Source organism: Paracoccus alcaliphilus, assembly GCF_028553725.1.
GTDB lineage: Bacteria > Pseudomonadota > Alphaproteobacteria > Rhodobacterales > Rhodobacteraceae > Paracoccus > Paracoccus alcaliphilus.
On record NZ_CP067124.1, the window covers coordinates 2,309,046 to 2,532,372 of the forward strand.

The 223,327-nt window shown below is 62.4% G+C and carries 216 protein-coding genes, 3 tRNA genes and 26 pseudogenes (2 of these 245 only partly in view); 117 read left to right on the top strand and 128 right to left on the bottom strand.

All coding sequences use genetic code 11. The features are described from left to right. The 11 genes from JHW40_RS11910 to JHW40_RS11960 all read left to right on the top strand — a co-directional run. Window positions 1-1,050 carry the 3' portion of a terminase large subunit gene (locus JHW40_RS11910; RefSeq protein ID WP_090613708.1) on the top strand. Its footprint begins 672 nt before the window's first position, so 1,050 of the gene's 1,722 nt are visible here — the last part of the coding sequence; its start codon lies beyond the left edge, outside the window; the stop codon is at window positions 1,048-1,050. 1 nt (window position 1,051) lies between these two features. Beyond that, window positions 1,052-2,293, top strand: coding sequence for a phage portal protein (locus tag JHW40_RS11915; protein WP_090613710.1), 1,242 nt, complete (start codon window positions 1,052-1,054; stop codon window positions 2,291-2,293). 1 nt (window position 2,294) lies between these two features. Beyond that, a complete protein-coding gene (locus JHW40_RS11920) occupies window positions 2,295-3,173 on the top strand; it encodes a head maturation protease, ClpP-related (protein WP_090613712.1) in 879 nt (292 codons plus the stop codon). Beyond that, window positions 3,163-4,407 (top strand): phage major capsid protein, encoded by a 1,245-nt coding sequence (locus JHW40_RS11925; RefSeq protein ID WP_170851860.1) that lies wholly within the window; start codon window positions 3,163-3,165, stop codon window positions 4,405-4,407. Before JHW40_RS11920 ends, JHW40_RS11925 begins: the two co-directional genes overlap by 11 nt. A gap of 62 nt (window positions 4,408-4,469) precedes the next feature. After that, on the top strand, window positions 4,470-5,084 hold the full coding sequence (locus JHW40_RS11930; RefSeq protein WP_090613718.1) for a hypothetical protein: 615 nt from the start codon (window positions 4,470-4,472) through the stop codon (window positions 5,082-5,084). Continuing rightward, the gene (locus JHW40_RS11935; RefSeq protein ID WP_090613721.1) at window positions 5,081-5,440 is read left to right on the top strand and encodes a head-tail connector protein; all 360 of its coding nucleotides are present in this window, start codon (window positions 5,081-5,083) and stop codon (window positions 5,438-5,440) included. Before JHW40_RS11930 ends, JHW40_RS11935 begins: the two co-directional genes overlap by 4 nt. Continuing rightward, entirely contained in the window at window positions 5,427-5,756 is a 330-nt protein-coding gene (locus JHW40_RS11940; protein WP_090613724.1) for a phage head closure protein, read from the top strand. The genes JHW40_RS11935 and JHW40_RS11940 overlap by 14 nt, the downstream gene beginning before the upstream one ends. Beyond that, a complete protein-coding gene (locus JHW40_RS11945; RefSeq protein ID WP_090613727.1) occupies window positions 5,753-6,310 on the top strand; it encodes an HK97-gp10 family putative phage morphogenesis protein in 558 nt (185 codons plus the stop codon). Before JHW40_RS11940 ends, JHW40_RS11945 begins: the two co-directional genes overlap by 4 nt. Window positions 6,311-6,313: 3 nt before the next feature. After that, entirely contained in the window at window positions 6,314-6,700 is a 387-nt protein-coding gene (gene gp17 / locus JHW40_RS11950; RefSeq protein WP_090613730.1) for a tail completion protein gp17, read from the top strand. Beyond that, window positions 6,693-7,157, top strand: coding sequence for a phage tail tube protein (locus tag JHW40_RS11955; RefSeq protein ID WP_090613732.1), 465 nt, complete (start codon window positions 6,693-6,695; stop codon window positions 7,155-7,157). Before gp17 ends, JHW40_RS11955 begins: the two co-directional genes overlap by 8 nt. Further along, a complete protein-coding gene (locus tag JHW40_RS11960) occupies window positions 7,157-7,489 on the top strand; it encodes a GTA-gp10 family protein (RefSeq protein WP_090613735.1) in 333 nt (110 codons plus the stop codon). The genes JHW40_RS11955 and JHW40_RS11960 overlap by 1 nt, the downstream gene beginning before the upstream one ends. Before the next feature lie 268 nt (window positions 7,490-7,757). Here the strand turns inward: JHW40_RS11960 and JHW40_RS11965 are convergent, their stop codons facing one another. After that, on the bottom strand, window positions 7,758-8,135 hold the full coding sequence (locus JHW40_RS11965; protein WP_090613740.1) for a hypothetical protein: 378 nt from the start codon (window positions 8,133-8,135) through the stop codon (window positions 7,758-7,760). 30 nt (window positions 8,136-8,165) lie between these two features. Between JHW40_RS11965 and JHW40_RS11970 the strand changes: the two genes are divergently transcribed. From JHW40_RS11970 to JHW40_RS12015, 10 genes are all read left to right on the top strand, one after another. Further along, a complete protein-coding gene (locus JHW40_RS11970; RefSeq protein ID WP_090613743.1) occupies window positions 8,166-10,520 on the top strand; it encodes a phage tail tape measure protein in 2,355 nt (784 codons plus the stop codon). Continuing rightward, the gene (locus JHW40_RS11975; RefSeq protein ID WP_090613746.1) at window positions 10,520-11,182 is read left to right on the top strand and encodes a hypothetical protein; all 663 of its coding nucleotides are present in this window, start codon (window positions 10,520-10,522) and stop codon (window positions 11,180-11,182) included. The genes JHW40_RS11970 and JHW40_RS11975 overlap by 1 nt, the downstream gene beginning before the upstream one ends. Continuing rightward, window positions 11,182-11,766: a hypothetical protein gene (locus JHW40_RS11980; RefSeq protein ID WP_090613749.1), complete on the top strand. Its 585-nt coding sequence runs from the start codon at window positions 11,182-11,184 to the stop codon at window positions 11,764-11,766. The genes JHW40_RS11975 and JHW40_RS11980 overlap by 1 nt, the downstream gene beginning before the upstream one ends. Continuing rightward, the gene (locus JHW40_RS11985) at window positions 11,763-12,158 is read left to right on the top strand and encodes a hypothetical protein (protein ID WP_139208190.1); all 396 of its coding nucleotides are present in this window, start codon (window positions 11,763-11,765) and stop codon (window positions 12,156-12,158) included. Before JHW40_RS11980 ends, JHW40_RS11985 begins: the two co-directional genes overlap by 4 nt. Beyond that, window positions 12,159-14,234 carry a phage tail protein gene (locus tag JHW40_RS11990; RefSeq protein WP_090613756.1) on the top strand — a complete coding sequence of 692 codons (2,076 nt, stop codon included), beginning with the start codon at window positions 12,159-12,161 and terminating at the stop codon, window positions 14,232-14,234. 64 nt (window positions 14,235-14,298) lie between these two features. After that, window positions 14,299-17,226: a hypothetical protein gene (locus tag JHW40_RS11995; protein ID WP_090613759.1), complete on the top strand. Its 2,928-nt coding sequence runs from the start codon at window positions 14,299-14,301 to the stop codon at window positions 17,224-17,226. Between the two features lie 9 nt (window positions 17,227-17,235). After that, window positions 17,236-17,946 carry a hypothetical protein gene (locus JHW40_RS12000; protein WP_139208191.1) on the top strand — a complete coding sequence of 237 codons (711 nt, stop codon included), beginning with the start codon at window positions 17,236-17,238 and terminating at the stop codon, window positions 17,944-17,946. Between the two features lie 425 nt (window positions 17,947-18,371). Continuing rightward, window positions 18,372-18,614, top strand: coding sequence for a hypothetical protein (locus tag JHW40_RS12005; protein WP_090613763.1), 243 nt, complete (start codon window positions 18,372-18,374; stop codon window positions 18,612-18,614). Further along, window positions 18,611-18,787, top strand: a complete 177-nt coding sequence (locus JHW40_RS12010) for a hypothetical protein (protein WP_170851861.1) — start codon at window positions 18,611-18,613, stop codon at window positions 18,785-18,787. The genes JHW40_RS12005 and JHW40_RS12010 overlap by 4 nt, the downstream gene beginning before the upstream one ends. After that, window positions 18,778-19,164: a hypothetical protein gene (locus JHW40_RS12015; protein WP_090613766.1), complete on the top strand. Its 387-nt coding sequence runs from the start codon at window positions 18,778-18,780 to the stop codon at window positions 19,162-19,164. Before JHW40_RS12010 ends, JHW40_RS12015 begins: the two co-directional genes overlap by 10 nt. A gap of 529 nt (window positions 19,165-19,693) precedes the next feature. Here the strand turns inward: JHW40_RS12015 and JHW40_RS12020 are convergent. Continuing rightward, window positions 19,694-19,930, bottom strand: coding sequence for a hypothetical protein (locus JHW40_RS12020; protein WP_090613769.1), 237 nt, complete (start codon window positions 19,928-19,930; stop codon window positions 19,694-19,696). 97 nt (window positions 19,931-20,027) lie between these two features. Here JHW40_RS12020 and JHW40_RS12025 point away from each other — a divergent pair, with 97 nt between their 5' ends. The 5 genes from JHW40_RS12025 to JHW40_RS12045 all read left to right on the top strand — a co-directional run bounded on the left by JHW40_RS12025 (window position 20,028) and on the right by JHW40_RS12045 (window position 23,544). Beyond that, entirely contained in the window at window positions 20,028-20,264 is a 237-nt protein-coding gene (locus tag JHW40_RS12025) for a hypothetical protein (RefSeq protein ID WP_090613771.1), read from the top strand. Window positions 20,265-20,266: 2 nt separating this feature from the next. Beyond that, on the top strand, window positions 20,267-22,279 hold the full coding sequence (locus JHW40_RS12030) for a hypothetical protein (RefSeq protein WP_090613774.1): 2,013 nt from the start codon (window positions 20,267-20,269) through the stop codon (window positions 22,277-22,279). Between the two features lie 71 nt (window positions 22,280-22,350). Beyond that, a complete protein-coding gene (locus tag JHW40_RS12035) occupies window positions 22,351-23,010 on the top strand; it encodes a peptidoglycan recognition protein family protein (protein WP_090613777.1) in 660 nt (219 codons plus the stop codon). Between the two features lie 29 nt (window positions 23,011-23,039). Beyond that, window positions 23,040-23,399 (top strand): hypothetical protein, encoded by a 360-nt coding sequence (locus JHW40_RS12040; RefSeq protein ID WP_090613780.1) that lies wholly within the window; start codon window positions 23,040-23,042, stop codon window positions 23,397-23,399. Next, window positions 23,383-23,544, top strand: a complete 162-nt coding sequence (locus JHW40_RS12045; protein ID WP_272848976.1) for a hypothetical protein — start codon at window positions 23,383-23,385, stop codon at window positions 23,542-23,544. Before JHW40_RS12040 ends, JHW40_RS12045 begins: the two co-directional genes overlap by 17 nt. A gap of 45 nt (window positions 23,545-23,589) precedes the next feature. Here the strand turns inward: JHW40_RS12045 and JHW40_RS12050 are convergent, their stop codons facing one another. Then, the gene (locus JHW40_RS12050) at window positions 23,590-25,146 is read right to left on the bottom strand and encodes an anti-phage dCTP deaminase (RefSeq protein ID WP_170851862.1); all 1,557 of its coding nucleotides are present in this window, start codon (window positions 25,144-25,146) and stop codon (window positions 23,590-23,592) included. A gap of 420 nt (window positions 25,147-25,566) precedes the next feature. On the opposite strand from JHW40_RS12050, the gene JHW40_RS12055 reads away from it, so the two are divergent. The 3 genes from JHW40_RS12055 (at window position 25,567) to JHW40_RS12065 (ending at window position 26,774) form a co-directional block, all read left to right on the top strand. Beyond that, window positions 25,567-26,178, top strand: a complete 612-nt coding sequence (locus JHW40_RS12055; protein ID WP_090613785.1) for an SOS response-associated peptidase — start codon at window positions 25,567-25,569, stop codon at window positions 26,176-26,178. A 33-nt stretch (window positions 26,179-26,211) separates the two neighbouring features. Beyond that, window positions 26,212-26,496, top strand: coding sequence for a hypothetical protein (locus JHW40_RS12060; RefSeq protein WP_090613787.1), 285 nt, complete (start codon window positions 26,212-26,214; stop codon window positions 26,494-26,496). 143 nt (window positions 26,497-26,639) lie between these two features. Then, a complete protein-coding gene (locus JHW40_RS12065; RefSeq protein ID WP_272848977.1) occupies window positions 26,640-26,774 on the top strand; it encodes a hypothetical protein in 135 nt (44 codons plus the stop codon). A gap of 105 nt (window positions 26,775-26,879) precedes the next feature. On the opposite strand, the pseudogene JHW40_RS12070 reads toward JHW40_RS12065, so the two are convergent. Beyond that, window positions 26,880-27,410 (bottom strand): annotated as a pseudogene (locus JHW40_RS12070) (response regulator); the annotation flags it as partial. 109 nt (window positions 27,411-27,519) lie between these two features. Continuing rightward, window positions 27,520-27,795 carry a CtrA inhibitor SciP gene (gene sciP / locus JHW40_RS12075; RefSeq protein WP_090613793.1) on the bottom strand — a complete coding sequence of 92 codons (276 nt, stop codon included), beginning with the start codon at window positions 27,793-27,795 and terminating at the stop codon, window positions 27,520-27,522. A 202-nt stretch (window positions 27,796-27,997) separates the two neighbouring features. Here sciP and mnmA point away from each other — a divergent pair, with 202 nt between their 5' ends. Further along, window positions 27,998-29,131 carry a tRNA 2-thiouridine(34) synthase MnmA gene (mnmA, locus tag JHW40_RS12080; protein ID WP_170851864.1) on the top strand — a complete coding sequence of 378 codons (1,134 nt, stop codon included), beginning with the start codon at window positions 27,998-28,000 and terminating at the stop codon, window positions 29,129-29,131. Here mnmA and JHW40_RS12085 read toward each other — a convergent pair. Beyond that, window positions 29,103-29,513, bottom strand: coding sequence for a SufE family protein (locus tag JHW40_RS12085; RefSeq protein ID WP_090613799.1), 411 nt, complete (start codon window positions 29,511-29,513; stop codon window positions 29,103-29,105). The two genes, mnmA and JHW40_RS12085, sit on opposite strands and share 29 nt — an antisense overlap. 109 nt (window positions 29,514-29,622) lie before the next feature. On the opposite strand from JHW40_RS12085, the gene JHW40_RS12090 reads away from it, so the two are divergent. The 3 genes and pseudogenes from JHW40_RS12090 to JHW40_RS12100 form a co-directional block, all read left to right on the top strand. Next, entirely contained in the window at window positions 29,623-30,129 is a 507-nt protein-coding gene (locus tag JHW40_RS12090) for a hypothetical protein (RefSeq protein WP_090613801.1), read from the top strand. 44 nt (window positions 30,130-30,173) lie between these two features. Further along, a tRNA-Ser gene (locus JHW40_RS12095) sits at window positions 30,174-30,263 on the top strand. Window positions 30,264-30,613: 350 nt separating this feature from the next. Then, window positions 30,614-30,766 (top strand): annotated as a pseudogene (locus JHW40_RS12100) (transposase DNA-binding-containing protein); the annotation flags it as partial. 731 nt (window positions 30,767-31,497) lie between these two features. Here the strand turns inward: JHW40_RS12100 and JHW40_RS12105 are convergent. Both JHW40_RS12105 and JHW40_RS12110 read right to left on the bottom strand, forming a co-directional pair. Further along, window positions 31,498-31,855 (bottom strand): annotated as a pseudogene (locus JHW40_RS12105) (recombinase family protein); the annotation flags it as partial. Beyond that, window positions 31,852-32,052, bottom strand: a pseudogene (locus tag JHW40_RS12110) (DUF2924 domain-containing protein); the annotation flags it as partial. The pseudogenes JHW40_RS12105 and JHW40_RS12110, both read right to left, overlap by 4 nt. An 8-nt stretch (window positions 32,053-32,060) precedes the next feature. Between JHW40_RS12110 and JHW40_RS12115 the strand changes: the two are divergent. The 4 genes from JHW40_RS12115 (at window position 32,061) to JHW40_RS12130 (ending at window position 34,100) form a co-directional block, all read left to right on the top strand. Then, on the top strand, window positions 32,061-32,795 hold the full coding sequence (locus JHW40_RS12115) for a hypothetical protein (RefSeq protein ID WP_272848978.1): 735 nt from the start codon (window positions 32,061-32,063) through the stop codon (window positions 32,793-32,795). 20 nt (window positions 32,796-32,815) lie between these two features. Next, window positions 32,816-33,103, top strand: a complete 288-nt coding sequence (locus tag JHW40_RS12120; protein WP_090618147.1) for a DUF6127 family protein — start codon at window positions 32,816-32,818, stop codon at window positions 33,101-33,103. Between the two features lie 68 nt (window positions 33,104-33,171). After that, a complete protein-coding gene (locus JHW40_RS12125) occupies window positions 33,172-33,846 on the top strand; it encodes a YcbK family protein (protein ID WP_090618149.1) in 675 nt (224 codons plus the stop codon). Beyond that, on the top strand, window positions 33,843-34,100 hold the full coding sequence (locus tag JHW40_RS12130; protein ID WP_090618151.1) for a hypothetical protein: 258 nt from the start codon (window positions 33,843-33,845) through the stop codon (window positions 34,098-34,100). The genes JHW40_RS12125 and JHW40_RS12130 overlap by 4 nt, the downstream gene beginning before the upstream one ends. Window positions 34,101-34,297: 197 nt before the next feature. Here the strand turns inward: JHW40_RS12130 and JHW40_RS12135 are convergent, their stop codons facing one another. Next, complete coding sequence (locus JHW40_RS12135; protein ID WP_272848979.1) at window positions 34,298-34,459, bottom strand: hypothetical protein; 162 nt, start codon at window positions 34,457-34,459, stop codon at window positions 34,298-34,300. A gap of 51 nt (window positions 34,460-34,510) precedes the next feature. Here JHW40_RS12135 and tnpA point away from each other — a divergent pair, with 51 nt between their 5' ends. The 4 genes from tnpA (at window position 34,511) to JHW40_RS12155 (ending at window position 37,178) form a co-directional block, all read left to right on the top strand. Continuing rightward, window positions 34,511-34,927 carry an IS66-like element accessory protein TnpA gene (tnpA, locus tag JHW40_RS12140; protein ID WP_272848980.1) on the top strand — a complete coding sequence of 139 codons (417 nt, stop codon included), beginning with the start codon at window positions 34,511-34,513 and terminating at the stop codon, window positions 34,925-34,927. Next, the gene (gene tnpB, locus JHW40_RS12145; RefSeq protein ID WP_119752217.1) at window positions 34,927-35,280 is read left to right on the top strand and encodes an IS66 family insertion sequence element accessory protein TnpB; all 354 of its coding nucleotides are present in this window, start codon (window positions 34,927-34,929) and stop codon (window positions 35,278-35,280) included. Before tnpA ends, tnpB begins: the two co-directional genes overlap by 1 nt. A gap of 68 nt (window positions 35,281-35,348) precedes the next feature. Then, window positions 35,349-36,914 (top strand): IS66 family transposase, encoded by a 1,566-nt coding sequence (gene tnpC, locus JHW40_RS12150; RefSeq protein ID WP_272848971.1) that lies wholly within the window; start codon window positions 35,349-35,351, stop codon window positions 36,912-36,914. 96 nt (window positions 36,915-37,010) lie between these two features. Continuing rightward, on the top strand, window positions 37,011-37,178 hold the full coding sequence (locus JHW40_RS12155; RefSeq protein WP_244519210.1) for a hypothetical protein: 168 nt from the start codon (window positions 37,011-37,013) through the stop codon (window positions 37,176-37,178). A gap of 37 nt (window positions 37,179-37,215) precedes the next feature. On the opposite strand, the gene JHW40_RS12160 is transcribed toward JHW40_RS12155, so the two are convergent. The 7 genes and pseudogenes from JHW40_RS12160 to JHW40_RS12190 form a co-directional block, all read right to left on the bottom strand. Then, window positions 37,216-44,823, bottom strand: coding sequence for a UvrD-helicase domain-containing protein (locus JHW40_RS12160; protein ID WP_139208165.1), 7,608 nt, complete (start codon window positions 44,821-44,823; stop codon window positions 37,216-37,218). A gap of 283 nt (window positions 44,824-45,106) precedes the next feature. Continuing rightward, the gene (locus tag JHW40_RS12165) at window positions 45,107-46,174 is read right to left on the bottom strand and encodes an integrase core domain-containing protein (RefSeq protein WP_090612831.1); all 1,068 of its coding nucleotides are present in this window, start codon (window positions 46,172-46,174) and stop codon (window positions 45,107-45,109) included. Window positions 46,175-46,743: 569 nt separating this feature from the next. Next, window positions 46,744-47,262, bottom strand: a pseudogene (locus tag JHW40_RS12170) (phage tail tube protein); the annotation flags it as partial. 23 nt (window positions 47,263-47,285) lie between these two features. Next, window positions 47,286-47,705 (bottom strand): acyl-CoA transferase, encoded by a 420-nt coding sequence (locus tag JHW40_RS12175; protein ID WP_090612740.1) that lies wholly within the window; start codon window positions 47,703-47,705, stop codon window positions 47,286-47,288. A gap of 32 nt (window positions 47,706-47,737) precedes the next feature. Continuing rightward, window positions 47,738-48,082, bottom strand: coding sequence for a type II toxin-antitoxin system RelE/ParE family toxin (locus JHW40_RS12180; RefSeq protein ID WP_090612742.1), 345 nt, complete (start codon window positions 48,080-48,082; stop codon window positions 47,738-47,740). After that, a complete protein-coding gene (locus JHW40_RS12185; RefSeq protein ID WP_090612834.1) occupies window positions 48,082-48,339 on the bottom strand; it encodes a type II toxin-antitoxin system ParD family antitoxin in 258 nt (85 codons plus the stop codon). The genes JHW40_RS12180 and JHW40_RS12185 overlap by 1 nt, the downstream gene beginning before the upstream one ends. A gap of 63 nt (window positions 48,340-48,402) precedes the next feature. Further along, a pseudogene (locus JHW40_RS12190) lies at window positions 48,403-48,900 on the bottom strand (DUF6441 family protein); the annotation flags it as partial. Window positions 48,901-48,906: 6 nt separating this feature from the next. Between JHW40_RS12190 and JHW40_RS12195 the strand changes: the two are divergent. The 5 genes and pseudogenes from JHW40_RS12195 to JHW40_RS12215 all read left to right on the top strand — a co-directional run bounded on the left by JHW40_RS12195 (window position 48,907) and on the right by JHW40_RS12215 (window position 54,690). Further along, window positions 48,907-49,341 carry an NlpC/P60 family protein gene (locus JHW40_RS12195; RefSeq protein ID WP_090612836.1) on the top strand — a complete coding sequence of 145 codons (435 nt, stop codon included), beginning with the start codon at window positions 48,907-48,909 and terminating at the stop codon, window positions 49,339-49,341. Window positions 49,342-49,350: 9 nt separating this feature from the next. After that, a pseudogene (locus tag JHW40_RS12200) lies at window positions 49,351-50,229 on the top strand (baseplate multidomain protein megatron); the annotation flags it as partial. Between the two features lie 86 nt (window positions 50,230-50,315). Next, window positions 50,316-51,413: a hypothetical protein gene (locus tag JHW40_RS24185; protein ID WP_419182441.1), complete on the top strand. Its 1,098-nt coding sequence runs from the start codon at window positions 50,316-50,318 to the stop codon at window positions 51,411-51,413. Then, entirely contained in the window at window positions 51,323-52,255 is a 933-nt protein-coding gene (locus JHW40_RS24190; RefSeq protein ID WP_139208166.1) for a PriCT-2 domain-containing protein, read from the top strand. The genes JHW40_RS24185 and JHW40_RS24190 overlap by 91 nt, the downstream gene beginning before the upstream one ends. 1,037 nt (window positions 52,256-53,292) lie before the next feature. Beyond that, a complete protein-coding gene (locus tag JHW40_RS12215; RefSeq protein ID WP_090612744.1) occupies window positions 53,293-54,690 on the top strand; it encodes an FAD-binding oxidoreductase in 1,398 nt (465 codons plus the stop codon). 6 nt (window positions 54,691-54,696) lie between these two features. Here JHW40_RS12215 and JHW40_RS12220 read toward each other — a convergent pair whose 3' ends face one another. Both JHW40_RS12220 and JHW40_RS12225 read right to left on the bottom strand, forming a co-directional pair. After that, window positions 54,697-55,230: an adenine phosphoribosyltransferase gene (locus JHW40_RS12220; protein WP_090612746.1), complete on the bottom strand. Its 534-nt coding sequence runs from the start codon at window positions 55,228-55,230 to the stop codon at window positions 54,697-54,699. Next, entirely contained in the window at window positions 55,227-55,829 is a 603-nt protein-coding gene (locus tag JHW40_RS12225) for a flavin reductase family protein (RefSeq protein ID WP_090612748.1), read from the bottom strand. Before JHW40_RS12225 ends, JHW40_RS12220 begins: the two co-directional genes overlap by 4 nt. Window positions 55,830-55,945: 116 nt before the next feature. Between JHW40_RS12225 and JHW40_RS12230 the strand changes: the two are divergent. Continuing rightward, window positions 55,946-56,422, top strand: a pseudogene (locus JHW40_RS12230) (GNAT family N-acetyltransferase); the annotation flags it as partial. 97 nt (window positions 56,423-56,519) lie between these two features. After that, a complete protein-coding gene (locus tag JHW40_RS12235) occupies window positions 56,520-57,293 on the top strand; it encodes an EcsC family protein (protein ID WP_244519211.1) in 774 nt (257 codons plus the stop codon). Between the two features lie 111 nt (window positions 57,294-57,404). Here the strand turns inward: JHW40_RS12235 and JHW40_RS12240 are convergent, their stop codons facing one another. Then, the gene (locus JHW40_RS12240) at window positions 57,405-58,940 is read right to left on the bottom strand and encodes an ATP-dependent DNA helicase (RefSeq protein WP_090612838.1); all 1,536 of its coding nucleotides are present in this window, start codon (window positions 58,938-58,940) and stop codon (window positions 57,405-57,407) included. A 110-nt stretch (window positions 58,941-59,050) separates the two neighbouring features. Between JHW40_RS12240 and JHW40_RS12245 the strand changes: the two genes are divergently transcribed. Further along, on the top strand, window positions 59,051-60,322 hold the full coding sequence (locus JHW40_RS12245) for an aromatic amino acid transport family protein (protein WP_090612757.1): 1,272 nt from the start codon (window positions 59,051-59,053) through the stop codon (window positions 60,320-60,322). A 59-nt stretch (window positions 60,323-60,381) separates the two neighbouring features. Here the strand turns inward: JHW40_RS12245 and gdhA are convergent, their stop codons facing one another. From gdhA to ccrA, 6 genes are all read right to left on the bottom strand, one after another. Continuing rightward, window positions 60,382-61,743, bottom strand: coding sequence for an NADP-specific glutamate dehydrogenase (gdhA, locus tag JHW40_RS12250; RefSeq protein WP_090612758.1), 1,362 nt, complete (start codon window positions 61,741-61,743; stop codon window positions 60,382-60,384). 11 nt (window positions 61,744-61,754) lie between these two features. Further along, on the bottom strand, window positions 61,755-61,973 hold the full coding sequence (locus tag JHW40_RS12255; RefSeq protein WP_139208167.1) for a hypothetical protein: 219 nt from the start codon (window positions 61,971-61,973) through the stop codon (window positions 61,755-61,757). An 18-nt stretch (window positions 61,974-61,991) separates the two neighbouring features. Then, entirely contained in the window at window positions 61,992-62,594 is a 603-nt protein-coding gene (locus tag JHW40_RS12260; RefSeq protein ID WP_090612762.1) for a hypothetical protein, read from the bottom strand. Then, a protein-coding gene (locus tag JHW40_RS12265; protein WP_272848981.1) for an IS3 family transposase occupies window positions 62,579-63,807 on the bottom strand; the annotation gives its coding sequence in 2 pieces (ribosomal slippage) (window positions 62,579-63,543 and window positions 63,543-63,807; 1,230 coding nt in all). Before JHW40_RS12265 ends, JHW40_RS12260 begins: the two co-directional genes overlap by 16 nt. Before the next feature lie 53 nt (window positions 63,808-63,860). Further along, window positions 63,861-64,298, bottom strand: coding sequence for a hypothetical protein (locus JHW40_RS12270; protein ID WP_090612764.1), 438 nt, complete (start codon window positions 64,296-64,298; stop codon window positions 63,861-63,863). A gap of 233 nt (window positions 64,299-64,531) precedes the next feature. Continuing rightward, the gene (gene ccrA / locus JHW40_RS12275; RefSeq protein ID WP_090612841.1) at window positions 64,532-65,821 is read right to left on the bottom strand and encodes a crotonyl-CoA carboxylase/reductase; all 1,290 of its coding nucleotides are present in this window, start codon (window positions 65,819-65,821) and stop codon (window positions 64,532-64,534) included. A gap of 286 nt (window positions 65,822-66,107) precedes the next feature. Here ccrA and JHW40_RS12280 point away from each other — a divergent pair, with 286 nt between their 5' ends. Together JHW40_RS12280 and JHW40_RS12285 are read left to right on the top strand one after the other, a co-directional pair. Then, on the top strand, window positions 66,108-66,257 hold the full coding sequence (locus JHW40_RS12280; RefSeq protein ID WP_170851827.1) for a hypothetical protein: 150 nt from the start codon (window positions 66,108-66,110) through the stop codon (window positions 66,255-66,257). A gap of 36 nt (window positions 66,258-66,293) precedes the next feature. After that, window positions 66,294-66,575 carry a hypothetical protein gene (locus tag JHW40_RS12285; protein ID WP_139208168.1) on the top strand — a complete coding sequence of 94 codons (282 nt, stop codon included), beginning with the start codon at window positions 66,294-66,296 and terminating at the stop codon, window positions 66,573-66,575. A 13-nt stretch (window positions 66,576-66,588) separates the two neighbouring features. Here the strand turns inward: JHW40_RS12285 and JHW40_RS12290 are convergent, their stop codons facing one another. Both JHW40_RS12290 and JHW40_RS12295 read right to left on the bottom strand, forming a co-directional pair. Further along, window positions 66,589-67,335 (bottom strand): Bax inhibitor-1/YccA family protein, encoded by a 747-nt coding sequence (locus tag JHW40_RS12290; protein WP_090612770.1) that lies wholly within the window; start codon window positions 67,333-67,335, stop codon window positions 66,589-66,591. Window positions 67,336-67,452: 117 nt separating this feature from the next. Next, window positions 67,453-68,421, bottom strand: coding sequence for an NADPH:quinone oxidoreductase family protein (locus JHW40_RS12295; protein ID WP_090612772.1), 969 nt, complete (start codon window positions 68,419-68,421; stop codon window positions 67,453-67,455). A gap of 203 nt (window positions 68,422-68,624) precedes the next feature. Here JHW40_RS12295 and JHW40_RS12300 point away from each other — a divergent pair, with 203 nt between their 5' ends. From JHW40_RS12300 to JHW40_RS12320, 5 genes are all read left to right on the top strand, one after another. Next, window positions 68,625-68,984, top strand: coding sequence for a helix-turn-helix domain-containing protein (locus tag JHW40_RS12300; RefSeq protein WP_090612774.1), 360 nt, complete (start codon window positions 68,625-68,627; stop codon window positions 68,982-68,984). 248 nt (window positions 68,985-69,232) lie between these two features. After that, entirely contained in the window at window positions 69,233-70,018 is a 786-nt protein-coding gene (locus tag JHW40_RS12305; RefSeq protein WP_090612776.1) for an inositol monophosphatase family protein, read from the top strand. Between the two features lie 71 nt (window positions 70,019-70,089). Beyond that, a complete protein-coding gene (gene mgtE, locus JHW40_RS12310; protein WP_090612779.1) occupies window positions 70,090-71,526 on the top strand; it encodes a magnesium transporter in 1,437 nt (478 codons plus the stop codon). Continuing rightward, entirely contained in the window at window positions 71,523-72,080 is a 558-nt protein-coding gene (locus JHW40_RS12315) for a 5-formyltetrahydrofolate cyclo-ligase (protein ID WP_090612782.1), read from the top strand. The genes mgtE and JHW40_RS12315 overlap by 4 nt, the downstream gene beginning before the upstream one ends. Window positions 72,081-72,254: 174 nt before the next feature. Further along, window positions 72,255-73,469, top strand: a complete 1,215-nt coding sequence (locus tag JHW40_RS12320; protein WP_090612843.1) for an AI-2E family transporter — start codon at window positions 72,255-72,257, stop codon at window positions 73,467-73,469. Here JHW40_RS12320 and JHW40_RS12325 read toward each other — a convergent pair. From JHW40_RS12325 to JHW40_RS12340, 4 genes are read right to left on the bottom strand one after another with little or no spacing between them, the layout of a single operon-like run. Beyond that, the gene (locus tag JHW40_RS12325; protein ID WP_244519212.1) at window positions 73,433-75,643 is read right to left on the bottom strand and encodes a hybrid sensor histidine kinase/response regulator; all 2,211 of its coding nucleotides are present in this window, start codon (window positions 75,641-75,643) and stop codon (window positions 73,433-73,435) included. The two genes, JHW40_RS12320 and JHW40_RS12325, sit on opposite strands and share 37 nt — an antisense overlap. Further along, window positions 75,643-76,806 (bottom strand): FIST N-terminal domain-containing protein, encoded by a 1,164-nt coding sequence (locus tag JHW40_RS12330; protein ID WP_090612785.1) that lies wholly within the window; start codon window positions 76,804-76,806, stop codon window positions 75,643-75,645. The genes JHW40_RS12325 and JHW40_RS12330 overlap by 1 nt, the downstream gene beginning before the upstream one ends. Window positions 76,807-76,850: 44 nt before the next feature. Beyond that, window positions 76,851-77,531 (bottom strand): LuxR C-terminal-related transcriptional regulator, encoded by a 681-nt coding sequence (locus tag JHW40_RS12335; protein WP_090612846.1) that lies wholly within the window; start codon window positions 77,529-77,531, stop codon window positions 76,851-76,853. A gap of 55 nt (window positions 77,532-77,586) precedes the next feature. Next, on the bottom strand, window positions 77,587-78,153 hold the full coding sequence (locus tag JHW40_RS12340; protein WP_170851828.1) for a rhodanese-like domain-containing protein: 567 nt from the start codon (window positions 78,151-78,153) through the stop codon (window positions 77,587-77,589). Between the two features lie 140 nt (window positions 78,154-78,293). Here JHW40_RS12340 and pedF point away from each other — a divergent pair, with 140 nt between their 5' ends. The 11 genes from pedF to JHW40_RS12395 all read left to right on the top strand — a co-directional run bounded on the left by pedF (window position 78,294) and on the right by JHW40_RS12395 (window position 89,763). Further along, window positions 78,294-78,968: a cytochrome c-550 PedF gene (pedF, locus tag JHW40_RS12345; RefSeq protein WP_090612790.1), complete on the top strand. Its 675-nt coding sequence runs from the start codon at window positions 78,294-78,296 to the stop codon at window positions 78,966-78,968. A 16-nt stretch (window positions 78,969-78,984) separates the two neighbouring features. Continuing rightward, window positions 78,985-79,764: a quinoprotein dehydrogenase-associated SoxYZ-like carrier gene (locus JHW40_RS12350; protein ID WP_090612793.1), complete on the top strand. Its 780-nt coding sequence runs from the start codon at window positions 78,985-78,987 to the stop codon at window positions 79,762-79,764. Further along, window positions 79,761-80,708 carry a quinoprotein relay system zinc metallohydrolase 1 gene (locus JHW40_RS12355; protein WP_090612794.1) on the top strand — a complete coding sequence of 316 codons (948 nt, stop codon included), beginning with the start codon at window positions 79,761-79,763 and terminating at the stop codon, window positions 80,706-80,708. The genes JHW40_RS12350 and JHW40_RS12355 overlap by 4 nt, the downstream gene beginning before the upstream one ends. Window positions 80,709-80,743: 35 nt before the next feature. Continuing rightward, entirely contained in the window at window positions 80,744-82,615 is a 1,872-nt protein-coding gene (locus JHW40_RS12360) for a PQQ-dependent methanol/ethanol family dehydrogenase (RefSeq protein WP_090612797.1), read from the top strand. Between the two features lie 51 nt (window positions 82,616-82,666). After that, the gene (locus JHW40_RS12365; RefSeq protein WP_244519213.1) at window positions 82,667-83,302 is read left to right on the top strand and encodes a pentapeptide repeat-containing protein; all 636 of its coding nucleotides are present in this window, start codon (window positions 82,667-82,669) and stop codon (window positions 83,300-83,302) included. Then, window positions 83,299-83,703, top strand: coding sequence for a hypothetical protein (locus JHW40_RS12370; protein WP_139208169.1), 405 nt, complete (start codon window positions 83,299-83,301; stop codon window positions 83,701-83,703). Before JHW40_RS12365 ends, JHW40_RS12370 begins: the two co-directional genes overlap by 4 nt. Before the next feature lie 88 nt (window positions 83,704-83,791). Next, window positions 83,792-85,153 carry a sensor histidine kinase gene (locus JHW40_RS12375; protein WP_170851829.1) on the top strand — a complete coding sequence of 454 codons (1,362 nt, stop codon included), beginning with the start codon at window positions 83,792-83,794 and terminating at the stop codon, window positions 85,151-85,153. Beyond that, on the top strand, window positions 85,150-85,815 hold the full coding sequence (locus JHW40_RS12380) for a response regulator (RefSeq protein WP_090612803.1): 666 nt from the start codon (window positions 85,150-85,152) through the stop codon (window positions 85,813-85,815). Before JHW40_RS12375 ends, JHW40_RS12380 begins: the two co-directional genes overlap by 4 nt. Window positions 85,816-86,139: 324 nt before the next feature. After that, a complete protein-coding gene (locus tag JHW40_RS12385) occupies window positions 86,140-87,135 on the top strand; it encodes an iron ABC transporter substrate-binding protein (protein WP_090612806.1) in 996 nt (331 codons plus the stop codon). Window positions 87,136-87,185: 50 nt separating this feature from the next. Further along, the gene (locus JHW40_RS12390) at window positions 87,186-88,739 is read left to right on the top strand and encodes an ABC transporter permease (protein WP_244519215.1); all 1,554 of its coding nucleotides are present in this window, start codon (window positions 87,186-87,188) and stop codon (window positions 88,737-88,739) included. A gap of 1 nt (window position 88,740) precedes the next feature. Then, window positions 88,741-89,763 carry an ABC transporter ATP-binding protein gene (locus JHW40_RS12395; RefSeq protein WP_090612808.1) on the top strand — a complete coding sequence of 341 codons (1,023 nt, stop codon included), beginning with the start codon at window positions 88,741-88,743 and terminating at the stop codon, window positions 89,761-89,763. Window positions 89,764-90,029: 266 nt separating this feature from the next. Here JHW40_RS12395 and ampC read toward each other — a convergent pair whose 3' ends face one another. From ampC to JHW40_RS12410, 3 genes and pseudogenes are all read right to left on the bottom strand, one after another. Further along, window positions 90,030-91,172, bottom strand: coding sequence for a class C beta-lactamase (gene ampC / locus JHW40_RS12400; RefSeq protein ID WP_090612852.1), 1,143 nt, complete (start codon window positions 91,170-91,172; stop codon window positions 90,030-90,032). Window positions 91,173-91,431: 259 nt separating this feature from the next. After that, window positions 91,432-91,581, bottom strand: a pseudogene (locus JHW40_RS12405) (IS3-like element IS1133 family transposase); the annotation flags it as partial. Window positions 91,582-91,670: 89 nt separating this feature from the next. Continuing rightward, the gene (locus JHW40_RS12410; RefSeq protein ID WP_272848982.1) at window positions 91,671-91,796 is read right to left on the bottom strand and encodes a hypothetical protein; all 126 of its coding nucleotides are present in this window, start codon (window positions 91,794-91,796) and stop codon (window positions 91,671-91,673) included. Window positions 91,797-91,964: 168 nt separating this feature from the next. Here JHW40_RS12410 and ileS point away from each other — a divergent pair, with 168 nt between their 5' ends. Then, window positions 91,965-94,871 carry an isoleucine--tRNA ligase gene (ileS, locus tag JHW40_RS12415; protein WP_090612814.1) on the top strand — a complete coding sequence of 969 codons (2,907 nt, stop codon included), beginning with the start codon at window positions 91,965-91,967 and terminating at the stop codon, window positions 94,869-94,871. A gap of 72 nt (window positions 94,872-94,943) precedes the next feature. Here ileS and JHW40_RS12420 read toward each other — a convergent pair whose 3' ends face one another. Then, entirely contained in the window at window positions 94,944-96,056 is a 1,113-nt protein-coding gene (locus JHW40_RS12420; RefSeq protein ID WP_244519216.1) for a hypothetical protein, read from the bottom strand. Between the two features lie 523 nt (window positions 96,057-96,579). Here JHW40_RS12420 and JHW40_RS12425 point away from each other — a divergent pair. Beyond that, a tRNA-Arg gene (locus JHW40_RS12425) sits at window positions 96,580-96,656 on the top strand. Here JHW40_RS12425 and JHW40_RS12430 read toward each other — a convergent pair. From JHW40_RS12430 to trbG, 7 genes are all read right to left on the bottom strand, one after another. Further along, window positions 96,627-98,285: a recombinase family protein gene (locus JHW40_RS12430; protein WP_090612816.1), complete on the bottom strand. Its 1,659-nt coding sequence runs from the start codon at window positions 98,283-98,285 to the stop codon at window positions 96,627-96,629. The two genes, JHW40_RS12425 and JHW40_RS12430, sit on opposite strands and share 30 nt — an antisense overlap. After that, window positions 98,282-98,680: an HVO_A0114 family putative DNA-binding protein gene (locus JHW40_RS12435; protein WP_029074249.1), complete on the bottom strand. Its 399-nt coding sequence runs from the start codon at window positions 98,678-98,680 to the stop codon at window positions 98,282-98,284. The genes JHW40_RS12430 and JHW40_RS12435 overlap by 4 nt, the downstream gene beginning before the upstream one ends. Continuing rightward, window positions 98,677-99,030, bottom strand: a complete 354-nt coding sequence (locus tag JHW40_RS12440) for a toxin-antitoxin system TumE family protein (protein ID WP_029074250.1) — start codon at window positions 99,028-99,030, stop codon at window positions 98,677-98,679. The genes JHW40_RS12435 and JHW40_RS12440 overlap by 4 nt, the downstream gene beginning before the upstream one ends. Then, a complete protein-coding gene (locus JHW40_RS12445; protein ID WP_029074251.1) occupies window positions 99,027-99,344 on the bottom strand; it encodes a hypothetical protein in 318 nt (105 codons plus the stop codon). Before JHW40_RS12445 ends, JHW40_RS12440 begins: the two co-directional genes overlap by 4 nt. 135 nt (window positions 99,345-99,479) lie before the next feature. Beyond that, the gene (locus tag JHW40_RS12450) at window positions 99,480-99,701 is read right to left on the bottom strand and encodes a DUF2274 domain-containing protein (RefSeq protein ID WP_029074252.1); all 222 of its coding nucleotides are present in this window, start codon (window positions 99,699-99,701) and stop codon (window positions 99,480-99,482) included. 2 nt (window positions 99,702-99,703) lie between these two features. After that, window positions 99,704-100,840 (bottom strand): TraB/TrbI/VirB10 family type IV secretion system protein, encoded by a 1,137-nt coding sequence (locus JHW40_RS12455; protein ID WP_031623920.1) that lies wholly within the window; start codon window positions 100,838-100,840, stop codon window positions 99,704-99,706. Beyond that, the gene (trbG, locus tag JHW40_RS12460; RefSeq protein ID WP_200523655.1) at window positions 100,837-101,754 is read right to left on the bottom strand and encodes a P-type conjugative transfer protein TrbG; all 918 of its coding nucleotides are present in this window, start codon (window positions 101,752-101,754) and stop codon (window positions 100,837-100,839) included. Before trbG ends, JHW40_RS12455 begins: the two co-directional genes overlap by 4 nt. 96 nt (window positions 101,755-101,850) lie before the next feature. Between trbG and JHW40_RS12465 the strand changes: the two genes are divergently transcribed. Next, window positions 101,851-102,228 (top strand): nuclear transport factor 2 family protein, encoded by a 378-nt coding sequence (locus tag JHW40_RS12465; protein WP_029074878.1) that lies wholly within the window; start codon window positions 101,851-101,853, stop codon window positions 102,226-102,228. 5 nt (window positions 102,229-102,233) lie between these two features. Here the strand turns inward: JHW40_RS12465 and trbF (JHW40_RS12470) are convergent, their stop codons facing one another. From trbF (JHW40_RS12470) to JHW40_RS12510, 9 genes are all read right to left on the bottom strand, one after another. After that, a complete protein-coding gene (gene trbF / locus JHW40_RS12470) occupies window positions 102,234-102,923 on the bottom strand; it encodes a conjugal transfer protein TrbF (RefSeq protein WP_031623919.1) in 690 nt (229 codons plus the stop codon). After that, entirely contained in the window at window positions 102,920-104,275 is a 1,356-nt protein-coding gene (gene trbL, locus JHW40_RS12475) for a P-type conjugative transfer protein TrbL (protein WP_029074256.1), read from the bottom strand. The genes trbF (JHW40_RS12470) and trbL (JHW40_RS12475) overlap by 4 nt, the downstream gene beginning before the upstream one ends. Before the next feature lie 2 nt (window positions 104,276-104,277). Further along, a complete protein-coding gene (gene trbK-alt, locus JHW40_RS12480) occupies window positions 104,278-104,544 on the bottom strand; it encodes a putative entry exclusion protein TrbK-alt (RefSeq protein WP_031623918.1) in 267 nt (88 codons plus the stop codon). Between the two features lie 14 nt (window positions 104,545-104,558). Beyond that, window positions 104,559-105,335, bottom strand: coding sequence for a P-type conjugative transfer protein TrbJ (gene trbJ, locus JHW40_RS12485; RefSeq protein WP_029074258.1), 777 nt, complete (start codon window positions 105,333-105,335; stop codon window positions 104,559-104,561). Next, window positions 105,332-107,824 carry a conjugal transfer protein TrbE gene (gene trbE, locus JHW40_RS12490; protein WP_029074259.1) on the bottom strand — a complete coding sequence of 831 codons (2,493 nt, stop codon included), beginning with the start codon at window positions 107,822-107,824 and terminating at the stop codon, window positions 105,332-105,334. Before trbE ends, trbJ begins: the two co-directional genes overlap by 4 nt. A gap of 10 nt (window positions 107,825-107,834) precedes the next feature. Continuing rightward, entirely contained in the window at window positions 107,835-108,116 is a 282-nt protein-coding gene (locus JHW40_RS12495) for a VirB3 family type IV secretion system protein (RefSeq protein WP_029074260.1), read from the bottom strand. Next, window positions 108,116-108,448: a TrbC/VirB2 family type IV secretion system protein gene (locus JHW40_RS12500; protein WP_029074261.1), complete on the bottom strand. Its 333-nt coding sequence runs from the start codon at window positions 108,446-108,448 to the stop codon at window positions 108,116-108,118. The genes JHW40_RS12495 and JHW40_RS12500 overlap by 1 nt, the downstream gene beginning before the upstream one ends. After that, window positions 108,445-109,392, bottom strand: coding sequence for a P-type conjugative transfer ATPase TrbB (gene trbB, locus JHW40_RS12505; RefSeq protein WP_200973972.1), 948 nt, complete (start codon window positions 109,390-109,392; stop codon window positions 108,445-108,447). The genes JHW40_RS12500 and trbB overlap by 4 nt, the downstream gene beginning before the upstream one ends. A gap of 194 nt (window positions 109,393-109,586) precedes the next feature. Then, complete coding sequence (locus JHW40_RS12510; RefSeq protein ID WP_255302509.1) at window positions 109,587-109,721, bottom strand: hypothetical protein; 135 nt, start codon at window positions 109,719-109,721, stop codon at window positions 109,587-109,589. Window positions 109,722-109,770: 49 nt separating this feature from the next. Here JHW40_RS12510 and JHW40_RS12515 point away from each other — a divergent pair, with 49 nt between their 5' ends. After that, window positions 109,771-110,541, top strand: a complete 771-nt coding sequence (locus JHW40_RS12515) for an alpha/beta fold hydrolase (protein WP_031623917.1) — start codon at window positions 109,771-109,773, stop codon at window positions 110,539-110,541. A gap of 76 nt (window positions 110,542-110,617) precedes the next feature. Here the strand turns inward: JHW40_RS12515 and JHW40_RS12520 are convergent, their stop codons facing one another. Then, entirely contained in the window at window positions 110,618-111,091 is a 474-nt protein-coding gene (locus JHW40_RS12520; RefSeq protein ID WP_029074263.1) for a hypothetical protein, read from the bottom strand. A 10-nt stretch (window positions 111,092-111,101) separates the two neighbouring features. After that, on the bottom strand, window positions 111,102-113,090 hold the full coding sequence (locus tag JHW40_RS12525; RefSeq protein WP_029074264.1) for a conjugal transfer protein TraG: 1,989 nt from the start codon (window positions 113,088-113,090) through the stop codon (window positions 111,102-111,104). A 269-nt stretch (window positions 113,091-113,359) separates the two neighbouring features. Between JHW40_RS12525 and JHW40_RS12530 the strand changes: the two genes are divergently transcribed. Both JHW40_RS12530 and fabF read left to right on the top strand, forming a co-directional pair. Next, on the top strand, window positions 113,360-113,866 hold the full coding sequence (locus JHW40_RS12530) for a winged helix-turn-helix transcriptional regulator (RefSeq protein WP_031623797.1): 507 nt from the start codon (window positions 113,360-113,362) through the stop codon (window positions 113,864-113,866). Window positions 113,867-113,894: 28 nt separating this feature from the next. Then, a complete protein-coding gene (gene fabF, locus JHW40_RS12535; protein ID WP_336390112.1) occupies window positions 113,895-115,133 on the top strand; it encodes a beta-ketoacyl-ACP synthase II in 1,239 nt (412 codons plus the stop codon). A gap of 123 nt (window positions 115,134-115,256) precedes the next feature. Here the strand turns inward: fabF and JHW40_RS12540 are convergent. The 3 genes and pseudogenes from JHW40_RS12540 to tet(G) form a co-directional block, all read right to left on the bottom strand. After that, window positions 115,257-115,442 (bottom strand): annotated as a pseudogene (locus JHW40_RS12540) (DUF3363 domain-containing protein); the annotation flags it as partial. Continuing rightward, complete coding sequence (locus JHW40_RS12545; RefSeq protein ID WP_022675688.1) at window positions 115,379-116,335, bottom strand: LysR family transcriptional regulator; 957 nt, start codon at window positions 116,333-116,335, stop codon at window positions 115,379-115,381. The gene JHW40_RS12545 and the pseudogene JHW40_RS12540, both read right to left, overlap by 64 nt. Before the next feature lie 56 nt (window positions 116,336-116,391). Then, a complete protein-coding gene (gene tet(G) / locus JHW40_RS12550; RefSeq protein ID WP_001257840.1) occupies window positions 116,392-117,567 on the bottom strand; it encodes a tetracycline efflux MFS transporter Tet(G) in 1,176 nt (391 codons plus the stop codon). A 103-nt stretch (window positions 117,568-117,670) separates the two neighbouring features. Between tet(G) and tetR(G) the strand changes: the two genes are divergently transcribed. After that, window positions 117,671-118,297, top strand: coding sequence for a tetracycline resistance transcriptional repressor TetR(G) (gene tetR(G), locus JHW40_RS12555; protein ID WP_000163574.1), 627 nt, complete (start codon window positions 117,671-117,673; stop codon window positions 118,295-118,297). Here tetR(G) and JHW40_RS12560 read toward each other — a convergent pair. The 10 genes and pseudogenes from JHW40_RS12560 to JHW40_RS12600 form a co-directional block, all read right to left on the bottom strand. Continuing rightward, window positions 118,294-118,410: pseudogene (locus JHW40_RS12560) on the bottom strand (DUF3363 domain-containing protein); the annotation flags it as partial. The gene tetR(G) and the pseudogene JHW40_RS12560 overlap by 4 nt on opposite strands. Window positions 118,411-118,503: 93 nt before the next feature. Further along, window positions 118,504-119,718, bottom strand: coding sequence for a chloramphenicol/florfenicol efflux MFS transporter FloR2 (locus JHW40_RS12565; protein WP_000214125.1), 1,215 nt, complete (start codon window positions 119,716-119,718; stop codon window positions 118,504-118,506). A 216-nt stretch (window positions 119,719-119,934) separates the two neighbouring features. Then, window positions 119,935-121,332: a DUF3363 domain-containing protein gene (locus tag JHW40_RS24020; RefSeq protein WP_407931788.1), complete on the bottom strand. Its 1,398-nt coding sequence runs from the start codon at window positions 121,330-121,332 to the stop codon at window positions 119,935-119,937. Between the two features lie 57 nt (window positions 121,333-121,389). Then, a pseudogene (locus JHW40_RS24195) lies at window positions 121,390-121,842 on the bottom strand (hypothetical protein); the annotation flags it as partial. A 460-nt stretch (window positions 121,843-122,302) separates the two neighbouring features. Then, the gene (locus JHW40_RS12575; RefSeq protein WP_272848983.1) at window positions 122,303-123,235 is read right to left on the bottom strand and encodes a lytic transglycosylase domain-containing protein; all 933 of its coding nucleotides are present in this window, start codon (window positions 123,233-123,235) and stop codon (window positions 122,303-122,305) included. Further along, entirely contained in the window at window positions 123,232-123,567 is a 336-nt protein-coding gene (locus JHW40_RS12580) for a DUF736 domain-containing protein (protein ID WP_271115543.1), read from the bottom strand. Before JHW40_RS12580 ends, JHW40_RS12575 begins: the two co-directional genes overlap by 4 nt. Before the next feature lie 34 nt (window positions 123,568-123,601). Further along, window positions 123,602-124,147, bottom strand: a complete 546-nt coding sequence (locus JHW40_RS12585; RefSeq protein WP_271115542.1) for a S26 family signal peptidase — start codon at window positions 124,145-124,147, stop codon at window positions 123,602-123,604. After that, window positions 124,144-124,662 carry a DUF2840 domain-containing protein gene (locus JHW40_RS12590; RefSeq protein ID WP_090612829.1) on the bottom strand — a complete coding sequence of 173 codons (519 nt, stop codon included), beginning with the start codon at window positions 124,660-124,662 and terminating at the stop codon, window positions 124,144-124,146. The genes JHW40_RS12585 and JHW40_RS12590 overlap by 4 nt, the downstream gene beginning before the upstream one ends. Beyond that, a complete protein-coding gene (locus tag JHW40_RS12595; RefSeq protein ID WP_271115541.1) occupies window positions 124,659-125,801 on the bottom strand; it encodes a replication initiator protein A in 1,143 nt (380 codons plus the stop codon). The genes JHW40_RS12590 and JHW40_RS12595 overlap by 4 nt, the downstream gene beginning before the upstream one ends. Continuing rightward, window positions 125,802-126,071, bottom strand: a complete 270-nt coding sequence (locus tag JHW40_RS12600; RefSeq protein ID WP_024353481.1) for a helix-turn-helix transcriptional regulator — start codon at window positions 126,069-126,071, stop codon at window positions 125,802-125,804. Between the two features lie 463 nt (window positions 126,072-126,534). On the opposite strand from JHW40_RS12600, the gene JHW40_RS12605 reads away from it, so the two are divergent. The 4 genes from JHW40_RS12605 (at window position 126,535) to JHW40_RS12620 (ending at window position 128,348) form a co-directional block, all read left to right on the top strand. Continuing rightward, window positions 126,535-126,828 (top strand): DNA -binding domain-containing protein, encoded by a 294-nt coding sequence (locus JHW40_RS12605; RefSeq protein WP_090616929.1) that lies wholly within the window; start codon window positions 126,535-126,537, stop codon window positions 126,826-126,828. Between the two features lie 101 nt (window positions 126,829-126,929). After that, window positions 126,930-127,643, top strand: coding sequence for an HNH endonuclease (locus JHW40_RS12610; RefSeq protein ID WP_024353479.1), 714 nt, complete (start codon window positions 126,930-126,932; stop codon window positions 127,641-127,643). After that, complete coding sequence (locus JHW40_RS12615; RefSeq protein ID WP_024353478.1) at window positions 127,630-128,040, top strand: hypothetical protein; 411 nt, start codon at window positions 127,630-127,632, stop codon at window positions 128,038-128,040. Before JHW40_RS12610 ends, JHW40_RS12615 begins: the two co-directional genes overlap by 14 nt. Continuing rightward, the gene (locus tag JHW40_RS12620; protein ID WP_139208252.1) at window positions 128,037-128,348 is read left to right on the top strand and encodes a hypothetical protein; all 312 of its coding nucleotides are present in this window, start codon (window positions 128,037-128,039) and stop codon (window positions 128,346-128,348) included. The genes JHW40_RS12615 and JHW40_RS12620 overlap by 4 nt, the downstream gene beginning before the upstream one ends. An 8-nt stretch (window positions 128,349-128,356) precedes the next feature. Here the strand turns inward: JHW40_RS12620 and JHW40_RS12625 are convergent, their stop codons facing one another. From JHW40_RS12625 to JHW40_RS12660, 9 genes are all read right to left on the bottom strand, one after another. Next, the gene (locus JHW40_RS12625; protein ID WP_090616927.1) at window positions 128,357-129,238 is read right to left on the bottom strand and encodes a hypothetical protein; all 882 of its coding nucleotides are present in this window, start codon (window positions 129,236-129,238) and stop codon (window positions 128,357-128,359) included. Window positions 129,239-129,290: 52 nt separating this feature from the next. Continuing rightward, window positions 129,291-129,809 (bottom strand): DUF2285 domain-containing protein, encoded by a 519-nt coding sequence (locus tag JHW40_RS12630; RefSeq protein WP_090616925.1) that lies wholly within the window; start codon window positions 129,807-129,809, stop codon window positions 129,291-129,293. 46 nt (window positions 129,810-129,855) lie between these two features. Continuing rightward, window positions 129,856-130,071, bottom strand: coding sequence for a transcriptional regulator domain-containing protein (locus JHW40_RS24200; protein WP_081650884.1), 216 nt, complete (start codon window positions 130,069-130,071; stop codon window positions 129,856-129,858). A 194-nt stretch (window positions 130,072-130,265) separates the two neighbouring features. Beyond that, window positions 130,266-130,793 (bottom strand): antirestriction protein ArdA, encoded by a 528-nt coding sequence (locus JHW40_RS12635; RefSeq protein WP_090616923.1) that lies wholly within the window; start codon window positions 130,791-130,793, stop codon window positions 130,266-130,268. Window positions 130,794-131,040: 247 nt separating this feature from the next. Beyond that, window positions 131,041-132,897 carry a UvrD-helicase domain-containing protein gene (locus JHW40_RS12640; protein ID WP_090616938.1) on the bottom strand — a complete coding sequence of 619 codons (1,857 nt, stop codon included), beginning with the start codon at window positions 132,895-132,897 and terminating at the stop codon, window positions 131,041-131,043. A 79-nt stretch (window positions 132,898-132,976) separates the two neighbouring features. Next, window positions 132,977-135,223 (bottom strand): AAA family ATPase, encoded by a 2,247-nt coding sequence (locus tag JHW40_RS12645; protein WP_244519349.1) that lies wholly within the window; start codon window positions 135,221-135,223, stop codon window positions 132,977-132,979. Window positions 135,224-135,429: 206 nt separating this feature from the next. After that, on the bottom strand, window positions 135,430-138,021 hold the full coding sequence (locus JHW40_RS12650) for a DEAD/DEAH box helicase (RefSeq protein ID WP_090616919.1): 2,592 nt from the start codon (window positions 138,019-138,021) through the stop codon (window positions 135,430-135,432). A gap of 4 nt (window positions 138,022-138,025) precedes the next feature. Next, window positions 138,026-139,756, bottom strand: coding sequence for a site-specific DNA-methyltransferase (locus tag JHW40_RS12655; RefSeq protein WP_170851944.1), 1,731 nt, complete (start codon window positions 139,754-139,756; stop codon window positions 138,026-138,028). Next, a complete protein-coding gene (locus JHW40_RS12660) occupies window positions 139,753-140,076 on the bottom strand; it encodes a HigA family addiction module antitoxin (RefSeq protein WP_012171781.1) in 324 nt (107 codons plus the stop codon). The genes JHW40_RS12655 and JHW40_RS12660 overlap by 4 nt, the downstream gene beginning before the upstream one ends. Before the next feature lie 281 nt (window positions 140,077-140,357). On the opposite strand from JHW40_RS12660, the gene JHW40_RS12665 reads away from it, so the two are divergent. Beyond that, complete coding sequence (locus JHW40_RS12665; RefSeq protein WP_090616917.1) at window positions 140,358-141,983, top strand: hypothetical protein; 1,626 nt, start codon at window positions 140,358-140,360, stop codon at window positions 141,981-141,983. Window positions 141,984-143,038: 1,055 nt separating this feature from the next. Here the strand turns inward: JHW40_RS12665 and JHW40_RS12670 are convergent. From JHW40_RS12670 to JHW40_RS12715, 11 genes and pseudogenes are all read right to left on the bottom strand, one after another. Next, window positions 143,039-143,656 (bottom strand): annotated as a pseudogene (locus tag JHW40_RS12670) (TrbG/VirB9 family P-type conjugative transfer protein); the annotation flags it as partial. Beyond that, complete coding sequence (gene trbF / locus JHW40_RS12675) at window positions 143,653-144,342, bottom strand: conjugal transfer protein TrbF (protein WP_090616915.1); 690 nt, start codon at window positions 144,340-144,342, stop codon at window positions 143,653-143,655. The pseudogene JHW40_RS12670 and the gene trbF (JHW40_RS12675), both read right to left, overlap by 4 nt. Further along, a complete protein-coding gene (trbL, locus tag JHW40_RS12680) occupies window positions 144,339-145,700 on the bottom strand; it encodes a P-type conjugative transfer protein TrbL (protein ID WP_090616913.1) in 1,362 nt (453 codons plus the stop codon). The genes trbF (JHW40_RS12675) and trbL (JHW40_RS12680) overlap by 4 nt, the downstream gene beginning before the upstream one ends. Window positions 145,701-145,703: 3 nt before the next feature. Beyond that, a complete protein-coding gene (trbK-alt, locus tag JHW40_RS12685; protein ID WP_090616912.1) occupies window positions 145,704-145,991 on the bottom strand; it encodes a putative entry exclusion protein TrbK-alt in 288 nt (95 codons plus the stop codon). A gap of 20 nt (window positions 145,992-146,011) precedes the next feature. Next, window positions 146,012-146,386, bottom strand: a pseudogene (locus JHW40_RS12690) (TrbJ/VirB5 family protein); the annotation flags it as partial. Window positions 146,387-146,391: 5 nt separating this feature from the next. Beyond that, window positions 146,392-146,643 (bottom strand): annotated as a pseudogene (locus JHW40_RS12695) (DUF3363 domain-containing protein); the annotation flags it as partial. Window positions 146,644-146,698: 55 nt separating this feature from the next. Next, a pseudogene (locus JHW40_RS12700) lies at window positions 146,699-146,812 on the bottom strand (DNA-binding protein); the annotation flags it as partial. A 136-nt stretch (window positions 146,813-146,948) separates the two neighbouring features. Further along, complete coding sequence (locus tag JHW40_RS12705) at window positions 146,949-147,572, bottom strand: DUF2285 domain-containing protein (protein WP_244519348.1); 624 nt, start codon at window positions 147,570-147,572, stop codon at window positions 146,949-146,951. Window position 147,573: 1 nt separating this feature from the next. Continuing rightward, window positions 147,574-147,810, bottom strand: a pseudogene (locus JHW40_RS24205) (transcriptional regulator domain-containing protein); the annotation flags it as partial. Window positions 147,811-147,839: 29 nt separating this feature from the next. Next, a complete protein-coding gene (locus JHW40_RS12710; RefSeq protein WP_473094003.1) occupies window positions 147,840-148,175 on the bottom strand; it encodes a DUF2285 domain-containing protein in 336 nt (111 codons plus the stop codon). Then, a complete protein-coding gene (locus JHW40_RS12715) occupies window positions 148,176-148,442 on the bottom strand; it encodes a helix-turn-helix domain-containing protein (protein WP_069708718.1) in 267 nt (88 codons plus the stop codon). A 320-nt stretch (window positions 148,443-148,762) separates the two neighbouring features. Here JHW40_RS12715 and JHW40_RS12720 point away from each other — a divergent pair, with 320 nt between their 5' ends. Both JHW40_RS12720 and JHW40_RS12725 read left to right on the top strand, forming a co-directional pair. Next, window positions 148,763-149,083 (top strand): helix-turn-helix domain-containing protein, encoded by a 321-nt coding sequence (locus tag JHW40_RS12720; protein WP_090616908.1) that lies wholly within the window; start codon window positions 148,763-148,765, stop codon window positions 149,081-149,083. Then, window positions 149,061-150,302 carry a type II toxin-antitoxin system HipA family toxin gene (locus tag JHW40_RS12725; protein ID WP_090616906.1) on the top strand — a complete coding sequence of 414 codons (1,242 nt, stop codon included), beginning with the start codon at window positions 149,061-149,063 and terminating at the stop codon, window positions 150,300-150,302. Before JHW40_RS12720 ends, JHW40_RS12725 begins: the two co-directional genes overlap by 23 nt. A gap of 94 nt (window positions 150,303-150,396) precedes the next feature. On the opposite strand, the gene JHW40_RS12730 is transcribed toward JHW40_RS12725, so the two are convergent. From JHW40_RS12730 to JHW40_RS12750, 5 genes are all read right to left on the bottom strand, one after another. Next, window positions 150,397-150,723, bottom strand: a complete 327-nt coding sequence (locus tag JHW40_RS12730) for a DUF736 domain-containing protein (protein WP_090616904.1) — start codon at window positions 150,721-150,723, stop codon at window positions 150,397-150,399. 874 nt (window positions 150,724-151,597) lie between these two features. Further along, the gene (locus tag JHW40_RS12735; RefSeq protein WP_272848984.1) at window positions 151,598-152,530 is read right to left on the bottom strand and encodes an IS5-like element ISPlc1 family transposase; all 933 of its coding nucleotides are present in this window, start codon (window positions 152,528-152,530) and stop codon (window positions 151,598-151,600) included. Between the two features lie 23 nt (window positions 152,531-152,553). Next, window positions 152,554-153,195, bottom strand: a complete 642-nt coding sequence (locus JHW40_RS12740) for an ABC transporter permease (protein WP_244519307.1) — start codon at window positions 153,193-153,195, stop codon at window positions 152,554-152,556. Further along, window positions 153,192-154,340: an efflux RND transporter periplasmic adaptor subunit gene (locus tag JHW40_RS12745; protein WP_035032902.1), complete on the bottom strand. Its 1,149-nt coding sequence runs from the start codon at window positions 154,338-154,340 to the stop codon at window positions 153,192-153,194. Before JHW40_RS12745 ends, JHW40_RS12740 begins: the two co-directional genes overlap by 4 nt. Before the next feature lie 3 nt (window positions 154,341-154,343). Then, a complete protein-coding gene (locus JHW40_RS12750) occupies window positions 154,344-154,940 on the bottom strand; it encodes a TetR/AcrR family transcriptional regulator (protein ID WP_211657369.1) in 597 nt (198 codons plus the stop codon). 150 nt (window positions 154,941-155,090) lie between these two features. Between JHW40_RS12750 and JHW40_RS12755 the strand changes: the two are divergent. The 5 genes and pseudogenes from JHW40_RS12755 to JHW40_RS12775 all read left to right on the top strand — a co-directional run. Continuing rightward, a pseudogene (locus tag JHW40_RS12755) lies at window positions 155,091-155,231 on the top strand (LysR family transcriptional regulator); the annotation flags it as partial. 63 nt (window positions 155,232-155,294) lie between these two features. Further along, the gene (locus JHW40_RS12760; protein WP_272849108.1) at window positions 155,295-156,014 is read left to right on the top strand and encodes a LysR substrate-binding domain-containing protein; all 720 of its coding nucleotides are present in this window, start codon (window positions 155,295-155,297) and stop codon (window positions 156,012-156,014) included. A gap of 185 nt (window positions 156,015-156,199) precedes the next feature. Further along, window positions 156,200-157,435, top strand: a complete 1,236-nt coding sequence (gene chrA, locus JHW40_RS12765) for a chromate efflux transporter (RefSeq protein WP_009450587.1) — start codon at window positions 156,200-156,202, stop codon at window positions 157,433-157,435. Window positions 157,436-157,581: 146 nt separating this feature from the next. Beyond that, complete coding sequence (locus tag JHW40_RS12770; protein ID WP_211657379.1) at window positions 157,582-159,513, top strand: heavy metal translocating P-type ATPase; 1,932 nt, start codon at window positions 157,582-157,584, stop codon at window positions 159,511-159,513. 35 nt (window positions 159,514-159,548) lie between these two features. Further along, window positions 159,549-159,782, top strand: coding sequence for a hypothetical protein (locus JHW40_RS12775; protein WP_137390480.1), 234 nt, complete (start codon window positions 159,549-159,551; stop codon window positions 159,780-159,782). On the opposite strand, the gene JHW40_RS12780 is transcribed toward JHW40_RS12775, so the two are convergent. After that, the gene (locus tag JHW40_RS12780; protein ID WP_090615637.1) at window positions 159,773-160,552 is read right to left on the bottom strand and encodes an acetoin reductase; all 780 of its coding nucleotides are present in this window, start codon (window positions 160,550-160,552) and stop codon (window positions 159,773-159,775) included. The two genes, JHW40_RS12775 and JHW40_RS12780, sit on opposite strands and share 10 nt — an antisense overlap. 292 nt (window positions 160,553-160,844) lie before the next feature. Here JHW40_RS12780 and JHW40_RS12785 point away from each other — a divergent pair, with 292 nt between their 5' ends. Both JHW40_RS12785 and JHW40_RS12790 read left to right on the top strand, forming a co-directional pair. Continuing rightward, window positions 160,845-162,233: a mercuric reductase gene (locus JHW40_RS12785; RefSeq protein WP_009450584.1), complete on the top strand. Its 1,389-nt coding sequence runs from the start codon at window positions 160,845-160,847 to the stop codon at window positions 162,231-162,233. Between the two features lie 35 nt (window positions 162,234-162,268). After that, a complete protein-coding gene (locus JHW40_RS12790) occupies window positions 162,269-164,620 on the top strand; it encodes a heavy metal translocating P-type ATPase (RefSeq protein WP_090615642.1) in 2,352 nt (783 codons plus the stop codon). Between the two features lie 50 nt (window positions 164,621-164,670). Here JHW40_RS12790 and JHW40_RS12795 read toward each other — a convergent pair whose 3' ends face one another. From JHW40_RS12795 to JHW40_RS12810, 4 genes are all read right to left on the bottom strand, one after another. After that, window positions 164,671-164,901, bottom strand: a complete 231-nt coding sequence (locus JHW40_RS12795) for a hexameric tyrosine-coordinated heme protein (protein ID WP_090615647.1) — start codon at window positions 164,899-164,901, stop codon at window positions 164,671-164,673. 96 nt (window positions 164,902-164,997) lie between these two features. Next, window positions 164,998-165,642, bottom strand: a complete 645-nt coding sequence (locus JHW40_RS12800) for a DUF924 family protein (protein ID WP_009450581.1) — start codon at window positions 165,640-165,642, stop codon at window positions 164,998-165,000. Window positions 165,643-165,734: 92 nt separating this feature from the next. Continuing rightward, on the bottom strand, window positions 165,735-167,684 hold the full coding sequence (locus JHW40_RS12805) for a heavy metal translocating P-type ATPase (RefSeq protein ID WP_211657371.1): 1,950 nt from the start codon (window positions 167,682-167,684) through the stop codon (window positions 165,735-165,737). A gap of 86 nt (window positions 167,685-167,770) precedes the next feature. Beyond that, on the bottom strand, window positions 167,771-167,992 hold the full coding sequence (locus JHW40_RS12810) for a heavy-metal-associated domain-containing protein (protein WP_090615656.1): 222 nt from the start codon (window positions 167,990-167,992) through the stop codon (window positions 167,771-167,773). Window positions 167,993-168,094: 102 nt separating this feature from the next. Here JHW40_RS12810 and JHW40_RS12815 point away from each other — a divergent pair, with 102 nt between their 5' ends. Both JHW40_RS12815 and JHW40_RS12820 read left to right on the top strand, forming a co-directional pair. Continuing rightward, entirely contained in the window at window positions 168,095-168,370 is a 276-nt protein-coding gene (locus JHW40_RS12815) for a hypothetical protein (RefSeq protein WP_139208220.1), read from the top strand. Between the two features lie 21 nt (window positions 168,371-168,391). Beyond that, the gene (locus tag JHW40_RS12820) at window positions 168,392-168,787 is read left to right on the top strand and encodes a cupin domain-containing protein (protein ID WP_024845350.1); all 396 of its coding nucleotides are present in this window, start codon (window positions 168,392-168,394) and stop codon (window positions 168,785-168,787) included. A 241-nt stretch (window positions 168,788-169,028) separates the two neighbouring features. Here the strand turns inward: JHW40_RS12820 and JHW40_RS24210 are convergent. From JHW40_RS24210 to JHW40_RS12835, 3 genes and pseudogenes are all read right to left on the bottom strand, one after another. Beyond that, window positions 169,029-169,415: pseudogene (locus JHW40_RS24210) on the bottom strand (relaxase/mobilization nuclease domain-containing protein); the annotation flags it as partial. 7 nt (window positions 169,416-169,422) lie between these two features. Beyond that, the gene (locus JHW40_RS12830) at window positions 169,423-169,761 is read right to left on the bottom strand and encodes a hypothetical protein (protein WP_139208221.1); all 339 of its coding nucleotides are present in this window, start codon (window positions 169,759-169,761) and stop codon (window positions 169,423-169,425) included. A gap of 2 nt (window positions 169,762-169,763) precedes the next feature. Beyond that, the gene (locus JHW40_RS12835) at window positions 169,764-170,162 is read right to left on the bottom strand and encodes a hypothetical protein (protein ID WP_090615669.1); all 399 of its coding nucleotides are present in this window, start codon (window positions 170,160-170,162) and stop codon (window positions 169,764-169,766) included. A 484-nt stretch (window positions 170,163-170,646) separates the two neighbouring features. Here JHW40_RS12835 and JHW40_RS12840 point away from each other — a divergent pair. Next, window positions 170,647-171,403, top strand: a pseudogene (locus JHW40_RS12840) (IS5 family transposase). A 306-nt stretch (window positions 171,404-171,709) separates the two neighbouring features. On the opposite strand, the gene JHW40_RS12845 reads toward JHW40_RS12840, so the two are convergent. The 8 genes from JHW40_RS12845 to JHW40_RS12880 form a co-directional block, all read right to left on the bottom strand. Further along, window positions 171,710-172,183, bottom strand: coding sequence for an autotransporter outer membrane beta-barrel domain-containing protein (locus JHW40_RS12845; protein WP_090615677.1), 474 nt, complete (start codon window positions 172,181-172,183; stop codon window positions 171,710-171,712). Continuing rightward, a protein-coding gene (locus JHW40_RS12850) for an IS5 family transposase (protein ID WP_090615681.1) occupies window positions 172,180-172,937 on the bottom strand; the annotation gives its coding sequence in 2 pieces (ribosomal slippage) (window positions 172,180-172,613 and window positions 172,613-172,937; 759 coding nt in all). Before JHW40_RS12850 ends, JHW40_RS12845 begins: the two co-directional genes overlap by 4 nt. Before the next feature lie 87 nt (window positions 172,938-173,024). Further along, window positions 173,025-173,969 (bottom strand): serine hydrolase, encoded by a 945-nt coding sequence (locus JHW40_RS12855; RefSeq protein WP_244519308.1) that lies wholly within the window; start codon window positions 173,967-173,969, stop codon window positions 173,025-173,027. Window positions 173,970-173,981: 12 nt separating this feature from the next. Then, window positions 173,982-174,944: an ABC transporter ATP-binding protein gene (locus JHW40_RS12860; RefSeq protein WP_090615685.1), complete on the bottom strand. Its 963-nt coding sequence runs from the start codon at window positions 174,942-174,944 to the stop codon at window positions 173,982-173,984. Continuing rightward, window positions 174,931-175,926, bottom strand: a complete 996-nt coding sequence (locus JHW40_RS12865; RefSeq protein WP_090615689.1) for an ABC transporter ATP-binding protein — start codon at window positions 175,924-175,926, stop codon at window positions 174,931-174,933. Before JHW40_RS12865 ends, JHW40_RS12860 begins: the two co-directional genes overlap by 14 nt. 3 nt (window positions 175,927-175,929) lie before the next feature. Then, a complete protein-coding gene (locus JHW40_RS12870; protein ID WP_090615693.1) occupies window positions 175,930-176,751 on the bottom strand; it encodes an ABC transporter permease in 822 nt (273 codons plus the stop codon). Between the two features lie 3 nt (window positions 176,752-176,754). Continuing rightward, complete coding sequence (locus tag JHW40_RS12875) at window positions 176,755-177,690, bottom strand: ABC transporter permease (protein ID WP_090615697.1); 936 nt, start codon at window positions 177,688-177,690, stop codon at window positions 176,755-176,757. A gap of 84 nt (window positions 177,691-177,774) precedes the next feature. Then, window positions 177,775-179,283 (bottom strand): ABC transporter substrate-binding protein, encoded by a 1,509-nt coding sequence (locus JHW40_RS12880; RefSeq protein ID WP_090615701.1) that lies wholly within the window; start codon window positions 179,281-179,283, stop codon window positions 177,775-177,777. A gap of 148 nt (window positions 179,284-179,431) precedes the next feature. Between JHW40_RS12880 and JHW40_RS12885 the strand changes: the two genes are divergently transcribed. The 8 genes from JHW40_RS12885 (at window position 179,432) to JHW40_RS12920 (ending at window position 186,518) form a co-directional block, all read left to right on the top strand. Beyond that, complete coding sequence (locus JHW40_RS12885) at window positions 179,432-180,322, top strand: LysR family transcriptional regulator (RefSeq protein ID WP_090615705.1); 891 nt, start codon at window positions 179,432-179,434, stop codon at window positions 180,320-180,322. Between the two features lie 146 nt (window positions 180,323-180,468). Then, entirely contained in the window at window positions 180,469-181,065 is a 597-nt protein-coding gene (locus tag JHW40_RS12890) for a cupin domain-containing protein (protein WP_090615709.1), read from the top strand. A gap of 92 nt (window positions 181,066-181,157) precedes the next feature. Beyond that, window positions 181,158-182,327, top strand: a complete 1,170-nt coding sequence (locus JHW40_RS12895; RefSeq protein ID WP_211657373.1) for an ABC transporter substrate-binding protein — start codon at window positions 181,158-181,160, stop codon at window positions 182,325-182,327. Window positions 182,328-182,439: 112 nt separating this feature from the next. Further along, window positions 182,440-183,198: an ABC transporter ATP-binding protein gene (locus JHW40_RS12900; RefSeq protein ID WP_090615712.1), complete on the top strand. Its 759-nt coding sequence runs from the start codon at window positions 182,440-182,442 to the stop codon at window positions 183,196-183,198. Continuing rightward, the gene (locus JHW40_RS12905) at window positions 183,191-183,898 is read left to right on the top strand and encodes an ABC transporter ATP-binding protein (RefSeq protein ID WP_090615716.1); all 708 of its coding nucleotides are present in this window, start codon (window positions 183,191-183,193) and stop codon (window positions 183,896-183,898) included. Before JHW40_RS12900 ends, JHW40_RS12905 begins: the two co-directional genes overlap by 8 nt. Before the next feature lie 2 nt (window positions 183,899-183,900). Further along, on the top strand, window positions 183,901-184,791 hold the full coding sequence (locus JHW40_RS12910; RefSeq protein ID WP_090615719.1) for a branched-chain amino acid ABC transporter permease: 891 nt from the start codon (window positions 183,901-183,903) through the stop codon (window positions 184,789-184,791). A 10-nt stretch (window positions 184,792-184,801) separates the two neighbouring features. Next, on the top strand, window positions 184,802-185,833 hold the full coding sequence (locus tag JHW40_RS12915; RefSeq protein WP_090615723.1) for a branched-chain amino acid ABC transporter permease: 1,032 nt from the start codon (window positions 184,802-184,804) through the stop codon (window positions 185,831-185,833). Window positions 185,834-185,849: 16 nt separating this feature from the next. Continuing rightward, window positions 185,850-186,518: a cysteine hydrolase family protein gene (locus JHW40_RS12920; RefSeq protein ID WP_090615727.1), complete on the top strand. Its 669-nt coding sequence runs from the start codon at window positions 185,850-185,852 to the stop codon at window positions 186,516-186,518. A 65-nt stretch (window positions 186,519-186,583) separates the two neighbouring features. Here JHW40_RS12920 and JHW40_RS12925 read toward each other — a convergent pair whose 3' ends face one another. Then, on the bottom strand, window positions 186,584-187,327 hold the full coding sequence (locus tag JHW40_RS12925; protein WP_090615778.1) for a helix-turn-helix transcriptional regulator: 744 nt from the start codon (window positions 187,325-187,327) through the stop codon (window positions 186,584-186,586). 151 nt (window positions 187,328-187,478) lie between these two features. On the opposite strand from JHW40_RS12925, the gene JHW40_RS12930 reads away from it, so the two are divergent. From JHW40_RS12930 to JHW40_RS12950, 5 genes and pseudogenes are all read left to right on the top strand, one after another. Next, on the top strand, window positions 187,479-188,246 hold the full coding sequence (locus JHW40_RS12930) for an SDR family NAD(P)-dependent oxidoreductase (RefSeq protein ID WP_090615782.1): 768 nt from the start codon (window positions 187,479-187,481) through the stop codon (window positions 188,244-188,246). Between the two features lie 147 nt (window positions 188,247-188,393). Next, window positions 188,394-188,714, top strand: a pseudogene (locus JHW40_RS12935) (helix-turn-helix domain-containing protein); the annotation flags it as partial. 59 nt (window positions 188,715-188,773) lie between these two features. Beyond that, window positions 188,774-189,900 (top strand): IS3 family transposase gene (locus JHW40_RS12940; RefSeq protein WP_090615731.1). Its coding sequence is split into 2 segments (ribosomal slippage): window positions 188,774-189,038 and window positions 189,038-189,900, totalling 1,128 coding nucleotides; the frame shifts between segments, so codons are not numbered across the junction. Between the two features lie 85 nt (window positions 189,901-189,985). Next, window positions 189,986-190,789 carry an ectoine/hydroxyectoine ABC transporter substrate-binding protein EhuB gene (gene ehuB / locus JHW40_RS12945; protein ID WP_090615734.1) on the top strand — a complete coding sequence of 268 codons (804 nt, stop codon included), beginning with the start codon at window positions 189,986-189,988 and terminating at the stop codon, window positions 190,787-190,789. A gap of 6 nt (window positions 190,790-190,795) precedes the next feature. Continuing rightward, window positions 190,796-191,206, top strand: a complete 411-nt coding sequence (locus tag JHW40_RS12950) for a M28 family peptidase (RefSeq protein ID WP_090615737.1) — start codon at window positions 190,796-190,798, stop codon at window positions 191,204-191,206. A 173-nt stretch (window positions 191,207-191,379) separates the two neighbouring features. Here JHW40_RS12950 and JHW40_RS12955 read toward each other — a convergent pair whose 3' ends face one another. Further along, the gene (locus tag JHW40_RS12955) at window positions 191,380-191,658 is read right to left on the bottom strand and encodes an SH3 domain-containing protein (RefSeq protein ID WP_090615741.1); all 279 of its coding nucleotides are present in this window, start codon (window positions 191,656-191,658) and stop codon (window positions 191,380-191,382) included. 773 nt (window positions 191,659-192,431) lie between these two features. On the opposite strand from JHW40_RS12955, the gene JHW40_RS12960 reads away from it, so the two are divergent. Both JHW40_RS12960 and JHW40_RS12965 read left to right on the top strand, forming a co-directional pair. Next, window positions 192,432-192,923: an alcohol dehydrogenase catalytic domain-containing protein gene (locus JHW40_RS12960; RefSeq protein WP_272848985.1), complete on the top strand. Its 492-nt coding sequence runs from the start codon at window positions 192,432-192,434 to the stop codon at window positions 192,921-192,923. Between the two features lie 48 nt (window positions 192,924-192,971). After that, window positions 192,972-193,481 carry a zinc-binding dehydrogenase gene (locus JHW40_RS12965; RefSeq protein ID WP_272848986.1) on the top strand — a complete coding sequence of 170 codons (510 nt, stop codon included), beginning with the start codon at window positions 192,972-192,974 and terminating at the stop codon, window positions 193,479-193,481. Between the two features lie 222 nt (window positions 193,482-193,703). On the opposite strand, the gene JHW40_RS12970 is transcribed toward JHW40_RS12965, so the two are convergent. The 3 genes from JHW40_RS12970 to JHW40_RS12980 all read right to left on the bottom strand — a co-directional run bounded on the left by JHW40_RS12970 (window position 193,704) and on the right by JHW40_RS12980 (window position 196,503). Beyond that, window positions 193,704-194,795: a Gfo/Idh/MocA family protein gene (locus JHW40_RS12970; RefSeq protein ID WP_090615744.1), complete on the bottom strand. Its 1,092-nt coding sequence runs from the start codon at window positions 194,793-194,795 to the stop codon at window positions 193,704-193,706. Window positions 194,796-195,401: 606 nt separating this feature from the next. After that, window positions 195,402-195,761 (bottom strand): hypothetical protein, encoded by a 360-nt coding sequence (locus tag JHW40_RS12975; protein WP_090615752.1) that lies wholly within the window; start codon window positions 195,759-195,761, stop codon window positions 195,402-195,404. Between the two features lie 454 nt (window positions 195,762-196,215). Next, entirely contained in the window at window positions 196,216-196,503 is a 288-nt protein-coding gene (locus tag JHW40_RS12980) for a type I restriction-modification enzyme R subunit C-terminal domain-containing protein (RefSeq protein WP_090615756.1), read from the bottom strand. A gap of 289 nt (window positions 196,504-196,792) precedes the next feature. Between JHW40_RS12980 and JHW40_RS12985 the strand changes: the two genes are divergently transcribed. Continuing rightward, window positions 196,793-197,110, top strand: coding sequence for an H-NS histone family protein (locus JHW40_RS12985; RefSeq protein ID WP_090615759.1), 318 nt, complete (start codon window positions 196,793-196,795; stop codon window positions 197,108-197,110). Window positions 197,111-197,125: 15 nt separating this feature from the next. Beyond that, on the top strand, window positions 197,126-197,734 hold the full coding sequence (locus JHW40_RS12990) for a plasmid pRiA4b ORF-3 family protein (RefSeq protein ID WP_090615762.1): 609 nt from the start codon (window positions 197,126-197,128) through the stop codon (window positions 197,732-197,734). Between the two features lie 270 nt (window positions 197,735-198,004). On the opposite strand, the pseudogene JHW40_RS12995 reads toward JHW40_RS12990, so the two are convergent. Further along, window positions 198,005-198,394: pseudogene (locus tag JHW40_RS12995) on the bottom strand (P-loop NTPase family protein); the annotation flags it as partial. A gap of 365 nt (window positions 198,395-198,759) precedes the next feature. Between JHW40_RS12995 and JHW40_RS13000 the strand changes: the two are divergent. Next, window positions 198,760-199,566, top strand: a pseudogene (locus JHW40_RS13000) (IS256 family transposase); the annotation flags it as partial. 89 nt (window positions 199,567-199,655) lie between these two features. Here the strand turns inward: JHW40_RS13000 and tnpC (JHW40_RS13005) are convergent. Continuing rightward, entirely contained in the window at window positions 199,656-201,248 is a 1,593-nt protein-coding gene (gene tnpC, locus JHW40_RS13005) for an IS66 family transposase (RefSeq protein WP_272849109.1), read from the bottom strand. A 210-nt stretch (window positions 201,249-201,458) separates the two neighbouring features. Continuing rightward, window positions 201,459-201,623, bottom strand: a pseudogene (locus JHW40_RS24340) (transposase); the annotation flags it as partial. A 92-nt stretch (window positions 201,624-201,715) separates the two neighbouring features. Here JHW40_RS24340 and JHW40_RS13015 point away from each other — a divergent pair. Further along, window positions 201,716-202,144 (top strand): annotated as a pseudogene (locus JHW40_RS13015) (transposase); the annotation flags it as partial. 175 nt (window positions 202,145-202,319) lie between these two features. Here the strand turns inward: JHW40_RS13015 and JHW40_RS24025 are convergent. The 3 genes and pseudogenes from JHW40_RS24025 to JHW40_RS13030 form a co-directional block, all read right to left on the bottom strand. Beyond that, window positions 202,320-202,442, bottom strand: a pseudogene (locus tag JHW40_RS24025) (hypothetical protein); the annotation flags it as partial. A 560-nt stretch (window positions 202,443-203,002) separates the two neighbouring features. After that, window positions 203,003-204,274, bottom strand: coding sequence for a DUF6538 domain-containing protein (locus JHW40_RS13025; RefSeq protein WP_090616666.1), 1,272 nt, complete (start codon window positions 204,272-204,274; stop codon window positions 203,003-203,005). Between the two features lie 144 nt (window positions 204,275-204,418). After that, window positions 204,419-204,508: transfer RNA gene (locus JHW40_RS13030), tRNA-Ser, on the bottom strand. Window positions 204,509-204,606: 98 nt separating this feature from the next. Here JHW40_RS13030 and JHW40_RS13035 point away from each other — a divergent pair. The 4 genes from JHW40_RS13035 (at window position 204,607) to JHW40_RS13050 (ending at window position 210,073) form a co-directional block, all read left to right on the top strand. Continuing rightward, window positions 204,607-205,461 carry a DUF2059 domain-containing protein gene (locus JHW40_RS13035; RefSeq protein ID WP_090616667.1) on the top strand — a complete coding sequence of 285 codons (855 nt, stop codon included), beginning with the start codon at window positions 204,607-204,609 and terminating at the stop codon, window positions 205,459-205,461. After that, window positions 205,458-206,531: an NUDIX domain-containing protein gene (locus tag JHW40_RS13040; protein WP_244519332.1), complete on the top strand. Its 1,074-nt coding sequence runs from the start codon at window positions 205,458-205,460 to the stop codon at window positions 206,529-206,531. The genes JHW40_RS13035 and JHW40_RS13040 overlap by 4 nt, the downstream gene beginning before the upstream one ends. 81 nt (window positions 206,532-206,612) lie before the next feature. Next, entirely contained in the window at window positions 206,613-207,644 is a 1,032-nt protein-coding gene (locus JHW40_RS13045) for a cysteine synthase A (protein WP_090616669.1), read from the top strand. Window positions 207,645-207,649: 5 nt separating this feature from the next. After that, window positions 207,650-210,073, top strand: coding sequence for a DUF3772 domain-containing protein (locus JHW40_RS13050; RefSeq protein ID WP_090616671.1), 2,424 nt, complete (start codon window positions 207,650-207,652; stop codon window positions 210,071-210,073). 22 nt (window positions 210,074-210,095) lie between these two features. On the opposite strand, the gene JHW40_RS13055 is transcribed toward JHW40_RS13050, so the two are convergent. The 3 genes from JHW40_RS13055 to JHW40_RS13065 form a co-directional block, all read right to left on the bottom strand. Further along, on the bottom strand, window positions 210,096-211,187 hold the full coding sequence (locus JHW40_RS13055; protein ID WP_244519333.1) for an AI-2E family transporter: 1,092 nt from the start codon (window positions 211,185-211,187) through the stop codon (window positions 210,096-210,098). 68 nt (window positions 211,188-211,255) lie between these two features. Continuing rightward, the gene (gene gyrA / locus JHW40_RS13060) at window positions 211,256-214,000 is read right to left on the bottom strand and encodes a DNA gyrase subunit A (RefSeq protein WP_090616704.1); all 2,745 of its coding nucleotides are present in this window, start codon (window positions 213,998-214,000) and stop codon (window positions 211,256-211,258) included. 162 nt (window positions 214,001-214,162) lie between these two features. Next, entirely contained in the window at window positions 214,163-214,642 is a 480-nt protein-coding gene (locus JHW40_RS13065; protein WP_336390095.1) for a disulfide bond formation protein B, read from the bottom strand. Window positions 214,643-214,874: 232 nt separating this feature from the next. On the opposite strand from JHW40_RS13065, the gene ypfJ reads away from it, so the two are divergent. Next, window positions 214,875-215,720 (top strand): KPN_02809 family neutral zinc metallopeptidase, encoded by an 846-nt coding sequence (ypfJ, locus tag JHW40_RS13070; protein WP_090616673.1) that lies wholly within the window; start codon window positions 214,875-214,877, stop codon window positions 215,718-215,720. 158 nt (window positions 215,721-215,878) lie between these two features. Here the strand turns inward: ypfJ and JHW40_RS13075 are convergent, their stop codons facing one another. After that, on the bottom strand, window positions 215,879-216,064 hold the full coding sequence (locus JHW40_RS13075; protein ID WP_090616709.1) for a hypothetical protein: 186 nt from the start codon (window positions 216,062-216,064) through the stop codon (window positions 215,879-215,881). A gap of 68 nt (window positions 216,065-216,132) precedes the next feature. Here JHW40_RS13075 and JHW40_RS13080 point away from each other — a divergent pair, with 68 nt between their 5' ends. Further along, window positions 216,133-216,603 carry a type II toxin-antitoxin system RatA family toxin gene (locus JHW40_RS13080; protein WP_090616675.1) on the top strand — a complete coding sequence of 157 codons (471 nt, stop codon included), beginning with the start codon at window positions 216,133-216,135 and terminating at the stop codon, window positions 216,601-216,603. Window positions 216,604-216,702: 99 nt separating this feature from the next. Here the strand turns inward: JHW40_RS13080 and metK are convergent, their stop codons facing one another. From metK to JHW40_RS13095, 3 genes are all read right to left on the bottom strand, one after another. Then, on the bottom strand, window positions 216,703-217,881 hold the full coding sequence (metK, locus tag JHW40_RS13085) for a methionine adenosyltransferase (protein WP_090616676.1): 1,179 nt from the start codon (window positions 217,879-217,881) through the stop codon (window positions 216,703-216,705). Between the two features lie 4 nt (window positions 217,882-217,885). Continuing rightward, window positions 217,886-219,277, bottom strand: a complete 1,392-nt coding sequence (ahcY, locus tag JHW40_RS13090) for an adenosylhomocysteinase (protein ID WP_244519334.1) — start codon at window positions 219,275-219,277, stop codon at window positions 217,886-217,888. 448 nt (window positions 219,278-219,725) lie between these two features. Continuing rightward, window positions 219,726-220,364, bottom strand: a complete 639-nt coding sequence (locus JHW40_RS13095; RefSeq protein WP_090616680.1) for a TetR/AcrR family transcriptional regulator — start codon at window positions 220,362-220,364, stop codon at window positions 219,726-219,728. 44 nt (window positions 220,365-220,408) lie between these two features. On the opposite strand from JHW40_RS13095, the gene JHW40_RS13100 reads away from it, so the two are divergent. Next, window positions 220,409-220,735, top strand: a complete 327-nt coding sequence (locus tag JHW40_RS13100; RefSeq protein ID WP_139208246.1) for a hypothetical protein — start codon at window positions 220,409-220,411, stop codon at window positions 220,733-220,735. Between the two features lie 56 nt (window positions 220,736-220,791). Here the strand turns inward: JHW40_RS13100 and typA are convergent, their stop codons facing one another. The 3 genes from typA to JHW40_RS13115 form a co-directional block, all read right to left on the bottom strand. Beyond that, window positions 220,792-222,612, bottom strand: a complete 1,821-nt coding sequence (typA, locus tag JHW40_RS13105; RefSeq protein WP_090616682.1) for a translational GTPase TypA — start codon at window positions 222,610-222,612, stop codon at window positions 220,792-220,794. A 204-nt stretch (window positions 222,613-222,816) separates the two neighbouring features. After that, the gene (locus tag JHW40_RS13110) at window positions 222,817-222,987 is read right to left on the bottom strand and encodes a hypothetical protein (protein ID WP_272848987.1); all 171 of its coding nucleotides are present in this window, start codon (window positions 222,985-222,987) and stop codon (window positions 222,817-222,819) included. 35 nt (window positions 222,988-223,022) lie between these two features. Beyond that, window positions 223,023-223,327: the 3' end of a hydroxypyruvate isomerase family protein gene (locus JHW40_RS13115; protein ID WP_090616684.1), read on the bottom strand. The gene runs 451 nt beyond the window's last position; only the last 305 of its 756 coding nucleotides appear in the window; its start codon lies beyond the right edge, outside the window — the gene reads right to left on this strand; it ends in the stop codon at window positions 223,023-223,025.

Here is a 223,327-nt window from a genome sequence, read left to right on the forward strand (position 1 = left end):
GGTTTCCTGTTGCAGATCACGACGCAATCCAAGGCGCCGCCGACCGGCGTCTGGAAGTCGGAACTGACGATCGCCCGCAAGGTCCGCGATGGCGAGATGCGCCGGTCTCTGCTGCCCGTGTTGTACGAGTTGCCACCCGAGATGGCCGCCAATGATGGCTGGCGGGATCGCAGCACCTGGGGAATGGTCAACCCGAACCTGAACCGGTCGGTGAGCGAGGATTATATCGCGGGCGAGATAGAGAAGGCCGAGATCGACGGCCCGCACCAGATGGCGCTGATCGCCTCGCAGCACCTGAATGTCGAAGTTGGCCAGGGCCTGAATGCCGATCGATGGGCGGGCGCGCTGTATTGGGAAAAAAACGCCGATCCGTCGCTGACCTTCGAGCGAATGCTGGAGGACTGCGACGTGATGGTGGCGGCGGGCGATGTCGGCGGGGCAGATGACCTGTTCGGTTTTGCAGCCATCGGTCGCCACCGCCACAGCCGGAAATGGCTGGCGTGGCACTGGGCATGGTGTCTGCGACCGGTGCTGGAGCTGCGCAAGAGCATTGCGCCGAAGCTGGAGGAACTGGCCCAGATGGATCAGCTCGGGATTACCGACAGCGCAGCCGAACAGGTCGAGGCGGCGGTGCAGATCTGCTGCCGAATCCGAGATGCAGGGCTGTTTCCTGAAAAGGCCGGCATCGGCCTTGATCCTCACGGGGTTGCGGCGCTGGTCGATGCGCTGGAGGAAGAAGGGTTCGAGCTGGGCAAGGACATCGTCCCGGTCGGACAGGGCTACAAGCTGAGCGGTGCGATCAAGGGGGTCGAGCGCCGCCTGTTCGACGGGCGGCTGAAACATGGTGGGCAGGAGCTGATGACGTGGTGCGTCGGCAATGCCAAGGCGGAACAGCGAGGCAACAACGTGTATGTGACGAAAGAGGCGGCAGGCGTCGCCAAGATCGATCCGTTGATCGCGCTGTTCACCGGCGCCATCCTGATGGACGGCAACCCGGAGCCGGTCGGCAACCTCGACAGCTTCATCTCTCAGCCCCTCATGGTGATCTGAGATGTCGAAGCCCATGGCCATCCTCGATCATCATGGCCGCCCCATGGCGGCGCTGAGCGATCTGACCAAGGAACAGCGCCTGGTGCTGGCCGGTGGCGATCTGGGCTATTACATCGCGGCCAATGCCAGCGGCAAGACCGTGACCTTGTCGTCGGCTCTGACCGTCTCGGCGGTCTGGGCTTGTGTCGCGCGCAGTGCCCAGGCGATGGCCTCGCTGCCGATCGACGTGTTCCGGAAAACCGCCTCGGGTCGCCAGAAGGTGGACGGTGCGCTTGATGATCTGATCGCGCTGTCGCCGAACGCGGATCAGACGCCGGTCGAGTTCTGGGAGGGCATGCTGTCCTGGCTTCTGGCCGTCGGCAACGCCTATGCCGAAATCGATTGGGTCAATGGCCGCGCCGCCGCGTTGCTGCCGTTGCCATCGACGCTGGTCAAGCCGTTCCGCAACAAGGTCACCAACGAGTTGATGTATGAGGTTCGCGACCCCGGCATGTCGCGGCCTCGCGTCGTGAAGCAACGCGACATGCTGCATCTGCGCGGCTGGGGCTTTGGCGGCGATGAGGGGATGTCGCCGATCCGTTGGGGCACCCAGTCACTGGGCGCGGCTATGGCGGCCGACGAGGCGTCGGGCAAGATGTTCGGATCGGGGATGCAGGCCTCAGGCGTCCTGAAGTCGAACCAGAGGATCGACGACAAGCAACGGCCGCAGATCCAGAAGCTCATGGAGGAATACATGGGCTCAAGCCGGGCGGGCAAGATCATGGTCCTGGAGTCCGGTATGGACTTCCAGCAGCTGACGCTGAACCCAGATGATGCCCAGATGCTGGAAACCAGGCGCTTCTCGATCGAGGAAGTCTGCCGCTGGTTCGGCGTCCCGCCCATCGTCATCGGCCACTCAGCCGAGGGCCAGACGATGTGGGGCACCGGGGTCGAGCAGATTTTCCTGTCGTGGATGCAGCTGGGCATCAACCCGCTGCTGAAGAAGATCGAGCAGCGGATCCGCAAGCAGCTGATCCCGTTGCGTGACCAGCGCGACACCTATGCCGAGTTCAATCGCGAGGCGATGCTGCAGATGGACAGCAAGGCCAAGGCCGAATTCCTGCGCGCGATGACCACCAACGGCATCATGTCGCGCGATGAGGCCCGCGACAAACTGAACCTCGAGCGCCGCGGCGGCGTCGCGGACGATCTGATGGTGCAGACCGCGATGTCGCCCATCGACCTTCTGAACGAAAGGATCTGACATGGCCAAGAACCATATGCCGGTCGCGCATTTCGGTGTGCGGCCTGATGAGGTGCGCGCCGATTGCGCCCCGCCCAAGGCGCTGGAAAGATGGCAGCCCGAACTGCGGGCTCGTGCCGAGACCAGCGAAAGCGGCCCCTTCGTCATCGACGTCATGGACGTGATCGGCGAGAGCTGGGACGGATACGGCGTCACCGCGCGCCGAATCGGTGCTTTGTTGCGCTCGGCCGGCGACCGCGAGGTCATCGTCAACATCAACAGCCCCGGCGGTGACGTGTTCGAGGGTCTGGCGATCTACAACATGCTGCGCGGCCACAAGGGCGATGTCACCGTCCGCATCGTCGGTCTTGCCGCCTCGGCCGCATCTGTCATCGCCATGGCCGGGGATCGGGTCGAGATCGCCCGTGCCGGGTTTCTGATGATCCACAACACATGGGTCTTTGCCATCGGAGACCGCCACGCGCTGAATACGGTCGCGGGCCAGCTGGGGGCCTTCGATGAGGTCATGGCCGAGCTTTACGCCCTGCGCACAAATATCGAGGCCAGCGAGATCGGCCAGATGATGGACCGCGAAACGTGGATTTCGGGCCGTGCCGCGATCGATCAGGGCTTCGCCGATGACCTGCTGGCCGCCGACCAGATCGAGGCCGATCCGAAGGCCCGGGCCGAAGCCCCCCGGGTCAAGAGCCTTGCAAAGATGGATGCTGCCATGGCGCGCGGCGGGCTGGCCCGCTCCGAGCGGCGCGGCCTCATCAAGGAAATGACCGCCACGCCGGGCGCTGGCGAAGATGGCATGCCGAGCGCTGCCAAGAGCCTGATCAGCTTTAACGAGCTGGTCAAATCGACAATTGCCAACATGGAGAATGGCAATGCCTCTTGATAACGAAGCGGCGATTGGTGAGCTGCAGGAAAACTTCACCAAGGTCACGGCCAAGCTGCAAGAGGGCGTCCAGAACGTCCTGGCCGAGAACAAGCGTCTCGGCGGTCTGACCGGCGAGACCAAGGCCGAGGTCGACAAGCTGCTGCTCAAACAGGGCGAGCTGGTCGAGCAGATCGGCGAAATGCAGGCGTCCCAGCGTGATCTGGAACAGCGCTTTGCCAGTGGTCGCCGCGGCGGCGGTGCAGACGGCGCCAAGTCCCTCGGACAGATGGTTGTGGATGAGGCTGCCGACGCCATCAAGGCGCTGGCCAAGTCCGGTGTGAATGGCGATCACAGCCTCGGGGTGTTCAACGCGATCACCTCGCTGCCGGATTCGGGCGGCGTCCTGCTGCCCGAGCGTCGCGAAAGCGAGATCGTGGCCGAGCCGGACAAGAAACTGGTGGTGAAGGATTTGATCACCGTCGGTCAGACCGGACAGGCGCTGATCAAGTACTTCCGGGAGATCTCCCGCACGGGTGCCGCTGGTATCGTGCCGGATGACGGTGTGACCGTGAAGCCGCTGATCGACAAGGTCTGGGATGCGGTCGAGGCCTCGGTCAAGACCATCGCTGGTCGGATGGAAATCCACAAGCACATGCTGGATGACGTCCCGGCGCTGCGCACCGATATCGACACCACGCTGACCTATGAGGTCAACAAGGTCGAGAACGCGCAGATCCTCGCGGGCGACGGGACGGGCGAGAACTTCTCGGGCCTGATCACCAATGCTACGGCCTATGCGCAGGACGCCCGCGAACCGGCAGGAGCCACGATCCTCGACCGCATGCGCCTGGCCATGTTGCAGGTCAGCGCCGCCGGTTATGTCGTCGACGCACATGTCCTGAATATCTGGGACTGGGCTCAGGCAGAGATGCTGAAGGACACGACCGGTCGTTACATCTTCGGCAACCCGTTCATGGAAACGCCGACGCCGCGCCTCTGGGGGCGTCGCGTGGTCGATACCGAGGACATGCCTGAGGGTGATTTCCTGACCGGCGCGTTCAGGATGGCCGCGACCTATTACGAGCGTCAGGGCATCGAGATCCTTTTGTCGTCGGAAAACCGCGACAACTTCGATCGCAACATGCTGACGGTGCGCGGCGAGAAGCGCGGCGTGGTCGCGGTCAAGCGTCCGCTGGCGCTTTGCTACTACACCGCGCCCGGCGAGGGCGGCGGCGAAGGCGGCGACGGCTGATCTGAACGTCGGGCGCGGGACACTCCGCGCCCGGACCATCCCCATACAGAAGGAATTCGGACATGCCGAAGCTCAAGGCCCTTCGGGGCGCGATCGGTTCTTATGGTCGCGTCGCCGCGGGTGGCATCATCGAGGTCGATCAGGCCCATGCCGACAAGCTGATCAAGGCCGGAAATTTTGTTGCGGCGACCCAAAAGGACGTCGCTGCCGCGCAGAAGGCCCAGAAGGCCGCACTGGCCCTCGCGGTACCGGGCGCCGGGCCGGGCTTCATGCCCATGCCGAAACAGCCCGCTTCCGTTGATCGTCTGTCTCAGATGGTCGAGCGCGGCGATATCAGCCGCGACAAGGCCAAGGAACTGGTTTCGCTGGAACTGTCGCTTTCGACCAATGAGGTCCGCGCGTTCATCCAGAAAGAGGCCGATGAGATCACCGCACAGATCGACGCGGCCCGGCGCGATATCGATGCGCGGGCGCAGGAGCTCGACGCTCGTGAGGCAACCATGGCCGCACGGGCACAGGAACTGGACAAGCGCGAAGCCGATATTGCCGATCGCGAAAAGGCTGTCGAGGCAGCCGATGAAAAGGCCAAGGCGGATGCCGAGGTCAAGGCGAAAGCGGATGCCGACGCGAAAGCCAAGGCCGATGCCGAGGCAAAAGCGGCGAAGGCCTCGAAATGATCATCGACCTTGCCGAGATGAAACAGCACCTGCGTGTCGATGGTGACGACGAGGATCCGACCATCTCGGCCATCAACGAAGCGGCGCAATCGCAGGTCGCCAACTGGATCGGGCGCCCTATCTATGGCCACCCCGACGATATGCCGGCCGAGGATGATCCCGGCTACGACCGGTTCCAGATCGTTGCCGACAGCGCCGTCCGCGTGGCCATCAAGATGCTGGCCGAACGGATGTATACCAATCGCGGTGGCGAAGGCGGCAGCGCCGAAGATGCCGTTCCCCCGATGACCGTCAGGGCGCTGCTGTCGGGGTATCGTGTGTTCTGCAATGTGGATGAGGCATATGGAAACCGGTGATCTCGACCGTCGCGTTCAGTTCCTGCGCCCTGGCGTGATCGATGACGGCTACCAAACGCGCCCGGGATCTTACGAACCGCATGGCGGGCGGGTATGGGCCGGACGGAAGTTCGTGCGCGACGCCGAGCGATATGCCGCTGGCACAGTTGGCGTGGACGCTGTCGCGCGCTTCACGGTTCGGTATTCATCCTTCACCGCGCAGATCACGCATAAGGACCGGCTGATCTGCGAGGGCCGGACTTACGGCATCGTCGGCATCAAGGAACTGGGCCGTCGCGTCGGGTTCGAGATCACAGCCTCGGAGGTGCGGGAATGACGTTCCGACTGGAAGGCGTCGAGGATCTCGAAAAGGCGCTGGCCGAGGTGGCGAAGCAATCTACCCGCGTGGCGATCACCCGCCGGGCGCTGCAGAAGGCGGCTGCCCCGATGCTGGCGAAGGCCAAGCGTTACGCCCCCATCGACACCGGCAGGCTTGAGGAAAGCATCAAGATCAGCACGCGTGCCAAGGGCGAGGTCGGGCGCGCGGCATATGCGCAGACGATGAAGGCTACGGGCGGCGACAAGGGCGCGGCTGTGGCGGCAATGCGGGACGCGCGTCGTAATTTCAAAGCCGTCAATCCGCCCGCGATCCTTTATCTCGGCCCGACGCAGAACGCATGGCACGCGCATTTCGTAGAATTTGGGACGCGACCCCATACCAACGCGGGGATGTATGCCGGATCGCAGCACCCCGGCACCGCGCCCGATCCGTTCCTGCGGCCAGCATTCGACAGCGAGGCGCAGGGCACCATTGACCGTCTCAAGCCGCTGATCTGGGACGAGATCCAGAAACACGCGGCGCGGATGGCGAAGCGGGCAGCGAGGGGCTGACCAATGGAACAAGCTTTCCGCGCCCTGCTGATAGCGGGGCTTCCCGCCGTGCCATCCGACCGGATCAATTGGGGCGAGCATCCGCAGTTTGGCGGGCGTCCATACATCACGCTGCATCTGATCAGCGTCAATCAGGGCCATCACATGCAAGGCCCCGAGGTGCTGGAGCAAAGCCGGGTGCAGGTGGATTGCTACGCGCCGACCTTCGGGGAAGCGCGCGGCATGGCTGCCGCCGTGAAAACCGCCTTGGACTTCCATCGCGGCGGCGGCTTTCTGGGCATCCTGTTCGACGGGATGCGCCAAACCCGCGAAAGCGGTGATAACGCGGGCGAGGCGATCTATCGCGCCAGCCTTGATTTCTTGACACACTGGAGGACCAGCGATGGTTGAAGTAGCTTCCCAAGTCGGGATCGGCTGGCAGGATGAACTGTGGATCGGGCGCACAGTCTCGGAAACCACGACCTGGACGCAGATCCTCGGCATCGAAACGATCAATGCCCCGGAAAAGGTGCCGGAGGATATCGACGTTACGCACATGCAGTCCCCGGGCCGCACGCGCGAGACGATCCCCGGCTTGCTGGCGGCAGCCGACTGGTCGCAAGAGGTCCAGTACTGGCCCGAGCATGCGAGCCAAGTCCTGCTGGATACGCTGGCCGCGCTGAACGAAACCGGCGAGAAAGAGGATGTCATGGTGGAATTCGTGGTGGGCGGCATCCGTCGCACCTATCGCGGATATGTCAGCCATTTCACCCCGCAATCCTCGGTCGGTGAAAAGCGCATGGCCACGCTGGCGATGAAGATCTTCGAGCGGATCACGCCGAACCCGCGCACGCCGGAGGGCGACTGATGGCTGATGTGACCGGCGCGCTGCACCATGATTTCGGCGGCAAAACCTATACCCTGCGGCTGACCCTCGGCGGCATCTCCAAGCTGCAAGGGAAATATGGCAACGATCTCGGCGGGCTTCTGGATGGCGGGATCGAGGGCGTTCCACCCTTCGGCATGATGATCGACATCATTGCCGCAGCGCTGGAGAAGGGCGAGCGGATTTCGGCGGATGATGCCGCCGATCTGGCCGACGACATGCTGACGGCGGATCGGTCGATCATGGAGAAGGTCATGAAAGCTGCCTTCCCGGATCAGGTGGGAAACGCCCAAGCCCCGAAGGCCAAGACCTAGATCTCGGGGCACTTTGTGTGAATTACATCGCGGCGGGCTTGGACCCGGCGCGGTTCTGGGATCTGACCCCGCGAATGCTCGACATAGAGTTTCGCGGGGCCAATGCACGGATGCGGCGCGAACGTGAACTGGTCTGGTTCGGGGCCATGATGCCGCATTTCAAGAAACCCATCCCGCTCGACAGGTTTGTGGGTGGTCCTGTCGATGATCGGGATCGGGTGAAGCGGTTTCATTCGGTTTGGGACAAGATTGACAAGGCGCTGAGAGGTTAGGGTTCATTTGCTTTCCGCGCCACAGGAGGCTGATAGTCGGCGTTTGGAATGTTCCATTCCGACATGCACTCAACCCAAACATCATCACCAAAATCAGTGATCGCCGTTGCTTTTCCTTCTTCACCCATCATTCGGGTTCGTGCGTAAGCAGATAAAATAAAATCGGTGATAATCTTTCTCTGGTCCGGATTTGCAGCTTCCATATAATATTCCATTGCTTGAATGGCAGGGATTCCAGACTGACGGGCTTCCATGATACCGATGGCAGTTTTTGAGTAGTTTCCGCAATATTCTGCGCGGTCAATCTTGTCGTCTGATAGCGCTGGCATCGAAAAACTTGCAAGAATCGCAATCACGAAAGCGGTGGTTTTCATATCTTGGCCTTTTGGGTCGAAAGAGGTTCTATGTCCAATGTAATCGGAAACTTGCGCGTTGTCTTGGGCCTTGACTCAGCGGCATTTCAGCGCGGCCTAAACGAAGCGACGACCAACCTGCGCCGCATGGGGCAGGACATGCAGAGGATGGGGCGTAACTTGTCCCTGTATGTCACCGGGCCAACTGTTGCCTTTGGGGTGGCGGCCATCCGAACCGCCGCACAGTTTGAAGCTGCGATGAACCAAGTCGCAGCGGTTACGGGCGCGACAGGAGAACAACTTAAATCTCTGACTGAACAAGCAAAAGAACTTGGAGCAACAACACAATTCACGGCATCGCAGGCAGCGGAGGCAATGGGTTTTCTTGCGATGGCCGGCTATGAGACAGACCAGATCCTCGGCGCTATGCCTGACACGCTCAAGCTGGCCTCGTCTGCGCAGTTGGACATGGCTGACGCTGCTGATATTGTGACGAATATCTTGTCTGGATACGGCAAAGAAGTAGGTGAACTTGAGAACATAACTGATGTTCTGGTTAATGCATTTACTAGTGCCAATACGAACTTGGTTCAACTTGGCGAAGCCATGACTTATGCCGGACCCGTTGCTAATGCCGCAGGAGTCGAATTTGAGGAAGCCGCCGCCGCGCTCGGGATGATGGGGGGCGCGGGCATTCAGGCTAGTATGGCTGGCACATCTTTGCGAGGGGCGATTTCTCGCGCTCTGACTCCAACAAAGAAAATGGCCGGCATCATGGAAGAGGCGGGGCTTTCCTTCAAGGACGCCGAAGGTCGGCTTCTGCCTCTTGCCGATATCATTGAGCAGCTTGAACCGCACGCAAATGATGCTGGCATGATGATGGAGTTGTTCGGCCAGCGCGCGGGACCGGCTATGGCCAGTCTCGTTGGCAAAGGTTCTCAAGAGTTGCGTGACTTCACCGAAGATTTGCGCAACTCAGGTGGTGTGGCGGATAGGGTTTCTGCGGTCCAGATGCAGGGCTTCAAAGGATCGATGCGCGAACTCAGTGCAGCATTTGAGGCGTTGCAGCTAGCAATTGCGGATACTGGACTTATTGAGTTTGTGGCGAATTTGGTTCGCGGCTTGACCCGCATTGTTAGCGGCTTGAGCAAGGCAAACCCAGAATTTCTAAAATGGGGCGTGATTCTTGGTGCGGTTGCGGCTGCGCTCGGTCCTATCTTGATTGGTCTTGGTGCCATACTGATCGGTATCGGCCCTGTCATCGCCGGGATCGGTGGGCTGGTCGGCATATTTAAGGGCTTGGCTCTCGTGGTGGCAGGATTGAGCGCACCTTTCGCCGCGCTGGTCGCGGCAATCGCTGCCGGTGCCTATCTCGCATGGGAAAATTGGGAGACAGTCGGGCCGTGGTTCACCGACCTGTTCACGGCGATTGGCGACGTGTTCATCGGTCTGGCCAAGACGATCACCGGTATCATCACGGGGGATCTGTCGCTTGCGGTCGAGGGGCTTAAGCAGGCGTGGGGCGGGCTACAGCAATACTTCCAGACACTATGGGACGGCATCGTCGGAGTGTTCCTGTGGGCGAAAGAGCAAATCCAGCCGGTGATCGACTGGTTTGATGAGGCGGTCAATCGCATCGACCGTGGATACAACCGCATCTCGGGCGCGGCGAAAGGCCCAATCAGCAGCGGCGGCGACACCAGCCCACCAGGCGCGGATGTTATCGTCCCACCGCAACCGCTGGCCGATGGCCTCGCCGCTGGCACATCTGCGATTGGGCAGCAGGGCAAAGACGATGCCGCTGCCTATGAGGGCGGCTGGCGCGAAGGAATGGGCATCCGCTCGCCGTCGCGCGTGATGATGGAGATCGGCCAGTATATCTCGCAGGGTCTGGGAGACGGGATCGAGGGCCAGCGGGGCTATGTCATGTCGCAGACGGACAGCCTTGGCAGCGACATCCAATCGTCCATCACCAGCCAGCTTGACGGCATCGTGCGCGGCACCACCAGCGTCAAGGAGGCATTCGCCAATATGTTGCAGGACATGGCTTCGAGGCTCATGTCCAGCGGGCTGAGTAGCCTTCTGGGCGGGCTGTTCGGCGGCTTCGGTGGCGGGTTAAGCATCCCCGGTTTTGCCTCTGGGGGATCTCACCAAGGGGGCTGGCGCATCGTCGGCGAGCATGGCCCTGAGTTGGAGGCGACCGGCGCGGCCCGCTACTACAGCGCAGGGCAGACGCGGAATATGCTGGGTGGAGGCACCGATAAGCAACAGGTCGAAATCATCCTGACCGCGCCAGAGGGTTTCACGGCGGCGCAGGTCCAGCAGGTTCAGGGCATATCCCTGAAGGTCGTGCAAGGAACCGGTCGCCGATCTTCCGACGATCAGTATCTGGGCAGGGGGCGCTGATGGATATCACCTTTCCCTACCCGGTGAATATCCGGTCTGCGGTCCCGACGATGGAGGGCATGCGGCTAAGCCCCTTCGTCAATATCGACGGCGAGACATTCGGCCAGCCGACGCTGAATGGATACTGGCGGCTGGATCTGAATGTCATCGCGCAGGATATGCAGGCGCAGCTGGCGCTGTCGTCTTTCGTCACGGCCATGAGCGCGGCCAATGCCGAGTGCGTCGTGCCGGTGCTGGCGCAATGGCGACCCAACGACAACCGGGGCCGGATGCTCTACGGGACATCTCTGGCACCGCTCTGGACTTTCGATCATGTCGGCTTTGCCAGCGATCCTTTCGAGGGCTTCACGCTGCAAGCGGCTGCATCGCACCGGGCCAGCTATATCGATGTGACCAAGCCCGCGTTGTCGCAGCTGTGGCCGGGCCATTACATCACGCTTGGCGACCGTCTTTATCAGGTGGTCAACGTCACCTCGATCAATGAACTGCCGAACCGGATCCGCGTATCGGTGATGCCGAATATTCGCGGCGACCATGCGACGGGATCGGTGGTGATCGTGGATCAGCTTCGGCTTCGGTGCAGGCTGGAAAAAGGCGATCAGATCGGCGGTTCTATCGACCCGGTGAAATTCGCCAACCTCAGTTTCATCGAGGCCTTCTGATGTCGATCCACGACACCCCCGACGAGGAGCTGCGGCGCGGCGACGTGGCCTGCACGATCCTGTGCCAGATGGATTTCGCGACCAACCCGCAGCGGTGGTGGCTGGGCTATGGCCCGCTGACCGCAGGCGGCGTCACCTATCAGGGCACTGGCGACGTGATCCAGATCAGCGCCATGTCACTGACCTATGGGACCTCGGCCGGCATGATCCGCTTCGAGATACCGGCAGCCTCGCCCGAGATGATCGCGCGCTGCGACAATCAGGATTCCGAGGTCAACAATCGCCCCTGCCGCCTGTTCTACCAGCTGTTCGGCATGGTTGAGCGGGACGGCGAGCATCGCGGGCGGCTGATCGGCGAACCTATCAGCGTGTTCACCGGACGGATGCGGGACATGCGCAGCACCGCCGGGGCGCAGGAGCGCACGATTGAGCTGGAGGCCTATGGGCGGATGAGCTGGAAGGGGAAAGCCCCTTTTGGCCGATGGAACGACGCCGATCAGCGCTCTCGGTCATCCGGCGACAGGGGCTTCAATCAGATGCCGTCGCTGAAGAACCGTGCGGTGGCATGGGTGCCAGCGGGATGATCCGCCCCGCTGCCGATGCCGACATCCCCGGCATCATCGATCTGATCGAGCGTCTGGTGCGATCCGTGAACGGCCCGCAGCGGGTCTGCCGCGTCCGCACGGGCGAGACGTTGGCCGGGCTGATCCACGATCCGCGCAGCGTGGTGCTGATGTCCGGTCGCGGGTTCATCGCGGGCACGATCACGCAGACGGTGATCAGTCCCGACCCGGTTGCGGTCGAGCTCGGCTGGTATGCGGAAGATCGCTCCGGCCTCTCGCTGCTGCGCGCGTTCGAGGCGTGGGCATCAGATCATGGCACAACGCTGGTGAAAATGTCCTGCAACGGCGGCGCGGCGAAGCGCATTCTTGAGCGGTCGGGATACCGGGTCGCAGAAATTGCAATGGTGAAGTGAATGGCGATCTTTTCCGGCATTGCCAAGGCCGTCGCGTTTGCGGTCAGTTACCTGTCGGCCTCGGCGGGCGTATCCGCGTTGACCGCAATCTCATGGGGCTATAAGGCGGGCGTGGCGGCGGCCAGCCTCGCAACTGCTGCGGCGTATTCGGCGGTCTCGCGCCTGCTGGCCCCAAGCGTCAGTATCCCGACGCAGGAAATTCAGGCGGTTCTGGAGCAGACCGATGCCCCACGCCGCGTCTATGTCGGGCGCTATCTGGCGGGCGGCATCAGGGCGCTGTTCGATGTCAACGGGGGCACGCTGCATCAGCTTGTTGTCGTCAATCATGGACGGATCGACGCATTCGAGCATTTCTGGATCGACGGCGAGCCGGTGACGATCAACGACACCGAGGTCGTTTCGGGCGAGAAGGCGGGATATGTTTTCGTCACCACCCGCGACGGATCAGGTCAGGGCGGAAATTATCCGGTTCTGGTTGAGCGGTTCCCCTACTGGACTGCCGATCACCGGCTGCAAAATCAGGCGACCTTCCTTGTCCGCTCGCGCGCGCCGGGCGAGGATTTCATGAAGGTCTTCCCCAAGGCCAGCGGCACGCTCTATCAGTGGGTGATCCGTGGTCAGCGCGTCTATGACCCGCGCACCGAAACATCGGTCTGGTCCGACAATGCGGCGCTGGTCATCGCCCATTACCTGACCCACCCGGACGGCTACCGGCTGGATCCGTCCGAGGTGGATTGGGACAGTGTCGAGGCGATGGCCGACTGGTGCGATCTGCCCATCCCGCAGCGCGCGGGCGGCACGGCGCCGAATATGCGGCTGTGGGGATACTGGACGCTGGACGAGGAACCGTCGCAGGTGCTGGACCGCATGCGGGCCTCCAGCGGCATCAGCGTCTACGAGACGCAGGACGGGCGCATCGGCCTGATCGGCGGACCATTCGGCACCCCGGCTTGCACGGTGACGGCCAAGGACATCGCGCAGATCCAGACCAGCGAGGCGATCAGCGAACGCGAGGGCTATAACACCCTGCGGGTCTATCACCTGTCCGACGCCGCCAAATTCGAGGTGGCCGAAGTCGATACATGGCGGGACTCGGCCCGGCTGGCGCAGGAGGGCGAGATCGCGCAGGAGATGCGGCTGGAGATGTGCCCCAACACCTCGCAGGGGCGGAGGCGGTCCAAGATGCAGATGCACGACGACAACCGCGCGCGGGTCGAGATCATCACCGATATTGTCGGCCTGAAAGCCCGCTATCCCGCAGCATATGGCCAGCGCCACACGATCCTGCTGGACTATCAGCCCGAGGACGGCGGAGGTCGCGTCATCCAGGGCGAATACGAAGTGCTGGATCACGAATTCGACCCGAAAGAGCTGCAGTGCCGCATCGCGCTGGCGAGGGTGGACCGTGCGTCCGAGAACTGGAATGCCGCGACCGAGGAAGGCGATCCGCCAGCCGAGGCCGAGACTCCCGCCAGTGACCCGCCCCCCGATATCGAGGCGGTGCTGACGCAGGTCATCACTCGGATCACCGACACGCTGTCGTCAGCAGCCCTACAAGTCACCGCTGTTCCCGTCCCGGATCGCGACGACCTGCGCATTCAGGCGCGCTATCGCAAGGTGGGCGATGCGGCATGGATCAACATGATCGTGACCGATTTCGTCGCCCGATCCTCTGCGGTGGATGACGGCGCGCAGTATCAGGCGCAGGTCCGCTTTCAGGGTGTCTTTGCCGGGGTCGATGAATGGGAGGACCTCGGGCCTATTCTAGTCACGGTCAACAGCACCCCGCCCGGCCAGCCGTCGCAGCTGATCCCGTCGAATGGCTCGGGCTATGTTCATCTGTCGTGGCGCAACCCGAACAGCGCCTTTGAGACGATCCGCATCTATCGCGGCACCACGACCAACCCGGCCAACGCATCGCTGATCGGCACGACCGGCGGCGTGTCTGGCCAGATATCCGAATATCAGGACGATACGGTCAGCCCGGCCACGCAATACCGCTATTGGGTCGCAGCCGCGAATGCCTCGGGCATCGAGGGCGCGTGGGCTGGCCCGGCGACGATCACCACGACCTGACACCACCTGAAATCCTGACGACCCGCCCGCCTTTGCGCGGGCCTTTTTGCATGGAGACCGCCGCATGGCTCTTTCTGACGAAATCAATCTGTGGCTGCGCGACTTCACCGGATATTCTGGCGACGGTCAGGGCGGGTCAGGCGCGTTGCCGGTCGGGGATCGTTCGACGGCTCGCTTCCCGATTGACAAGCGGATACTGCGCTACCTGTTCATGACGCTGGCCCAGACGATGGGCGATCCGGGGGCGTTACAAGAGATCCTCGATCAGCTTGATGAAAAAGCCGACCTCGCCAACACCGCCAAATCCTTCAACACCCGCGCCGCCGCCGTCAGCGCCGGGCAGTCCGCACTGTCTGCTTCCCTCGGCCTGATTCTGGTCGATGAAGGGGATTATTACACCGTTCGCGGGGCGAACCAGACCGAGGACGATCCGCTGTTTGCGACCGCGCCGCGCTGGGGCGTCCGGGATCGCATTCCGACGCAGGCGGTGATGGATGCGCTGCGCGACGAAGTTCGCGATGGCCGGGTCTATTACCTGCCTGCACAACAGAGCCCCAGCGGCGTCGATGTTCCGTCATGGGCGGACTTCGTCATCACCAGTTTCTTTGCAGGCAACACCACGAGAGAATGGCGACCTCTCGCGACCGGCCCGAGCGATGGGCTTGAGACCGAGGACTTCGCGCAGGACGCCAACGGTCGCTGGTGGCGTAGGGTGCGAGACGCTGCTGCCCAAGAGGAACGCGCTGAGCGCATCGCAGAGGACAATGCGCGAACGCAAGCGATAAGAGTTTCGGTGCCGATCCCCATCGTCGTGGATCCGGACACCAGCACTGGCGACAATATCGTGGCGGAAATCGAGTCTACGATGATTGCGGCAGGCATCACCAGCGTACCGACTATCGGCTCAATCGAGTATCGCCCCATGGCGAGTAATGAAGCCGCAAACCCGACTATCACGATTGGTGCCCTGACTGCCTCGGTACGAGGCGCAGATGGCCAAGCATGGCCTGCCGGTGGTTTCGTGGTAGGTAGGGTTTACAACTTGCGGCGGATTGCGGGCGTCTTTAGGGTGCAGGTTGGAGATGTCTCGCTTGCCGAGATCCAAGCTGAGGCGACCGTGCGAAACTCTGCCGATAGAATCATTGGTGTAATCCCATTGACGAACATCGGCGGCAGCGGCAATGCGATCACTGCCGAAATCGACCCCGCCACCGATCTATCCGGGTTCACGGCGGGAAGGCTTTTCCGACTGACTGCGGCGCACAACAACGAGACTGGCAATATCACTGTCCAAGTTTCTGGCACCACTCGAAACTTGCGCGACGTTGATTTTTCGATCCTACCCGCAGAGGCAATCCGCGAGGGTCGAACCTATATCATCGAGACAATCGGGGCACAATTTGCCCGAGTGGTCAGTGCGATTCGCACTCTGGCTGATGCGGAGGCAGATAAGCAGGAGGCGATTTCTCATGCTGATGCGCAGATAGAGCTCGTAAATGATGCTCCGCTACTGTCCGATGGGTCTCGATCCCTCATGCGTCTGGGCGGTCGCGACATTATGCGCATGACCGCGAGCGGCCCCCGATTGGCTGGTCCTGCTGGTGGCGCAGTCGCGGCCCCGGAAGGCGGCTGGGCAGCAGTCGAGAATTCCGAGGGGGAGGTTGAATTTACGGCGCAGGCCGGGACTTATGGAATTGACGCCGTGGATCGCTTTATGGAGCGCGGAGGAGTCCGCTATCCGGTCGCGGCTCCGGCAGGCACGACCCGCACGGCCTATATACTCTCGGTGATGGGACAGTCAAACGCCGACGCGACCGAAATGAATGATCCGCTGCCGTGGCGGTTCCCGCCCATGAAGCACCACATTTTCACCCTGGACGATATTCAGGGGATCCGGGGCGGTCTGCGTGGTTGGCTGGGTGTACCTACCCCCGCAGGGCCGAAGCGGCTGATCCCAGTGCAGCAGGACGCTTGGACGTGGGCAGACTCGACCATTCACTCCTATGGCGCAACTGCTGCCGCTCGCCTCGGCCAGCTTCTGGGTGATCCATATCCCGTATTCACGGTCAGATCGTCGGCGGTCGGGGGCACCAAGATCATTGGCGACAATCCGGGCCAGGGCATCTGGAAGGACAGCAATGACGATTACACGACGCCGTGGAACAACTGGACCCAGGATATTCGGGACACCTTCTACGGCTTGACCGATCTTGGCTATGAGGTCGCGGGCATCTTCATTTGCTTCACCCACCAGGAAGGTGACTGGCAGACTGCGCGCGAGGTCTATGCCACGCAACTGGCCGATATGATGGACGATCGTGAGGCGACATCGGCCGAGGATGCGCCAGGGGTTCCCTTCCATTGGTTCTGTGACCAAGCTTCGGGCTCGGGCCTTCGATCGCCCATGTATCGCGGCGGCGCGTGGCAATCGCGACTTGCCATTGTCGATGTGGTCGAGGCGCGGGCCAATGCTACCATGGTCATGCCGCGATACCATATGGATTTCGGGATCAACGGCGGTTCGTTGGAAAACATCCACCATTCCTTCACCAGTCGAACCTGTCCGCAAGGCGAGACATTTGCCCATGCTATGCGTGAGGTCATCAAAGGGCGGGAATGGCGCTGCCCGCGCATGGTGTCGGCTACGGTTGAGGGTAACAACATCGCCGTCGATTTTGACAGCCTAGCGCCGCTAATGATCGACTGGACGTTCTGCAAGGTCCGACCCGATGCCGGTTTCAAGATTGGCGATGGCTCGATCACCGTTCAATCGGTCACCCAGACCGGTCAGCGGCAGATCACCCTGCAATGCAGTGCGAGTCCCTCTGGCCAACTTCTGGCCTATGCGTGGCGCGAACAGGACGCGCAAGACGTGTCCGATATCTGGCCCATCAGCACCGGCGCTATTCGCGATGGTTTCGAAGCGCCATCGCTGTTTTTGAGCGGCAAGCGCGTACTGCGCCCGGCGCTCGGCTACACCCTTCAACTGTGAGGTAGGACGATGCCCATCAACTTCTCTGGCGATGCGTCCGCTTATCCCGATAGCGCGTTTTTCCCTGACCTTCCGTCGCTGGACGATACCATTGCCCAAATACCCGGACTACTGGGAGCATGGGATGCCAGAGATTATAGCGGGTCAGGTGCGTGGTCGGCGCGTGTAGGGTCTGGCACCATCCTGCCATCGGGGGCGGGGTCCATGCCCTCTCTGGCGTCCCGCGATGGACGGCCTGTGCTCCGCTTTGGTCAAACTTCAAAGGCGTTCGTCAATGACGCGGCAGGTGCGTCAGTGCCGTTTTCTGGTCTGGTGTTCGCATCCCGCGCTTTTTATGCCGATCAGGCAGTCAATTTCCAGAAGGTGTTCGTCGCGGGCAGTGGGGAGTTCTATTTCAGAACAACGATGTCTCCGCCGCGCTGGCAATGGGCTGGCCTTGGCAGCACCGGACAGATCACATCGACGCTCGACGACATGATGGGCTGGAATACCATTCTGTTTGACAAGCAGGGTAGCTCCCCAGCCTCTCTCGCCGTCAACGGCGGCAGCCCCTCAGCCATTGGATTTTCAGACGCAGAAATGTCTGGCCAATATTTGGTGGTTGGTGACCCAGCGAACAGCACGAGTTGCGTACAGGATATTTCGCGCATGATCATCAGCACCACAGGAGGGCTGTCAGCGGAAGATCGCAACGCCATCCTAGCGTGGGTAAATGGATAGATAGCCAAGGCACCAGCCGCAGCGGCCAAGGCCTCCCGCTGTCGTTTAGTGCAGGGCTAATCGCCCTGCTGGCCTATGTCGCCGCAACGCTTGCCTTCAGCCGCTGACTGCCCGGGTTGCGCAGGCATCATGCGCAATAGCCGCGTGGCGCGCCTCGACCGGGAACGGGGCGAGCACGCTGCCTACACAAGCTCGCCCCGCAGACCATTGCTGGTCAGTTATAGCCTGCGCAGCATTGGGGCGATCCGGCAAGAGGCCAGTTAAGGCGCCCGGCTCATAGAATTGATGGTACCTGAGCCGGGCTGCCAGCGACTGTGCGGGAAGGATGCAGAATCGCTGGTAAGGGAAACCTTACCTATGGTGGCGAATATTCCAAGCTGACCAAAGTCGGATTCTGTCGCACCATTTCACACAAAGGAGCCGCCATGGACCCGATGACAGTCGTCGAGCAGATCGGCGGCGGCCTGCAAGCAGTGGTGATCGTGGGGCAGGCCATCGCCAATATCGTGCAATACCGGCGCAACAACCAGCTGCAGGACAAGCTTCTCGATCTGACCCAAACGATGGGCAAAGAAAACCGGGACCTGCTGTCCCAGACCAATTTGGCCATCAGCGCCAATGCTGAAACGATGAGGGAGGCCGTCAGGGAACTGCGGGGGCGCAAATGATGCGGTTCATCAGGCAGCTTTGCGGCAAAGGCCGACGGGAGGCAGCGGCAGACGAAGCCCTGCGCCGCCATCAAGAGCAATATCAGCGCGAGGAACGCGCCGTCCGGGCCAAGGTCGTCGCGGTCGAAAGGCTCGTGCGCCAACTACAAAGGGACAACACGGCATGGCACTGATCATCGGGACAATCGCCATCATCAACGCGGCCGGTCTGCTGATGATCATCTGGGCGTTTCGGACCAGCCTGCGGGTTGTAGGCGAGGCCACGTGGTGGTTCGTCGTCGGCTTTGCGCTGCTTTCCTTCATCCTGATCACGCGGGGGCTTTACTGGGACGTGGCCATGCCCATAGCGCGCGCGTATGCGCCGGCCAGCGCCGAGGCATGGCGGGACATGGTCCATGGCCGGATGTTCAACGTCGTGTTCAGCGGCCTGAAGATGGTCTCGATTTACTGCGCACTGAAATGCAGGCAGGCGCTGATCCCCGAGGATGAGCGGCACCTATGGCCGTGGTGGATCGCATGGATGCATCCGACCAAGATCAGGTTCTGGTGAACTGGATGGAGATGGGACGGCCCCGCGCGGAGAGCAGTTATGGCCGTCCCAATGCCGCCGACGTCTAGCATGGAACGATCAGCGGTAGGGATCAATAACACACCTGACCTGCGCGCGAACCGCTACCTTGGAATGACCGATACCTTGGTGCCAGACCAGCGATCTGCGATCCATCCAGTCGGGCATCAACGATATCAAGGATCAGATGCGCAGGCTCACGCCGCAGCCGTGATCGGGATAGGGATTTTTCAGCCGAGCGACGCCACTCGTCACCACAACACGGTCACTCGAAAACACGCTCACCATGTCGCTCGGCTGTGACGCTGTTCTGGCCGAAGCTGACGTGGAAGTCACCTTGTCCTTATGGTCAGGTATTCCCTACCTGAAAGGCCGCTCCGGGCCCGAGGGTGGGCCAAGATCATTGATGCCGCAAAATGCAATCTGACCTTGGCCCTGCCTCGCAAAATTATGTGCGCGCGCGAGACGCTAAACCATAGCACGAATAATCAACCGTTCAATCGCGTCGTTGTCATTCCTTCAGGCGCAGCAACTCACGCTCGATGGCGTCCAGCGCATTCGGATCGCCAGCCCGCGCGGCCGCTATGGCTTCGTGGACGCGTTCCCATGATGGATGATCATCCGCGATCAGGCGGCCATCCATATGGGCGACAGACAGGGCGTGCATGTAGACCACGCGATATTGCGGACGCCGGATGGCTTCATCGCGCATGTCGCGCAGGCGCTTGTGCAGTCGGGTGAAGATCATCGCCCATAGATAGGGCCCAATCCGAAGCGGCCAAGGTCTCAACGCAACCTCGTTACCACCGCCCGCCTCGCGCGGGCTTTTTCACATGGAGGCTCACATGCCCGTCTATCCGATCACCGACAGCTGGTCCGACCCGATCTCGCTGCAAGCGGGTGACATCGTCCAGAACCACAGCCCGCACCCGATCGACATCTGCCCGGGCGAGCCGGACGAGGCGAACCGGCTGCGGCTGCCGGGCTACGCCGGCGCGTTCCAGGTGGATGATGCGGTGACGATTGTCGCGCGCAGCACCTTTCATGGCAGTTCCGCGCTGACCGTTGTGAGGGGGTTCTGACGATGAACAGCTTCTGGCCACCCTTCCGGATCCGCGTCGGCCTCAATGGCGATCCTGTGCCCGCGCAGCCGCCGGTCAATACCGCGCCCCCTGTCGCGACCGGCACCCCGCAGGTGGGCGAGACGCTGACCGCCACGGCTGGCCTGTGGTCCGGCACGGCGCCCATCGAGGTGACGCAGCGGTGGCTGTGGTCGGATGACGGCGAGACCTGGACGGGATATCCACCCGTGCGCGGCACCGCCAGCATCACGCTGGATGAGGATGATATCGGGCGGCTGATCGCACCGAACGTCCGCGCCCAGAACGCGGCCGGGCAGAGCGGCTGGGTGCGGGGCGTGGCGCTCGGGCCGGTCGTCGCGGCGGATGAGCCTGTCGAACCCGGCGACTTCGCCCGCACCGCGTCCACCAACGCCACCATGTCGATCCACAGCGGGCACAGCCTGACCGACTCCTATGTGCATAGCGGGCCTTTTCCATCGAATCTCCGCGCCCTGCTTGGCAGCGTCGGCATTACCGACGCTTATGGTAAGGTCATCAAGTCAACTATCCCAGGCGCGAACCTGTCGTGGCGATGGGACAACCCCGTCGAGGATAACCCCGCCTCAGGAGAGGCAGACGCACGTCTGAACATCGAGGGTTTCGATACCCTGATGATTACCGAGGGTGGCCCGCCTCCGCGCACGACCAGCGAAGGTATGGTTAACACGCTGGACTACTTCTGCCGGTTTACTGCTAACACCATCGAGAATGGGGCAGGGAACGAGGTTATCCTGTGGTCGATCTGGCCCGACCTGAATGGCCCCGGTGGAACAGAACCGCCCGCTGAATGGACGGGATATACGTTCCGCACCGGCCTGCCTGAATATGAAAACAGTTTCAAATACATGGCAGACTATGCGACTTGGAAAATGCACCAGCTTTATCCGTCGCTGCCCGAGGATTGGCGCGTCTGGCTGATCCCCGGCCACAAATGGATGGAACGGGTTTACGACGATATTCAAAACGATCTGGTGCCGGGAATCACAGATATTGAGGAACTGTTCTGGGATGATATTCATCCCGGCACTACTGGCAGTTATGGCCTGTCCTGTCTCGTGGCGACCTGCATGTATCAGGTCAATCTGACCGAGGCGGAAAACGTCTGGATCATGCCGGAGTTTGAAAACCACGAGGGAATACACTCTGCCGTGCCGCAGGCTCTAGCCGAGTATTTCTGGCAGATCGCATGGGAAATCGCGACCGCATATGAACCTGTCGGGATGGGCGGAACCGAAGGCGCGGCGTTGCGGTGGCAACCGTCCGATGGTGATCCGATGCCGAACTGGACGCTGGCTGACCCCAATACTGGTGGCGGGGGCGATCCTGACCCAGACCCGGAACCCGGACCGGGTGAAATGCCGGATACGGTGTTCATTCTGAACAATGACGGCTCGCCATATTCCGGCCCCACTCCATCGACGGCGCTTCCTGCAATGGTCGATGGGGCCTATACGTTCGCGACCGAAACGACCATTGCCGCCCCCACTCAGAGCCGCACGAGTTATGTATGCGTGGCAATATGGAATAACGCCATCGCCGCAGGAGGGGACGGCATGGGTGCTCTGCAAATCCGCATGGATGGGGCGAACAGGTGGGCCCAGCCTCACCTGCATATTAGTTATAACAATTTCATACATGGCTGGATCGCCGGTGCGAATTTTGTTGGCACATGGCCAATGGAGGAATTGGTGGTGTCAGTAGGTGAGGACACCGATGGATGGCATGTGGTCGAACTCATGGTCGAGGGAGACATTATAACGATGCGCGGGGACGGGAACGATATCATCCGTGATATTAACGACGACCCCGAAGCGGACAGCGCTGGGTTTGACAATCTCTCAACCGTCGCGTTCCTCGGAGACAGTGCGGACACTCGTTTCGCGTTCGTGGCCTATGCGCAGGAAATCCCTGATGCCACAGGCCGGGCTGCTATGCGGGCAGAGGCGCAGGCCGCAATTGCGAGGGCCGAGGCCTGACCAGACAGCCGCCGCCACGCTGACCCAACCCAACCCGCCCTCACCGGCGGGTTTTTTCATGGAGCAATGACATGACCAACGCACCGGTGCGCTTCATCGTGCTGCACTATAGCGCGACCTATGCCGATCAGGATCTGGGCGTCGAGGACATCCGCAAGATGCATCTCGACCGCAGCTGGAATGACGTCGGCTACCACTACATCATCAAGCGCGACGGCACCGTCCAGAAAGGCCGGGCCGATAGCGTCGTCGGTGCTCATGTCGCGGGCCACAATACCGGCAGCCTCGGCATCTGCTGCATCGGCGGGCTGGAGCGCGCCACCGGCCCGAATGTCGGCGTCGACAATCGCACGGATGCGCAGAAGGCGGCGACGATTCGGCTGGTGCGCGATCTGCTGGCCAAGCACCCCGGCGCCCAGGTGGTCGGTCACCGCGATCTCGCCCCGACGCTATGCCCCGGATTCGATGTGCGCAGCTGGTGGGCCTCGGTCGATACCGGCAGCGCCAGCACCGTCACCACCCCCGAGATCCCGCCGACGATCCGGCGCAACTCGCGCGGCCAGCACGTCATGACCGCGCAGCGTCGCATGCAGGCCCGGGGCTATGACGTGGCCCCCGATGGCATCTTCGGTCCGCAGACCGAAAGCGCCACCCGCCAATTCCAGCGCGCCAACGGTCTCGCGGCCGACGGCATCATCGGCCCGAAAAGCTGGGCCGTGCTGCTGGGCTGAATAACCACCTGAATAAAAGGAGCCTGAAAATGGAAAACATCATCGCTGCCTCGACCCCCTATCTCCTCGAAATCCTCGGCCTCGCGCTGACCGGCATCATCGGTTGGGCCGCCACCAAGGCGCGTGAGAAATGGGGCATCGACATCGCCGCGCGCCATCGTGACGCGCTGCATTCCGCTCTGATGACCGGCGCGCAGCTGGCCGTTTCCCGCGAGTTGACCGGCCGTGCGGCGCTGGATCTGATCCTCGGCTATGTGCGCAGCAGCGTGCCGGATGCGATCGGGGCGCTTAAGCCGAGCGCGGCGGTGCTTCAGAACCTCGCCGAGGCGAAGCTGAAGGATGCGCAGGACACGCTGCCGGGCGCCTTGCACAATGCCATCGCGCGGTGAAGCTCCGGTCACCCCTCCCGCGACATATTCGATCACGCGGGAGGGGCTGACAGTCTGGCACGGCGGCAAGGCCGTGCTGGTCATCCCGCGCGAGGCGTTGCCGGGGATTGCGCTGCGGTGTCTGGTGGCGTGGCATGAGGGGTGATCTAGTTATGCCCATTCGTAGAATGCCAGCGTTCGAAACCTCACATCAAGACGATACCTTCATCGCTTCGGAAACTGAATTCATTAGCTTATCAAATCCAACTAAAACTTGAGCTTCTATCAGCGTATGCGTCCCCGTTTTGTCGTCGACCATTGGGGTTGGATCGTCAAACTGCCAACGCTTAATCTTATTTTCGTCGTCGCGCCGCTTTCTTGTCTTCGAAAATATATCGGAATACCTTCTAGGAGATATGCCTACGAAATGCTCAATCACCACTTTACTGACATCACTTTTGCTCACAGTGAGTGCGTCCCCGCTTAATTCTAAAGCTTTACTTTTTGTATAAGGCTCAATATATACAATTCTCTTAATGCCTGCCGCAATTAGATGTTTGGCACAATTGTGGCAAGGAAATGTGGTTACATAAATTGTAGCTCCGGAGGTGGCCCTTCCGAGGCGGGCAGCATCAGCCAGAGCCGACATTTCTGCGTGCGTTATTCGCCCGAATTCCGTTATATCTGACACAAATGCGTCCTTAAGGACATGGGATAATTCTTCGTGCTTCAAGACCTCGTCCGGCCTCTGCTTAAGAACATTTAATTTTGAAAGCGCATGCACGAAATCATGAATTAAACGGGTCGTCTCAAGTTTATTTGGCTCGACGCCCCGCTCGATGTCTCGCTGTGGTTCGTTGTCGTCGCACCAGTAGTTGCCACCCAAAGGGCGGGGAACTTCGTTGCACCCCAGTGTGATTACATCTCCTTGTGAAGAAATGATTGCGGCGCCTACCTGTCGGCTTAGATCAAGCGTCCTAAGTGAAGCTGTCTTTGCCAATTGACTGCCAAATTCATCCTTTGTGGGGCTTATAAGATTTGATCCAAAAAAAGCTTCTATAAATCGAGAAATTTGAACGGAAATTTCGTTAGAATTTCCAGCTACAAATACATCTCCGGAATGATGTATATTAATTATGCCTTGCCCATAGTCCACTCCGGATTCATCCCGATCCCTATTTATTAATTTTCGCGCTTCATCTTCTCTTTGTTGCTGTGAAAGCTCAGGCCTTTCACGGCCAATAATACTCAAAACCGCCTGCCGTTGCTCGGCTTCCGATACCGCTATTGAAATCTGAATAAATTTCTTTCCGTAGACCTTTGCTAGTGTTGACACTTCCTGTCGTCGCTTCAGTTGTCTAATCACGTATGCGGTCTTTGGTGATTGAAAATCCTGTGCCTGTCTATGTGTAAGTGACCGGGTTAAGTTTAACGCAACTCGTTTGCTTGCGATAATGGCAATTGCGACCCGTGCTAGGAAATCTTCCTTGCCTGAATTGCGCACTATTTCGTTCATAAAGTTTATTTTCTGTTCGTACGTCTTTATTCGCTTCTCCTTAATTGCCGGTATTATGGTTTTTATATCATTCGTGAGATGAATTAGAATCGGACTGTATCCAACTTTTTTCAACTCACTCATCAGCGCTTCTTGCGTGGCATCAATGTTGCTTCCGAGCGGCCCAACTAGGCCAAAGACCAGTTCTGGCTCCAGTACACTTGTTTGACGGACATCTTCTGCTACCTCTTCCTGCTTGTTGCGCTCAAACATTTCTAGCCTCATCAATGACATAACCGGTGCTCACCCCTGAAAGACGAAACGTGCTTGCTTCAGTCAAGAGAAAAGCGATACTGAACGAGGAAATTCATCAGCACTGTAGCGGAGTCCTTCATGTCCGATCCTCAAGGTCTTGCCACCACCCTCGCCCCCGCCGATGATCTAGAGAAGACCGTTCAAGAGATAGTGCAGCGCTCGAATCGGAAGGCTTCACTTCAGCCTGCAGAGGTGCAGCGCGCTATGTCGAGCTATCTTGAGCCCGAGGATAGCAGTGGAAAGCCATGGGAAACTTGGTTGTAAGTATTCCGAATGACCGTATAACCCCCGCATTGCGGGGGTTTTTTCTAGGTGATTTCCTGCCCTGAGAGTCGCTTCTCTCTTGGATTTGTTGCCACGGCACCCCATCCTCCCCTGATGTGCAATCTCTACAAACCGCGCACCACCGCCGCTGAGATCGCACGCCTGTTCTCGGCGAGGGACCGAACCGGCAACCAGCCGTGGCCCGAGGATGCCTATCCGGACCGGCTCGCCCCGATCATCCGCAACGGCGACGAGGGTCCCGAGATCGTGCAGGCACGCTGGGGCATGCCGACGCCGCCGCGATACCTGCCCGCATCGGGCCGCGACAGTGGCGTGACCAATATCCGCAATGTCGCCAGCCCGCACTGGCGCAGATGGCTGGGCCCCGCGCATCGATGCCTCGTGCCGATCGAGGCGTTCAGCGAACCGGGGCGCGATCGCAAGCCGGTCTGGTTCGAGGCGACCGATGACGCGCCGATGATGTTCGCCGGGATCGAGGTCCGCGACTGGACCAGCATCCGCAAGGTCAAGGATGGCGAGACCACCGACGACCTGTTCGGATTCCTGACCTGCCCGCCGAATGCCGAGGTCGGCGCGATCCACCCCAAGGCAATGCCGGTGATCCTGCGGACGCCCGACGAATGGTCCGCGTGGATGTCGGCGCCATGGGATATCGCCCAGGCATTGCAGCGGCCCCTGCCGGATGGATCACTAAAAATCGTCTAGCCGAATCGCCGGATGTTCCGCATATGTTCTCATATGTCTGGTATCACGATTCGGGATTTGATCGAGGAAGGAGCGACGCTGCAGGTGCGCTGCACAGGCTGCGGGAGGGCGTTCCTGTATCAGGGCGACTACATGCTGCGCCGGTGCGAGGTGCTGCATCGACGGATGCGCGAACTGCAAGGGCGCCTGCGCTGTCGGGTCTGTCGAGCGCGCGCTGAGTTGATCGTCAGTTTCCCGTGCAATCTGATCGAGCGCGACCGCAAAACGGCCGGGCCGGTCGGCGCACTGGTGCAGCCGGGGCCTCCGCTATGGCGGTAGGTCGGCAGCCCCTGATCAAGCCAGATCACCGCGCGATGCTCGAATGTCGATGCGGACATAGAGCGGTCGTCATTTTGCCCTGTGGTGTCCTGCTGCCCGAAGTGAAGCGCCGGGCGCGATGCTCAGCCTGCGGAAAATTCGGCGTGATCGCGATCACCGTATTGTCGCCAGCACAGGATGAATGCCTCGGCGGCTATCTGGTCTGGCCTGACGGAACGCGCCAGCGATACGAGGCGGGCGAGAGGAAGAAGGTGAAAGAGGAGTGGCCGGATCGGTGAGGGCAGGGCAGGGGGCACGGCAAGACGTTTCCAGATTCTCTTTTTGTTCGCCTTATGTCCATAGGTGGTTTTCACCCATCAGCCGTGAGTTGAAACAGTTTTCTTATAATTGAGGAACATTTCCTTGGTCAGCGTCGTGCCCTTGCGCAGGCTGAGCAGTTCAAGGATCTGATATTCCTTGCCCGTCAGGTTCACCGGCTTGCCCTTCACCTCGACCGAGCGGGTGTCGAGATTGACGAGCATCTCGCCGGTGCGGATGATCGACTGGCTGTGCCCCTTGGAGCGGCGGATGATCGCCTGGATCCGGGCCTGCAACTCGTCGCGGTTGAATGGCTTGGTCATATAATCATCGGCGCCGAACCCGAAGCCGCGCAGTTTGCTTTCCGTATCGTCCGAGCCGGTCAGGATCAGGATCGGCGTATCGATCCGCGCCAGACGCAGATGGCGCAGCACCTCCATCCCGTGCATGTCGGGCAGGTCGAGATCCAGAAGGATCAGATCGTAATCATAAAGCTTCGCAAGGTCGATCCCTTCCTCGCCCATGTCGGTGCGGAAGACATTATAGCTTGCGGCACTCAGCATGAGTTCGATCGCGCGGGCGGTATTGGGATCGTCTTCAACCAAAAGGATACGCATAACTCGGACAAACTCCCCGATTCGATATGGGCCTGAACACAAATTGACGCCCAATGGTTAATATGTCGTTACTTTTCCATCGCGCCCCCCATATTGCAACAAAACAACGTCATTTTTCACGATATCGCTGCAAGGAAGTCACCTTCAGCGCGGCGCGGCCATGTCGGGTGATGGCGTCGCACCAGCTGTCGAATTCTTCGTCGCTGATGGCATAGCGGCGCAAGGCCTCTTCCCGAGAGATCAACCCATAGGCGACTGCCTTCACCACAATCTCCTTGCGGCTGGCGACCCAGCGGGTATCGACCGGGGGCAGGTCGGCGATCGTCAGGATCGAGCCGTCCGGCAGGTTTACGATGCGGGGGCCTTCGGTTTTCTTCACGAACATTCCACCTGTCCTTCGAACATGTCAAAGAACGATGCAGCAAAGCTTTTAATCCGCAGTTAGCCGCAATACGGTTTTTCCCGCCCTGCGCCTTGAGAATGCGGCGCATTTGCCTATATTTCGACACAAATTGCCCATGTCGCCTTTCGGGGCCCGGAGCCCATCCATGACCGTGACTGCCTCTGCCAGCGCCCCGGCGCCTGCCATGTCATTGAACAGCCTTGGTTTCGCCAAGCCCCCCGCCGATACCCGCGTTGTCGTGGCGATGTCGGGCGGTGTGGACAGCTCTGTCGTCGCGGCTCGGCTGAAGGCCGAAGGCTATGACGTGATCGGCGTGACCCTGCAACTTTACGATCACGGCGCGGCACTGGCGAAAAAGGGCGCATGCTGTGCCGGGCAGGACATTCACGACGCCCGCCGCGTGGCCGAGCGCATGGGGTTCCCGCATTATGTCCTCGACTATGAGAACAGGTTCCGCGAATCGGTGATCGACGAATTTGCCGATGCCTATCTGTCGGGCGCGACGCCGGTGCCCTGCATCCGCTGCAACGAGCGGGTGAAGTTCCGCGACCTGCTGGCCACCGCCCGCGATCTGGATGCCGATTGCATGGCGACCGGCCACTATATCCAGCGCAAGGACGGCCCCCATCGGGCAGAGCTGCACATGGCTGCCGATCCGAACCGCGACCAAAGCTATTTCCTGTTCTCGACCACGCAAGAGCAGCTGGATTTCCTGCGTTTCCCGCTTGGCCATCTGGCCAGCAAGGCCGAGACGCGGGCGCTGGCGGCCGAATACGGGCTGCCGGTGGCCGACAAGCCCGACAGTCAGGATATCTGCTTTGTTCCCAATGGCGATTATGCCTCGGTGATCGAGAAATTGCGCCCCGGCGCGGCCGATCCGGGCGATATCGTGGATATGGAGGGCAATGTCCTGGGCCGGCATCGCGGTGTGATCCACTATACCATCGGGCAACGCCGTGGTCTGGGGATCGGGGGGCTGGGCGATCCGCTCTATGTCGTGCGGCTGGACCCGGATCTGCGCCATGTCGTCGTCGGTCCGAAAACGGCGCTGGCCACGACCATCGTGCCGGTGTCTGAAGTGAACTGGCTGGGCGATCAACCGTTCGAGGGCGAGATCCCCTGTCTGGTCCGCATCCGCTCGACCCGGCCGCCCCGGCCCGCAATCCTGCGCCCCATCGACGCCACCCGCGCCGAGGTCGAATTGCTGGATGCGGAAGAGGGTGTCAGCCCCGGTCAGGCCTGCGTCTTCTATCAGCAGGGCAGCAGCCGCGTTCTGGGTGGCGGCTGGATCACGCTGCGTCGGCGGCGACCTGCCTGATCCGCTGGATCATCGCCCGCAACCCGTTCGAGCGTTGCGAGGACAGGTTATCCTCCAGCCCCAGCCGCGCCATCTCTGCCTGCGCGTCGATATCGCCGACCTGATGCACCGGGACGCCTGAATAAAGCGCGTGCAACACGGCGATCAACCCGCGCACGATCATGGCGTCGCTGTCGCCCTGGAAATCGAAGCGGCCATCCTCGATCACCGGCATGATCCAGACCTGGCTGGCGCAGCCCTCGACCTTGGTGGCGGGCACCTGAAGGGCAGGGTCCATCGCGGGCATCGCGCGGCCCAGCTCGATCACGTGGCGATAGCGTTCTTCCCAGTCGTCAAGGAAGTCGAAAGTCTCGGCGATTTCTTCGAATGCGGGCGTGGCCATGGCGTGTTCCTTTTGGAAACGGGTTAGCGCGGCTGGCCGGCAAGGTCAAAGAGGCTTTATCCGGGCGCCGCTTTGACCTAACAATCGGGCGAAACCAAGGGATGGTGACATGAGACGATTGACCGTGCCGCTGCTGATGTCGGCATTGCTGCTTGCCGGTTGCGGCGGGCGTTTCAGCGACAGCGGCTGGAACCCTTTGCGCTGGATGGACCGTGGCCAACGCGCGCCGCAGACGCTGGCGCCCGACGGAGGCTATGGTCTGGCGGGCGACGAACGCCCCTCGGTCCCGCAATTGCTGGGCGTCCGCTGGGAGCCGCTGAACGAGGGCCGCCTGCTGGTGGTGACCGGCATCGGGCCGACCAAGGGTTATTTCGACGCCGAACTGATCACGGCGGTGGCGCAGCCCGAGGGTCGCATCTCGCCCGATCCCGACGGCGTCCTGCGCCTGCGCTTTGTCGCTCTGCCGCCGCCCCCCGACGCCCCGGCGGCACGGCTGCCGGCCAATCCGGCGGTGGACACGATCACGGTGGCGCTGCCGCTGTCCCACACCCAACTGGCCGCTGTCCAGCGGGTCGAGATCAGCAGTGCTTCGAATATGCTGGGCATCGCACGCTGAGAATGGTTGCACCGCCGCCGCAGTCAGGCTAATCCGCAGCGGTCGGAGGAGTGGCAGAGTGGTTTAATGCACCGGTCTTGAAAACCGACGTGGGGGCAACTCCACCGTGGGTTCGAATCCCACCTCCTCCGCCACCTATCATTGATATTAAACGATTATTTGCGGTATTTTGTTTCACACCCGCCAACATTCCCGCCATCCTGAAAGCGCTTGGATGCGACCCGATGCGACAAGCCGCCTTGCCCGAAACAGGGGGCATTGCGAAGTCCGGGGCACTCATTTTCGCGACCGGCGCTTTCGCTCACGTCATGGGAAATTTCCACAGCCCACTCCCTGAGCACGGACACCCGTCCGCGGCCTACGCCGGCTTGCTATTACCCACAAATATCTGAATCGATTTGATGTTTGAGAGAGAAAAATCTTGATTCGAAAGAATCACTTATGATTCGTCTTCGAGCACCCGAATTCCTTGATGAGGTGCGCGATGTCTGCCGGATCCGAGAATTTTCCACCTGACGGCAGCCATTGGTCGGAGCGCGAGGTGAATGTGGGCGCCTTCAAGGATGCCCGCCTCGGCAACCGGTTCGTGGAACTTCTCAGGTGTCTGAGCGACCGGATGGGCGGGACGATCCCGCTCGCCTGCCAGGACTGGGCCAGCACGAAGGCAGCCTATCGGTTCTTCTCCAATCCACGGGTCGAGGAGGGCGATATCCTGAGCGGTCATTTCGATGCCACGAGAACCCGGTACTCGGCGACCGGCGGCACGGTCCTGCTCCTGCAGGATACCACCGAGTTCACCTACCAGCGCCGTAACCCGCATGACGTGGGTTTCACCAAGAGCGTCAATAGCGGTCGCGACAGTAAAGGGCGTCTGCGCCATCACGCAGTGTGCGGCATACTGATGCATTCCAGCCTGGCCGTCACCACGGAAGGACTGCCCCTCGGGCTGGCCGCCGTCAAATTCTGGAACCGGGACAAATTCAAGGGCACGGCTCAACTCAAACGCAAGATCAACCCTACCAGAGTTCCCATCGAGACGAAGGAAAGCATCCGATGGCTCGACAACCTGCGCCAGTCACTCGCCCTGCTCGGACAGCCCGAGCGCTGTGTGCATGTCGGCGACAGGGAAAGCGACATCTACGAACTTTATTGCCTGGCCCGGGAGCTTGGAACCCATTTCGTCGTGCGCACCGTGGTCGACCGGCTTGCCGGAAACGGGGGACATACGGTGAAAAGTGAGATGGCCGCGGCCGAAAGCGCCGGCACGCATGTGATCGAACTGCGCGGCGATGACGATGCGATTGAGCGGATCACCCTCGACATCCGTTACAAGCGGATCCATGTCCGCCCGCCGATCGGCAAGCAGAAGCGCTACCCCGTTGCGGTCGAACACCTCGACCAGCTTGGCGAAATCCGCCAGCGAGCGGCTGAGGCGGTCGATCTTGTAGACCACCACCACGTCGACCAGCCCGTCCTCGATATCCTCCAGCAGCCGCTTCAGCCCGGGGCGTTCCAGCGTTCCGCCCGAGATGCCCCCGTCGTCATACTGATCGCGGACCAGCGCCCAGCCCTCGGACTTCTGGCTGGCGATGTAGGATTCGCAGGCCTCGCGTTGCGCATGCAGGCTGTTGAACTCCTGCTCCAGACCTTCCTCCGAGGACTTGCGGGTGTAGACCGCGCAGCGCAGCTTGCGGACCACCTTCAGGTTCTCCGGCGGCTTCGTCATTTCCGCCCCCTGTGGTTCTTGAGCCCGAAGAACACCCAGCCGTTCCAGCGCGTGCCGGTGATGGCGCGGGCGATGGCCGAGAGCGACTTGTAGGGCCGCCCCTGCCACTCGAAGCCGTCGGCGGTGACGGTGACGATGTGTTCCACGCCCTGCCACTCGCGCAGCAGCCGCGTGCCGGTGATGGGACGGTCGCGATTCGGTGGGGGTGGCGCTGCAGAACCTTGCGCTGCTCGGGCTGGGCGCGACGGCGGATGCGTCGAACCCGTTCTCGGCCAAACTGAATGCCGCGCTCTGGACGGCGAAGACCGTGGCTGAGGGCGGCACGGGCGATCTGTTCTACACCATGAACAAGGAGGCCGCCGGTGACGATCTGGGCCTGACGCTGCAGACCGGCTTCGTCACCAAGGCGCTGATGGGGCTGTTCGGCTCGGACCGCTTCCGCCTCGCGGTCTCGGCCGACGGCAGCACCTTCTTCGACGGGCTGAGCGTCGACAACGCCACCGGCATCGTCGATCAGCCCCGGCTGCCCCGCTTCAAGGCGTACACCAACTACGACAACTATGTCGGCGTCGGGGCCTGGACGAAGATCGGCCTGAACAACACCGACTACAACGATCAGGGGGCCTTCGACGCCGCGAACAACTGGTTCGTGGCCCCGGTCGACGGCACCTACCTCTTCGGCGCGACGCTGCTTTACAAGGTCAACGCCAGCGCCACGGCCCGCATGCGCGGGCGGCTGGTCCTGAACGGCACCACCGAAATCCGCGGCTCCCTCGGCGAAATCTCCGCCACCCACGTCTCGCTCGCCACCGCGATCTGGCTGCAGACCATGGTGCCGCTCACCGCGGGCGACACCGTCGAGCTGCAGGGGTACTTCCGGGTCGCGGACGGCTATTTCGCCGCCGACCACACGGCCTTCTGGGGCTGCAAGATCGGCTGAGCGGCGAAAGGAGGATCCCGATGACACCACCCCGATCCGAGGGCTTCGTGCGCATGCCCGACGCCGAGTTCGAGGCAATCCTGACGCGGGCGGCCGAGGAAGGCGCGAAGCGCGCGCTCGCCGATGTCGGTCTCGACGGCGACGAGGCAGCCCTCGACATCCGCGATCTGCGCTCCCTGGTGGATTGCATCCGTCTGGTGCGGCGCACCGCGATGCAGACCGCCGTCCGCATGATCACAACCGGCGTCATGCTGGCGCTGCTCGCGGGCATCGCCATCAAGTTCAAGATCTTCGGCGGCAGCCCGTAGCCGCTCAACACAACCATCAGCCCACCAGCACCCGCCCACGAGGCGGGTTTTTCGTTTTGGAGGACCCCATGACTACGACCTTCCACGGCCATTGGCGCAACGTGCCTGAGGGCACCTGGCGCTGGTCCAACTTCTCGCCCGCCGAGATCGCCTGCCGGGGCACCGGCAAGCTGGTCATCAACGCACCCGCGCTCGACAAGCTGCAGGCGCTCCGCGACCGCCTCGGCAAGCCGCTGATCGTCCGCTCGGCCTACCGCAGCCCCGAGCACAACCGCGCCGTCGGCGGCGCCACCCGCTCCAAGCACCTCGACGGCGCGGCCTTCGACATCGCCATGGCGAACCACGACCCGGTGGCTTTCGAGGCGGCGGCGCGGGAGGTCGGGTTCCTCGGCTTCGGCTTCTATCCGCGTTCGGGTTTCATGCACATCGACCTCGGGCCCGCACGGCAGTGGGGCGAGCGGTTCCCGGTCCGGGAGACGGCTTTCGCATCGGAGACTCCGCCTGCACGCGAAGTGCTGGCCGAGAGCCGCACCATGAAGGGTGGCGGCGCGGCTGGCGTGGCGACGCTGGGTGCCGCGGGCGTCGAGGTGGCGCAGAGCGTTCTCGCCGAGACCCAGACCGCCATCCTTCCACTGGTCCCGTATCTCGATACCCTGCGCTGGGTGTTCATCGCCGTGGCGCTCGGCGGCATCGCGGTCACGATCTACGCCCGCCTCGATGACTGGCGCCGGGGGCGGCGGTGATCTGCGGGCTCTTCGCCACGCTCGCTGGATCGGCATGGACGCGCACGGCGATCCGCTACGGCATCACCGCCATCGCAATCCTTCTGTTCCTGCTGGCCCTGCGCCGCTCCGGCGAGCGTGCCGTGCGTCTGGCCGAACGGCTCGAGACCATGGAGAAAGCCCATGAGGCAGACCGACGGATGCTCGAGGCGGCGGCGCGTCGCCCTCGCGATCGTTACGAGCTTGCTGAGCGGCTGCGCGACGGACACTTCTGACGGTAGCGGTTCAGGGGCGTGTCCGCCGGTCGTCGAGTACACCAGTGAGTTTCAGGCGCGCGCGGCCGAGGAACTGGCCCTGCTGCCGGAGGGTTCGGCGGTCGCTGAGATGCTCGCCGACTATTCGGTGATGCGGGAGCAATTGCGAGCTGGCTGCCAAGAGTGAGCCGTTTCGAGTAAATTCAGTCGGGAATTCTTCAGGCGTCGTCTCCGGCATCGGCTTCCAGCGCGGCACCCACACGAACTGGCAACTCGTGCTGAACGACGCCTCCGGCGCGCCCAAGCTCATCGATCTGGGCGCAAGTTTTCGTAAGCGCGACGCCGATCCCCTCCTGCCATTTTTGAGTTGATGCCTTCATTCTCCACGCACATGTGCGGCGGAGGTTTTGGATTTGGAGAGAGACGGCAAAATGGGCGTCCAATTGGACGGCTCTATAGGCGTCGGGGTCTCGCGGCTTGAGGTGATCGGGGGGCCAAGCGGTCGTCGGCGGCGGACGAAGGCAGAGCGGGCGCGGATCGCGGCGGAGAGCATGATGCCCGGGGTGACGGTCGCAGATACTGCGCGCAAGCACGGCACGACCCGCTGGCAGATTTACGATTGGCGCAAGCAGATACGCAAAGGTAATTTGGTGGTGCCCGAAAGCGTGGCGGCCTTGCCGTTCTTCGCGGAACTGGTGGTTGATGACCGCGCGACTGAGGCTTCGGCGGCCGTCCCCGGGTCTGATCTCGAAATCGTGGTGGGCGACATCGTCATCCGCGCGGGTCCTGGTGTCGACGAGGGCCAACTGACCCGGGCAATCCGCGCGGCACGGGCAGCGGCGTCGTGATGTTCGGCCAGGGCGGCCCGGTGAAGGTCTTCGTGGCGACCCGGCCTGTCGACTTTCGCAAGGGGATCGACGGTCTGGCACTGGCGGTGCAGGAGATGTTCGGGATGGACCCGTTCTGCGGAGCCGCCTTTGTGTTCCGAGCGAAGCGGGCGGATCGGATCAAGCTCTTGATCTGGGATCAGACCGGGATGGTGCTGGTTCACAAGCGGCTCGAGGGCGGCAAGTTCGTCTGGCCACAGGTGCGCGACGGGGTCATGCGCATGTCCGGAGCGCAGTTTGCAGCGCTGTTTGAGGGCGTGGATTGGCGGCTGGTCCGACCCGAACGGGCGCGGCGCCCGCTGGCGGCGGGGTGACTGGCAGGCTGCGTCGAAACGCCTGTTTTTGCTGGCCTGCAAGGGCATCCTGTGATTCACTTCCCGCCATGGAAACAGCTGATCTTGCGCGCGAAAACGCCCTGCTGAAGGCCCGCCTCGCCGAGGTGGAGGCGACGCTGGCCGAGACGCAAGAGGCCAATCGGCGGCTGCAGGATATCCTGCACGCGGCGCAGCGCGAGAAATTCGGCAAGCGCTCCGAAAAGCTCTCGCCCGACCAGTTCAACCTGCCCCTGGAAGATGCCGAATTTGCTCAAGGTGTGCTCGAGGCAGCACAAGAAAAGGCCGAAGCGGCGATGCAGCGGGCGCGCGGGGAAACACCCCGCAAGCCCAAGCGCAACCGCGGGCATCTGCCGTCCCATCTGCCTCGGGTTGAGCGCGTGATCGAGCCTGCCAGCACGCTCTGTCCCTGCGGTTGCGGCGAGATGTCCAGGATCGGGGAAGACGTGTCCGAACGTCTCGACGTGATCCCCGCCCAGTTCCGGGTGCTGGTCACGCGGCGCCCGAAATACGCCTGCCGCCGTTGCTCGCAAGCTGTCGCGCAGGCCCATGCCCCCGAGCATGTCGTGCCCGGCGGGCTGCCCACGGAACTCTTCATCGCCTGGATTATCGTCTCGAAGTTCGGTGACCACCTGCCGTTTTATCGGCAGGCCGAGATCTTCAAGCGGCAAGGGATCGATCTGGACCGCGGCACACTCGGCAACTGGGTCGGGCGCGCCTGTTTCCACCTGATGCCCGTCATCAACCAGATGCGTGCCCATCTGCGTGGCGCAGACCGCATCTTCGTGGATGAAACCCGCGCGCCGGTGCTGGAACCGGGCCTGAAACGCACCAAGAGCGGATTCTTCTGGGCCGTCGTATCCGATGATCGCGGCCATGGCGGGGCTGGCCCACCCATCGTGCTCTTCCACTATGCCCCTGGCCGGGGTAAGGCGCATCCGCTGAACTTCCTCGCCGGATACCACGGCCGCTTCCTGCAATGCGACGCCTACCAGTCCTACAACGCGATGACCGAGATCGCGCGCGACAATGGCCCGTGGCAACTGGTCTATTGCTGGACCCATGTCCGCCGCCGCTTCGTAAAGCGCTTCGAGAGCGATGGTTCACCCATTGCCGAGGAAATGCTGCGCCAGATCGCGCTGCTTTATCAGATCGAGAAGTCCGTGCGGAGCAAGGAGGCCGCTATGCGCCTTGCTGCCCGGCGTGAGCATTCGGCCCCGATCATCGCGGCGCTGAAACCCTGGCTGGAAGCCCAACTCTCGCGCATACCGCAGAAATCCCAGCTTGCCGAAGACATCCGCTACTCCCTCGCGCACTGGCCCGGACTGATCCGCTTCCTCGAGCACGGCATGCTGGAACTCGACACCAACCCGGTCGAGAACCAGATCAGGCCGATTGCCCTGACAAGAAAAAATGCACTCTTCGCCGGGAATGAAGTCGGCGCCGAAAACTGGGCTATGCTCGCCTCGCTGGTCGCTACCTGCAAGATGTCCGACGTGAACCCGGTCGACTATCTCGCCGCCACACTGCGCGCCATCCTCGACGGTCACCCACAAAGCGGTATCGAAGACCTCATGCCATGGCGCTTCAACCAGCCGTCAAGCCTCGCAGCATAGGGCCGCAACGTCGCGCTTACAAGTTTTCCGGTCGCGAGCACGACGAACGTCCTTACCCTCACGCTGCTCGCCGCCCCGAACAGCAGCGAGATCGGCGTGCGGGTCGTCGAGGAGGTCAGCGGGGCGGTGGTCGAGTTCATGCTCGACACCGATATCCCCGCCGCGACGCAACTCCTGAGCCCGCGCAACTTCATGAACAACGGCGCGACAGCGGCGGCGGTCGCATATGACTGTTCGGGGGTGTATGTGGAGACGGATTACTGACGCATTCGTTGACCGTGTTGGCCGCTTCGACAATTTTCTAACGCAGCCGCCCGTTGACCAAAACGGCATATCCCCAGCCGCGGCGGACGGCGATTTCGCCAGCAGCCTCACGATTTCGATCATCAACCGGGTAGCGTACCACTGCGCTGACCTTGAGGTCTGATCCGCCGGTGCCCACTCCAAACTTCTTGGCAACGCATCCGATTTGGCGCCGCTGTCCTGTCCTATCTGTATGGAACAGAGTCCACCCGTTACTACCCAATGTGATGCGATCACCAATATTCACGCAGGTCTCGATGTAGGACTGGCAATCATTCGGGTTTGGGTTGAAATTGCTGCGACGAACAGCCCAACCAAGGTCAATCTGGTCATGAGCGCCTGTAAGGACCTTCTCCCCTCCGGTCTCACCGGGGTGACGGCAGGGATCAGCACGGCCCCAAGCAAACTCCCGCTGCCCCATAAAATAGACCAACCGGGATTTTGCTCGGGTGAGGGCCACATAGAGCAGCCGCGCCTCTTCTGCGGCGTCATCTTCTAAGGCTTCCTTCGAATTTGCGGCATCTCCGAAAGATGTTCGAGAGGGGACGACGACGACATTGTCATATTCCAGCCCCTTCACCTTGTGAATTGTCGACACCACAATCTCTTGCCCGTCTTTCCTGCTGCCCATGAGGCGCAAGAGTTCATCGCGTTGCAGATTTCTGATGAAGCGCAGCAGGGTTGAAAGGTGCGGAAAGACACTTTCTTCGCGACAGAGCTCCCACAGATTCGTCAAATCAACCCAGGTTCCGCCCGACGATGTAGTCTCAGGGATTGCAATTGAAGCCGTAAACGTCGCAAGGAGCTCTTGTGCGAGGGAGTCATTCAACGCGCGATCACCTTTCGCAACTTCGACTTCGAGAAAATCGCACCACAACGCGACATGCCTTAGGTCAGAAATACGCATGTTTTCGCTGCTCTGAACTGAAATGCTCCCGAAATGGGAGGTCAGGTGTCGGTGGATCTCGGCAACTTCGTCGTTGGTGCGGCAAAGTACAGCCAGGGAACCCGGATTTTCACGATGAAGGCGCAGGCAAGTTTTGACGATTTCGTCAATCACCTGATCTCTGCTCCAGTCCCGGGCCACAATACGTTCGCAACGGCTAGCGCCCGCTGTCGAGGATTGCCGTAGCAAGGTCGATTTCAGGCGGCGCGACCTGCTGCTTCTGGCAAAGAAGCCAGAGATCATCTTCTGGCTCATTTCCACGATTTCCGCGCCGGAACGGAAATTCACGCAGAGTTCAAGGCAGCGAAGATGCTCGTCGCCAAACTCCGCCTTGAAGCGGTCAAAATAGGTCTCCGCAAATCCACCGCGGCGCAGGGGGCCGGCCTTCCTTTGCCAGCGCAAGATGTCCTGATCGTCATCGCCGATTACCATGACACCAGCTCTCTCGCCGCTGCCGCGATGCAGGTTGCTTATGATACCATAGACGTCGTCGGTGACGTCTTGAAACTCGTCCACCAAGATGCAACGGCAACCGCCCGCCACCTGTTCGCGAAATGCCGGGTCTGAGGTAAGTCTTGCCGCAAAATTCCCGAGCAGGTTCTCCATGTCCTGACCCGCGCTGCCGTCGATGCCAGCAAGGCTCAACCTCGCAAGCCCGTGGAAGGTGTGTATACGAACCTGAGAGGCATAGGCCGAATAGCCAAGCGTTCTGAACAGATCCCGTATCCGCTTTCTGATTTCAAAGACAACGGCCCGGTTGAAAGCCAAGACAACAATTTCTGCAGGCTTGATGTGCTGCTCTCGGATCAGATGGGCAATCCGGCCAACGAGCACGGAGGTCTTCCCTGCACCCGGGCCCGCATTGACCAAGAGATGTTGATCGAAACGGTGGGACATTGCCTGCCACTGTGCGGGCTCTTCGGAATTTTGATAGCGTCCGAAAAATTCGACTGCCTTCGTCGCACGCAACTGATCGCGTTTGGACGCGATGAAACCAATAGCCTCGTCTCCTTGATCTTCGATCTCACCAAGCTGGCCTTCCAGAAATGCCTTCAGGTCCGCGCCACTCGCCTGAGCGAAATATCCGCCTAAGAAGGGCTCCCGTGCTGGTTTGGGCAGGTTCGCGAAAACTTCCATCGCGAATGTGCGGGTTTCGGCCAATTCGTTGACGTCATTCAGTTCTTCGACAAGCTCGGGATGCCGATCAAGACCGGGGGACTCGTTGGACAAAGAGAGAATATAGGACAGAGGCACGAGTTCAGGCTGAACGCTGACGAGGTTCAGAGATGAGGAGAGGCGAAGTAGTGTCTCCAGGTCATTGATTCTGAATTTCTTTCTCGGATGCGCGGTTTCCAGACCCCGGATCAGGTCGTGAACCTCGACTTCTTTGAGCCCCCCTTCGAATGCTCTGGAAAAAAGGGTCAGAAGCGAGGGGATCAAGGCAAGAAGTTCATTGCACCTACCGGCGGCATTTCTTTGGTGTGCACTCGACATTTGAGCCTGCCAGAGCACGCCCTCATCTGGCGCTCGCACGATCTGTTTGATTCTGATGCCGCAGGCACGAGCGAGGGTACGGAACCCGTAAACAAAAGCCCGCTCATAGCGGCGGCGCAGAGCTTGCCGTTCGGCTTGCTCCTTCGGGGACGAGGGGTTCTCATCCTGGTTCCAGAAATCGAACGCAGACTGATCCAGATATTCTAAGGGAGTGAACTCTGCGCGATCCCGCGATTTCAAATGCTGGATCAAGCTGCGAACGGCGCTGCCGACTGTCTCGACCAGAACGGCGTTCCGTTCTTTCGGTTCCGACAACAGCGGCCGCTTGGCGAACTCGAGTGTCCAGCGCAGTTGCAGCCCCTGCCGTTGTTGAAGATCCACGAGACAGGCCATTGTCTCGTCTCTGCTAGAGATCCTGCACCGACGGCGTATCTGCGAGATGTTGATCAGTGCGGTGTCAGAGGCGGTACCCAACCGGCGCCGGGTTGGCGTGGGATCCGGCTGATCGGTCCGCACGCCAACAAGCTCGGATAGCCAGTTGAGAATGCCTCCCAAGAGGCCGCTGCGCTGTGGATGCCTTTGATCAGAATTGTTGAGGGACCCGTCAGAGTCCTCGCCGACTGCAATGGCGTGTATGGCTTTGGCCACACGCCCAGTCGGAGAGGCTTCAGCGGCAATGGCTGCGAGTCGGCTGGGGAAGAGTCTGACCGACAGTAGATCAGGGATCATACCAAGCTGAGTTAGGTGGCCAGCCTTTTCCAGCCAGTACAAGGCCATGCGCAGCTTGGTCGCGTTCGCTCTCATCTGTGCCGCGCTCTTGTAGGGCTCGAACCCATGGCTGGGAACGAAAGCAATCTTGTGACCCTCGATAATTTCGGCGGCCTCGTTTATCTTGCCTTCTATCTCGTCAATTTGTGGCGAGCGCAGCTCGTTCACGGCGCGAAGGCCGCGCATGTTCTCGAAGTCAGCAGAAGAGGCCAGCAGTTTGGCCTCCAACTGATCTAAGCCCGCCCGCCGCTTTTCAACGACGCCCCGCCCGATACGACCGACTTCCTGAAGATAGTCCTCGAGGTACGCAGGCGGAGAAAGATGGACGACCCAATGGATGTCAGGAATATCCATTCCCATGCCAAAGGCTTTGGTTGCGACCAAGATATCTAGGTCCCCGTCGCGGAACCGAGTGTAAATGTCGTCTCTCGTCGCTGAATCGAGACCGGCGTGATAGCTCTCGACCTCGCATCCGGCAGTCTCCGTCAAGCGCTTAGCAAGATCGTCTGCGTGCGCGCGACGCGTCACGAAGATGATGACCGCGCTTCTTTGTCCGGTTGCACGCCTATTTTCACGGGCCTGCTGTATTGCCTGCTGGATGTGGGGAAGACGTTCGGCCAGAGCTGTTTCAAAATCCTGACTGTCTAGGATATTTCCCCTAACCAGAAGAGGATCCACATCGATATGCGCACGTAGCGGGTTCGAAGATGCGTCCGCATCGGGGCATACAGCCAACGGAAGCCGCAGATGTTCGGGCGCACCTCCTGCAAGCAAATTGCGAATGCTGCGCCGGTCCGAGGCAGTAAGAGTTGCGGATAGGAGCAGGAAAGGCGTGACTTCGTTGAAGTCAGTGCCTCGAAGACTGCGCATGAGCAAAGTGAATGCGTGGAAATAATCCGGGCGGAACTCGTATCCCCATTGGTTCACGCAATGAGCTTCATCGAAGACAACATATTCAAGTCCTTCATCAGCTTCCATCCGCCGGCGAAGGACATCGAGGAACGCCGCATTGCGCAAACGCTCAGGGGCCACATAGAGCAATACGATCCGATGATCGAGCACACCTTGAAGCACCTCAGCCAGTTCGAAGCGGGGCCGGTCACTGTTCACGTAGTCGACCGATTCCGCAAAGCCCTGTTCGTGAAGTCTTGCGACCTGATCCTGCATAAGCGCCTTGAGTGGCGATATCACGAGCGTCAACCGTCTGTTGCGCAGTCCGCGGCAGAGCGACGGAACTTGGAAAAGCACAGATTTGCCTTCCCCCGTCGGCAAGGCGACCATGACATCGCTGCCGCGTGTGCGTATTGCCTCCATTGCCTGCTTCTGGGTAGGTTTGAAGCCGCTGACCGCGTTGCCGCCTGACTTGCCCGGAGGCTGCCAATTGGTGACAAGAAATTGTTCCATGGTTGCAAAGTCGGTAGGCGCGTCCTCGCGTTGGACCTGCAGCGTTTCGAATGCCAACTGCAGCCGCTTGCGGTCCTCCTTCGGCAAAGACCCATCCGGCAAGGGATGCTTGTCCACGAAGGCAAGCAATTCGAAGTTTGACACTTCGGCACGGGCGTCCAGCAGGATGGGAGCGTGTAGTGACTCGTTCAGGCCGGTTTCCTTCAGCCAGAACTCCAGGAAACGCCCGACAAGTGCCGGCGCGGTCTCAAGTATACTTGCCTCTGGAACGGCGATTTTTTCGGCGCCGGGGGCCGCGCGTGTTTCCTCGGAATTCTCCACGTTGTCGCTTGTTTCGGCGTCAGCCAGAGCGAACCATTCTTCGAGTGGCAAGGCTTCGACGACCGGGAGAAGTTTTACGTCGAGGGTCGCTGCAAGACGCTGCCAGTCCCGCCATTGGTCAATTGTGTCGACAATGGCAAAGTTGCGGCCGGCCGCCCGCCGCAGATGCTCACGCCGACTACGATGGGGCGGGCACATCTCGCCAAGCCCGATTTCAGCACATGCCGCGCTCAGGATCTGCATCAAGGCCGAACTTGTGGAACTGGCGACGAGAAGAATAGGAATGGCGTCGTCGCGACGGATTGCGCAGAATGCCTCGATAACCCCCGTCCAGTAGGAGGCCTGGTCAGCGGAGCCGGGAAATAACCCCGGATACTGCCGCACAGCGAGAAACGGCCGCTTCGTCAAGCCCGATGCCGGAGGTTTGACCACTTGGGTTGCGGTTGGCACCCGGATGGTCCGGAAACTTCGCCAACTGCCGCTGACATCGAGACGCTGAGCCGCACTGTCCCGTTTGAGCCACAAACCAGCGCCGGGTTCCGTAATCTTGATCAGCGGCGCATATCGAGAGCCGCCTTCCATGTCTGTCTGCCCCGGTTTAACCGTTTGGCGATCCACGATAACGAAGCGACCTTCGGGCAGCATCGCATGGATGCTCGACCCATCGACCTCTGACCACCACGAGGAAGCTCGCGGAATCGGCGCCACGCATATTCTTCCAACTATGGCAGGGACAAAGCTCGCGCCGTCGATCGCCTCAGAAAGACCTTCCAACCCCTCAATCAGCCACAGGGGCAACATTGACCGCCTTAGTGCAATTTTCTCCGCTTCTGCCCGCTGGCAGATCGCCAAGAGCACCTGGGCAATGGGGGACTGCGCAAAGGCTTCCTTCAGGTCGCGATCTAGGAGCTCGACATCAATTTGCCATCGCTCTCTCGCAAGCCTTTCGTCGGGATTGGCCGACACCACGGAAACACCTGGCACCCAGTCAACGGCCGTTAGTTCGTGGTCTGGCAACAGCACGAGTTGGACAGGATCTTGCTCAGTGGCAATCAGATATTCGGGGCGTGACCTGGCCAAGGGTGCAGCAGATACAAGGGGTGGGCAAATCGCGCAGAACAACTCTGCCGTGTCGTTGAACTGTCCCGCAAGAATTTTAGCCGTGAGTTCGGCCGGCAGCATGCGCATCTGCTGGACAAATAGCGCAAGTGTGGCCTCTGCATCGTCCTCGGCATGATGTGCACCCCCAAGCGCATGTGACGGCGCCGAAGGATCCAGCAAAAACTTCACGAGCATCGTGTCCCAGATCAGCGGCGCAGAGTCTGGAGGCAAACGGGCGGCAAGGATCGGCCAGTCCCACGCAAGGATGTTATGACCCACCACCAGCGTGGCGTGTTGCAGCCGTTGAGTCAGGTCTGCCAGCGCCGCGTCGAAATCCGTCCCGACTGCCGCATCGTGCAGTCGCTGTGTCGGACCCGACCCAGAACAGCCAACTTCCCATATGTTTTCCCCATCGGTTTCAAGGTCGATGGCAAGAACACAGTGGTGGACAAGTCTATCCAAGACTTCGGGCCGATCACCAATCGCGGCGACGAGAGGCGAGATATCCTGCTTCCAGCCGGTTCGAACCTTGTGCTCTGCCGCATTCGAAAGCCGCCCAAACAGTCTCGGCGCAACAGCCGGATCCTGCACCGCAAGCTCGTCACAGCAGGCTTGGTCCAAGATAGCATTTTCCGCTAGGATCATCATCCAGTCACGGAGCGCGCTAGAAAGTCGAAGATTGCGCCTCAGAATTCGCTGCGCGGCTATGGCTTCATAGGCGTTCTTGCCTTCAAACCATTCAAGGTGACTGTGATCTAACTGATCGTTGACATGACGCAGAACAAACCACTCCAGAATGGCAGCCTTGTCGTCGTCATTTAGTCTTCGCGTCGGTTTTACGTCCGAAGTATGCGTTTCGGAAACCCTTGGCGGAGACGCCCATGAGGAGGAAAGCCATTTTTTCTGCGGCTCACCCAGTGCGCCTAATTGAGCCGGAGAGAAATATTCCAGCAGATCCGAAACCGAACACCGCGAACTCGCCGGATCAATCATTTCTCGAAAATCAAAGCGGCAGGACTTCAGCATTTCTTCCAGCTGTGCCTGCTTCAGATTCTCGGTGTCCAGGTCTGAAATCAGTCTCAACCAGGTAGCGCCAAGCAATGGGTCGCGCAAATCAGAGGGAGCCTGCCCATCCCATTGTTTTACATACCATTTCGCTTCCACTAACTGATGAATCTGCTTGAGGGAGCGCGCTTTGAGAACGTCAAGTCTGTAGGCATCAAGATCTGCTTGGCAAGCGGGTACTTGTAGCCCGCCCCACTCCAAATCTTCCGCCCGCACCCATTGCACGATGCATTGTCGGCTAGGCTCCTTTGCCCGAGATCCAATCTGGCACAGCAGCAGATCGCCAACGTTAATTGCCTCGAAATCCCGTTGGCCCGCCAAGTTCGACGTTACATGGAAGAAGAACTCATCATCGCCGAACTCGCATCTCGCAAACCCAAACCCTCGGTCTTCAACCAAACGTTCGATTTTCGCCACGAAAGGCAGGCGAACAAGACTCGATCGAAATTGTTGCGTGTCGGTCCGTGCTGCACGAGAAGAAGACAGACTGGATTTCTGGAGATTCAATTGGTTACCGGACGCTCAGTGTATGCAGAAGCATTTGAAGCATGCGTATGGTGGAGAAGCAAGGCGACACATCAGTAGCTTGCATGGAGGTGGGGTGGATTCCGCTCTTACCCCAGCGTCGTGGATGGGCCAAGGAGGGTCTGCGAGTATCCACAAAGGAGGACGGTCATGTCGTAAATACCACGGTCGGGCTCGACCTTGCGAAGAATGTGTTTCAAGCTTTTGGCTTGACACCTCCGGGCGCGCCATGTGGCCACGCTGAGACCAGATTCCAGACCGCGGATCATGCCGCATCGCGGGTGTAGGAGGTGATGATGCCGCCGAGCTGGCGCCGGCGGCGGATCGGGCCGTCGCGGGCGGGGCTGAAATCGACCTGAAGCACATTGTTCCCGATCTCCCGCCCCCGATGCGGACGCTCGACATTGTAATGGCACACCCATGTGCGCAGGATGTAATCGAGCTGGGACCGGCTGAAGCAGACGAAGAAATCCAGGCATTCGCGCTTGATGGTGCCGATGAAGGATTCCGCGAAGGCATTGGCGTTCGGCGCCCGGTGCGGGATCTGGATGACCCGGGCAGCTTCCGACGCCCAGACGGCATCGAAGCTGGCGCTGAACTTGGTGTCGGCGTCGCGGATCAGGAAACCCGGCGTGATCTCCTGGTCCGCGCACCACATCAGCGTATTGCGGGCCTGCTGGGTCACCCATGCCGAGTCGGGGGCGTAGGTCGGGGCGCTGCAGAACACGCGGCGGCTGCCGAGATGGATGAAGATCAGCACATAGGCCGTCAGCGGCCCGCGGGCGGTAAGCACAGTCTTGGTGAAGAAGTCGCAGGCCACCATGCTTTCCATATGTGCCCTGACGAAGGTGGTCCACGGCAGGGCCGGCTTCTTCTTCCGCTTCTCGGGGCTGGGGTGGATGCCCGCCTCATCGAGGATGCGCTTGACCGAGTTGGCGCCGGCATAGAGCCCGAGCTTTTTCAGCTCCCCGGCGATCCGCTTGTAGCCCCAGAGGAGATTTTCCGAGCCGATGCGAATGACGACGTCGCGCAGCTCCTGCGTCAGGCGCGGCCTGCCCACGGCCTTGAAGGCGCGCCCATCACGCATCTGGGCAAGCCAGCGCTTGTAGGTCGCGGGCCTGGCCACCTCCATGAGCCCGTCGATATCGTGTCCGCACTCCGCCCCGATGCGCAGCAGCTCGGATTTCTCGGCGGGCGACAGGATGATCCTTTGCGCCGGGATGCGGGCCCGGAGAATATGGATCTGGGCCTTGAGCAGCCGCATCTGCGCGTTGTGCCGCGGCATGAAGAACCGGGCCAGGAAGACCAGAAGGAGGGAAAACGTCGAATTCATCTTGCCGGGCTCCACCACGGCGCTTAAAAAATTGCCGTCATGTCAATGCGATGAGACGTGGCTACATTTTGGCACCCCTCTCAGGAAGGCCAAAAACGCGTGGGACGGGTGATGGCCGTCGTGAATCCACGGCGCGCCGCAGCGGACAGGCCCGTTGATCTCCGCATGAGAGCATAGGGACCACAGTCGTCCGTTTCGCTGCCGGTCGCGACTGAACCAGATGACCATTTGAACCACCATAAGTGTCATATAATACAATGATTTAGGTGGTGGAGAAGGTTCGACGCCAGGCCCATCCCCTCCGGCCTTTCTGTCAGGCAACTGGGGCGGTTGGTCGGATTTTCTGGAGCGTGTCGAGCGGCCCTCCGCGCATCTTTTCTTCCTACCTATGCTTGTCGTTCGGGCCCGCAGCCCACGTATCCGTTCAGGTCGCTAGAAAAGACGGGGGCTCGTCAAACTCGACCGCGGTCCTGCAAGACCAAGCTCCGCACGACGCCACCCCCGCCGCTGCCCCGCAGTTTGCGGTGCTGGGCAGCGGCTCCCTTTTGCCTTGGGAGCCGGGAATCCCATAAGACAAGCTCCGCCGGTGTTCCCGCGCCGCTGGTCGTGGCCACCGTCTCGCCCTGCGCCACCAGCCGCGCGGTGGCGGTGAGCAGGCCCGAACGCTGCATCTGCCAGCTGAGCTGGTCCAGCACTACGCCGGAATACATGGCGTAGCGCGGCACCTCGGGCATGGCGGTCTCGATCGCCATGCTGGGCAGCGTCCAGCTGCCGGACTGGAACGTATGCGTATATGGACCGGGCGAACTGCCGGTAGTGGTGGGCGCGCCGAAGGCCGCCTTCAGCCAGAAGCCGACGGCCTCGGCGTCGATTGGCACCACCACATCGCCATCGGCGGTCACCGCGTCCTTGATGGGCGCCAGCGGATCGCGGCCGTAACCCAGAAGTTCCGAGTTCAACAGCGGCTGTTCCGCCCCGAGCGTGGCGCTGGCAAAGGGCATCCTTGTGTAGCCGCTGCCGGGCGGCGTGCCATAGGTCGTCTCGAACGCGAGCGCCATCCGCGCCCGCGCCCCTTGGGCGCGTGCCATGTCGATCTCCTTGTCGAAGGGGTTCAGCCGAGTGGGTCAGCCGCGGAATAGTGCAGCACCACCGGAATGACGGCCGCCTTCAGGCTGGCCGCGCCGTCCACCGGCAGGTCGACCGGTTGCGGGGCTTCCGCCTCGACCCAGTCGCAGAGACCGCCGAGCGTGCGGTCGGCAGCGAGTACCGCGCCGATGCTGGCGCAGAGCGTGTCGAAGGCCGTGTCCCGTGATGCACCCTGCACGACCGCCTCGATTTCGGCGCGGTGCTGGTAGTGATAGCGCAAGGGCGAGAGCGTCACCTCGGGCTCGCCGGGTTCGCCGTCGCGCAGGATCAGCAACCCGGCTGCCGGCACACGCTCGGGCAGCACCTCGCCGCGCAGGGCGGTGGCCGGCAGCGCCGAGAGCCGCGCGTGCAACGCGGAGAGGATGGTTTCGCGGGTGGAGGGCATGGCGATCCCGGTTGTCCGGGACCAGCCCGGCTTCAGTGATCCCTGTCGGGTTTCGGTTCGGTGAGGGCAGCAAGCCGTCTCGGCAGGTCCGAGCGTCCGTGCAGGAAGTCGATGATGGTCACCTGCTCGGCATCCTCGACGAAGATGACGAAATGCTGGCCCGCGCGCGCAAAGCGCAGATCCTCGGGCAGGTCCGGATCGATGATCCGCCGGCAGTCTTGCCACATGGCGGTGCCCGCCGCGATGTTGTGACACGCGGCGATCAGGTCTTCTTCATAGGCTTCGGCCTGACGTGGGCCGAAGGCATCGTAGGTCCAACGCGCGATGTCAACGAGCGATGCTTCAGCCTGTCGCGTCAGGCGCCATGGCTTCGGCATCAGGATCGGGAACGCGCCGAGGCAAAGGCGCGCCGGATTGCATCCTCGCCGCTGCCCTCGGCCAGATCGCCGCGTCGAGCCTGTTCCAGCCCGGTCGTCAACCGGGCTCGCAGATCGCCGAGTTCAGCCTCCTCGCGTTCGAGAAGTCGCAGCCCCGCCCGCAATGCCTCCGAAGCATTCTGGTAACGCCCCGACGCCACCAGTCGGTCGACCAGAGCGGACTGGGTTTCGGTGAGAACGACGTTTCGGGTGGCCATGCGAACCTCCATGCGGATCATTGGCAATATATGCCAATTCGCCCTGCATGTCGACATCCGCGGTCAGAGCCGGGTTTCAACCCAGTTCGCCACGATCAGCCCCGGCACCGCATCGCGCATCCGCTCGGCGTCCCGCGCGAGATCAAGGCGCTTCGGCAGCCTGACCTGCGGGACCAGCAGGAAGATCGGCACGGTGGTCAGCCCCCGGCCGGTCTTCGATCGGGACGCCACCGCGCGGCCCTTCGTGTTCAGCCGGCCCTCGGCTACCAGCAGGCTTGGGCCGGTCCGGCGATAGACGAAGCGCAGGCGCAGGCTGGTGCGACGTTCCCATTCCAGCGGCGTGATCCGGCCGCCACGCGTGGATTTACCCGCCGCCGGTGTGGGAATCGTCAACCAGAACCCGCTTTTCGAGCGGATCAGCGGGCCAGTGTCGTGGGCGCCGACGATCACCGGCGCCTTCGACCAGACCAGTGCCGCCGCGTTGAGGCTGGTCCTGCCTTTCGGGAACTGCTCCGACCGGATGGTGCGGGCAAGCCGCGCCCCGAGGCCCGCACCGGTGAGCGTACTGTGAGCCCGGCCGATCCGAACAGGGTGATCGCGACGGCGAGATCCTGGCTCGGCACGCCCTACCACGATCAGGCCAGCCTGCGCGGCGTCGGCTGCGATTGCCTTGGTCTCGCCCGTGGTGTCTGGCGCGAGGCCGTCGGCCCCGAGCCGTTTCCGATCCCACCCTACAGCCGCGACTGGGGTGAGACCGGCCCGCGCGAGGTGCTGGCCGAGGGCGCGCGGCGGATGATGATCGAAGTGGAACCTGCGGCGGCCGAACCCGGCGCACTGGTCCTCTTCCGGATGAAGCCCCGCGCCATCGCCAAGCATGTCGGGATCCTCACCGGGCCCGGCACCTTTCTCCACGCCTACGAGCGGCTCGGCGTGATCGAGGAGCCACTCACCTCTGTCTGGCGGCGGCGCATCGCCTTTGCCTTCCAGTTTCCCCAACGCTGAGCATCCACCATGGCCACCCTCGTTCTCGGCGTCGCCGGCGCAGCCATCGGCGGCAGCATCGGCGGCGCGATCCTTGGCGTCAGCGCCGCCACCATCGGTGGCTTCATCGGCTCGACCGTGGGCTCGGTCGTCGACAGCTGGATCATCTCGTCGCTGGCGCCCACCCAGCGCATCGAGGGCGCGCGGCTCGACACGCTGCGCATCACCTCCTCCACCGAAGGGGCGGTGATCCCGCGGCTCTATGGCCGGATGCGGATCGGCGGCAACATCGTCTGGGCGACGGATTTCCGCGAGGAGACGAAGACCACCACGCAGGGCGGCGGCAAGGGCGGCGGAGGCGGCAAGGTCAAGACGACCGAGTATCTCTACTACGCCAGCTTCGCTGTTGCCTTGTGCGAGGGTCCGATCACCGGCATCGGCCGCATCTGGGCCGACGGCAAGCCGATGGACTTCTCCGGCGTCACCTGGCGCTGGTATCCGGGCGACGAGGCGCAGACGGCCGATCCCTTCATTTCGGCCAGAATGGGCGCGGCCAGCACGCCCGCCTATCGCGGCACCGCCTATGTCGTCTTCGAGGAGCTGCCGCTCTCCAGCTTTGGCAACCGCCTGCCGCAGCTCTCCTTCGAGGTCTTCCGCCCGCTCGCCGATCCCGACACCGCCGAAGGGCTGACCCGCGCCGTCACCATGATCCCGGCCTCGGGCGAGTTCACCTACGCGACGCAAGCCATCCGCAAGACTGATGGCGGCGCGACGCAGGCGGAGAATCTGAACGCGCTGCCCGACGCCACCGACATGGTGGTGGCGCTGGACCGGCTGCAGGCGATGGGCCCGGCGGTCGAGAGCGTCAGCCTCGTCGTCGCCTGGTTCGGCGACGATCTGCGCGCGGGTGGCGGGCATGGGTCGAGGACGAGAGTCTGCTGCTGGTCTACGACGGCTCGAGCTGGAACAGCACTACGCCTGCGACGCTACAGAACATGGCGCTGCTTGGCGTTGGCACCACCGCCGACCCGGCCAACCCGTTCTCCGCCAAGCTCAATGCGGCGCTCTGGACCGCGAAGACCATCGCCGAGGGCGGGACCGGCGATCTGTTCTATACAATGAACAAGGAAACCGCGGGCCGCGACCTCGGGCTCACCCTCCAGACCGCCTATGTCACCAAGGCGCTGATGGGCCTCTTCGGTTCGGACAGGTTCCGGTTGGCGGTCTCCGCCGACGGCAGCACCTTCTTCGACGGGCTGATCGTCGACAACGCCACCGGCATCGTCGATCAGCCCCGGCTGCCGCGCTTCAAGGGCTTCACCAACTACGACAACTACGTCGGCATCGACAGCTGGACGAAGATCGGCATCAACAACACCGACTATAACGATCAGGGCGCGTTCGACGCTGGCAACAACCGCTTCGTCGCGTCGGTCGCCGGCACATACCTCTTCGGCGCGACGCTGCTCTACAAGATCAACGCCAGCGCCACGGCCCGCATGCGCGGACGGCTCGTCCTGAACGGCACGACGGAAATCCGCGGCTCCCTCGGCGAAATTTCCGCCACCCACGTCTCGCTCGCCACCGCCATCTGGCTGCAGACCATGGTGCCGCTGACGGCAGGCGATACCGTCGAGCTGCAGGGGTATTTCCGGGTCGCGGACGGCTACTTCGCCGCCGATCACACGTCCTTCTGGGGCTGCAAGGTCGGCAGTTCCTGGCCTATGCAGATCATCCCGATACCGGCGCACCCTATGTCTGGCCCGAGGAAGGGCTGGCCGACCTCGACATCACCACTCTGCCGGAAAACACGGCAGAATCGGCGGCAGCCTTTCTCGACGAGGCCTATGCGGCATTGCCCGAGACCCTGCGCCAGCGCGGTCTTTCGCCCGCATCGCCCGTTGCGGAGCATCTGCGCAGCCACAGCCAGATCGGCACCTTGCTTGCGATCCGGGCGGCGCTGGACTGGTTGCCGAATGATGAGCTCGACTATGACAGCTGGATGCGTATCGGCATGGCGCTCAAAGGGGCGCTTGGCGAGGCAGGCGCCGGGGTCTTCACAGACTGGTCGGCGCAGGTCGCAAAGGACGTAGCCGCGACCACGGCCAAGGCATGGGCCAGCTTCAAGCCGGACCGGATCGGCGCCGGCACCATCTATCACCTCGCCATGGAGCGCGGCTGGCAGCCTGACGCGGCCTTGCACCTCGACGGCAGCCTCGACCTGAGTGGCTCGCATCCTGCGGCCGATCTGCTCGCCAGGCTGGACGGGACCGCCCCGGCCATTTCTTCGCCCGGCACGCCTGCCTTCAGCCTGATCATCCCCGACGGTTTGGTGGGTGATTTGACCGGGTACATGCTGACCACTGCCAGGCGACCGCAGCCCCTTCTTTCGCTCGGGGCAAGCCTCTGCGCCATTGGCGCACTGATGGGGCGGCACTACCGCACGACGACCAACCTGCGCTCGAATCTCTATGTCGTGGGCATCGCCGACAGCGGATCGGGAAAGAACCATGCCCGAGAAATCATCAACGAGGTGTTCTTCGAGGCCGGGCTCGCCCATCACCTTGGCGGCAACAAGATCGCCTCCGGTGCGGGGCTTCTGACCGCGTTGCATCGCCAGCCGGCGATTCTGTTCCAGATCGACGAGTTCGGCATGTTCCTGTCGGCCGCGGCGGACCGCAAACGCAGATGCCGCCTGGTATTGCTGGCACGCCTCGCGTCGCCAGGCAATGCTGGAAGCCTGCTGGGAAAAGGCGGGCGCCTTCGTCCATCAGCAGATCATCTGGGTGAAGGACCGCGGCGTCCTGACCCGGTCGCATTATCTCTGGAAGCACGAACCCTGCTTCATGGGCTGGCGCCGTCCCAACCGCCCGCCGAAAGTGGCGGAGGAAACGCTACCCTCGACATGGGCGCTGTCCGCGCTTCTGCTGGCTGAGCAGGAGGCCGCGTGATGACCGCCTTCCAATCCCTTTTTGCCGATCATGGAGATGCGTTGTAGCTGGACCAGTTCGTCGTGCGATAGCGGGCGGGTGATGGCTTGCTCATGCAGCGCGTCTAACGGCATGGATTCGCAAAGTGAATCACTTGCCGTCAGGCTTGTGCAACAACGCCCAGAAGCTGCCGCAGGACTTCCAGCGTCAGGTGACGCGGCTGGCCGATCGGCAGGATGGATGGGTGATAGCGGGGAAGATACTGCGGGTGGACTCACCAGCAGTATCTCCGTCTGAAGGTCTAGAAGCATCGAAAGATGGTGAGCTTCGATGGTCTGCTCGAACTCCCACGACGGATTCTCTGCCCGCAATTCCCGGAGGGTCCGTGACAGGATCAGGCGCGGCAGCCGCCCTTGGCCAGTGCCGATCCTCACCGAGGCCGCGACCGCGAGTTGATCGACGGGAATGCCAGGATCGGAAGCGGCCAGTTCGGGGTTCAGACGCATTGCCCTGCGCAGGCGGATGCCGCTGGCACTGTCCCAGTTAGGAAGGAACTCGCCAGCCATGGACCATTCGACCCCGTCAAGCGAAACCTCCCATGCCGAGGTTTCCACGGCGTGTCAGAAAGCGTGAAGAAAGGAAAGGCGACCCGTCGGTTCATGTCGCGGCCTCCGACAGGACAAGCTTTCGGCCATCAGGCCTGGATCGGCACAATCACTTAGCCCGATCCGGACCCGGCCAGTTTTTCCCTATTCCCCGAGCTGTCCGCGTTTGAAATGATTTCTTCCTGGGAAATAGAGACTGAGACAGGGTACGGCTCCGTCACCCGTGCGTTCCTTCTGTTGTTCTCAGCGGGTGATATCGAACTGCTCTGCGCCCACATGACGGCCGATGAGGACGATCTGAGAAAATAAACCATGAAACACAGCTCATCGTCCAAAAAACAATGACGCGTCATGGAAGCCCGTCAAGGGATCCATGTTTCCTGTTTGCACCCCGGACCCCCCGCAAGGTATCTGGAAGGAGTGCGAGGGGAGGCGGGATGTTGAATGCGGCGGATGAGACCTTGGCGCGGCGGTTGCCCGAAGGCGTGCTGCGGGAGGTTGCCGAGGGCTATCTAGAAGAGCCGCGCGGGCGTTGGCGGGGGATCGCTGGGTTGGTCGCAGCGCCGCGCGATGTGGAGGAATGCGCGGCGGTGATCCGGGCCTGCGCCGAGGCCCGCGTTGCGGTGGTGCCGCGTGGTGGCGGCACTGGGCTGGTTGGCGGGCAGGTAATGCCCGGAGGACCCGCGCCGCTGGTCCTGTCGCTGGAGCGGATGCTGGCGATCCGCGATGTGCTGCCCGAGGAGGATGTGATGATCGCCGAGGCCGGGGTCACATTGCAGGCGGCGCGGGATGCGGCGGCAGCGGCGGGGCGGCAGTTTCCGCTGTCTCTGGCCTCGCAGGGGACGGCGCAGATCGGCGGGGTGCTGTCCACCAATGCCGGCGGGGTGAATGTGCTGCGTTACGGCAATGCCCGCGCCTTGTGTCTGGGGATCGAGGCGGTTCTGCCGCAGGGGCAGGTGATGCGCGATCTGAAGCGGCTCAGGAAGGACAATACCGGCTATGACCTGCGCGATCTCTTGATCGGGGCCGAGGGGACGCTGGGGGTGATTACCGCCGCCTCGCTGGTGCTGGCGCCGATCCCGGCCGAGCGTGGCGTGGCGATGCTGGTCGTGGACAGCCCCGATGCCGCGCTGCATCTGCTGGCGCGGGCGAAGGCGCGGATGGCGGGTGGCGTAACCGCGTTCGAGCTGATCTCGGGGCAGGGGCTGCGCTTTCTGCGTCAGGCGATGCCCGATCTGCGCCAGCCCTTTGCCGATTGCCCCGACTGGCTGGTGCTGATCGAGATCGGCCTGCCCGAGGGGCTGTCGGCAGCGGCCGCGCTGGAGGGGCTGTTTGTGGCCGGATCAGAGGCGGGGCTGGTCTCGGACGGTGTGGTCGCGCAATCGGCGCGCGAGGTGGATGATCTGTGGTCCCTGCGTGAACATATCCCGCTGGCCAACCGGCAGATCGGTGCGATTGCCAGCCACGACATCAGCCTGCCCCTGTCAGAGGTCGCGGGCTTCATCCGCGATGCCGGGGCGTGGCTGGCGGCGCAAGGCGATATGCGGATCAATTGCTTCGGGCATCTGGGCGACGGCAACCTGCATTTCAACCTGTTCCCGGCCGAGGGGCGCAGCCGCGCCGACTATGACGATCAGCGCGCCGGGCTGTCGCATCACATCCACCGGATGGTGGTGGCGCGCGGCGGCTCTTTTTCCGCCGAACACGGGGTTGGGCGGCTGAAGGCGCGCGATCTGGCCGAATGGGGCGATCCGGTGCGGCTGGCGGCGATGCGCGCGATCAAGCAGGCGCTGGACCCGGCCGGGATCATGAATCCCGGCGCGGTTCTGGCCTGAACGGGATCAGTGCCCGTCGAATTCGCACAGGGTATGAACCTCCATGCCCAGCCCTTCCAGCACCTTGCGCCCGCCCAGTTCGGGCAGGTCGATGACGAAGGCGCAGCCCATCACCTCGGCGCGCAGGCGCTGGCACAGGGTGATGGCCGCTGCCGCCGTGCCGCCCGTGGCCAGCAGGTCGTCGACGATCAGCACCCGCTCGCCCGGGGTTAGGGCGTCGTCATGGATCTCCATCACCGCCTCGCCATATTCCAGCTGATAGGCCTCGGAGATCACTGCGCCGGGCAGCTTGCCCTTCTTGCGGATCGGCACGAAGCCGGTGGACAGCTGATGCGCCACCGCACCGCCCAGAATGAAGCCGCGCGCCTCCAGCCCGATGACCTTGTCGATCCGTTCGCCCTTATAGGGGGCCAGCAATTGCCCGATGGCCATGCGGAAACCCTCGGCATCGGCAAAGAGGGTGGTGACATCGCGGAACACGATCCCCTCATGCGGAAAATCGACGATGCTGCGGATCAGGTCCTTGACGGTCTTGCTCATTCGGGGCGTTCCATTTCGAACAGGTCGGTGACGGTGGTGAAATCGCGATAGCCCAGACGCGCCAGCCAGCCTCCGGCCTCGCGCGGGTCGAACCGGCCGTCGCGGATGCAGTCGTCGCGCAGATGCACGCCGGTGACGACGCCGAAGACGGCGAAATTCGCCTTGCCCGCCAGCGGCAGAACCTGCGTCATCCGGCATTCCAGCGAGGCCGCGGCATTGACCACGCGGGCGCAGTCGATGGTCTCGCATTGCGTGGCCTCCAGCCCGACGAGGCCATATTCGCTGGTCCCGGCAGGCAGCGGGGCCGAGGTCTCGTTCAGCGGCACCGCCATGTCGCCCGACGCGATGTTGACGCAAAAAACCCCCGATTCGATGATCTGCGCCACGCTGTCCTTGGTGCCGCGCCGGTCCGGCTTGGCCCCGGTCGAGGCGAACATCACCTGCGGCGGCACATAGGCCACGGCGTTGAAAAAGGAATAGGGCGCCAGATTGTCCCCCAGCGTGCCACGGGTCGAGATCCAGCCGATCGGGCGCGGCGCGACGATGGCGTTGAAGGGATTGTGCGGCAGGCCGTGGCCGGACTCGGGACGATAGAACATGGGGCGCTGCCTTTCCGGTGTGACTTTGCGCCAACCTGCCATCGCTTTTCACGCTGCGCAATGTTCCGCAGCCCGGATGATCGTGCTAAGGGCGCGATCCAGAACTGGGAGGCGCGATGTTCGAGATCTGCCCCGAGGCGCCCGAGGATGAATCCGAGGTCGAGGCGCTTTACGATCTGTGCTTTGCGCCGGGGCGCACAGCGCTGTCGTCCTATCGGCTGCGCGATGGCGTGGCGCGGGTCGCGGATCTGTGTCTCGTGCTGCGCGATCAGGGCGGTATCCTGCTGGCCGCGATCCGTTTCTGGCCGGTGCGCATCGGTGACGAAAGGGCGTTGCTGCTGGGACCGATCGCCGTTCATCCGACGGCGCAGGGCGAGGGCCTGGGCGCGATCCTGATGCGCGACAGTCTGGAACGCGCCCGCCATCTGCGCTGGAGCCGCGTTCTGCTGGTCGGCGATCTGCCCTATTATCAGCGATTTGGCTTCCACAAGCTCGAATCGGTGATCATGCCGCCCCCGACCAATCCCGACCGTGTTCTGGGTCTGGAACTTCGGCCCGGTGCATGGGTTGATCTGACAGGACCGGTCCTGCGCGAAGATGCCCAAACGGCAGCCGGTCTGGCAGAAACCGCAACGCATTCCCATATGGAACCGGAATGCACTCAGGTCGCACAGTCAGGAAAGCATGCCGATGAATCCCAGTCAGCAGATGGTTCTTCCGCCGATCAATGATCCGTCGATCCACGAACAGGTGGACCGGCTGGCCCGTCGCTATCTGGACGCATCGGGGCTGGGGATGGAACTGATGCACGCCATCGGCGGCAGCGCCGAGGGGTTGCTGGATCGCCTGCCGGGTTTCGTGAAGGCACGGCTGGACCGGATCACGCGGGCGGCGCTGAACCGGGCCTTCACCACCGCCTCCGGCTCTCGCCGGGTGATCCGCGACCGGGGCGAATGGTTCAACCGGATGACCGCCACGGTCAGCGGCGCGGCGGGCGGCATCGGCGGCTTTGCGGGCGCGCTGATCGAACTGCCGCTCACCATCACCCTGCTGTTGCGCGCGATGCTGGATATCGCCGCCGAACACGGGCTTGACCCCGACAGCGACGAGGTGCGGATGGAATGTCTGCGCATCTTCGCCGCCGCCGGACCGATGACCGATGATGACGGCGCCGAGGTGGCCCTGCTGGCCGCGCGGCTGTCGATCACCGGCCAGACCGTGCAGGGCCTCATCTCGCGCGTGGCGCCGAAACTCTCGGTCTCGATGGGCCAGAAACTGGCGGCACAGGCCGCCCCGATCTTCGGGGCCGTGGTCGGCGCCTCGATCAATTATACCTATACCCGCTATTATCAGGAACTGGCCCGCGTCCATTTCGGCCTGATGCGCCTCTCGCGCGAAACCGGCCTGCCGCACGAGGCATTGGTCGAGGCCCTCCGCCTCGCCTCCGAACGCCAGAAACCCTGATCCCATCTCTGGTGCATAAATATCCATTTTGGGGTCGCCGCTTGGTGCGCCGCGGGTTCAAGAACCAGCCGGCGCCGGGGGCGAAGCGTCCCCGGCCATCGCGGGACGCAATCAGTCGCCCTGTGCCTCCAGTGCCAATACCGCCGTCGGAACCTCCAGATCATCCGTCGCCAGGCCGCGAGAAGGCCGCGCCAGCCGTGCCTTGGTCACCCAGAACAGCCGCTCCTGCGCGCGGGTGATGGCGACATAGGCCAGACGCTTCCACAACGGTATGCCCGCTTCGGTCCGGTTCGACCAGGCGGCGGCTGAAATATCGGGGGCAAAGACCTGCACATCGGGCCATTGCGACCCCTGCGCCTTGTGGATGGTCACCGCCGCGCCATGCAGGAAGGCCGCGCCCATCCCGGCGGCGTAGGGGATAAACGGTTCCTCGGCATCCGGCATCTCGATCTTGACGATGCTGGCGGCGGACAGGCGCGGCTCTTCGGCGCCGATCACATGCAGGCGCGAAAAGCCGGGCTTGCGACCGGGGCCCAGATAGACGACCTGAGCGCCCTTGATCAGCCCGCGCGCCTCAAGGTCGATGCGCTTCTTGCGGTGCTTCAGTGGCAGTTCCAGCCCGTCGCAGATCAGCGGCTCTCCGGGCAGCAGCGCATCGCCGGGCGCGCCATGCGCGGCGCGGAAGGCGTGGATCAGCCGGATCCGCGTCACATTGCGCCAGACAAGCACCGGGCTGCGGGCCAGAAGGTCGCTTTCGACCCGCTCGGCCCAGATGACGCGGGGGTCGCGGCGGGCGGCTTCGCGCACCATCCGCTCGAACCCGTCGAAGGTCAGGCTGTCATCGGCCAGCGCATGGGCCAGATCGAGGATCGGGCTGTCATCGGCCTGCCGGTGGATGCGGCTCAGCATCAGCCGCTGCGCCGGCGCCAGCCGGTCAAAGACCATCTCGCCCGATTGCCCGACCGGGGCCAGCTGCGCCGGATCGCCGAACAGGACCAGCACTGGAAAGATCTCGCGCAGGTCGTCGAACTGCTTTTCGTCCAGCATCGAGGCCTCATCGACCAGCCCGATATCCAGCCCGTCCTCGCGCCGTTTCCAGCCCTTGATGAAATCCGACCCGCGCAGGCCCGCCGCGGCCAGAGCGCCGGGGATCGAGGCATGCTGATCGTAAAACGCCTTGGCCCGGTCCAGCGCCTCGTCGGTCAGCCCGGCGGCAATCAGCGATTCGCTGCCCGGGCGCGTGCCTTCGCCCGCCAGCCATTCGGCGATACGCTCGTATTCGGGGTCATAGACCGGGCTGTAGATGATGCGGTGGATCGTCGTCGCCGGCACGCCGCGCATACGCAGCACGAAGGCGGCCTTGTTCGTCGGCGCCAGAATCGCGACGGTGCGGCGGTCGCGGCGCCTGCGGCCCTCGTAATCGGCGCTGATCACATCCACCCCGGCCTCGCGCAGGGCACGGGTGATCTCGGACAGCATCAGCGTCTTGCCCGAGCCCGCCTTGCCGATCACCGCCATGACCCGGCCCTTGCCGGGCTGCGGCGGATGGATCTCCTCGGCGATCAGATCGACGCCCGCCGCGCCGAAACATTCGGCCAGCGCATCCCAGGCTTCGGCCTGATCGGGGGAAAGGGTCGGCGTGGTCATGCCGCGCACCATATTCGCCACCCGCGCCCGAGGGAAGGCACCGCGAATACGGATCGCCTTTGTATCCTTTTGCCTGTAATTTGGTCACGACCCCGTGAAAGGAGCCCGCGATGAGCAAGCCAGTTGATGCGGCACCGCCCGCCGCCGCCACGCCGCAGGGATGGACCCGATATGATACGGTCTGGATGCTGGGCCTGTTCGGCACCGCCGTCGGCGCGGGCATCCTGTTTCTGCCGATCAATGCCGGGATCGGGGGCTTCTGGCCGCTGGTCGTGATGGCGCTGCTGATCGGGCCGATGACCTGGCTGTCGCATCGCGGCCTGTCGCGCTTCGTCTGTTCGGGCAGCCGCGCGGATGCCGATATCACCGATGTCGTCAGCGAGCATTTCGGCCCGGCGGCGGGGCGGTTCATCACCATCCTCTATTTCCTGGCCATCTATCCGATCGTGCTGATCTATGGCGTCGGTATCACCAACACGGTCGGCAGCTTCATCGAGAATCAGCTGGGCATGGCCCCGCCCGCGCGCTGGCTTCTGTCGGGGGTGCTGGTGGCGGGAATGATGCTGGTCATGCTGGCCGGGCAGTGGATCATGCTGCTGGTGACGCAATGGCTGGTCTATCCGCTGGTCGCGATCCTGATCTTCCTGTCGCTCTATCTGATCCCGCAATGGAACCTTGCCGCCGTGCGCGAGGTGACGCCGCTGGGGCTGTCGCTGACCACGATCTGGCTGACCCTGCCGGTGCTGGTGTTTTCCTTCAACCATTCGCCCGCCATATCGCAATTCGCCGTGGCAATGCGGCGGCATTACGGCGCGGATCAGGGGCCGGCCAAGGCCGATCTGGTGTTGCGCAATACCGCCGCCATGCTGGTCGGCTTCGTGATGCTGTTCGTCTTTTCCTGCGTTCTGGCCCTGACGCCCGCGCAACTGGCCGAGGCCAAGCAGCAGAACCTGCCGGTCCTGTCCTATCTGGCGAATGTGAATGCCAGCCCCTTCGTCAGCTATTTCGGCCCCGCGGTGGCCTTCTTCGCCATCGTCTCGTCCTTTTTCGGGCATTATCTGGGCGCGGCCGAGGGGATGCATGGCATCCTGCGCGGCACCTTCGCGCCGGATGCGGACAAGGTGCCGGACAGGGTGCTGAAACAGGGGATCGCGGCCTTCATCTTCGTCACCACATGGGCGGCGGCGATCCTGAACCCGTCGATCCTCGGGCTGATCGAGATGCTGGCGGGGCCGGTCATCGCCGCGATCCTGTATCTGATGCCGATGTATGCGGTCTATAAGGTACCCGCGCTGCGGCGATATCGCCGCCAGTTGTCCAATATCTTCGTGATCGTCGCGGGCGTGGTGACGATCAGCGCGATCTTCTACGGCCTTTTCTAAGCCCCATATGAAAAAAGGCCGCCGGTGAGGGCGGCCTTTTGCGTTCCTGTCGTCCTGCGTCAGATCACGCCGAAAGCCAGCATCGGTTCGGCCACGCGCACGAAGCCCGCGATATTCGCACCCGCGACATAATCGCCCGGCGCGCCGAACTCTTCCGCGGTGGTATAGCAGCTGTCGTGGATGTCCTGCATGATGTCGGCCAGCCGTGCCTCGGTTTTCTCGAAACTCCAGCGATCGCGTGAGGCGTTCTGCTGCATCTCCAGCGCCGAGGTGGCGACGCCACCGGCATTCGCGGCCTTGCCCGGCCCGAACTTGACACCGGCCTGCTGGAAGGCGCGGATCGCCTCGGGGGTGCAGGGCATATTGGCGCCTTCGCCCACCGCGACGACGCCGTTCTTGATCAGCTTCTTGGCATCCTTGCCGGTCAGCTCGTTCTGCGTGGCCGAGGGCATGGCCACGTCGCAGGCCACATCCCAGATCGAACCATCCGCCGCCTTCACGAACCAGGCGCCGTTGCCTTCGCCCTTCAGCCGCACATAATCCGAGATCCGGCCGCGACGGACTTCCTTGATCTGCTTGACCAGATCCAGGTCGATGCCGCCCTCATCGACGATATAGCCCGAGCTGTCCGAGCAGGCGATGACCTTGCCGCCGAATTCCTGCACCTTCTCGATGGTATAGACCGCGACATTGCCCGAGCCCGACACGACCACGGTCTTGCCCTCGAAATCGCTGCCATCGGTGCGCAGCATGGCGCGGGTGAAATAGGTGTTGCCGTATCCCGTCGCCTCTCTGCGCGCCAGAGAGCCGCCATAGAACAGCCCCTTGCCGGTCAGCACGCCCGCCTCGTAACGGTTGGTCAGGCGCTTGTACTGCCCGAACAGATAGCCGATCTCGCGCGCGCCGACGCCGATGTCACCGGCAGGCACGTCGGTATATTCGCCCAGATGGCGGTAAAGCTCGGTCATGAAGCTTTGGCAAAAACGCATGATCTCGGCATCCGAGCGGCCCTTGGGGTCAAAGTCCGACCCGCCCTTGCCGCCGCCGATGGGCAGGCCGGTCAGGGCGTTCTTGAAGGTCTGCTCGAAGCCCAGGAACTTGATGATGCCGACATTGACCGAAGGGTGGAACCGCAGCCCGCCCTTGTATGGCCCCATGGCCGAGTTGAACTGAACCCGGAAGCCGCGATTGATATGGACCTGATTCTGATCGTCGGTCCACGGGATGCGGAAGATGATCTGACGCTCGGGTTCGCAGATCCGTTCGATCAGTGCATTGTCCAGATATTGCGGGTGTTTGGCGACCACGCGGCCAAGGCTTTCCAGCACTTCGCGGACAGCCTGATGGAATTCAGCCTCGCCCGCGTTGCGGCGGATGACTTCGTCATAGATAGGGGCCAGTTTGTCATCGATCTGCGGCACTAATCGTCTCCTTACGGCTGAGTCGGTTCGCGAATAGCCCCAATTTCAGGCAGATTGAATGGCACCATGCAAAAAATCAGCGCAAATCTGTAGAACGTATGGGCATAAAACGAAGGCCCGCCGTGATGGCGGGCCTTTGCCGGAATGGAGTGCAGGCCGCGAACTGCTATCAAATCATGCTCTGACTGACGCTTCAGCGGCGAGCCACGCGCCAGATCAACTGCGGGCATGCTCTGTCTTGCATGGCTTCATGCAGAGCAGACATAGACGGCGCCTCCGACCACGACGACCGAGACTGCGGCTGCTGCCATCGCGACAGGCCCGGTCAGCACTCCCAGCGCCGTCGTGCCGATCGTGCCCAGAGTGCCCGCAATATAGCCACTTGATCCGGTCAGGATAGCGGCGCCTGAACTGTGGGCAACGACCGTGACACCGGCCGTCGATGTGGCGCCGACAGTACCGGCAACGGTACCGCCGGTAAATCCAGCGATCGCCATCGCTGCATTTTTTGAATCGTTAACCCGCTCGCAGGCGCTTCTGGACGGTGAATTGCAGATCCCATAGGCATTTGCCTCACCCAATTGAAGGCCGGTATAGGTCTTTGCGTTTCTGTCGTAATCAAGGCAAAATAGCCCACGCTGCGCAGCAGTCATATCGGGCGTCAGGCTTGCGTGCATGATATAGCTGGGGCAATCGCCATCCCCACGCGGGCCACGCAATGTCTCGCGTAGTGAGGTGTGGTCGATGTCGTAGTCGGGGTCATACGTATAGGTGATGTGCTTCGTTTGGCCTTGGTTGCTGAAGCTGCAAGTGTTGATCTGAGTTTCGTTGCGTGTCAGATCAATCCCCATAGTTTCGGCGGTAAAACTGTTTGCGCGTTCATAGGCACCTGGGAAATCCCGCTGATCAGCCCCACTTGAGTGGTCCATTTTGAAAGTTGGTGCATCGCCGGTCTTTGGTCCATCGGAAGGATGGTTTCCGGGGCTGGCGGGCGATAGCCCAATGCGCTGTGTGGTCGTTTCGTGTTGTAGTGCTTCCTCCATTGCTCGATCAGGATCTGCGCCTCTCGGAGGCTGTAGAAGACTTCTCCATTCAGCATTTCATCGCGAAAGCGGGCATTGAAGCTCTCGCAATAACCATTCTCCCAGGGCGATCCGGGCTCGATGCAAGCCGTTTTTGCACCGACGGCGCTGATCCAGTCCCGAACGGCTTGGGCGATGAACTCCGGGCCATTGTCGGAGCGGATGAAGGCTGGCACGCCTCGAACGATGAACAGGTCGGTCAGTGCATCGATCACATCTGTCGAATTCAGCTTACGCCGCACCCTGATCGTCAGGCATTCGCGGCTGAACTCATCAAGGATGTTCAGCGTTCGAAACACCTTGCCGTCATCGGTGCGGCAATGAACAAAATCATACGACCAGACATGATCCCGGTGTTCCGGCCGCAACCGGATACAGGATCCGTCATTCAGCCACAACCGGCCCTTCTTTGGTTGCCTCGATGGCACTTTCAGCCCCTCCCGCCGCCACAAGCGCTCGACCCGCTTGTCGTTCACCTGCCATCCGGCATCCCGCAACAGAGCCGCAATCCGGCGATAGCCATAGCGGCCATATTGTCGGGCCAGCTCGATCATGTCGGCGACCAGGCGATCTTCATCCGCTCGCCCTTGCGGCAACTTGCGCTGCGTAGAGCGATGCTGGCGCAGCACCTGGCAGGCTCGACGCTCGGAAACGCCCAACTCACCCCGGACATGGTCAATGCAGGCCCGGCGGCGAGCGGGGCTCAGAAGTTTCCCCGAGCCGCCTCCGTGAGGATCAGCTTGTCCAGCGTCAGATCCGAAACAGCACGCCTGAGCCGTTCATTCTCCTGCTGAAGCCGCTTCAGTTCCTTCAACTGATCTACGCCCATCCCACCATATTGCTTGCGCCAGCGGTAATAGGTCTGTTCGACAACGCCGATCCGCCTGATCGCATCAAGACGGGCCAGACCTTGCCCCATCAGAACCTCAATCTGCCGCCACTTCGAGACAATCTCTTCCGGCTTCGGTCGCTTGTTGGCCATTCTCGATCCTCCGTTTCCTAATCATAACGGCGGACCACTTCACTGGGGGGGGATCACCGCAGCGACACATCGAATTCGATCATCGGATTGAGCGTGAAGCTTTTGCTGATGTCAGAGACTGCTTCCACGACGGCCGGATCTACGTCATAGATCGCAACTGTAACCTTCCGGGCGCCCAGCAATGCGGTGATGGCCTCTCGGTCAAGTTCGGGGCCGCGGCTGCACCGGTCCTCGGTCAACTGGCACCAGTAACCATCAAAAGGCTGGCCGTCGATTTCGGTGATTGCGGCAGAATAAGTGTCATAATGCGACGACAGGGAATAAGGAGAGATATCGGCTATTGCGATCGGAATGACGTCCACATTCGCATCGGCCTTTTCCCAGTAATGCGCATAAGGAACGATTGCCAGATCGAGTTCCAGACCTTCTGCCAGTGCAGTCAGTGTTGTCGCTGCCTCGCAGATATCTTGATCGTCCTTATCGCGAATCACTTGACATTCCAGTCGCCAAACTCATGCAGCAGATAATATTCATCTGCGCCGACTACATTACGCGATAAGGGAAACTCCGGTGCAGCCCAGACACTGGTTGCTGAAGTTGTTAATGCAAGCAGGCATTTTACAAAAACAAGAGACCGATTCACAAAACTACTCCGACAAAATGACAAAAACCGGTGAACACACTTGTCCACCGGTAGTCAAGCTGGTCTTTCAGCTATGAATAATCAGCCCCTTGCGGCTTCCAGCGCGTCTTCGAATGTGCGCAAGCCGGTGGTGGGCGCCTGCACCAGAACCGACATATTGCCGGGTTTGTGCTGGTTCTTGTACATCTTCATATGCGCCTGCGGGATCTCGGCCCAGGGAAAGACCTCGGACATGCAGGGGTCCAGACGGCGTTCCAGCATCAGCTGATTGGCGGCGCTGGCCTGTTTCAGATGCGCGAAATGCGAGCCCTGCACGCGCTTCTGGTGCATCCACAGGTAACGCACGTCGAAGGTGCAGTTGAAGCCGGTGGTGCCGGCGCAGATGACGATCATGCCGCCTTTCTTGCAGACCAGCGTCGAGACCGGGAAAGTCGCTTCGCCCGGATGTTCAAAGACGATATCGACATTGTTGCCCTTGCCGGTGATGTCCCAGATCGCCTTGCCGAACTTGCGCGCCTCAGTGAACCAGTCCTTGTATTCGGGCGTGTTCACCTTGGGCAGTTGGCCCCAGCAGTTGAACTCCTTGCGGTTGATGACGCCCTTGGCACCCAGCCCCATGACGAAATCGCGCTTGTCCTCTTCGCTGATGACACCGATGGCATTGCCGCCCGCCGCATTGATCAGCTGGATCGCATATGACCCCAGCCCGCCCGAGGCGCCCCAGACCAGCACGTTCATGCCCGGTTTCAGCTCATGCGGCTCATGGCCGAACAGCATCCGATAGGCGGTGGCCAGCGTCAGCGTATAGCAGGCCGATTCCTCCCATGTCAGGTGGCGCGGGCGCGGCATCAGTTGCTGGGCCTGAACGCGGGTGAATTGCGCGAAGCTGCCATCGGGTGTCTCGTAGCCCCAGATCCGCTGGCTGGGCGAATGCATCGGGTCGCCGCCATTGCAGTGCTCGTCGTCGCCATCGTCCTGATTGCAATGGACCACGACCTGATCGCCGACCTTCCAGCGCTTGACCTTGCTGCCGACGGCCCAGACGATCCCCGCTGCATCCGATCCGGCGATGTGATATTCCGCGCCATGCCCGTCAAAGGGGCTGATCGGCTGGCCCAGCCCGGCCCAGATGCCGTTATAGTTGACGCCCGCCGCCATCACCAGAACCAGCACCTCGTTGCTGTCGATGGTGGGGGTATCGACGACCTCAAGCTGCATCGCCTGATCGGGTTCGCCATGACGTTCACGGCAAATGGCCCAGGCATGCATCTGCCGTGGCACATATCCCAGCGGAGGCATTTCGCCGATCTCATAGAGGTCCTTCTGGGGCGCTTCATATGGCGCGATCGGGGTCGGCGCGTCGAGGGCCATGAGCTTCTCCATCTTTGTGCCGCGGCGCAGAATCGCCGTGGTCATGCAGCGTGGGTAACTTTCATCGCGCAATATTGCAACCACTTTACCGCTATATGCGCAACAATGTGTCTCAAATAATGACACCATGCTGCATGTGCAGCAACCCGCCGAGCCTCTGGACAGCCTTCCGCCGCCTCAGGTTGTGCGGACTGCGGGCCCTCTTGGTACGCACATAAACATCGGCAGGGCCGGGAAGAGGCGATTCCGCAGCCCGGTGACGTCACCATTGCCGGAGTTTTCATTCATGTCACAGAGGCAACCGGCGGCGCGTCAGATGCGCGAACTGCCCGTCGAGACCCTTCGCGCCGCCGCGATCAACATCCTTGTCAGCTTTCACGTCATCAGCGGGGCCGAGGGCGGGCGGCTGGCTGCGTTTGAACTGGCGAGTAACTGAGACCTACACAGTCCCGCATATCCTGGGGTTCTGAGGTTGCGCCTAAAGATCAGCGAATCGGTAAACTCCGCAATCACGGTTTGGATCGCGGAGGATCAGCCTGATGCCGTGTTTCCAGAGCTGCCGCCTGAGGCCACCTGGGGCAAGCGAGTGCTGCCGCATCGGCGCTTCGACAGCAATAACCCCTGCCGGCATCTCATCGGTAACTTCTTTTGCAAGTTGAAGGGGCTCAAACGCATCGACACAACCGCCTGCAAAACTGACGACGGCTGCGAAGCCATGATCCGCATCGCAGCCGCCATCATCAATCCAAGATGAACCCCGACAGGTTCTAGTCCCTGTTGCCAAGGAATTGCAGCAGGAACATGAACAGGTTCAGGAAGTCCAGATACAGTTGCAGCGCGCCCATGATGGCGGCCTTGCCGAGGAAGTCGCGGTCCGAACCGGCCATCTGCAGATAGGTGTTCTTGATGTTCTGCGTGTCATAGGCGGTCAGGCCCGCAAAGATCAGCACGCCCAGAACCGAGATGGCGAACTGCATCGCCGGGCTGCCCAGAAAGATGTTCACGATCGAGGCGACGATCAGCCCGATCACACCCATGATCAGGAAGCTGCCCCAGCCCGAGATGTCCTTCTTGGTGGTATAGCCCCACAGCGACAGACCGGCGAAGGCGATCGCGGTGATCAGGAAGGTCTGGATGATCGACATGCTGGTATAGACCAGAAAGATCGAGCTGATCGAGATGCCCATCAGTGCGGCGAAACCGTAAAACACCAGCGTCGCGGTCTGGACCGACAGCCGGTTCAGCATGGCGCCGAAGGCGAAAACCACGATCAGCGGCGCGAACATCAGCACCCATTTCAGCGGCGAGGCATAGATTGCGACGCCAAGCTGGGTCAGTTGCCCATCGGCGCCGACGGCGGCGGTGCTGATGCCCCAGGCGGCAATGGCGGTCACAAGCATGCCGACCGACATCAGCCCATAGACCTTGTTCATATGGGCGCGCAGGCCCTCATCGACCACCGCGGTGCGGGTGCCGACGCCCTGCGTCGTACGGTAGGTATTGTAATCGGCCATCAATGTCTCCCCAAAGTACGGTTGGCGGGCTTGCCCGCGATATGCGTTCTATATTGGCAGAATGCGCCGTCTATTCAATGCCGTTGCCGCGGCAAATCGGCGCATTTTACGCAGATTTTATAATGTGACGATGATCTTGCCCACCGCGCGGCGCTGATGCAGCAGATCATAGCCATCGGCCAGCTTTTCCAGCGGCAGGGTATGGCCCGCCACCGGGTTCAGCCTGCCCTGGGTGAACAGCCCGAAAAGCTGTCCCATGCCGGAACGCAACGCATCGGGGTCCAGCCGCTGATAGGCGCCCCAGTAAAGCCCGTGGATGGCGATGTTCTTGACCAGTGCGTGGTTGAGCGGCAGCGCCGGCGGGCGCCCGCCGGCGAAGCCCACCAGAAGGAACCGTCCGCCGGGGCGCAGCGCGGCAAAGGCGGCCTCTCCGGGGGCATCGCCCACCGGGTCATAGACCACATCGACCCCACCCAGATCGCGCAAAGCGGCCTTGAGATCGGGGCATTCGGCGCTGTCGATGACGTGATCCGCGCCCGCCCGGCGCACGGATTCCAGCCGTTCCGCCCCGCGCGCGATGCCGATGACCCGCGCGCCCATCGCATGGCCGATCTCGACCGCCGTCAGCCCGACGCCACCCGCCGCGCCCAGGACCGCCAGAACCTCTTGCGGTTGCAGCCGGGCGCGGTCGGTCAGGGCCAGATGGCTGGTGCCATAGACGATCTGGAAACCCGCCGCCTGCTCGTGGCTCATGCCGTCGGGGATCGGGATGCAGGCGAGGGGCGGGACGGAAATCACCTCGGCCATGGTGCCCGGCCACAGCACGGCGACACGCTGGCCGGGGGTCAGGCCGCTGGTGGCGGGCGCCTCGATCACCTCGCCCGAACCTTCCAGTCCGGGAACGAAGGGAAAGGGCGATTTTTCCTGATACTGTCCTTTGGCCTTCAGCAGATCGGCGAAATTCAGCGCCGCCGCGCGCATGCGCACCAGCACATCATCGCCCGATCGGACGGGGGCGCTGGTCAGGGTCAGGCTTGGGCTCTGGCCCGGCTTTGCAACCATGGCGATTCGTGTCTGGTCGGTCATCGTGTCCCCGAAAAAACTAAGTTAGTGGTTCATAGCGTTGGCCCAGAGGGCAAATTTTGCACCCTACGCAAAACCAGACCTGTCTTTTTGGTCAGAAAGTGGTTTGTTAACCATGTTGACACTCGAAAATTGAGCCGGTCTGGGTTACTGCCGCCCTAGATTGAACAAGGTTACTGGTGCCCTTGAGTTAACGAGGTTGGGCTATGAAGCATAGTGTTGATGTTCATGTTGGGAAGCGGATCCGTCACCGTCGGTGGATGATCGGTATGACCCAGCAGCAATTGGCCGAGAAAGTCGGGATCAAATTTCAGCAGATCCAGAAATACGAAACCGGAATGAACCGCGTGTCGGCGTCGCGTCTGTGGGATATTGCCCGCGCCGTTGATGTGCCCGTCAGCTTTTTCTTCGAGGGACTGCATGAAGGCAGCACCACCGAAGAGGTCGAGGGCGATATTCTGGCGGATAAAGAGGCGCTGCAACTGGTGCGGGCATATTACGCCATGCCGGTCGCACAGCGTCGTCAGATCTTTGAACTGGCCCGCGTCCTGTCGGACGCAGCCTGAGCCGACCGACGTCCAAGGCTTCCCCCGGATGGCGAATTCCCGCCGCCGGGGTGTTTGCCGTGATTGCGCCAAGGCCCCGCTGCCGCCCCACAATCATGGCTCTGGAATCGGGCGGTCGGGATATTTTGTCGCACAAGATTGTAACGCTGCGGTGACTCGCTGAGTGGTGGGGCGATGATTGTCTGGCATGACCCGGCCGAAACCGCTAGACCAAGCGGCGAACGGACCTACGGCGAACGGGGGCAGGGATGCAGGACGCGGCGCAGATCATCGAGACAGCGCATCGGATGGCTGATGCGGCGCGATCTGCGATCATGCCGCTGTTCCGTTCGGACCGGCTGAACACCGAAAACAAGCGCCCGGCGGATTTCGACCCGGTGACCGAGGCCGACCGCGCCGCCGAACAGGCCATGCGCGCGGTTCTGGCCAAGCTGCGCCCCGACGATGCCATTCTGGGCGAGGAATATGGCGCGCAGCCGGGCCGGTCGGGCCTGACATGGGTGCTGGACCCGATCGACGGCACGCGCGCCTTTCTGTGCGGCGCAGCCAGTTGGGGCGTGCTGATCGGGCTGAGCGACGGCGAGAAGATCCTTTATGGTCTGATCGACCAGCCCTATACCGGCGAACGGTTCGAGGGCGGGCTGGGGCAGGCGCGGCTGACAGGCCCGGCCGGCATCCGCGATCTGCGGGCCCGGCGCGGTGTCGATCTGTCCTCGGCGCTGCTGCTGTCCACCTATCCCGAGATCGGCACGGCGGCCGAGACGGCGGCCTTCGGGCGGGTGACAAAACAGGTTAAAATGACGCGCTATGGCCTTGATTGTTATGCCTATGCCTTGCTTGCACTGGGGCAGGTCGATCTGGTGATCGAGGCCGGGTTGCAGTCTTATGACATCGCCGCCCCCATCGGCGTGATCGAGGCCGCGGGCGGGATCGTCACCGACTGGCAGGGCGGTCCGGCCATCGACGGCGGGCAGGTGATCGCGGCGGGCAGTCGGGAACTTCATGCGGCGGCTTTGGCGTTGTTGAACGGCTGACCCGCGGGAAGACCAGCCCAGAAGACCAACCGGCCCGACCAGCCAGCCATGACCACGACAAGGAGGCGGCAATGACCGAGCAAGACGGCAGGGATGCCACCGATCAGGCCGCAGGGACGCAGGTGGACAAGCAGCCCGAGCGGCCGCCCGAACGGGACGAGGACGGCTTTCTGCCCCGGCGCGAATTGCTGTCGCAGATCGACGACGCCATCGAGGCCGAGGACGGGCCGACGCTGAACGCCCTGCTGGAGCCGATGCACGGCGCCGACATCGCCGACATCATCGAAAAGCTGAGCCCGGCGGAACGGCGCGGGTTCCTGCGGCTCTATTCCGGCGAGATCGACGGCGAAATCCTGTCCGAGATCGATGAATCGATCCGCGAGGAGGTGCTGGAGCAACTGCCGCGAGAGGTCGTGGCCGAAGCGGTCCGCGAAATGGACAGCGACGACGTCGTTGACCTGATCGAGGATCTGGACCAGCCCGAACGCGAGGAGATCCTGTCCGCGCTGGATGACAGCGACCGGGTGGCGGTGGAACAGGCGCTGGCCTATCCCGAATATTCCGCCGGCCGTCTGATGCAGTCCGAGGTCGTCACCGCTCCCGAACACTGGACCGTGGGCGAAACCATCGACTTTCTGCGGGCCGAGGAATGGCTGCCCGATCAGTTCTATCACATCATTCTGGTCGATCCGCGACGCCATCCGATCAGCTATGTCACGCTTGGGCGGCTGCTGGCCTCGCCGCGCGACATCCCGTTGCGCGACATCACAGAGGACAGTTTCCGCACCATCAGCGCCTTCGCCGATGAAGGCGATGTGGCCTATGCCTTCAACCAGTATCACCTGATCTCGGCGCCGGTGGTCGATGCCGATGACCGGCTGGTCGGCGTGATCACCATGGACGATGCCATGTCGGTGCTGGACGAGGAACATGAAGAGGACTTCCTGCGCATGGCGCGGGTCTCGGATGACAGCCACGTCTCGGACGGGCCGTTCCAGACCGCCCGCCAGCGGCTGCCGTGGCTGATGATCAATCTGGTGACGGCCTCGATTTCGGCGCTGGTGATCGCGCAATTCGAGGCGACGCTGGCCAGTCTGGTGATTCTGGCGGCGCTGATGCCGATTGTCGCCTCGACCGGGGGGATCGCGGGCACGCAGTCGCTGGCGGTCGCCGTGCGTGGTCTGGCGACGCGCGAGCTGACCTTCAGCAATGCCCGCCGCGTGATCTGGAGAGAGCTTTTCGCCGGGCTGCTGAACGGGCTGGGGCTGGCGGTGATCCTGACCCTTGCCGGTTTCTTCATTCTGGGCAGCCTGAAGATCGGGCTGGTGCTGGGCATGGCGATGATCGCCAACCAGATCGTTGCGGCCATGGGCGGGGTTCTGGTGCCGCTGGGGCTGACAAGGCTGGGGCTGGATCCGGCGCTGGCCTCGGGCACCTTCGTCACGACCATGACCGATGTGATGGGCTTTTTCGCCTTTCTGGGGCTGGCCTCGGTGGTGCTGCTGTGAGCCGGGCCGAACACAAGGCGCGACTGCGCGAGCAGGCGTTGGCGGCGCGGGGGCAGGGCGGCGATCAGGCGGCGCTGGATGCGCATCTGCGCGCGGCGCTGGCCCCTTATGCCGGGCAGGCCCTGGCGGGTTACTGGCCGATGCGGGACGAGGCCGACCCCCGGCCTGCGATGAGCGGCCATGACGGCCCCATCGGTCTGCCTGTCGTGACGGCCAAGGCCGTGCCGCTGATCTTTCGCCGCTGGCTGGGCGATGCGCTGGAACCCGGTCCGTTCGGCACGCAGCACCCGCCGGCCAGCGCCGCTCTCGTGGTGCCGCAGGTGCTGATCGTGCCGCTGGCGGGGTTCGACCGCGACGGCAACAGGATCGGCTATGGCGGTGGCTATTACGACCGGACGCTGGAACTGCTGCGCGCCGCAGGGCCGGTTGCGGCCATCGGCCTTGCCTTCGCGGTGCAAGAGCTGCCCGCGATCCCGGCCGAGCCCTTTGACCAGCCGCTGGACATGATCGTGACAGACCGCGAAACCATCACCATCGCGGGGGGGCCGCGCTGACGGGCAAGGGTCGCATGGCCGATGGATCGCGCAGATGCGTTCAGTGTGCGATTGCATATCCGCCATTCATGCGAGACGATGCAAAACGACGTGACCGAGGCGACGGAAGGGGCATGGACGGCGCCGGAGGCTGATCTGAAACAGGTCTTCCGGCTGGCGCCCAAACAAGGACATATGAGCATTTATCCGGACAAAGACAGCGATCCCTCGGGGAATGTTCCGCCCTCGACGCAGACCCCGGCCGCGCAAGCGCAGCGGAGCCAGCGTTATATCCGGCCGCTGGTGACCGATATCTCGGCGGCCAGATGGTTGCTGTTCGGGGTGCTGGCGGCCTCGATCTATTTTTTCCACAGCTTTCTGATCCCGATTCTGGCCGCGACCATCATCTGCGTCGCGACATGGCCTCTGCGCAGGCGGCTGACCGTGGATCACGGGCTGGGCAAGACCGGTTCGGCGGCGGTTCTGGTCGTGGCCATCATCTGCCTGCTGATCGTGCCGCTGTCCTTCGCCATGGCCTATGCCGTGGCCGAGTTGCGCGGCTGGGTCTTCTGGGCGATAGAGGCCAACAATCAGGGCGCGGTTCCCCCCGAATGGATGGTCCAGATGCCGCGTGTCGGCGACTGGCTGCATGAACAATGGCTGATTACCATTGGCAGGCCCGGCGCGATCAGCGACCTGATCCATGCCATCAGCGGCTCCAGCATCGCGTCGCTTTATCGTGGCGTGCTGACGGCCGGGGCGATGACCTTCCATATCGCGCTGAACATCCTGTTCACGCTGATCGCGCTGTTCATCTTTTACCGCGACGGCGACAAGATCGTGGCGCAGATGGACCGGGCAGGGGCGCGCATCCTGCCGGGCCGCTGGACGCGGCTGTCGCGGGTGGTGCCCGCCACCATCAGCGCCACCGTCACCGGCATGACCCTGATCGCCATCGGCGAGGGGGTGATTCTGGGCACCGCCTATTGGATCGCGGGCGTGCCTTCGCCCATCGTCTTTGGCGTCATCACCGGCTTCATGGCGCTGATTCCGGGGGGCGCGCCGCTGTCCTTCACGCTGATCTCGGCCTATCTGATCTTCAGCGGCGCGGTGTTCAACGGGATCGGGCTGTTCGTCTGGGGCGCGGTCGAGCTGTTCATCGTGGACAAGACCATCCGTCCAATGCTGGTCGGCGGGCCGGTCAAGCTGCCGTTCCTGCCGACATTTTTCGGGCTGATCGGCGGGGTCAAGACGATGGGCATCGTCGGGCTGTTCGTCGGGCCGGTGCTGATGGCGCTGCTGGTCTCGATCTGGCGCGAATGGCAGCGCGAGATCAGCGAGAACGGGACACCGCCGCCGACGACCGTCGAACGCTATCCCCCGGCCGGGCAGACATTCGACAGAAAGTGATACAGCGCCTCGGTGTCCAGCGGTTTGGGCATCGCATGCAGCCCCATCCGCGCGCAGCGTTCGCGCAACCCCGGCGCCCGGTCGGCCGAGATGATCCGCGTCGGACGCCAGCCAAAGCGCCGGCGCAGCATCGCCACCAGATCCAGCCCGTCGGCATTGTCGTCCAGCTGATAGTCGATCAGCATCGCGTCGGGCACGAAATCCATCTCGTCGATCAGGGCGATGGCGTCGTCGGGGCCGTGGGCGTCCAGCACGGTGATGCCCCAGCCTTCCAGCAGCGCCACCATCGCCCGGCGCAATTCGGCATCGTTATCGACCAGCAACACCAGCAAACCCCGCCCCGCCATCGAGGGCAGGTGGCGCGGATCGCCCCCGGCGCTGTCCAGCGCAAGCGGATGGGCCGGTTCCTGTGCAAGCGGCAGGGTGATGCGGAACAGGCTGCCCTGGCCGGGATGGGACAGCAGTTCCAGCCGATGGCCCAGCCGGGCGCAGGCGCGTTCGACGATGGCAAGTCCCAGCCCCATCCCCTCGGAGGCCGAGGCGCGGCGGTGCAGGCGGCGGAACTCCTCGAAGATGACGCTGCGGTCTTCCTCGCGGATGCCGGGGCCGCTGTCCCAGACCTCGATCCGGATCTGCTCGTCGCGCCGTCTTGCGCCGACCAGAACGCCGCCCCGCTCGGTATAGCGGATGGCGTTCGAGATCAGGTTTTGCAGGATGCGTTGCAGGTAAAGCCCGTCGCTGACGACATGCGCCGTGGTCGGACGCACGCGAAAACGCAGCCCCTTGGCGGCGGCACCCGGCGCGAAGGACGACGCCAGCGACGACAGGATGTCGTTCAGCGCCAGCTCTGACGGTTCGGTCAGTTCCTCTTCGGTTTCCAGCCGAGAGATATCGGCCAGAGCCTCGATGATACGTTCGACATTGTTCAGTGCCTCGCCGGCCTTCTGGACATTGGTATTGGTGCCCGCCGCATCCGCCGCCGACAGATACAGCCGGGCCGCCGACAACGGTTGCAGCAGATCATGGCTGGCCGCCGCGACAAAGCGCGACTTCGACGCGTTCGAACGTTCGGCCCGCGCCAGCGCATCGCGCAATTCATCGGTACGGGCGGCCACGCGGGCCTCAAGTTCCTCATTGGCGCGGGCCAGACGGCGCAGGGCATCGCGTTCGGCGGTCACATCGGTCAGCGACAGAACGAAGCCGTCATCGGGCAGACGCTGCGCGAAGGCGTCCAGCGTCAGCCCGGTGTCGCGCTGCAACAGCTCGAACGACAGCGATCGTTGCGCAGCGCGGTCACCCAGCCATCCGGCGATGCGGGCCTCGGCATCGGCATCGGCGGGGCGGAACAGTTGTTGCAACTGCTCGGTCACGCGCGAGAAGCGGGTGCCAAGGGCGAAGGTCTGCGGCGGCAGGCCGGTCAGGATGCGAAAGCGCCGGTTCCAGCCCGCCAGCAGCCCCTGCGCGTCAAAGATCGCCACGCCCTGCGCCAGATGGTCCAGCGTGGCGCGCACGATCCGGCCCTGATTGTCCAGCAGGCGTTCGCGCTGTTCGCGCTCGGCCCGCATCAGTTCGGTCACGTCGGTCTGCACGATGGCGGTGCCGGAATTGGCCGTGCGATGTTCGGAAATCTGCAACCAGCGGTCATCGCTCAGCGACAGGTTGAAGATCAGGTGGTCGCGCCGGTGCCGCTGCATCCGCATCGCCGCCCATGTCTCGGGCGTCATCCCGGCAGGCAGTTCCAGCATGGGAGAGCGGCTGACGATGCGGATATATTCGGCAAAGCTGAGTCCGGGGCGCAGCCGTTCGCGCACATCCGGCATCTGCCAGCAGAACCGCCCGTTGAACAGCAGCAGCACATCATCGACCCCGAACAGCGCGAAACCTTCCTGCACCGCCTCGATGGCGCTGGACAGGTCGCGGCGGGCGGATTCGATTTCCTGATTGGCAGCCGACAGGCGGGCGTTCGATTCGTTCAGCAGCCGCAGCGCGTGTTCCAGTTCCTCGGTCCGGCGGCGGACCTGGTCCTCCAGCACCACCGCGCGTTCGAATTGCGAATAGGCGGCGCCGTCGCGGTCGGTCTGGGTCTCGACCCGGCGCATCAGCACGGTGCTGATCTTGTGCAGCCGGGCAAGCTGGACCTCGACGGGTTCGTTGGGATCGACGAGGTTGTCCATCATTCGTCCTCGGGGGCATAGATCGCCACGCCGGTCATGGTCAGGTTGACATGCATGGCGCCGAACTGTTCGCCATAGGTCGAAAAGCCGGTGACGTTGTGGCGCGCCAGCACCTGCGACACCTCGCGCACCTGCTGTTTCTGCTGCGCCTCGATCCGGCGCAGGATGCAATCGCAGGCCAGCACGCTGTCCAGCCGCCCGGCCTTGGCCAGCCCCGCAAGATTGTCGGCCAGCGAGCGGGCAATGTCGCGCGGCCGGGCCAGTGTCAGTACCACGCCCTCGTCTATGGCGGAAAAGAACACCAGATCGGTTCCGTTCTCGACCCGCTGGATCGAGCGCACGTGATAGCGCCCGCCCGCCCGCACCACCAGCGGGTGGGCGGCGAAGGTGAAGGGGTCAAGCTGGCCCGGCGGCTTGCCCAGCAGCCGGGCATATTCGATGGCGGCGGGGGCGGCGTTGATTTCCTGCACCTGACGGCGGACGGGATCGGCCCCGGTCACCACCATGCGGCCCTCGCCCACATCCAGATGATCGAAGCTGAACACCTTGACCGGGCAGCGGGTGCGAAAGAAGGTCAGGAACCCCGCGTCGGTATGGACCTCGGCCCCCTGCGCGACATAGCTTTGCCCGAAGCGCCGCCCGTCACCGGCGGTCCCGCCGAACAGCGGCACCGGACCCAGCCCGTGCCCCACGACGTTCATCAGCGCATCTTCGCGGAACTGGCTGCCATCGACCATCAGATGCGCGAATTCATGGGTCAGGCCGGGGTGACGCGCCGCCAGCGCCTGACGCGCACGGACCATGCGGTCGATCAGGTCCGTGGGCTCCAGCCGCGACAGGTCGGGAATGGCGATGGTCCGGGCGGCGAAATCGCGGGCAGGAAAACCGGTGGCGACGATCCGATCCTCGACATAGCCGCCGGCGATCTCTCCGGCGGTGGTGCAGCCCAGCAGCGGCGTGTCGCCAAAGGCCCGCCTTGCGGCCGCCATCGCGGCGGCGAAATCGGTGGTGGGCGAGACGAACAGCAGCACCTGCGCCATGCCCGGCCCGATCGAGGCGGCAAGCTGCGCCATCGCGCCGGGATCGCTGGCGGCGACATCGGCGCTGTGCAGAAATCGGGGCGCGGGTCCAGCCGGGCCGGGGTCGCGCGGGTCGCCGTCCATGGGTTATCTGTCGCCTGTCCGCTGCTTCACAGAGGGCGAGGATGTCACCGGGTCGCGAGGCTGTCAAACTTTGCCGCCTGCGCCGCCAGCACCGCCTGCGTCCGGGTCTGCACGCCCAGCTTGCGCATGATGACGGTGACATGCGCCTTGACCGTCGATTCGGCGATGGACAGTTCATAGGCGATCTGCTTGTTCAGTTTGCCTTCCGACACCAGCGTCAGGATCCGCGCCTGCTGCGGGGTCAGGCTTTCCAGCCGTTCCCGCGTGGGCGCCAGTTGCCGCGTGCTGGCGGGTTCATTCAGCACGAAGCCCTCGGGCAGATAGACCTCGCCCCGCGCGATCCGTTCCAGCGCGTCCTGAAACACCTGCCGCTGGCTGTGCTTGGGCACATAGCCCGAGGCGCCGAATTCCAGCGCCGCGCTGACAATGCCGGGATTGGTCAGCGACGAGACGATCAGCAGCGCGGCATCCGGCGCGGCCTTGCGCACCTTCAGCATCCCGTCCAGCCCGTCGGCATCGGGCAGGTTCAGGTCCAGCAGCACCGCATCGGGCTGCGGCCCTTCGGCCAGCCGGGACAGACATTCGCCGATGGAACTGGTGGTGCGCACGCTGGTGATGCCGCCGACGATCTGCAAGGTGATCGACAGCGCGTCGCAGAACAGCGGGTGATCCTCGACGATCAGGACCGAGGCGATGCGGCGTTGCGGCGTGGTGTCCGGGGTCATGGCGATGCCCTTGAGGTTTCGGTCAGCATAGGCCATCGGCCCCGGTCGCGTCCACTTATCCGCACAGGCTGGCCCCCATCGGCAGGGGGCGGGCCGGTTCGGTCGCGCGGCCATGATCGGCCCAGTCCTCGATCCCGCCCGGATACCAGGCCAGATCGGTGAACCCCAGCGCGGCGATCTGCTGGACGGCGTTCCAGCTCATCCAGCAATCGCTGCGGCAGAAGACGACCATCGGCTGCGCAGTATCGCAGCCCGCCAGCGCCCCGGCCAGATAGTCGCGGATTTCAAGGTCGATATCGCCGCGCCCGATCTCGGGCAGCCAATACGCGCCGGGCAGGGTGTCGTGGCGTTCCGGTATGATCCAGCCGCCGTCATCGCGGATCCGGTGGCCCGGTGCGGGCAGGGTGTCGATCAGCAGCGCGCCGCCCCTGGCCAAAGCCGCGACCTGATCGGCACCGACGACCCGGCCACCGGGCACCGTGTCGGGCAGCGGCGCGCGATAGGCCGCGATGCGCAGCCCGCTGACCTGATCGAACAGCGACCCGGCCACGGGTTCGGCCAGTCCGGCCAAAGGCATCAGCGCGACAAGCGCGGCCCGCGATATGAGGCGAAATTCCGTCATCGCCTCAGCTTCACATGCGGGCCGGGCCATCACCAATTCGACCTTCGGCCTATGACCGGGGGTCATGGGGCGACCATCGGAGAATTGCCCGGACTGCCCCGGCCTCGCAGTCTTGTGAAGAACCGCGAGGAGGAGATTTCATGCTGCGCAAGACGACGATCATCGCCGGATTTGCCGTGGTGCTGGGGGGCGCTGCCGCCCTTGGCCATGGCGATACCGCGCCCCAGTCGGTCAATACCGCCGGGCTGCCCGATCTGCCCGAGGAAATGGCCGGTGAAAACCCGTGGCGCGAGGCCGATCCCGATCTGCTGTTCAAGGCGATCGAGGTCGGCGCCAAGGGCTATAACAGCAACTGCGCGCGCTGCCACGGGCTCGAGGCGATCTCGGGCGGGCTGGCGCCGGATCTGCGTTACCTCGAAGCCAATGATTTCGGCGACGAATGGTATCTGGACCGGGTCCTGCATGGCTATGAACAGAACGGCGCCGTCAAGATGCCGCCCTTCGAGGGGATTTTGACGCAAGAGGCCGTCTGGGCGATCCGCACCTATATCGAGACCCGCCCCGATGAGGTCGAGATGGCCGATCAGAAGGCCGCCCTGACCGATCTGCGCGACAAGCTGGACGCGGTGAAGGACGATCCCACCGCCGCCGCCGCCCTGGCGGCCGATCTGGAAGCGGCCGGGCAGGGGTTCGAGGCCCTGTCGGGCGCGCCGCGCGCCGTGACCCCCTTCGATCTGGCCGCATGGCAGTTGTCCACCGAGCCGCCGCATATCAAGGCGGCGCTTGAAACCCTGACCGCCGCCGTGCGGAACTGACGGGGGGGCGCGGGCGATGTCGGGGCTGTTGTGCCATCTTCTGCCGGGGGGGCAGGCCGGACTGGCCGCCTATGGCGGGGGTGTGGCGGCATCCAGCCCCGGCACCGCCGATCCCTTCGGCAGCGGCATGTGGGACGATCATCGCGACCTCTGTCTGGACCAGGCCGCCGCATGGCGTGTCGATCCCGCGATGCTGGTTCTGGCCCCCCGCGCCGCCGAGGATGCGCGCCATGTGCCGATCATGGTTGACGCGACGGGCCTTGGCGCGCCGGTGCAGCGGATCGTGGTGACCATCGATTACAGCCCCTTTCCGCTGGCGATGACCTTTCATCCGGGCCGGGCGCTGCCGCTGCTGGGTTTTGGCGTGAAATACGAGATCGCCGGGCCGATCCGCGCCTCGGCGCTGGTCGGGGGTGAATGGTTGATGGGCGGGGCCTTCATCGACGCGATGGGCGGCGGCTGTTCCGCCCCCGCCGCGACCCATGCCCGCCCCGACTGGCAGGATGGTTTCGGAGAGATGCGCGGCAGGCTGTGGCCCGCGACCGGACGGCTGCGCGTCAGCCTGCGTCATCCGATGGATACCGGGCTGGCCGATGGCATCCCGGCCCATCACCTGACCGAGCTGGCGCTGACCGACCCGCAGGGCAAGGACATTGCCCGGCTGGAGATCCACGAGCCGCTTGAGGAAAACCCGGCGCTGACCTTCCTGCTGCCGCCCGATCTGGCCGCCGGGCCGGTCACCATCACCGCGCGGGACAACAGCGGCTATCGCTTTGCCGGCGAGGTGGCGGCATGAGGCTGACCCGCCGCCAGACCCTGCTGGGTGCCGCCGCGCTGGCCTTGCCGGTTCCGGCACTGGCCGCCGCGCCGGAATACCGGCTGGCCCCGCGGCAGATCGCTGATGGCGTCTGGCTGATCGAGGGGGCGCAGCAAAGCTTTGGTCGCGGCAATGGCGGGGCGATCTGCAATATCACCATGCTTGAGACGCCACAGGGCGCGGTGGTGGTCGATACCGGCGGCACCTCGCGCCACGGCGCGGCGCTGAGGGCCTTTGCCGATCAGCGGCTGGGCGGGGTCGCGGCCTCGGTCAACACTCATCACCACCCCGACCACTGGTTCGGCAATCAGGCCTTTGCCGACCGCTCGATCCATGCGCTGCCCGCCTGCCAGCGGGCGCAGGCGACCGGCGCGCAGGCGCTGGCCGAGGGGCTGTATCGCATCCTTGGATCGTGGATGAACGGCACTGCGCCGGTCCCCGCCGATACGGCGGCGGGCGAGGGCGGGATCGAATTCGGCACCCGCCGGCTGACCATCATGGCGATGGCCGGGCATACGCAGGGCGATCTGGTGCTGATCGACCAGCAGACCGGCACGCTGATCGCGGGCGATCTGCTGTTTCTGGACCGCGCACCCAGCTTTCCCGATGCGCGGATCGCGGAATGGCGCGCCTCGCTGGCCACGCTTGCGGGGTTGGAGGTCAGCGGCACGGTCCCCGGCCACGGCGCCTTTCGCCGCGACAATGCCGCGCTGGTGCAGACCCGCGCCTATCTGGACGCATTCGAGACGCGGATGGACGCCGCCGCCGGTCAGGGCCTTGCCCCCGCCGAGGCGCTGGCCGCCGGGCCGATGCCCGATTTCGCCGGGCTTGGCGCCAACCCCGAGGAATATCACCGCGCCGTCATCCAGCGATGGCGCGATGCCGAGATCAGCGCCCTTCCCGTCATCGGGGGCAGCGCCTGACCAAGACGACAAGAATTGCGACAGAGGAGGAGACCATGGCTCGCAAGCATTTCACGATCCCGTCCGTCAGCGCGTTGGCGCTGCTGGTGGCGGGCAGCCTGACACCGGGCATCGCAAAGGATGTGACATGGGAGGACATCCTGAACGATCACGAGACCACCGAAGACGTGCTGATGTATGGCATGGGCAACGACGCCCAACGCTTCTCCACGCTGGAGCAGATCAACACCGAGACGGTCCGGCACCTGCGCCCGGCATGGGCGTTCTCTTTCGGCGATGAAAAGCAGCGCGGACAGGAAACGCAGGCCATCGTCCATGACGGCACCATCTATATCACCGGCTCTTACAGCCGGATGTGGGCGCTGGACGCCAAGACCGGCGAACGCAAGTGGAAGTTCGAGGCCCGCCTGCCCGACGATATCCGCCCCTGCTGCGACGTCATCAACCGGGGCGCGGCGATTTATGGCGACAAGGTGTTCTTCGGCGCGCTGGATGCCAGCATCTATGCGCTGAACAAGGATACCGGCAAGGTCGAGTGGCGCGAGAAATTCGGCGATCACAAGGTCGGCTATACGATGACCGGCGCGCCGACGATCATCAAGGACGCCGAAACCGACCGGGTGATGCTGATCCACGGCAGTTCCGGGGATGAGTTCGGCATCGTCGGCAAGCTTTACGCCCGCGATCCCGACACCGGCGAGGAAATCTGGATGCGCCCCTTCGTCGAGGGCCATACCGGCACCCTCAATGGCGAGGACAGCACGACCACCGGCGACGCTTCGGCCCCAAGCTGGCCCGTCAACGACGATGGCAGCAAGGTCGAGGCCTGGAATCACGGCGGCGGCGCGCCCTGGCAATCGGCCAGCTTCGATGTGGCAAGCAACACCATCATCGTCGGCACCGGCAACCCTGCGCCGTGGAACACCTGGGCCCGTTCGCAGGGCGAGAACTACTGGGATTACGACTCGCTCTATACCTCGGGTCAGGCCTATGTGAACCCAAGCGATGGCGAGGTCGTCGGCTTTTATCAGCATACGCCGAACGACGCATGGGACTTCTCGGGCAATAACGAGATCATCCTGTTCGACTATACCGACAAGGACGGCAACACCCATCGCGCGGGCGCCCATGCCGACCGCAACGGTTTCTTCTATGTCACCGATGTGAATGCACTGTCGGAACGCGGCACGGATATCAACAAGCCGACCGCGCTGCTGAACGCCTTCCCCTTCGTGGACGAGATCAGCTGGGCCAGCCATATCGACCTTGAAACCGGCCGCCCGGTGGAAAACGAAGGCCAGCGCCCGCCGCTGCCCGAAGAGGGGGAATCGCGTGGTGCGACCATTCAGGTGACTCCGCCCTTCCTTGGCGGCAAGAACTGGAACCCGATGGCCTATTCGCAGGATACCGGCCTGTTCTATGTCCCGGCCAACAACTGGACCGAGGATTACTGGACTGAAGAGGTCACCTATCAGGCCGGGGCCGCCTATCTGGGGCAGGGCTTCCGCATCAAGCGGCTGTTCGACGACCATATCGGCACGTTGCGCGCCTTCGATCCGGCCACCGGCGAAAAGGTCTGGGAGCATCGCGAGGAGTTCCCGCTTTGGGCCGGGACGCTGGCGACGGCGGGCAATCTGGTCTTTACCGGCACCTCGGACGGTTTCGTCAAGGCGTTCAACGCCGAGACCGGCGAAGAGCTGTGGAAGTTCCAGACCGGCTCGGGGATCGTGTCCTCGCCGATCACCTGGGAAATGGACGGCAAGCAGTATCTGGGCATCGCCTCGGGCTATGGCGGCGCGGTGCCGCTGTGGGGCGGGGACATGGCGCAGCTGACCACGCAGGTCAGTCAGGGCGGTTCCTTCTGGGTGTTCGAGGTTCCCAGCGAGCTTCTGGCCTCGGCCGAATGATCGTCAGGGCGGGGGACAACCCCCGCCCGTTTTATCAGAAAGGAACCCGGAATGTTGCGCCATTCGATCGTGCTGGCCGCCTGTCTGGCCGCGCCGACCGCCTTCGCCGCCATGGCCGACGACCCGATGCAGATCGTGCCCGATACCAGCTATCGCATCATCACCGATACCGATGACCGGCCCGAGGGTCCGCAGACCATCAACGGCTGCGAGCTGAAGCCCGGCGCCTCTTGCCCCGGCGTGGACCTGAGCCATCAGGACCTGTCGGGCATGGCGCTGGACGGGATGGACCTGAGCGGGGCGAAACTGGTCCGCGCCAACCTGCACGGCGCCATGCTGAAAGGCGCGGTGTTGAGCGGCGCCGATCTGCGCGGGGCGGATCTGTCGCAGGCCTATATGCAGGGGGCGGTGATCCGCGATGCCGATCTGACCGGGGCCGACATGGATTATTCGCGCATGGCCGGGATCGACCTCAGCGGATCGAACCTGACCGCCGTGTCGATGGAGGCCGTCTGGGCCAGCAAGGGCCGCTTTGTCGGCGTCACGCTGATCGCCGCCAATCTGGCCGAGACCAAATTCTATCACGCCGACATGGCCGATGCGACGCTGAGTGACAACAACAACCGCTTTACCATCTGGGAAGGCGTCCACATGGAGAATTGCACAGGGTGCCCGGTCGATTGGTGACACGATCGGCAACCCTTGCTCTGGCGGTTGCGGCGGCGCTTCCTCCCTTTGCTGCCCAGCCGTTCCAGCCCGCCTTTGCCGCCTGCCGCGCCGTGCAGGCGGCAAAGGCGCGTCTGGCCTGCTATGACGCACTGCCGCTGCCCGAGGCCGAGGCGACCACCTTTCGCGGCGCGGGCAGCGGCATGGCCGGACCGTTTCAGGTGACCGGCCCGCAGATGATGCGCTTTCACAGCGACGATGCGATCTTTGTGGCCTATCTGCTGGATGGCGAGGGGCAGGTGGTCCAGAACCTGCATCACGGCGGCGCGGGCGAGGGCGCCTTTCTGATCGAGACGCCCGGCACCTATCGCGTGCAGGTCAATGCCAGCGGCGGCTGGCGGGTGATGCTGTCACCGCCCTGAACGGATGCCTGCTTGCCGCCCATGCGGTGGGGGTGCAACAATCCGCACGGGAACGCCCCCGGATCACTGGCACAGGCTGAAGAAACACATGGCAGATGTCGCGCCGCACGACCGCCACAGCCCGTTGCAGGCCACGCGCCTGATGCGTCAGTTTCTGGCGCTGGCCGGGGTGGTGCTGGTGGCCGGGATGCTGGGCATGGGTATGTGGATCGGCGCGCAGATCGAGCGGGTCGTGACCGCGAATGCCGGGGCGACGACGGCGCTTTATGTCGATTCGATGATATCTCCGGTGACGCAGGAAATGTCTGCGACGACCGATCTGGGCGCGGAACAGATCGCGCGGCTGCGGCGTATTCTGGAGCGGGGGGCGCTCAGCCGCGAGATCTCGGCCTTCAAGCTGTGGGACGGGCAGGGGCGCATCGTCTTCAGCACCCGGCCCGGCCAGATCGGGCAGGTGGTCACCGACAACCCCCGTCTGGCCGTGGCCCTGACCGGAGAGGTTCACGCCGCCCTGCGCAATGTCGCGCTGAACGGTGACGCGGGCAACCAGACGCTGATGGAGGTCTACAGCCCGATCCGCTCGGTCAGCACGGGCGAGGTGATCGCGGTGGCCGAATTCTATACCTCGACCACGGCGCTGCGCACCGATCTGCTGAACAGCCGGATCAAGAGCTGGTTCGTAGTGGGCATGGTGACGCTGGCGATGTTTCTGGCCTTCTATACCATCGTGGCGCGCGGCGACCGGACCATCCGGCAGCAGCGGCGGGCGCTGGATCAGAAGATAGCGGAACTGTCGGCCTCGCTGCGTGACAATGAAAGCCTGACCCGCCGCGTCGGCCAGGCAAATCGCCGCATCGCCGAGATCAACGAACGCAGCCTGCGCCGGGTCTCGGCCGATATCCATGACGGGCCGGCGCAGCTGCTGGCCTTCGCGGCGCTGCGGCTGGACGGGGCCCACGGGTATGAACAGGTCAGCGAGGCGGTCAACGAGGCCCTGCAAGACCTGCGCTTCATCTGCCGCGGGCTGGTTCTGCCAGAGCTGCAGGCATGGACCGTCGCGGATATCGCCCGGCGGCTGCTGGCCACGCATGAGGCGCGGATGGGCGGCCATGTCGTGCTGAAGATCGACGCCGATCTGCCCGACATGCCGCTGGCTGCGAAAAACTGCATCTATCGCTTTTTGCAAGAGACCCTGAACAACAGCGCCAGACATGCCGCAGGCGCGGGTCAAAGCGTGGTGATCCGCAAGCGCGGCGAGGGGATCGAGGTGGAGGTCAGCGATACCGGCCCCGGTTTCGACCCCGATCGGACCAATGGCGGGCTGGGCCTTGCGGGCCTGCGCGAACGCATCGCGGGGTTGCGGGGCAGGTTTGATTTGCACACGCGCAAGGGGCAGGGCACATCCTTGACCATGTGGTTGCCCTTGACGGGTGGAGGATATCACGAATGACGCGGATTCTGGTGATCGACGACCATCCGATCTTTCGCCGCGGCCTCGCCCTGTCACTGGCCGAGGCCGAGGACCTGAGCGTCTGCGGCGAAGGCGCCAGCGGCGCCGATGCGATTGCCCTTGCGCGCGAATTGTCGCCCGATCTGCTGCTGCTGGACCTGTCGATGCCGGATGGCGGGCTGGCGGTGCTGCCGGAACTGCACCGCCAGCATCCCGACCTGATCGTCGCCGTGCTGACCGCATCCGAGGACAGCGAGGACGTGATGGCCGCGCTGGATGCGGGGGCACATGGCTATATCGTCAAGGGGATCGGCAGCCGCGCGCTGATCGAAGCCGTTCGCGGCCTTGCACGGGGAGAGGGCTATGTCACCCCGGCGCTGGCTGCGCGGCTGCTGACCGAAAGGCGCAAGGAGGCCGTGGCGCATCACGACAGCGCGGGCGACATGGCTGACCGTGCCCGGCTGATCGGACAATTGACCCCGCGCGAGGAAGAGGTGCTGGAACTGGTTGCGGCAGGTCACTCGAACAAGGAAATCGCCCGCCGCGCCGGGATGCAGGAAAAGACCGTCAAGCATCACATGACCCGTATCCTGCACAAGCTGAACGCCCGCAACCGGACCGAGGCGGCGCTGATCCTGCGCGGCGACCGGGCGGGGGCGTGAAGTCGCCGCCATCGGACCAAGGTCTTATCATTCCCGGCATTGGTCTTAGGCCGATTTCGCTGACCAATTCAGTCAACTAACGTTTTCCCAGACCTGATGACGCAGGCCGGTATCTGCCGATCCGCGTTGGCCGGGTGCATGATCGGTCCACTTGACCCGGGTTTCCGCCCCTCGCGCGGGGATCCGACAGCCATGCCATGCCGCCCCGGTGGCAGGCGCAGCCGCAAGGATGCCGGTTTCCGATGCCTGAGGTCCGGGCCTGACTGTCCGCTCTGCAGGCGTATCGCAATTCTGCCCGGACCGATATCCGGGCCATCTGATGGGATGCACATCGTGAAAACCACCATTCTGTCCAGCCTTGCGCTGACCTTTGCCATGACCTCGGTCGCCGGGGCCGATACGCTGACGATCTATTCCGGCCGGGGCGAGGCGCTGATCGCCCCGCTGATCCAGCAGTTTCAGGCCGAAACCGGCATCGAGGCCGAGGTCCGTTATGGCGGCACCGCCGAAATGGCGACCCTGCTGATGGAAGAGGGCGACGCCACCCCCGCCGACGTGTTCTGGGCGCAGGATGCGGGCGCGCTTGGCGCCTTGTCCGACAGCTTCGCCGAACTGCCCGCCGAGACCAATGAGACCGTGCTGGAGGTGTTCCGCAACCCGGCCAACAAATGGGTGGCGACCTCGGGCCGGACGCGGGTTCTGGTCCATTCGACCGAGCGCGTGGCCGAGGATGATCTGCCCGCTTCGATCACCGACCTGACCGACGAGAAATACAGCGGCCGCGTCGCATGGGCGCCCACCAACGGGTCGTTCCAGGCCTTCGTCACCGCCTTCCGGCTGTCCGAAGGCGACGAGGCCGCGAAAGCCTGGCTTGACGGCATGGTGGCCAATGACGCCAAGGTCTATTCCAACAACGGCACCCAGATCGAGGGCATCGCCAATGGCGAGGTCGATTTCGGGCTGGTGAACAACTATTACCTTGGCCGCTATATCGCGCAGGACGAGGAATACCCCGTCGCCCAGACCCATTTCGACGCAGGCGACATCGGCAACCTTGTTCTGGTGGCCGGCGCCGGCATCGTCGAGGCCAGCGACAATCAGGAAAACGCGCAGAAATTCATCGACTTCCTGCTGTCGCCCGCAGCCCAGCAATTCATCACCCTTCAGGGCAATGAATATCCGGTACGCAGCGGCATCATTCCCCACGCGACGCTTGAATCGCTGGAAACCGTGGGCGAGATCAGCCCCGAGGTCGATATCAACGATCTGGGCGATCTGGACGGCACGCTGTCGCTGCTGCGCGATGCGGGCCTGCTCTGAGCGCGACCCCGCATATCCGGGGGGCGGCGTCGCATCGCCGCCCTTCGCCGGTGCTGGTGATTCCGGCGCTGCTGGTGGGGCTTGGCACCTGCCTGCCGGTCTTCTATCTGATCCTGCGCGCGCTGGATGCCGAACCGACCCAACTGGCCGAGATCGTCTTTCGCAGCCGTAACCTGCTGCTTCTGGGCAATACGCTGAAGCTGGTCGCCGTGGTGCTGACCATCGCCACCGTGATCGCGCTGCCGCTGGCATGGCTGCTGACGCGCAGCGATCTGCGTCACAAACGGGCGCTGTCCTTTCTGATGGTCGTGCCGCTGGCGGTGCCGGGCTATGTCATGGCCTATGCGCTGATCGGGCTGTCGGGCTATTACGGGTTCCTGCGGCACTGGTTCGGCTTTTCCACGCCGCCGCTGCGCGGGTTGTGGGGGGCGGGGCTGGCGCTGGCGCTCTATACCTTTCCCTATATCTTCCTGAACTTGCGCGCGGCCTTTCTGGGCATGGACCCCGCGCAAGAGGAAACCGCCCGCAGTCTTGGCAAATCGCGCTGGTCGGTGTTTCGCCATGTCACGCTGCCGCAGCTGTGGCCGGCGCTGGTCGCCAGTTGGCTGATCGTCGGGCTGTATGTGATCGGCGATTTCGGGGCCATCGCGCTGATGCGGTATGAGGTGTTCAGCTATGCCATCTATACCCAATACAGCGGGGCGTTCGACCGAACCTATGCCGCATGGCTGTCGCTGATGCTGCTGGCGCTGACGGTGGCGGCGCTGATGGGCCAGCGGGCGGTGACGCGAAACCGCCGCCATGCCCGCACCGGAACCGGCAGCGCCCGCGCGGCGCGGCCCGTCGTTCTGGGGCGCTGGCGCTGGCTGGCGCGGGCGGGGATTGCGCTGGTCGCGCTGGTCTCGATCGGATTGCCGCTGATGGTGCTGGCGCATTGGATGCGCTTTGGTGCGGGCGGGGTCGATCTGTCGGGTGTGGCGCGGGCGGCCATATCCACCGCGCTGATCGCCGCCCCGGTCGCCGTGATCGCGGCGGCGCTGGCCCTGCCGGTGGTGCTGCTGACCGTGCGCCATCACGGGCCCTTTCCGGCGGCGATCGACCGGCTGGCGCATCTGGGCTATGCCACGCCGTCGCTGGCCTTTGCGCTGGCGATGGTGTTCTTTTCCCTGCAAGCCGCGCCGTTTCTGTATCAAAGCCATGCGCTGCTGATCTTTGCCTATGTCACCAGCTTTCTGGCGCTGGCGCTGGGGCCGATCCGGCTGGCGCTGTTGCAGATCGGCACCCGCACCGAGGATGCCGCCCGCACCCTTGGAACGCCGCCCGCGCGTGCCTTCGCCCGTGTCGTTCTGCCCCGGCTGCGTCGGCCGATGGTCGCGGGGGGCATCCTTGTCTTCATCATGGTGGTCAAGGAACTGCCCCTTGCCCTGATCCTTGCGCCGACCGGTTTCCGCAGCCTGTCGATGAATGTCTTCAGCCGCACGGTCGAGGGGATGATGGCCGAGGCCGCCCCCCACGCGCTGGCGATCATCCTGTTTTCCAGTCTCGTCATCGGGCTGATCCTGAAATATGAGGGCGGCCAGCACCGCCCCGAACGGATGGCCTGACATGTCTCAGCCCCTGCTTTCCACCTCTGGCCTGCGCAAAGGTTTCACCGGCACCGGTGAACCGGCGGTCCGCGATGTGTCCTTGCAGGTGGCAGCGGGCGAGATCCTTGCGCTGATCGGCCCCTCGGGCTGCGGCAAATCCACCACCCTGCGGATGATCGCGGGGCTGGAGGCGCCCGACAGCGGCCGTGTCTTTCTGTCAGGGCGCGACATCACCGCGCTGGCCACCGAAAAGCGCGATATCGGTATGGTGTTTCAGGATTACGCGCTGTTTCCGCATATGAGCGTGGCGCAGAACATCCTGTTCGGCGCGCGCGATTCCGGCCCGCAGGTGCTGGAACGGCTGTTGGACATGGTCGGCCTCAGCGGTTTGGCCCACCGTTACCCGGACGAGCTGTCCGGCGGTCAGCAGCAGCGTGTCGCCCTTGCGCGCAGTTTTGCCGCCCGGCCGCGGGTGATCCTGCTGGACGAGCCGTTCTCGAACCTCGATCCCACCCTGCGCGCCGCCACGCGGCGAGAGATCCGGCGGATGCTGAAATCCTCGGGTCTGGGCGTGATCGTGGTGACCCATGATCAGGAAGAGGCGCTGAGTTTTGCCGACCGTGTGGCGGTGATGCACGAGGGCGCGATCCAGCAGGCAGGCACCGCGCAAGAGGTTTACGACCACCCGGTCAACGCCTTCGTGGCCGGGTTTCTGGGCCGCACCAACCTGATCGAGGGTATCGCTGACGGCACCACCTGCGCGACCCCTCTGGGCCGGGTGCGGCTGGACCGCTCGGCCACCGGGCTGGTCACGCTGTCGGTGCGCCCCGAAAGCCTGACCCTGCGTCCCTCCGACGCCCCCGATGCGGGGCGTGTATCGGCGGTCGAGTTCAAGGGCCATGACCTGACCTATTGGGTCGATTGGCGGGGAATGGAGGTGCAGGTCGATGCCCTGAACGACCTGCGCCTGCACGAGGGCGCGACCGTCACACTGGAAATCCGCGGCCCCGCAGTGGCGTTGCAGGATCACGTGCGGGGGTGACGTTTCCCAGCGACACGGCACGGCCGCCGCCGGCGCCGGGGATGTCGAAGGGAGCGCTGCGCAGAGTCTCCTCAGCAGAAACCGCGCTGCTGTCCCCATACCCTTGGTGTGACCGTTCGCATACGGCGCAGAGCGGTATTGCTTCGGCAGTGCAGTGGTGAGCGTGAACATGGCTGAGACTAAGCTGGCGTGACAGCTCTGCGGGACGCCGCCGCCATTCGCCAAGCCACCGTCAGCACGCGCTACTCCTTACTGAAATCGTTGCATTATTTCACGAGAATGCGGCTCATCAGGTCATAAGTGGCGCGAACGCGCTCTTCGTTGGGGTAGTTGCGGTTTGCCAAAACAACGACGCCCAGTTCCTCGCTCGGGACCATCACGACATAGCCGCCAAAGCCATTCGTGGAACCAGTCTTGTTCAGGATGACCTCGCCTTCGGTTGAGGCGTCTATTGCCTCCATAGGCTGAGGATTGAGAATGAAATCATAGCCGTTTCCCTCCACCATCCGCTCAAGGTCCGCAGGCCATGGATATGATTCCCAGATCATGGCTTGCGTAAAGAGCCGCGTCTGGAATTGACCGTCCTGTGTGCGGGCAATGGCCTCGCGCATTTCGGAGGAAACGTCGCCGTTCCCGAGTTCGATATCCAGCAGTGTCAGCATATCCCGAGCGGTCGATTTCACCCCATACGCCTCGTCGTCAAGCAGCCCCGGCGTCACCCGAATTGGTGCGTTCGTCTTGCGATCATACCCGTAGGCGTATTGATCCATCGCGTCCGATGGGACATTGATCCATGTGTTCGTCAGCCCGAGCGCGGGGAAAAGGATGGTCTCTGCTGCTTCCGCATAGCTCGTGTCCATCATGCTGGCAGTGATATGACCCAGCAGTCCGATGCTGACGTTGGAATAGCTTCGCGCGTCAGGCTCAGGCTGCTGCCAATTCTGAAGCCAATTCACCAGCTGATCGACATCCTCCGCCGCGTCCGGCACTTGCAGCGGCAACCCACCCGAGTGATGTGTTGCAAGGTCCATCAGGGTAAGATCACCCGCCTGGGAACCTTGGAGGGATGGCAGATAGGTAGCGACGGGCTCATCAAGAGAAAGCGTACCCCGCTTCTCTGCTAGAGCAGCCATTGTGACGTTGAAGATCTTGCTGATGGACCCGAGTTCGAAAACAGTGTCAGGCGTGACCGGGCGATTATCCCCCCTGGACGCAAGACCGGTTTGGTAAAGGCTGTGCTTTCCACCATGTGTTACGCCCACCACGAGACCGGGGATGTCATATTCCTCTATGACCCGCTCAAAAGCCGGGGCCGCTTTCTCGGCGAAATCTGTTTGACCTTCCTGCGCAACCACTGGTGTGAACCAGGTTGCGGAAAGCAGGATTGAAAAGATGGAAAGATGTTTCATTCTATGTCCGATTTTCTGCTCCGCCTTGTGTATGCAAAGGTCCCGCAGCCGCAAGGACAACGGCCTTCAAGTAGCAAAAAACGGCGTTCCGGCACGAATGACGGCTTTGGGCTTAGGTTGTGTGGAAACGCCGGTGCGTGCCGGCATCCACAGGCATCGAACGCGAGAACCTGGTTTGCGTTGAGCCAAGTGCAGATAGGGCGCATGGGAGCGGCGCTTTTTGGACCTGTCGCGGTTTTGTGCCGGTCAGGTGCTCTTGTTATGCGGCCCGTTGTTCGAAGATCACAGGTGATTTCCAGCCCAGTGCCGGGTGTCTGCGCCGTGGGTTGTGGAAGCCGCTGATATACTCGAACAGGGCGATCATGACGTCGCGCCGAGAGTGCCAACCCCAGCGCCAGACGAGTAACGCGTGAAAGTTGGTAATGCCCTGAAGGGCGGCATATCAAGGCGGTGTTCAGACGCCGTCCACTCTCAGTCGAGAATGGGATATGCCACATGTCAGGCCCTATCATCACCCATCTGCCCGGCCAGCAGCTTCCTGAACTTGGCGATCTCGTCCTCAAGTGCCTTCAGCGGCTTTGCCTCCTGCACCGCTGCGTGCCGCACTTCGGGATATTTCGACACCAGAGATGCAGGGCGTGGCTGCTTGCAGAGGTGCGCGTGGCTTTCTATAGAGGGCGGCATGGAATTTCCGGTGTGCGGCATACGAATTAGCAGCCCGGTGGCGTGAGGTTTCGCGCCGCCGGGCCTGCCATGACCGAATGACCCCTTGCCCGATGAAGGAATGCCGCCATGAGCGCGAATGACAGTCGCCCTGACGTCACCGATTACCGCGAGACCGTTTTCCTGCCGCAGACCGATTTCCCGATGCGGGCCGGTCTGCCACTGCGCGAGCCGGAATGGCTGGCCCGGTGGGCACGGATCGGCATCTATGACCGGCTGCGAGAGCGGTCCGGGGGCAGGGCGCCGTTCATTTTGCATGATGGCCCGCCCTATGCGAACGGCAACCTGCATATCGGGCATGCGCTGAACAAGGTGCTGAAGGATTTCATCACCCGCTCGCAGCAGATGATGGGGCGGGATGCGCGCTATGTTCCCGGCTGGGACTGCCACGGGCTGCCGATCGAATGGAAGATCGAGGAGCAGTATCGCCAGAAGGGGCAGGACAAGGACGCCGTCGATGTGGTCGAGTTCCGGCAGGAATGCCGCCGCTTTGCCGAGCATTGGGTGGATGTGCAGCGCGACGAGTTCAAGCGGCTGGGCGTCACCGGCAAGTGGGACGATCCCTATCTGACCATGGATTTCCACGCCGAGGCGGTGATCGCGGCCGAGTTCATGAAGCTTGTGATGAATGGCAGCCTCTATCAGGGGTCGAAGCCGGTGATGTGGTCGCCGGTCGAAAAGACCGCGCTGGCCGAAGCCGAGGTCGAATACAAGGACCATACCAGCCACACGATCTGGGTGCGGTTCAGGCCGGTGGGCGATGCCTTGGGCGGCGCTTCGGTGGTGATCTGGACGACGACGCCCTGGACGATTCCGCAGAACCGCGCGGTGGCCTTCAATCCCGGCATCGCCTATGGGCTGTATGAGGTGGAAGCGGCGGCCGAAAACGCCACGGCGACTCCCGGTGAAAGGCTGGTTCTGGCCGATGCGCTGGCCGAGAGCGTGATGGTGGCGGCGAAGGTCGAGGGTTATCGCCGTGTGGCCGATGTGCCTGCGGCGGATCTTGAGGGACTGCTGCTGGCCCATCCGTTCCGTGGCGTCGAAGGCGCAGATGGCGAATGGGATTACGACGTGCCGATGCTGCCCGGCGATCACGTCACCGATGAGGCGGGGACGGGGTTCGTTCATACCGCGCCCAGTCATGGCGACGACGACTATCAGCTTGGTCTGAAGCACGGGTTGCCGATGACCTATAATGTCGAGCCGGACGGATCCTATCGCGCGAATCTGCCGATCTTCGGGGGCGAGGCGATCATTCAGCCCGATGGGAAGGACGGGCCGGGCAATGTCAGCGTCATCAAGCAACTGGCTTATGCCGGCGCGCTGCTGGCGAAGGGCAAGGTCAAACACAGCTATCCGCATAGCTGGCGGTCGAAGGCGCCGCTGATCTATCGCAATACGCCGCAATGGTTCGCGGCCATCGACAAGCCGCTGGCTGACGGCATGGGCGAATATGGCGACACCATCCGCGCCCGCGCGCTGGCCAGTATCGACAGGCTGGTGCGCTGGACCCCGCAATCGGGGCGCAACCGCATCCACTCGATGGTCGAGAACCGGCCCGACTGGGTGCTGTCGCGCCAGCGGGCATGGGGGGTGCCGCTGACCTGTTTCGTGCGTCGCGGCGTCAAGCCCGATGCCGCGGATTACCTGCTGCGCGATCAGCGGGTGAATGACCGGATCATCGCCGCCTTTGAACGGGACGGTGCCGATAGCTGGTATCGCGACGGCTTCAAGGCACAGATGCTTGACGGCGTGGCGAACCCCGAGGATTACGAACAGGTCATGGATGTGCTGGACGTGTGGTTCGACAGCGGTTCGACCCATGCTTTCGTGCTGCGCGACCGCGCCGATGGCTCGCCCGATGGCATTGCCGATCTGTATCTGGAAGGCACCGACCAGCATCGCGGCTGGTTCCAGTCCTCGTTGTTGCAGGCCAGCGCGACGAAGGGGCGCGCGCCCTATAAGGGTGTGCTGACGCATGGGTTCACGCTGGATGAGAAGGGCATGAAGATGTCCAAATCTCTGGGCAATACCATCGTCCCCGCCAAGGTCGTCGAACAATATGGCGCCGATATCCTGCGGCTTTGGGTGGCGCAGGTCGATTACAGCGCCGACAGCCGCATCGGGCCGGAAATCCTGAAAGGGGTGGCCGACAGCTATCGCCGGCTGCGCAATACGTTGCGCTTCATGCTGGGCAGCCTGGCCGGTTTCGACGAGGCCGAGAAGCTCGCGCCCGATCAGATGCCCGAGCTGGAGCAATGGGTGCTGCATCGTCTGGCGCAGCTGGATCATGCGGTGCGCAAGGGTTACGACGCCTATGATTTCCAGGGGCTGTTCCAGACGCTGTTCCAGTTCTGCACCGTCGATCTGTCGGCCTTCTATTTCGACATCCGCAAGGATGCGCTTTATTGCGACGCGTCGGACAGTCTGCGCCGCCGGGCCGCCCGGACGGTGCTGGACATCCTGTTCCACCGGCTGGTCACATGGCTGGCGCCGATCCTGCCCTTCACGACCGAGGATGTCTGGCTGTCGCGCTTCCCGTCTGAATCCGACAGCGTGCATCTGCATGACTTCCCGGCGACGCCCGCCGACTGGCTGAACGAGCCGCTGGCGGTGAAATGGGACCATATCCGCCGTGCCCGCCGCGTGGTTACCGCCGCGCTGGAGGTCAAGCGGACCGACAAGACCATCGGCGCCAGTCTCGAGGCCGCGCCGGTCGTCCATGTCGAGGAGCCCGAGATGCTGGCGGCGCTGAAATCGGTGGAGTTCGCCGATATCTGCATCACCTCGGACCTGTCGCTGACCGCCGATCCCACCCCGGCCGAGGCCTTCCGCCTGTCCGAACTGCCCGGTCTTGGCGTGGTGTTCGAATTGGCCGAGGGCGAGAAATGCCAGCGTTGCTGGAAGATCCTGCCCGATGTCGGATCGCATGCCCATCCCGGTGTCTGCGGGCGCTGCGATCAGGTTCTGTCCTGATCCGCCAATCGAGAAGGCCCGGATGCAGATCCGGGCCTTTTCCTCAGCGCGTCGGTCAAGGCCGGGCGTGGGTCAGATCAGCCACCAGCCCTTGTTCTTCAGCGTGTTGCGGATTGCCTGTTCCTTGGTCGGCAGTGCGCTGCGATCGAACAACGGGCGGACCTTGTCGCGGCCCTTGCGCTGATAGATCAGCTTTTTCGCAGCCTCCCATTCGCGCAGACGCTTCTTGAGCTTGTTGGGCGCCACGGCCTCTTCCAGCTTGTCCACGGTGCTGTCGCCTTCGCGCGCATAAAGCAGTGGCAGGTTGCGGTAATGGCAGGTGATGTCACCATCCAGCCCGTCCAGTTCCGGTCCGGGCCGGCCGCCGCCGAAGGAATGGATCACCAGCGGCAGCACCGCCTGATCCAGCCAGGGATCGAGACTTTGGCAAGCCAGCGCATCGCCCGGATCGCGCCTGACCTCTTCCGCCCATTCGCCAAAACGCCGCCCGAATTCGACCGGATCGGCACCAAAGAACCAGCCCGCGTTGAAATAGAGATAGCGCGTCCAATGCTCGTCCGGCTGGCTCAGGTCCAGTGACGATTCGAAATCGAGGCCAAAGCGGTCGTAAAGCGATTTCCAGATCCCTCCAAAGCCCGGACCATAGATCGGCGGCTGCGGCCACGTCCCCTCGCGCCGCATCGAGGCCGAGGGCCGGGCAAAGTCGAATGCAACCTTGTCCAGCGGGCCGATAATCAGCGTATCGGTGTCGAAAAAGACGAACGGCTCACCGGCAGGCAGGGCGGCCAGCGCCTCGATCTTGTTGCCATAAGGATAGCTGGCGCCGAAACGGGTGGCGGTGAAGGGCAGGATGGTGGCGCCCATCGCCTCCAGCAAGGCGCGGTTCTCGTCGCTGATGCGGGTCTCGTGCCCGGCCCAGGCGGCTTCGGGCTGCGGCTCGGCCACGAACAGGCGACCCTTCCAGTCGGGCGCATTGGCCCGCAGGCTGGCCGCAAAAACCAACGCCTCGGCCTCCAGTCGCCCCTTCTGCGCCACGATCAGCAGATTCGCGGGCGGCCAGCTGACAGGCTGAGGTTTGACGGCTTCGGGTTTCGCGGCGGTCTTGCGACTGCGGGGTTTGGCCGGGGCCTTCGGCTTGGCGGCTTTTGCAGCGGCGGATTTCGTGGATTTATTCCCAGTTGCCATGGTCTACCTGTACCTTGCACAGCCTCCGCGCTGCTGCCGCAGGGGCAAATGCGCTGCATTGCAGAAAACATATCCGAGCTTTTGTCTGCGTAAAAGGGTTGGCCGGCAAACGAAATGGTGTTTCCACTGACCCCGACCGGCGGACGACCGCGGATAATGGCCATCAGTCGCGCAATCTCTTGCGCAAACGCCATTGCAGAGCGCGCCCAGTCACGCTAATGAGCGCGCAAGGCACCCGTAGCTCAGCTGGATAGAGCGCTGCCCTCCGAAGGCAACGCTAAGTCAAGAGTTCTTGTTGTGGGTGTTCAAAAAATCGAGGAAAGCCAAGTAGTTGGCGGAAATCGACGGAAGCATGAAAACCGCTCTCTGGGTCGCGGAAGCACCACGGAAGCAAACTTGAAGGAGGTTGTAGAGCGCGAACGGCGGAATTTGGCAGGCTTCGGACCTGCACCAAGAGCGCCGATTCGAGAATCTGGTTTCGGGATTGACCCTGCTCAATCGCGGATACTATCTGAACATTGATGCACCCGTAGCTCAGCTGGATAGAGTGACGGCCTCCGAAGCCGTAGGTCACAGGTTCGAATCCTGTCGGGTGCGCCATTTCAGAACAGAACTATGAACGCCGAACGCCGCCGTTTCTACGCTTGAAGCGGCGACCAGCGTTCGCAGCAGTTCCGACTTCGATCCCATGATGCGAACCTCGTCGTCGGCAACCTCGACACGCTGCGCCAGCGCGCGTAGATGGTCGCGGCGGTAGCCGCCATCGTTGAGCCTGATCCGTTCACGGGCTTTGCGGGCAAACCCCTTGAGCATATCGGGGGTGACGCCCTGATTGCCTGAACTATCGAGCGCGAGCTGCGTGCGCTCCGCGTCGGCGGCGGCTTGATCCCGCAATGCCTTGAGGCTCACCATGCGTTCCTTTGCCATGGCGTCGTCCTTGTCCACCATGCCGGCTTCGATGGCGTCAAAGAGACGGCCGAGCCGCTGGTCGGCTTCCGTGATTCGCCTTTGAAGCTCGGCAAGATGCTCGCGGCGGCGCTCGGTGCGTTCCTGTCGGCGGTCGATGACGCTGGCAAGGACGGTTTCCAACCGCTTGGGCAGGAGCAGGCGGTCCCCGATATAATCGGCGACCGTATGGTCCAGCTTGTCCATGGGGATCGTGCGACCCTTGCAGCCGGTCTTGCCCTGCCGGGCCTTGGTCGAGCAGGTATAGTAGCGGTATGTCGCGCCCGTGCTGCCTTGGCCGGTGCGAAGCGTCATCGCTCCCCCGCACTTGGCGCAGAAGCAAATGCCGGTCAGGAGCGTCGGGCCGCTGGAGACACGTGCAGGCGTCACCATGGGATTGCGGGACTTGAGGCGGGCTTGCACCGCGTCGAACGTCTCGCGCTCGATTAGGGGCGGCACCGCCATGATGGCGACCTCGCTCTCCGGCTTCTTCTCCCGATCCTTGTGCGAGCGGGTGTTGAACCTGTGCTCGCCGATATAGGTGGTGCGGGTCAGGATGGCGTGGATTTGCGCCAATCCCCAACGCCCTCCGTCGCGGGTGAAGAAGCGGCGCTCGTTGAGATAGGTGGCGATGGCCTTGACGCCCATCGCGCCGGACGTGCCGTCTCCTTCGAGGAACAGGCGATAGATCAGCCGCACGGTGTCGGCGTGCAGCGGGTCGATCTCCAGCTTCTTCTTGATCTTCGATCCGCGCTGCTCGGCCGCGACGATGCGATAGCCGATGGGCGGCCGTGCGCCGTTCCAGAAACCCTGCCGGGCATTCTCGTTCATGGCGCGCAGGACGTGCTTGGCGTTCTCCTTGGACTGGTATTCGTCGAACAGCGCCATGATCTGCCGCATCATCTGGTGCATGGGATCGTCGCCCATTTCCTGCGTGATGGACACGAGCTTGACGCCGTTCTTCGCCAGCTTGCGAACGTAGAACTCCATCTCGAAGTGATCGCGGAAGAAGCGCGAGAAGCTATGCACCACGACAATGTCGAAGGGCGCGGGCTTCGACGTGCCCGCCTCGATCATGCGCTGGAATTCGGGGCGCTTGTCGTTGGTGGCGGTTGCGCCCGGTTCCACATAAGTCTCAACGAGCTGATAGCCGCGCTGCTCGCAATAGGCTTCGCCCTGCCGCTTCTGGTCGGGAATGGAAATATCATGCTCCGCCTGCCGGGCAGTCGAAACGCGCAGGTAGAGCGCGGCGCGGGCGGTAGTGGTTGGGCTGTGAATGTTCATGGTCGGCCTCCCATAGCTTTCTTCATCTTGGGGTGGTCGATCAGGGGCAACGCCAGCTCCACGCGGTCATGCACCACCTTGGGCGCGAGCTTACGCCCATGCCCCGGTTCGAGTCGCACAAGACCGTAGTTCTCCATGGTTTTCAGGGTGCGTGACAGATTGGAGCCGGCCCGGCCGGTGATTTCCGCCAGTTCCTCCAGCGATGCCGGGGCTTTCTCGGCGATGATGCGCAGCAGTTCGCGGTTGCCGGCCGACAGCACCTTGGCAAAGGATTCGGTCGAGGTGAACCACACCTTCGGATCGCTGGGCGCAGGTTTTTCCTCGCCGCGCGCGATCCGCATGGTGCGGGCCTTCATTTCTTCATAGTCGGCAATCCCGACTTTCAATGTGGTCATAGGGCACCTCGTTCCTTCAATACCGCGTCCACGGCCTGCCAGAAGTCGGCCAGCAGCGTGGCCGCATCCTCGTAGGCGTAAGGCTTCACGGTCTGAAAGCGGTGCCGATGGTCCATCGGCGCGCCGCGCCTGCCTCGGCCGACCGGATGGGCATTGTCGAAGCCGACCAGCCGTTCGCCCGAAGGCTCGTGAAGCGTGAGCGAATAATCGAGGCCGTGCGGCTTTTCCGGCGAGGCCGGAACGCGGGTGACGACGAACTTCACCCAATGGCCGCCCTCGGGATCGACAAAGAGCATCTGTCCGTCGAGGTCCAGAAGCGTGTCGAGGCTTGGATCACGATCCACGCTCACGTCTTTTTCCTATCAGTTTGTGATAGGTATTGCAAGCTGTCATTCGGCTTTCTCGGGTTCAAGAGTTCGTCGAACACATCGCCGAACCAACGCTCGAACACGTCAATCTCGGCTTCGGTGACGGGAATGTCTTCGGGCCAGTCGTCGGTGACACGCATCCTCTGCCCATCCGGGCCGAGAAGTGGCATGTTGCCGGCTCGCGTCCGGCCGTCGGGCGTAGGATCGTCGGCGTAGTCGAAAAGATCGTCGGGAAGTGGTTCGGGGATCGACTGTCGCGGTCGCCCTCTCCGGGCGCGGCGGCGCTCTGCGCACATGGAATCCTCCTTGGTTCTGTTGGAATCCGAGGCGCTCAAGGCCCCGGAATTAGGCGAACCATGGAGGGCAGTCGGCGGCCTGTAGCGTGCCGCATTTGCGCCTATGCGCTGGCGGCACCCCTGCCGGGATGGGACTCAGTTGGCGGCTCGCCGTGCCTTGGCGAAGCCGCGATCCGTTGCGATGAACCGCTCCAGCATCGGCACGATGAGCCTGACGGGATCGGCGGCGGGCTGGCCGCTCTCGCGGGCCAGCACCTCGGCATAGGCGACCAGATCGCGGTGAAGTGGCGCAGGCAGCTCCACGGTGATCTTCACGGGCTTGTCGTCGGGCAGCGGGCCGAGTTTCAGCTTGGTCATGGTCAACCTCCTGCCGGTTCGAATACAAGGTCGCGGGTGACGATGATCCTGACCGGGAAGCCGGGCCGGATGGTCAGCGTCGGTGCGACCTGCAACTGGCGCTGGACGATCTGCTGCCCCGCCTGATTGACGGTATCCTGCGCCCCGTCGCGGATGGCCCGGATAAGCCGGTCCTCGTCGCTGGTCGCCAGTTCCGTGCCGACTGCGAGCAGCGTGGACAGCCCTGCGGCCTTCATCAGATCCCACCAGTGGTAATCCACGCCATCCTCAAGCCCGGCGTAACCGGAAGCGTCCGCACCCGGCAGACGCTCAAGGACGATGGAACGGCCGCCCGGCAGGATCAGGCGGTTCCACACCAAGAGCACCCTTCGCTGGCCGAAGGTCACGCCGTCATCGTATTGGCCGATGATGCGCGTTCCCTGCGGGATCAGCAGCAGCGACCCGGTCGGGCTGTCATAGACGTTCTCGGTCACTTGAGCCGTGATCTGGCCCGGCAGGTCCGAACGGATGCCGGTGATGAGCGCGGCCGGAATCACGGCCCCGGCCTGAAGGATGTAGGGCGATGCCGGCGGCGCGACACGATCCGGCGCGACAGTCTGCCGGTCCACGGGTCCATTGAGGAAAGCCGCGTGCCGGTCCTGCGTCGCGGGCTGTCCGCCGAGGCCAAGACCGGCAAGGCTGGGCATGGCCGTCCCTGCCGGCGATCCCGTGCGCGGGCCGGACTGGAAGAACACATTGCTTAAGCGCGCGGCTTCTTCCTCGGCGCGGCGGCGTTCCTCGGCGGGATCGACGGCGGGCGTCGCCATCGTAGGCGGTGCGACGGGCTGCCCTCGGTTCTGCGCGTCGAGGATCGGACGGCCCAAATCTCCGGGCAGCGCGGGGCCGAGCACCGGCCCGCTATAGTCGCTTGGCAGACCGGCGAGGCCGTCCGCCGTGGGCCGGTTCTCGGTCGAGTAGAGTTCGCCGCCGTCCGGCCCTCCGTCGCGGGTCTGGAGCGCATAGATGAGTGCGCCGCCGATGCCGAGCAACGCAACCGCGCCGACGCCCGCCAGCATCTTGCGGGACAGGCGGGTGACGCGCGGCGGCTCGGCGCGCAGCCGCATGGGGGCTGCGGTTTCGGTGATGGTGTTGTCGGTCATGACGGGGAGCCTCCGGTCGCGCTGGCGGGCTGCGCGTCGGCGGCCTGCGTCGGGTTGGTGCGGACGATCCTGACGACCTGCTGGCGGCTGCCAGAGCCAAGGCGCAGCTCGGCCGCGCCGAACAGGCGGTCCACGATCAGGACGTTCTGGTGGACTCGGCTGTTGACGATCTGCGGCTCGCCGTTCGCGCCAAGCACGAAGATGGGCGGCATCTCGCCCTGCACGATCCCGGCCGGGAAGACGACATAGACGCGGCGGCCATCGTCGAAGACGGAGACGGGCCGCCATGGCGGGCTATCGCCCTGCACCTGCAAGGCGTAGCGATAGTTCCGCGCCGCCTCGGCGGGGATGATCGGGGCTGTCGGAACGGTGCGGCGCTGGCCGGGCGTCGCGGGATAGGCCCAGGCGACGGCGGGCATGTAGAGCGATTCCCGGGCGCGCAGCTCGATCATGTAGGTGCGCCGGTCGGTGGTGACGACAAGGTTGGTGGCGATGTCGGGTCGCGTCGGCTTCACGAGGATATGGACGCGGCGGTTCGCGCCCGAACCGGATTCCGTGTCGCCGATGATCCAGCGGGCGGTGTCGCCCGCCGCGATTGGCCCCGCGCCGGTCAGGCTCTCGCCCGGCTCCAGCGCGATCGTCGTGATCTGCCCGACTGCGGCATAGACCTGATAGAGCGCGCCTTCCGACCACGGATATATCTGGATGGCGTTGTAGTAGCCTTCGCGGCGCGGCTCGACGCGGGCGGCTGCATTGGCGTTCTCGACGCGGCCGGTCGGCGTGCCGGCAGCCGTACCGCCCCGCGCCACGGTCCATGCCGGGGGCACATGCAGCGGCCGGGGCGTGTTGTCGACTGCTGCCGCCTGCACGGTCGGCAGCGGCGGAACGCTGGCGTCATAGCTGAATTGCGGCATCCGATTGGTGGCGCAGCCGGTCAAAGCGATTGCCACGACCGTCACAAAAATAGCATACGATAGCGGCTTTAGGATTAGTAGTGAGGAACTGACAGGATGGATACTGTCCCGACGATTGTTGCCCGGTATATCGACGCCTACAACACGATGAATGTTCAGGCGATGCTCGACTGCCTGTCGGGCGACGTTCGGTTTATCAACAGATCGAACGGAGAAGTGACGAACGAGACGCATGGGATTGAGGCATTTCGCGCGTTGGCGGAACAGGGTGTTGAATTGTTTGCGGAAAGAGAACAGACAATTCTCGACTGCATCGCCATTGAGGACCGTGCAGCGGTGCGCATCGGCTATCGCGCCAAGGTCAAGGCCGACCTGCCCAACGGCTGGAAGGCTGGGCAGAAGATCGAGATAGCGGGCACCTCGTTCTTCATGATCTCCAAGGGAAAGATCAGCGAGGTGATTGATGCAAGCTGACGTTTTCATTGGCTCATCTCCCGCGACCACGAAATTGCATTGACGTAGATTCCCAGCGGATTGGCGCGCAGGCGCTCGGCGTCGCGCGGCGGCTGGATGACGATAGTGAGGATGGCCGTCCATCGTTCCGTGGTGGAAAGCTGGCCGTTCTCGAAATGCCTTTCCGTCCACGCGACGCGGAAGCTGTTGGGCGAGGCCCGGATGACGCTGGACACCTCGACGGCGACCTGTTGGCGGCCGACCTTGGTGAAAGGGTCATTGGCGCGGGCGTAATCGTTCAATGCCGCCGCGCCGCGATCCGTGGTCCATTCATAGGCGCGAAGCCAGTTCTGGCGGACGATGATCGCGTCGGCCGGGATCGCGCGGACCTGTTCGATGAAGCGGCCGAGATGGAAAGCAATCTGCGGATCGGTCGGGCGATAGTCGGCATTGGCTGGCGCGACGGTCTGCGCCTGACCGAGATTGTCCACCTGCACGACCCAAGGCACCACGGTCCCACGCGCGGACTGCCAGACCAGCGCAGAGGCGAAGCCGGCCGAGAGGATCAGCGAGCCGAAGGCCATGAGCCGCCAGTTCCGCGCCTGCACGCGGGCCGAGCCGATACGCTCGTCCCACACTTGCGCGGCGCGCTGATAAGGCGTCTCGGGTTCCGGCGTCTTGCCGTAATGAGTTGCTGGTCGTTTGAAGATGCTCATGAGCGGTCACTTTCGGAAAGATTGATGGAGGAACCGGAGCCGTGGCTGTCGCCGGAGCGCACCGCATGGGCGGCCATGGTCGTGCCGTGGTTGAGGGCTTGCGAACGCTGCATGCGCTGCGCCCAGGCCGGAGGACCGGCGGATGGTGCCGGCGATGCGGGCGCAGCATCGCTCCCGCCGACCGTTCCCATGGTGGAGCTGCCGCCGCTTGCGCCGAATCCGGCCTTCGAACCTTCGGAGAAGCTGGATTTGACGGATTCGCTGGCCCGCGCGGCGGCGCGTTTGAGGGGTGAGATGGCGGCCGAACCTGCTGCGCGGCCGACGCCGCCGAGACCGGAGGCGACGCCTGCCGCGCCGGACTGGCCAAGCGATCCGACGCTATAGGCGGCGGTCGCCGCGCCCGCGGTGGCCGCGCCGCCGCGGACGGCCGCGGCCCCGCCGGACAGGGCAGCGGCACCACCTTTGGCGGCGAGCATGGCCCCGCCGCCAGCGGCGACGGCTGCACCTGCGACCGCAAGCCCGGTTCCCACGGCAGCACCCGCGCCGAGCTGCGGGCCGCCCGAAACGATGCCGTTTGCTATGCCGGGGCCGAAGATGCCGAGGCCGAGCAGCGACAGAGCTGCCAGCACAATCGCCATGGCGTCGTCGATGGTCGGGGTCGCCCCGCCGAAACCGGCCGTGAATTGCGAAAACAAGGTGCTGCCGATACCGATGATGACGGCGAGCACCAGAACCTTGATGCCGGAGGACACCACGTTGCCCAAGACCTTCTCGGCCATGAAGGCGGTCTTGCCGAACAGGCCGAAGGGGATGAGGACGAAGCCGGCAAGCGTGGTCAGCTTGAACTCGATGAGGGTCACGAAAAGCTGGATGGCGAGGATGAAGAAGGCCAACACCACGAGCGCCCATGCGAACAGCAGGCACGCGATCTGGATGAAGTTCTCGAAGAAGGCGATCCAGCCCATCAGGTCGGAAATGGAGTCGAGCAGCGGGCGGCCGGCGTCGAGGCCGGTCTGCGCTACGCGGCCCGGCCGCGTCAGACCGGTGACAGAAAAGCCGGTGCCCGACGCCATGAGACCGAGGCCGGCGAAGCTCTCGAAGACGATCCGGGCGAGGTTGTTCCAATTGCCGATGATGTAGGCGAAGACGCCCACGAAAAGGGTCTTCTTCACCAGCCGAGCGATGATGTCGTCATCTGCGCCCCATGCCCAAAAGAGCGCGGCAAGCGTCACGTCGATGACGATCAGGGTGGTAGCGATGAAGGCGACTTCGCCAGACAACAGCCCGAACCCGCTGTCGATGTAGCGCGTGAATACGCCGAGGAAATTGTCGATGACGCCCGTGTTTCCCATGGTCAGCGCGCCTCGCTGCGGTCACGGCCGAGGAAGCGGTCGCGGGATTCAGCCCATGCGGCGAGGCAGTCGGTGTCGCTCGCCGCCGCCTCGCCGAGTTGCTGGCAACGGCGCAGGGTTTCGCGCAGGGGATCGGCCGGGGGCTGGAGGGCCGATGCCGGCCGTGACGCGGAAGGCTCGTCCTTCCGCGTCATGTCGATTGCGGTCACTGTCAAGGCAATCGCAACGAACACCACGGCCCCGAGCCGGACCAGCATCTTGCCGTCCATGGCGAGCCTCCCGGTCAGTTGTTGCCGTTGTTGAACATCTGCGCGTTACCCGGCTGATAGCCGCTGCCGGGCGTCAGGAAACGCTCGCGCTGGATGCGGCCCTGTTCGGCGGCGGTCGCGCGCTCGGCTTCGGTCAGCGCGTCGGCGCGGCCGTTCGCCGAGATGACCGCGATCAGATCGGAAAGCTGCTGTGACTGGAGCGCGAGAAGCTGGTTGCCGGCCTGCGTGGCTTGCAGCGCGCCGGTCGCGCCTTGGCTCTGGCCGACAAGCGCGGCCATCTCGGCGCGGTTGCTGTCGATGTTGCCGACCGCACCCGCCTGCACGCGCATTGCGTCCTGCAAGCCGCCGACCGTGTTCTCCCACCGGCTGCGCGCATCGGCGACAAGCTGGGCGTCGGTCGTCGAAAGCGAGACGTTGCCGTATTGCTGTTGAAACGCTTGGTCGATCTGCCCGACCTCGAACGCGATGTTCTGCGCTTGGCTAAGAAGCTGCTGCGTCCGGCTCACGTTCTGCTGGAGCTGCTGGAGCGACGAATACGGCAGGCTCGCCAGATTGCGGGCCTGATTGATGAGCATCTGCGCCTCGTTCTGGAGGCTGGTGATCTGGTTGTTGATCTGCTCCAGCGTGCGCGCTGCCGTGAGCAGGTTTTGCGCGTAGTTGCTCGGGTCATAGACGATCCGGCCGAAACCGAATTGCGCATGGGCCGGGCTTGCCAGCATGGGCGACAGCGCGACGGGCACTGCGAGCGCCAGCGCGAGGGCCGAAGCCCCGACAAACTTGGGATAGGTCATGGAAGAATCTCCTGTGTGGGGTGGGTATCGAGCCGGGCCGGCGCGGCGGATTCCGGCCGGTCGGCAAGATTGGTGAGGTTGGGGATCAGCTCGGCCGCCCACTCGACGCCGCGCGCGCGTAGCCATGCGGCGAGGAAGCCGTCGCGGCCGTGTTCGGCGACGATCTGTGCAATGAGCGTCTGGTCGGATTTGGCGGATGCGGCGCAGAGCGCGAGGCCGATTTCGGACAGGCCAAGCTCGAACAGGCGATTGCCGCGCCTCGACTGGCAGTAGTAGTCGCGCTTGGGCGTGGCCCGTGCGAGGATTTCGATCTGCCGGTCATTCAACCCGAAACGCCGGTAAATCTCGGTAATCTGCGGCTCGATGGCGCGCTCGTTCGGCAGCAGAAGCCGCGTCGGGCAGCTCTCGATGATCGCGGGCGCGATGTTGCTGCCGTCAATGTCGGACAGGCTTTGCGTGGCGAAGATGACGCTGGCGTTCTTTTTGCGGAGCGTTTTCAGCCATTCGCGGAGCTGGCCGGCGAAACCCTCGTCGTCCAGCGCAAGCCAGCCTTCATCTATGATGAGAAGCGTCGGCCGCCCGTCGAGCCGGTCGCCGATGCGGTGGAACAGGTAGGACAGCACGGCCGGGGCCGCTCCAGTCCCGACAAGGCCCTCGATCTCGAACGCCTGCACATCCGCCGAGCCGAGATGTTCGGCTTCGGCGTCGAGCAGCCGGCCATAGGCACCGCCGACGCAGAACGGCCGGAGCGCCTGTTTCAGATCGTTGGATTGCAGCAGCACCGCAAGGCCGGTGATGGTGCGTTCCTCGACCGGGGCCGAGGCCAGCGAAGTCAGCGCCGTCCAAAGATACTCTTTGACCTCGGGCGTGATGGCGATGCCTTCCCGCATGAGGATGGCGGCGATCCAGTCCGCCGCCCATGCGCGTTCATAGGTGTCGTGGATGCGGGCGAGCGGCTGGAGCGAGACGGACGCCTCGGCCCCTTCTGTCAGCCCGCCACCAAGGTCGTGCCAGTCGCCGCCCATGGCGAGCGCGGCGGCGCGGATGCTGCCGCCGAAGTCGAAGGCGAAGACCTGCGATCCGGCGTAGCGCCGGAACTGCAAGGCCATAAGGGCGAGCAGCACGCTCTTGCCCGCGCCCGTGGGGCCGACGACAAGGGTGTGCCCTACGTCGCCGACATGCAAAGACAACCGGAACGGGGTTGAGCCTTCGGTCTTTCCAAAGAGCAGAGGGGGCGCACCGAAATGCTCGTCCCGTTCCGGCCCCGCCCACACCGCCGACAGCGGGATCATGTGGGCGAGATTCAATGTGCTGATGGGCGGCTGGCGGACATTGGCGTAGGCGTGTCCGGGCAGGCTGCCGAGCCATGCGTCAACCGCGTTGACGCTCTCGGGCATGGCGGTGAAGTCGCGCCCCTGAACGATCTTCTCGACCAGGCGCAGCTTCTCGTCGGCTAGGCGCGGGTCGGCATCCCATACGGTGACGGTGGCCGTGACATAGGCCATGCCCGCCACGTCCGCGCCGAGTTCCTGCAAGGCCATGTCGGCGTCGAGCGCCTTGTTGGCCGCGTCGGTGTCCACCAGCGCGGACGCCTCGTTGGTCATCACCTCTTTCAAGATCGCGGCGATGCTCTTGCGCTTCGCAAACCATTGGCGGCGGATGCGGGTCAGCAGCCGCGTCGCGTCGGTCTTGTCGAGCAGGATCGCGCGCGTGCTCCACCTGTAGGGGAACGGCAGGCGGTTCATTTCGTCGAGCAGGCCCGGCGTCGTCGCGGTCGGGAATCCCACGATGGTCAGCACGCGCAGATGCTTGGTCCCAAGGCGCGGCTCCAGCCCGCCGGTCAAGGGCTGGTCGGCGAGCAGCGCATCGAGGTGCATGGGCACCTCGGGCACGCGCACGCGATGCCGGTTGGTCGAGATGGTGGAGTGGAGATAGGTCAGCGTCGCGCCATCATCCATCCAACGGCACTCGGGCATGAAGCCGTCGAGCAAAGCCAGCACGCGGTCGGTGCGGTCGATGAAGCCGCGCAGCAGCTCCCACGGGTCCACGCCGGTTTTCTCGCGGCCCTCGTAGAGCCATGTTTCGGCGCGGGCGGCTTCCTCGGCCGGGGGCAGCCAGAGGAAGGTCAGGAAATAGCCCGACACGAAATGCGTGCCTGCTTCCTCGAACCCGGCTTTGCGCTCGGCATCGACCAGCGCCGATGCCGCATCGGGAAAGGTGCTGTCGGGATAGGTCGCGGCCTCGCTGCGCTGCGCCTCAACAAAGATGCTCCAGCCGGAGCCGAGGCGGCGCACGGCGTTATTGATGCGGCCGGCGACGGCGACCAGCTCGGCCGCGACGGCGGAATCCAGATCGGGACCGCGAAACTTCGCGGTCCTCTGAAAACTGCCGTCCTTGTTCAAGACGACGCCGGAGCCGAGCAATGCGGCCCATGGCAAATAGTCGGCGAGCCGGGCGGCGGTGCGGCGATATTCGGAAAGGTTCATCATGGCCGCGCCCTCACACCGCCAGATGGCCGGGGACGCGCAGATGCCTACGCCCGACCTCGACGAATTGGGGATCGCGCTTCGCCGCCCATACGGCTGCGAAATGGCCGATTGCCCAAATGGCGATGCCGACCAGCCAGAGGCGCAAACCGAGGCCCACGGCTCCGGCCAGCGTTCCGTTCATGATGGCGATGGAGCGCGGTGCGCCGCCGAGCAAAATATGCTCGGTCAGCGCCCGGTGGACCGGGACCGTGAAGCCCGGCACCGCGTCGAGCAGTTCGAGGCCGCCCGCCATCAAACGAGCGCCCCGCCGCCGAACGAGAAGAAAGACAGGAAGAAGCTCGATGCGGCGAACGCGATGGACAGGCCGAAAACGATCTGGATCAGGCGACGGAAGCCGCCGCTGGTATCGCCGAACGCGAGGGTCAGGCCCGTCACGATGATGATGATGACGGCGATGATCTTGGCGACCGGCCCCTCGATGGACTGGAGGATTTGCTGCAAGGGCTGTTCCCATGGCATCGACGAACCGGACGCATGGGCGGCCGGGGCAAGCATGAGGCTGATGGCAAGGGCAGATGCGGCGGTCGTGGCGAAGCGATAGCCGCGCGTAAGGGTGCGGATCATGAAGATTCTCCTGTGCTGGTGGGGATTGCCGAAGGGATGGGATGCGTGATGCGGTAGTCGCCGTCCGGCCCCAGCCCCTCGACGCGGGCAAGCTCGGCCAGCCGGCGCGCGGAACCGCGCCCGGAAAGGACGGCAACAAGGTCGATAGTCTCGGCGATCAGCGCACGCGGGACCGTGACGACAGCCTCTTGGATGAGCTGTTCAAGGCGACGAAGCGCGCCGATGCCGGTGCCGGCGTGAATGGTGCCGATCCCGCCGGGATGGCCCGTGCCCCATGCTTTGAGCAGGTCGAGGGCTTCCGATCCGCGCACCTCCCCAATCGGGATGCGGTCGGGGCGCAGGCGCAGCGAGGACCGCACAAGGTCCGACAGGCTGGCGACGCCATCCTTGGTGCGCAGCGCCACCAGATTGGGCGCGGCACATTGCAGCTCGCGGGTGTCTTCGATGATGACGACACGATCCGCGCCCTTGGCGACCTCCGCCAAAAGGGCATTGGTGAGCGTGGTCTTGCCGGTGGAAGTGCCGCCCGCCACCAAGATATTGGCGCGGGCTGCGACGGCTTCGCGCAGCGTTTCCGCCTGATCGGCAGACATGATGCCGGCGGCCACATAGTCGTCGAGCGTGAACACCGCGACGGCAGGTTTACGGATGGCGAAGGCCGGCGCGGCGACCACGGGCGGCAAAAGGCCCTCGAACCGTTCCCCGCTCTCGGGCAGCTCTGCCGAGACGCGGGGGCTGCGGGCATGAACCTCTGCGCCGACATGATGCGCGACCAGCCGCACGATGCGTTCGCCATCGGCGGCGGACAGGCGTTCGCCCGTGTCGGAAAGCCCTTCGGACAGCCGGTCCACCCAAAGGCGACCGTCCGGGTTCAACATTACCTCGACCACGGCCGGGTCTTCGAGCAGCCGGGCAATGGCGGGGCCGAGCGCGGTGCGCAACATGCGCGCGCCGCGCTGGATCGCTTCCTGTCTGTGGTGGTTGGTGGTCATGTCGGCCCCGGCTTCTGGCGGGGCGCAACAGGCGGTCCCCGGATCGGGGTCGATTAAGAAAGCCCGGAATTGGGCCGGTTCAACAAGTATCTAAGCGGCGGCGGCAATCGGCGGCCATCGGCGGTAAATAGGACGGGTCCGAATACTTATTCTTGATCGCCGTTGCTCTCGGATTCGTCCGGCAACGGATCGTCGGGAAGTGAGTCGAGGTCGCGCGACAGCTCTTTGAGGAACCTGTCGCCGGTCGCCAGACGCCGGCCGAGATTCTGCTGCCTTTCCACCTCTCCTTTTTGCTACCGAAGTTGCGATCAGGCTTGTCGCACGTTATTGATGGTCATGCCCTATGTTAAAAATGACGACGTTCTCGTGAGGTATGAGACGTTTGGTGATGAAACGAACCTGCCTCTTGTCCTGATCTTTGGCATCAGCATGACCTGTGAGGACTGGTTAGAACTTGGCTACATCTCAGGATTGGCTAAGGAATTTCATGTCGTATGTGTCGAACCTCGCGGGCACGGGCTAAGCACATGCCCCACGAATTCGTCCTCTTACGCATTGCCCAAAATGGCTTCTGACATTGAAACGGTAATCAACACCCTAGATCTAGTAAATCCATTAGTCTGGGGATACTCGCTCGGCGCAAAAATAGCGCTCGCTGCCGCCGTTCAAAATCCAGAGGCTTATCGAGGATTGATTCTTGGGGGGTTCGAGCTTCACTCTGAAGTCGATTTGGCGACAGATATGGTTGCCGAAACATTTTCCAGTGGAGCACAAGCTTGGCTTGCTGTTTGGATGCAAATGTTCGATGTGCCGGACGGCATGGCCACCCGTCTTGCTCGCGTCAACACCAACGCACTTCATGCATTACGCACCGCTGAAGCTGAATGGCCGCCCTTGGGTGCGGCTTCTGAGTCGTTCACTGCGCCAGTTTTACTTTATGCAGGCGAAAAGTGCTTTTTTCGGAATGCAACAGCCGCCGCCGTCGCACATTTCCCATCAGCACGGTATCTCGAACGCCCTGGGCGAAATCACTTTGATCTGATGCCTGATAGCGCGTGGATAACCGGAGAGGTAGTTCAGCAATTCGGAAGCTCTAGATAACATTGATGCGTTGACGGAGAGAAGTAGGCGAACCTAGCGCCGCGCATAGCGACTATAGTCGGTGCAATAATCTTCATCAGCGCTCCTGCGTTGGATGATTGTTCAACCCCGGAAGACCTTCTTCAGGCCCAACATCTCTCGTAATCTCCTTCAAGAACCTGTCGCCCGTCGCCAGACGCCGGCCGAGATTCTGCATGAATCCTTCAAACCGTTCCGCACCTTTCGCGCGGGCAGCAGATTGCGCGGCTCCTGAAAGCGGCGGCGTGATGGTCATCCAGAAATGGATGAACTGCGCGACCGTCTCGCCGAGGACGGCGAGATCTAGGTCGAGCGTGTCGATCTGGCGGCCGAGTTTATCCAAGCGGCGAGACATGGCGGCTTCAAGCTGGTCGTCGGCATCGCCGGACAGGTAGGACATGACCGCCGCCTCCACGATGGCGGATTTCGAGACATTGCGGCGCAGCGCCGCCGAGCGGCGCAGCGCCATCGCCTCGATCTGCGGGATGAGCGCTGGGTCGAAATAGAGATTCAGGCGGGTGCGTGTGGTCATAGGCGTGTCCTCAAAGCTCGATTCCATCATCGGGGTTCATCGCCACCTGCCGCGCCACCATCCTCATGCGCTGGCGGATAGTGCGGGCCTTGGCCGCGTCAACATCCGGCTCGTCGTCCAGAATGTCGAACTCCTGTTCGGGGGATGGCGGCGGGGTGACGATTTCCTCATGCTCGGGCAATTCCGGCTCGCGGCGGATGCCGGCGTTGGCCGGATCGCCCTCGGTCGCATCTGCGGCGACCGTTGCGGAACGGCTTCCCGCCGCGACCACGCGGCCGGACCAGTCATCGGCGGATGGGCTGGGCGCCAGCGGAGCGGCGACCAGATCGGGCGGGGTCAGGATGCGTTCCTGAAACCGCGCATCCTCGAAATAGCGGGCCTTGGTTGCGCGGATCGGCGGCGTGCCCGCGACCATGACGATTTCGTCGGTTGGCGGAAGCTGCATGATCTCGCCCGGCGTGAGCAGCGGCCGAGCCGTCTCCTGCCGTGAAACCATCAAGTGACCTAACCACGGTGCAAGGCGATGGCCGGCGTAGTTGGTGGAATCGCGCAACTCGGTCGCGGTGCCAAGCGCGTCGCTCACCCGCTTGGCCGTCCGCTCGTCATTCGTGGCGAAGCTGACGCGGACGTGGCAGTTGTCGAGGATGGCGTTGTTCGGCCCATAGGCGCGCTCGATCTGGTTGAGGCTCTGCGCGATCAGGAAGCCTTTGATTCCATACCCCGCCATGAAGGCGAGCGCCGATTCAAAGAAGTCGAGCCGGCCGAGCGCCGGAAACTCGTCCAGCATCAACAGCAGGCGATGGCGCTTGCCGGAGGTGGTCAGTTCCTCGGTCAACCGCCTGCCGATCTGGTTGAGGATCAGGCGGATAAGCGGCTTGGTGCGGTTTATGTCGGACGGCGGCACGACCAGATAGAGCGTGACGGGCCGGCGGCTGCCGACCAGATCGGCAATGCGCCAGTCGCATCGTGCCGTCACCTGCGCCACCACGGGATCGCGGTAGAGGCCGAGAAATGACATGGCTGTGGAAAGGACGCCGCTGCGCTCGTTCTCGCTCTTGTTCAGCAGCTCGCGGGCCGACGACGCGATGACGGGATGAACGCCAGCCTCGCCGAGATGCGGCGTATCCATCATGGCGCGCAAGGTCGCCTCGACCGGGCGACGCGGATCGGACAGGAAGTTGGCAACGCCCGCCAAGGTCTTGTCCTTCTCCGCATAGAGGACATGCAGGATCGCGCCGACCAGCAGCGAATGACTGGTCTTTTCCCAATGGTTCCTTTTGTCCAAGCTGCCTTCGGGATCGACCAGAATATCCGCGATGTTCTGCACGTCGCGGACTTCCCATTCCCCTTGCCGGACCTCCAGCAGCGGGTTGTAGGCCGACGATCTGGCGTTGGTTGGATCGAACAGCAGCACGCGGCCATGCTTCGCGCGGAAGCCCGCTGTCAGCGTCCAGTTTTCGCCTTTTATGTCGTGGACGATGGCGGATGCGGACCATGTCAGCAGCGTCGGCACCACCAGCCCGACACCTTTGCCGCTGCGCGTCGGGGCGAAGCATAGGACATGCTCCGGGCCATCATGGCGCAGGTAGTCCCGGTTGTATCGGCCGAGCAGGACGCCATCGGGACCGAGCAGGCCGGCGGTGCGGATTTCCCTATCCTCTGCCCATCGCGCCGAACCATAGGTGGCGACGTTGCGCGCCTCCCGTGCCCGGATGATCGACATGAGGATGGCGGCGGCGATGGCGAGGAAACCGCCCGATACGGCGATGATGCCGCCCTCGACGAAGATCGCGGGCGCGTAGGCGTCGAACGAAAACCACCACCAAAAGAAGGCCGGCGGATAATAGACCGGCAGGCCAACCAGCTCGAACCACGGATTGCCAAGCTGGGGCTGGAAGCCGAGACGAAACGCTACCCATTGCGTCGCCGCCCACGTCATCACCAAGACGATGGTGAAGACTACGGCGATCTGACCCCAAAGGATTCGGCCTCCGCGCAATGCAGGCTCCAGTCGGCAAAAGAGACGGAGCCGATCAGAGAGTAGGCAAAATCGGGACAGGCAACAGGAAAGCGGATGCGAGAGGGCTGCCGGATACTATCGGCGGCAAATAGGACGGGTTGCATTCACCGCCATCCGGCCGGGTGATCGCCGCTGCTCAACTGGTCGGGCGAATCGCCGCAATGGATGCCTCGGATAGCCCTCGCGTCATGTCGCCGCTGTCACATATGTAACTTGCATAATGGAAGTAACGCCATTATGGATGTGCCATGCAACGAACAAGCTTTCTATCATCCGAATGTCCCGCAGCCCGAGCGCTGGAAAGCGTCGGTGACTGGTGGAGCATCCTGATCCTGCGGGACGCCTTCCAAGGGTTGAGCAAATTCGATGAATTCGAGAAGAATCTCGGTATTTCCACGAACATTTTGGCGAGGCGATTGAAACATCTCACAGCCGAAGGGTTGTTTGAAAGGCAACGATACAATGATCATCCGCCTCGATTTGAATACGTCCTTACCGACAAGGGGCGAGATTTCTATCCGGTAGCAATCGCCCTGTTCGCATGGGGAAACCGGAATCTTGCGCCCAATGAAATAGCCATGCGCCTTGGCGACAGGGAAACCGGTAGGGAACGAAACGCCATCATAGTCGATGCGGATACTGGAGAAAAAATCACTCCTGAAAACACGGTTCTTCTAGCAGGCCCAGCGGCGACGGAAGAAACGATGCGCGTCATAAACCGTGTGAAGCGGGTAAACTCAGAAAAAGCGGAATAATCAAATGCGTCGAATTGTTATAACCGGCATGGGTCTGGTGGGCCCTCTTGGTTCCGGGACCGAAACAAGCTGGAAAAGGCTCTTGGAAGGAAAATCAGGAATTAGGAGTTTGCCCGATGAAATCTCCAGCGACCTGCCGGTGAAAATCGGAGGACTCGTTCCCAGCCTGATTGAAGATTCCGAAGCCGGTTTCGATCCCGATGTGATCGTTGACACAAAGGATCAACGAAAAATGGATCGCTTCATTCTGTTCGCACTAGCGGCCGCGATGGAGGCTCTTGAAACGGCGGGATGGCATCCTACGTGCGACTACGAACGTGAGCGCACGGCGACAATTATTGCCTCTGGTATAGGCGGATTTCCTGCAATTGCTTCAGCAGTTCGTATAACGGATACACGGGGAGCACGGAGGCTATCACCCTTTACCGTGCCATCGTTTCTGGCCAATCTCGCGGCAGGACATGTTACCATCAGGCATGGATTTACAGGTCCTATTGGCACGCCTGTAACCGCCTGCGCTGCCAGCGTTCAAGCCATCGGCGACGCCGCGCGGCTGATACGCTCTAACGAGGCCGACATCGCTCTGTGCGGCGGGGCAGAAGCATGCATTGATAAGGTTAGTCTTGGGGCATTTGCTGCCGCGCGAGCACTATCCACCGGCTACAATACTACCCCGGAACTGGCGTCGAGGCCGTTCGACACCGGGCGCGATGGTTTCGTAATGTCTGAAGGGGCGGGTCTGATCGTCATAGAGGAATTAGAACATGCCCTCGCTCGGGGTGCCAAGCCCATAGCGGAATTGGTGGGATACGGCACAAGCGCCGATGCACATCATATGACTGCCGGTCCAGATGACGGCCGAGGCGCGGCCCGTGCGATGGGAATTGCACTCCACAGTGCTGGGTTGAAACCAATCGATATTCAACATTTGAACGCACATTCCACCTCCACCCCCGTAGGAGATCGAGGAGAAATTGCCGCGATACAATCCGTGTTCGGCAATCATGATGTGGTCGTAAGCGCCACGAAATCGGCTACGGGGCACCTACTTGGTGCCGCAGGCGGTATTGAGGCAATCTTCACGGTGCTCGCTTTGCGCGATCAAATTGCTCCCCCAACGAGAAATTTAGAAACCCCCGATCCTGTTGCCGCTGGTATCGACCTCGTTCGCCAATCTGCGCGGCCCATTCTCATGGAACATGCCATTTCCAACGGATTCGGCTTTGGCGGTGTTAATGCAAGTGTCGCTTTCCGGCGATGGCAGTAACAGTCCCGGACTGTGCTTCCGCAAACACTTCGGTTCGCTACGCAACGATGGTCAGATAACGCTTTTGAGAGGAAGGTCGAATAGAGCATTGATCCTATAGCGCCGGTCCTATCTGCCCGCGCAGACCTCGCTGCTGAGCTGGCGGTTGATGACCGGCCGCCACGGGACAAGGGTGCATTTATGGCTCTTTTCAACCACAGCGAACTGGCTGCTGGATAATTGTACGGTGCCGGTGGACTTGTCGCTCACGCCTTCGCTATCCGTGGTAGTATCGAACGGTAGTCCGTGCAGACCTTCCGGCCCATGTCGTTGGCGAGGCTGAGCAGGTTGCGAAGCGCCGCGCTGCGATTGGACGGCGACCAGACAGCCGAGAAGGCGACCGGCTCCGGCTCGTCGGTGAAGGGCAAAAAGACAATGCCGTTTGTCGGCAACAGCGCCGTGGCCGCGCCGACGATGGTGATGCCAAAGCCCTGTCCGACCAAAGACAAAAGGGTGCCACGCCCCACGTCGAAGCGCAGGATCGACGGCGCAGGCCAGCGCTCGGCATGGCGTAGCACGATATGGCTATGAACCTGCGGTCCAGTGCCGCCATGCCGGACAAGGAACGTCTCGCCTGCCAAATCGGGCCATGTGACGGCTGACCGCTTGGCGAGCGGATGCCGTTCCGGTAGCACCGCCAAGAGCGGTTCGGTCCATGTGCGACGGGAATGGCAGTCGGGTGGTTGGGGCGTGCCTGCGACGAACGCCACGTCCAACCTGCCGGCGCGAAGCTGCACCACCGCTTCACGGGCCGGGCCTTCGGCGATCTCGACTTCAACATCGGGGTAATCCTTGCGGTATTGGCCGATCAGCTTTGCGAGGAAGCTATGCGGAATCAGGGCATGGATACCGATACGAAGCCGGCCGCTTTCTCCGGCTGCCGCCATGCCGGCGGTTTTCACCGCATGGTCGAGTTGGTCAATACCTACGGCTATCCGCTCGACGAAATGGCGTCCGGCCTCGGTCAGCCGAACGCCGCGCGCATGACGCTCGAACAAGAGGATGCCGAGGTCTTCTTCCAGTGCCTTCACGCGGGCGCTGACGCTGGACTGTGCAACGCCGAGCGCGTTGGCGGCGTGACGGAAGTTGAGATATTCGGCGACAGCGAGAGTGTGAACTAAGGTCATCATTGGCACTCGCCCCGAAAGGAGATGATTGCTCAACAGATTTAATCCGTCATTTCTCCTAAGTCTACGCATGCCAAATCGCCATGACTAAATCACAATGAAGTTGCGAATGGTCTGCGTAGTATTGGCAGACATATTAAATAGAGGATCGCGCCGACAATCCAAACCCAACCGTTCCATGCCCCGGCGGTGGCAGAATAGAGTGCTGTGAAGCCAAGCGGTCCTGCGATAGAGCTTAGATTGGTGAGGCTCGTTAGCGTTCCTTGCAAAGCCCCTTGCTTGTTACTGCTGACATTGTTTGAGAGCATTGCCTGCAAGGCCGGCATGCCAACACCCCCGGCGGCAAGCAGCAACAGAATCGGGAACACCATCCATCCCTGCGTGGCAAAAGCCAGAAGAACGAAGCCAGTCGCATCCGCAGCCATGCCAAACAGCAGCGTGCGCCGCTCTCCAAGCCGGCTTGAAAGCGGGCCGGTAACAAACGCTTGGAAGATCGCATGTGTTGCCCCAAACGCCGCGAGCGACAAACCAACGGTCGCGGTGTTCCACTGAAAACGGTCCTCGCCATATATGACCCATAGGGCTGCAGGCACTTGGCCGATCAGTTGAATAATGAAGAAAACTGCGAAAAGCGCACCTAGCCCGCGCAATGCATCATCCAGCCGTAACAGAACGAATGGTTTGATGCGAACCGGCTTTCCGGTCCCGCCATGGCTGTGATGAGTCTCCTTGAGGAAAATGCAGGCAAGCAGGAACGCGAACCCGTTGAGAAGGGCGGCGGCGATAAACGGGGCATGAGCAGAGATACCACCGAGCATGCCACCAAGTGCTGGCCCGGCAATCATGCCCGCCCCATAACAGGCCCCCATGTAGCCGAACCAGCGTGCGCGAGAACCTTCCCCCGTCGAATCGGCAATGGTTGAGGCTGCTACAGCTCCGGTTGCGCCCGTGACGCCGGACACGAGTCGGCCGATATAGAGCACCCATAAGACCGGCGCTGATGCCATAATCGTGTAATCGACTGCGGCTCCTGCAAGAGAAGCCAGAAGTACCGGACGCCGACCGTAAGAATCCGAAAGCTGTCCAAGCATGGGCGCGAAGACGACCTGCATCAATGCATAGAGCGACAGCAAGGCACCATAGTGTCCAGCGACCTGCTCTGCTGGCACAAGCTCACGCAGAAGCGTCGGAAGGACGGGCATGATGAGGCCGAGACCCATGGCGTCAAGACCCACGATCAGCAGGGCAATGATGGCAGAGCTGCGCACCTGAAACTCCAGCGCCGCTCAATGGAGCGACTTTATCAACGATAAGGAGATGGACATAGAACTTATCGGTGATAAATTGTCAAGCACTGGCGAAGGAACGTGAATGACCAAACTGGACAAGGGCACCGTGATCGCGGCGGCGCTAGAGCTGTTGAACGAGGTTGGCATGGACAGCCTGACGACGCGGAAGCTCGCTGAACGCCTCAAGGTTCAGCAGCCTGCGCTTTACTGGCATTTCCAGAACAAGCGAGCGCTGCTTGATGCGCTCGCCGAGGCGATGCTGGCGGAACGCCATACCCGCTCGCTACCCGAAGAGAATGAGGACTGGCGGGTGTTCCTGAAAGAGAATGCCCTGAGCTTCAGAACGGCGTTGCTCTCTTATCGCGACGGCGCGCGTATCCATGCCGGCACTCGACCGACAGAACCGAATTTTGGCACCGCCGAGACGCAAATACGCTTTCTCTGCGCGGAGGGCTTTTGTCCGAAGCGCGCCGTTTGGGCGCTCCGGGCGGTCAGTCACTATGTGGTCGGTTCCGTTCTCGAGCAGCAGGCATCTGATGCCGATGAGAGAGTTCCGGACAGGCCAGATGTGTCCGAGCAAGCACCGTCGTCCTTCCTGCACGATCTGTTTCACGAGTTGGAAACAGACGGCATGGATGCTGCGTTCAACTTCGGACTCGACAGCCTCATCGCTGGTTTCGAGCGGCTGCGTTCATCTACAACAGATTAGAGGCTTATGCCCCTTTGCCGCCCCAACTGCCACGACACCGATCCGCTTTGCACGATGCCCATGACCTCACGGCCGAGCTGGCGGTCGATGACCGGCCGCCACGGGACAAGGGAAATGAGCGGTATCTTGCCAGACAGGATACCGCCATTCACGAGGTTTCGAAGATTATTGCGCCGCATCGGAGCGGGCTTGCTTCCAGTCGTCGGCTAGACGACTGGCGACTTCTCGGTGGCAGCATCACGGGATCGAAGGAGCGCCAGCCCCAACGACACCAGCACTGCCATTGCCGTGGCGTAACAAATCACGGGCCACGCTGTATCGCCGTTTAACAGCGTCACCGCCAATGTCCCGACGATACTGACTATCAGGCTTTGGATGCAGAAGTAGAACGCAACCGCTGATCCAGCGATGTCGTCGAACTGCGCAAGTGCGCCGTTGGCGGTAACGGACACCGTGAAGACAATGCCGACCGCGACAACCCACATCGGCAGGATGAAGCTGAAAAATGACGGCGATCCGAAAAGTTGGCCGATCCCCAACAGGATCGCGCCGGAAACGAGCAACGCCATCCCGCGCGCTACGCATCCCGCGATACCCCATTTGGCAACGAAGGACTTTGCGAAGCGGGTTGTCGTGACCATGACCAGCGCGACAGTCGCGAAGGCCAAGCTAAATCCGATCTCGGAATAGCCGGCTTGGCCTATGAGAACACGGGGGGCTGTCGAGAAGAAAACGAAGAATGTGCCCATGCCGGCACTAAATCCGACCGTGTAAACCCAAAAGGCCGGACTCGCGAAGATCGGCAAAACAGATCGTTGCGTTCTGGCCTGATCCAACGGTCGGGTTTCATGCCACCTGAAACTGGCGTTTAAGAGTGCGAGCGAAGCCAGTGCAGCCAGTGTGATGAAGATCGCCTGCCATCCCCAAAACTCGCCGATCAGCGCACCGGCTATAGGGCCGAGCGCAGGCACGAACGCCAGCATCGAACTGAAAAGGCCGTAGATGACGGCACCTTCGGGACGATTGGCATATACGTCGCGCACGGTCGCGAAGGTGGCCACCAGCATGGCCGATGCTCCAACAGCCTGAACCAGACGAAACGCAACAAAGGCTAATGCAGTTGAAGAACAAGCCGCTCCCAGAGACGCAGCAACGAAAGCCGTTGCGCCTACAAGCAGGATCGGCCGTCGCCCGACGCGATCGGAGAGTGGCCCAAAGATCACTTGGCCCACACCGAGCATCACCATGTAGAGGCTCAACGTGAGTTGGATTATGGATGGAGTCGTGTTCAGGACGCCCGGCATCGCCGGAACGACTGGAAGATAAATATCCATCGCCAGCGAGGCGAGGATGTCGAAGGGAGCCATAAGCAGCAAGGCTGCCGGCAGCGTATAGGCCCACGCGGGGCGTGTGGTGGTCATGACGAATCAACCGCTCGATTAAGGATACCGGGCAGCGTCTGCTCGTCAGCAATCAGATGGGATTGGTCTTACAGAGCGCCGCAACAACAATTCTGATGTTGCGGCTTACTTGTCTGCTGACTTGGAATTTCCCATGCTGATGGCTCCACGATTACGAAATTGAATAGCAGCTCTTATCGAATTAGTTGTTGCGTTGCAATGCGGTATCGTTGGCTCCTATAGCCCCAACCCCCGCTGCCGCCCTAACTGCCACGACACCGAACCGCCCTGCATGATACCCGCGACCTCGCGGCCGAGCTGGCGGTCGATGATCGGCCGCCACGGGACAAGGGTGAACTCGTGGCTCTTTTCCACGATGGCGAACTTGCCGCTCGTTAGCTGGACAGTCCCGGTGAACTTGCCGCTGACACTCTCACCATCCTTGGCGGCGCGGAACGGCAGCGCCTTGCCCTCGGCCATCTCCGCACCGGCGCGCGCAACTTCCCGCTCGCGCAGGGTGGCGAGAAGATTGCGCCGGTAGAAGATTCGGCCGTCCCTGTTGCGCGTGGCGTCGCGCTGTTCGATATGATGCTCGCGGCGCTGGTCCATGGCTTCGCGGACCTGTTGCCCGAAGCCGGTCGGCGCAAGGTCGGCCGTTTCGCCATGGACCAATCGCCGGTCCAGCCATGTCGCGCAGTCCGAACGTATCTGCCTTTGCAGATCAACCGGGGAAAGCACGCGAACGCTGGCCTGCCGGTCGCGGCCGGTATCGTAATCAGCCGCGCGACTGACCAGATCATCTGGGATGCGCCATTGGTCGGCGTCGATGCGCTCGACGATGCCGGCCCGGCGCAGCGCCTCCAGCCGCCGGACATGGGCATCGATATAGCCCTCATCGTCGCCGCCGGGAACGCGGCCCTCGAATTTCGCCTGCTCCAGATGGCGGCTCGGCCGATAGATGCCGTCCTCGGCGATGGCGGTGATGGTGCGGTCGGACGGCCGGGGTGCCACCTCGGCCGGGCCGATCTGGATGACGCTGCCAATGCGGGCGTCCTCCAGCCGCTCGGGCGTGATGCCGGCGATGTGGTGCGTCCTACCGTCGATCCCGTCCACCACGATTGTCAGGTTCTCGCCCAACTCGTCGGACAGGTGCTTGTCCACGACGCGGCCGACGATAGGCGTCTCGGGCGCTCCGTCATGGATTTGGAAGCTCATGGGATCGCGTTCGCCTGCCTGCGGGCCGAGCGCCTTCTGCATGGTGCGGATAATGTCGCCACGCTCGCCTAGCTCGCGCAGGGCCGGTTCCATGTCCTTGCTCAATTCCCAAACGGCGGGCGCGTGCTCGGTCGCCAGCCCCATCTTCTCCAGCTTGGTAAGGCGGCGCAGGCGCAAGGTGCGCTCGAACTGCCGCCTCGGCTCTGCCAGTTCATGGCGCAGGTCGAGGAAACGGGCATCGGCTTCCTCGACCATGGCGCGGTCGATCCGGGTGAAACGGTCTTGGTCGATCTCGGCGGATAGCTTGCGGGCCTGCTCGATCTCGGTCACGGGGCCGAGTTCGAGACTGGCAAGCTCGCTGGCGCGTTCGCGCAGGCCGGCGGAAAGGTAGTCGCCGTTGATGACTAGATCCCCGCCCATATCGTCGCGGCCGTTGACGACGATATGCACATGGGGATGGCCGGTGTTGTAGTGATTGACGGCAACCCAATCGAGTTTGGTGCCAAGGTCAGCTTCCACCTGTTTCATGAAATCGCGGGTGTAGGCCGTGAGGTCCGACAGCTCCGCCCCCTCCTCGGGCGAGACGATGAATCTGAATTGGTGGCGGTCGTCCTTGCCGCGATCAAGGAGGGCGTCGCCATCGGCGCGGTCCTCGGTCGCCGAATAGAGCCGGCCCCGCTCGCCGTCGCGTGAGGTTCCGTCACGCTGGACATAGCGCAGATGTGCACGGGCACGGCCGCCCTTCAATGCGGCCCTGACGCTGCGCTGCTTGACGATGACGCGGCGGCTGCCCGGCTGGCGATGATGCCAGTTGCCCGAGATATTGCGGGCACGCACGAAGCTCGCGCCCCGGCCGCGCTTCACGCCCTTGCCGCTGGCGACCACGGCACGGGACCGGCCCGACGATGACGGGCGGGCGGATGACGGCATGGAAGGGTCGCGGGAGGCTGCCGCCTGATGCTGCCGGGTGATCTTCCTGACCTGCGTGAAAAAGCTCTTGGTCTTGCCAGCCTTCGGCGTGTCGGATCGGATGCGGCCGGGCTTCGGTCGGAAGCGGTTTTCGTCGTCGGCGCTCAAGGGCGCGACTCCAGCCCAAACCGCCGGAAAACCGCCGATCTGCGCCTATGGTGCCGCTTGAAACCCTGCAAAGCCAAGGCTTTGCGCAAAATCGCGGCACGCGGCCCCTCAAAACCATGGTGCCGGAACCGGCCACCTAACCAGTGTGCAGACAACAACAATTTCCAGAAGCGGCCCGACATGGTGCCGTCTTCTTTAATCTTGCCCTCCGCCCTTTCTGTCTTTTCTGCCCCTCCTGCCGGGAATCCTGCCGGGCGCAAACCTGCCCGACCGGATGCCGAAACCAAAGCCGCCGAGCGCGGGAACGCCGCCCTCATGGCGTTCTCCCATCGCTGGCGCTCGCCACGAAAATGCTGCCGTCCTGCGGCTCCGCACGGGCGGGATCGCGCGCCGGAACGGTCGCGCGGCCGTCGCCTGTTTGCACCTCGGACGGCGGCGCGGCGGCCGCTCGCATGTCGGCCGGGCGCATGACGAACAGCGGTGCCTCGCGCCAGTCGGGCGGCGGTGCCGGTGGTTGCAACGACGCATCCGATGGAGCCGCGCCGCCAAGGATCGGGGCGAGTGCGGCAACATAGGCGCGTGTCTCGGCGGGAAGCGGGCGGCCCGTCGCATGGTGCTCGTCATAGCGGCCGGGGCCGGCGTTATAGGCCGCAAGCATCGCGCCGACATTGCCGTAGCGGTCGAACATCTCGCGCAGATAGGCCGTGCCTGCGAGGATGTTGTCGCGCGGGTCGTAGGGATCGCGGCCGAGGCCATGGCGGACGCGCAGGCCCGCCCATGTGTCGGGCATCACCTGCATCAATCCCATCGCCCCGGCCGACGATATGGCGCGCACATCGCCCGCGCTTTCGGCGCGCAGCACGGCACGAATCCAGTACTCGGGGATGCCGGAACGCTGCGACGCCTCGGCGATGTGCGCCGCATACGGATGGGCAGCGGCCGGGCGCTCGACCGACGCGGATTGCGCAACGGCGACGCCCGATCCGATGCAGACGGATAGCGCCCCCGCCAGCAGCAGGACGGCATAATGCCATGCCGGCCTGTCTCCGCTTCGCCGCCAGCCTGCCAGCGTTCTCGCTGCGGTCAAGGGCAAGGCGCAAGCGCCGGCCGATGGCCGCCCCTGACCTTCGCTGCGCGCGCCGGCCGTTTGGTCGCCGAGCGGGACGAAGGGATGAGACGGCTTTTCCGCGAACAAAGGGATGCCGATCTTTGACCGGATGGCGGGCCGGCCGCGCGCGGCCGTCATTCCTCGTCCTCGATCTTCCGGGCGTGCTTCCAACGCAGGGTCCAGACCGAAGGATCGTCGTTGGACTGGAACAGCTTGGCGCGGATCGGGAACGGGAAGATTGGCCCCTCCAATCGCATCGACACGAAGTCGCCAGCGTTCTCGCTGGAGTCTTTCCATGCGGGGCCGGCGTCCGGGCCGCCCTCGCTATCGAGGCGCACGCGATAATCGGGCGCGTTTTTTGCGTCGCTCGGCTTGGCCGGGACGATGAACAGCTCATCGCGGAGGCCGAACGAATGAAGCTCCCCCGCATAGCCGCTTTCGGTGCGGGTGAAGGTGCCTATCTCTGCCATGGAAATCTCCTGTGGTTGGTTCTCGGGGGGTGGTTTAGTGGGTCGGCGCGCGCCACTCGTAGCGGCCGACGCCTTCCTCATCGGTCCAGAGCGGGACCGCCCGGCCGATGACGGAAGCTGCGGGGATAGGTCCGAAATACCGGCCGTCGAGGCTGTCGCGGACTTCCCAATTCATGAGGAAAAGCTGGCCGTCGCCGATGACGCGGCAGCCCTGCCAGACGGGCAGATCGCGGCCGAGGCTGTCACGCTCCAGCGCCTCGCCCATCTCGATCCCGTCCACCGTGATCGTGCGGTTGGTGCGGCAAATCTGCTGTCCGGGCAGGCCCAAGACGCGCTTCAAGAGCGGGACGCCTCGCGCGCTATAGCCGCGCTCGACCATGAACGCGGCGAGCGGTTCGGGCGGCATGACGGCGACTAGCTCGGGCACGTCGATCCGGTCTGCCGGCTCGACGGTGTAGAAGCCAATGGGCGCGCTGGCGGTGGCGTTCCAGATGAGCCTCAATGGCGTCTCGACCGCGCTTGCGGCGGCGATGCCGATGACGGCGAGCGCCGTCACCGTGAGGGTGCGGCGGCGCGTCATGGGTCGATCCTTCGGCGATGAAGCCACGCGGCATGTCGCTCGGGCGTGTAGGCGTGCGCTTCCAGATTGGCGGTCAAACGGTTGTGGACGTGTCGCCAATGCTCCGGCGAGGCATCGGCCGGATCGAGGCCGAGCGATTCCACGGCGTCGATGGCGGCAAGCGCGCGCTGCACCTTGGGCCAGCTATCGAGGCGCAACAGGATTTCGCCGCCGGGGCGCACGAAGGGCAATGTCTGGAACGGCTCGCCCCGGCCGATGGCGCGCACAATGTCGATGCGCGAAACGACAGTGCCGTGCTCGCCCTTCGCCCATCGCACGAAGGCAAAGACGCTGCCCGGCGCGAAGCCGACGACACTCCGGCGACGGTCGATGATCTGCTCGTAGCTCTTGCGGCCGAAGCGTATCCAGTGCTCGACCTTGCGTTTCTCGAAGGTCAGCTCGACCAATGTTGTGAAGGGCGCAGGTCCGTCCGGCAGCGGACGGCCGTGCGCGCTGCGATGGGCGCGACGGGTCATTGTTCGTCTCCGGTGATGTGCTGGGGGCTGCGCGGGCGCAGCGCGTCGAGCCCGGCGGCCGTCATGGCTCGCCCCTTCGGGCAGGAACCGGCACCAGGCTTCGCCTGCGCGCGCGTCAAAGAAAAAGAGTTAGATTCTCTGTTAGATAAGTTAGCGGTCGGATTCCGCGTTTCAGGCCAAAGTGTTAGCTGCGGTTCGTGCGCCTGATCTGCCGATAGTGGTGCGCCTGATGTGCCGATACCCCGTGCGCCTGATCTGCCGATGGCATTAACAGGGTTATCAACAGTGCCTGTTGACAGCTTTTCGGGGCGGATGCGCAGCAGCTCGCGGCCGTCTTCCCGCTCGATCCGGAGCCGATAGCCGGGGAGTGGCTGGCGGGCCGCGATGCGGCGCAGGTCAAGCGCGAAGTCGGACGGCCGCGCGAGGCTGCCGGATTTCTTGTGAAGATGCGCGACCTCGAAAATCCAGCCGTGGCGCTGGTGCCCGGCGTGCTTTCTGGCGACGCGGTAAAGCCATCGCTCGATGCCGCCAGTCAGCCGGAAATAGGCCGGGTCGATGGTCAGGACCAGCGAACGGTCGATGACGCTGTTGTAGAACCATTCGGGCAGGACGAACTCCATGCCCTCGACGCGGCCGGCGCGCGTCGTCATTTCCTCCCACTCGTTGATCCATGAGAATTGCCGGCGACGCCAATGCGGGCCGTTGCGGATGGTGGTGGCGATGACGGTCGATTGCAGCCGCGCCAGCGCGGCTTTCAGAAGCCGGTATTGATGGTTGCCGGTCGGCCGCCCGATGGCGCGCAACAGATGGTAAGGCGTAAACCGGACAAAGCGCGAAGTGGTGAGGCCGTTGTTCTCGGCCGCAACGATCTGCGAGGCCGCCCATATCAGCACATCGGCGTCCCATATGGTCGCCATGCCGTGCTCGGGCATCCCGAACACCTGCACCTCTATGTCGGCGGCCTTGTAGAGAATCGGCTTGTTGCGCGGGGTCTTCGCCAGCGAGAAAAACGGCCGTTCCATCAAGTCGCGCTGGTCGCGCGGCGGCGCGTCGCCCGTTGCGACCACGAAGGGGTCCAGGCGGCTGCGCTCGCTGTCCTCGCCCGGCAATGCGGGGTCGTGATCGTCCTCGCGCAGCATCTAGCAGTCGCCCCGTTCTTCGGGCGTGAGCGGACGCGCGGGAAATACGGTGCCGGCGGTTTTGTCGCGGGTGGATTTGCGCTCGCCGACCGCGCTCCAGTCTTCCAGATCGCGAACGGTGTAGAGGACACGGCCGCCGACCTTGCGATAGGTCGGCCCGGTCCCGTAGGTCCGATGTTTCTCAAGGGTTCTGATGGATATGCCGAGGAAGCGCGCGGCTTCCTTGGTGCGCAGCAGGCGCGGCGGCAGTCCCGCAAGCGGGTTGGGCATGGATCACCTCCAGTCGGGATTGGGCTGCCGGTGGCGGCAGCGGACTGTGGCGGACCATGGCGAGGGATCGGCGGCGCGTAGCGTGCCGCATTTGCGCCTATGCGCTGGCGGCACCCCCTTCGGGGCGGTGCGCGGCCAACAGATGAGGGATTTCAGCGGCTCATCGCCTGTGGCGTTGAATAGGCGAAGACATTCGAGCGCTGTTCGGCTAAGAATGTCAGCGGAGCAGACGCGCTGCTCCGGGGCGTCGAAACCCCTCTGTTACCGTTTGGTGCCGGCCGTTACGGCACCGCACTCCTTGACCTATGGTCGGGGAGCCTGTGGCGTATACAACAGGCTTTCCGAGCTAAAGGCCATGGGGCCGTGTAACAGCGGTTTCGAACTCCCCGATCACCAAGAGTCAGAGAGAATCGTTTGCGGGGGCGCACCGCAGACAAAGCTCTCTCGGATACGGGGAATGACTATGCGAACTCCCGTCGAACTCGATCCCGATGTGGATGATGAAGCGCCGACCGGCAACGCCATAACCGCCTATGACGAACGGCACTACGTCACCTACCTGCGCTTGCTGGACGCGAAGGCCGAGGGCGCAGACTGGAAGGAAGTCGCGCGGATCGTGCTGCACCGCGATCCGGTCGCCTATGAACTTCGGACTTATCGTTGCTGGCAAAGCCATCTCGAACGCGCGCAATGGCTATCGCGTGATGGCTATCGGAAGATTCTAAAACAGGCAGCAGCTAATGAGTCCGGTGGCTGACGTGTGCTTTTCGGGGCTGCATCATCAGGTTAGCTCGCCGTGAGACATGAAACTGTGAACCTATGGATAGATGTTTTTGTAGGCCATGATATTCAGATGTGATGGCGATCACTCAGAAATCAGTCAAGATTCTCTGGTCAGCGGCTGGCGGTCGTTGCGCCTTTGCCGGCTGTTGGGAACGTCTATGCTACCATGAGGCAGAAGACGCTGCACCCTACACGCTGGGTGAGATGGCGCATATCTGCGGAGACAAGCCGGGGGCCAATCGTCATGATGTGGGCCAGACGGACTCCCAGCGGGACGACTATGAAAACCTAATACTGCTCTGCCCAACGCATCACACGCTGATCGACCGCAAGGAAAATGAAGCCGTCTATACGGTCGAGATTCTGCATGCGATGAAGGCAGAGCACGAAGCACGGGTGCTCGAACGCTTGGACCAAGACCCCATGCCTACCAAGCAAGATATTGCCCGCGCAATTCTGCCGCTGTTGGAAGAGAACAGGCAGTCTTGGGCGCAGTATGGCCCGCTTTCTGAGCTAGCGCGAACGCAGCCTCACAATGAATCGGCGCATGCGGTGTGGATGTCGGAGCGTCTATCAGTAATAATTCCTAATAACCGGAAGATTGCAGTGCTGCTTGAAGAGCACCGATCTCTGTTCGACGCGGACGAACAGGGGGTGGTTGCGGCCTTCTTCCTGCATGTGCGCAGCTATGAACAATGGGTAGAGGATGCGATTCCGTATGCAGCGGTGAAACGCTTCCCTATGGAATTTGATGATCTCATTCGGGGGCTTGCCGATGGCGGCGCATAGCGAAACCTTTCCTTGGACCAGCCATTACGGCCACTACAATTACTTTGAGGGGCAGATGGGTCGCCATGGGAAGGTTGTCTCACTGACTCGTGAGGGCAACGGCGTCTATACATTGGAGAGAAGGCAAGGTGACACGCTCCGCGTGTTTATCTGTGAATGCTATGCGTTTGGGATCGCGGAATATATCGAAACTATCGAACAGCTTGGCGAGGTCAATGCCGTAGTCATTAATTCCGCGTGGTGCGGATACTCCCCGGATGCGAAGCGGCACTGTCGCGATTCCAATGTCGGACTGTTCAAGATCGGGGAATTCATGGGCGCGTTACACCGCGATGATTACTGGCTCCACCTCACCGAAATGGAAGAGGAATACTTCCAGAAGCAAGGCTGGCTGTGACGCACAGCGTCACTATCTATGGTTTTGGATCGGCTTTTGACGATGCGAAAGCACCTCGTGATGTTGATCTTTTAATAGTGCATCAAGGCACCGATCTCGCATCTTGCCAGTTAGCCATCGAGTGCAAGAGGCGACTCGCTGAATCCATAGATCGGGCACACATAACAATGCTTTCGGAAGCAGAAGAGGCACATTTTGAGTTCATTAAGACGGCGGGGGCAGTGCGTCTTGGGGCGATCCGTGAAGATTACTTCAACGTCGATTTAACGGCACTAGACGCTGAGCTTCATAAGTTAGGTGCGCGATAGGTCACGTCCTATCGTGGCGATTCGTCTCTCGCGGCCGGGGTCGACGCACCTTCCCCGGCGAGGAGTCCACGAATATCCCGCAGGATTGCGGCAGTCTCGCTGTCGGACGTGGCAAGCGCCTCAGTCAATTGGTCGTTGGCAACGGTCTGAGCGTTGCGCATGGTAGTAAGTTCAGACTGCATGGCTTCAAGCGCCGCTTGAACCTCGGCTCCATTGCTCGGTTCGCGGCGATATTCCGAATAGATGATCTGCGCGGCAGGCATAGCGACAGCAATGAATACCGCGACTACGCCGATCCAGATGGCGCGGGCTGCGGTGCGGTCATTGTCGGCTGCCGCTTTCTCGAATTTCTGGAGGAACTCAGCGGCAGCTCCTTGAAGTCCCGTGGCAATCTCGGCAGCGTCGGTGGCAATGACTTGCATCTGCTCGAAGCGCTCTTCTATCCGCTCAAGCCGCCTGTTGGTCTCAAAGATCGGGTTCGGCGGAATAGGAGGAAGCTCAGGAATGCGGGGTATTTCAGTTTCGTGCAGACGCATCGCATCAATGGCGCTTTTCTGTGCTCCAATCTGCTCAGCTAGGCGACCCAAAGATGAGTTCTCTCCAGCGATGCCGCCAAGGGTCTTCATGCGGGCTTCAAGATCACGCAATGGCCCGAGAGATGTTTCCATCGCTTTCTGTGCTGCGGTGACACTGTTCAACTGCGGTGTAATTCTGTCCTGCAAGTCACGGAAGGGTTGTGTCTGGCGCTCTATACCCTCAATAGCCTTGCGAACCGTATCGTTCATTGCAGGCGGTCGCATGCCGCCGATCATGAGCTTGGAAATATCCAGACCTTTAGCGCCAGGGGTATCCTCCCCTCCGTCACCGTCACTGTTATCGTCATCCGCCATAAACGTGCTCTCCCAACAGCGCCGATGCTTTCTGAATATAGTTGCTCTGGCCTCACTTCGGAAGCTTGATTGGATAGTGGAGCAACAGGCGGTAGCCGCCGCGCATCATCCTGACGCCGTGGGCGACTAACCGGCGAGCCTTGTTTTTGCGCGGGTCACTCTCGAAATCCTCTTTGGTGCCGCGAAAGCCGAGCAAGACTTCGGCGATGGCGCGATAGCTCTCGCCATGCAGCCGGGCATCGAGCGCGCGTAGCGACAGTATATGCCATTGCCGGAGCTGGGCTGGGACCGCCCGGAAATCGGGACCGGGCGCACGGCCGTTAAGGGAACGCCAGAACCGGCGGACAGCGTGAGCACGAAGTTCCAGAAAGGAATCCATCGGCAGGGTCACGGCATAGAAGGCGGCCGCGTCCGGCATCGCCTCGGGTAGCCAGAACTGGTGCGCGATGCCATCCACATGCCATATGCCGTGCCAGCCGTCGGCAGCGCGGCGCAGGTCGAGGCCGTCGAGATGCGCCAACGTCATTGTCGGTTCGGTATCGTCGTCCTTATGATCGACCGGCGACAACACCACGGCTTGCGGTTGAAGGCGCGGACTCCAGATCGGCGATTGCCTATCATGCGGCGCGTCCGGATCGCACGGGAAATCGCAACCCCCAGCGATGCGCGAACGCTTCAAGGGCGCGGGCAGCCGCCCTTCCGGTCGATGCGATGGTCTGGTAGTCCCGACGATATTCTTCGTTGCGGCGCAAATATTCCCAAGCGAAACCAGCGGCAGGGATGTGCTTTGTATGCCCGTATGCCGCCGGAGATCGCCAATCGATGCTGAGCATGGCGTCACCTCCCCAAGCCGGGATGCTGGGCAGCGCCCGGCAAAAAGAGGTTCAAGGATCACTGGAAATATAGAACCCGCTCAAAGCAGATACCTTGAGCGGCTAATCCGATAATTCTTTGGTGTTTTTAGCTTGGCGACAGCCGTAGCTTTCGAGATGCCTGCCTGTATGAGCACAGGCAGGCAGACATGATCTCATCTGCTTGAAAACACATGCACCTCGCCCTGCGCCGTCTCGATGGTGAATAGGTCGCCGCCGATCTCAGCGTCGCGCGCCATCGCCTGCCAATCGACATAGTAGCGTAGTGCCTCGGGAATCGTGACGCTCTCGGTGGTCAATTCCTCCATGTAGTCGGCGAGGCTGGCGAACTGACCATGATAGCAATCCTGCAAGGCGGTTTCGGCTTGGTCCATGTCGCCGCTGAACTGCTCCAACAGGCCCGCGCCTAGTGCGCCGTGTTCTGCGATGAAGGCGGCCATCCGCGCCACGCTGTCGATGCCCGCATATTCGGAGATGCTGACGCCCTCGAAGCCCTCATAGTCATGAATGGCGTATTCCTCCGCTTCCTCGACCGGAGAACGGGCAAGCATCGCGGCAATCTCGTCCCTGATCTGGTCCGCGTCCTGATCCGCGTCGATCCAAGCTCCATGCAGAAAACCGTTATTGTAAGCTGCAAGGCAGGCGACATAAATGCGGGGGCTGCTGTCGGATACGTTGGTCATATCTCTGATCCTCGGGTCTGAAGGTCAGCGAAGCGGAACGCCGCGCCTGACCTTCTGGCCGTCGCCGAGACCGGGTGTGCAAACGGAGTGAGGCTTCGCGGGGAACCGGCTGCACGGAGCGCGGTACGCGCGTAGGAAGCTGGGCGGAAGCCTCTCGAAGTGCGCCGAGGGCGGAGCCCTAAGTTCTATGAAAGGGTATAATTCAGTATTACGCTCGCAGGCTCATCTGGCTTGGCTCTCGATTCAGTCAAGCGAGCGCATCTTGCGAGAGAATATCCGCTTCTGGAAATAGTCCGAGCCCGCGAATATGCGCAATCGCCGCTGCGGGATCAGCGACGAAAAGGATAACGACCAAGTCTTGCCGCGCGCGTGTGCAGCAAACGTAGAAAAGTCTCCGCGTCCGCTCGACGCCTGTTTCGCCACCGTCCTGCAAAGTCTTTTTGTCTCGCGCAGAAAGCTCTTTCAATCCGAGGTATTTCTCGTAGGAGAATTGAAAGTGCGTGCCTTCCTCGTCATCGAGGACGACGAGCACACGATCGAACTCGGCCCCTTTCACGCCTTGCTGCGTGGAAAAAGGCGATTCGTCGTTAACGTAAGCCTGGTAGGGTCGAAGCTGCTTAGCCGGACAGGCTAGGAACGCGGCCATTGAATTGATCTCGTTTGAAAGGCCTTCCTCGCCTTCGTCTACGTTGTCATCGGCCTCGACTTCGGCCTCGACTTCGGCCTCGTTCACAGCAACATCCTCAAGGTAAGCGGACAGGCGCGGGTCGAACTCTACCAAGCGACTTTCCTTGGCAAGAGTCAGCACGTCACGAATGGTAGCCTGCGACTGAGGTCCCATCAGCTCACCGACCTGATTGCTCACCGCCTGAAGTTCATTGAGCCTCTCGGCGATGTTCACGCCTTGGAGGTTGGCCTTTTCTAGCAACGGTGAATGGAGCCGAAGCAGCCGCATCGTCTCGAAGTCTCGCCCGTCCCGAACAGCCTCCGCAAGCGGCAGTAGAAACGACACCAACGGGCGCAGCGGCCAGGCGGACGCGTCCAGAAAGCCATTCTTGAAGGCCTCAGGCGCCTTATCGTTGAGCGCCGCATACAGATCGCCGAACCCCAATCGCTTCGCTGCCATGCGATGCACGATCACCAACATTTTAACCGGGTCGTTCTCGTCGGCGGGCTGCCACAACTCGTCATCGTTTGCGTTCGCAATCCACGCCCGAACCTGCGCCACGCGTTCGTCGCGATGAGCATCTGTCGGCAAGACAAACAATCGCGCCGTTCCGATCACCGGCACTTCCTGATCACCGTTTTTTTTCTTTCGGCCACCAATCTGAACCAGATCGTCACCTTCACGCCGAATGGCGTTTGCGAGATTCAATATCGAGGTGGGCGAACGGAAATTTTCCGGCTTGGGGATCGCCCGCCAATCGTCGGGTTTGGGAACTGTGCCGATGCCGGTGGGATAGATGCGCTGCATCGGATCGCCGAAGAACCCGAGGCAGAAGCGGGCCTGCTCCTGCCGCTGGACCGCCATCAATGCTTCGACAATAATGGGAAAGGTATCTTGGCTCTCATCCACGAAAACAAACGGAAATTGTTGTGCGACGAGAGTTCGGAAAAGCGGCCGTTGAATCATCAACTGCGAAGCCATTTTGATAATGTCATCGTGGCCGAGGATACCTTTGGCGTAGTCAGTTCCTGTTCCATAAGTGAAGCTACGAACTTGAGTGATAGCCTCACGCTGCTGCTCGTAGCGCGTTATATCGTGGGCGTTCTTGTCTCGCGTTTTCTGCTGAACGCGTGGGCCAAAATTGGCGGCATCGTGCTGTAATTCTGTGATCCGCTCGTCGATCCTGTTTGCAACCCAAGCGGCGATATCTTGTTGGAAGCCGCGTGCGATCGACCAAAGAAAACTATGAATCGTGGAGACGTGGACGAGAGGATTGTTTCCCACGTCAGCCCAAATCTCTCCGGCGGCGATCTCTGTATAGGTTATGCAGGCCACGCGCTGCCTGCGTAGTCGCAAACGCTCGCCATGGATGGCAAGGATCGAGGCGAGCCCCTTGATCAGCGAAGTGGTTTTGCCCGACCCCGCGCCGGCGACCATGTTAAAACTGGTCGGCGGCTGAGATTCCAAGCACAGCCGAAGATCTACGTCGGCCTGTGTGTCAGGCTGTTGAGCGCGGCTACTCACCGACTACACCACCTTCCAGTTCGGCCTCAACTTCGAGATCGACCTGCGCCTTAAGCCAAACCAGGCCGTCACGGATGTACGTCGGAACCTGCCACTCTTCCGGTCGGGCCGTAAGTACGCCAAGCGCGAACTTGGTCTTGTCGAATTTATCGCCGCTGACCCTCTTGTGAAGGCCGGCTGCCAACGCCGCCGGGTCCGCTAGTGCACCACGGAGGCGTAGCCCCAATTTCCTCTGCTCCGCGCTCTGGCACCATTCGGCGTTTTCCAACCCGAACGCTTCTTCCAACGTCCGACCTGCCAGCTCTACGTTCTGACCATTCCATGCGACTGGAACGGGCGTCTGATATGCCACGCGGACACGGGGCGTCACATCCGCCGGCGTTTCTTTCTCTTGCTCCGGTGCTGCGAAAAGCTCGTCGATCGACAGCTTGGCCGGAAGCCATTTCACGAGAGTCTGGTTGGAGGTGACTGCCCCGGCTACACCGGGCAAGCACTTTTTTCCGTAACGACGGGCGGGGGCAGGATCGGCGGCATCGCCAGCTTGGGCGGCCGGAGCATCACCACCGAGTAGTTCATCGACATCGTTGGCAGCGTCCACCTCAAGGGCCTCGACTTCGATCTCCAGCTCGTCATCGTCGTCATCATCGCCGTCATGATCAGCAGGCAACAAGGTAACACTGTCTACGTCGGTGATGATCAGCGTGACGATCCCGAGGAATTCGATCAGCGATTTGAATTTATGGCCGAAGGCACCGCCCACCTCCAGAATGCAAATGCAGGAGGATCGCAGCGATGTCGCCGCCTTTGATATCATGATCGGGAGCAGCAATCGCTCGACATTGCCCTCCACGAGCACAGCGGCGTCAGAGAAGAACAAATCGCAGTGGGTGAGTTTGAGATACCTTTGCAGGAAATCGCGGTGTTCGGTTTCCTGCGCATAGAACGCGGAGAGGTTGAGCACTTCAGTGACTTGATCGTTTCCGACCAAATCGCGCCGGAAGTAGCGGATCGGCTGAAAGCCACGCTCGTACAGGATGTGCGGCGAGTGGGTCGTAATGACCGCTTGTGTGGCGAATGATCCTCCCGCCTCGCCCGGAATGACGAGCAAGTCGAGTATGTTGCGAATGAAAACCTGCTGGAGCTGCGCGTGAAGGTGTGCTTCTGGCTCCTCGATGAATATGAGATGGAGAGGCGCACGCTTCTCCTCTTCGGCTTTCCAGCGCTCCTGAAGGTCGAGCACTTCGACCACCATATAGATCAGGTTTTTGAAGCCGAGGCCATTGTAGGTGTCGGGCAGCATGATCGTCTGCGCGGCTTCGCCCACGATGTAATGGACGCGCGCATCCTGCGTCATGATGGACGCGGGGTTCAGGGCCGACTTGATTTCGAGCCTTGGGTTATTGAGGCCGGGATAACCCAAACGCCCCAACCGCTCCAATGTACCTTTAAAAACCTCCGCGAGATGCTTGTCGAGGCCCACCTCAGACTCGAATAGCGCTTTGAGCGCCTGATGATCGTCCTGACGTTGATCGAGATTGCGTTGATAGAAGCGACTCAGACGCTTCGACAAATCCTCCGAACGGCCGCTTCCGGAAGCTGTTGAAGGGTCCGCAAGGTGCCGCTGTGCATTGAGAAAATCTACCTTGATGAGCGATTTTAGTACAGCACTGCCGCCGGGCTCGTTCCCCAACGGCAGCGGCTGATACCCCTCCACCGCCTGAAACTTCGCATCAAATTGCCTGTGGTCGAGGACGTAATATCGCAGCTCATACTCGTGTCTCAGTTCTTTAAGCAGGTAAGCCGATAGCGATTTTGGCCAAGGCACATAATCGCCTGCGCCGCCGACCAGCGCCGCCGCTTTGGCCCGACCATCGTCGCGAGCGGTGCGATAACGCTGGATCAATTCCGTGATGTTTCTGGGCGCGAGTTCGACGCGGACGCCCACAAGCGTCCCGGCCCAAGCGGTCGAGGGCAGAATGGGGATGACAAGATAGAGGTCTTCGGCTCCCACCTCGAACCAAAGATCGAGCGAGACGGTCGGAAACTCAGCCTCGGCGATGTCGCCCTCTCGTTCGCCGATCTCATCAAGCAGCGGCCAAGCGTGCGAGCTGAAATCATACAGCGAGAAAGCGTCTTTGCCACCCGAGAGAAACATCTGCATAGCCTGCGTCGCGGAGGTTTTTCCGCTATTATTCGCCCCAACGAAAATGGAGATGTCGGACGCAAGCTCGATATGCACGTCCCGAAGCCGCCGGAAATTTCTCAGTCGATAGGAATGTAGGTGCATCGTGTTCCCCCACCACGAAGTCTAACGGATGATAACCCACGTCGGAATCTTAATTGCACGCCGTTGTGGCGGTGTATTGTAAGAATGCAAGGGATTACTGCATGCAGCGCGTATCCCTCGCGGCTCGGTAACTACACCATCTGACAAATTCTGTTCAGTCAGAGATACGCAGGTAGCTTCGCCTTCCATTCGCTCATCAGGATCAAGGTGCCTCCGACGGTCTCGCCGTGTTTGACCAGTTCCAATTCGCCGACCGGCGTTGCTTCGTCCCATTCAAAATGCTCCGAGAGGAACGACAGCGTCTCGCGCTTGTAGGCCGTGTCGAGGTTGTCGAGCTGGTCGCCCTTGGTTTCCAGCACCGTGATCCGCTTCGCTTCGCCATCGCGCTGCACGGCGAAGATGAAATCCGGATAAATTTTGGCCTTCTTCCATCCCTGAATGCCGTATTGCGTCCGCGCGACATTGCGGTGCCACCAGGCCAGCGTCTTTTCGCCGTCGAGATAGACCGCCACATCCCGCTCGTCGCTGTTCAGCTCGTTCTCGTAGACCGGCGCGAAAAGACTCTTTTCGAGCGGGCCGCCCGCGCGGTTCAGGAGCTGGCGCGCGTTTTCCGGTTCCGTCGTTTCGATGCTGAACGGCATTCGCCAGTTGCGGCCATCGAGCCGCAAGCGAAACTGGATGCGTCCCGCCGCTACCTCGGCCTTGAACAGGGCTTCGGCGCGCGCGTTCCGCGCCGCTTCGAGGCCCTTGCGCAGCTCTTCCACGATCAGGCTAGCGAGCAGGCCGAGCTTCGCGTCATCGAAGCCCCGCGCCCGCAGGGCCGCAACCGTCGCGCCGACAATCTCGCGGCCGACGAAGGGATTCGGCACGATGTCGGAAATCATCCGGACGGCATGCGCCGGATCGAAGGCGAGGATTTCCGCGTTGGCGGCGACAGTCTCGCCGACGAACAATTCGTCGCCGTCCTCGGCAAGCCTGATCCGTTGGAGCTGGCTTTCCGCCGCCTGTGCGTTTTCGGGCACCCGATCCGCGATGTCCTGCGGATCGAAGCCCCGCCAGTCGAGCGCGGAAAGCACATCCGTCTCGTAGTCCAGCTCGCGCGCGTCGCCGCTTTCCACCACCATCACCTTGGGCAGGTAGATTTCCGTGGAGGCGAAAGCCGGGCGGCGATTGATCGTGCGGGCAGTCTTACCGGTCCCGCTTTTGTCGTCCTGCGTCACGCGCAGGACCAGATCGCCGAGGCCGTCCTGTTCGAGGCCGTCTTTAATGGCACCGACGACCGTCGCAGTATCGGCGTGATGCGTGATGACGTGGCACTCATCGAGCGCTTCAACGTCCGTTTTGAGCGCGCCGGGCTGGCGGAGAATGCGGCCGACAAGCTGGGTCATGGCCTTGAGGTTGGCGCTGGCCGCAAGGCTGCACAGCACATAGGCGAAGGGGCAATCCCAGCCCTCTTGCAGGGCCTGTTTCGTGATAATCGCCCGCACGCGGTTGGTGGGCGAGAGCAGGTCCTGATTTTCGGGATCGTTGAGGTCGTTTTGCTGGGCGGTTTTAATCGCGATTTCCGCCTGGTCGAAACCCGCCGTCAGGAGCCAGTCTTTTACATCTTCCGCATGGATATGGCCGCTTTCGCGCTGATCCGCGCCCGTGCGCTCGACCTGGATCAGCATGATCGGGCGAATATAGCGGCCCGTATCGGCCCGCAGTTGCCGGGCTTCGGCATCGAGCGCGTTGAGCTTGGCAAGCGCCGCGTTCAGCGTCGCCTTCCAGTCATTGCCCTGCCGGGGATCAAGGTTGAGCGGCATCTTTATCATGCCTTCACGGTCCAGCTCGCGCCCCGTCACTTCCACCAGCACATTGGCATAGCGGCCTTCGCGCGGATTGCGGCCGCCGCGCGGCTGCACATCCTGCGGCGTGGCCGTCAGCTCCAGCACGAAACACGGGTTGAATCCGTAAAGCGTGCCGAAAGCGAGATCGGAAATGGCGCGGTGGCCTTCATCCATCACGACCACGGGCCGAATGATCCGAAGGGCGTTCCCGAGGGAATCCTTCACCAACGGGAACATGCCGGTATAGGCGGAGAGGTTCGGCGTGCGGTCGATGGCGGCTTGATGCGCCTGTTGTTCGCCTTCGGGCGGGAAGAAGCCGTGCACGTCGCCCCGGTCCTGAAACATTTTCAGGGAATCCTGCGTCTCACGGTTCGCAGATTGCAGCATCAGCAGCATGATGCAGATATTGGTTTCCACGTCCCGCGCATCGAGCCGGTCGGTTTTCTCCATGATCTTCACGCGCCCCGCCGCTGCGCGGTCCAGCGCCTGACGGTAGGGGTGCTGGCGATCCTTCAGGTGCTTGAGCGTCTGCGTATAAATCGCTTCGTTCGGCACGATCCACAGGACGAAACCGGTGTTGCGGTCGAGATAGCGGCCCATCACCCGCGAGACGGCGGAGACGGCAAGCCATGTCTTACCGCCGCCGGTTGGCACTTTCAGCACGGCGTTGGGCACGGGCCGCTCGCAGCCGTCCATGCGCGGCGAGAACGGAATCGCGGCGCGGGAAGCGGGCAGCTTCCCCGCCGCCTTCATCGCTTCCCAAGCCTCTTTCGCGAAATCCGGAGTGGCAAGACCAAGGTCCGGGTCTTGCGCGGCAAGCGCCGCCACCTTGTCGGCGCGCGCCTTCTTTTCCTTCAAAAGGTCGAGATAGTCGTCGAGCGTCTTGATGACGCGGTCCTGATAATCGAGCTGGCGAAACACGGCGTCAGCTCCGATCTATCCGGTAGAGCGCGAAGGGCAGCGGCACGAACTCCACGGGGATGTTCTGTTCCGCCAGCATCTTCTGGCTCACGAACCGCGCCGGGGCGAAGACAAGGTGCCGCTTGTCCGGATCGGAGGCGGCGAATGCCTTGGCGCGCGCCAGCGTCAGGGCCGCTTCCGGCGATTTCAGCCAGTCGAGATCGGGCTTGTAGATCAGCCAGACATGCTGGCCTTCTATGGCACCGAGATAGAAATCATCCTCCCGCACGGCTGCGGGATCGAGCGCGCGATTGGTCGCCATGTGGAACAGTGCCGCGCCGAGACCGGCATAGGGCGGCAGGGTTTCACCGCTCAGCACCTTATCCAGCTCCACGGGATCGCCGAGAGTGCAATAGGTGAAGGTGCCGCCGAGGCCGGCTTTATACTCGTCGTCCTTTGAAGTCGGAACGCCCTGGATAAGGCGGCGAACACGCTCTGCCGTCAGTTCGTCGGCATAATCTTCCATTTCGACAAGGATAAACTTCCGATTTCCGGCATCCCTCTCGTTCAGTTTCATGACCGCCTGCGCCGTCGTTCCGGAGCCAGCAAATGAGTCGAGAACGACAGCATCCGGGCCAGCGGTGTATGAAAGAAGCCACTCAATAAGCGTGTAGGTCTTTGGATTCTTGAAGGCTTGCTTCGACTCTGGGAAAATCTTTTTCAGCTCATTCGCGCCGCGCCGACCATCTATTTCAATGATCCCCGGCATCTTCTCCTTGTAGTCCTTCACGTAGGTCTTGAGGCGGATGAGCTGATCGGGATCGTCGCTGAAAATGATGCGGTCCTGCGCAAGCAACTCGTCGCGGGTGTCTTCAGGAAAGCGGTATCCCATGAGCGGTTGCGGCACCAGTTTCTGGGTCTTGGGATTCACTAAATCCCAGCGATAACCCTCACGGCCCGGGTTGTGGACGCTTCGCGAGGCAGTGAAAATCCCGCCCCGGTCGATCTGATTATACTCCTGCAAGGGGCCGAGTTGCGGCTTATGCAGTCTGAACCATTCCGTATATTGTGATGAAAGCTCATCATCGCTTAAGTTGGCGGCCAAAAGCTCCTGTTCCTTCGCAAGAAGGCAATCTTTCAGGTCCGACCACGGAGAACTCCAGATAGGTGCAACGCCATCCCGCTCCAAGCAAAAGACATGAACATACTCATGTTCAATTGCGATATTCGTTGGATTATTATCTGTCGCATTCTTCCAGATAATGGTGCCAAGATGAGGGTTGCTTTTCGGATTGTTATTGTCTCCAAATGTAGCGTGCAGAAGATGCTTGAACAGAGCGACCTCGTTATCATCGATGCTCGCAAAAATGACTGCCCCCGGCTTCATGAGGTCGCGTAAGAGCTGAAGGCGCGGCCACATCATGCACGCCCACTTGTCATGCCGAAGCGTGTCATCGACGGTGATTGGATTGCTATCGAGCCATTCCTGAATCACCGGCGAATTGACTTTGTCGTTATATGACCAATCGCTCTTGCCGGTATTGTAGGGCGGGTCGATATACACGCAATCTACCTTGCCCGCATAAAGCGGCAGGAGCGCCTTCAGCGCGTGCAGATTGTCGCCGTGAATGACGAGATTGCCGTCAAGCGCAACCGGGCCGATGCCCTTGCTTTCATCGGGCACAAGCGGACGGAAGGGCACCGCCAGATGGTGGTTGTAGACAAACTCTTTGCCCTTGAAACTCAGCTCCGTCATGCTCGACCCTTCGTATTCATTCCTGTGTATCGCTCGACCTTGATCTCCGCTTCCCGCCTGCGGGCCTGCGCAATGTCGTAGCTGTTCTGCATGCGCATCAGCGTCTCCATCGGTACGCCGAAGGCCTTTTCAATCCGGATCGCCATTTCCGGCGACAGGTGCGCACGCTCGTTCAGAAGCGCCGACAAGGCCGGTCGCGTAACCCCCAACGCCTCTGCCGCCTCGGTCACGGACAAGCCGAGCGGTTGCAGCACCTCATGCTTGACGAAACCGCCAGGATGGGCGGGCGTCTTCAGCCGAAGGTCATGCTCATCGGTCATCGCGCTGCCCGTTGAATGTTCATCGATTCGGATGCAGCGTATCGGACGTAACGTTTCCTGTAAAGTGACGCTTTACGGAACATGGCGGTGCCAGGCACCTATTTTCGGGCGCGAAAGCAGGCCAAAAGCCCGCCTCCCAAAAACCATTGTGACAGAGACCAAAAAATCGGTCCCGGAAACAGCCATCTAAGCCATTGATTTAAAACAAATCTGAACACATCGTCGAAAAACGTGGCCGTGAAGGTAGTTGAATTAATAAATTAAGTAGTGTGACATGCCCTATGACCAGCGTTGCGCAGTACCTTTCCGAGCATGGTCCCTCACGTTCCTCACGGATCGTTGAGGCATTTGTCGCATCTGGTTTATCCGCAGAGGCAGCGCGTCAACGCGTATCGCGAGCCAAGCCGCCGGTCCGCAGCTTTCCTGTTCCGCTCCTGCCTAAACGCGAGGCGTTCCTCTATCTGGAGAAGGACCGCAACGGCGAACGGTTCTGGCAAAATTTCCTGCGCGATCTCCGCGAAACCAATTCGATTACGGCGGCGGCTATCGACGGCGTGATCGCTCGGGGCGGCATAATTCCTGTCGAGCAATTCGCGGTTGTAAGCGGTGCGACGGTCAGGCCTAAGACCGGGCAAGTCCCGGCTGATACGGTCGCCAGCCGTCTCATAAAGTCCGACTTCCTCAAGGAATTCCACGACCCGGAATATGGCCGCTGTTTCCGCACGGCTCCGAGCTTGGCCATGGGCACACCCGCTGCCATGCGGGCGCGGGACATTACGGAACGTGTCTTGCTGGATGGCCTGCGCGAATGGTGCCGAAAAATTGGCCTCGCGAGCTACAACGCCATCCGCATCCGGGGCGACGAAGACTTGAAGCCGATCGGGCCTTTCGCATTCGATCTTGCCGGGCCGAGCTATCTCCTACCGTTGCAGGGATCGGCAAGCAAACCGGGTTTCGTTGTGGCGGACGTTTTCGCCGAAGGCATTTTGACCGTCCATGAGATTCAGTTCTTCATCCGCAAAGCTCGCGTTCTCAAAGCCAGCTTCAAGGATATCGGCATTCTGTCGATCATCGTCGCGGAAGGCTTCACGGGCGAAGCAATGACCGCAGGACATGCGGCGGGCGTTATGCTGGCAACCCCCAAAGACCTGTTCGGGAGGCGTGTCGGGGAGGCAATCGCCTCGCTCTGCGAAGTGCTCAAGAATGCCGCGAAATATTCGTCATCGAGCCCCGAACGCCTCACCATGCTGTTGAACAACCTGTTTGATATCGAAGGACGCAACAAGAACCTTCGGGGCATCCTGTTTGAGATGGTGGCGGGCTATCTTGCAAGGCGCACAGCCATGACGATGGATATGGGCGTCACCGCCAAAGACCCGAGCACCGGGAAGACAGCGGATATCGACGTTCAGACGATCACGAACCAGAACGCAATCGTCACGGCCATTGAATGCAAAGGTAAGGAGCCGGGCGGTGTGTTGAGTCTGGCAGAGGTGGAGGAATGGCTCGCGAAGATTCCCACATTCCGCGCTCATTACGCTCAGCACGGGTATTTACGCGAGGCAGAGCAGCGCTTCGAAATTTGGACGAGTGGCAGCATCGCACCTGATGCGCTGGCGAAACTGAAAGAGGAACAGGTCCGCCGCGTAAAGGCGAAGATCGACTGGAAGGACGGCGATGCGGTTCTGGCGCTGGCGAGGGCGGGCAAAGAGAAGGCCCTTGCCGACGCTCTCAACCAGCATTTCTTCCGTCACCCGCTTGCCGAAGTCGCCAAGCAATTCGAAGCCGACGAGGCCGCAGGAAAAGTGCAGTCATGGATGGCTCCTACGAAATCTAAACCGCCTGAGTTCAAAGGTCTGGCGATTGAAGTCGTCTCGTTGGATGACGAGTTGGACGCCGCCGAGTGACCTAGAGCCCAAGATCCGAATTGCCGCCGATAGCCACATAAATTCCGCTGAAAACCGCTGGCTGCCGCAAGTCATGGATGCCTGAACAAACTGCTGGCCCGAAGCGAACGCGCTATTCGTTGCGCTGTGGAGAGCCGCTAGTGACAATGTCCCGGCGCTGTAGCGCCGGGTCCGTAGAAACACATGGTGAAAACGAATAGACCGGAACCCATTGTAGTACCATTGGTTTCCTGTCGATTCTCGAACCCGGACTTATAGGGCTATGGAGTAAACGTAGTTGTCATCTTCACCTGGCGCGGTGCGCCACCCTCCTTAAGGGTTGGCTTTATGGGTCGAGCCTAGCTCCCCATTATTTCACAACCAAACTGGTGACATATCGCACGAGCACGTTTCGGCAGGCGCCCGCGGAAGCGTTCACCGCACCAGGTCGACGATTTGATTGCTCCCGCTGTCAACCCGTACTTCAAGCGCGCTCGACCGCGAAATAAGGTATGCGGTGGAGCCACCAAGGTCGAACGGGAAAATGAATGGGCTGGACTCGATATTTGTTACCGAGAGTGCACAGCTAGTATATCGCAAGCACGCTTCGACGAGCCAAGCGACTACGGAGGATCCCAGTAGTTTGACCGGCGTCTGGCGTAGGATCACCTTGCCCCTTTCGGTACGGGTAATAGCGCCCCAGTTCGCCAGTGACTGGAGGACCATATTCGTCATGCGGCGAGTGCCTTCTCGTTCCCCGTAAATCTCGGCCATTCTCCTGTGGACTTCAGCGGACGTGCAGTCGCCCTGAAGCGCCGTCAGACGACCAACAATCTCCGCTACCTTCCCGAAAAACGGATATGTTGCGATGGCCATGCCCCAAGTCAGGGGGAAAACGGTCGCATCTGGTGCCTCGCGATATAATTCGATGCCGCGATCAGCAAATTCAACAAGATCAGGCCGCGGTTCTAGCCACAAGCGGTTGAGTACAGTTTTCGTCTTCTTCTTCGCGGCTGCTCCCGCATGCGCGGAATCTAGGAGATCCGAGAGATCATCGGTTGTGGCTACGCCCGTTCTGACACGCAGCGCATGTAGAGCGACTCGCGGGCACGCAGCTCGATCATGTAAGTGCGCCGGTCGGTGGTGACGACGAGATTTGTCGAGATGTCCTGCCGCGATGGTTTGACGAGGATGTGGACGCGGCGGTTCACACCGCTGCCGCTTTCGGTATCCCCGATAATCCAGCGAGCAGTATCGCCCGCCGCGATCGGCCCCGCGCCGGTCAGGCTCTCGCCCGGCTCCAGCGCGATATTGGTGATCTGCCCCGGCGCGGCATAGACCTGATAAAGTGCGCCTTCCGACCAGGGGTAGATCTGGATGGCGTTGTAGTAGCCTTCGCGGCGCGGTTCGACGCGAGCGGCGGCATTGGCGTTCTCGACGCGGCCCGCCGGCGTGCCTGCTGCGGTTCCGCCACGCGCGACCGTCCATGCCGGCGGCGTGTGCAATGGCCGGGGCCGGTCATCGGTGGCGGCAGCCTGCACGGCCGGCAGTGCAGGAACATCGGCATCGTAGCTGAATTGCGGCGTGCGGTTGGTGGCGCAGCCCGCCAGCATAGTGGCCGAGAGCAGCAAAGCCGCGAAAGCGGGTTTACGAAAAGCCGGGATGCCGGAATTGCGGGGAAACGTGCGGGTCATTGGCTCATCTCCCGCGACCATGAGATTGCATTGACGTAGATGCCGAGCGGATTGGCGCGCAGGCGCTCGGCATCGCGCGGCGTCTGGATCACGATGGTCAGGATCGCAGTCCAGCGCTCGGTCGTGGAAAGCTGCCCGTTCTCGTAGTGGCGCTCGGTCCAGGCGACGCGGAAACTGTCGTTCGAGGCGCGGATGACGCTGGAGACTTCGACCGCTACAGCCACGCGGCCGACCTTCGTGAACGGGTCGTTGGCGCGGGCATAGTCGTTGAGCGCGGCGGCGCCCCGGTCCGTGGTGAACTCATAGGCGCGCAGCCAGTTCTGACGCACGATGATGGCGTCAGCGGGGATCGAGCGTGTCTGCTCGATGAAACGGCTCAGATGGAAAGCGATCTGCGGATCTGTCGGGCGGTAATCGGCTGTCGCTGCGGCAATGGTCTGCGCCTGACCGAGATTATCCACCTGCACCACCCAGGGCACGACAGTCCCGCGTGCCGATTGCCAGACAAGCGCGGAGGCGAATCCTGCCGAGAGGATCAACGAGCCGAAGGCCATGTAGCGCCAGTTCTTCGCCTGCACGCGGGCCGAACCGATGCGCTCGTCCCACACCTGCGCGGCTTTCTGGTAAGGCGTCTCGGGTTCGGGCGATTTGCCGTAATGGGTCGATGGGCGTCTGAAGATGTTCATGAGCGGTCACTTTCGGACATGTTGACGGAAGAACCGCCGCCGTGGCTGTCGCCGGAACGGACGGCATGGGCGGCCATGGTGGTGCCGTGATTGAGGGCCTGACGGCGGTGCATCTGCTGCGCCCACGCCGGCGGGCCGCCCGCCGGAGCGGCAGGCGCTGCGGAACCGGCGGCACTCGCACCGCCAATAGTTCCCTGCGTGGACGATCCTCCGGTGACGCCGAGCCCGGCGCGCGCGCCATCGGAGAAGCTGGTTTTGACGCTTTCCGCTGCTTTCGAGGCGGCACGCTTCAGCGGCGACGCGGCAGCGGACCCTGCGGCACGAGCGACACCTCCCAGGCCCGAAGCGACACCGGCCGCGCCGGACTGGCCGAGTGATCCGACACTATAGGCAGCGCTTGCAGCACCTGCGGCGGCAGCACCGCCACGGACAGTAGCGGCTCCGCCGGAGAGCGCCGCTGCTCCCCCCTTCGCGGCCATGCCTGCGGCAGCGCCACCGGCGAGCACCATGCCGCCAGCGGCAAGGCCGGTTCCGACGGCAGCACCTGCACCAAGCTGCGGGCCGCCGGAGACGAGACCGGAGGCGATGCCGGGGCCGAAAATGCCGAGGCCGAGAAGCGACAGAGCGGCCAGCACGATGGCCATGGCGTCGTCGATGGTCGGCGTCGCGCCGCCAAAGCCTGCCGTGAACTGCGAAAACAGCGTCGAGCCGATGCCGATGATGACAGCGAGCACCAGCACTTTGATGCCAGAGGAGACGACGTTGCCCAGCACGCGCTCGGCCATGAAGGCGGTCTTGCCGAACAGGCCGAAGGGGATGAGGACGAAGCCCGCAAGCGTGGTCAGCTTGAACTCGATCAGGGTAACGAAGAGCTGCACGGCAAGGATGAAGAAGGCCAACAGCACCAGCACCCAGGCGAACATCAGGCAGGCGATCTGGATGAAGTTCTCGAAGAAGGACCAGTAGCCCATCATGTCGGAGATGGATTCGAGCAGCGGGCGACCGGCATCGAGGCCGGTCTGCGCCACATTGCCGGGCCGCAGCAGATCGGCGGCGGAAAAGCTGGTCCCCGATCCCTTCAGGCCGAGACCGGCGAAGCTGTCGAAGATGATCTGCGCGAGATTGTTCCAGTTGCCGATCAGATAGGCGAAGACGCCGACGAACAGTGTCTTCTTGACCAGCCGGGCGATAATGTCGTCATCGGCACCCCAGGACCAGAACAGTGCCGCCAGCGTCACGTCGATGATGATCAGGGTGGTGGCGATGAAGGCGACCTCGCCACCGAGCAGGCCGAAACCGCTGTCGATATAGCTGGTGAATACGCCCAGGAAATTGTCGATGACGCCGGTGCCGCCCATGGTTCACTGTCCCCGGTTCTGATGCGGGGCGGCAGGCACCGGCGTCCGGCCGAGGAACCGGTCGCGGTTCTCGGCCCAGGTGGCGAGGCAATCGGGATCCTTCACGGCAGCCTCACCAAGCTGCTGGCAGCGGCGGAGGCTCTGGCGCAGCGGATCGGCAGAAGGTTGAAACGCGGGAGCCGGACGAGTTTGCGCCGGTTCGTCCTCGCGGGTCATTTCGATCACCGTGGCGGTAATCGCGATTGCGACGAAAATGATCGCCCCGATCCGGGCCAGCAGCTTACCGTCCATATCGCGCCCCTCCTGTTCGGTCAGTTGTTACCGTTGCCGAACATCCGGGCATTGCCGGGCTGGTAGCCCGATCCCGGTGTCAGAAAGCGTTCACGCTGGATGCGGCCCTGTTCGGCAGCGGTCGCACGCTCGGCCTCGATCAGCGCTTCCGAGCGGCCATTGGCCGACATCAGCGCGACCAGGTCGGAAAGCTGCTGTGATTGCAGGGCCAGAAGCTGATTGCCCGCCTGTGTGGCTTGCAATGCACCCGTGGCGTTCTGGCTCTGACCGACAAGGGCAGACATCTCGGTGCGGTTGGTGTCGATGTTGCCGACGACACCGGCCTGTACGCGCATGGCGTCCTGCAAGCCGCCGACCGTATTCTGCCAGCGGGACCGCGCATCGGCGACGAGCTGGGTACCCGCGCCACCTCCCGGTTCCGTAGATTGGTGAGGAGATTGCGACGATAGAGGATGCGACCTTCGCGGCTTCGGTTGGCGTCGCCATGTTCGATGTGATGCTCACAGCGCTGATCCATCGCCTCGCGCACCTGTTGCCCGAACCCTGCCGCGGTGATGTCAGAGGCATCCGGCGTCACCAGCCGCCGATCGAGCCAAGTCGCGCCATCGGCACCAATCTGCTTTTCCAGCTCAACGGTCGAGACGACACGGATGCTGGCCAGCCGGTTGCGACCGGCATCATAGGTCGCGGCACGGCTCTCAAAGTCCTCCCGTTCCGTAGGTCCGGTGCTTTTCCAGCGTGCGGGCGGACAGGCTGAGGAAGTCAGCGGCTTCCTTGGTGCGCAGATAGCGTGGCGGCAAGGCGGCGAGATCGGGTCGCATAGGGCGGGCCTCCGTGGTTGTGCAGGGTGCCGCTGACGATCAGCGGCGTGTCATGCGCACGGTGGCGAAGGAGCGTCGGCAAAGGGGATGAGGAAGATCGACGGGGTGAAACCCTCACCCCAGCCTAACGGCGGCGTCAGGGTTTGCGACGATGGCGCAAAAGGTCTTGATAGCCGCCATCGATGAGCGTGATGGCAGATCGGACAAGGGCGATGACAGATGCCCGCAAAGCCGATGTCTTCCACGGCTCGGCCCGAACACGCTTCTCCCCATAGATCGCGATGGCAATCTCACGGTAGGTCGCGTGGTTGGCGTTTCCGTCAGCGGCTTGCATCATCAGGCGGAAACGCCGGCGCTGATACGGCGTCATCCTGGGATCTCGGCGCACGGGTTTCGCGGCCAGCACATGCCAGAGCCTGAGAACGGCTTCGAGCCGATCTGGCAGATCGTCGTCAAGCGGCAGGACAATCGCAGGCTGCGCAGCAGAGCCGGTTTCAGCTAGGATCAGATATTGGCCGTCCCCGTCGCGGCATGCGCCATATGCCCCCTCTGGCCCGCGGATGACATCAACAGGATCGACGGATAACGCGGCCGACGATGTGGTAAGGAAATCGGGCGTGGCCCCAAGCATCAGCACGGCCGGATTGGCAAGGGGCGACCAGATGACCGGTTGATCGAGCGCGGAATGTTGGGGATCTGCCTGGAAATCGTAACCCCCAGCGACGCTGGCCATCATCCGAAAGGGGAAGATGTCCGGCATCTTGCGTTACAAGGTCATCGAAGCTGGCTTGATAGGCAGTGTTACGGCGTAAGCATTCCCAAGCAACGCCCTCAACGGGCAGCGCATCGTAGAATTCATATTGGCTCGGGTCTCGCCAGCGGGACGTATCCGGCTTCATTGCTCCCCTCCTGATTGAAATTGCACAGGTGAAGCATGAAAGGATTGCGGCGTTCCTATACGGAAGGAAGCCAGATAGGGGACATAGAGTGATGCCCATAGGGCATCGCTCTATGGTCGGCACCGATGTCAGTCGCGATCTGTCGGACGGTGGAGCAGTTGGCGAAAGCCGCTCTGCGTCATCCAGCGCGCCCGTGCCAGATGGCTGTCATGGACTTGCCTTGCGCGCTCTGGTTCCTGAACAGGGTCGATACCGAACAGCACATTAACGGCTTCGGTCCATTCCGCGCCATCGTCGGCGGCATCGAGTAGCCGCATATAAAGCTTGATATGCCCACGATCATACTCGGTGAGCTCGTCGCTAATGGGCGCAATGTCGTCGAAGGAGGGGGCCGCAGATGTCATGTCGAGGATCGCCGCAAGACACAGGTCGCCGCCGCAGATCGATGATGGGACCTGCGCCAATCAGCCGTCGTAGATCTGTCGGTGTCTCTTCTCGTCTTGGCCATGAACTAGCAACACTCCTTGCCCGCGATCCGTGGACAAGAGAACAATCCCTGCTGCTTCAAGCGCCCGGCGTACCTGATCCCGCGTTGTCTCATACACCTCGAGCCGGCTCTCGGACTCAAGGCGCTTCAGGGCAGTCAGCGATATTCGGGCCTTGTCAGCGAGCGTCTCCTGCGTCCAACCCAGTAACGCGCGTGCGGCCCGCGACTGTCGAGCGGTGATCATGCATGATCACCTCCCATCGCGACCGGCGCGCATTCCAGAACTACGGCTATTTTAGTCGCCCATATCCAATACGCCACATGAATTCGTCGAATCTGGCCAGAAGGTTATTTGCACGAGGCAACACGCGGGCCGCCTGATTCGTTTGCATGCCCGGGTGCGGCACTTTTTAAGGGCTTCGGCGCTGATCAGCCGCCGAATGATCCCTAAACGATCCACGGCTAGTGGGAATGATATGTTTGGAGCTCACACTCTTGGCATTTTCCATAGAGTATGATACGTATCCAGATCAATGTCGTAGAAATGATCTGCAAAGGCATCACATGAAGGTGGAAGCAGAAGCTTTGGGAGCGATCGGCGACCATTTTCGCCGCGCCCGACTGGCCGCCCGACTGACCCAGGAGCAGGTAGCGGATCTGGCCGGCATTTCGCGGCCGCGCTACCGCGACATTGAGACGGGTGCGGCGGCAGCGCGTACCACAACCTTGATCAATATTGCCCGGGCGCTCGGTCTGGAAATGATGCTCGTTCCCCAGGCGATGGTGCCCGCCATCGAAGCGCTCTTACACCCAGAGACCGAGGATGATCGCCCCGCCTTCAGCCCGCAACCGGAGAGCGACGATGATAGCCGCCCACACCGCTGAAGCCATCCCGTCACTGGACGTGTTCCTGAACAGTGTGCGGATTGGCACGATCGTCAGAACACCAGGTGACTTCAACGCTTTCAGCCTTGACCCGGCGTACCGCGCCACAGGAGGTCACCCGGTCCTGAGCTTGTCGTTGCGTGCCGCTACGGGGGGCCTGCGCAAAGACCCGCGCCCGGTTGCAGGCGCGTTGCCGCCGTTCTTTGCCAATCTCCTGCCCGAAGACAGGTTGCGAGAGGCGATGGAAAAGCACCACGCCGCCCATGTTCGGCCGGGGAATGATTTCGATCTCCTCGCGGCTCTTGGCGCGGATCTGCCGGGCGCAGTGCGGGTTCTGCCCAGTGACGGCCAACCGGGTGCCCGGACGGCGGCGTCCCCGGACAAGCCGAAAGCGCGCTTTTCGCTGGCGGGCGTGCAGATGAAGCTCTCGGTAATGAAGAACACCGGCAAGGGCGGCGGGCTGACCTTGCCGCTCGGTGATGGCGAAGGACAATATATCGCCAAGTTCCCGTCAACGGCCTTTCCGGGTGTGTCGGAGAACGAGTTCGCGAACCTTGCGCTTGCTGAAGCAATCGGCATGGAAGTGCCCGAGCGGGAACTGGTCGGTCGCGACCAGTTCGAGGGCATTCCCGAAGAGTTCGAGACGCTCGCCGAGGGATTAGTCCTGCTGGTCCGGCGCTTCGATCGCGGAAGCAATGGGCAGCGGATCCATATCGAGGATTTCGCGCAGGTCTTCGGCCTATATCCTGCCCGCAAATATGACGGAGCAGCCTCTCACGACATCGCATCCGTGCTGAACGTGGCGATCTCGCCATTTGCCGCACTGGAGTTTGTCCGGCGGCTGACATTTTCGGTGGTGATGGGCAATGGCGACATGCACCTCAAGAACTGGTCACTGATCTATCCGGGCGATGGCGACACGCCCACCCTTGCGCCGATCTACGACATGCTTTCGACCGTGCCCTATATTCCGGCCGATGGGTTGGCGCTGTCACTCGGCGGCGAGCGGGCATTCAAGGGGCTGACGCCGGCCCGCTGGAAGACGTTTGCCAACCGGGCACGGCTTCCCGAGCCGGCCGTCCTCAAAGCCGTCGCCGAGACAGTGATGCGCATCGATGCGCAGTGGTGGACCCTGCCAGAACGCGAGGCCGTGCCGCCTGCCGTGCTGGAGCGGATCGACGCTCATGTGAAAACCATGCTTCCGATTCTGACCGGCTGAAGCAGATTTTGCCCGGGCGCATTCTGTGGGTGTACCGGTCTTTCCGCCAGACATGGGAAGGCCCCGGCCTTGCGACCGGGGCCTTGTGCCCGTGTCAGTCGCCGCGGCGACCGTTGGGGCGGGACCAGATGAGCGAGTGGCTCTCGCCATCCTCGTCGTCGAAGAGGTTGGCGTAGATAGGGGCGTTGAAGCTCGGATCGTCCAGCTTGAGGCCCAGATACTCGCGGCCCTCGTTCGAGCGCTTGGACCAGGCGGCGCCGATCTCGGCGCGGCCGACCAGGACCCGGTGGCTGGGGGCGTTGTCGCCGGTGGTGCGCAGTTCGGGAACGATGCGCACGCCTTTGGCCTGGACGCTGAGGGTGACGATTTCGCCGGTGAATTCGTTCGAGCCGGTCTTCTTGAATGTGCCGATGGTCGCCATTGTAAGTCTCCGTTTTCCGTTTCCGAGCCCGCACCATTGCGACCTCTATGGCGATCGACCGGCCGGAGACGAACGCTAGCGCACCCCCGCTTACGGGGGCTGGACAGCACAGGAGGAACTTTCTTGGCGCGCGAGGAATGGCGGCCCTGCCGTCAGGGGAAGAAAGTTGTGACGACGCTGTTGCGTTAAAGCGGTCGAAGCGCTTGCGCTGGTCTTCGGCCAGATCAGGCCATTGAAGAGGCCGTTTGGAGCGGTTGAGACACGGGGGCTGAACGGAGATTTGGCCACCTTGAGGCTCCATCAGGATGACCAGACCGGCAACACCGGCCATGTGTCACCCTGCGTTTCAGGCTTTGCGCATCCTTCCTCCCGGCCCATCTCACCGGCATCGTCCCAACCTGGTTCTGAACCTGTCCGCGAACGCTGGTGCTGACCGTCCTGCGCTCCTGCCGGCCGCATTCGGGCCTCATACCGATACGGGAGCTACGTTCCGCCCCTGCCTGACTCCTGGCGATGATGGCAGTGATCCGTGCTGCATCCGATCCCCTCAACGTCCCTCAGCCACTCAGGCGCGCACAATGCGTCCCCACCATCTTGCCCGCAACACCTAGGATAGCCGTCCGGTGCTGCCATTCGCTGCGCATGCATTATTAGGATAATGTCCTGATCCGTGATCGACACGTTGGGCGGACTGCAGACATTCGCGGCAGCGCAGCGCTGATTAGTATGCCCCGTCAGAGCAGACGTTTGGCTGTCGAATTTAGGTCGTGCAGGAGGCCCAGCCATCTTGGAGCAAATGTACGCAATTCGATGTGCGGTTGACTCTGTTGCACAAATCGGGTGATGGCCGAGGTTCCCCCTTCCCCGGACGGACTTATCCCACAGCTTCCGTGACGGGTATGCCGAGCGCGGTGTAACCGTTCAGGACAGCGATACGGACCTGGAGTTCGGCGACCTGGCGGTCGAAGTCCCGCGCCATGAGGCGCTGGCCCAGCAGTTTCACACAATGCATCTTTGTTTCGATGCGGCTTCGGCGGTGATATCCGCTCCATCGTCGCCAGAGGGTGCGCCCCAGATATTTCGCGGCGCGAAGGGCTTCGTTTCGGGCCATGGCTCCGGCTGTGATAGCTTTCCAGGGCTTCGCGTTCTTGCGGGGCGGGATGACGGCATGAGCGCTGCGGTCGGCGATCGCATCGTGGCATTTGCGCGTGTCGTAAGCGCCGTCGGCGGTGACGCTGCCGATCTCCTGGTCCTCCGGGATTTGACTGAGAAGATCGGGCAGAACGGGCGCATCACCGATGTGGCTCCCGGTGACCTCGACAGCCCTGACCTCCAGCGTTTGCTCGTCGATCCCGAGATGAATCTTGCGCCAGACACGCCGCTTCGGGCCACCGTGCTTGCGCGCATGCCACTCGCCTTCGCCCTCGACCTTGATGCCGGTGCTGTCTATCAGCAGGTGCAACGGCCCTTTGGAACCACGATACGGGATGTTCACGGCGAGGGTCTTCTGACGGCGGGACAGCGTGCTGAAATCCGGCACTGCCCAGTTCAGGCCGACCAGCCGCAGCAAGCTCTCGACGAACCCGGTCGTCTGCCGCAAGGCCATGCCGAACAACACCTTCATCGACAGGCACGTCTGGATCGCGGCATCGCTGTAGCTCTGCTGGCGGCCACGCCTGCCTGACGGCGCGGCATCCCAACTCATCTCGGGGTCAAACCAGATCGTCAGCGAGCCGCGGCGCTTGAGCGCTTCGTTATAGGCTGGCCAGTTCCTGGTCTTGTAGGTCGGGGGCTTGGGTCTGCTCATGAATCACAGCTACCACACTGGATTCACAAGATGAATCCCTCACGGGATTTGTGCAACAGAGCCCCCCGCGCCGACTGAACGCGCTGCGCTGCCGGGTCAAGCTCTGTCTGTAGCGCCATCGCGTCCGCCAGCGTGATATAGACCGCCGGATCGCCGCCCGCGTTCATTGCCCCTTCGACCAGCCCGACCACGATGAAGCGGTTGCGTCCGAGACGGATCGTCTCGCCGGTCAGAAGACCAGTCTTGCGGTCTGCCACCAGTTCGAAATGGCTTGTGCCGATGCCGCGCCCCTCGGCGATGCGCTGCGGGCCGCCGGGATGTCCCGGTTCGTAGCCGATGACGTAGAGCCGCAGCGAAGCGCCGGCATGGGCAGCCTCGATGTTCTGGAAATTGATCGCGCCGGCCTCAGTCACGCCGGGCATCCGCGCCACGGCGTCGCGCGTGGTCAGCGGGATGTTCGAGGCTTCGGCGAACGGCCCTTTAGTGCCGCTCTCGACCACCCAGACATCTGCTGCCGGCGCCTTCACCACCGCCAGCGCATCGGCGACAAGGCCGTTATAGATGCCGATCATCGACAGCACGACTGTCATCAAGAGCCCCAGCCCGAAACAGGTGAGGACGAAGCGGAACAGTCCGTGGCGTATATCCTTGAGGGCAAGGTTCATGGCGTGGTCCTGGTCCGCGCCCGCCGCCCCTCGGTCGCGCCTTGCGGTATCCGGGCGACGATGGCGGCATCGTCCGGCAGGCTGCCCGTGACTTCGACCCGGCCCCGATCGTCGCGCGCGCCGAAGGACAGTTCGACCTGCTCCAGCCGTCCGTCCCGCACCAGCCAGACCCGGCCGCGATGCCCGTCGAAACCGGTGATCGCCACCTCCGGCACCATCAGCGCACTGTTGCGGTTGCCGGTGGTGATGCGCACCTCGGCCTGCTCGCCGAGATACAGCGGCTGGGGGCAGTCTGTGCAGGTCAGCCAGATTCGGCGTTCCTCATTCACCCGGTCGCTTTCAAGCCCGATGCGGGCGATACTGCCTTGGAACTCAGCCTGCGGCTGCGAGCGCAGCCGGATCGTGCCGGGCTGGCCAAGCGCAAGCTGGCCGGCGCGCTCCTCATCGACATAGGCCTGTATCCAGACGGTTTCCGGGGCGATCAGGGTGAAGATCGGATCGCCGGCCCGTACCACCGTTCCCGCTTCGGCATGGCGCGTGACGATCACCGCGTCATAGGGTGCGCTCAGCCGATGACGGGCGAGAAGGACATTCTCCTGTTGCAGGGCTGCCGCAGCGTCCGCGCCCTGAGCACGGATCACTGCCACATCCGCCTCGGCAACCGCAAGATCGGCACGGGCCACATCCTCGTCGCGCTGCGCTTCCTCGGCGCGCTGGATCGAGGTCACATCGCGCTGCGCCAATCCCTGCTGACGCTGATTTGCCGCCTGGCGCTGCGCCAGAACGGTACTGGCACGCGCCACCGTTGCCTCGGCGCGGGCGAGGGCGGCGACATTGGCCTCGACCGCGGCGCGGGCGCGGGCGGTGCGCGCTTCCTGCTCGGCTGGATCGAGGGTCGCCAGTTCCTGCCCCCTGACTACCCGGTCCCCGACGTCGGCGGCCAGCCCGGTCAGGGCAGCCCCGACCTCGAATCCCACCCGGCTGAGAATCCGCGCCTCGACCGAACCGAGGCCGTAGATGCGCAGGGCCACATCCTGCTCGGCCTGCACCACGTTGACCGTGAGCGGCCGCTCGGTGAGGAACAGCACACCCACGCCGAACAAGAGAACCACTGCCGCTGCACCGAACATCCACCGACGCCGCATGGCCTAATCTTCCTTCACGGTCAAAAGCCGAAGTTGTACTTCAAGGAGCCGCTTTCCTTCCCCGATCAGCGAGAAGTTGCGCGCCCCGAGCGACCAGCGGATCGCCATGCCCTGCACCAGCGACGTCAGCAGAACGGCGGCATCCTCCGGGGCGACTTCGCGGCGCAGGCAGCCGCCGTCCTGACCGCGAGCCAGTTCGGCTACAATCAGCGCCTGAAACTTCATCAACAGGCCTCGAAAGGCCGCGCGCAGATCCTCATTGCCGACATTCAGCTCGCGCGAGAACAGCAGCATGGGCAGCGTCGGTGTGGCTGCAATCTGTCCCAGTTGCGCGGCCATGAGCGCTGTGACCCGGTCGAGGGGGTTATCAGTCCCAGCCAGTGCCCGCTGCCATTCCATAGCCAGTTCCCCGGCCACATGATCCGCCACGGCAAGCCACATCGCGGCCTTTGTCGGGAAATGCCGGAACAGGGCAGCCTGACTTACGCCCACCGCCGACGCCGCAGCGCCTGTCGTCACCCGGTCCGGTCCGATCTGGTCGGCCAGGTCGAGGACGGCCGCGACGATTTCGGCCTTGCGCAATTCCGCGGATTTTCGCATAAAACACCTAGTAAGTGAGCAGTCACATACTTAATGGAGCGATGATCGTGGTCAAGCTTTTCTGACGAGGCAATGCGAACGCGCGGTGTTGCGGGCAAGATGGGGGCAGCCTGCCGGCAATCGGAGCAGGCTTGCAAGGGGTGATCCTTCATGGATGCACAGAACCAGAACTGGGACGATCTGCGCTTTTTCCTCGCTGTGGCCCGGGCGGGCACGCTGTCTGGAGCAGCACGCAGCCTTGGCGTAACGCACTCGACCGTGTTTCGCCGTCTCGGCGCCTTCGAGGAACGTCTGGGTGTCCGGCTCTTTGAGCGGTTGCCGGATGGCTATGCGCTGACGGGCGCCGGAGAGGCCATGCACGAGACCGCCATCCGGATCGATGAGGAGATTATCGCCCTGTCGCGTCAGGTGACCGGACAGGACCAGCGCCTGAGCGGGCTTATCCGCATCACAGCCATCGATATGCTGGCGATCGGGTTATTGCCGCCGCATCTGGCGGCCTTCCATGCAGCGCAGCCAGGGATCGAATTGGAAGTGATCGTTTCGGACACTCCCCTGGACCTGACCCGACGCGAGGCCGATGTCGCACTGCGCATCGGCAACACCCCGCAGGAAACATTGGTCGGCCGGCGCGTCGGCCGACTGGCATTCGGAGCCTATGTCTCGGCGGAACGCGCCGCTCACGGACTCGATGACGATCTTGCCGGCAATGACTGGATCGGCTTCGGCCGGTCACATGGAGCGATTGGCCATCAGTTGGCGGATTGGCTGCCGACGGTGCGGCCGATTTACCGGACCAATTCGATCTCGGCTGCGATTGCCGCGGCAAGGGCCGGAATCGGCCTTGCGCCACTGCCTTGCGCCGTGGCCGACCGCACGCCCGACCTCGTCCGCATCGCCATGTTTCCGGAAGATTTCCGGCTCGATCTGTGGCTGCTGACCCATGAGGATCTGCGCAACACTGCCCGTATCCGCGCCTTCATGGATTTCATGGCCGACGCGCTCGCTGCTGACGCCGATCTTCTGGAGGGTCGCCGGCCACAGGCGGGTCCTCCCCGGACAACCACGGCATGATTCATCCGTTATCTCTCTTGCGGGGTGCGGTCCTGTGGACACCGCTTGCGATGCTGATGGAGCAACAAGGCGCGCGCTTCGGCAGTCACCAGTCTGTTCCATTGCTCCAATACAGGGACAATGTCGGATGCGTCTTCTCATAGCGCCTGGCAAGCCCCTGAAATCGCGAGCATCACGGAGACATCATGCCCGCCAATGACACGCTGAATGTTATGCCTCAGCGCCAACGACAAGGAACGCCCGGCGAGGTTCTGGCCGCCTTCCTGAAACTGGGCCTCACCTCCTTCGGTGGACCGATCGCGCATCTGGGCTATTTCCGCGAGGAATTCGTCGCCCGGCGCGGCTGGATCGAGGATCGTGGCTATGCCGATCTGGTCGCGCTATGCCAATTCCTTCCGGGACCAGCATCCAGCCAGGTCGGCTTTGCATTGGGCTTGCAGCGTGCCGGACCGGTGGGTGCGCTGGCTGCCTGGGTGGCGTTTACCTTGCCTTCCGCCCTGCTGCTGCTGTTGTTCGCGCTCGGAGCGGGGGCGTTTTCAGGCCCGCTTGGCATCGGGGTGCTCCACGGGTTGAAACTGGTGGCGGTGGCCATCGTGGCGCAGGCGGTCTGGGGGATGGCGCGCACGCTCTGCCCCGACCGCTCACGCCAGACGATCGCGCTCGCCGCCGTCCTGATGGTGGTGCTGATCGGGGGCGCGACGGGCCAGGTGGGTGCAATTCTGCTCGGTGGACTTGCCGGGCTCTGGCTTTGCCGGGACACGGCGGGAGAGACGGGTGAAGCGCTGCCCTTCCCGGTCTCGCGACAGGCGGGGATAGTCGCGCTGGCCCTGTTCTTCATCCTGATCTTCGGCCTACCGCTGGCGGCGGCGCTGTTTCCCGCGCAGGGGTTGGCGGTGATCGACGCGTTCTATCGCGCCGGTGCTCTGGTATTCGGTGGCGGCCATGTGGTCCTGCCTTTGCTGGAAGCCGAAGTGGTTCGCCCGGGCTGGGTCACGCCCGATGCGTTCCTGGCCGGCTATGGCGCGGCCCAGGCGGTGCCGGGGCCGCTATTCACCTTCGCCGCCTATCTCGGCATGCTGCTCGAACCCGGCCCGAACGGGATCGCCGGCGCGACGCTCGCCCTTCTTGCGATCTTCCTGCCGGGCTTCCTGCTGCTTGTCGGCGCGCTGCCGTTCTGGAACACACTGCGCGCACGCTCCGGCGTGCGGGCGCCGATGGCAGGCGCGAACGCTGCGGTGGTCGGCATTCTGGGCGCTGCGCTCTACGATCCGCTCTGGATCAGCGCGATCGGTTCGCCCCGCGACTTTGCGCTGGCGCTGACCTGTTTCGTGGCCTTGATGAGCTGGAGATTCCCGCCCTGGCTCGTGGTGCTGATCGCGGCTGCCGGCGGCGCGATTCTGGAGGTAAGCTCAATGTCATAATGGAAAGGAATAGCGACCAGGAACCTGATCGACCGGACAGATCGCCAGCCCATCCGGCGCATCATCGCCGGTCTCCCCAGCCACTGCCGCCGTCGCGGCACAGCCAGGAACACAAATTGCAAATCGATCTTTCTTCCGACCGCTTCATGACAGCATTGACCGGCATCACGCTTGCCGGGATGGCGCTTGCAACTGTCGATGCCTTTTTGAGCCCCGGTCTATGGGGACCGGTCGGCCTCGTGCTGGTCTATCTGGCCGGTGGTGTGCCGACGGCGGTTCGGGCCCTGACCACGCTCTGGCGTGAGCGGATCCTCGACATCGATCTTTTGATGATCGTGGCAGCCCTTGCTGCCGCTGCGGTCGGCGCCGCGCTTGAAGGGGCAGTGCTGCTGACGCTGTTCAGTCTCTCAACCACGTTGGAGCAGCGGGCGATGGGCCGGGCGCGCCATGCGGTCGAGGCGCTGATGGCGCTGCGCCCCGACACCGCGCTGAGACGCGACCCAGAGGGCGCCGTCACGGAAGTTCCGGTGGGCGATCTCGTGGCCGGCGATCTGGTGGTGCTGCGGCCCGGCGCGCGGGTGCCGGCCGATGGCGAGGTGGCGGAAGGGGAAGGCTCGCTCGATGAGGCGACGATCACAGGCGAATCGATGCCGGTCGGCAAAAGCACGGGTGCTAAGGTGTTTGAGGCCACGGTGAACCTCAACGCCGTGCTGGTGGTCCGCGTCACCCGCCCGGTCGCGGAAAGCACGGTGGCGCGGATGATCGAACTGGTGACAGAGGCACAGGCCGCACGCGCTCCGTCCGAACGGTTCAGCGCCTGGTTCGGCCAGCGCTACACCATCGCGGTGCTGGTGGGTGCGGTGCTTGCTTTGGCGATATTCCTCGCGCTTGGCTGGACGATGCAGGATGCGCTTTATCGCGCCGCGACGCTGCTTGTCGCGGCCAGCCCCTGCGCGGTGGTGATATCGGTCCCGGCCGCGATCCTCTCGGCATTGGCGGCGGCCGCGCGCGGCGGCGTGCTGTTCAAGGGCGGCGCGGCGCTGGAGACGCTGGCCGATGTCGATATCTTCGCCTTCGACAAGACCGGTACGCTGACAACAGGCAAGGCCGAGGTGACACAGGTGGTGGCGTCGGAAACGGGAGCACAGGCCGAAGAGCGGTTCCTGTCATTGATCGCGGGTCTCGAGGCGCATTCCGAACATCCAATTGCCGATGCGATCCGCCGCCACATCGACGAAAAAGGCATAACCGCCGCCGTGGTGCGCGATGTGGAAACCGTGCCCAGTGAGGGGATTACGGGGGAGGATGCCGTGGGCCCGCTCTGGGCCGGCAATCCGCGCATGGCCGCGCGCATGGGCGCATCGCTCGACGCACCCGAATTTGCGCAGCTGACGGACGGCAGCCAGACCGTGGTGTGGCTGGGGCGGGGAGATCGGGTCTATGGCGCGCTCACCGTCGCCGACCGTCCGCGCGCGACCTCGGCCGCGGGGTTGGCTGCGCTCAGAGCGGCTGGGGTGGGCACCATCGCCATGATGACCGGCGACCGGCGCTCTGTCGGCTTGCGGATCGCCGCGGAGCTCGGACTGGAAGCAAAACATGTCCATGCCGATCTGCTGCCTGAAGACAAGGTCCGGCTGGTGGGCGAACTGGCGAGGAATGGGAAAGTCGCCTTTGTCGGCGACGGGGTGAACGACGCCGCCGCGCTGGCGCGCGCCGATGTCGGCATCGCCATGGGCGCGGCGGGCAGCGATGTCGCGTTGCAGGCGGCCGATGTCGCGCTGTTGTCGGAGGACATGGCCCGGCTTGCCGCCGCGCATCGGCTGGCGCGGCGCACCCACCGGATTATCCGCCAGAATCTGATTTTCGCCATCGGCATGATGCTGCTTCTGGTCGCCTCGAGCCTGTTCTTCGCCCTGCCTCTGCCGCTCGCGGTCGTCGGACACGAAGGCGGCACGGTGCTGGTGGTGCTGAACGGCCTCAGGCTACTCGCCGACCCGATCCGGGCGCGCAGTGCGACCTCACTGCGACGCCAATCCAACGCCGGCCCTGTAGAGCCTTCATACCAGTCAGGGGTTTGACCGGATGACGGCAATCCCGCTCGAAACGCGCGTAGATGAGGAAACCGATCGATCTTCAGCAGGTGTCGATTGCCGGTCAAGAACCTGTAGTGCGAATGGCGACCGAAGGCGGCGATGACCATGCCAAGCAACAAGAGAACAATTCTCTCCGACAAAACGCGGTTCTTCCAGACGGAACCATTCCGCTGGAGAGAAAAATTCTCACAAGGCCGTTTCCCGGTGTGGGCGCTTCTGAACGTTCGCGATTTGGCAGGCGGCTTTATCGATAGACGATACCGCCATCGGTCAGGATCGACTGTCCCGTGATGTAGTCGGAATTGGCGCCCGCGAGGAAGGCGACCAACGCTGCCACGTCCTCCGGTGTCTGCGCGCGGCCCAAAGCGATGCCCTCGACGTATTTCTTGTAGGTTTCGCCCTTCGGCGTTCCGGTGATCTCGGAAAAGCGCTCGTCGATCTCCACCCACATGTCGGTGCCGACGATGCCGGGGCAGTAGGCGTTCACCGTGATGCCCGCGCTGGCATATTCCTTGGCGGCGGCTTGCGTCAGCGCACGCACGGCGAACTTGGTTGCCGAATAGACGCCGAGCATGGCGAAGCCGTCATGTCCGGCAATCGAGCAGGCATTGATGATCTTGCCCTTCTGACCTCGATCCTTGAATTTCTGCGAAGCCGCCTGGATGCCCCAGAGCACGCCGTCGACATTGATCCGGAAGATCAGGTCCATGTCCTCGGGCGTGACGTCGGCGATCGGCTTGACCTGGGCGATGCCGGCATTGTTGACCATGACGTCGAACCCGCCGAGTTGCTTCTCTGCATGGTCGATGGCGGCGTAGACTTCGTCGCGCTTGCTGACATCGGCGACGACGGTGGCGGCCTTGCGTCCGAGCGCTTCGACTTCCTTGCGAACGGAGTCGAGCTTATCGGCCTTGACGTCGGCCAGCGCGAGATCAGCGCCTTCCTTTGCAAGCCGCAGCGCAATACCGCGTCCGATCCCCTGGCCAGCGCCGGTTACCAAAATGACTTTGCCATTCAACGACATGATTTTCTCCTACAGAAAGTCGGCCAATCCTGTGCAGCCAGCATGTTCCCTTTCCGGGCAATACAGCCGGAGCAGAACCCACTCCACTCCATGATCCCGGCCCATTTTAAGGCCGTGGCCTGGAAATGATGCGACGGCACGGATACTGGCAGTAAGGCCACCTCAAGGGGCCGCCCGCAAAAGCAACAGTAATTGTTCGACCCCGCAAGAGTATGACATGATTCCGCATATATGTCCGAGCGCCATATTTTCATCGTGCGGTGAGTCGCTGTTGCAGAAGGATACGTAGTTGATGACGGAAGCGGAGCGCTACGACGCTGTCGTGATCGGCAGTGGCGAGGGCGGCAAATACCTCGCCTGGGATATGGCGCAAGCCGGCCAGAAGGTAGCCGTCATGGAGCGGCGCTGGATCGGCGGTTCGTGTCCCAACATCAACTGCCTGCCCAGCAAGAACGAGATCTGGAGCGCGGGTGTCGCTCATACCGTTGCCCATGCCGGGGAGTATGGCGTTGTCGCCGGCCCCGTCTCGGTCGACATGAAGACGGTTGTGGCGCGCAAGCGCGCCATGGTCGAGAGCCTCGTGGCGTTTCATCTCGAGCGCTACGAGGCGACCGGCGCGGAACTCGTCATGGGCAATGCACGCCTCGTCGCGCCTGGGACGATTCAAGTTGCCTTGAACGACGGCGGGATGCGGCGGCTCGCCACTGAAAAGCTGTTCCTCAATCTTGGGACGCATGCAACCATTCCGCCTGTTCCCGGCCTCGCCGAGACCAGGCCGCTCACTCATATCGAGGCGCTCGAACTGGACCGGTTGCCGGCACATCTGATTGTTCTCGGCGGAGGCTATGTCGGCCTTGAACTTGCCCAGGCGTATCGACGTTTCGGCAGTCGCGTCACAGTTGTGGACCGTGGCCCGCGGCTGCTGAAGCGCGAGGATGAGGATGTTTCCGACGAGGTCCGACTGATCCTGGAGGCGGAGGGCGTCGAGGTGCTTTTGTCGGCTGAAGTTGCGAACGTGGAGGGCCGATCAGCCGGAAGCGTGCGCGTCACCGTTCGGACGCCGGATGGTTCGAGAATGATCGAAGGCACAGACATTCTGGTTGCAGCCGGCCGCACGCCCAACACGCGAGGCATCGGCCTTGAAGAGGCAGGGGTTGCGCTGACGGATCCCGGCACCATCAAGGTGAACGATCGCCTGGAGACGACCGCAAAGGACGTTTGGGCCATCGGCGAATGCGCGGGAAGTCCGCAATTCACCCACGCTTCGCTCGATGATTTCCGAATAATCCGGGACAATCTCGACGGTGGAGACAGAACGACCACCGGGCGGCTGATGCCCTATTGCATGTTCATCGACCCGCCGCTGGCCCGCATCGGCATGAGCGAGGCGCAAGCGCGGGCCAATGGAATGGATTTGCGCGTCGTCAAACTGCCGATGAAGGCGGTGCTGCGGACACGGACGACATCGCAGACCGCGGGCTTCATGAAGGCGCTGGTCGATCCGCAGGATCGGATCGCAGGCTTTACCATGATCGGCTCGGAGGCCGGGGAAGTGATGGCCGTGGTGCAGGCGGCCATGCTTGGCGGTCTGTCCTACAGTGTCCTGCGCGATGCGGTTCTTGCGCACCCGACAATGGCCGAGGGGCTGAACGCGCTATTTGGCAACGTAGCGAAACGATGAGTTTTCCAAGTTCCATTGAGGCGGCGGGTTAGAGAATGAACGGACACGATGAGCATCGGCACCATTCGAATGATCATGACCATTCGGGTCATGCGCATCTTGTGACGGACCCGGTCTGCGGGATGGAGGTCGACCCGCAAACCGCAGAACATCGCCTGACCCATGGGGGCCACACTCACTATTTCTGCTCGGCGTCCTGCAATGCGAAATTCGAGGCGGACCCGGCGCGATATCTTGCAGGGGAAGCGTCGCCCATACCGGAAGCGCCCGAGGGCGCGATCTGGACCTGCCCGATGCATCCCGAGATCCGGCAGGACGGGCCGGGAAGCTGCCCGATCTGCGGCATGGCGCTGGAGCCGCTGGTGGTGACGGCCGACAGCGGCCCCAGCCCCGAACTCGCCGACATGACACGGCGTTTCTGGATCGGGCTGGTTCTCGCCGCTCCGGTCTTCGTGCTCGAAATGGGCGGTCATCTTTTCCCGGCCCTGCACCATCTGGTGCCAATGCGGATATCGATCTGGATTCAGCTCGTTCTGGCGACGCCGGTGGTTTTGTGGTGCGGATGGCCGTTTTTCGAGCGCGCCTGGGCCTCGCTGATCAATCGCAGCCTCAACATGTTCACTTTGATCGCCATGGGCACCGGCGTCGCCTGGGCCTACAGCATCGTCGCCGCCCTTGCGCCGGGAATTTTCCCCGCCGCTTTCCGCGCGGAAGATGGCACGGTCGCGGTCTATTTCGAGGCGGCGGCGGTCATCACCGTTCTGGTGCTGCTTGGCCAAGTGCTGGAACTGCGCGCCCGCGAACAGACCTCGGGCGCGATCAGGGCGCTGCTTGATCTGGCGCCGAAGACGGCGCGGCGCATCGGCGATGACGGCACAGAGGAAGACGTGCCGGTCGAGCACGTTATTCTCGGCGACAGGCTGCGCGTGCGGCCCGGCGAGACCGTGCCGGTCGATGGCGTGGTGGAGGACGGACGCTCATCGCTCGACGAGGCGATGGTTACCGGCGAATCCATGCCTGTCACCCGCACTGTGGGCGATCAGGTCATCGGCGGTACGCTGAACCAGACCGGGGCGCTGGTGATCCGTGCGGAAAAGGTCGGCCGCGATACGATGCTGTCGCGGATCGTCCAGATGGTCGCCGATGCGCAGCGTTCGCGTGCGCCGATCCAGCGCATGGCCGACCACGTCTCGGGCTGGTTCGTACCGCTGGTCATCGTCATCGCAATTCTCGCCTTCATTGTCTGGGGCATCTGGGGGCCGGAGCCGCGCTTTGCCTATGGGCTGGTCGTGGCCGTTTCGGTGCTGATCATCGCGTGTCCCTGCGCACTTGGGCTGGCGACGCCAATGTCGATCATGGTTGGCGTCGGCAAGGGCGCTAGTGCCGGCGTCCTGATCAAGAACGCCGAGGCGCTCGAGCATATGGAAAAGGTCGACACGCTGGTGGTCGACAAGACCGGCACGCTCACCGAGGGCAAGCCGTCGGTGACGGCGGTCGTTGCGGCGGCCGGCTTCGACGAAACGGAAATCCTGCGGCTTGCCGCCGGTGTCGAGAAGGCGTCGGAACATCCGCTGGCATTGGCGATCGTGGAGGCGGCGGAGAAGAAGGGCATCGCCATCCCGCCCGTAGTGGATTTCGACTCTCCGCTTGGCAAGGGCGCGCTCGGCAGCGTCGAAGGCAAGGCGATCGTGGTCGGCAATGCGGTGTTCCTCAAGGAACACGACGTCGACGTCGCGGAATTGTCCGGCCAGGCAGATGCGTTGCGTCATGATGGCGCCACCGCGATCTATATCGGGATCGATGGCAGGGCCGGCGGCATCTTCGCCATCGCCGATCCGGTCAAGGCGACGACGCAGGAGGCGCTGAACGCGCTGCATGGCGAGGGCATCCGCATCGTCATGCTGACCGGCGACAATAAAACCACGGCCGAAGCCGTCGCGCGGCAACTCGGCATCGATGAGGTTGAAGCGGACGTGCTGCCGGACGCAAAGAGCGCGGTCATAAGCCGGCTCAAGGCAGAAGGCCGGGTGGTGGCGATGGCGGGCGACGGCGTCAACGACGCGCCCGCGCTTGCCGCCGCCGATGTCGGGATCGCCATGGGCTCGGGCACCGATGTCGCCATCGAAAGCGCCGGCGTCACCCTGCTCAAGGGCGATCTGATGGGGATCGTCAAGGCGCGGCGGTTATCCGAGGCGACGATGGCGAACATCCGCCAGAACCTGTTCTTCGCCTTCATCTACAATGCCGCCGGCATCCCGGTTGCCGCAGGCGTGCTCTACCCTTCTTTCGGCCTGCTCCTGTCACCGATCATCGCAGCAGCCGCCATGTCGCTGTCGTCGGTCAGCGTCATCGCCAACGCGCTGCGGTTGCGGGGTCTGAAACTGTGACTGAAACGCTGACGCGACTGACGCCCTGGCGTCAGTCGTAGGCGAGGGCGTCAGTCGCGCCAGTAATTGTTGGCGGCCGCCAACGTCTGGAAATGGATGGCGATCACCTGTGAGGAGGCGATCAGTTGCGCGGTGTCCTGATCGTAGGCCGCGCGCAGCTTGTCGCGAATTTCTGCGGACGGTTGGGTGACCTTGACGCCGACCCGCGCCATTTTGGTGGCAAGGTCGAACCCCTCCTGCGGGGTCGCTGTCTTGAGTGAGGGAAGCCAGATGTCAGCCATGTTTTTTCCTTCCAGAGAATATGAATACGCAACAACCGTAATCTACCCGAGCAGCCGACGAAAGCATCAACCCGCGATGCGCTTCGCCTCCAGGCGTCACGCCTGAAACGCCCTTTCGTGCGGGAAATCCCTTCCGGCGATGTAAGCTTCTTCCGCCGGCGTCGATTCTCGGCCGAGGACGTTATTGCGGTGCGGATGACGGTCGAAAGCGGCGATGACCTTGCGTACGTCGCCAGCCTGATCCACCAGCGACTGGTATATCGGTTGAAGGGAAGCGGACGCTTCCGCCGCTATCTCTTCGCGAAGCCTGATGAGCAGGTCGATGCGCGCGAGGTGATCCGGGCCTTCGCAATGGCCAAGGGGCTGACTGTAGACGATTCTGAACCAGGGCATGTCCAGCGATGCGTAGTGGCCGTTCGAAAACCCCTCCATCGCCAGCGACAGCGCGGCAGGGTCCTGCGCGAATGCGCGCTGTGTGTTGCGCCAGAGCGAGCGCGAGAACTGGTCGAGCACGATGATTAGCGCCAGCCTGCCTTCGGGGTCGCTGGTCCAGTCGTCGAGATCGCCTGAAGCTGCGCTTCTCGTGAGGTCGGCGAAGCGCTCGACGATCATGTCATCCGCTCCGCCGTGCAGCCGCCACGACCAGTGATCGCGGTGAGTTTCAGCCTTTATCTGTGAGGAGCGGCCTTCGGGAAACCAGAAGTCGAAAACGTCGTTCCATGGGGCGGTCCTGGCATTCATGTCGATCCTTTCCGACAAATGCGAGCGATGAGACAGGGTTGACGTCGCAAAAACAACAGACTACGCATCGCTGCGGGGTCTGCGAGGAGGCTTCAGCCTCGCGCGGCCACAGTTGCGGGCCGGGCGGTGGCGACCTTTGAGGCCCTCCCGCCGGGTGCGGTCGTCTTCGGCATGCGCAGAAGGCGCATGCCGTTGGCGATGACGATCAGCACCGAAAGTTGGTGGACCAGCATGCCGCCGGCCATATGGACATTGCCGGAGAACACGCCCGCCAGCAGTCCGGCCACCGTCACCAGTGCGATGACGAGGTTCTGGCGCATATTGCCCAGCGTTGCGCGCGAGATCGCCATCGCCTCGGGGATCTTGCCGAGATCGTCTTTCAGGAGCGCGATGTCGGCGGTCTCGATGGCGACGTCGCTGCCGGCGGCGCCCATGGCGATCGAGGTGTCGGCGGCGGCAAGAGCGGGGGCATCGTTGATGCCGTCGCCGACCATGGCGACATGCGCGCCATCCGCCTTCATCTTCCGGATCAGTTCCAGCTTGTCCTCGGGCATCAGCCCGGCATGGACCTCGTCGATACCGACCTCGCGGGCGATGGCTTCGGCTGCGCCATGCTGGTCGCCGGTCAGCATGACCACACGGCCTATGCCGATGTTACGCAGCCGGGTGATGGCTTCCGCCGCGCCTTCACGGGCCATGTCGGACATGCCCAGCATCCCGATCAACTGCCCGTCACGCGCCACCAGGATCGGCGTCTGGCCATTGGACAGCAGACGGTCCAGAGCGGCTTCGCCCTCCTGGCCCAGCGCAATGCCGAGCGTGTCCATGAGGCGCCGGTTGCCGGCGGCTATGATGCGGCCGACGATGCGGGCGCTCAGGCCCATGCCGGCATGTTCCTCCAGCGATTCGAGCGTGGAAAGCGGCCCCTGCTTGCGGCCGGCCTCGACGATCGGACGGCCGAGCGGATGGGTCGATCCGGTCTCGGCGGTCGCAGCCAGATGCAGCAACTCGGCCTCGGCAATGCCGCCGAGCGCGACGATAGAGGCGAGCTGCGGCTTGCCTTCCGTCAGCGTGCCGGTCTTGTCGAGCGCCAGCGTATCGATGCGGCCCGCACTTTCCAGATGCTGGCCGCCCTTGATCAGGATGCCGCTGCGCGCCGCCCGGCCGATGCCGGCGACGATGGAGACCGGCGTCGAGATGACCAGCGCGCCGGGGCAACCGACGACCAGCAGCGTCAGCGCCAGGCGGATGTCCTGCGTCACCGCGAAGGCGGCGACCGCGAGCCCGATGATCGACGGCGTATACCATTGCGCAAAGCGCTCGATCATGCGCTGGCTCGGGGCCTTTTCCTCCTGCGCTTCCTCGACGCGCTGGATAATGCGGGCAAGGGTGGTGTCGGCGCCGACATTGGTGGCGCGGATGCGCAGCAACCCGTTCTCGGCGATCGTTCCTGCATGGACGTGGCTGCCAGGCGCTTTCTCGGCCGGCATCGGCTCACCGGTAATCGCCGCCTCGCTGACGGCGGCGGTGCCTTCGGTTACTTCACCATCCACCGGGATGCGTTGACCGGCCCTGACCAGCACGGTCTCGCCAAGCTGGACCATATGCGCCGGCACCTCGACGGGATCGCCGTCGCGCAGCACGGTCGCGGTGGCGGGCGCGGCATCAAGCAATGCCTTCAGCGCGCCACGGGTCTGCCCCATGGTGCGCGCCTCCAGCCAGCCGCCGAACATGAACAGGAAGGTGACGGCCGCCGACTCCCAGACTTCGCCAATAATGAGCGCGCCGACCGCCGCGACGGTGACGAGCAATTCGATGCTGAAATGCTTTACACGCAGCGAGCGCCAGGCACGGATCGCGATGTCGGAGCCGGCAAGAAATGCGGCCGCGACCATCAGCGCGGTCCATGCCTCGACCATGCCGAAGCCGTAGCGCGCCAGAAGACCGGCCGCGATCAACCCGCCGCTGCCGACCGTCAGCCAGAAACGCCGCCGTGCCGGATGCACGAAAGCGCTCTTGATCCTGCTGACAAGATTGCTCATCTCCTCGCTCCTTTCATCTTCATCCATGTCGGAAAAGCGTGCCTGCCGCGCCGGCACGCGGCGCGGCGAAAAAGGCGGAGTGCCGATCAAAAGGCGGCAGGCCGCGCCTCGTAGCCGGTTCCACGCACTGCCTCGACCAGCGCTTCAACGCTCGATTGCGCGGGGTCGTGCTCGACCTCGATCTTGCCGGTGTTGAAGCGCACCTCGGCCTTTGCCACACCGGGAAGGGCGTTGAGCGCCTTCTCGATCTTGTGTACGCAGGAGGGGCAGGAAAGCTCATCGCTGCGAAGGATGGTTTTCTGGGTCATGATCGGGTTCCTTTCGATAGTGGGGAAGGGGTGTCCCCTGCCTCATTGATCTAAGGGTTTGACCCCGCATTGCGATTGGTGAAACCGGCAAGCCAGGCCTGCATGAATGCACAGGCCGCTGCCTTGGTTCTGGTTCGTCGGGCGACCACATGGGGAGCCGTGGTGGAATTGCCGCCTAAACCAAAGGGATTTCCGTGCGTAAATGCACAGGTCGACAAGTCTCGATTCCCTGGCGGATGCTTTGATGTGGACGCGCCGCTGCTGGAAGGACAGCTTGAGGATACTCTTACCAAAGTCGCATCGGCGACACGACCATATGCGAAAGTCTTATGGGGAGACTTGAGTGAGATCAACGACGAGCTAACATTTTTGCAATAAACCAATGAAATGGAGCATATCATGCGTGGATTTGTTGATGACATCGAGGAACTGACCGAAGGAAACACGGATTTTCGCCGTGTTCTTTATACGGCAAGAAATATGCAGCTCGTGCTGATGGCGCTTCAGCCCGGCGAGGAGATCGGCGAAGAGGTTCACGACGACGGCGATCAGTTCTTCCGTGTCGAGGACGGCGAAGGCGAAATCCTGATCGACGGCAATGTGAGCAGGATCAGGGCCGATATGGCCATGATCGTACCGGCCGGTGCGCGGCATAACGTCAAAAACACCGGGAATGAGCCGCTGAAGCTTTATACGATCTACAGCCCTCCCGAGCACGTCGACGGTGTCGTTCATCCAACCAAGGCTGAAGCCGACGCCGCGCATGAACACTTCGACGGCAAGACCACCGAATAACGCCGTTGCGCAAGCAGTGACTTGCGGCGACAACATCCATGAACGGTGTTCCTGCTTGCCCGTCGGGCCGCAGGCCGGCGGCGCGTTGGCGACGCCTCTCCTGCCAATGACTGGCAGGCTTGCGGACCAACTGAACTGAACCATCTGCTTTCACTGCGGCGAAACGTCCGCGATCGGCCGCCCAGCCCATGTCACATTCGATCCGGCGGCAGGCAAGTTCCAGGCGTGCGAAATCATGGCTGGTCGACAGGCCGGCGCCGGTGATCGGATGAACACGATTGATGAGGATATGGACGTGGCCATTGCGGCGATCACGATGCACGGCCAGGATATATTGATGTTCCTCGGCGCCCAATTCCGCAAGGACCATCCTCGCGGCGTTCAGCATGTCCTGATCCGTGGGTGATTCCGTATCCGGCCAGGACAGGATGATGTGATAGGCCGGCTGGCGGATGCGTGGGGCCAGTCCGGCTGTGACCGTCATTTGCCAGCTTGCATCCTGCCAGCCGCCCGCGAGATTGCCCACGTTCACTGTATTCGCCTTGCGGCAGATGTAGTCGACCCGCGCCCGAAAGGGATCCTTCCGGGCGCGCGCGCTTCTTCTCCGGATAACGACCTTTGCGATCATCCCGGCATCACATCATGATCGCGCGTTGCAGGCCGACCACATCCGTTGCTGCGCGTTCCAGCTCTGCGACGATCTCTGCCCGGGGCATGTCGACAGCCCTGACGGCAAGCGAGGTCAATCTTGCGCCATGGCCAGCGAGATGGCCGATCAGGATGCGCTTCTGCCGATCCGTCACGGCTGCCTCAGATCCTGTCAGCCTGTCCAGCGCATAGGACGAGAGCGACGGGTGACCGCCATGGCGCGCCGCTGCTGCAATCCGGCGCTTCTGATGTTCCGTCAGACGGATGCTGATCATGCTGCCCCGTTGCGGCAGGGGCCTGGAACAGCGTTCCTCCGGATCCGACATGATCATTCCTGCGAGGCCCGGATGGCTGGCGATGCCGCCGCGGCAAGCAACGCATCGGATCCCGGATCCCCGTTGTCATCGGGCTGCATCACTTCCTTCCCCTGGGGAGGTGTCGCCTTCCGTCGCGCGTTCCGGGGTTTGCCCTTCGGAAACTGCTTTTCTCGTTCATAATCGCGCAGATAGGAGCCCAGGGTACTGGCACTGACAGCGATGTCCTGCTGGCCGAAATATGCGGCGATATCGACGAGATCGTATCCTTTCTGGCGCATCTCGAGCAGGGCCGGCGCGAGTTCCGCGACGATCTCGCGGACCATGTAGCCGGTCTTGGGCTTCGGGGGCGCCTCGGTCAGCGCGGCGCGGAGCCGTGCGACCTGGTCCGTCCTGATCAGCTTTTGTGACATGGATCTTCCTTTCGTCAGGCGGGATTGCCTGTCGAGGGAGCTATCCGTGGTTTGCCATATGGCTAGACCTGTATGTGAGGTTATCCACATGTTCCGGATGCGCTGTGAATGAGGGTGGAGAACCCATGTGCCCGGGAAAACCTTTCAATCAGCAGGGTATGCGGTATGTATGACAGGCCAGCCGGCCGGTGGACCGGGAAAAATGGGGTGCGCAGCCATCGTCAGGTTTCTGGGGCCTTCGTGGCGCGGGTCGTCATCGAGAGCCCGCTCCAGGTGAAGGCCATCGCCATGCACGGCTGAAGACCGACAAGGTGGATGCCAAAATACTGGCACAGCGTTTCTGTCGGAAGTCTGGGTCGCGGACTCAGACGGCGATCACGGGGGCTGGAAATGATCCACCTCATGGGTCTATCACCCCCGTAGGCTCAGGACCCATTGATTTCAACCTTGCGGCGTGATTCACGCTCTGCAAGGAGACTGATCAATGAGCAACCTTTTCTGGCTGAGTGACGCCCAGATGGAGCGTCTGAAACCCTTCTTTCCCAAGAACCATGGCAAACTCGCGTTGATGACCGACGCGTTCTCAGCGGCATAATCTTCATTAATCGCAATGGGTTGCGGTGGTGTGATGCGCCCAAAGAATACGGTCCACACAAGACACTATACAACCGCTGGAAGCGCTGGAGCGATATGGGTGTGTTTGCTCGGATCATGGCGGGTCTGGCGGCAGAGGGCACGGAAACCAAGACTATCATGATTGATGCCACTTACCTGAAGGCGCATCGCACGGCTTCGAGCCTGCGGGTGAAAAAGGGGGGCGTGGTCGCCTGGTCGGACGAACCAAGGGCGGCATGAACACAAAGCTCCATGCTGTCACAGATGCGATTGGCCGCCCTGTCAGCTTCTTCATGTCGGCCGGACAAGTCAGCGACTACACTGGCGCGGCGGCCTTGCTCAGGAGCCTGCCAGAGGCTGATTGGTTGATCGCAGACCGCGGGTATGACGCTGATTGGTTCAGAGATGCGTTGAAAGACAATGAGATAAAGCCCTGCATCCCTGGCCGCAAAGCGCGAAAGACGACCGTGAAATACGACAAACGGCGCTACAAGCGGCGCAACCGGATCGAGATCATGTTCGGGCGCCTCAAGGATTGGCGGCGCATCGCAACCCGCTATGACCGATGCCCGACAGTGTTCCTCTCCGCCGTCGCGCTCGCCGCAACCGTCCTGTTCTGGCTTTGAATATCAATGAGTCTGGAGCCTAGATCTACCATCCCCATTGCGTTGGTGTGTTTCTCATCACCGGGATGGGGTTCGCCATAATAAGTGGCCGACAACGAGATCCCCTCATGGGTGGACTTGAGCGCGGCTTCGGCTTTGGACGACAGGCTGATGGCGACATCAAATCCCAGCGCGTGTTTTTCCGTCGCAAAAACCGGCAGGGCGGACAGACCGGCCAGCAAAGCGGCCAGAGGGAGGGGGCGCAGCCCCCTCTGATAGTTATGTAACGAGATGCCATTGCTTTCTCCTTGGTATTCAGACACGGCGTCAGAACTGCATGCCGAGAGTGGCGCCCAGCCGATGCTCGCGCGCATCCGTGGCAAGCTGGCCCTGATAGTCCAGCCTCAGATTGGTATTGCGGCCAAGTTCCATATCGACCCCCATATCCAGCACCGCCGCATTGCGGGCAATCGGCGCCGCCGCCACGTTGAAGCCCGTGCCCCCTGCAAAGGCCATCGCCAGCTCCGGGCGCGCGTCGCCAAAGGCGTGACGCCAGCCGATGCCGCTACTGACGGTCAGTTTGTGGGTCGCCGCCTCGATGGTCGTGGCCGCGCGCACCCCGATTGTGGCGAAGGTCGTGTCCATCTTGCCTTCCGCACCGGCAAGCGCCGTTTCACCGCCGTTTTCGGCGAAACTGTCGGTGCGCATCCAGACATGGGCAAGCCCGGCATAGGGTTCCAGCGCCATCGTGCCATGGTCGAGCCGGTGGCCGACCTCGGGTCCAGACTCATTGAATTTCACAGCCAGAACAAGACGGTTGCGGCGAGCATGATCGCGGAGAAGAAGGTTTCCGGGCAGCGGTCGTATCGGGTGGCGACGCGCCGCCAATCCTTCAGACGGCCGAACATGATCTCGATGCGGTTGCGCCGTTTGTAGCGCCGCTTGTCGTATTTGACGGCCTTCCTGCGGGACTTTCGACCGGGGATGCAGACCTTTATCCCGCTGTCTTTCAACGCTTCTCTGAACCAATCAGCGTCGTAGCCCCTGTCAGCCAACAGCCAACCCGCCTTCGGCAGACTGCCCAGAAGAGCCGCGGCGCCTGTGTAGTCGCTGACCTGGCCGGCCGACATGAAGAACCCGATCGGCCGCCCCGTGGCATCGGCAACGGCGTGCAGTTTGGTGTTCATGCCGCCTTTTGTCCGCCCGATCTGGCGTGCGCGCCCCCCTTTTTCACGCACAGGCTCGACGCCGTGCGGTGTGCCTTGAGATAGGTCGCATCGATCATGATCGTCTTGTGATCGGCGCTCTCAGCGGCCAGGCCGACCATGATCCTGGCGAAGACCCCGTTGTCACTCCAGCGCTTCCAACGGTTGTAGAGGGTCTTGGCGGGCCCATATTCCTTCGGCGCATCACACCACCGCAACCCATTGCGGTTGATGAAGATTATGCCGCTGAGAACGCGGCGATCATCGACGCGGGGCTTGCCATGACTCTTGGGAAAGAACGGCTTCAGGCGTTCCATCTGGGCATCGCTCAGCCAGTAAAGATTGCTCATCGATCAGGTCTCCTTGCGGAGCCTGAATCATGCCAAACGCCTGAAATCAATGGGTCTGCAGCCAAGTAACCATGAGATATTATGACATTAAATCATAAGTTTATCGCAGAAAAATTGACCAATCTCGGGGAAGGCCATGGGGTGATCTTCGCAAACTCCCTTCCCCTGAGTCATCAGGCAGAGGATGACTGGTGCTGATCCAGGCAGGTCCACCCGGATCAGGTCGTGCTTGTAATACGAAGCTCGCTCGTCGCCGGTCCAGCTGTTTTGTCCGGCTTTGCTCCAGAGTCGGGCCTCGTCTGGAACCCCGCCGCCAAGGAACTTGTCCACCTGGAAATGGGGCAGTGCTGCCTCGACGCTGGTCCGGTCGCGTAATAATATATCTTGTGCTCGCTGGCGTGCCGGCACGGATAGCGGGACATTGCCGGAAAAAATTTCGTAAAAGAGGCGTGCGCCAGCGATTGGAGTCAGAGCGTTCAGATATTGACCCGACGACCCCGCGTATTGTGCTTCACGCCCGTAGCGGATGTCATCCATCAACTTTTGCGTGATGTTGCATTGGGCGAAGTCCGGGCCAAATTCAGGCCACGGCGTTGATGTATAAAAGCGATTCAGGCCCTCGCGCCGGTCGCGCCAGTCGTCAAAATCGGCGCCGAACAGCATCGTGTCGCCGGTGGTTTCGGTGATGATGTCTATGACGTAATTAGTGCCGGTATTCGAGGACCACAGGATCATATCACGCATGGCACGGGACAACTCGTCGTCATCCACAACCTGACCAGTATCGATCGCATTCAGCGCGTGAACCAGATGAAAGACTTTCACCAGACTGCATGGATAGCAGCGCCAATCGCCGCGGTAGGCGAAGCCGTCGGGCGGTTGGCCAAGATTATTCTCACGCAACGCCACAAAGCCGAAATTGTCTGAACGCAAGCCTTTGTCAGCAAAGCGGTCAACCAGTTCTGTCGCGATGGTTTCGCAGCGGTCGGACCAATCCGCGTCGGTTTTGAAGAACATCTCGGTGGCTTTCATGGGGAAATATGATCAGTTGGAGGCAACTGCCTTCCAGCAGCGGACACTTCCGCTCCGGCCGTCTGAAAGCATCGGTTGAGGCTTCTGACAGGCGGCCTCCGCAAGCGGACAGCGGGGCGCAAAACGACACCCAGGCAGGACAGTGAAAGGATCGGGGACTTCGCCAGTTATGGGTTCCGCCAGAGGCTGTGTTTGGCGGACGTCCGGCACGGCGGCGATCAGCGCCCGGGTATAGGGATGGCGTGGATCAGCAAAGAGGTTTTGACTGTCCTGCAGTTCAACAATCTCGCCCAGATACATGACAGCCACCCGGTCGCAGAGATATCGAACCACATTCATGTCATGTGAGATGAAGATGATCGTCAGTCCTTTCTCGCGATTCAGCTTTTTCAGCAGATTTATGATTTGCGCCTGAACTGACGCATCGAGCGCAGAGACGGGTTCATCCGCCACCAGGATTTCCGGTTCCGGGCACAGCGCGCGTGCGATCGATACGCGCTGGCGCTGACCACCTGAAAGGGCATGTGGAAATTTCAACGCTGTTTCAGGGGCAAGGCTGACCTCTTCGAGGATTTCGGCAACACGTGATGTGCGCCCGGCACGTGACAGTTTCGGGAAATAATGGGCGACGACTTCCGCCAGTTGCGCCCCAATGGTCATGCGCGGGTTCAGCGAGGAATACGGGTCCTGAAACACCATCTGCAGTCGACCGGCCGGATCGGGTCCGGAAAGCAGCGAGTCTTTGAACATGACCCTTCCGCCGTCAGTTGGCTGAAGCCCGACGCCGATGCGCGCGAGAGTGCTTTTCCCGCATCCGCTTTCACCGACGATACCAAGAATTTCCCCCGAGTTGACTTGCAGATCCACGCCCCGCACTGCGTGCAGATAAATCTGCGGCCGTCCTGCAAGCGAATCGAGAACGCCGCGCTTGACCGGGAACCGGCGCTCAACCTTCTGAAAATCAAGCTGGGACATGAGCAACCTCGGTCAGAATGCAGGCATCTACATGCCCCTCGGACGATCCTTCTCGTGAGTGCAGCGGAGGGGGCGCACCGATCGAGCACTCGGCTTGTGCGTGCTTGCAGCGCGGCGCAAAGCGGCAACCAGGAGGCGGGCTGACCAGGCTTGGCGGGCCGCCCTCGATTGGAGTCAGGGCATGATCCCGCCCGACCCGGCCAGGCAGGGCTGCCAGCAGCGCCTGGGTATAGGGATGCGCAGGGCGATCCAGAACCTCACGCACAGCGCCGGTTTCGACCACGCGCCCCGCATACATGACGGCCATCCGGTCGCAGATCTGCGATACAACACCCAGGTCATGCGTGATCAGGATGATTGATGTGCCAAGCTTGTCGCGGCGCTCTCTCAGTAAGCGCAGGATCTGATCCTGAACAGTTACATCCAGCGCGGTCGTTGGTTCATCAGCAACGATAAGTTGGGGTCGCAAGGCCAGCGCCATGGCGATGACGACCCGCTGGCGTAGCCCACCTGATAGTTCATGCGGATAGGCTTCCAGCCGCCGTTCGGGCGAGGTGACTTGCACGTCCTTTAAGAGCTGCAGCGCCGTCATGCGTGCTTCTGCACGAGTGATCTTCTGGTGGCGACGGATCACTTCGGTGATCTGTTTGCCGACTTTCATTGTCGGGTTCAGTGCAGTCAGCGGATCCTGAAAAATGAACGCCACATCCCGCCCGCGTACCTGTGCCAGTTGTCTTTCGTTGAGTCCGGGCAGATCACCTGCGCCTTCCAGCACGATCTGGCCACCAGAGATCCGGGCCTGTGAGCCTCCAAACAGTCGGAGTATCGAACGGCAGGTTGCCGACTTTCCGCAGCCGGACTCGCCAACGATTCCGAAAATTTCGCCCGGCTGGACATCGAAGCTGACGCCATCCACCGCACGAACGGTGCCTGACGGGCTTTCGAATTCTGTGACGAGATCACGGATACTCAGAAGACTCATGGTTCACCCTTTTGGCTTCAGAGCGGTGGATAGTCCCTCGCCGAGCAGCGCGAAGGCGATTCCGATCCAGACGATGGCAAGGCCCGGGAAGATCGTCATCCAGGGGGCATCGCGCATGTAGTCGATGCTCTCGACGATCAGCAGACCCCATTCCGGTGCCGGTGGCTGCACTCCGAGCCCGAAGAACGACATGGCCGCCACAGCCTGAACCGTCAGCACCACATCGGACATGGAATACACCAGCGCAGGAGTGATTGCGTTCGGCAGGATGTGACGCAGCATCACCCGCAATTTCCCAAACCGCAGGACGCGGGTGGCTTCGATGAATTCCAGTCGTGCGATCAAAAGCGTCTCGCCGCGAACGATGCGGGCATAGCCAATCCAGTTGACGAGAAAGAAGGCGATATAGAGGTTCGTCTCGCTTGGGCCCAGAACGCCGACGATGGCCAGAACCAATACATAAAAGGGAAATGCCCAGACAATATCGGTCAGGCGCATCAGAGCTGCATCGATTTTGCCGCCGAAAAAGCCGGCGGCAAGACCAATCATCACGCCGATGGTCATCGGGCCGAAGACACAGATCAGCGCCAGCCGTAAATCATAGACCGCACCGGCCATGACTCGGGTAAATATGTCCCGACCGAAGTTGTCGGTGCCGAACCAATGAGTCGCGGAAGGTGATTGCATGGCATTCGCGAAATCCAGCGCGAAAGGGTCATAGGGCGACATATATGGTGTGAGGGCAGTCAGTGCTGCAGTGATTGTCAGCATCGTCAGGCCGATGGCGCCCGCTGGGGTGCGCAGCAGGTTTTTCAGGACGGACATCACTCACTCCAACCGAACACGCGGATCGGCCAACGCGTAACAGATGTCGGTGATCAGGTTCACGACCACCACCATGATGGCGAAAAACACTGTCAGTCCCCGAATGACCGGCAGGTCGCGCGAAACGATGGCGTCGATCAGCAGGCTGCCAAGGCCCGGGACCGAAAAGATCTTCTCGACCACGACCGTGCCGCCGATGATCCAGCTCACCCGAACGCCAATGATAGAGATGGTCGAAATCAGACTGTTCGGCAGTACATGACGCAAAAAGACTTCATGGTTGCGAAGCCCCTTGGCACGGGCGGTATCAATGTAATCGGCCTTCATCGCATCGATCAAGGCAGCCCGAAGACTTTGCTGGATTAACGATGCGGTAGACAGTCCGACGACCAGAGAGGGCAGGAACAACCTGTAAAGATTCTGGAAGAAGCCCGTTCCGACGCCACCGGTGGGAAACAGGCCCAAGCTGAGCGCCAGACCCAGGATCAGAACGTAACATAGCCAGAAGGGTGGCAAAGCGATCAGGACGACGAATATCTGCCGGATCGCAACATCCAGATAGCGCCCGCGATTTGCCGCCGCCAGAATCGCGAACGGAAGAGCGATCAAAAGAGCGATCACGGTCGAATAGACCACAATGGCCAAAGTGTAGGGCAACCTGTCGGCAACGAGCGTGATGATGGGCTGCTTGTGAAAGATCGACACGCCAAAGCTGCCGGTAACGCAATCGCGCAGGAAATAGAGATATTGCACCCAGATGGGTTTATCGAGGCCCCACAATTCGCGCATGGCCTGCAGGTCCTCTGCGCTGGCTCGGGTGCCCATGGCGCGTGAGGCGGGATCTCCGGGCATGATCTGCAAGAGCAGAAAGCTGATAACCGTGATCCCCAGCAGGACCGGGATCAGCATCAGCAGACGTCTGAGAATAGCGAGGAACATGGGCTCTCGTCAGGCTATTGGCCGCAAAGGGGCCGATTGCGTTCCGATGGCGGTGCGGGCCCCTGTCGGGCAGGGGCTCCATCGTCACTTTTCGATCTTCACGTCTTCCAGGCGGAAGTTGGAGGTCGGCAGGACCTGAAAATCCGTGACATAATCTTGCGCCGCCCACGCCGAGGCAGGGTGATACAGGAAAATGTAGGGTGCTTCGTCATGCAGTATCTGGATCATTTCCCTGAACATGTCACCGCGTTCATCGCCGTCTGCCGTCCGGCGCTCCTCCTCGTAAAGCTCGTTCAGGCGGTCGCTCTTCCATTCCGTATGATAGGCATTTGCCCGTTCGGGGTTCACACCGACAAAGCCGATTATCTGGTCGGGGTCGATCGTGTCGGAGGTCGTATAGGAAACCGACATATCGTAGTTACCGGATTTGGTGGTTTCCCACTGCGTTCCGCCTTCGAGCATTTGCAGCTGCAGTTTGACACCAACCTGCTGAAGCATCGCTTGCAGCGCGATAGCCGCGTTACGGCTGGTCGCAGCGCCCGAATCCACCAGAAGCTGCGCATCGAACCCGTCACCATAACCAGCTTCAGACAGCAACTCTTTTGCCTTCTCCGGGTCATAGGGATATTGCGTCAGTTCCGGATCTGCATAGGCCATGACAGGCATCGCCGATGCCGCGGGCTCGCCGGCACCATAAAGCACGCCCTGAACCAGCGCATCTTTGTCGATGGCCATGTTCAGTGCCTGTCGGACGCGCTCGTCGTCGAAAGGCTTGCGGGTGGTGTTCAACTGAACGAAATCGGCGCGATAGGGGATGATTTGGCCGACTGTAATGCCGGACTTGGCTTCAAGATCCTTGAGCTGGTTCAATGGCGGGTCGAGTGCAATGTCCACCTCGCCGGCTTCCAACTTGATTACCCGGGCAGACGGTTCGGCCACGATTTCAAGCACGGCGTCATCGACATGAGGCTTGCCCTCTTGCCAATAATTAGGGTTCTTCTCCAATGTGATCCGCGCGCCACGCGCCCAGTTGGTCAGTATGAAAGGCCCTGATCCCACCGGAGCGTCGAAAAAGGCATCACCCTTTTCTTCAACCTGATCCTTGGGCAGAATCGCGGCTGCGAAGAGCGCGAGATTATTGAAGCCTGGCGTGAATGGCTCATCAAGCTGCATTACGATTTGGCGGTCGTTGATGACCTCGAAGCTGGTGAACGGTCGATAGAACCGCCCCCAAGAGGACCCTTCGGAGGCTGCGCGTTCGATCGAGAACCGCACGTCCTCTGCCGTGACCGGCGTGCCATCCGAGAATTTCGCCTCGCGCAGGTTGAAAGTCAGCGTCATGCCATCTTCGGAGACCGTCCAGCTTTCGGCGAGGCCAGGCTCAAGGCCTTCTCCGGTTGCGTCCGGGCGAACCAGCGTGTCGAAGATCAGAAGCTGGGTCCAGATCGAGCCGTTGTCGCTGGTCGCAATGGGATCAAGGCTCAGCGGGTCGAAGCCCATCGCGACACGAAGCGTGTCGGCCGCCGCCGGGATGCCCGCTGCGGTCATGGCAGAGGCCAGCAGCAATGCTTTCAGATTAAGTCCGGGATTCATGCAGACTACTCCTACACCTGTTGTTGGGCGCTTGTTGATCCGTCTCCCAAAGGCTCGCGCTTCGTCTTTGGGTTGCCAGAATAATGTTAGACAGACCCAGAAGGACAGAATAATAATAAATATACTGCCCACTATAAGGTGTGTGATAATGAACCTGCGCGAGCTTGAGTTGTTCGGAACGTTGATGCGGGTGGGGACCACTACGGAGACCGCGCGACTTCTGGGAATATCCCAGCCTGCGGTCAGTGGTCAGTTGAAGCGACTGGAAGGCAGGCTCGGCATGTCGCTGTTCCATCGAACGGGCAACCGATTGGAGCCTACCCGTGAAGCGAATGAACTTTTTGCCATGGCCATGCCCATTTTCAGCACGCACGCGACGATTCGGTCGAAACTCCCGGGCCTGCGCGATCTTGCGGAAAAACCAGTGGCAATCTCGGTGACACCGGCGCTTGTCGAAGGCTTCATTGGTTCGATCCTGGTTCGCGCGGGTTATCAGAACTGGAAGAAGCGGATCACTATACGGGTCCATACGCCCGAGGATGATCTACGTAACGGCGAAGCGGATATCGGCTTGCAGATGGCGGTTCCGCCGAGAGCCGAGTTTCAGGCTCATACTGTTGGCAAGATACCGTTGGTTGCCGTGCTGCCCGAGAATGGTCCACTGGCGCAACAACCGGAACTTACATGTGCACGAATCGCGGCATATCCATTGGTTTGCTACAATGCGGACTGGTCACCGATGGGCGAGAGCATTCGCCGCGCTTTCGCGGCTCAAGGTCTGGCATACGATCCGGCTTGTGTGGTGCCATTCTGTGCAAACGTTTGCAGTATGGTGCGTGTTTGCGGAGGGGTGGGTATCGTCGATGCCATGACAGCGCGCGACTATATCATGAGAGGGTTGGTGACCCGGCCCATTCGTGACCTGCCTGACGTATCGATTGTCGCCTTCCATCGACGGCACGAACCATTGCGCGCGCCAGTGCAGGATCTTCTCAGTGCATTGCTGAAATATGAGGCTACTGTCCAAAAGAAAGCATAGGTTTCGCACGCAATACGCATCGAGCTGTTTTGACGTGGCGATACCTTCACATGAATTCCCGCGATCAGGCCCCCGGTTTCGATGCTTGACCTACTGCGACCTGAGGCGCGACAAATGCGGACTGAATCCGGAACGGGAGAGAGGCATTGTCATCGGAAGGCCCGCATCTCGGGGACGAGGTCGGACCCCGCATCCGCATACATCGGCTCGACTTGGGCCTGTCGCTGCTGGAGCTAAGCAAACGCAGCGGGGTTTCCGTTGCGAATATCAGCAAAATCGAGACCGGAAAGATCGTCGGTGGCTTTCAGACGATCTATCGGATTTGCCGGGGTCTCGGGATTCTCGTGACCGATCTTCTTGAAGAGAGCCAACCTGTCGCCGGTCCGATCCGGGTTTTGCGCGAAGGCGAGGCCGAAGTTCAGGAAACTGCGCTTTACACCTATATTCCGCTTTCGACCCGGCCGGGCGGAGGGCTGAACGCCGCGATCATGATCGTCCACAGCCGTGACCTCCCCGACCCGGTGGATTGGAGTAATCACAGGGGCGAAGAAATGGTGACGGTGCTTTCGGGGAGTGTGGTTTTGCATTGCGAAGGGCAAAAACCCGTTTTGCTGAACGAGGGCGATAGTGCGAACTTCGAGTCGGGGCCGCGGCACTGCTATGTCTGCTGCTCTCAGATGTCGGCCCGCTTGCTTTTTGTTTCGACTCGACCGGGCAGCGGCCCTTCGGTTGAAAACATATAGGTTCAGCAAGAAATTTTCATATGTGAAAATTTTGATTGACACGTTGCCCGACAGGGTTTTACCTCGACATCATTCCCATGGGAGAACCGGAAATGATGTTGAAAGGCAAACTTGGGGCAGGGCTTTGCACTGCGGCGATATTGGTGACGATGCCGGCGCTTGCCGATGATATCGTCATTGGGGCATCACTCAGCCTGACCGGCGTTCAGGCTCCGCTTGACGAGCCGGGACTTAAGGGTGCCGAGGTTGCGGTGAAATATCTCAACGACAATGGCGGGATCCTTGGCCAACAGGTGAAGCTGATCAATATCGACGGCAAATCTGATCCGATCACTGTCGGCAACAACACGATCCAACTGTTGAATAATGGCGCTGAACTGATCATCGCACCTTGCGATTTCGACTTTGGGGGACCTGCCAGCCGTGAGGCGCAGAGCGCCGGTTTCGTCGGCATCTCGACCTGCGCATCGGATCCACTCTATTCTTCGTGGTCACTGGGGGACAAACAGTTCACGCTGTCGATGTGGAATACCGCCATGGGCGCCACGGCCGCGGAATTCGCCTATAAGGATAAGGACTGGAAAACGGCCTATGTGGTAACAGACCAGTTCCTTGCCTATACGAAAAGCCTCTCACGCTATTTCGTCCAGCATTACAAGGATATCGGCGGCGAAGTTCTTGCCGAAGACAGCTATACTCAGGGCGATCAGGATTTCTCTGCGCAGCTTGCGCGACTTCAGGCACTGCCGGAACAGCCCGATGTGATCTTCATCTCCTCGTATATGCCCGATCTCGGCACGATCATCCGCGCCATCCGAGAGGTGGGGATTACCGCGCCCATCGTCGGCGGTGATTCCTACGATGACCCCAGTCTTATAGAATCCCTGGGCGGGAAATTTGGCAATGACATCTATTTTGTCACTCATACCTGGATGGGAAGCGAGGCGCATCCGAAGATGGAAGAGTTCATCGAACTCTATAAAGCCTATCACGGCGCGGAACCCGATACCTCTTTCGTCGCCACCGGCTGGGATACGGTGATGATGATGGCTCAAGGAGTCGAGGCTGCCGGAAGTGTCGAAGGCGCCGCCGTTGCATTGGCGCTGGAAGAGGGTCAGTTCGACTTGTTGACCGGCAATCTCGATTATTCGGATGCCGCCAGCGGCCATATGCCAACCAAGGCCGCCGCTGTGGTAGAACTTCAGGGCGGCGAACCGGCTTTCGTTGGCTGGAAAACAGCCGAGAGCCAACCCGCGCCCTGACCACTGAACGTTGTTTGCAGAGACCGGTCTTGACCGGAGCGGTCTCGCTGTCAACGCGGCAGGATGCCTGTCGAAAGTGCGCTTCCCCCGAGATCCATCTGCGAGGCCATCTATGACAGGAAAGCCGGATTCCGCCCTCTGCCTAAGCGCCGAAGCCGTTTCGGTGCGCTTCGGCAGTCTCAAGGCCTTGGATACGGTCGATCTCGTTTTGAACCGGGGCGAGATCCTTGGATTGATCGGGCCTAATGGCTCGGGAAAGACCACTTTGATCAACGCGATCACAGGTCAGGTGCCGCTGGCGTCGGGGCGAGTGCTTTGCGACGGCGAGGATATATCGGCTCTGCCACCGCGCGAGCGCGCCCTGCGTGGCATTCTGCGTTCGTTCCAGACCGTGCGGCTATTTCGCGATTTGACGGTTTCCGAAAATATCGAAGTGGCGGTTGTGGCGAAGGGCGGATCGCGTCGCGAGGCGCAGAAGATTGCCCAGCCGCTGATCGAGGAATTTGGTCTGGGGGAGAAATGTGACGAACTGGCGGCGGCGTTGAATTATGGCGATGAACGGCGGGTCGAGATCGCCCGTGCTCTTGCCGCCGAGCCAAAATATCTCCTGCTGGACGAGCCGGCGGCCGGGATGAATGAAGAGGAATCCGAGGGCCTGCTTTCGATCCTGAAGACACTGCCCGAACGGCGGGGCCTTGGCATCATCATCATCGACCACGACATGCCGCTGATCATGCGGCTCTGCTCTCGGCTTCAGGCCATCGCCTCGGGCAAAACCATCGCCACCGGTAGTGTCAACGAAGTGCGCCACGCACCGGCTGTGATCGAAGCATATCTCGGTTCGGATGCAGGAGAGCTTCTTCATGCTTGAAATCCGGAATATCGAATTGCGCTATGGTGCGGTGGTGGCGGTCAAGGATGTTTCGCTGCAGGTCGGGCAAGGCGAACTGGTCGCTCTTCTCGGCGCCAATGGTGCGGGGAAATCCACTACCTTGAAGGCCATCGCCGGGGTGATGAAACCCACTCGCGGAACGATGGTTCTGAACGGCGCGAATATCCTCGGCCAAAGCCCCGAGCAGATGGTGCGCCGGGGAATCGCCATGGTGCCTGAAACCCGCGATGTTTTTCCCGACCTGACGGTGGAGGAAAACCTGCGTCTCGGCGGGTTCTCACGCCGCCACGACCGGGCGGGTCAGGCGGAACTGCGCGAGCGGATGTTCACCTTGTTCCCGATCCTTGCCGAGCGGATTGCACAACCCGCAGGGACGCTTTCCGGCGGTCAGCAGCAGATGCTGGTCATCGCGCGGGCGATGATGTCGGATCCGAAGCTTCTGCTTCTCGACGAACCCTCATTGGGCCTTGCACCGGTGATCGTCGATCAGTTGTTCGATTTGATTCGCGATCTGAAGAAGTCCGGCACGACGATCCTTCTGGTCGAGCAGAATGCCGGCAAGGCGATGCGTATCGCCGACCGCAATTACGTCATCGCACTGGGTCGGATCGCGGCCGAAGGAACCAGTAAGGAAATCACCGGCGGATCGGACTTGCGCGCGATCTATTTGGGGGGCTGAGCATGGGGTTCTATATCCAGTATGTGGTGGATGCGCTGAGCCTTGGCAGCCTTTACGCGCTGATGGCGCTTGGGCTCGTAATCGTCTACGGCATCCTCAAGCTGGTCAATTTTGCTTATGGCGAATTGATCATGATTACCGGCTACACGCTTTTCCTGCTGGGCGGTGGACCGCTGCCTTGGCTGGTGATGGCAATGGTTGCGGTGCTGATGGCTGTGCTGGGTGGCATTCTGACCGAATATACCGCGTTTCGCCCGGTGCGCTCGAAGTCGGTGACTGCGGTGCTGATCACCTCTTTCGCGCTTTCGACGCTGCTTCAAAATGCTGCGCTTCTGTTCATCTCACCCCGCGCGCGAACCGTGCCCTTGCCTGATATCTTCACCCAGACTGTGCGATTTGCTGGTGCCACCATCCCCTTGCGTAATCTGATCACGATCGCCGTTGCTGTGGTGATGCTGGCTCTTTTCAGTTGGTTGATGCGGCGTACGATCCTGGGGCTGGCAATGCGGGCGGCGGCCACGAAATTCACCATGGCGCGGATGCTTGGCATTCCGGCCAATCTGGTGATCACTTCGGCCTTTGCGATCTCGGGTCTGCTTGCTGGGGTCGCGGGGCTGCTCTGGCTTGGGCGGATCGGGTCCGTCGTGCCCGGGATCGGCGGTGAGCCTTTGCTGATCGCCTTCATCGCGACGGTGATCGGGGGGATGCGCAGCCTGCCGGGTGCGGTCCTCGGCGGCTACCTTCTGGCGCTGATCGTGACGACGCTCAACTATGCACTTCCCCCGGATCTGCTGAAATTCAAGGATGCGTTCACCTTCAGCCTCGTGATCCTGATCCTGCTGTGGCGGCCTGACGGTCTGCTCAGAGGACCTGCGACCGGACAGCGGACCTGAGGAGGGCACCATGAACAAATCGACCCCGATTACCGCCCTTTGTCTGCTGGTCCCGATCCTTGCCCTTGCGCTGTTCGCAGGCTTGGCCGGTTATCCGGTCTTCGCCCGGATCGCGACGCTTTTACTGATCAACCTGATCCTGGTCCTGGGGCTTCAGGTATTCATGGGAAATTCCGGTATTCTTTCCTTTGCTCATATCGCTTTCATGGCGATCGGTGCCTATGCCTCATCGGTCTTTTCTATCCCCTTGCAGATGCGCGGCATGGTGCTGCCCGAACTTTATGAACCGATCAGCGAACTGACCCTCTCGCCGACGGTGGCCATCCTGTTCGGCGGGTTGATGGCGACGTTGATCGCGGCGCTGGTCTCCTATCCGCTGATGCGGCTTTCAGATGCGGCAGCAGTGATTACGTCCTTCGCGCTGCTGATGGTGATCCACACGATCACGGTGAACTGGTCGCAGGTGACCAACGGCCCGCGAACGCTGTTCGGCGTGCCTGCCTTTACGACCTTGCCGGTCGTGGCGGTGGTTGCTGCCCTTGCAGTGCTGGCGGCGCTGGCCTTTCGTCAGACGCGGACCGGGCTTTTGCTGCGCGCCCTGCGCGACGATGAACTGGCGGCGGTGGCGATGGGCGCGCACCCCTCGCGCATCCGCTGGTGTGGTTTCGTGGTTTCGGCGCTGTTTGCCGGGATTGCCGGAGGCCTTTGGGCGCATTTCATTACTTCTTTCCAGCCCAATGCCTTCTACCTGAAGGAAACGTTCCTGATCCTTGCCATGCTTGTTATCGGGGGTGCCGGATCGGTTACGGGCGCGGTTCTCGGCACGTTTCTTGTAACACTTTCCTTCGAGGGGCTGCGTCTGACAGAGACGATGATCAACACATCCAATCTGTTGCCGCTGCGGCTGGTCGGGTTGACCGAGATCGTCCTTGCCTTGGCGATGATAATGGTGCTGGTGCTGCGCCCCAGCGGACTGATGGGCGCGAGAGAGATTGGCGAACTGCTGATATCGCGCCGCCGCCGGACCCCTGATCTACCTTGATTGCTGGAGATTTGCCGTGAACTGGAAGACGTCTTACCGTTCCTTCTATTATGAAGGCGCCCCCGAACCCGAGGACATCGTCCTGACCCCCGAAGATACGGCGGTGCTTGTGGTCGATATACAGAGCATTTACCTGAAGGAATCCGACGACCCGGCGCAGAATGTCCGGTGGGAGCCTTTTCGCCAGCGGATGCGGGAGGTGGTTATCCCAAATACCGCGCGATTGCTGGAACAGGCACGGGCAAAGGGTGTCGAGGTCATGTTCGCCCGTATCGCCTGCCTGAAGGAAAACGGTCGCGACCGCTCGCTCAGTCAGAAAAAGCCGGGTTGGAACTATCTTCTGCTACCCAAAGGCAGCGCCGATTCCGCACTGGTGCCCGAATTGCAGCCCATGGGCGACGAGATCGTATTTTGCAAGACCACCGATAGCCTGCTGACCGGAACCAATGCCCGGCTGATCCTGCAAAACATGGGAATCAGGAAGGTTGTGGTCGCTGGAATATTCACCGACCAGTGCATATCCTCGACCGTGCGCAGCCTGGCCGATGAGAGTTTTGATGTGGTGGTGGTGGAGGATTGTTGCGCCGCCGCAACGAAAGAACTGCATGACCATGAGCTTGAGATCATAAACATGATTTACTGTCAGGTCGCCTCGCTCGAGGAAACGCTGGCCTTCATCGCATAGGCCAGCGTCGCGGTCACGCATGGATGCATCAGCGGAAATCGGTCGGAAATGTCAGGCTCAGAGGCCTATTCCGCAAGGTGTTCTATGAATCGCTGGAAAAGCTCGCTTTGGCTGGAAACGCCAAGGCGGCGATAGATGTTGGAGCGATGAATCTTGACCGTGCCTTCGGTAATGCCAAGATTTTCGGCGATGGAGAGACTGCTGTGGCCGCGCAGGATAAGTTGCGTTACAGCGTGTTGGGCCGGAGTAAGAACAGCGCCGAAAACCTGATGAAAGACCAGTTCAGCATCGCGACGGCTGGTATGGGTGTCACTGTCCTGGTTCCGGATGGACGGCCAGTGCTGTCTCAGGCTGGCTGCGATGATTGATGTCAGTCCTGCCAGCGCCGCGAATTCGTCATCGCCGAACAACTGACCATCACGGTTGCGCATCAGGGAATAGGTGGCCGAGAACCCGTCAGCGAGGGGCAGGACAAAGCCGACCTCTTCGACCAGCGTGCCGGCCTTGTCCGAGATGCAGGGATGGACCTCTCGTGACCACGCGAATTGCGAATCGTAAAATCCGTCCGGGGCCAGATCGCGCATGCGCCACAGGCCCTCGGCCACACCGGATATGCAGGCGGTATAGAACGGGTCCAGAAGATAGGCACCCCGAAGATAGGATCGCAGCGCGCGGCGATCGACAGTCGCGGAATAGCCGTCATGGCCGGTCGCGCATCTTGTCAGCGAATCAAGTGATTGACCGTATTCCGCGCTGCCTGTGGCGTCGATCAGGCGAGAGATCGCGACGGCCAGCTGTGGCGGGATCACCGGATCACCTTGGGGCATATAACTTTCGACATATGGCCAATCATCCGCTTCGGCCTACGCTTTCCCTTACCCGGCCTTGGGAGGGACCGGCCCAAGGCTTCATGAACACGCATAGTGACCGGGCATGCAAGTTCCGGTCAAGGAGGCTGATGTGACAGGAAGACTGGCGGGAAAGGTGGCGCTGATTACCGGAGGCGCGGGCGGTTGCGGATTGGCCGCGTCAGAGCTTTTTGCGGCTGAGGGCGCGAAGGTGGGGATTGTCGATCTGCCGCAAAGCAAGGGTGAGGAGGTCGCCCGGCAGCTGCGCGAGGCGGGGCATGACGCGATCTTCGCACCTGCGGATGTTTCGGACGCCAGACAGGTGCAAAGCTGCGTCGAAGCGGTGACCGAAGCGTTCGGGCCGATCACCGTGCTGATGAACCATGCCGGGGTTCTGGCGGCGGCGCCATTCCTTGAAACAAGCGAAGAGGAATGGGACCGGATCATGGCCGTGAATGTGAACAGCATGTTCCTTGTCAGTAAGGCGGTGCTGCCCGGCATGATCGGGGCCGGGGGCGGCAGCGTGATCTGCACCTCATCCATCTCGGCGGTGGTCGGCACGCCGATGGAGGTGCTGTACTGCACCAGCAAGGGGGCCTGTCATATGTTCGCGCGTGCGCTCGCCGTCGAGTTCCGGGACCGCAATATCCGCTCGAACGCGGTCTGTCCCGGTTTCATCGCGACCGCGCATGGGTTGCGAGAGATCGATCTGCTGACGAAACACGGCGTCGATGTATCCGAAGAGGCCATCGCCTCCGCGCAGGGCAGGCTTTGCCGCCCCGATGAGGTCGCCAGGGCGGCCCTGTTCCTTGCCAGCGACGACGCAAGTTTCGTGAATGGCGCGCACCTGTTCGCCGACAACGCCTACACCGCCATCTGACCGGAAAGCCAAAGGGGGGAGACATGAATACCTCTGTTGATTTCCGTCGAGACGTGACCCGGTAGACGGGATAATTTTCATTGAGAATTGACCCATGTGACCCTTCTCCCAACGCAGCGAGCGACGGGGGACCGAGGAGTGATCCACATGGGACTTTTGAATGTCATCCGGCGGATGGCCCTGCGACAGAAACTGCCGATCCGTGAGATCGCACGTCGCACAGGTTTGTCGCGCACCACCATCAAGAAGTATCTGAACTCTGGCACGGTCGAGCCGAAGTTCGCGGTTCCGGAGCGTCCGAGCAAGCTTGATCCTTTTGCGGACAAGCTTGCGGCATGGCTGAAGACCGAGGCGTCCAAATCACGTAAGCAGCGCCGTCCTCTGACACGGCTTCACGCTGATCTCGTGGCTCTTGGTTTCACCGGTTCTTATGGCAGAGTTGCGGCCTTCGCCCGTGCGTGGCGGGCAAACTGATCCTCCCCCACTGAAGTGGTCCGCCGTTATGATTAGGAAACGGAGGATCGAGAATGGCAAACAAGCGTCCGAAGCCGGAAGAGATTGTGTCGAAGTTGCGGCAGGTTGAGGTTCTGATGGGTCAAGGCCTGTCGCGCCTTGATGCGATCAGGCGGATCGGTGTCGTCGAACAGACCTATTACCGCTGGCGGAAGCAATACGGGGGGATGGGCGTAGACCAACTCAAGGAACTGAAGCGTCTCCAGCAGGAAAATGAACGGCTCAGACGTGCTGTTTCGGATCTAACGCTGGACAAACTGATCCTCGCGGAGGCTGCTAGGGGAAACTTCTGAGCCCCGCTCGCCGCCGGGCCTGCATTGACCATGTCCGGGGTGAGTTGGGCGTTTCCGAGCGTCGGGCGTGCCAAGTGCTGCGCCAGCATCGTTCGACACAACGCAAATTGCCGCGAGGGCGCGCAGACGAGGGCCGCCTGGTCGCCGATATGATCGAGCTGGCTCGACAATATGGCCGCTACGGCTATCGCCGAATTGCGGCCTTGCTGCGGAATGCCGGATGGCAGGTGAACGACAAGCGCGTCGAGCGCTTGTGGCGGCGGGAGGGGCTGAAGGTGCTGATAAAGCAACCGAAGAAGGGCCGGTTGTGGCTGAATGACGGATCCTGCGTCCGGTTACGGCCCGAACATCGGGATCATGTCTGGTCCTATGACTTCGTTCACTGCCGCACCGATGACGGTAAGGCGTTCCGGACGCTGAACATCCTGGACGAGTTCAGCCGCGAATGCCTGACGATCCGGGTGCGGCGCAGGCTGAACTCGACAGATGTGATCGATGCGTTGACCGACCTGTTCATTTTGCGTGGCGTGCCAGTCTTTATCCGCTCCGACAACGGCCCAGAGTTCATCGCCCTGGCCGTTCGGGACTGGATCAGCGCGGTCGGGGCAAAGACGGCTTATATCGAGCCGGGATCACCTTGGGAGAACGGCTATTGCGAGAGCTTCAACGCCCGCTTCCGCGATGAAATGCTAAACGGGGAGGTCTTCTACAGCCTCCGGGAGGCACAGATACTGATCGAGCAATGGAGGAGGCATTACAACACCAAACGACCACACAGCGCATTGGGTTATCGCCCACCGGCTCCGGAAACCATCGTCCCGATGGACCAAACGCCGGTGATGCACTAACTTTTAGAACGGACCACTCAGGTGGGGCTGATCAAAGTTACGGGGAATCCTCACCGCATTGACGATCCTGGCCTCGGGAGTCGGAATGTCACAAACTGCTTCCGCGCAAGATGCGCTGGCGCGCGCCAAAGAAACAGGCAAAGTCACGGTCGGAATTTTCAATCAATCTCCTTGGGGTTTCATCGACGCCGAAGGAGAGGTAAAGGGACAATCCACCGACGTCCTGAAAGCGACTTTCGCGCAGCTTGGCATCACCGAGATCGAAACCGTGGTGACGGAATTCGGCGCGCTTATCCCCGGACTTGAATCGCGTCGGTTTGATGTCGTGGCCGCCGGCCTCTTCATCAACCCCGAGCGCTGCAAGATCGTTGCCTTCGGCAATCCTGATCTACAAATGGGTGACGGACTTCTGGTGCGGAAAGGTAATCCGAAACGTCTGGAAAGCTATGCCGACATCGCCCAGAATGGCGACGTGACCCTGGCCGGAGGGCGGGGAAGCGTTCAATCAAGAAATGCGGCTGCCGCAGGCATTCCGAAAGACAGTTTGTTGCTGTTTCCTGACCACCAGACGTCCATGTCGGCCCTGCTAGCCGGCCGCGTCGATGCCATGACGACCACGACCGCCTCTGCTATTGCCTTGGCCGCTTCTTCCCATCAGGTCGAACGCGTGCTGTCATTCAAAGGCGGGATGGATGCAGACGGGAAACCGATCTATGGCTATCCCGGCTTGGCATTCCGTAAGGAAGATTCCGATTTCCGGGACGCCTATAATGCGAAGCTGGAAAAGCTGAAGCAGAGCGGTAAGCTGGCCGAGATCAACAAGGCGTATGGCTTTTCCGAGGCTGAACTTCCGCCGGCCGACCTGACTGCCGAAACTCTCTGCGAGTAATAGGCTTTGAACAGACCCACCGTCAACGCCAGCCGGCTGTTGCAGGATTTGCATACGCTGGCCAGCTTCGGCCGCTATCAGACCGGGGTGCATCGACCGTCGCTGAGTCCGCAAGATATCGCGGCGCGCCAATGGTTTGCATCCCGGCTGGAACAGGCGGGATTGTCCGCGACGATTGACGGAATCGGAAATGTCATTGGCCGCAAGCCGGCCGGTGACGTAAGGCTGCTTGCCGGATCGCATCTGGAGACGGTGGCTTTCGGCGGCTGGCTTGACGGCGCCCTGGGCTGCGTTCTTGCGCTGGAAGCGGCGCGCATCCTTTACGCCAGCGGGAAACCCCTTCGGCACAATCTGGACGTGGCCGCTTTTTTCGATGAAGAGGGGCATTTCGGCAGTTTCCTAACTCCTGTGCGATGATTGTGCCGTGCCGAAATGCCGGGCCATTGCTGAGTTCCACCGCTCGAACAGCCTTCACGATCCGTGAGACCTGTGCACGGCGCGTCGAACCCTGCCGTCTGATTGATGTGCTGATCGGGGGAGAAACGGGGCTGAGTGCTTCAACCAGAACTGACAGGTGCCCGATGTCGCTGTCAGCGATGCGCCAGATATTCCGCCGAAACGTAACCCGAGATACTCGGCCTGTCGGTGAGTGAGACCCGGCACCAGACCCTGCCACTGTTCGTCACACAATTCTGGCGGGTGAGCCGGGTTCCATCGGGCAGGCCGATGATGATTTTATGGTTGAGGCCAGGGCCTTCGCGGAGCTTCAGGAGATCGTCAGGACCGGCGCCCTTGACCACAGCATCAGAGCTGACCGCACATCCGGTGACGACGATGAAAGCAAGAAGAGCTGCAAGGTGAGTTCGCATGACCTGACCGGAATCGTTTTGCCATTACTACGATACCCGTCCGCCAAATGACAGCATGCAGGTGCCGGACGCGGGTATTCCTGCTGGTTGATGGCATTATGGAGTAAGGGGACAACCCGTTGCTGTCATGACCGGATCGGTATCATTTGCCGGGGCGATCCTCAGCTGACCTGCGGGCAGGTGCAGTATCAGCTCACGGGGTGGGGCGGCCGCAGCCTGCAAGGTGAGTGCGACAAAGGCCAGAAAAGGCAGGGGGCGCAAGATCATCTCTCAATCCGGTATGTGGTGATGCAAAATAGGTGTTTGGATCACGATGCGGAGCTGAACCGTTATTCTTGGTGATCTGCTGGCGTCAACAGAATGCAGATTGATGCACATAGGATGTGTTTGACCGGCAAGGTTTCAGCCGTCAATGCCCGGGCACCTGCTGAGGTTAAGGACGAACGGCGGCCTGATCGCCGCCCCTGAAACGAAACCCATGCCTGTCGTTGAGCCGTTTCTTGCGACCTTCCAGTAACCGATGGGGCGGACGCCCCCGGCGGCGGCTGAAGCAGATGCAATGTGGCCTGTTGTTTCGCAGGTTCGTCGGGTGCCCCAGCGATGAAGCCGCGAACGTTGCGGGGCGGTGGGCTGGTCTCGAACTGGTTGATCGCATGGCTCGGCGTGGGCTGCGCCGCGTGGCTGGATCGCGGCTGCGCCCCTGCTGCTGCGCGTCGAAACGCTTGCAAAAATCACCACCCTGCCAGCAAATGAAGCCAGCAAAGGAGCATGACATGACCGTTCTCGCCTATGGCGCCCCCGCCGCTGACCAGCCCGTGTCGCGTATCGAGATCACCCGCCGCGCGCCTGGCCCGCATGACGTGCGGATCGAGATCCTCTATTGCGGCATCTGCCATTCCGACCTGCATCAGGTCCGCAGCGAATGGGCCGGCACGCTTTACCCCTGTGTGCCGGGGCATGAGATTGTCGGCCGCGTGACCGAGACGGGCCCTCATGTGAGCGCGCATAAACCCGGTGATCTGGTCGGCGTCGGCTGCATCGTGGACAGTTGCCAGACCTGCTCCGATTGCAACGAGGGGCTGGAGAATTATTGCGACGCCATGGTCGGCACCTATAACGGCCTCACCGCCGATGCCCCTGGCCATACGCTGGGCGGCTATTCGCAACAGGTTGTCGTGCATGAACGCTATGTGCTGAAGATCACCCTCCCCGAGGAACAGCTTGCCGCCGTGGCGCCGCTGCTTTGTGCCGGCATCACGACCTAGTCGCCGCTGCGCCACTGGGGCGCGGGGCCGGGCAAGAAGGTCGGCGTCGTGGGGATCGGCGGCTTGGGCCATATGGGCGTGAAGCTGGCCCATGCCATGGGGGCGCATGTCGTGGGTTTCACCACCTCGGACTCCAAGCGCGCGGATGTCCTGGCGCTTGGCGCCGATGAGGTCGTGGTCTCGCGCAATGCCGATGAGATGGCGGCCCATGCGGCAAGCTTTGACTTCATCCTGAACACTGTCGCTGCGCCGCATGATCTGGACGCCTTTCTGGCGCTTTTGAAGCGTGACAGCACCATGGCGCTGGTCGGTGCGCCGGCGACCCCGCATCCCTCGCCCAATGTCTTCAGCCTGATCATGAAGCGTCGCGGCCTGGCCGGTTCGATGATCGGCGGCATCGCGGAGACGCAGGAGATGCTGGAATTCTGCGCCGAGCACCGCATCACCGCCGATATCGAGATGATCCGCGCCGACCAGATCGAACCCGCCTTCGAGCGGATGCTGAAGGGCGATGTGAAATACCGCTTCGTGATGGACATCGCGACGATGGGCAGTTGAACGGAGGCCGCCAGGTCAACCCCCGCCGGCCAGGCGCTTTTGACTGCAGGCTTGATCGACTGGTTACCGGCTCCGCCCGCATCGACTGCTATCTGCAGCTAAGGCTCCGGGTCGTGCCGCCGGCGCCCATGTCACCGTTCCCTGCGGTCCCGGCCCGTAGCAACTGTGCCGCAGATGCAGGCCGGCGGCAGACGCAGCGACGTCCCGGTCGGCAGCGTTACGTCATTGCGCTTCACGCGCGCTTGCCTGTTCGATCCTGTCGATGACCTCATGCAGCACGACGGCATCGCGGAAGCTGGGGGCGGTGTGGGTGCCTTTGCGGATATCCTCTGCGATCCGCGCATAGAGCCGGGCGACATTGCGCGCGGTGGAATCGCCCGGCCAGCCCGCATGGGCCGAAGCGGGGGGCTTCAGCGGGGCCAGCCCCGTCGCATCGCCATTGCCGCCCCGGATCGCCAATTGCACGATCTGGCCGTGGCCCGAGGCGCCGCTCACCTGGATATCGCCTTCGGTCCCGTTGATTTCCCACAGCAGATTGGTGCCGCGCGACATGCCGCCGCGATAATGGATCGACACCGCCGCGCCGCTTTGCAGCGCCCCTTGCACCAGAACCTGATCGGCGCTGGTGACCGGGATCGTTTCACCTGTATCAGCGACATGAACGGTCCCGCGGCGATTGATCAGCCGCGCGGATAGCTGATCAAATCCGCCCAGAACCTCTTGCAGGCCGGCCAGAGTATGGCCCAGGGGGATGCTCAGCAGCGTCGCGCCGTTGGTCTTGTCATAGAGATAGGCATGGGCGGCGTCGGTCTCGGCGCCCCATTGGCCGCCGCTGCCGATCAGCGTTGTGGACAGCACCTCGCCCACATAGCCATCCGCGATCAGCTGGCGCAGATATTCGACCTCGGGCGCGACCCGCATCTGCGTGCCGACCGCCGCGACCACGCCCTTTGCCTCGGCCAGATCGGCCAGCTGCCGCGCCTCGGCCAGCCCATTGCCAAGCGGCCATTCGCAATAGACATGCTTGCCCGCCTCCAGCGCCGCCGTGACCAGTTCGAAGTGATGGGGCACCTTGACGGTGACCACGACCAGATCAACCTCGGGTGAGGCAACCAGCGCCTGCGGGGTTGCGAAAGCATGCGGCAGATCGAAGGCATCGGCGGCGTTTTGGGCGCTGGCAAGGCTGGTATTGGCCACGCCGACCACCTGGAAATCGGCCTTCAGCGCCTTGAGCGCCGGCATATGCGCCGTCGCCGCCCAATGAATGCCGGGGTTGAGGCCGATAAAGCCGACGCGGATCGGTTGGTCAGTCATGCAGGTCTCCGAAGATGCGGATGGGGTTGGGTGAAGTGGCGGTCAAATGGTTGGCAAGGTCGTCGAAGGACGATGGTTCCGTGATCGGTTTCGGGATGGAGCCGTAAGCTTGGGTAGCGGCCCCAGAGATTGACCGCCCCCTGGCCTGAACGCGCGCCAGGGTCCCATCCTTCATGGTGACCATGATTCCCGAAGGTTGGGGCAAGACGATATCCGCACCGCGACCGTCCAATACGGGCATCCTGCGCAACCTGGTCGACGCCGTCACGCAGGATCGCCGCCATCCCCGTGCTCGGAATCCGCCCGCAATACCGCGTTGCATGCGTCTGTGATGCGCTTGCGGCCATGTCGTGATTGGCTGATTTTGCTGCGGTGTTCATGACAGGGAAGAGTAGGCGGCACCCACTTTGCCTTCAAGCCAGGTCCGGCAACCGAGATCCACGGTCATTCGCCAGGCAAGGGATATAGGAGGCTGTTTGGCGGGCGGATAAGTTCACTCCGGGAGCCCGCGCAGATGTGAATGTATGATCGCACGACGCGATTTCCTACGAACCGAGGTACTCCCCGAATGATCACGAGCGGGGCATCCGCCCCGCTCATGCACTGTCAGCGCTCCACCTGCGGCAGGGAGACCAGTTGTTCAGGTTCGACGACCACCGGCATCGGTGTCGTCTTGGCCGCCCTGCGACGGGCGCTGCGGGGCTTTCCCTTCGCTGTGGTGTCCTTGCGTTCGTGGTCTCGCAGATATGAGCCCAAGGTGCTTGCGCTGACCGCGATACCCTGCTTGCCGAAATGCGCGGCGATATCAGCAAGGTTGTAGCCCTTTTCGCGCATTTCCAGCAGCAGCGGTGCGAGTTCCCCGACGATCTCGCGCACCATATAGCCATCTTTGGGCTTTGGCGGTGCGTCACTCAGAGACGCGCGGAGCCGTTCAACCTGCTCTGCGTTGATCAGTTGTTTCGACATGGATTTCCTTTCCTCAGGCGGGATTGCCTGGTGGAGGAATTATTCCGGGGTTTTGGTATGGCCAGACCTGAACCTCGGGTTATCCACAAGTTCCGGAACCGATGCCGATAGCGTTGGACGTTCCATATGTGCCTGACGTTTCCAGGCCGCAGAAGATGCTTTGTCGCGCAGGGCAGGTAACACCTTGATCCGCTAATAGCAGGACCTCCTGTTTCTCGGTCCATATTATCCCACAGAGTAGCATCCTGTACCGAGAACGATAATAGTCGGACCGCCAAAACTGCAAAGCGCATCATCGGGCATTCGTGGGCGGCAAGGCATGCAGATAAAAAATAACCATGTCTTGGGCAGGCAAGTGACTGTAAACACGATGTTTGATGACTATTGGCTCACTGTACAGCGTCCTATCCGCATGTTCGGTCGGACTAAATAGTCGGGACTCCGCTGTTCCGCTTCAAGAAGCGCATCGGGTCGAGGAGCATGTCGATGAACTCGATCTGTCGGCGCTCAGGTTGCGTGACGACAGGAACGCGCTGAACGCCTGTTTAGCAGCCGCGCGGTCGAGTCCGGTCAGCGAGCGCAGGAACTGCCCGATCCCGCCGTCCGCCTGGATCGTGGCGATGATGTCAGGATCGGCTACGCCGTTTTCGAGCAGGATCCGCTCCAACTCAGCAATGTCCTGTGCGGTCAGTTGCTCACGCACATCTGGTGAGTAGCGATTTGCCATCTTGCTTTTCGTCATAACCATCATCCTGATTTAAGTTGATGGTCTCCGACAGACCCGGGGCGATTCACCCGAGATATTTAGGAAAACGTTCGATGGCGAAGAACCCGAGGGTCAACGCGGCCGCCATCGCGCCGAAGACCCTGCCCGGTGAAACCCACCTGACCAGGCTCCGTGATGTCCGGTATCGGCGCGGAGGTGATTTTCTGCTCATGGGGCGGTGTCTATCCGGCACTGCCGGTTGATGCTCGCGATTGCCCCGATAGCCCGTCTGCATTAAACCTGAAGCATAACAACGGGGATACCGATGACCGATATCGATCTGACCGCCTTGTCGCTTGCCGAGTTGAAGCAGTTGGAAAAGAACGTCGCCAAAGCGATTTCCAGCTTCGAGGATCGCCAGAAGGCCGAAGCCTTTGCAAAGGTGAACGCGCTCGCCAATGAACTCGGCTTCCCTCTGGCCGATCTGGTGGGCTTTGCCCCGGCGCGAAAGCGGTCCGAGTCCGTGGCTAGGTATTGCCATCCGGAAAATCCGGAGATCACCTGGTCGGGCCGAGGCCGCAAACCGGCATGGATCGCAGATGCCCTCGCCGCCGGGAAAACCCTTGAGGACTTTGCGATCTGATTGGAGAGGTGCGGTTTGTCCCTGCTTTACAACGCTGTTCGTCTGCATGTGTCCCTTGCGGAAATCGAGCCGCCGATCTGGCGACGACTCGTTGTTCCGGCCAAGTGGACGCTGGATAAACTGCACCTGGTTCTGCAGGCCGGGTTCAGCTGGACCGACAGCCATCTGCACGAATTCCGCATTGGCGGGTTGCGCTATGGCGATCTCGACTTGCTTGATGACGGATATGGCGGGCCGAGAGTCTTCGACTATACCGAGGTCCGGCTAGCAGATTTTGTCGGGCGAGATTCCACCTTCACCTATCTCTACGACTTCGGCGACGACTGGCACCATGTCATCAGGATCGAGGAATGGCTGTCGCTCGATCCAGTGCCCCGCCATGCCGAATGCCTCGAAGGCGCTCGTGCCCGGCCACCCGAAGACGTCGGCGGTCCGTGGTCATATGGTGATTTCCTGGAAACGATCCGGGATCAGGACCATGATGATCACGAAGCGAACCTCCGCTGGGCGGGTGGGCATTTCGACCCGGAATGGTTCGATCTTGACGTGATCAACAAGGACATGCGGAATACGTTCCGTGCGAATGTGCGCCGGCGGCTGCACCAGCCAAGGCCAAAGCACTGACCTATTAAACCTGGAGCCGTAGGCGCTATGTATCAGGGTGTGGCCGACCGGACTTTTATTGATCCTGATTTCATTTCTTCTGTGGCCATCGAGAAAGGCGCCAGCACCGCACGCGCCGGGATTGGCGGTGCGGTCTCGGTTACGACACTGACGGCCGACGACATCGTCAAGGATGGGGGCAGTTCAGGATTTTGGCTTAAACTTTCCGCCTCGGGCGATGGCAGCGATCCCGTGCGGGGTACCGCGCTCGCCTCGCATGGGAAGCGCGGTGACGCCCAGCCGCAGCGCCTCGGCCTGCATGCGGGTCATGATCCCGGCAGTGACGTAGTCATCGAGCGTGAAGACCGCGACGGCGGGCTTGCGGATGGCGAAGGAGGCGGCCGATACCACCGGCGGCAGCAGCCCCTCGAACCGCTCGCCGCTCTCGGGCAGTTCGGCCGAGACGCGTGGGTTCCTGGCATGGACCTCGGCGCCGACATGATGCGCGACCAGCCGAACGATGCGTTCGCCATCCTCGGGCGACAGGCGCTCGCCGGTATCCGCGAGCCCCTCCAAGAGCCGGTCCACCCAGATACGCTCGTCCGGGTTCAGCATCACCTCGATGACGCCCGGATCCTGCAAATACGCAGAAATGGCAGGCCCGAGCGCGCTCCGGAGCATCCGCGCGCCCCGCTGCCTGCTTGCCTCAATACTGCCTGAGCCTGCCATCCCGTCCCCGTTCCACCGGGGAGAAGCACGACGCGCCCCGGATGGGGATGACTAAGGAAGCGTCAGATCATCGGCCTGCAACAGGCTTCAGGGCGTAGCAGGGCCATGGCGTGCAGATACAGGGAAACGGCGGGCTGGCACCCGAGTGGTGATCTGAGCGTCAGGACTCACCGATAAGCCTTCGAAAACGAGAGGAAAAGACTGACATCCGGCCTCGGGTCGTGTCTCGGAACTGGTGGAAATTGGCTGGCGGCGTAATCTCCGGGTGAACTGACACCCACCCAACCGGCGGCGGCAACCGCCAGGGAGATCACGCCATGAAGCAGAATATCGACAGCTCGTCTTTTTCGCTACTGCCTGACGCAACGGGATATGATCCGATCGAAGACCGTCTGCGGGCGAACGTGCGCGCCACCATCGAGGCGTTGTTCGAAGAGGAACTGGCCGAATTTCTCGGTCGCCTCCGCTATGGACGCGGCGACGACAAGGCCAAGGGCTACCGCCATGGGCATCGCGACCGACAGTTGACCGGCACATTCGGGACCGAGACGGTGCGGGTGCCGCGCGCCCGGATCGAGGACGAGGCGGGCAAAGTCACCGAATGACGCTCGCAGGCATTGCCGCGCTACCAGCGGTTGACGAAGAAGGCCGAGGCCCTGATCGCGGCGGTCTACCTGTCCGGAACCAATACGCGTCGGGTCAAGCGGGCGCTGTTTGGTCTGTTCGAGGGGGCAGTGAGCAAGGACGTGGTCAGCCGGGCCTGGCGCAAGGTGAAGGTGGATTGGGACGCTTGGTCCATGCGTGACCTGGCCGAGGAGGACATCGTCCGGCTCATTCTCGATGGCACCGTCATCAAGACCCGGCTGGACCGCAAGGCCACCAGCATCTCGGTCCTGGCCGCGATCGGCGTCCGTCGCGACGGGCAAAAGGTGCTGATCTCGATCAAGAATATGGGCGGCGAAAGCACGGCTGCCTGGAGCCAGTTCCTCACCGATCTGGATGCGCGGGGCCTGAGGCGGCCGGAGTTCGTGATCGTTGACGGCGCCCCCGGCCTGGAAGCCGCGCTCGTGGCGCTCTGGGGCGAGGACCTGCCCTTTCAACGCTGCACCGTTCACAAGCACCGTATGCGGCGGCTGCGCCCCATTGATTTCAGGCTTGCGCCGCGGGGTGCCGGACAGAGCTGACGCCCGTTCGTAGCTCAGAAAGGAGTCCTTTATGAGTTCATCCCGGCTGGTTTCGCCGTTTGGGCATATGCCCAGGGCATCAGGGCGTCGATGTCTTTTTCCAGGTGGCCGTTGGCCAGGCGCGTGAAGAGATCGCGCAGGTAGGCATAGGGCTCGACGCCATTCATCTTGCATGTGCCGATGAGGCTGGCGAAGCGAGCCCAGTTGCGTCCGCCCTCGTCATGGCCGGCAAACAATGCGTTGCGGCGGTTCATGGCCGGGCTTCGGATGGCATTCTCGACCAGGTTGGAGTCGATGTCGACGCGGCTGTTATCAAGGAACAGCCGGAAGCCGTCCTGGCGCTTCAGCATATAGGCCATGGCCTCACCAAGGTCGGATTTTCGCGAGACGCGGGCAGCCTGTGCCTTCAGCCAGGTAAAGAACGCGTCGACCAGGGGGCGGGACAGTTTCTGCCGGACGGCCCGTCGATGTTCCGGATCGCTTCCGCGGATGGCATCCTCGACCTTGTAGAGCGCAGCAATGCGCAGGAGCGCCTCATCGATGATCGGTGAGCCTTTCTTCGGCTTGGCCTTGATCAACTTGCGCCGGCCGTGCGCCCAACAAAAGGCCAACCGCAAGGGAGCGCCGCCGGTGCGTTTTGGCGTGGCGAGATGGGTATAGGCACCATAGGCATCAACCTGGATCGTGCCATCGAAGCCAGCAAGGATTTCAGCGGCATATTCGCCCTTACGCCCGGGCCGGTAGTGGAACACCACGCCGGGCGGAGCGGTGCCGCCCCACCCCCGGTCGTCCCGTAAAACGGCCCAGAGGTAGCCGGTTTTCGTCGTGCCACGCCCTGGATCGAGCACCGGGGCGGTGGTTTCATCGACATAGAGCCGCGTGCTTTCCGCCATCAGCCGCCTGGCCATGTGGTCGACCACGGGCGCGATCAGGGCACCGGTCCGGCCCATCCAGTCGGCCAGCACCGAGCGCTCGATCGGCAGCCCGTGCCGCGCCATCACCACGGCCTGCCGGTTCAGCGGCATATGCTCGGAATGCTTGGAAACGGCGATCTGCGCCAGCAGTGCCTCGGTCGGCCAACTGCCCTCCAGAAGATGCGCGGGTGCCTTGGCCTGCACCACACCGGCTCGCCCCTTGGGGCAGGCATAACGGGGGCGCACCGTGGCGATCACCTGATAACGTGCCGGGATGTAACCCAGCCGTTCGCTCCGGTCCTCGCCGATCCGGACCATGTCCCCGCAACCGCAGGGGCAGACGATGCTGTCGGGCTCGACCACCCGCTCGACGCGCGGCAGGCTCTCGGGCAATGCCCGTGCCTTGCGGGGCGGTCGCGGCTTGCGCTTCTCGGGCTCTGGTTCGCTGGCCGCGATCCTGTCCTCGACGTCCGCGATCTGTGCGTGGGTCTCGGCAATGGCCGTTTCCAGATCTTCCAGCGCCAGTGCCAGTTGCGCCGGGTCCATCTTTTCCGATTTCGGTCCGAACTTCGTGCGCCGGTAATCCCGGACCTGGCCTTCCAGCTTCTCGATCAGCGCCTTCAGTTCGGTGATGAAGGCTTCCTTCTCGGCCACCACCGCCTGCTCGTGCTGGCGGGCCGCCCGTTCGACCGAAAGCTCGAACTGCATCGCCACAAAAGCCTTCTGGATCCCGTGCCTGTGCCGATCAGGCGCCACAGGCACGGCCTTCCCGGCTTGTCGATCAGAAGGATCGTCAACCGCCAGCGGCACAAAAAACGGCTCCGGGGAAATGGAGCGGGGCAACTCGGGCCGCGCCATGAAATCGGCCGGCAGAGCCAACAATCCGCGCCGAGCACGGCTACGCCATTCCGAAAGATGGTGGGGCTGCATGTCATGACGACGCGCCACATCCGCAACCCGAACACCGGGTTGCAGGCTCTCCGCGACAATCCGAGCCTTCACATCGTCAGGCCAGCGCCGGTTCCTCCGACGAGGCTCTACAACCTCGCAACGCCCGACAAATCCGTCCCCGCCATCCGCCATTCCAACTCCCTTCTGAAACTTCAGAAGAAAAATCGCCGCTCAGCCGCAGGTCCGAAACCGCAAATCTCAATGGGACAGAGACGCCAGATACCAAGCACCGAAACCTGCTCGGCCACGCGCCCAAGCGCTTGCATGACGAGCTGAGCGAGGATTACCGCGACATGATCTACGCCGATACCGCCGCCGAGATCGAGAAGCGCCGCAAGGCCTTCCTGCGCAAGTGGAAGCTCAAGTGCCGGGCGGTGGCCGATAGCCTTAAGGAGGCCGGCGATCGCCTCTTCGGCTTCACCCGCCTCGATCCCTCGCAATGGAAATCCGCACGGACCACCAATACGATAGAACGTTTGAACGAGGAGTTTCGGCGCCGGATCAAGACCCAGACCGTGCTGCCCTGCGCCAAAACCGTGCCGATGCTGCTCTGGGCGTTGTTGGCCTCGGGGCAGATCCAGATGCGCAAGGTCGACGGATGGGAGACCCTTGCTCAGCCGCTTGAGCCGATGGCACTTGACCTCGCCGCCTGACCCGCGCCAACTTCACATGCCCGGAGCAAGCCGCCAGGGAATTTCCACAGCCTTCGCGACACGACCAAGGTATGGATTGCCACAGGTGTGACTGACATGCGCTGCGGCCATCGTGGGCGCCATCGTCGATAAAGCGGATCAGGCCGGGCCAGTGCGCGAGGGTGTAGCGGATATCCTCGGCCAGCAGGGATTTCTGCGGGATGCGCGAGAGCTGGGTCTCCAGCCAGGGCTTGAGCGCGGAGATGATCGGGGCGGATTGCTCGCGTCGGTTGGCCTTGCGGACGGCCGGGTCCTTCAGATCACCAGCGGCAGGAGGTGATCAGCGTCGCGCTTACGTCCTGTCCAGCACTTGCGTATCACCAAATGCCAACCCAAATCTCACCGCCCATCAGGGGGCGGCGGCACCCTCGCTATAGTTATCCACATAATTGGGACCTGCAGAACCTCGAATTGGCGGTTCCGGCCAAGCCTTTCAAAGTTTGTTCAGCTATATTCCTTCCTGTGGCGGTTTTGGGCCACAATGGGCAGAACGTAAAAGTGCTTGATGCGGCAACGGGGCGAAATCGATGTGAACCGGAGAAAGGGACCGCTTGCGGCGCCTTCTTTTGCCGCATGCATGTCCCGAAACGCACGTTTGCCTGCGAATGCGGGTGCTGTTGCGCGACGGACCCCTTCCTCCCGACCAGACAGAAGCGCAGAGACACTCGAGCGTCTGCGTCGTGCCCTGGTCAAGGTCGCGCGGTTGCTGGAACATGATCCGGCCTTCGCCCCGGTTTTCGTCAGGCTTGAGCGAGAAATCGAACTTGAGCAAGCCCGGCAGCATGATGATGTCCTGGTCCGGGCACGGGCCATCGTCATTCAAAACGAGATCGGTTCCAGCAAACGCGTCACCTGCTGAAGCTTGCCCCCTTCACCATAACGCACGCGCCCCAAAGAATGCCCCATCAGATCGCGCCGGATCCGCTCGTCAATTCCGGCGGCGAGCATACGGTCTTCAAAGGCATGGCGCAGACTGTACAGCGTATGGGCCGATGTCTCTTTCAATCCGTTTTCAACGAGATATTTGTTGATGGTCCCGCTGAGCGTGGCCGAGTTGTTGCGATACCGCGGGAACCCGTCGGGAAAGACCTTCAGCGCGGTGAGCGAAACGCCAAGCAGCGGTATCACCCGCGCGGCATTTTCTGATTTCAGCTCGCGCCCGATCGGCTGCAGGGACAGGTGGGGATAGACGCGCTCAAGCTTGATTTCATCGGGGCGCAGACCGGCAATCTCGCTCGGGCGCATGCCGGTATTGATCATCACCAGAAAAATGCCCCGCGCCTCATCATTAAGACCATCCAGCGCATTCGCCGCCAAAAGCTTGTCACGGATCCAGCCATCGCTGAAGGCGGGGCGTTTGCCTGTTTTGCCTTCCTTGAAGGACAGTTCTGACAGCGGAAGGGTCAGGCCGAGGCGCTTCATGCTGTTGACGGTTTTCAGGACATCGCCAAGATGGGTCAGGTCTTTGTTCGCGCTATTGGCAGTCAGGTTCTCGGCTCGCATCCGTTCCAGCCACCAATCCCGAAAATCCAGCATGTCATCGCCGGTAATTTCGGCCAGGGGCTTGTCCCCGATCACGGAGATCAGATTGGCAATCGCCTTTTTGCGCGGATTCTCCCACCGACGAAGCTGATCGAGGCTTTTTGCAAGGGTGCGGTCTTTGGCAAGTTGCCAATAAAGCGTCAGCGCCCGGGAAATCCGGATGGGCGGCTCTGGGGTGGTGCCCAGAATGGCTGTGGCTTCGCGGCTGTCGATCACGCCCTTGCGTTCGGGAATCGCCTCGATCCGGTCGAGCAGGGCATCGCGGGGCAGTTCCGCGACCTTGCGCACCGGCAAATAGCGCATGCCGCGCAATTGCGCCAGATCGCGCGCCGCCTCAAACCGGCGCTCGGCATCCTCATCTTCACCGGCGAGTTTGGCCTCCCAGGCATTCAGCTGTTCTTGCCAGATAATTGGCGCCTTTTGCTTGGCAACCGTTTCAGAGTCGGTATGCAGGCTTTGCCAGATCTCGCGCCGGGTCTCGACCGAGCGGAACCTAACCGGAACCCGCCGCCGTTGATGCCAGATCTCACCCCGTTTCATGATCCGCATTGCCAACCACCCTCACGCCCACCGTGGAGCAGAAAGTGTAGCAAAATGTGGGGCAAAAATGAAGGTGGGAGGGGGTCGAAGGGCGGCAAGAAATGATAAGTATCTGAAAATATTAAATACTTAACAATTTTGACTGACCATAGTTGGCGGAGAGGGTGGGATTCGAACCCACGGAACCCGTGAAGGCTCAACGGTTTTCGAGACCGCCCCGTTCGACCACTCCGGCACCTCTCCGCGCTTTTGGGTGGTGAGGCCGGGATTTAGAGGGGCGAGGGTTGAAGCGCAAGAGGGTTTGGACCAAAAAACGCAAGAAGAATGCGAAAGGGCGTGTGATGCTGCGATTGATTGTCCTGATCCTTGCCGTCGGGCTGACGCTGCCATTGCAGGTGATGGCGCAGACCTCTCCGGAAACGACCCTCACCGACCGGGCGGCGTTGCAGCAAAGGCTGTGGGACAGCCTGAACCTTGCCGGGATGATGGAGATCATGGGCGATGAGGCGGTGGCCGAGGCCGAGGGCATGAATCCGGGCAGCCCGGGCGATCACGGCTGGATGGCGCAGGTCGCCGCGATCCACGACCCGCAGCGCATGACCGCGATCATGCAGGACGCGCTGGGGCGGTTGACCTCGGACACCGATCCGGCGTTGCTGGCCGGGGGGCTGGCCTTTTACGAATCCGATCTGGGCCGGCGGCTTGTCGGGCTGGAGAACTCGGCGCGCAGGGCGATGATGGAAGAGGGCGCGGAAGAAGATGCGCTCTATCGCTATGACGCGGCGGCGCGGCGGGGGGACAACCGGGCCGATCAGATCGACCGGCTGATCGAGGTCGCCGACCTGATCGAGCCGAATGTCGCCGGGGCGCTGAACGGCACGATCGCGTTCTCGCAGGGGTTCGCCGAAGGCGGCGGCTATCGCGTGCCGCTGAGCGAGGGGCAGATCCTGACCGAGGCGATGGCGCAAGAGCCGCAGATCCGGCGCGATACCGAACATTGGATCCGCGCCTATCTGATGCTGTCCCTTTCGCCGCTGAGCGATGCCGAGGTCGAGGATTACATCGCTTTTGCGGCCTCGGGTCCGGGGCAGGCACTGTCTGTGGCGCTGTTTCGAGGCTATGACGAGCTGTTCGAGATATTGATGCGGGAAACCGGGCTGGCAGCAGCGCGGCAGCTTCAGGGGCGCGATCTGTGACAAGGGTTTTTCTGGTGGGACCGCTGGCGCATCCGGCCTTGCGGACAGCATTGTCAGTGGACGGGCGCGAGGCGGTGATTTCGGGGCGGCTGCATGGCGGCGCTGAGGCGGGGATCATCGCGGGCGGCTGGCCGGAGCTGGTGGCCGCGCCGGGCGATCTGCCTGCGGTCGAGACCGGGATGACGCCGGAACTGTCCCGCTATGCGGCGGTGATGGGGCTGAAGCCGCTGGCGCACCCGCAGGGGCAGGTTCTGGGCGCGGTCGAGGGCGCGGGGCAGGGCGCGCCGTGGGACGCAACCCGCTGGCTGCCCGAGCTTGCCGCCGAGATCGCCCGGCTGATTCTGGAGGCACCGCGCGACCGGCCAGCCGCGCAGATCGCGCGCCGTCTGCCGATGCTGGGGATCTGGGCCGACAGTCGTATCCGGGGGCGGGCGACCCCGCCTTCGGGCGGCGATCTGGTGCCCTTGCGCGATTCCAGTGATGTGCGGGTGACAGCGCGGGAGGAACCCTTTGCGGGCTATTTCGCGGTCGAGACATGGCACCTGTCGCATCGCACCCATGCCGGTGGCTTCACGCCCGATATGCGGCGTGAGGGCTTTGTCACCGGCGATGCGGTGGTCGTGCTGCCCTGGGACCCGAAGCGCGACCGGGTGCTGCTGATCGAACAGTTCCGCATGGGGCCGGTGATGCGCCACGATCCGCAGCCGTGGCTGTTGGAGGCCGTGGCAGGCCGCGTCGATGCGGGCGAAAGCGTCGAATCTGCCGCCCGGCGCGAGGCGCTGGAAGAGGCCGACCTGCGGATTGGCCAGCTGTTTCAGGCCATGTCGCACTATCCCAGTCCCGGCGCCTTGACCGAGTTCCTGTATCTGTTCGTCGGCATCGCCGATCTGCCGGACGGGATCGAGGGCGTTCACGGGCTGGCCGATGAGACCGAGGATATCCGCGGCCATCTGGTGGAACGCGCGGAATTGACGCGGATGGCACTGGCGGGACAGATCACCAACGGCCCTTTGGCGCTGCTGGCGCTGTGGCTGGACCGAGAGGCCGGACGGTTGCGGGCGGCGCTGTGATCGTCGGGCGGGGTTGCCCCTGCCATGCGGGCATGTGTAGGTATTGGCGTTGAACACACCACCCAGAAAAGGTCGGCCGCCATGCGTATCTGCTCTGATCTTGCTGCCGCTATCGGCAACACGCCGCTGATCCGGCTCAATCGCGCCAGCGAGGAAACCGGCTGCGAGATCCTCGGCAAGGCCGAGTTCATGAACCCGGGTCAGTCGGTCAAGGATCGCGCGGCGCTCTATATCATCCGCGACGCGGTGGCACGGGGCGAGTTGCGCCCGGGCGGCACCATCGTCGAGGGCACGGCGGGCAATACCGGCATCGGGCTGGCGCTGGTGGGTGCCTCGATGGGGTTCCGCAGCGTGATCGTGATCCCCGAGACGCAGAGTCAGGAAAAGAAGGACATGCTGCGGTTGGCGGGTGCCACGCTGGTCGAGGTGCCGGCCGCGCCCTACAAGAATCCCAACAACTATGTCCGCTATTCCGGGCGTCTGGCCGAGGCACTGGCCAGGACCGAACCGAACGGCGCGATCTGGGCCAACCAGTTCGACAATGTGGCCAACCGTCAGGCGCATCTGGAAACCACCGGCCCCGAGATCTGGGAACAGACCGACAGCAAGGTCGATGGCTTTGTCTGCGCCGTCGGCTCTGGCGGTACGCTGGCCGGGGTGGCCGATGCGTTGCAGCCCAAGGGCGTGAAGATCGGGCTGGCCGATCCCGAGGGCGCGGCGCTGCATTCCTTCTATACCACCGGTGAATTCGACGCGCCCGGCAGTTCCATCACCGAGGGCATCGGGCAGGGCCGGATCACCGCCAATCTGGAAGGTTTCACCCCCGATTTCAGCTGGCGCATCCCCGATGCCGAGGCGCTGCCGATCCTGTTCGACCTGCTCAAGGACGAGGGGCTGTGCCTTGGCGGCTCGTCCGGCATCAACGTCGCGGGCGCGATCCGCATGGCGCAGGAGATGGGGCCGGGTCACACCATCGTGACGGTACTGTGCGACTATGGCACGCGTTATCAGACGAAACTGTTCAACCCGAACTTCCTGCGGGCCAAATCGCTGCCCGTGCCGGACTGGCTGAGCCGAGCTGCGCCGGAGGTTCCCGAAGTCTTCGAGGACTGATCCTTATGGCCCGCGCTTTTCTGACCGTCGTCCTGACGGTGCTGACCCTTTTCGCCGCGCCGGTCTGGGCACAAGAGGACGGCGGCCCCGACTATGCCCGGTGGGAAAGCGCGGCCAGTCAGGCCGAGGCGCTGGCCGATGATCCGCAGGCCAGCGACGAGGATCTGAACCGCACGCGCTCCGAGATGGCCGACTGGCGCCGTCAGTTCCACGATGCGCAGGGCACCAATGCCAACCGCATCAAGGCGGTGCAGGAACAGCTTGCGGCGCTTGGAGATCCCCCGGCCGAAGGGCAGACCGAGGAAAGCGAAGTCGCGACAAGACGGGCAGAGCTGAACGGCCAGCTGTCCAGCCTGCAAGCCCCGCGCCTGACCGCCGTCGAGGCCTTCAGCCGCGCCGATTCCATCATCGAGCAAATCGCCCGCGTCACCGCCGAGCGTCAGGCCTCGATGCTGGCGCGGCATTCGCCCTCGCCGCTGTTTCCGGGGAACTGGCTGCTGGCCGGATCCGAGACGGTGGAGTTGGGGCGGCAGATGGGGGCCGAGTTCGTCCAGAATTTCGACGAACAGGGCGTCTGGGAACAGCTGAAGCCGCGACTGCCGCAGGTACTGGCCTATCTGGTGGCGGCCTTCGTGCTGCTGACGGCGGGTCGACTTTGGGTGGCGTCACTGACGACGCGGCTGTCGGCATGGGCGTCGGATCATTCGCGGGCCGTGGTGGCCTATGTGGTGTCGCTGGGGCAGATCATCATCCCGATGATCGGCGTCTATCTGGCGGTCCGCGGCCTGCGTGCGACCGGCTTTTTTGGCGAGTGGTCGGCACCGTTTCTGGATGCGATCCCGGCGGCGGGCGTGTTCCTGTTCGGCGGGCTGTGGCTGACGCGGATCATGTTCCCGCGCACCGCCATCGCCTATCAGACCCTGACCATGCCGGACGAGGGGCGCACCCGCGCGCGGCGGATGCTGAGCCTGCTGGCGGTGGTCTTTGCGATCCACCACATTCTGTCCCATGCGGTACTGCCGCTGACCGGAATCTATTGGCGGGCGGGCGATCCCGATACCCATGTGCCGATGGATTTTGCTGAAGGCGCGGCCTCGGTCGTGCATTTCGTCCTGATCCTGCTGGCGGCGGTCGCGCTGTTCCGGCTGGGCAATGTGCTGCGGCAGCTGCATAAATGGGCGGCGCCGGACGATCCCTCGTTCCGCTATCGCGTGCTGACGGTGGTGGGCGCGATCCTGCGGCTGGTGGCGCTGGCAGGCGTGGGTCTGGCGGCGGTCGGCTATGTCAATATGGGCAATGTGCTGATCTGGCCCTGGGGCCTGTCGCTGGCGCTGATTCTGGTGTTGGTATCGGTGCAGGATTTCATCGCCGACATTTTCAACATGGTCAAACGCGGGCAGGAGGGCGCGCGCGAGGGTCTGGCCCCGCTGCTGATCGGCTTCGTGCTGATCCTGCTGTCGGTGCCGCTGTTTCTGGTCATCTGGGGCGCGCGAGAGGCCGATCTGATCGACCAGTTCGCCGCCATCCAGCAGGGTGTCAGCTTTGGCGGGGTGCGGTTGTCGCCCGGTTCCATCCTGACCTTCCTGATCGTCTTCGGCATCGGTTACGGCGCAACGCGGGTGACGCAGGGGGCATTCCGCAGTTCGATCCTGCCCAAGACGCGACTTGATCCGGGCGGCCAGAATGCTGTGGTCTCGGGGCTGGGCTATGTCGGGATCGTGCTGGCCGCGCTGCTGGCGATCACCTCGGCCGGGATCGACATGTCCTCCATCGCCATCGTCGCGGGTGCGCTGTCGGTCGGTATCGGTTTCGGCTTGCAGAACATCGTGTCGAACTTCGTGTCCGGCATCATCCTGCTGATCGAGCGGCCGATCAGCGTCGGCGACTGGATCAGCACCGGCAATGGCGATCTGGGCGTGGTCAAGCGCATCTCGGTCCGGGCCACGCAGGTCGAGACCTTCGACCGCACCGAGGTCATCGTCCCCAACAGCGACCTGATCAGCCAGCCGGTGACCAACTGGACCCGCCATAACAAGATGGGCCGGATCATCCTGCCGATCGGCGTGGCACCCACCACCGACACGCGGAAGATCGAACAGATCCTGATGGAGATCGTCGAGGATCAGCCGACCGTCACCATCGACCCGGCCCCTGCGGTGCTGTTCCGGGGCATCACCGTGGACACGATGAATTTCGAGATCCGCGCGGTTCTGTCCGATGTCGCCGAAGGGCTGGGCGTGACCAGCGAGATCTATCACCGCGTGGTCGAACGGTTCCACGCGGAAGGCATCGCGATGCCGTTTACCGCCCGCGAACGCTGGCCCGCCCCGCCTCTGGTCGAGGGTGACGAGGCCAAGGGCAATGATACCGCGGCGGCTGCGACCCAGGCGATGATCGTGGCCCCGGACGAGGACGATCCGGGCGTCTGATCGGGGGCCACCGGGCGGGGCGTCAGGCGGCGCGGCGGCGTCCCTTGTGTTCGTCGTCGCTGCCATCGTCGGGCAGCCCCTCGCGCGACAGCATGACCGCGACCGGGCGCAGCCACGGAATATGGGCGCAGACGATCATCACCGCCGCCATGATCGGCACAGCCAGAAACATGCCCGCAATGCCCCAGATCGCGCCCCAGAAGGACAGGCTCAGCATGATGCCGAGACTGGACATGCGCAGCGTCTGACCCAGCAGCATCGGGTCGATGACATTGCCGATGATGAACTGCGCGGCAATGCAGGCGAAACCCACGATCCATGTCAGGGTCATGTCGCCGGTCAGCACGAAGGCCAGCAGGATGGTGATGACCGTGGCGATGATAGAGCCGACGGTGGGAATGAAATTCAGCACGAAGGTCAGCAGCGCGACCGATCCGGCCAGCTCCAGCCCGGCCAGCTTGAAGATCGACCAGACAAGCGCCGCCGTCACCGCGCTGATCGCCGTCTTGACGATCAGATAGCGGTTTACCCGGTGCATGATCGAGCTGATGATATCCTCGACCTGACGGGCCAGAACCGGGTCGCGCACCAGCCGCTCGATCTTGGTGCTGAACCAGAAACGCTCGGCGAACATGAAGCCCACGAACAGGATCACCAGCACGCTGCCCGACAACAACCCCGATGCCTGACCGGCCAGCGACCGGATCCAGCCGGTGATGTTGAACCCGCCGATGAAGGTCATGATGCGGTCCTGCGCCTCGGGTCCCAGCCGTTCGGTCAGCGCTGGCAATGACGCCTGCGCCCTTTCGGCATAGGTGATGGCGGTGACCACGACCTCGTTCACCTGCGCGACGATGGTGGTCGAGATCCACAGCACCCCCAGCGCGATCCCGAACAGCGCCAGCGTCGTGGCCAGCCAGTTCGGCACCTTCAGCCGGGTCGATATGCCCCAGATCGCGTCCGAGGTCAGCGAGAACAGGATGATCGCGATGGCCAGAGAGATCAGCAGGAAACGCGCCTGAACCAGCATGAACATCAACAGCGCGAAGGCGATAAGCCCCAGAAAGCCGGTTTGAAGCCGATCGCGCAGGATCCGGTCATGTGGTTCGTACAATGGCAGCCCCCAATGGCAGTGCTTGCGTCAGATGAAACGGGGGGCGAAATTCGCCCCCCGGTCCGGTCTCATTCGTCGTTGTCTGCGGCGCCATCGGTGGGGCCGCCTGCGTTGCCATCCGTGGCGGCGTCGTCCTCGGCCTCATCCACGGCGCCCGCCGGTTCCTCGATCCGCGCGACCGAGACCACGACCTCGCCATTGCTGGTATTGAAGACCCGCACCCCGCCTGCGCTGCGCGAACGGAAGCTGATCCCGTCCACCGGCACCCGGATCGACTGCCCGGTCGAGGTCGCCAGCATGATCTGGTTGTCCATTTCCACCGGGAAGCTGGCAACCAGCGGGCCGCCGCGCATGGCCTTGTCCATCGCCATGACGCCCTGACCGCCGCGCCCGCGCACCGGGTAATCGTGGCTGGAGCTGATCTTGCCCGCGCCCTTGGCGGTGATGGTCAGGATCAGATCTTCGGCCGCCGACATCCGGGCATAGCGTTCCTGGGTGATGCTGCCCTCGGCCACGGCCTCTTCGTCCTCGTCGGGTTCGGCCCCGTCATCCAGCGCACCGGCCACGGCACGGCGCATCTTCAGATAGGCCGCGCGTTCGGCCGGATCGGCCTCGAAGTGACGGATCACGGCCATGCTGACGACGCTGTCGCCATCCGCCAGACGGATGCCGCGCACGCCGGTCGAATCGCGGCCCTTGAAGACGCGGACAGCGGTGGTCGGGAACCGGATCGCGCGACCCTGAGCGGTCAGCAGCATCACATCGTCATCGGTCGTCGCCATGCGTACGCCGATCAGGCTGACGCCCTCGGGCAGCTTCATCGCGATCTTGCCGTTGCGCATGATATTGGTGAAGTCCGACAGCGCGTTGCGGCGCACCTCGCCCTGATCGGTGGCAAAGACGACCTGATAATTGTCCCATTCGACCTCGGGCGCGTCCATCGGCAGCAGGGCGGCGATGGAAACACCGGGCTCGATCGGCAGAATGTTGACGATGGCCTTGCCCTTGGCCGTGCGCCCACCCAGCGGCAGCCGCCATGTCTTTAGCCGGTAAACCATACCATCGGTGGTGAAGAACAGCAGTTCGGTATGGGTATTGGCGACGAACAGGGTAGTGACGACATCGTCCTCTTTGGTGGCCATGCCGGACAGGCCCTTGCCGCCACGCCGTTGGCTGCGGAATTCGGCCAGCGGCGTGCGCTTGATATAGCCGCCCGAGGTGATGGTGACGACCATGTCCTCGCGCTCGATCAGGTCCTCGTCGTCCATGTCGCCCGACCACTGGGTGATCTCGGTCCGGCGGGCCACGGCAAAGCGTTCCTTCACCTCGCGCAGCTCGTCGCTGATGATGCCGAGGATACGTTCGCGTGAGGCGAGGATGGCCAGATATTCGCGGATCGCATCGGCAAGGTTTTTCAGCTCGTCGGTGACTTCCTGCACACCCAGCTGGGTCAGGCGTTGCAGGCGCAGTTCCAGAATCGCGCGGGCCTGAGCCTCGGACAGGTTATAGGTCCCGTCCTCGTTCACCGGATGCAGCGGGTCGTCGATCAGGCGCAGATATTCCAGAATCTCATGGGCGGGCCAGCGGCGTTCCATCAACCGCTCTCGCGCCTCGGCGGCGTCGGCGGATGACCGGATCGTCGCCACGACCTCATCGACATTGCTGACTGCGACGGCCAGACCGCACAGCAGATGGCTGCGCTCGCGCGCCTTGCGCAGCTCATAGGCGGTGCGCCGGGCCACGACCTCTTCGCGGAAGGCGATGAAATGGGTCAGGAAGTCGCGCAGCGTCAGCTGTTCGGGCCGGCCGTGGTTCAGGGCCAGCATGTTGCAGCCGAAATGGGTTTGCAGCGCGGTAAAGCGGAACAGCTGGTTCAGCACCACCTCGGGCGTGGCGTCGCGTTTCAGCTCGATCACCATGCGGACGCCATGCCGGTCGGATTCGTCCTGAACGCTGGAAATCCCCTCGACCCGCTTTTCCTTGGCCAGTTCGGCGATCCGCTCGATCAGGGTGGATTTGTTCACCTGATAGGGGATTTCGTCCACGACGATGGCGAAACGGTCCTTGCGCGGCTCCTCTATATGGGTTTTCGCGCGGATGATGACGCTGCCGCGCCCCTCCAGATAGGCCTTGCGCGCGCCGGAACGTCCAAGGATCAGCCCGCCGGTGGGGAAATCCGGGCCGGGGATGATCTCCATGATCCGTTCGGCCGACAGGTCGGGATCCTCGATCAAGGCCAGCGTGGCGTCCACGACCTCGCCCAGATTGTGCGGCGGGATATTGGTGGCCATGCCGACGGCGATGCCGCCCGCGCCATTGACCAGCATGTTCGGGAAACGCGCCGGCAGGACCGTCGGTTCGCGGTCCTTGCCGTCATAGTTGTCCTGGAAATTGACCGTGTCCTTGTCGATATCCATCAGCAGATAGGCGGCGGGCTTGTCCATCCGCACCTCGGTATAGCGCATCGCGGCGGCGGGATCGCCGTCCATGCTGCCGAAGTTGCCCTGACCGTCCAGAAGCGGCAGCGACATGGAAAAGTCCTGCGCCATCCTGACCAGCGCGTCATAGATCGCGCCGTCGCCATGCGGGTGATACTTACCCATCACGTCGCCGACCGGGCGGGCCGATTTGCGATAGGGCTTGTCGCTGGTGTTGCCGGTCTCCTCCATCGCATAGAGGATGCGCCGGTGAACCGGCTTCAGCCCGTCGCGCAGGTCGGGAATCGCCCGGCTGACGATGACCGACATGGCATAGTCCAGATAGGAAGTCCGCATCTCGGCGCTGATGTCGATCACCGGCCCGTCATGGGCCATGACCGAACGCGCTGTGCCACCGCCTTCGTCGCCCGATTCAGGGGTTTCCGGGATATCGTCTTCAGGAGTGTCAGCCACGGGAAATCCTCAACATCTTGTTGAGTTTCGGTATAGCCGACACGCCCGCTGGGGGCAATCTTGTCGGGCCGGAATGACGCGGATTCAGCCCCTCTGGACGCCCCGTTTCGCCGCCAGACCCCAAACCCTGACCAGCATCGCCGAAAAGATCGCGTTCCAGCCGGCCATACTGATTCCGAACAGGCTCCAGGCGATCTCGTCGCAACGCACCACGGGGGCCGATTGCAGGCGCGACATCAGCTCGGCGGTGGTCATGCTGGCCAGATCACCGACCCCGCCCGAACAATGCGACGGCCCGGCCCAGATCTGCCATTCCACCCCCGCGTGATACACCGCCAGCCCCATCGCCACCGCCGCCGCGATCATGCCCAGCACCGCCAGCGCCCGGACCCAGCCGGTCAGCCAGACCAGCGCCGCGATCACCACCGCCGCCAGATGCGGCCAGCGTTGCAGGATGCACAGCTCGCAGGGCGCATAGCCCGCCGCCTGAAATCCCAGCGCCGCGATCAGCAGCGCCGCCGATCCGCCGCCCGCCAGAAGGGAAAGCTGTTTTCCGGTCATCATGGTCCCGCCGCATTGGCCCTGCGCCGCGTGGGGCAGGGCGGATATTCCGTTGCTCTGGCGTCTGGATGGGACGCGGGGCGGCAGGCGTCAAGCACTCTTGCGCTTGTGTCGCGGCGCTGTGATCATCCATCATCAACCGGTCGGTGCCACCGCCTGTCGCGGGAACCCGTTTTCGGTATGCGAAGTTTGTTTCCCGGGGGCAGTTCCCCCGACCTGTGAAAGGGCATCGACGATGAAATGGCGTGGTCGGCGGGGCAGCGGCAATGTCGAGGATCGGCGCGGAATGGGCGCCGCCGGAGCAGGGGGCGTGGGTGTGGTCGGCATGCTGGCCATTCTGGCGGTCGGCTATTTCTTCGGCATCGACATCTCGCCCATCGTGCGGGAGCTAGATCAGGGCCAGCCCGCGCAGGACGCCCCGCTCAGCGAACGCGATCAGGAATATGGCGAATTCGTCTCGGTCGTGCTGGCCGATACCGAAGAGGTCTGGGCCCCGGTCCTGCCCGAACAGGCGGGAATCGAATATGCCGATCCGCGACTGGTGCTGTTTCGCGGTGCGGTGCAATCGGCCTGCGGCGGCGCGTCTGCGGCTATGGGACCGTTCTATTGCCCCGGGGATCAGCGGGTCTATCTGGATACCGATTTCTTCGACATGATGGCGCAGCGGATGGGCGCCGAGGGCGATTTCGCCGCCGCCTATGTCATTGCGCACGAGGTCGGCCACCATGTCCAGAACCTGACCGGCGTGCTGTCCGAGGTGAACGGGCTGCGCGCCCGCATGGCCGAGGCCGACGCCAATGCGCTGTCGGTGCTGACCGAGCTTCAGGCCGATTGCTATGCCGGGATCTGGGCGCGCCACGCGCAGGACCGTTTCGGCTCGCTGGAGGAAGGCGATCTGGAAGAGGCCATGCGCGCTGCCGCCGCCGTCGGCGACGACGTGATCCAGTCGAATGCGGGCCGCACCCCGGTTCCCGACAGCTTTACCCATGGCAGCGCCGCGCAGCGGCAAGAGTGGTTGATGCGCGGCTTCCGTTCTGGTCAGATGGACCAATGCGACACCTTTGCCGAGGCCGGGCTGTAATCCCGCGCCAAAGGCAGGAACAAGGAGAGATCAGGATGCTGGAATTGCTGGCAGCAGGTGCGATGATCGGGCTGGGGCTTCTGGCCGCCGCCGGAGCCGTACGTCCCGCACCCACCCCCGCCCGGGTCAGGGCCGGATCGCGTCGCTGAGCGGCGCGATCAGCGCGGCAACCTGGGCGCGCGGCCATGTTCCAGCTGCGCCCATTCGGGCCACAGACCCATTTTTTCGATGGCGAAGATAAGGATGGCTGCGGCAATGATCGCCAGCACCAGCTTGACCATCCGGGCGCTTGGCGGGTTTCTTGCCCATTTCGTGGCGCGAAGCAGCCAGATCAGGTTGTTCATCGCGCGCTTCCCCGCTAATTGACGCGGCATATCGAAAGACATTCCGCGTCGAACTTCAAGAGTCTGCCTTGCCGCATCACCAGGACAGCCGCGACCTTCCCTATACCGCCCACCAGATGTTCGATCTGGTCGCCGATATCGAAGACTATCCGAAATTCCTGCCCTGGAACAGCGCCGCCCGCATCCGCGCGCGGCGCCCGCTGCCAGACGGGGCCGAGGAAATCGCCGCCGATCTGGTCATCAGCTTCAAGGTCTTCCGCGAACGGTTCGGCAGCCGCGTGGTGCTGTGGCCCGCCGATCCCGACACCGGCATGCTGCGAATCGACACCGAATATCTCGACGGCCCCTTCCGCTACATGCGCAGCGGCTGGACCTTCACCGACCGGGTCGAGGGCGGCTGCCACATCGAATTCTTCGTCGATTTCGAATTCCGCAACGCGATCCTGCAAAAGCTGATCGGCGTCGTGTTCCACGAGGCCATGTCGCGCATCGTCCGCGCCTTCGAGGACCGCGCCAGACAGCTTTACGGCCCCGCCTGATCCAGGCCCCAGCTGATTGTGGGCCCGCCCCTCGCACTCCTTGAAAATACCTCGGGGGGGCAGGGGGGCAGCGCCCCCCTTTTAATCACCCCATTCCGATCAGCTCAGCGCGGCTTTCAGCGCCTCGGCCCGATCGATCCTTTCCCAGCTGAATGCCGTCGCTCCGGCCAGCGCATAGGGATCGCGCCCGAAATGGCCATAAGTCGCGGTCGGGCGATAGATCGGATGCAGCAGGTCCAGATCGCGGATGATCGCGAAGGGCCGCAGATCGAACACCTCGCGCACCGCGCCGACGATGCGCTCATGCGCCACCGTCTCGGTTCCGAAGGTATTGAGGCTGATCGATGTCGGCTGCGCCTCGCCGATGGCATAGCTGATCTGGATCTCGCAGCGGCTGGCCAGCCCCGCGGCGACGATGTTCTTGGCCACCCAACGCCCGGCATAGGCGGCCGAGCGGTCCACCTTGCTCGGGTCTTTGCCCGAAAACGCTCCGCCGCCGTGACGCGCCATGCCGCCATAGCTGTCCACGATGATCTTGCGCCCGGTCAGCCCGCAATCGCCCACCGGCCCGCCGATGACGAATTTTCCCGTGGGGTTGATGAAATATTTCGTCGCCTCCGTCAGCCATTCGGTGGGCAGCACCGGCTTGATGATCTCTTCGATCACCGCCTCGCGCAGGTCGGCCAGAGAGATGTCGGGATTGTGCTGCGTGGACAGCACCACCGTGTCGATGCCTTCGGGGCGGCCATCCTCTGCATAGCGCAGGGTCACCTGCGATTTCGCATCCGGGCGCAGCCATGACAACGTGCCGTCGCGGCGCACGCGTGCCTGACGCTCGACCAGACGATGCGCATAGGTGATCGGCGCGGGCATCAGTACGTCGGTCTCGTCGCTGGCATAGCCGAACATCAGCCCCTGATCGCCCGCGCCCTGTTCCTCAAGGCTTTCGCGATCGACGCCCTGATTGATCTCGGGCGACTGCTTGCCGATGATGTTGATGACCGAACAGGTCGCGCCGTCGAAGCCCACATCGGACGAGGTATAGCCGATATCGTTGATGACGCTGCGCACGATGGATTCCAGATCGACCCATGCGCTGGTCGTGATCTCGCCCGAGATGATCGCCACCCCGGTCTTGACCATGGTTTCGCAGGCGACGCGGGCGCGCGGATCCTCGGCCAGAATGGCGTCGAGGATCGCGTCCGAAATCTGGTCGGCGATCTTGTCGGGATGGCCCTCGGACACGGATTCCGAGGTGAACAGCGAATATTCGGTCATGGGATCAATACCGGTAATGGTCGGATTTGAAGGGGCCTTCGGGCGTCACGCCGATATAATCGGCCTGCTCGCGCGACAGTTGTGTCAGCTTTACCCCGATCTTGTCCAGATGCAGGCGCGCGACCTTTTCATCCAGCGCCTTGGGCAGGATATAGACGCCGGGCGCGTAGTCGTCGCCCTTGGTCCACAGCTCGATCTGCGCCAGCACCTGATTGGTGAAGCTGGCCGACATCACGAAACTGGGGTGGCCGGTGGCATTGCCAAGGTTCAGCAGGCGGCCCTGGCTCAGCAGGATGATGCGGTTGCCCGAGGGCATCTCGATCATGTCCACCTGATCCTTGACGTTGGTCCATTTGTGGTTCTTCAGCGCGGCGACCTGAATTTCATTGTCGAAATGGCCGATATTGCCGACGATGGCCATGTCCTTCATCTCGCGCATATGCTCGATGCGGATCACGTCGCGGTTGCCGGTGGTGGTGACGAAGATATCGGCCGAGGCGACGACATCCTCCAGCAGCACCACCTCGAACCCGTCCATCGCGGCTTGCAGGGCGCAGATCGGATCGACCTCGGTCACCTTGACGCGCGCGCCGGCACCTTGCAGCGACGCCGCGCAGCCCTTGCCCACATCGCCATAGCCGCAGACCACGGCGACCTTGCCCGCCATCATCACATCGGTCGCCCGGCGGATGCCATCGACCAGCGATTCCTTGCAGCCGTATTTGTTGTCGAATTTCGACTTGGTGACGCTGTCGTTCACGTTGATTGCCGGGAAGGGCAGCAGCGCCTTCTTGTGCAGATCATACAGGCGATGCACGCCGGTGGTGGTTTCCTCGGACACGCCCTTGATCGCATCGCGCTGACGGGTGAACCAGCCGGGGCTTTCCGCCAGCCGCTTGCGGATCTGGGCAAACAGCGCCTCTTCTTCTTCGCTGGTCGGCACGTCGATCAGGCCGGTCTCACCGGCCTCGACCCGCGCGCCCAGCAGCACATACATGGTCGCGTCGCCGCCGTCGTCCAGGATCATGTTCGCCGCGCCATCCGCGAACTGGAAGATCCGGTCGGTATAGGACCAGTATTCCGCCAGCGTCTCGCCCTTGATCGCGAAAACCGGCACGCCGGTCGCGGCAATCGCCGCCGCCGCGTGGTCCTGCGTGGAATAGATGTTGCACGACGCCCACCGCACATCCGCGCCAAGCGCCACCAGCGTCTCGATCAGCACCGCCGTCTGCACCGTCATATGCAGGCTGCCCGCGATCCGCGCGCCCTTCAGCGGCTTGGCCTCGCCATATTCGTCGCGAAGCGCCATGAGGCCCGGCATCTCGGTCTCGGCGATATCCAGTTCCTTGCGGCCAAATCCGGCAAGGCTGATGTCCTTGATGATATAGTCGGTCACGACGCCTGTCTCTTTTTCTGTCTGTGTTCGCCGACAGGAGATAGCGCAACCGGCCCCGGACAGGAAGGCCCGATACCGGAAGGGCGGGACGGGCCAAGTCGGCTGCGGCAGAACCCCAGATCTGCCGCAGCCCGGAAAGAGACAGTTGCTGCCCTTTCCGTGACGTCAGCGGTCGCGCCGCCGATCCCGACCCGCCGTTCACAGCCCGCCGCAATGCGCAACGGGGAATGGTTCTGGCGGGCAACAGAACGAAACCCGAGCAAGGATGATTTTGCGCCCTTACCCGAGGGAAGGCAAAGGGAATAAACGACAAATCGACCGCGAGTCACGACAATATCACAACCCGGCATGGTTGCAGCGTGACGAGCGTCCCGGTTCCGGGTGGTTTCGCAATCGGCAGGGCCAGACGCCGCCCTGCCGTGATTCGCCGGGCCGGTCGATCCTTCGGCTACCGGGCCGGGTCGCGCGGCATCGAGCCCCGCGCGGTGCGCAGCACATAATCATGCAGCGCCTGTCGCGCGGCCTCCATCGGGGGGATCTCGGGATACCATTCGGCCATCCGCCCGTCCACGACCATCCGCGCCAGCCCATAGGCAAAGCTGCGCCCCGAGATCACCATCAGCGCGATATTCTCATCCGCCGCCAGACGCCCGCTGTCGCGCGCCCGTTCCAGCATCTTGAACATCAGATCCCGCATCGCATCGTGATAGCGTTTCAGGCGCGGACTGCCGACCAGCTGGACCAGTTGCCCGCCCGAGATCAGGCGGAAATAGGGCTCATTCGTCACCGCCCAGTCGATATAGGCCTCGCCCAGAGCCCCGAACTGGGCCATGGAATCATCGGGATCGACCTTGACGACCGCCCGGATGCAGGCGTCGTTCAGCCACAGCAGGGCGCACTCTGCGGCTGCCTCGTAAACTTCGCGGCTGTCGGCGAACAGCGCCCGGGCCTGCTGTTCCTCGACCCCGGCCTCTTGCGCGATCTCGTCCAGTTCGGGAACGCGGATGGCGGGATGATGCAGCAGGCGCATCGCTGCATCAAGAAGCCGGTTATGTTCGCTGCTTCCGTCCGGTTTCTGATGATACATTATCGTTTCCCCGTGCAGGGTCTGAGGTGCTGGCAGGACCGGGCATGGATGCCGCGCGACCGCGCAGGCGTCACGTCCATGCAAACCCGGATAAGCTGGCGGAAACCGTCAAGCAGATGCAGTACAACCACAACCCGAGAAAAATTCAATCCGCAAGCCATAAGGTTGAACGATTTTCGGCGGATGCGGGTTCCGGCGCGGTATGTCAGGAAAAAACCGATCAGGGCTGGCCGCGCGGGGGCGGCTGGCTTTGCTGTATCGTCATACTGCCCGGCTGGTTCCGGGCGGCTCAGGGGTGGATGCTCCACCGGGACGAATCCGACATTCCGACAGCTCCATCAAGGGCCGCAGATTGGTCTGCAGCCCGATGATATCGCAAACAGGGTCGTCGTGACAGTCAGCTTTTTGGGCAGGTAAGCCCGGGCGGTCAGCCTTCGGCGCGGGCCTGCCGCTTGCGTTCATGCGGGTCAAGAAACCGCTTGCGCAACCGGATGTTCCTGGGCGTCACCTCGACCAACTCGTCGTCGTTGACATAGGCGATGGCCTCTTCCAGCGACATCCGCACCGGCGGCGTCAGGCGCACGGCCTCGTCAGTGCCCGAGGCGCGGACGTTGGTCAGCTTCTTGCCCTTCAGCGGGTTCACTTCCAGATCGTTGTCGCGGGAATGTTCGCCGATAATCATGCCCTGATACAGCTGTTCCTGCGCGCCGATGAACATCTTGCCCCGGTCTTCCAGGTTCCACAGCGCATAGGCGACGGAAACGCCGTCCTCCATGGAAATCAGCACGCCCTGACGGCGGCCCTGAATGGCGCCCTTGAAGGGCACCCAGCCATGGAAGATCCGGTTCAGCACGCCATTGCCGCGCGTGTCGGTCATGAATTCGCCGTGATAGCCGATCAGCCCGCGCGACGGCACATGCGCGACGATCCGGGTCTTGCCGGCACCTGCGGGGCGCATGTCCACCATCTCGCCCTTGCGGTCGCCGGTCAGCTTTTCGATCACCACGCCGGTATAGTCGTCATCCACATCGATGATGACCTCTTCGACCGGTTCCAGCCGTTCGCCGTCCTGTTCCTGATAGATCACCCGGGGACGAGAGATCGACAGCTCGAACCCTTCGCGGCGCATGTTCTCGATCAGCACGCCCATCTGCAATTCGCCGCGACCCGAGACCACGAAAGCCTCGCCGCCCGGGGTATCCTCGACCTTGATGGCGACGTTCGATTCGGCCTCTTTCATCAGGCGTTCGCGGATGACGCGGGACTGCACCTTCTTGCCGTCCTGACCGGCCAGAGGGCTGTCATTGATGCCGAAGGTCACGCTGATGGTGGGCGGATCGATGGGTTGCGAGGGCAGGGCGCTGTCCACCTCGGGGGCGCAGATCGTGTCGGCCACGGTGGCCTTGGCCATGCCCGCCAGCGTGACGATATCGCCTGCCTCGCCCAGATCGATGGGTTGCTGGTTCAGCCCGCGAAAGGCCAGAACCTTGCTGACGCGGAACTGTTCGACCCGGTCGCCTTCGCGCGACAGGGCCTTGACGGTATCGCCCGCCTTGACGCGGCCCGCCTCGATCCGGCCGCTCAGCAGGCGGCCAAGGAAGTTGTCGGCGCCAAGCGTGACCGCCAGCATCTGGAACGGCTCGTCCTGACGTGCGATCTGCTTGGGCTGCTGCACATGTTTCAGGATCAGGTCGAACAGCGCCGTCATGTCCTTGCGCGGACCGTCCAGCGCCTCGTCCGCCCAGCCGCCGATGCCCGAGGCATAGAGATGCGGGAAATCCAGCTGTTCGTCATTCGCGCCAAGATTGGCGAACAGATCGAACACGTCGTTCAGCGCGTCGTCGGGTTCGGCGGCGGGCTTGTCCACCTTGTTCAGGATGACGATCGGGCGCAGCCCAAGCGCCAAGGCCTTGGCCAGCACGAATTTCGTTTGCGGCATCGGACCTTCGGCGGCATCGACCAGCAGGCAGACGCCATCGACCATCGACAGGATGCGTTCGACCTCGCCGCCGAAATCGGCGTGGCCGGGCGTATCGACGATATTGATCCGCGTGCCCTTCCATTCGACCGAGGTGGCCTTGGCCAGAATGGTGATGCCGCGCTCTCGCTCGATATCGTTGCTGTCCATGACCCGCTCGGCCACGGCCTGATTTTCGCGGAAAGAGCCCGACTGTCTCAGCAGCTGGTCCACAAGCGTCGTCTTGCCGTGGTCCACGTGGGCGATGATGGCGATATTGCGGATGTCCATAGGGGCCTTCTTGAGCGTTTCGCGGCTGCCCTAACGCGGCAAGCCCGAAATGACCAGTTAAAAACGCCGAAAACAACGACCGGGCGACCTGCCGTTCACCTCGCCGTCATATGTGCCCGCTTATTTCGCAACCGGCCCGTCAGGGGTGCGGGCCGCCGCGCCTGTCGGGGACGGGCGCGGTGGCGGCATAAGGTGTTTTGCCCCTCAGCGCAGGCCGAGGAAGGACAGGATGAACAGGACGATGACCACCAGGCCGACAATATAAATGATCGAATTCATGACACTCTCCTCGGTTATTACGGTGACGGGCCGTTTCGCCCGTCGCTTGTCAGTGCAACGAATCCCGCTTGCGCCCGGTTCCTTGGCTGCCTGCATTTCGCGACATGCAGCCGCCGCCGTCAATGGGGCAATCACCTGCGCGGCAGCCAGTCCAGCCCATCCTCGGTATGGTTTTCGGGTTCATATTCGGCGCTGATCCAGCCGCGATAGCCGCTGGCCTCGACCAGCGCGAAGAACGCCGGATAGTCGATCACGCCGCAGCCCGGCTCGTGCCGGCCCGGGCAGCCCGCGATCTGGATATGACGCACCTGAGCGGCCACCCGCTGCCATGTCGCCGCGACATCCCCGGTGATCATCTGCGCGTGATAGGCGTCGAATTGCAGGCCCAGATTGGCGGCGCCGACCTCGGCGATGATCTCGACAGCCTGATCGAAGT

What these genes read in the sequence shown, in the direction of transcription:
- trbB (WP_200973972.1), bottom strand. Translation starts at nt 109,392, where the DNA reads ATGTTGCGCACCGCGCTCGGCCCCGCCATTGCCCGGCTGCTCGAAGAC.
- JHW40_RS11985 (WP_139208190.1), top strand. Translation starts at nt 11,763, where the DNA reads ATGATCCGCCCCGCTGCCGATGCCGACATCCCCGGCATCATCGATCTG.
- JHW40_RS12060 (WP_090613787.1), top strand. Translation starts at nt 26,212, where the DNA reads ATGTCTGGTATCACGATTCGGGATTTGATCGAGGAAGGAGCGACGCTG.
- fabF (WP_336390112.1), top strand. Translation starts at nt 113,895, where the DNA reads ATGGGTCTGGTGGGCCCTCTTGGTTCCGGGACCGAAACAAGCTGGAAA.
- JHW40_RS13050 (WP_090616671.1), top strand. Translation starts at nt 207,650, where the DNA reads ATGGCCCGCGCTTTTCTGACCGTCGTCCTGACGGTGCTGACCCTTTTC.
- JHW40_RS13045 (WP_090616669.1), top strand. Translation starts at nt 206,613, where the DNA reads ATGCGTATCTGCTCTGATCTTGCTGCCGCTATCGGCAACACGCCGCTG.
- tnpA (WP_272848980.1), top strand. Translation starts at nt 34,511, where the DNA reads ATGGGCGTCCAATTGGACGGCTCTATAGGCGTCGGGGTCTCGCGGCTT.
- JHW40_RS12025 (WP_090613771.1), top strand. Translation starts at nt 20,028, where the DNA reads ATGCCCGTCTATCCGATCACCGACAGCTGGTCCGACCCGATCTCGCTG.
- JHW40_RS12385 (WP_090612806.1), top strand. Translation starts at nt 86,140, where the DNA reads ATGCACATCGTGAAAACCACCATTCTGTCCAGCCTTGCGCTGACCTTT.
- JHW40_RS24020 (WP_407931788.1), bottom strand. Translation starts at nt 121,332, where the DNA reads ATGGGCGGGGATCTAGTCATCAACGGCGACTACCTTTCCGCCGGCCTG.
- JHW40_RS12835 (WP_090615669.1), bottom strand. Translation starts at nt 170,162, where the DNA reads ATGTCACAAAAGCTGATCAGGACGGACCAGGTCGCACGGCTCCGCGCC.
- JHW40_RS12970 (WP_090615744.1), bottom strand. Translation starts at nt 194,795, where the DNA reads ATGACTGACCAACCGATCCGCGTCGGCTTTATCGGCCTCAACCCCGGC.
- gyrA (WP_090616704.1), bottom strand. Translation starts at nt 214,000, where the DNA reads ATGGCCCATGACGGGCCGGTGATCGACATCAGCGCCGAGATGCGGACT.
- JHW40_RS12085 (WP_090613799.1), bottom strand. Translation starts at nt 29,513, where the DNA reads ATGGCCACGCCCGCATTCGAAGAAATCGCCGAGACTTTCGACTTCCTT.
- sciP (WP_090613793.1), bottom strand. Translation starts at nt 27,795, where the DNA reads ATGTTCGTGAAGAAAACCGAAGGCCCCCGCATCGTAAACCTGCCGGAC.
- JHW40_RS12355 (WP_090612794.1), top strand. Translation starts at nt 79,761, where the DNA reads ATGAGGCTGACCCGCCGCCAGACCCTGCTGGGTGCCGCCGCGCTGGCC.
- JHW40_RS12495 (WP_029074260.1), bottom strand. Translation starts at nt 108,116, where the DNA reads ATGGCGGGCGGCCTCGAACTGCTCGACGCGGTGCCGGGCTTCACGGTC.
- JHW40_RS12020 (WP_090613769.1), bottom strand. Translation starts at nt 19,930, where the DNA reads ATGATCTTCACCCGACTGCACAAGCGCCTGCGCGACATGCGCGATGAA.
- JHW40_RS12365 (WP_244519213.1), top strand. Translation starts at nt 82,667, where the DNA reads ATGTTGCGCCATTCGATCGTGCTGGCCGCCTGTCTGGCCGCGCCGACC.
- trbG (WP_200523655.1), bottom strand. Translation starts at nt 101,754, where the DNA reads ATGCCGCAATTCAGCTATGACGCCAGCGTTCCGCCGCTGCCGACCGTG.
- JHW40_RS12815 (WP_139208220.1), top strand. Translation starts at nt 168,095, where the DNA reads ATGAATGCACAGGCCGCTGCCTTGGTTCTGGTTCGTCGGGCGACCACA.
- trbF (WP_090616915.1), bottom strand. Translation starts at nt 144,342, where the DNA reads ATGAACATCTTCAGACGCCCATCGACCCATTACGGCAAATCGCCCGAA.
- JHW40_RS12295 (WP_090612772.1), bottom strand. Translation starts at nt 68,421, where the DNA reads ATGACCGACCAGACACGAATCGCCATGGTTGCAAAGCCGGGCCAGAGC.
- typA (WP_090616682.1), bottom strand. Translation starts at nt 222,612, where the DNA reads ATGGACATCCGCAATATCGCCATCATCGCCCACGTGGACCACGGCAAG.
- trbJ (WP_029074258.1), bottom strand. Translation starts at nt 105,335, where the DNA reads ATGACCTATCCCAAGTTTGTCGGGGCTTCGGCCCTCGCGCTGGCGCTC.
- JHW40_RS12980 (WP_090615756.1), bottom strand. Translation starts at nt 196,503, where the DNA reads ATGACGAAAAGCAAGATGGCAAATCGCTACTCACCAGATGTGCGTGAG.
- JHW40_RS12245 (WP_090612757.1), top strand. Translation starts at nt 59,051, where the DNA reads ATGAGCAAGCCAGTTGATGCGGCACCGCCCGCCGCCGCCACGCCGCAG.
- JHW40_RS12905 (WP_090615716.1), top strand. Translation starts at nt 183,191, where the DNA reads ATGCTTGAAATCCGGAATATCGAATTGCGCTATGGTGCGGTGGTGGCG.
- JHW40_RS12565 (WP_000214125.1), bottom strand. Translation starts at nt 119,718, where the DNA reads ATGACCACCACACGCCCCGCGTGGGCCTATACGCTGCCGGCAGCCTTG.
- ampC (WP_090612852.1), bottom strand. Translation starts at nt 91,172, where the DNA reads ATGAAACATCTTTCCATCTTTTCAATCCTGCTTTCCGCAACCTGGTTC.
- trbL (WP_090616913.1), bottom strand. Translation starts at nt 145,700, where the DNA reads ATGGGCGGCACCGGCGTCATCGACAATTTCCTGGGCGTATTCACCAGC.
- ehuB (WP_090615734.1), top strand. Translation starts at nt 189,986, where the DNA reads ATGTCACAAACTGCTTCCGCGCAAGATGCGCTGGCGCGCGCCAAAGAA.
- JHW40_RS12760 (WP_272849108.1), top strand. Translation starts at nt 155,295, where the DNA reads ATGCACGAGACCGCCATCCGGATCGATGAGGAGATTATCGCCCTGTCG.
- JHW40_RS12215 (WP_090612744.1), top strand. Translation starts at nt 53,293, where the DNA reads ATGTTGAATGCGGCGGATGAGACCTTGGCGCGGCGGTTGCCCGAAGGC.
- JHW40_RS12575 (WP_272848983.1), bottom strand. Translation starts at nt 123,235, where the DNA reads ATGACGGCCGCGCGCGGCCGGCCCGCCATCCGGTCAAAGATCGGCATC.
- JHW40_RS12660 (WP_012171781.1), bottom strand. Translation starts at nt 140,076, where the DNA reads ATGACCGATGAGCATGACCTTCGGCTGAAGACGCCCGCCCATCCTGGC.
- trbE (WP_029074259.1), bottom strand. Translation starts at nt 107,824, where the DNA reads ATGATGAACCTTTCCGAATATCGCCGCACCGCCGCCCGGCTCGCCGAC.
- JHW40_RS12955 (WP_090615741.1), bottom strand. Translation starts at nt 191,658, where the DNA reads ATGCGAACTCACCTTGCAGCTCTTCTTGCTTTCATCGTCGTCACCGGA.
- tnpC (WP_272849109.1), bottom strand. Translation starts at nt 201,248, where the DNA reads ATGCAGTTCGAGCTTTCGGTCGAACGGGCGGCCCGCCAGCACGAGCAG.
- JHW40_RS12625 (WP_090616927.1), bottom strand. Translation starts at nt 129,238, where the DNA reads ATGGCGGATGACGATAACAGTGACGGTGACGGAGGGGAGGATACCCCT.
- trbL (WP_029074256.1), bottom strand. Translation starts at nt 104,275, where the DNA reads ATGGGAAACACGGGCGTCATCGACAATTTCCTCGGCGTATTCACGCGC.
- JHW40_RS12865 (WP_090615689.1), bottom strand. Translation starts at nt 175,926, where the DNA reads ATGAGTCTTCTGAGTATCCGTGATCTCGTCACAGAATTCGAAAGCCCG.
- JHW40_RS12910 (WP_090615719.1), top strand. Translation starts at nt 183,901, where the DNA reads ATGGGGTTCTATATCCAGTATGTGGTGGATGCGCTGAGCCTTGGCAGC.
- JHW40_RS12985 (WP_090615759.1), top strand. Translation starts at nt 196,793, where the DNA reads ATGACCGATATCGATCTGACCGCCTTGTCGCTTGCCGAGTTGAAGCAG.
- JHW40_RS12530 (WP_031623797.1), top strand. Translation starts at nt 113,360, where the DNA reads ATGCAACGAACAAGCTTTCTATCATCCGAATGTCCCGCAGCCCGAGCG.
- JHW40_RS12305 (WP_090612776.1), top strand. Translation starts at nt 69,233, where the DNA reads ATGCAGGACGCGGCGCAGATCATCGAGACAGCGCATCGGATGGCTGAT.
- JHW40_RS12885 (WP_090615705.1), top strand. Translation starts at nt 179,432, where the DNA reads ATGAACCTGCGCGAGCTTGAGTTGTTCGGAACGTTGATGCGGGTGGGG.
- JHW40_RS13095 (WP_090616680.1), bottom strand. Translation starts at nt 220,364, where the DNA reads ATGTATCATCAGAAACCGGACGGAAGCAGCGAACATAACCGGCTTCTT.
- JHW40_RS12420 (WP_244519216.1), bottom strand. Translation starts at nt 96,056, where the DNA reads ATGGCAACTGGGAATAAATCCACGAAATCCGCCGCTGCAAAAGCCGCC.
- JHW40_RS12125 (WP_090618149.1), top strand. Translation starts at nt 33,172, where the DNA reads ATGACTACGACCTTCCACGGCCATTGGCGCAACGTGCCTGAGGGCACC.
- JHW40_RS12820 (WP_024845350.1), top strand. Translation starts at nt 168,392, where the DNA reads ATGCGTGGATTTGTTGATGACATCGAGGAACTGACCGAAGGAAACACG.
- JHW40_RS12445 (WP_029074251.1), bottom strand. Translation starts at nt 99,344, where the DNA reads ATGTGCGCAGAGCGCCGCCGCGCCCGGAGAGGGCGACCGCGACAGTCG.
- JHW40_RS12975 (WP_090615752.1), bottom strand. Translation starts at nt 195,761, where the DNA reads ATGTCGAAACAACTGATCAACGCAGAGCAGGTTGAACGGCTCCGCGCG.
- trbF (WP_031623919.1), bottom strand. Translation starts at nt 102,923, where the DNA reads ATGAGCATCTTCAAACGACCAGCAACTCATTACGGCAAGACGCCGGAA.
- JHW40_RS11915 (WP_090613710.1), top strand. Translation starts at nt 1,052, where the DNA reads ATGTCGAAGCCCATGGCCATCCTCGATCATCATGGCCGCCCCATGGCG.
- JHW40_RS12465 (WP_029074878.1), top strand. Translation starts at nt 101,851, where the DNA reads ATGGATACTGTCCCGACGATTGTTGCCCGGTATATCGACGCCTACAAC.
- JHW40_RS12180 (WP_090612742.1), bottom strand. Translation starts at nt 48,082, where the DNA reads ATGCCGAAGCCATGGCGCCTGACGCGACAGGCTGAAGCATCGCTCGTT.
- JHW40_RS12515 (WP_031623917.1), top strand. Translation starts at nt 109,771, where the DNA reads ATGGTCATGCCCTATGTTAAAAATGACGACGTTCTCGTGAGGTATGAG.
- JHW40_RS12610 (WP_024353479.1), top strand. Translation starts at nt 126,930, where the DNA reads ATGGCGATCACTCAGAAATCAGTCAAGATTCTCTGGTCAGCGGCTGGC.
- JHW40_RS24185 (WP_419182441.1), top strand. Translation starts at nt 50,316, where the DNA reads ATGGCGCTGCTTGGCGTTGGCACCACCGCCGACCCGGCCAACCCGTTC.
- JHW40_RS12050 (WP_170851862.1), bottom strand. Translation starts at nt 25,146, where the DNA reads ATGTTTGAGCGCAACAAGCAGGAAGAGGTAGCAGAAGATGTCCGTCAA.
- chrA (WP_009450587.1), top strand. Translation starts at nt 156,200, where the DNA reads ATGCCCGCCAATGACACGCTGAATGTTATGCCTCAGCGCCAACGACAA.
- JHW40_RS12880 (WP_090615701.1), bottom strand. Translation starts at nt 179,283, where the DNA reads ATGAATCCCGGACTTAATCTGAAAGCATTGCTGCTGGCCTCTGCCATG.
- JHW40_RS12665 (WP_090616917.1), top strand. Translation starts at nt 140,358, where the DNA reads ATGACCAGCGTTGCGCAGTACCTTTCCGAGCATGGTCCCTCACGTTCC.
- trbK-alt (WP_031623918.1), bottom strand. Translation starts at nt 104,544, where the DNA reads ATGGACGGCAAGATGCTGGTCCGGCTCGGGGCCGTGGTGTTCGTTGCG.
- JHW40_RS12045 (WP_272848976.1), top strand. Translation starts at nt 23,383, where the DNA reads ATGCCATCGCGCGGTGAAGCTCCGGTCACCCCTCCCGCGACATATTCG.
- JHW40_RS13065 (WP_336390095.1), bottom strand. Translation starts at nt 214,642, where the DNA reads ATGATGACCGGAAAACAGCTTTCCCTTCTGGCGGGCGGCGGATCGGCG.
- JHW40_RS12175 (WP_090612740.1), bottom strand. Translation starts at nt 47,705, where the DNA reads ATGCCCTCCACCCGCGAAACCATCCTCTCCGCGTTGCACGCGCGGCTC.
- JHW40_RS11945 (WP_090613727.1), top strand. Translation starts at nt 5,753, where the DNA reads ATGACGTTCCGACTGGAAGGCGTCGAGGATCTCGAAAAGGCGCTGGCC.
- JHW40_RS12870 (WP_090615693.1), bottom strand. Translation starts at nt 176,751, where the DNA reads ATGTCCGTCCTGAAAAACCTGCTGCGCACCCCAGCGGGCGCCATCGGC.
- JHW40_RS12830 (WP_139208221.1), bottom strand. Translation starts at nt 169,761, where the DNA reads ATGTCGGATCCGGAGGAACGCTGTTCCAGGCCCCTGCCGCAACGGGGC.
- JHW40_RS12015 (WP_090613766.1), top strand. Translation starts at nt 18,778, where the DNA reads ATGGCACTGATCATCGGGACAATCGCCATCATCAACGCGGCCGGTCTG.
- JHW40_RS12010 (WP_170851861.1), top strand. Translation starts at nt 18,611, where the DNA reads ATGATGCGGTTCATCAGGCAGCTTTGCGGCAAAGGCCGACGGGAGGCA.
- JHW40_RS12335 (WP_090612846.1), bottom strand. Translation starts at nt 77,531, where the DNA reads ATGACCCCGGACACCACGCCGCAACGCCGCATCGCCTCGGTCCTGATC.
- JHW40_RS12035 (WP_090613777.1), top strand. Translation starts at nt 22,351, where the DNA reads ATGACCAACGCACCGGTGCGCTTCATCGTGCTGCACTATAGCGCGACC.
- JHW40_RS12255 (WP_139208167.1), bottom strand. Translation starts at nt 61,973, where the DNA reads ATGCCCGCAGTTGATCTGGCGCGTGGCTCGCCGCTGAAGCGTCAGTCA.
- JHW40_RS12455 (WP_031623920.1), bottom strand. Translation starts at nt 100,840, where the DNA reads ATGACCGACAACACCATCACCGAAACCGCAGCCCCCATGCGGCTGCGC.
- JHW40_RS12780 (WP_090615637.1), bottom strand. Translation starts at nt 160,552, where the DNA reads ATGTCGTTGAATGGCAAAGTCATTTTGGTAACCGGCGCTGGCCAGGGG.
- JHW40_RS12030 (WP_090613774.1), top strand. Translation starts at nt 20,267, where the DNA reads ATGAACAGCTTCTGGCCACCCTTCCGGATCCGCGTCGGCCTCAATGGC.
- JHW40_RS11925 (WP_170851860.1), top strand. Translation starts at nt 3,163, where the DNA reads ATGCCTCTTGATAACGAAGCGGCGATTGGTGAGCTGCAGGAAAACTTC.
- JHW40_RS12240 (WP_090612838.1), bottom strand. Translation starts at nt 58,940, where the DNA reads ATGACCACGCCGACCCTTTCCCCCGATCAGGCCGAAGCCTGGGATGCG.
- pedF (WP_090612790.1), top strand. Translation starts at nt 78,294, where the DNA reads ATGCTGCGCAAGACGACGATCATCGCCGGATTTGCCGTGGTGCTGGGG.
- tnpC (WP_272848971.1), top strand. Translation starts at nt 35,349, where the DNA reads ATGGAAACAGCTGATCTTGCGCGCGAAAACGCCCTGCTGAAGGCCCGC.
- JHW40_RS12120 (WP_090618147.1), top strand. Translation starts at nt 32,816, where the DNA reads ATGACACCACCCCGATCCGAGGGCTTCGTGCGCATGCCCGACGCCGAG.
- JHW40_RS12325 (WP_244519212.1), bottom strand. Translation starts at nt 75,643, where the DNA reads ATGGACAACCTCGTCGATCCCAACGAACCCGTCGAGGTCCAGCTTGCC.
- JHW40_RS12225 (WP_090612748.1), bottom strand. Translation starts at nt 55,829, where the DNA reads ATGTTCTATCGTCCCGAGTCCGGCCACGGCCTGCCGCACAATCCCTTC.
- JHW40_RS12740 (WP_244519307.1), bottom strand. Translation starts at nt 153,195, where the DNA reads ATGAACCTTGCCCTCAAGGATATACGCCACGGACTGTTCCGCTTCGTC.
- JHW40_RS12055 (WP_090613785.1), top strand. Translation starts at nt 25,567, where the DNA reads ATGTGCAATCTCTACAAACCGCGCACCACCGCCGCTGAGATCGCACGC.
- JHW40_RS11965 (WP_090613740.1), bottom strand. Translation starts at nt 8,135, where the DNA reads ATGAAAACCACCGCTTTCGTGATTGCGATTCTTGCAAGTTTTTCGATG.
- JHW40_RS12280 (WP_170851827.1), top strand. Translation starts at nt 66,108, where the DNA reads ATGTCACAGAGGCAACCGGCGGCGCGTCAGATGCGCGAACTGCCCGTC.
- JHW40_RS13025 (WP_090616666.1), bottom strand. Translation starts at nt 204,274, where the DNA reads ATGCGGATCATGAAACGGGGTGAGATCTGGCATCAACGGCGGCGGGTT.
- JHW40_RS12580 (WP_271115543.1), bottom strand. Translation starts at nt 123,567, where the DNA reads ATGGCAGAGATAGGCACCTTCACCCGCACCGAAAGCGGCTATGCGGGG.
- JHW40_RS12500 (WP_029074261.1), bottom strand. Translation starts at nt 108,448, where the DNA reads ATGATCCGCACCCTTACGCGCGGCTATCGCTTCGCCACGACCGCCGCA.
- JHW40_RS13035 (WP_090616667.1), top strand. Translation starts at nt 204,607, where the DNA reads ATGCTGCGATTGATTGTCCTGATCCTTGCCGTCGGGCTGACGCTGCCA.
- JHW40_RS11955 (WP_090613732.1), top strand. Translation starts at nt 6,693, where the DNA reads ATGGTTGAAGTAGCTTCCCAAGTCGGGATCGGCTGGCAGGATGAACTG.
- JHW40_RS12040 (WP_090613780.1), top strand. Translation starts at nt 23,040, where the DNA reads ATGGAAAACATCATCGCTGCCTCGACCCCCTATCTCCTCGAAATCCTC.
- JHW40_RS12790 (WP_090615642.1), top strand. Translation starts at nt 162,269, where the DNA reads ATGAACGGACACGATGAGCATCGGCACCATTCGAATGATCATGACCAT.
- JHW40_RS12800 (WP_009450581.1), bottom strand. Translation starts at nt 165,642, where the DNA reads ATGAATGCCAGGACCGCCCCATGGAACGACGTTTTCGACTTCTGGTTT.
- ccrA (WP_090612841.1), bottom strand. Translation starts at nt 65,821, where the DNA reads ATGGCCCTCGACGCGCCGACCCCGATCGCGCCATATGAAGCGCCCCAG.
- trbK-alt (WP_090616912.1), bottom strand. Translation starts at nt 145,991, where the DNA reads ATGGACGGTAAGCTGCTGGCCCGGATCGGGGCGATCATTTTCGTCGCA.
- JHW40_RS12860 (WP_090615685.1), bottom strand. Translation starts at nt 174,944, where the DNA reads ATGTCCCAGCTTGATTTTCAGAAGGTTGAGCGCCGGTTCCCGGTCAAG.
- JHW40_RS12430 (WP_090612816.1), bottom strand. Translation starts at nt 98,285, where the DNA reads ATGAACATTCACAGCCCAACCACTACCGCCCGCGCCGCGCTCTACCTG.
- JHW40_RS12340 (WP_170851828.1), bottom strand. Translation starts at nt 78,153, where the DNA reads ATGACGGAATTTCGCCTCATATCGCGGGCCGCGCTTGTCGCGCTGATG.
- JHW40_RS11975 (WP_090613746.1), top strand. Translation starts at nt 10,520, where the DNA reads ATGGATATCACCTTTCCCTACCCGGTGAATATCCGGTCTGCGGTCCCG.
- JHW40_RS12640 (WP_090616938.1), bottom strand. Translation starts at nt 132,897, where the DNA reads ATGGTCGCCGGCGCGGGGTCGGGCAAAACCACTTCGCTGATCAAGGGG.
- mgtE (WP_090612779.1), top strand. Translation starts at nt 70,090, where the DNA reads ATGACCGAGCAAGACGGCAGGGATGCCACCGATCAGGCCGCAGGGACG.
- JHW40_RS24200 (WP_081650884.1), bottom strand. Translation starts at nt 130,071, where the DNA reads ATGCTCAGCATCGATTGGCGATCTCCGGCGGCATACGGGCATACAAAG.
- JHW40_RS11990 (WP_090613756.1), top strand. Translation starts at nt 12,159, where the DNA reads ATGGCGATCTTTTCCGGCATTGCCAAGGCCGTCGCGTTTGCGGTCAGT.
- JHW40_RS12770 (WP_211657379.1), top strand. Translation starts at nt 157,582, where the DNA reads ATGACAGCATTGACCGGCATCACGCTTGCCGGGATGGCGCTTGCAACT.
- JHW40_RS12185 (WP_090612834.1), bottom strand. Translation starts at nt 48,339, where the DNA reads ATGGCCACCCGAAACGTCGTTCTCACCGAAACCCAGTCCGCTCTGGTC.
- JHW40_RS12875 (WP_090615697.1), bottom strand. Translation starts at nt 177,690, where the DNA reads ATGTTCCTCGCTATTCTCAGACGTCTGCTGATGCTGATCCCGGTCCTG.
- JHW40_RS12715 (WP_069708718.1), bottom strand. Translation starts at nt 148,442, where the DNA reads ATGATCACCGCTCGACAGTCGCGGGCCGCACGCGCGTTACTGGGTTGG.
- JHW40_RS12795 (WP_090615647.1), bottom strand. Translation starts at nt 164,901, where the DNA reads ATGGCTGACATCTGGCTTCCCTCACTCAAGACAGCGACCCCGCAGGAG.
- JHW40_RS12590 (WP_090612829.1), bottom strand. Translation starts at nt 124,662, where the DNA reads ATGACCCGTCGCGCCCATCGCAGCGCGCACGGCCGTCCGCTGCCGGAC.
- JHW40_RS12730 (WP_090616904.1), bottom strand. Translation starts at nt 150,723, where the DNA reads ATGGCGACCATCGGCACATTCAAGAAGACCGGCTCGAACGAATTCACC.
- JHW40_RS12810 (WP_090615656.1), bottom strand. Translation starts at nt 167,992, where the DNA reads ATGACCCAGAAAACCATCCTTCGCAGCGATGAGCTTTCCTGCCCCTCC.
- JHW40_RS12320 (WP_090612843.1), top strand. Translation starts at nt 72,255, where the DNA reads ATGAGCATTTATCCGGACAAAGACAGCGATCCCTCGGGGAATGTTCCG.
- JHW40_RS13110 (WP_272848987.1), bottom strand. Translation starts at nt 222,987, where the DNA reads ATGCAGGCAGCCAAGGAACCGGGCGCAAGCGGGATTCGTTGCACTGAC.
- JHW40_RS12395 (WP_090612808.1), top strand. Translation starts at nt 88,741, where the DNA reads ATGTCTCAGCCCCTGCTTTCCACCTCTGGCCTGCGCAAAGGTTTCACC.
- JHW40_RS12655 (WP_170851944.1), bottom strand. Translation starts at nt 139,756, where the DNA reads ATGACGGAGCTGAGTTTCAAGGGCAAAGAGTTTGTCTACAACCACCAT.
- JHW40_RS12895 (WP_211657373.1), top strand. Translation starts at nt 181,158, where the DNA reads ATGATGTTGAAAGGCAAACTTGGGGCAGGGCTTTGCACTGCGGCGATA.
- JHW40_RS12000 (WP_139208191.1), top strand. Translation starts at nt 17,236, where the DNA reads ATGCCCATCAACTTCTCTGGCGATGCGTCCGCTTATCCCGATAGCGCG.
- JHW40_RS12260 (WP_090612762.1), bottom strand. Translation starts at nt 62,594, where the DNA reads ATGGGGATTGATCTGACACGCAACGAAACTCAGATCAACACTTGCAGC.
- JHW40_RS11995 (WP_090613759.1), top strand. Translation starts at nt 14,299, where the DNA reads ATGGCTCTTTCTGACGAAATCAATCTGTGGCTGCGCGACTTCACCGGA.
- JHW40_RS12375 (WP_170851829.1), top strand. Translation starts at nt 83,792, where the DNA reads ATGGCAGATGTCGCGCCGCACGACCGCCACAGCCCGTTGCAGGCCACG.
- JHW40_RS12705 (WP_244519348.1), bottom strand. Translation starts at nt 147,572, where the DNA reads ATGCCGGACATCTTCCCCTTTCGGATGATGGCCAGCGTCGCTGGGGGT.
- JHW40_RS24190 (WP_139208166.1), top strand. Translation starts at nt 51,323, where the DNA reads ATGCGTATCGGCATGGCGCTCAAAGGGGCGCTTGGCGAGGCAGGCGCC.
- JHW40_RS13075 (WP_090616709.1), bottom strand. Translation starts at nt 216,064, where the DNA reads ATGAACAACCTGATCTGGCTGCTTCGCGCCACGAAATGGGCAAGAAAC.
- JHW40_RS12855 (WP_244519308.1), bottom strand. Translation starts at nt 173,969, where the DNA reads ATGAAAGCCACCGAGATGTTCTTCAAAACCGACGCGGATTGGTCCGAC.
- JHW40_RS13100 (WP_139208246.1), top strand. Translation starts at nt 220,409, where the DNA reads ATGGATGCCGCGCGACCGCGCAGGCGTCACGTCCATGCAAACCCGGAT.
- JHW40_RS12450 (WP_029074252.1), bottom strand. Translation starts at nt 99,701, where the DNA reads ATGACCAAGCTGAAACTCGGCCCGCTGCCCGACGACAAGCCCGTGAAG.
- JHW40_RS12915 (WP_090615723.1), top strand. Translation starts at nt 184,802, where the DNA reads ATGAACAAATCGACCCCGATTACCGCCCTTTGTCTGCTGGTCCCGATC.
- JHW40_RS12805 (WP_211657371.1), bottom strand. Translation starts at nt 167,684, where the DNA reads ATGAGCAATCTTGTCAGCAGGATCAAGAGCGCTTTCGTGCATCCGGCA.
- JHW40_RS11980 (WP_090613749.1), top strand. Translation starts at nt 11,182, where the DNA reads ATGTCGATCCACGACACCCCCGACGAGGAGCTGCGGCGCGGCGACGTG.
- mnmA (WP_170851864.1), top strand. Translation starts at nt 27,998, where the DNA reads ATGTCATTGAACAGCCTTGGTTTCGCCAAGCCCCCCGCCGATACCCGC.
- tnpB (WP_119752217.1), top strand. Translation starts at nt 34,927, where the DNA reads ATGTTCGGCCAGGGCGGCCCGGTGAAGGTCTTCGTGGCGACCCGGCCT.
- JHW40_RS12725 (WP_090616906.1), top strand. Translation starts at nt 149,061, where the DNA reads ATGATAGCCGCCCACACCGCTGAAGCCATCCCGTCACTGGACGTGTTC.
- JHW40_RS12435 (WP_029074249.1), bottom strand. Translation starts at nt 98,680, where the DNA reads ATGACCACATTGAAAGTCGGGATTGCCGACTATGAAGAAATGAAGGCC.
- JHW40_RS12360 (WP_090612797.1), top strand. Translation starts at nt 80,744, where the DNA reads ATGGCTCGCAAGCATTTCACGATCCCGTCCGTCAGCGCGTTGGCGCTG.
- JHW40_RS12090 (WP_090613801.1), top strand. Translation starts at nt 29,623, where the DNA reads ATGAGACGATTGACCGTGCCGCTGCTGATGTCGGCATTGCTGCTTGCC.
- gp17 (WP_090613730.1), top strand. Translation starts at nt 6,314, where the DNA reads ATGGAACAAGCTTTCCGCGCCCTGCTGATAGCGGGGCTTCCCGCCGTG.
- metK (WP_090616676.1), bottom strand. Translation starts at nt 217,881, where the DNA reads ATGACCGAATATTCGCTGTTCACCTCGGAATCCGTGTCCGAGGGCCAT.
- JHW40_RS12635 (WP_090616923.1), bottom strand. Translation starts at nt 130,793, where the DNA reads ATGACCAACGTATCCGACAGCAGCCCCCGCATTTATGTCGCCTGCCTT.
- JHW40_RS12135 (WP_272848979.1), bottom strand. Translation starts at nt 34,459, where the DNA reads ATGAAGGCATCAACTCAAAAATGGCAGGAGGGGATCGGCGTCGCGCTT.
- JHW40_RS12350 (WP_090612793.1), top strand. Translation starts at nt 78,985, where the DNA reads ATGTCGGGGCTGTTGTGCCATCTTCTGCCGGGGGGGCAGGCCGGACTG.
- JHW40_RS12330 (WP_090612785.1), bottom strand. Translation starts at nt 76,806, where the DNA reads ATGGACGGCGACCCGCGCGACCCCGGCCCGGCTGGACCCGCGCCCCGA.
- JHW40_RS11960 (WP_090613735.1), top strand. Translation starts at nt 7,157, where the DNA reads ATGGCTGATGTGACCGGCGCGCTGCACCATGATTTCGGCGGCAAAACC.
- JHW40_RS12745 (WP_035032902.1), bottom strand. Translation starts at nt 154,340, where the DNA reads ATGCGGCGTCGGTGGATGTTCGGTGCAGCGGCAGTGGTTCTCTTGTTC.
- JHW40_RS11970 (WP_090613743.1), top strand. Translation starts at nt 8,166, where the DNA reads ATGTCCAATGTAATCGGAAACTTGCGCGTTGTCTTGGGCCTTGACTCA.
- JHW40_RS12595 (WP_271115541.1), bottom strand. Translation starts at nt 125,801, where the DNA reads ATGCTGCGCGAGGACGATCACGACCCCGCATTGCCGGGCGAGGACAGC.
- ileS (WP_090612814.1), top strand. Translation starts at nt 91,965, where the DNA reads ATGAGCGCGAATGACAGTCGCCCTGACGTCACCGATTACCGCGAGACC.
- JHW40_RS12775 (WP_137390480.1), top strand. Translation starts at nt 159,549, where the DNA reads ATGAGGAAACCGATCGATCTTCAGCAGGTGTCGATTGCCGGTCAAGAA.
- JHW40_RS12290 (WP_090612770.1), bottom strand. Translation starts at nt 67,335, where the DNA reads ATGGCCGATTACAATACCTACCGTACGACGCAGGGCGTCGGCACCCGC.
- JHW40_RS12960 (WP_272848985.1), top strand. Translation starts at nt 192,432, where the DNA reads ATGACCGTTCTCGCCTATGGCGCCCCCGCCGCTGACCAGCCCGTGTCG.
- JHW40_RS11930 (WP_090613718.1), top strand. Translation starts at nt 4,470, where the DNA reads ATGCCGAAGCTCAAGGCCCTTCGGGGCGCGATCGGTTCTTATGGTCGC.
- JHW40_RS12585 (WP_271115542.1), bottom strand. Translation starts at nt 124,147, where the DNA reads ATGACGCGCCGCCGCACCCTCACGGTGACGGCGCTCGCCGTCATCGGC.
- JHW40_RS12520 (WP_029074263.1), bottom strand. Translation starts at nt 111,091, where the DNA reads ATGACCACACGCACCCGCCTGAATCTCTATTTCGACCCAGCGCTCATC.
- JHW40_RS12720 (WP_090616908.1), top strand. Translation starts at nt 148,763, where the DNA reads ATGAAGGTGGAAGCAGAAGCTTTGGGAGCGATCGGCGACCATTTTCGC.
- JHW40_RS12750 (WP_211657369.1), bottom strand. Translation starts at nt 154,940, where the DNA reads ATGCGAAAATCCGCGGAATTGCGCAAGGCCGAAATCGTCGCGGCCGTC.
- JHW40_RS12605 (WP_090616929.1), top strand. Translation starts at nt 126,535, where the DNA reads ATGCGAACTCCCGTCGAACTCGATCCCGATGTGGATGATGAAGCGCCG.
- JHW40_RS12300 (WP_090612774.1), top strand. Translation starts at nt 68,625, where the DNA reads ATGAAGCATAGTGTTGATGTTCATGTTGGGAAGCGGATCCGTCACCGT.
- JHW40_RS11920 (WP_090613712.1), top strand. Translation starts at nt 2,295, where the DNA reads ATGGCCAAGAACCATATGCCGGTCGCGCATTTCGGTGTGCGGCCTGAT.
- JHW40_RS12235 (WP_244519211.1), top strand. Translation starts at nt 56,520, where the DNA reads ATGAATCCCAGTCAGCAGATGGTTCTTCCGCCGATCAATGATCCGTCG.
- JHW40_RS11940 (WP_090613724.1), top strand. Translation starts at nt 5,427, where the DNA reads ATGGAAACCGGTGATCTCGACCGTCGCGTTCAGTTCCTGCGCCCTGGC.
- JHW40_RS11935 (WP_090613721.1), top strand. Translation starts at nt 5,081, where the DNA reads ATGATCATCGACCTTGCCGAGATGAAACAGCACCTGCGTGTCGATGGT.
- JHW40_RS12005 (WP_090613763.1), top strand. Translation starts at nt 18,372, where the DNA reads ATGGACCCGATGACAGTCGTCGAGCAGATCGGCGGCGGCCTGCAAGCA.
- JHW40_RS12785 (WP_009450584.1), top strand. Translation starts at nt 160,845, where the DNA reads ATGACGGAAGCGGAGCGCTACGACGCTGTCGTGATCGGCAGTGGCGAG.
- JHW40_RS12165 (WP_090612831.1), bottom strand. Translation starts at nt 46,174, where the DNA reads ATGAATTCGACGTTTTCCCTCCTTCTGGTCTTCCTGGCCCGGTTCTTC.
- JHW40_RS12900 (WP_090615712.1), top strand. Translation starts at nt 182,440, where the DNA reads ATGACAGGAAAGCCGGATTCCGCCCTCTGCCTAAGCGCCGAAGCCGTT.
- ypfJ (WP_090616673.1), top strand. Translation starts at nt 214,875, where the DNA reads ATGAAATGGCGTGGTCGGCGGGGCAGCGGCAATGTCGAGGATCGGCGC.
- JHW40_RS12735 (WP_272848984.1), bottom strand. Translation starts at nt 152,530, where the DNA reads ATGAGCAGACCCAAGCCCCCGACCTACAAGACCAGGAACTGGCCAGCC.
- JHW40_RS12600 (WP_024353481.1), bottom strand. Translation starts at nt 126,071, where the DNA reads ATGCCCAACCCGCTTGCGGGACTGCCGCCGCGCCTGCTGCGCACCAAG.
- JHW40_RS12615 (WP_024353478.1), top strand. Translation starts at nt 127,630, where the DNA reads ATGGCGGCGCATAGCGAAACCTTTCCTTGGACCAGCCATTACGGCCAC.
- JHW40_RS12220 (WP_090612746.1), bottom strand. Translation starts at nt 55,230, where the DNA reads ATGAGCAAGACCGTCAAGGACCTGATCCGCAGCATCGTCGATTTTCCG.
- JHW40_RS12380 (WP_090612803.1), top strand. Translation starts at nt 85,150, where the DNA reads ATGACGCGGATTCTGGTGATCGACGACCATCCGATCTTTCGCCGCGGC.